Consider the following 226063-nt stretch of genomic DNA (forward strand, 5'->3'; position numbering starts at 1 on the left):
TGAAGGGATTCAAGGGGGAAGTAGGAGCGGCGGCCCCTGGCCGCGGGGCCGGTTCGCAGGAGCGCCACCTCGTGAAGCTGAGCGAGAAAGGGCTCGAGCGTCTTCGCCGTCATCGAGGATATGGACGCCTTGAGGCCTGTGGCTGTGGCACCGACGGCCGCGTCGAGGTTGGTGGTGAGCACTACTGCCTCGAGCACCATGAGCTGCGGAGTATTCAAGCCCTCAAGGGCACGCTGGACGCTTACCCGGGTCGAGGCCCGGGCCGCGAGGGCTGCAAAATCCGGCACCGGCGGCAGGACAATATCCGGGCGCGCGGACATCAGCCTTCGGAGTTCGGCGTCGCTGCGGGAAACAAGGTCCTCGGCAAGAGCACGGATAGCGGACACCGGATTAACGTTACTCGCACCGGGCGGCGGTGAGATGACTGCCGATGTCTGGGCGTGGGCGCCCGTAGGAAATGGGAATCCAGCGGCGACTATAGGGAAAACTCAGCTGCGCCCGCGCCTAAGAACGCTGACAACCACGCTGGCAGCCATCAACAGGAAGCCGAGCGGCAGAAAGAAGTAGGCAGCGGTAACAAATCCCGGCCAAGCCTCCGCGCCGGCCCACGCGGAGAGGAGCACCGCCACCAGGGACAGCAGGCCGAGGACCGCGAAGCCGACCGCGGCAATGAGCAGGGCCAGCCGCGCACGCCGGGTGTTGCGGCCGCCATCATCGTTGGCGGCAGGGACAGAGGAAGGGTTCTGCGACATGATGCTCCTAGCGTACAAGGACGCGGATCGCCCATTTCGCCCGTCAGTGCCGGGTATCCTGTTAAGGCAGACTTTTTCCCTGCGCAGCCCCGGCTGACTGACACCCTTCCGGTTGCCCTCGGTAACCATTGGTGAAGCGCCAACGGATTGCGCGCAAGTAGTTCGAGAACGAGGTAATTACGTGCCTATCGGCAAGGTCAAATGGTTCGACTCCGAGAAGGGTTTCGGTTTCCTGGCGACGGATGACGGCAAGGAAGTGTTCCTGCATGCCTCGGCGCTTCCGGCCGGCGTGACTGAAGTCAAGGTCGGAACGCGGCTCGAGTTCGGAGTCGCTGACGGACGCAAGGGTCTCCAGGCGCTGTCCGCACGCATTCTTGACGTGCCGCCCTCGGTTGCCAAGGCAACGCGCAAGAACGCTGATGACATGGCCGTGATCACCGAGGATCTGATCCGGCTGCTGGATGATGTGTCCAACGGTTTGCGGCGCGGGCGGTACCCGGACAAGTCGCACTCCGCGAAGGTCGCCGCAGTGCTGCGCGCGGTCGCGGATGATCTGGACGTTTAGCCCGCATGAGTGAAACCCCGGCATCAATGGAAACAGCTGAGGCGGAGCCCGTCGCGACGGCGGCCCCCGCAGCGCCTGCAGCAAAGCGCAGGCCGGTCCGCAAGCCGTCCAGGCCTGACGCTGTGTTGGCTGCGGCGGTGGACGCCGCGCGGAATGGCCTGCTGGAGGTTGCCGGGGAACATGAGGTGGGGGAGCATGTCGGTGCTTTCCCCGATGCCGAGCGGCTCGTGACGCATCGCTTCGCCGCACACGTCCCCGGGTACGAGGGCTGGCACTGGTTCGCAACCCTGGCGCGGGTTCCGCGCGGCAAGGACGCCACGGTCTGTGAAGTAGGGCTGCTGCCCTCCGAAAACGCACTTTTGGCGCCTGACTGGGTGCCCTGGTCTGAACGCGTTCGCCCGGAGGACACAGCGGAGGAAGACGCGGCAGCACCGAAAGCCGTAACTCCGGAAGATGCAACGCCGGAAGATGCAACTTCGGAGGACGCCGCACGGGTTCCGGAGGCTGACGTTGCTGACTGACGCCGAGGCCGCCCCTGGAGGCGAATCTCCAGTTGCCTGAGGTGTGGGGGAGCGCGGAAAGGAAGGCTGCCTGATGGGCATGTTCCGATCCCTGCATATCCACAACTACCGGCTCTGGTTCATCGGCGCCCTGATTTCCAACGTGGGCACCTGGATGCAGCGCACAGCCCAGGACTGGCTTGTCTATGACATCCTCACCGATCAGGACGCCGCGGCTATGGGTATTGTCATGGCCTTGCAGTTGGGGCCGCAGCTCTTCATAGCTCCGTGGGCCGGGCTGATCGCTGACTCCGTTGATCGCCGCAAGCTATTGATGGGAACCCAAGCCGCGATGGCGGCGCTCGGCGTAGGGCTGGGCCTCCTCGTGGTGCTCGGCCTGGCGGAGCTGTGGCATGTTTACGCGTTTGCTCTTGCTCTGGGCTTCGTCTCCGCCATTGACGCTCCCGCGCGCCAGGCCTTCGTCTCCGAACTGGTGCGCGATGATTACCTTCCCAACGCGGTGGCCCTGAACAGCGCCTCTTTCAACGGCGCTCGGATGTTCGGTCCCGCAGTTGCGGGTTTACTCACGGTTGCCGTAGGGCCCGGCTGGGTCTTCCTGATCAACGCAGTGACGTTCGGGGCGATGATCTTCGTCCTCGTCACTATCCGTCAAAAAGAACTGCGTGTACTCAACCGCTCGGCGCCCGGTCGCGGGAGGATCCGAGCAGGTTTCCGCTATGTGCAGCAGCGGCCGGATCTCATGATGGTGATGTTCGCAATTTTCGTGGTCGGAACCTTCGGCTTGAACTTCGCCGTCTATATTGCGGCGATGGCACGCACTGAGTTCGGAACAGGCGCGGGAGTCTTCGGCACGCTGTCCTCGATCATGGCGGTGGGTTCCGTGGCGGGGGCGCTGCTTTCGGCGAGGCGGGACCGGCCGCGGCTCAGGTTCGTCTTCGGAGCAGCCGGTGCCTTTGGCCTCGCGTGCCTGCTGGCTGCGCTGGCACCGTCCGTCTGGCTTTTCGGGCTGGCCCTTGTTCCAGTGGGACTCTTCGCGCTGACGCTGATGACCAGCGCCAACGCCTACGTTCAGACCACAACCGTGCAGGAGATGCGCGGCCGGGTCATGGCCCTGTACTTTGCGATCTTCCTGGGCGGGACGCCTATCGGAGCGCCCATCGTCGGTTGGGTGACCAACGCCTACGGGCCGCGGTGGGGACTGGTGGTCGCTGCGGCGTCGGGCTTCGTGGCCGCGGTGGCCGGGCTGGCCTGGGTAGCGCGGTCGCATCACGTGCGGGTCCGTCTCATCCATCCCTCGCCGCGGCGGCTCAAACTGACCCTTGCCGCGACAGCGCGGAATACTGCGGAACGGAACGGCTAGGAACGCTCCACCACGTAGTCAATGCATTCCAGCAGCGCCGATACGTCGGCGGGCTCGATTGCCACGAAGGTGGCGATGCGCAACTGGTTGCGGCCCAGCTTCCGGTACGGTTCGACGTCGACAATCCCGTTTGCGCGGAGGGTCCTGGCTACGGCGGCAGCGTCAACAGTCTCCGCGAAGTCGATCGTCGCGATGACGTTGGAGCGGTGGTCCGGGTTCTGCACAAAGGGCGCGGCAACGGCGGAGGACTCAGCCCAACTGTAGATGCGGCCGGCGGAATCAGCGGTTCGCGCGGCTGCGAAATCCAGCCCGCCGTTGCTGTTGAGCCACTCGATCTGAGCATTGAGTGTCACAAGCGTGGACAGTGCCGGTGTGTTGTAGGTCTGATTCAGGCGTGAGTTGTCGATCGCCGTCTGAAGGTCGAGGAAGTCCGGGATCCAGCGCTTCGAAGCCTTGATCCCCGCTGCCCTTTCGAGTGCAGCGGGGGAAAAGAGGCCAAGCCAGAGTCCGCCGTCGGACGCGAAGTTCTTCTGCGGAGCAAAGTAGTACACGTCAGCCTCTGAGACGTCCACCGACAACCCGCCGGCAGCGGAGGTTGCATCGATGCAGATGAGCGCGCCGTGATCCGCGCCCGCCACCCGCTCGACCGGCGCCGCCACACCGGTTGAGGTTTCGTTCTGCGGCCAGGCATAGAAGTCGATGCCCGGCTCCGCGACGGGCACCGGCCGGGAGCCGGGGTCAGAGGTGATGACCGTTGACTCGCCCAGGAATGGTGCCTTGGACGTCGCCGCTGCGAACTTGGATCCGAACTCACCAAAGGAGAGATGCTGCGCGCGTGCTTCAACGAGACCGAAGGAGGCGACATCCCAAAAAGCAGTGGACCCTCCAACACCGAGAATCACTTCGTAGCCTTCCGGGGCGCCGAAGAAGTCCATCAAACCGGCCCGGACCGAACCCACCAGATTCTTGACCGGTGCCTGCCGATGTGAGGTTCCAAGCAGGGCCGTTCCTGCCCGGTTCAGCGCTTCCAGCTGCTCGGGGCGCGTTCTGGAGGGACCCGCACCGAACCGGCCATCCTGCGGCAGCAGCTCGGCGGGGATGCGGATGTCGGCGGGATCGCTCATGGTTACTCCAGGGAGGTTGCTTGCGATGGGGTCGCAGACCATTCTGCCCCAGCACGCTCAGCGCAGATGCATTGTGACCGGCTTCGGATGCGCCCGGATCAGCGGGGCGGGTGACGCTGTGTAAATGGGTTAACCTTGTGGGGCGTAGGGATGACGACGGCGGCCCATCTGTTGGGCACTGCAGGCAGCCGCTGCATCAACGCTCAAACCGCACCAGTGCCAAGGAGCTGAACCCCGCAAATGACGGACCTCATCGACACCACCGAGATGTATCTGCGGACAATCCTTGAACTTGAGGAAGAAAACATCGTTGCGCTGCGTGCCCGGATCGCCGAGCGCCTTCGTCACTCAGGCCCTACGGTCTCGCAGACTGTCGGTCGGATGGAACGTGACGGACTCGTAGTGGTGACCGGCGACCGTCACCTTGAACTGACCGAGCTCGGGCGCCGGCGGGCCACCGAGGTGATGCGCAAGCATCGGCTGGCGGAACGACTGCTCTCCGATGTCATCGGCCTGGACTGGGCCTACGTCCACGATGAGGCGTGCAGGTGGGAACACGTGATGAGCGAGCGGGTTGAGCGGCGCCTGTATGAGCTGCTGGGCCAGCCGACCGAATCACCCTACGGCAATCCCATCCCTGGCCTTGAGGCCCTGGGCGGTACCCCGTCGGAAGCGTTCACCTTGGGCGTGCGCACGCTTACGGACACGATGGCAAACTACACTGCGGGTTCGATTGTGACCCTTGTCCGGCTGGCCGAACCCATTCAGGTGGATCCCGAACTGCTGACCCAACTGGACGAAGGCGGTCTGCGTCCCGGAGCGCAGATGACCCTACAGGCAGTGGGAGACTACGTGTCCGTTCGGGTGCCCGGCGTGGAGGGTGCGCTGGAGTTGCCGCCGGAAGTTGCTTCGCATGTTTTTGTGGCGGTTCAGCCGCAGTTCTGAGGCGCCGGACCTGGAAGGCTCTGGATTCCCGAAGGATATCCACAGCATGGTTACGAAATGATTACTTTCCGGCGCTCACGGCTATAGTTGGTTCCTGGCGCTGATACTCCAGCGTTACCTGGTTCGCCTGCCTAACCCTGTCAGCGAACGCAGTGTTACACAGATGGACAGGGGCGGAGGACCCACAACCGGTCATGGCATGCCATGGCCTTGGGGTGAAGTTCGGATGCTGCCACACCGCAGGGATCTGAACCGAGTTTTCTCATACTCGAATCCGACAGCTAACTTCGCAGGCAAAAAATGAGAAAGGGTCTCCTTGTCGAACACTGCTTCGGGGCGCCGCCGTGCGAGCACCCCGGTCGCTGAAGCGCGGCCACGCGATGCGCATAGGCGGGAACGAGCTGAGCGCTTGGCACGTCAGGCTGCGGACAAAGCAGCAGCGCCGTCCAGCCCGGTGTGCACTGAAATCAACGCTTTCCCGGCGCCGGTTTCCACCTGCCCGGATAATCCGCTGCCCCGCCGTGAAGCCCGCACCGGAACGGTAGCCCCGGTAGTTTCCTTACGCCCCCGTGATGCCCAACGCACCGAACGACGACGCCGCGCAGCCAGCACTCGCCGCGACGTTTCCTTCGCCGGACTCAGCCAGAAGGTTGCCATTGCGGCCGCTGCCTCTGGCATGGTGCTCACGGTTGCGCTGCCCACCACCGCCGCAGTGGTGCCCGCTGAAGCGCAAACCGTGGCTGCTGCAGCTGAGCAGGAAGAACTGCAGCCAGTGCAGGCTGCCGCCGGTGCGGATGTCTCATTTGACCGCGCGGCACTGCACAGCACCTTCGATCCCGATGCGAAGCTTGCCGAGATCGTTTCCGCATCCGGTGGAGACATCGTGACTGCGGAGGCCAAGGGCTCTCTCTCAGCACCCTTGGACCGTATGGTGATGAGCTCCGCTTTCGGAGCCAGGATCAGCCCAATCACCGGTGCAGGGGAACTCCACACCGGACAGGACATGAGCGAAGCCTGCGGGACCTCCGTCTTGGCGGCTGCGGCCGGCACCGTCACGTTTGCAGGCTGGCACGCATACGGGGGCGGCAACCGTGTGGTGATCAAGCATGCCAACGGACTGGAAACCACCTACAACCACCTGTCGGCCATGGACGTGGCGGTGGGCCAGGTTGTGGAGCGTGGCGACGCGATAGCACGCGTGGGTTCCACAGGCGCCTCAACCGGATGCCACCTGCATTTTGAGGTCCTTGTCGACGGCAAAAACGTCGATCCGCTCGGCTGGCTCTGAGTCATTTTCCGCGCCGGTTGGCCGCGTCGTAATCATGAACACACCGTTCCGTGACCGGAATGTGACATAGCCAGAGAACTGATGTACCGTCTAACTCGTGCCGAATCGCAGGGGGTTCGGCGGCACTCGTGCAGATCGCCTAGCTCTGCCACTGTACGAGTTCCGTTCGCAACAATCGCATGGCAGGGGCGGGGGAACCAATTGTGGGCTTCTTCTTGAAGTCCTTGGGGTTAAGTCGCTGGATCTGAGACGATCCGCGGCCGGGTGACTCCCATCCGAATCCGACAGCTCACCTCGCAGGCGTAGGGAGAGGCAATTCAACGTGTCAAATAGCTCTGCGCTGGGGCGCCATCGTGCGGTTCCGGCTCATACAAATTCGCTCGCAGCCATTTCCAGGGCTGTGTCTTCGAACGCAGGTTCCGTAGGACGCCAGGCAGCAGTCATCGTCGCTGCTTCCGGACTCGTCCTCACCGCAGGCCTTCCGGCTCATGGCGCTTCTGACGCCCAGCGCTCGGCCCAGGCAGTCAAGACCCTCAGTGCCGTGGCAGCTCAGCCGGTCAGCGTCAGCGCCGCCGCTGACGCAACCGTCACCTTCGAGCGAGCAGCCGTTGAAGCTGTAGCAGCTCCGGTCGTCGAGGCTGTTGAGCCCGCCCCAGCCGTCACAGTGCAGGCTGAAGCAGTAGTTCAGAATGAAGCAGCTGTGGCCGCTCCGGCCCCGGTCGTTGAGCCCGCCGTCGAGGTTGCGGCAGCTCCCCAGGCAGAGGTTGAGGTAAAGGCTCCCGCCGCTGAGGCTCCGGCTCCCGTCGAGGCGCCCACCTCCAGCGGAATCGGCGCAGCGCTCGTAGGCTCGGCCTACTCGCAGATCGGCGTTGCCCAGGATTGCACCGCCATGGTTGAGAAGGCACTGCGCTCAATCGGCAAGTCGGTCGGGGACATCGCGCCGAGCGATTTCTTCGCTTTCGGCTCAGTCGTTTCCACTCCTGCACCCGGTGACCTCGTTGTCTCCGCAGGTCACGTTGCCATCTACGTAGGTAACGGCCAGGTCATCAGCGGTGGCCTGAACGGTATGAATACCGGGCTGCACAGCCTGTCCGATCTCGCTGGCTCTAGCTTCGTCCGCGTTAGCTAAGAACAGATACCTGGAGCACACACATGACCTCTAACACCCGTGCCATAGCGCGCCACCGCGCCGAAGTGCAGCGTTCAGCCCACCTCTCCTCCATTGCCCGCGCAGTCAGTGACAACGCCGGCGGTGTAGGTCGCCAGGCAGCCGTCATCGCGGCGGCTTCGGGCCTCGTTCTGTCCAGCGGAGTCGCGGCCAACGCTGTGGAGCTGCCCGCGGAGCGCAACACCGTCACCACCACGCTTGAGGTTCAGGGCGCCAAGGCCCCGATTCAGGCCCCGGCGGATGCCAAAATCTCCTTCAACAAGGCTGCCGTCAAGGCAGTGGCGGCGCCCACTGTGGCTGCCCCTGTTGTCGAGGCTGTACCTGTTGTGCAGCCGCAGGCCCAGATCATCGAAGCCGCTCCGGTGGCGGAGACAGCTACAGTCGCAGAAGCAGCACCCGCCGTCGTAGCGGAGGCCGCTGTCGCCATACAGGCAGCGGCTCCTGTTGCTGCACCGGCTGCTGTCGCCGAGAAGCCCGCGCCCGCAGCTCCCCAGGTCTCCTCGGGTGTAGCGGCCACCATTGCTGCCGCTGCGCAGGGTCAGCTCGGAGTAATCCAGGACTGCACCCGCCTCGCCAGCAACGCCCTTGCCGCTGCCGGCATCAACTTCCATGGATGGCCGGCCGGCTATCTCTCCCTCGGCCGCACGGTCAGCGCCGCGGAAGCTATTCCCGGCGATCTCATCTACTACGCTGACGGTGGCATGGGCGCAGCCCACATCGCTGTATACATCGGTGGAGGGCAGGCCGTTCACGGTGGTTTCAATGGCAACCAGACCGTTGTGGCACCTGCAGAACTCGGCTCCGGCGGTGTTTACATCCGCGTTGGCGGCTGATCTCCCTTACCCTCCCTCGACAAAGCCCTCTGCCTATCAGGCGGAGGGCTTTGTCGTGCGTGGCGATTGACGGATCCTCCCGGCAACGGCTTACTCTTGCACTGTCAATCCGAAGTACCTTCGCCGTAGCTTCAGGGACCTCAGGGATTCAATCCTGCGGCTATGGATGGCAAAGAGGAATGTGCATGCGCACTCTCGTTCTGAATGCTGGATACGAACCACTGGCGGTCGTGACCTTCCGCCGGGCGCTCGTGCTTGTTCTTACGGGCAAGGCCAGCGTCGTCGCAGAAGGGGAGGACCCGGTAGTGGGCCCCAACGAAGTGCTGTCGCGGCCATCAGTCATCCTCCTCAACAGGTATGTGAAGATCCCCTACCGTAGCGGCACCGTCGCGACCCGCCGTGGAGTGCTCCGGCGTGACAACCACCTGTGCGCCTACTGCGGCAAGCCTGCCTCGACCATTGATCACGTTGTTCCGCGATCGCGTGGGGGCGAGGACAGTTGGGAGAATCTGGTGGCCTGCTGCCTACGCTGCAACAACGCCAAGGGTGACAAGACACTGGCCTCGCTGGGTTGGTCCCTGCGAATTGTGCCTACGCCGCCCCGGGGGACGTTCTGGCAGATCCGGGAACTGGAAAAACCGCTGCCGCAGTGGAGCGAATTCCTGCCCGCTGACAACGCCGCGTGAGCAATACACGCGACGGCCGGGGCGCCGGTAGCATTGCCGCCGGTGTCGGTGGCGCCAGCGAGTTGATGTACGACGCCGTTGTGCTCACCGGAGGCAGGTCCTCAAGGCTCGGAGGGGTCCCCAAGTCAACCCTGATCGTCGATGGATTCTCCCTTCTGGAACGAACCTGCAGCGCTCTGAATGAAGCCCGGCGGCTTGTCGTTGTTGGCGGACCGGCGCCCGATCTGCCGCCCCGGGCGGAACTGGTACGGGAAGACCCGCCCTTCGGGGGGCCGGCAGCGGCGGTGAGCGCCGCCGTCGTACATCTGATGACCGATCCCGCGCCCTGGGTGCTTGTGCTTGCGTGCGACATGCCGCGGATCAGCGACGCACTGCCTGCACTCATGCGAGGCGCCGCTGAAACGGGCGCCTCGGTTCTGGCTCACGACGGCGGCAGGGACCAACCGCTTGCCGCACTGTACCGCTGGGCTGACCTGGCCACAGTGGAAAAGCAGGAAGTAAGGAATCTGTCTATGCGCGCGCTCCTTGCTAGGGTGACATGGAGTCCAGTCGAAGTTCCCGCGGGCTCAACCACTGACATTGATACGTGGTCCGATGCCCGGCAGTTCGGGGTGGAGGAGCCAGGCGCGGGCAGATAGCGGAAGGTTCACCATGGAGGATCGGGAACGCCTGCTCAGGCAGTGGAGCGAGAAGCTTCTGGAAACGTTTGAACTTGAGGGCATCGAGGTCGATGTCGATGCCGTTTTGGCGCTGGCCGGTCAGGCGGCGCACTCGGTTGTTCGACCCGCAGCGCCGCTCACCACGTTCATCGCCGGTTATGCAGCCGGAATGGCCGTCGGGACCGGGCAGGCAGACAGCGGAACGGCCATGCGGTCAGCGCTGCAGGCCGCCCATGCGGCGTGCCCGCCCGTCGCCGGGTCGGAAGACCGCCGATGAGCAGTGCAGGGCACGAGTTGAGCTGGCAGGAGGCCCGGCGGCTGGCGTATGAATCGGCATCTCCGAAGCCTGTACAGACCGTGAACCTCGCGGACGCTCTCGGCCAGACCCTTGCTGAACCTGTCGTGGCGCTGCAGCCCATCCCGCACTACGCGTCCTCGGCGATGGACGGCTGGGCGCTCAGCGGCGAGCCGCCGTGGACGCTGATCACACCCGTTCAGGAGGATGAGAGCCCCTGGCACCGGGCACACGAGCACAAGAAGTCCGGTTACGCCACGCTGGAACCCGGTCAGGCCACGTTCATCCTTACAGGCGGCGTGGTGCCCCGAGGGGCTACCGGAATTCTTCGTTCTGAGCACGGAGCCATCCGGGATGGCATGCTCACCCGCAATGACCGTGCCCGCCCCGACGAGCCGCTCGAGAACGAACATATCCGCCCGGCAGGTGAGGAAGCGGCAGAGGGAGCGCAGGCCATAGCTGCCGGTGCGGTGCTCAATCCCGCGCAGATCGCGCTGGCCGCAGTCTGCGGGTATGACACGCTTCCCGTTCTCCGTGCGCCACGGGTGTCCCTGCTGTTGACCGGTGATGAAGTGATCGAGGCAGGGTTGCCCGAGGCGGGCCAGGTTCGCGATACGTTCGGCCCGCAGTTGCCCGGCCTGCTCACCATGCTGGGCGGCCACGTGGATACGGTGGCCCGCGCGCGTGATGATCTGGACGACGTCGTTGCTGCCATCAGCGCCGAGGCCACAGATGAAGTCTCTCTCGCGAGGGCTTCCGGAGACGTCCTGATCAGCACCGGCGGCACCGGTTCCTCGGATGCGGACCACATCCGCCGCGCGCTGGCTGTGCTCGAGGCTGAGCTTCTCATCGACGGCATCGCCATGCGCCCCGGACACCCTACGCTCCTGGCACGGCTGCCGGACGGCCGATTCTTTGTGGGCCTGCCCGGCAACCCGCTCGCCGCGATGATGGCGCTGTTCACGGTGGGAGCACCGCTGTTGGCCGGTCTGCGGGGAGCCGCCTTCCCGGAGTCCCGCTCAGTTCTGGCAGGTGAGGCCTTCAAGCCGCTGGAAGGGCGCACTCGGCTGGTGCCGTACCGCCTGGAGAACGGACGCGCCATGCCCACAGTCCACCACCGTTCGGGCATGCTGCGCGGTCTGGCGGATGCCGACGGCGTCCTCGTTGTACCTGAACATGGTTGTGAGCCGGACGAAAAGGTACCGGCACTCACCCTGCCGTGGTTCAGCTAGCAGCTCCCTCGTTCAGCTGAAACGCGGCAGGGCGGTGCAGGTCAGACGGTAGCCGGCATGTTCTCCCGCGCGTTCTCCTCGCCGGTGCCGCCCGCCGGCCCGTCAGCTGCCGGCTCCAGCCGGATGATGACGCCCTTTGAGACCGGGGTGTTGCTGCCCTTCACGGTGTCGTCCAGCGGAACCAGGACGTTTGCCTCCGGGTAGTACGCCGCAGCACAGCCGCGTGCGGTGGGGTACGCAACCGCCCGGAACTTGCGCAGCGCGCGGTCCTTGCCGTCCAGGTACTCGCCGTGCACGTCCACAAGATCGCCGTCCTTGAAGCCGAGTTCCGCGAGATCCTCGGGATTCACAAAGACCACATGGCGGCCCTTCTTGATTCCGCGGTAGCGGTCGTTGTAGCCGTAGATGGTGGTGTTGAACTGGTCATGCGAGCGCATGGTCTGGAGGATCAAGCGGCCGGGCGGGCACTCCATCGGGTCCAGTTCGTTGACGGTGATCATCGCCTTGCCGCTGGGGGTATTGAACTTTCGCGAATCACGCGGCCCGTTGGCCAGCAGGAAGCCGTCCTTCTCGCGGATCCGCCGGTTGTAGTTCTCACACCCTGGAACCACGTGTGCAATGTGGTCCCGGATGCGGTCGTAGTCGTCCTCGAATCCCTGCCAGTCAGCGTCAATGCGGTCACCGATGGTGGCCTGTGCCAACCGGCTCACGATGGCAACCTCGGACAGCAGCCCCGGTGCCACCGGGTCTACCCTGCCTTCAGAGGAGTGCACGGCGCTGACAGTGTCCTCGACGGAGACGAACTGCGGGCCGGTTGCCTGGATGTCGATCTCGGTGCGGCCGAGCGTGGGAAGGATGAGCGCTTCTGCGTCCTCACTGATAACCGTGTGGGAGCGATTCAGCTTGGTGGAGATCTGCGCGTTCATCTCAAGGTTCTGCATGGCCGCTTCGGTGGCTGCGGTGTCCGACATCGCAGCGACGAAGTTGCCGCCGAGCGCGAGGAAGAACTTGATGTCGCCGTCGCGCATTCCCCTGACCGCCGCGACGGAGTCCACGCCGTGCTCGCGGGGTGGTTCAAACCGGAATTCCTTACCGAGCGCGTCCAGGAACGAGTCCGGCATCTGCTCCCAGATGCCCATGGTGCGGTCGCCCTGCACATTGGAGTGTCCGCGGATGGGAGAGGCGCCCGCGCCAGGCCGGCCCATGTTGCCGCGCAGCAGCAGCAGGTTGATCATTTCCTTGATGGTGCCGACGCCGTTCTTCTGCTGCGTGACGCCCATGGCCCAGGTAATGATGGTCCTCTTGGACCTGATGTAGCGGTCGGCCAGTTCGTCGATCTCTTCAGAACGCAGCCCCGTCGCCTCCAGCACGGTCTCCTCATCAAGACCCGACAGGTGTTCCCGTAGTTCGTCCAGCCCCTCACAGTATTCAGCGATGAATTCATGATCCAGCACCGTGCCGGGGTTCCTGTCCTCGGCCTCGAGCACCCGCTTGGACACCGCCTGAAGCAGCGCCATGTCGCCGCCGCTTCGGATCTGCAGGAACTGGTCGGCAAGATCGGTGCCGCGACCCACTACGCCCTTGGGCTTCTGGGGATTCTTGAACCGGCGCAGGCCGGCCTCGGGCAGCGGGTTGACTGCCACTATCTGGCCGCCGTTTTCCTTCTGCTTCTCCATGGCGCTCAACATCCGCGGATGGTTGGTCCCGGGATTCTGGCCGATGACGATCATCAGGTCGCAGTTCAGGTAGTCGTTGTATGCGACGGTCGCTTTGCCGATCCCGATGGTCTGGCCCATGGCAACGCCGGATGACTCGTGGCACATGTTCGAGCAGTCCGGCATGTTGTTGGTGCCCAGTGCACGGATGAACAGCTGGTAGATGAATGCTGCCTCGTTGGACGCGCGCCCGCTCGTGTAGAACGCCGCTTCATCGGGGGAGGCGAGGCTCTTCAGCTTGTCCGAGATGATCGTGATCGCCCTGTCCCAGCTGACGGGCCGGTAGTGATCCTCACCGGCCGCCTTGTAGACGGGTTCCGTCAGCCGGCCCTGCATGCCGAGCCAGTACTCTGACCGTCCGCGCAGTTCGGTGATGGAATGCTCTGCCCAGAACTCGGAGGACACAGTGACCGGTGTGGCCTCCCAAGTGACCGCCTTGGCGCCGTTCTCGCAGTATTCGAAGGTGCTGCGGTGATCCGACGGGTCCGGCCAGGCGCAGCTCATGCAGTCGAAGCCCTGCTTCTGGTTCATCCGGAGCAGGGTGCGGGCGCTTCGTTCGACACCCATATGCTTCAAAGCAGGCTGCATGGAGTGGTACACGCCGGGCAATCCGGCCGCCCATTCCTTGGGTGTACCGACATCGAGATCATTCTCGTCTGCTTCTTCGACGGGAGGGTTTGAGCGAGTCATCGCGCATCCTTTCTAGGCCGCTTCTCAGCGCTGAGTGGTCCTACCTGACCCATTGTCGCTCAGGAACATCGAATGTGGGATACACGCGGCGCCGGTCGCTGAAGGTTGAAGCGTCCATTAGGCTCAATCCAGGCCCAACCGAAAGGTGAATTGATGACGCGGGTGATGGACAGGCGGCGGATTACGCGCTACCGGCTGGACGGCACGGTCAGCCGGCGGGAGGACCGCCTGGCCGGTGAGGAACCCCTGGAGATCAGGCTGGGCGGACGCGCCTTCAGCGTCACCATGCGCACCCCGGGCGATGATTTCGATCTGGTCGCAGGTTTTCTCGTCTCCGAAGGCGTAGTTGCCGAGCCCGGTGAAATCCTCGCGCTTCGCTATTGCGCCGGGGTGGACGAGGAGGGCCGGCAGACCTTCAACGTGGTCGAGGCCCAGCTCCGCCCGGACGTAGCGCTGCCGGATACATCGATGGAACGCCATGTCTATACCTCCAGTTCCTGCGGCATCTGTGGAACAGCCTCCATTGACGCGGTCCGGAAGTCGGGCCGCTTCGACGTGCACGACGACGACGGCACCGTGGATCTGCCGGTCCTTGCCTCCCTGCCGGACCGGCTGCGGACCAGCCAGAAGCTTTTCGACCGTACGGGCGGCGTCCACGCGGCGGGACTGTTCTCCCGGGACGGCGAGCTCCTGTGCCTCCGTGAGGACGTGGGCAGGCACAACGCCGTGGACAAGGTGGTGGGCTGGGCACTGCGCTCGGATCTGCTGCCGCTGCGGGGAACAATTCTGCAGGTCTCTGGACGCGCCTCGTTCGAGCTGGTCCAGAAGGCGCACCTTGCCGGTATACCGATCCTCGCGGCCGTGAGCGCCCCGTCGTCGTTGGCTGCGGACCTGGCGGAGGAATCCGGGATCACGCTTGTCGGTTTCAGCCGGGGGCAGACACTGAACTGCTACACACACCCGCAGCGTATTGTCGCAGGCTCAAACCCGGAATAGGGGCACCGGGCCCGGAGTTGCACACCAGTATGGAACTTGGCATCTTCAGCTTCGGCGACATCCACCCGAACCCGGTAACCGGCGAACGGGTATCACCCGAACAACGGATGGCCGATCTGCTGGAGCGGGCACGGCTTGCCGATGAGGTGGGCCTGCACTACTTCGGTATCGGAGAACATCACCGGCCGGATTACGCGGTGTCCTCCGTAGTGCCGGTTCTGGCCGCCGCCGCCGCACAGACCCGGCAGATCCACGTGGGATCAGCGGTCACCGTACTCAGCACCGAGGATCCGGTGCGCGTCTTCCAGCAGTTCGCCACCCTCGACCTGCTCTCCGGCGGACGGGCGGAACTGACCGCCGGCCGCGGCTCCTTCATCGAGTCCTACCCGCTGTTCGGTGCTGCCCTCGAAGACTACGACGCACTCTATGAGGAAAAGATCGACCTTCTGCTGCGCCTCAACGCCGAGGAACGGTTGACCTGGTCCGGCCGTTTTCGGCCGCCGCTTCAGGATGCGCTGATCCTGCCGAGACCGGTCCGGGAGCAGTTGGACATTTGGATCGCAACCGGTGGGACGCCGTCGTCGTCGGTGCGTGCTGCACGGCTGGGCACATCGGTCATTTACGCGCTGCTGGGTGGTGCCGTCGACAATTTCGCGCAGCACGCCGCGCTCTACCGGGAACAGTTCAACGCGAGGGGGACAGCCGTGCCGCGGGTCGGCGTCAGCGGCGTCGGGTTGATCCTCCGTGACGGAGCCAAGGAGGCCTTCCGTCCGCACTGGCTCGACAGCATGACCCGTATTTCCGCGGAACGCGGCTTTCCCAAACCCAGCGGAGTCACTTACAACATGCAGGCGGCGCGTACGGGGGCGCTCTATGTCGGTACCCCTGAAGAAGTGGCGGAGAAGATTGTTCTCACGCACGCCGCCATGGGCCATGACCGGCACATCCTCCAGCTCGACTTCTCATCTGTGCCCCAGGCACAGGTTCTTGAGTCCATCGAACTGTTGGGTACACAGGTGCTGCCCCTCGTCAATGACGCCCTCGGCGTCCACCAACTCGAGGACGCCGTTTCCCGGACCGAAAGTGTCCGCAACGGGTCCTAAGCTTGAAGTTCACTAGCTGGAGGCACCCATGAGCATGGAAGGCGCGGCCTGGAGTTCCCTGTACCGGATCTCCTCCGCCAAGAACGGCAGCAACAAATTTTCCAGGGAAACGCTGAAGCGGATCCTGTCCTTTGCCGTGCCGTACCGGGTCAAGCTGGTGCTCTTCATCGCGCTGTCAGTGGTATCCGCGTTCCTGGCGGTTGCCACGCCGGTCCTTGCCGGGCAGGTTGTTAACGCGATCATCGCCGAAGCCGCAGTAGAGACCATCGTGTGGCTCGCCGTCGTGATTGCGATTGTGGCCGTAGCTGACACCGGCGTGGGACTGCTGACACGCTGGTACTCGTCACGGATCGGCGAGGGAGTGATCCTCGATCTACGGACAGCAGTCTTTGACCACGTTCAGAAAATGCCCATCGCGTTCTTCACGCGTACCCGCACTGGTGCGTTGGTGAGCAGGCTCAACAATGACGTGATCGGCGCCCAACAGGCGTTCAGCGGCACGCTGTCCGGCGTGGTGAGTAATCTCGTGGCGCTGATTCTTACCCTGATCGTCATGCTGAGCACGTCCGTCCTGGTCACCGTGCTCGCAATCATCATGCTGCCCATCTTCCTGCTGCCGGCCCGCCGCATGGGCAGCAGGCTGGCTTCCCTCCGGCGCGAGGCCGCTGACTACAACTCGACCATGAGCACGCAGATGACTGAGCGGTTCTCCGCCCCCGGCGCCACGCTGGTCAAGCTCTTCGGGCGCCCTGATGAGGAGTCCGAAGAGTTTCGTGTCCGCGCTGCACGGGTCCGGGACATCGGTGTCCGGACGGCGATGCTGCAATTCGTGTTCTTCTCCGCGCTGATGCTTGTTTCTGCCCTCGCCCTTGCCCTGGTGTACGGATTGGGCGGCAGCCTGGCGCTCGGCGGCGCGTTGGATACCGGTGAAGTCGTGACGCTGGCGCTGCTGCTCACCCGCCTTTACGCGCCGCTGACATCCCTCGCCAACGCGCGGGTGGAGATCATGAGCGCTCTGGTGAGCTTCGAGCGGGTCTTCGAGGTGCTCGACCTCGACCCACTCATCAAGGAGAAGCCGGACGCGCAGATGATTCCGGCTGGTCCGGTTGCAGTCGAGTTCGACGACGTCCGCTTCGCCTACCCGTCAGCGGACAAAGTCTCCCTCGCTTCGCTGGAGGAGGTCTCAACGCTGGACACCCGTGGCGGTGAGGAGGTGCTGCACGGTGTCAGCTTCCGCATTGAGCCCGGGCAGACCGTTGCACTGGTGGGTACCTCCGGTGCGGGTAAATCCACTATCGCCCAGTTGCTGGCCAGGCTGTATGACGTCGATTCCGGCTCTGTCCGGATTGGCGGGAAGGACGTCCGGGAAACCACGTTCGAGTCGCTGCGGCATACCCTTGGCATGGTGACCCAGGACGGCCACCTGTTCCACGAGACAATCGCCTCCAACCTGAGGTTGGCCCGCCCTGAAGCACGGGATGAGGAGCTCTGGGATGCGGTTCGCCGGGCACGGCTGGAGACCCTGATCCAGTCGCTTCCGGATCAACTGGACACCATGGTGGGTGAACGCGGTTACCGGCTTTCCGGTGGGGAGAGGCAACGCATGACCATTGCGCGGCTGCTGCTCGCCCAGCCGCGCGTTGTCATCCTGGATGAAGCCACAGCAGCCCTGGACTCGACGTCGGAAGCCGCCGTTCAGGCCGCACTCACTGAGGCGCTCGCCGGCCGTACGGCTCTGGTGATCGCCCATCGTTTGTCCACCATCCGGAGCGCGGACCAGATTCTGGTCATCGAGGACGGCCGCATCGCCGAGCGCGGCACGCATGAGGGACTGCTCGCCGCCGGCGGGCGGTATGACGAGCTGCACCGCACACAGTTCGCTGTGCAGAAGTCGGTCGCGCCGGACGAGCCGGCGGAAGCGCTGACCGGCTCCGGAGCCTGAGGCAATGTTTCCCTAAGACGCGGAATTCTTAGGGAGCGGCGCCGGATGGTGCAGCCTGACCGTCCAGCCGTGGCTCCCCGGGCTTCTCCGGAATGTGGAACCGAGGCAGTGTGAGGTTGACCAGCGGGCCCACAAAGAGGGCAAAGGCCACGGTGCCCACGCCGACCGTTCCGCCCAGAGCCCAGCCGATCGCGAGGACCGACACCTCGATGCCCGTCCGTACTGCCCAGATGGGCCAGCCCCAGCGCTTGTGCATACCGGTCATCAGCCCGTCACGTGGCCCAGGCCCCATGCGCGACCCAAGGTAGAGGCCAGTGGCAACCGCGAGCAGAACCAGGCCGCCGGTAAACAGGAGAATCTGCACCCACAGGACCGTCTGCTGCGGGATGACGGCGAGGCCCACTTCAGCGCTCGGTCCTACGAGGAGGACGTTGAGTACTGTCCCCACTCCGGGCCTTTGGCGGATAGGGATCCAGAGCAGCAGTACGGCTAGACCAATCAGGTTCGTGGTCAGCCCGAAGGGTATGCCGCTCTGGACCGAAACGCCCTGACCCAGCACGTCCCAGGGGGACACTCCAATGCCGGCGCGGATCATCATGCCGATCGAGAACCCGTAAAGAAAGAGGCCAACGAGCAGCTGCACGATCCGACGCAGAAGGAGAAGGGACATGGTTCCAGTATCGGTTACGGTTACGGCTCAGATGAGCCGCTCAGCTGGGTGTACCCGGGATTGCTAGTCGATGCCGTAGTGCTCGCGGATATCGCTGAGCGAACGCATCACCGAGCCGAGGTCGCTCGGGGTGAGGTATTCGGAGCGATCCTGGGAGTAGACCATGTAGTTGAGCGTTGTTTCTTCATGCCGATCGGCACTCTCGACGAAGGCGCGCACCGTGTCATCGAGTATCCGATGCAGCTCGGCGGTATCACTTGTCGCTGTATCAATCTCGATGGAGGTGGAGTCGCCGGCACCGATCCTTGCCCACTCCACGCTGACGCGCTCAACGCCATCGATTGCGGAGATCGCCTCTCTATACGTGTCCGCCGGTGACGATGCACCACAGGCTGGGAGGAGCAGCAAAGCCAGCACAGCAAATAACGAGCTTATGCGTCTCATTGTTGTCGCCTTCCGACTGGAATCACGAAGGACTCTACCGCTGAGGTGTCGCCGGTGAGGAATCGCTGAGTAGAGGGTGACTGAGCGTACTGGAATGCGCGATTGGCGGGATCGTCTTCAGCCTCGCTGATGGAGTGTGCGTAGTTGTTGTAGTCGTGGTTGGCGGCCACGTCGCTCCAGCCGCTGCCGGGCGGGTCCGGAAGGGTGACCTGTTCACCGGATTGCTCCGGCACCGCACCATTGACGCTCGTACCTCCAAGATCGAGGCGCGGGACGACGTCGTTCTGATGCTGGAATGAAATGACATCAACGTTCGACGGCATGGCCGTCCCGTCAACCGGTGAGCCGAACGTCATCACGTTGGTGACGTTGTACCGCTCCAGGAACACAGGGTCCGAGGCTAGCGAGGCCGCGATCATTCCGCCCTGCGAATGTCCTGACAGCATCACCGGCGCGCCGGGTTCGATCCCCGCCCGTTCCATGGCCAACGCAACGGTCGCGGCCGCAGTCGACATTTGGCCCGAAGCGCTCACCAGATTGCCGGTCAAGTCAGCCGAGATCGCAGAAGTAACAGGATTCCATGACTGGGTTCCTGGAATGCTCAGGATGTAGGCGGGACCCTCGGCGTTTTCTACCCGCGTGATTCGGACAGCACCGTCAGCGGTGGATGGATTGCTCGCGTCACCGTATGCCTGGGCCGTGAGGAACGCCAGCGCAGCAAGATCTGTTGGCACCACGCTGTCCAGATGTTGTGAGGGCCCACGGTTCATGCCATCCCGGGACACGCTGACCGGAATCGGCTCTCCGGCCCAGGGCGTTCCATCGTCGAGCAGCAGTGGAGCCCACTGGCCGAACGTCCCGGCAGTGACAGTGAAATCGACGAGGCTGCTCCCCGCCAACGCGACCGACGCTGACAATTCCACGATCGATGGCGGACTTCCGGCCAGCATCTCATCGAACAGGCCGCCTGCATGGATGCCGCCATCGACAAGGTCGCGAAACGATTCCGCGATGTTGCCGTATCCCAGTTCCGCCCGGTTCCCGAACCACTCGGCTCCGTCTGCGGTGGTGTCGACAACCCAATCCGCGCCGCCTGTGACCCACGCCAGTCCGTCGGTGATCCAGTTGCCGTTGTCGTCCCCGCTCGTTTCCCGGGTGCTGGAGGCGAGCGGCTGAGCGGCGGAAGGGGCAGGTGGACCTACCGCGCCGGTGGCACTCGTTCCTTCCTGGGCATCCGCATGACCCACAACCTCGAGGGCGGCCTGCCTCAACTGCTCAGCGATACCCAACAGTGTGGGGCGGTGCCTGCCGGCCCAGTCGGCGCGAAAGTAGTCCGCATCTCCGCCCTGCCAGCCGATGACCGAGAGCTTCCCGGAGACCTGCAGTCCGACCAGCTCGAAATGCGCCGCAGCATTCTCGAGGGAACGGGCAAGCTGACGAACCTGGCCCGGGTCCATCCCGAGGAGCTGGCTCATGCGCTCGCCGCTGCTCCCGCGACGAACTCATAGGCGCCGGCGAGGGCGAAGGTGATTTCGCGGGCCACATGACCGGCTCGCTGCGGAGTCAGGAGCAGAGCGCCGTCTGTGGTGCGCACCGAATAGAGCGTGCTCTCGCTGACTGACCATCGGCCCGCCCAGACCTGCCGGCTCTGCCCGGCCCGCGTGGTCATCGCTGCGCTCAGGATCGCTTCTTCCGGAACGACGGCGGCCGCTTCCGAAGGCGTGAGCGGCATGTGGACGACGGTGTCACCGGAATCGGTCCGGGCATGCACCGCATCAGCTCGAAGTTCGGGGAGCGGCGGAAGGACGCGGCTGATTGCGCCCCAGATGTTTTCCGCGTCGAAGAGAGCTACCTCAAGGGACGGTTCGTGGCCCCGTGCACGGATGCTGCCGTCGTTGTCTGTTTCCACGGTGCTGCGGCGGTGAACGCACACACCGCGGTCTGCGGTGAGCGTGAGGTCACTGTTGGCTCCCACGCTGTTGTAGGCAGCCGACAGGCGAAGAAGGATCGCGGGCGAGAGGAATTCCTGCAGAGCCGTATGCCAGCGTGATGACAATTCGGTGCCGGTTGCCAATCCGAGGGAGTTCAGTTCCGCCCACCCGGCATCCGGCGCAGGCGCAGTCGAAGGATCGGTATGGCCTGAGTGTGCTGTCGAAGCTGAGCTCAGTGCGAGCGACCAGGCGGCCGGTGATAGACGGACGACGTGAGACGGTGGTGGCACAGTTGAAAGATTCCCCATCCCGTCAAGCTAGTGCAGGCGGGGATTCTCTGCCATGGGCAGGTGTACCCATGTGGACAACGGTTGTGCCCCTGGCCGGAATCGAACCGACGACCTTCCCTTTAGGAGAGGGACGCTCTATCCTACTGAGCTACAGAGGCGGGTGCGCCACCGCACCGGGCGGTGCGCAGGCGGTACCAGCTTACAGTCTTCCTAACTCCGTGACCGCATCCTCCGCGGCAGCAGCACCGCGGTCAAACCGGCCGCGCAGCTCAACGCGAACAGCACCCACCGGGCGATGGTGAGTACGGACGCCAGGGCGACCGAACCGGCGTCGGGCCCGGAAAGAATGGAGTCGATCGCGACGTTCTCCCAGAGGTCCACCACAACGAAGAGCAGCACCGGGCTCCACAGCAGCCAGCGAAGCCATCGCCGTGAAACGTTGAGCTGAACCAGCAGGAGCCAGGCCAGTCCAAAAAGCAGCGGGAAGAGCGTGCCGGCCGTCTTGTGCACGTAGCTCAGCTGCCCGAGAGCCGCAGAGTCCATGACGGCACGCAGCTGGTCGATATAGGCGGCATCATATCCACCGAAGAGCATGTCCGGCATGCTCAGCCCACCGGAGAGCTGGGTCATCTGGGAGAGCGTCAGAAGATGGAAGTACCAAAACAGGAAAAGAGCCGCAGCCACTGCCGGAATGAGGATCAGGTTGCCGTTATGGCGGGGTGGGGGAGGCTGCTCGCCCGGGTTCGCCGGTAGGCCAGCCGCGGCCGGCCCGTGCTTGCGTGCGATCTGTGCCCTCGTTTTGCCCATGCCACAATGCTAGACCGTTACCATGCAGCAACAGTTCCTGAAAATCCACCCTGTATTTGATCTCATTTTGATAAAGATGGGCGCCGTTAGCTGCCTGTGATTGCAATCACAGCACCTAGTGGGGTTTGTTTAACGGATGGCTATAAACCAAGCATTACCCATGTCTAGCGTTGCGGATCAGGTGGGATGGCTCGCAGCCATCGAGGACGCCATTGATGCCGTCTTCGAACCTGTCGCAACGTGGTTCGCCGCAATTGTCTTCGTCCCGATCACCATTGGCGAGGTCAGTTTTCCGGTAGTGGTCGCGTGGCTTATCGCCGCGGCCGTCATTTTCACTATCTACTTCGGCTTCATCCAGTTCCGCGGATTGAAGGTTTCCTACGAGGTGATCCGCGGACGCTACTCGTCCAAGGATGACCCGGGCGAGGTCCCACACTTCCAGGCACTGACCTCGGCATTGTCCGGGACAGTCGGGCTTGGAAACATTGCCGGTGTCGGCGCAGCAATGGCGCTGGGCGGGCCCGGTGCCACCTTCTGGATGATCCTGGCCGGCTTGCTCGGCATGTGCACCAAGTTCGCTGAGTGCACGCTCGGGGTTAAGTACCGCGAGGTCCACCCGGACGGTACCGTCTCCGGCGGGCCATTCAAGTACCTGCCGGTTGCCTTCAAGAAGTTCGGCAAATGGCCCGCCAAGATCCTCACCGGTATCTTCGCGGTTGCGATCCTGATCTTCGGTGTTGCAGGCGGCAACATGTTCCAGGCCAACCAGACCTTCGCCCAGGCGCAGGAAGTCACCGGCGGTGCTGACGGATTCCTCGGCAGCCCGGGTGCAGCCCTGATCTTCGGCATTATCCTTGCGGCGCTTGTCGGCGCTGTCATCCTCGGCGGGATCAAGTCCATCGGCGCCACCACCAGCAGGCTCGTACCGGCGATGGGCATCATCTACGTCCTTGCCTGCCTGTTCGTCATCATCGTGAACATCGGTCAGGTTCCAGCCGCATTCGGTGCCATCATCGAAGGCGCCTTCAACCCGCAGGGCCTGGCCGGCGGCATCGTCGGCGTCATGATCGTCGGCTTCCAGCGTGCTGCCTTCTCCAATGAGGCCGGTCTGGGTTCCGCTCCTATCGCCCACTCGGCAGTCAAGACCCGCCGTCCAGTGAGCGAGGGTTTCGTGGCGATGTTCGAGCCGCTCGTCGACACTGTGGTCATCTGCACCATGACGGCCCTGACCATCGTCATTGCCGGGGCACCCAGCCTGCAGGCAGGAATTGATCAGGTCCAGGCAGGTGAAGGCACTCCCGACGGCGTCATCCTCACCTCGGACGCTTTCGCCACCGTCATTGACTGGTTCCCGATTGTCCTGGCCGTGGCGGTCGCGCTCTTCGCGTTCTCCACACTGATCACGTGGTCCTACTACGGTCTGAAGGCCTGGGAGTACCTCTTCGGCCGCGGCAAGACCTCGGAGGTCCTGTACAAGGTCATCTTCCTGTTCTTCACGGTGACCGGTACGGTTCTCACCTTCGGCCAGGTGCTCAGCTTTGCTGACTCGGCGTTGTTCGTCTGTGCGTTCGTGAACCTGCTCGGCGTGTACATGCTCCTGCCGGTGATCAAGCGCGAAATGAAGGAATACCTCGCGGACCGCAAGAGCGGCAAGCTCCTCGACCTCGGCATCGAGCCTGAGGACCGCGAAGCCGCCACCAAGTAACCACACCTATCCGTCCACAATGTGCCCGCCGGGTCCCCGACCCGGCGGGCACAGCCATGCCTGGACCAGCAGCGGACAGGTTCTGTCCGTGCCAGCGCCTAGACTTAAAGGCACCATGGACTTGCTTTTTGACCCGCACCTCAGCACACCTGCCGCAGAAAGGCGCGGCGCGCCGTCGTCCTCCTCCTCTGATCCGGCGGAGCATCCGCGACGCGGCGGGCACGTCGATGAAGCGCGTGCCCGCGAACTGCTCGAGGGTATGAACCCGCAACAGGAGGAGGCGGTGAAGCACAGCGGTTCACCCCTGCTGATCGTTGCTGGAGCCGGCTCCGGAAAGACCCGCGTGCTCAGTCACCGGATCGCGTTCCTGATGGCCACGGGCAGGTCCCATGCCGGCCAGATCCTCGCCATCACGTTCACCAACAAGGCTGCTGCGGAGATGCGTGAGCGCATCGAAGGGCTGGTGGGTGAGGTTGCCAAGCGCATGTGGATCTCAACGTTCCACTCCTCATGCGTGCGGATCCTGCGCCGCGAGGCAGCGTCCATCGGCTTGAACTCGAACTTCTCCATCTATGATTCGGCGGACACCCTTCGCCTCATCACCCTGGTGGCCAAGGGACTGGACCTCGATCCCAAGCGTTTCGCACCGAAGGCGATTCAGCACAAGATCTCTGCTTTGAAGAACGAGCTGATCGACGAGGAAGAGTACGCCTCCACCGCCAACTCTTCCGATCCGTTTGAGCAGGCTGTTGCTGAGGTCTACAAGGGGTATGCCCAGCGGCTCCGCCAGGCCAACGCCATGGACTTCGATGACCTGATCGCTCAGACGGTCTACATGTTCCGGGCCTTCCCCGGGGTGGCTGATTACTATCGCAGGCGGTTCCGCCACGTGCTCGTGGATGAATACCAGGACACCAACCACGCCCAGTATGCGTTGGTCCGCGAGATTGTGGGAGTCGCGGGGGAGAACGTCGAGGAGCCTGCCGAGCTGACGGTGGTGGGCGATTCCGACCAGTCCATCTATGCCTTCCGTGGCGCGGATGTGCGGAACATCGTGGAGTTCGAGAAGGACTACCCGAATGCGCGTACCATCCTGCTGGAGCAGAACTACCGTTCCACGCAGAACATTCTCAATGCGGCCAACGCAGTCATCTCCCGCAACCCGAACCGGCCGGCGAAACGGCTCTGGACGGCCGAGGGCAGCGGCGAGAAGATCATCGGCTATGTCGGTGAAAATGAACACGAGGAAGCACGCTTCATAGCGGACGAGATCGACCGGCTCCAGGACGAGGAAAACCTGCGTCCCGGAGACGTCGCTGTGTTCTACCGGACCAACGCGCAGTCCCGCTCCATCGAGGAAATCCTGATGCGGGTAGGCCTGCCCTACAAAGTGGTTGGCGGCACCCGCTTCTACGAGCGCAAGGAGATCAAGGACGCGCTGGCCTACCTGCGTGTGCTGGCCAACCAGGACGACGTCGTCAACCTCCGCCGCATCCTCAACGAACCGAAGCGCGGCATCGGAGACCGGGCGGAATACGCCATTGCCGCGCTCGCCGAACGCGACCGCACAAGTTTCATGGAAGCCCTTCGGCGGGCGGATGAGGCTCCGGGCATGGCAACGCGCTCGGTTAACGCCGTTGCGTCATTCGTGAAGCTCATCGATGACCTGGCAGAGGTCGCCTCGGGATCGGGTGCTTCGGCGGCTCTGGAAGCGGTCCTTGAGCAGACGGGGTACCTCGCGCAATTGCGAACGAGCACGGATCCACAGGACGAGTCCCGGGTGGAGAACCTTGCCGAGCTTGTTGCGGTGGTCCGTGAATACGAGACCGGCAACCCGGAGGGGACCCTGGGCGATTTCCTTGAGCAGGTGTCGCTGGTGGCGGATGCGGACCAGATTCCCGATGCACCGGCCGGTGCCGGGGAGGACGTGGAGAAGGCGGTGGAGGAAGCCCGGCGGCAGGGCGTCGTGACCCTGATGACGTTGCACACCGCCAAGGGACTCGAATTCCCGGTGGTTTTCCTGACCGGAATGGAACAGGGAATTTTCCCGCACCAGCGTTCCGCGACAGACCCGAAGGAACTTGCGGAGGAGCGCCGGCTCGCCTACGTAGGTCTCACCCGGGCGAGGAAGCGGCTGTATATCACGCGCTCGGAAGTCCGGAGCCTGTGGGGGCAGAGTCAGTACAACCCGGCGAGCCAGTTCGTCGGCGAGGTTCCGGAGGAACTGATCCACTGGAAGCGGGAGGGCGCTGCGAAGCCGGCATGGACCGGTGGCCAGAGCATCAACGGTCCACGGTTCAGCGGCTCCTACTGGAGTGCGGGCGCAGCCTCTGGTAGCGAGTCCGGTCGCGGGCTGCCCGGAAAGGCGGCCGGCAGGGTGCAGCCCCAGAAGGAGGTTGTCGCCGTCTCTGCGGGAGACAAGGTTAATCACACGACCTTCGGCAACGGCACCGTCCTTGCGGTGGAAGGCGGCGGAGACAAAATGGTGGCCAAGGTGCGGTTCGACATCGGGGAGAAGCGACTGCTGCTCCGGTACGCTCCGCTGACCAAGGTCGGGTAGCACAGGCGGTGAAGCTGGCCGGAGGGGGAGTGCAGCGGCGCGCCCGGGCGCGTGCCGCCGTCGTCGGTTTGGTGTTCCTCGGCAGCGCGCTTCTGAGCGGGTGCGTGGAAGTGCCGGTCAGAGATCCGGCACCGGATTCCGTGCCCGAGCTGGCCCCGCAGCAGGAACTTGCCGCCATGCCGGAACTGCCGGCGTCTGAACTTCAGACCTTCGGCGGGGACACTGCAGCTTTCCTCACCGAGAACCGGAATACCTACTGCGTCATTACCACAGAGCAGGGCGGCATCATCGATTCACCCGTGGATCCCCGGCTCTCCGGGGGGGCAGCGGGATGACGCTGTGCTGGAGGTGCCCGCCGTGTACTGCGAACTGGCACGCTATCCGGAACCTGCTGAGGTCGCCGACGACTGTCACGGCACCAACCTCGGGTTCAAGGGCGGGACCGTTCTGCTCACCTCTTCGGGAGTTGCGTACGGCGGATGCCGGGTTGGCATGACCCTGATGGAGGCGGAGCTGGGTCCGGGTTCAGACGGTGGAGAGAGCCCGCTCGCACGCCTGCCGGTTCTTGAGGACGGCTTGGCCGTTGAGCTGAACGGTTTCCGCTGCGGCAGCGCGGGCCGGGGCATGGTGTGTGTCGAGTCAGAAACCGGCCACGGCTTCACCGCGTCGGCGGATGCGTTCGAAATCATTGCACCCGACGAGGGCGCTGAACGGTAACCGAAAGGGTTACTTTTCTACAACTCATAGAACTGTGTGCTTACTCACGAAACCGCTAGTCTGTAAAAGGCGCTCCGAGCCAAGGGACTAGAGTTCCCTGTGTAAACCTACTTCGACGCAGAAGGACACTAGATAAGTGGACCTGTTTGAATATCAGGCGCGCGATCTATTTGAGGCTCACGGCGTTCCCGTGCTGGCCGGCATCGTGGCGCAGACCCCCGAAGAAGCAAAAGCAGCAGCTGAGAAAATTGGCGGCGTCGTAGTCGTCAAGGCGCAGGTCAAGGTTGGCGGCCGCGGCAAGGCGGGCGGCGTCAAGGTCGCCAAGACGCCGGATGAGGCTTACGAGTACGCATCCGCGATCCTCGGCATGGATATCAAGGGCCACACAGTCCACAAGGTGATGATCGCCCAGGGCGCAGACATCGCTGAAGAGTATTACTTCTCCGTGCTGTTGGACCGGGCAAACCGGAACTACCTTGCCATGTGCTCCGTTGAGGGCGGCGTGGAAATCGAGCAGCTCGCCGTTGAGCGGCCCGAAGCGCTGGCGCGGATCGCCATTGATCCGGGCACCGGTATTGACCGCGCGAAGGCCGATGAGATCATCGATGCCGCCGGGTTTGCACCCGAGCTCCGGGAAGGCGTGGCGAACACCATCCTGAAACTGTGGGATGTCTTCACCAAGGAAGATGCCACCCTGGTTGAGGTGAACCCGCTGGTGAAGACCGGATCGGGTGAAATCCTTGCCCTGGACGGCAAGGTCACCCTCGATGAGAACGCTGACTTCCGCCAGAAGGGTCACGCTGAGCTCGAGGACAAGGACTCCACCGATCCGCTGGAGGCCAAGGCCAAGGAAAATGACCTCAACTACGTCAAGCTCGACGGCGAGGTCGGCATCATCGGTAACGGAGCCGGGCTGGTGATGTCCACGCTGGACGTTGTTGCCTACGCAGGCGAGGCCCACGGTAACGTCAAGCCCGCCAACTTCCTGGATATTGGCGGTGGAGCCTCTGCCGAGGTCATGGCTGCAGGTCTGGACGTCATCCTGAATGACGAGCAGGTTAAAAGCGTATTCGTGAACGTCTTCGGCGGCATCACCGCGTGTGACGCCGTGGCCAACGGCATCGTTAAGGCGCTGGAAATCCTTGGCGACAAGGAGAACAAGCCACTCGTGGTGCGCCTCGACGGCAACAACGTCGAAGAAGGCCGCCGTATCCTCGCCGAGGCAAACCACCCGATGGTCACTCTCGCCGACACCATGGACGAAGGCGCAGACAAGGCCGCCGAGCTGGCTCACGCCGCTCGCTGACCGGTCGCGACTCCAGGACTAAGGAACTTCACATGTCTATCTTTCTGAACAAAGACTCCAAGGTGATCGTCCAGGGCATCACCGGCGGCGAAGGCACCAAGCACACCGCGTTGATGCTGAAAGCCGGCACGCAGGTGGTCGGTGGCGTCAACGCCCGCAAGGCCGGAACCACCGTCACTCACGGCGAAACTACCCTCCCCGTTTTCGGCACCGTGAAGGAAGCGATCGCCGAGACCGGCGCTGACGTCTCCATCATTTTCGTGCCGCCGGCATTCACCAAGGACGCAGTCGTTGAAGCGATCGATGCCGGTATCGGCCTGGTCGTCATCATCACCGAGGGTGTTCCCGTGCAGGACTCCGCGGAGTTCTGGGCGCTGGCGCAGTCCCGCGTGGACGAGAACGGCAAGCAGATCACCCGGATTATCGGCCCCAACTGCCCCGGCATCATCACCCCCGGGGAAGCACTGGTTGGTATCACTCCCGCGAACATCACCGGCAAGGGCGGTGTAGGACTGGTCTCGAAATCCGGCACCCTGACCTACCAGATGATGTTCGAACTGCGCGATCTCGGTTTCTCCACCGCAATCGGCATCGGCGGAGACCCGGTCATCGGCACCACGCACATCGATGCCCTTGAGGCGTTCGAGGCGGATCCCGAGACCAAGGCGATCGTCATGATCGGCGAGATTGGCGGCGACGCCGAAGAGCGCGCAGCCGAGTTCATCAAAGCCAACGTGACCAAGCCGGTTGTGGGCTACGTTGCCGGCTTCACTGCGCCCGAGGGTAAAACCATGGGCCACGCGGGCGCGATCGTGTCCGGCTCGGCCGGTACTGCCCAGGCGAAGAAGGAGGCCCTCGAGGCCGCCGGCGTCAAGGTGGGGAAGACCCCGTCCGAGACTGCCCGCCTGTTGCGCGAGGTCTACGCGGCGCTCTAGGTTCGCACACCAGTACGACGACGGCCGTCATCTTCCCCAGGAAGGTGACGGCCGTCGTCGTTGGATCGTGATTGCTCGTTTCAGCGGGAAGAGGATGCGCGGCCGCCGAGCCTGTGGGTGATGTCCTTCGCTGCTAGGACACAGGCCGCCACGAGGGTGTCGAGTTGCTGCTCGTTCACGCGAAACCGCGGAGCTGAGATGAGCACGGCCGCAGCCACATCCCCGCGGTGGTCCCGAACCGGCACGGCGATGCCAACTTCCTCCACCGACGTTTCACCGAAGTTGACTGCATAGCCGAGGCTGCGCACGTCCCGGAGCCGGGTGAGATACGCGCCCAGTTGCTCGCTGTCGGGGGAGGGGTGCTGAATTGTCCCGCTGCCGAGAAGCTGCCGCACACGGTCCTCTTCCTCCAGGGCGAGGAAGACCTGAACGCTGGCGCTCAGTGCGGTGCTGTAGCTGGTGCCGAGGGGGGAGGTGTGTTTAACATTGTTCCTGCTGACCACTTGCTCCACAGTGATCGACTCCGTGCCGTTCCACAGCACCAGGGCAGAAGTTTCGCCGGTTTGCCGGCTCAGATCATCGAGTACCGGATGCGCGACTTTCCTGGCATCCAGATCCGCGAGGAGCGGACCGGCGAGCGTGATGATCCCCAGTCCGAGGCGGAAACGGCGGGAGAGCGGGTCGCGTTCGACGATGTTCTCGTTTTCGAGCGTCGCGAGGATTCGTGAGACCGTACTCTTGTGCAGGCCCACCTGTACCGCGATCTCTGTTACTCCCTGCAGTGGTTCTTCGATGCTGAAGCAACGCAGCACGTCGATCACATTAGAGATGACTGAGGCGCCTTTGCTGTCCCTGGATTCTGGTTGCGCTGTCATAGTGTCTTTCATCATTCCCTATCACGGCCTGTTCGGCATGAAACGCCGGCGGCGCCACCCGTCTGGGTGACGCCGCCGGCAGGAACGGTTGGGGTATTAGTTCAAATGTGCACCGCGGTCTGAAGCCACCAGCTCGGGTGTCGGTGATTCCTTCTCGTTCTGGGAGATCCCGAGGGCCGGTGGAGCAAGAGGTGCCGTCATGGTCCCGCCGCTCCGGAGGCGCTTGATGAAGTTGATGACCATGATGATCAGGATGAACGCCAGTGGGAAGGCGCCGATGATCGTGCCGGTCTGGACCGTCCCGATGACTGAGACCCCGCCAAGGACCAGGAGCGCTACGGTGACCGCCGCAATTGCCCCCACCAGCAGCACGCGGAACCACTTGCTGGGGCTCTTGGCCGAGGAGACGAACCCCGAAAGCGCGTGGACTCCCGAGTCCAGCGATGTGATGTAGTACGTGGCCACCAGAATGGTTGATACAACCATCAGAATCGTGCCGACGACTGGCACGAAGTCGAGCATCGCAAAGAGCCCGCTCTCGGTGCTTTCGGCGATCTGTCCTGAAATGGCGCCGGCGCTGGCATTGTCATAAAAGTGCGCTGCGCCGCCGAGTACGCCGATCCACAGCATCACGATGACGGATGGGATGACCGTGACTCCAATGACGAACTCGCGGATGGTCCTGCCCCGCGAAATCCGGGCGATGAACGGGCCAACGAAGGCGGAGAATGCGATGACCCAGCACCAGATGAAGACGGTCCACCATCCATTCCAGCTGTCCTGCCAGCTGCCGATGCCGGCGCCCGCGACGTCGGACTCCGACCACAGACTCATTGCCAGAAAGTTCTGGAAGTATACGCCGAAGGTCTGCAGCACGGAGGACAGCAGGTAGACCGCAGGGCCGAAGAGCAGGACCGCGCCGACCAGCACGATGCTGAGAATTGAGTTCAGCTCGCTGATGCGCTTCATGCCTTTGCTGATGCCGAAGTAGACGGAGACGGCGGTAAGGGTAGCGAAAACCACCACGACGGCGATCCACACGGGCATCCCGCCGGTGATGGGGGTGAAGGAGGTGAGACCGAAGGTGAACTGGAGAGTGGCGAACCCGAACGAGGTGGCCAGGCCCAGCACGCAGGCTAGGATGGCGAGGACCTCGACCGCGACGCCGATGCTGCGCCGGGATTTCACCGGGAAGAAGTCAACGACGGCGTCCCGGAAGGTCAACTTCTTGCCGAGGTTGTAGTGCGAGTAGGCGAGGCAGATCGCGACGATGCAGTACATCGCCCATGCAGTCAGCCCCCAGTGGAAGTAGGACCACGCCATGGAACCATCCTGGGCCACACCGGCGTCGACACCGGTGAACAGCGGGCTCTCCTCCTTGAGCATGATCGGTTCGGCAACGGACCAGAAGATCAGCCCGATGCCCTGGCCGCATGCGAAGAGCATCGAGTACCAGGCGAACTTGCTGTAGTCCGGCTTGGCGCCTGCGCCGCCCAGCCGAATCCGGCCGTAACGGCCGAATGCGAGCCAGGCGCAGACCGCCAGGGCGAGAACAGAGAAGAGCACGAAGAACCAGGTGAAGTATTCGGTGACGAAGGTGCGGGCGGCACCGATGGCTCCGGCCGCCGCGTCGGGGGCGGCGATGGTTCCGACAAGGATGGCTACCACGAGAACCGCCGCCAGCCACTTGATCGCTGTATCGTCAACCGCCCTCCGCTTCTTCTGAACCGGTGTCTCCACCGCCTCCCCCATTCCCAGTGGTGCGTCCTCGTTGGGCACCGTGGTTGCAGCCGCTTGCTTGTTAGTGATCATCGTTGATCGCCTTTGAACTCATGGGAAATCGCGTCAGCCATGCTGCTCGATGCCCTTTTCAGTAGGATTTCTCCCTTGCCCGCAGAGGCGTTTGCGGCGGAGGATAGACATCCGGAGCCGGGAGTGAGCTCGGGACGGACTGGTAGCAGGTCGTAATTAGGCAGGACGGCAGGGGAAAAATCCTCGACCTTTCCCATGTCGACCCGTTCGGGGTAGAGGTGCAGCATCAGGGACGTCTCCAGCACACCGCCGTGCTCGACATCCCAACCGCCGAAACCTTCCGGGTAGAGTTCGCTGATTGTTGTGTCGTCAATGAAGTCCCAGTAGGAGAGCAGCATGACCCGGCGGTCGTCCATGCCGGCCAGCTGCAGCTCCCGGATGGCAAGGTCCACGCCTTCGTAGAGGAACTGGTAGTTCTCGAAGTGGCCGTTCACGAAAACGATCCGGCGCGCTCCATGGCGTGCCAGCTCAAGGGTGAGTGACTTGGCGATGGCGGCAACAGTGGCGCCGTCGAGGCTGGTGGTTCCGGGTAGGTGGTTGCCGCCGCCCGAGCGCTGCTGTGACTTGTAGCCGTACATGATGGGCGCAGCCACAATCGCACCAATCTGCTCGGCGACGGCCCCGGCCATCGCACGGGAGAGCAGAACATCAACGTTCAGCGGCATATGTGGTCCATGCTGCTCGATCGCGCCCGCGGGGATGAGGACGATTCCATCCTCGGCGCTGATCTTTTCGGAGTAGGTAAAAGCGTCGAGTTCTTCCATATACACGCTGGTGCGCGCCATGTGCGTTCTCCTGCTAGTTGGCAAAAGGTGGAGGGTCTGGCGGCGGCGCCGACGCCGGAAAGGGGGCGCCGCCGCCGTCATCACCGGCTTACGCGTCGATGATGTTGTGCTCGGGGCCGAAGCCGAACTTGGTGATGTTTTCGGCCCCGTCTTCGCCAACCACGAGGATGTCGTGTTCGCGGTACCCGCCGGCACCTGGTTCGCCGTCAGCCACGGTGATCATGGGCTCCATGGAGACAACCATGCCGGGTTCGAGGATGGTGTCGATGTCCTCGCGGAGCTCAAGGCCCGCTTCACGCCCGTAGTAGTGGGAGAGGACGCCGAACGAGTGGCCGTACCCGAACGTGCGGTTGGCGAGCAGTCCATGGCTGATGAAGATCTCATTGAGCTCGGCGGCGATGTCCTTGCACACGGCGCCGGGCTTGATGAGTTCGAGCCCGCGGCGGTGCACCTCGACGTTGATGTTCCACAGTTCCAGGCTGCGGTCGTCCGGCTGACCGAGGAACAGGGTGCGCTCCAGGGCGGTGTAGTAGCCGGAGGTCATCGGGAAGCAGTTCAGCGACAGGATGTCGCCGCGCTGCAGCTGGCGGGTGGTCGCCCAGTTGTGGGCGCCGTCGGTATTGATGCCGGACTGGAACCACACCCAGGTGTCGCGTACTTCGCGGTGCGGGAAGGTGCGTGCGATCTCGTGCACCATGGCTTCGGTGCCGATCAGCGCGACCTCGTATTCGCTGATGCCCTCGCGGATTGCGGCCTTGATGGCTTCGCCGCCCAGGTCACCGATCCGGGCACCGTGCTTAATGACCTCGATTTCCTCGGCCGACTTGATCATGCGCTGGCGCATCGCGTCTTGGGAAACGTCCAGCAGTTCGGCGCCGTCGAAAGCGGCCTGAATGCGCTGGCGGGTCATCAGCGGCAGCGCATCATCCTCGACGCCGATACGCCGGGCGCTGACTCCACGCTCGCGCAGGGCTTCCTGCAGACCGAAGTAGAAGTTGTCCCGCTTCCAGTCCGTGTAGACGATGTTCTCGCCGTAACTGGTGCGCCACGGCATGCCGGCATCGATGTTGGCGGTCACCGTAACCGAGTCATCGGCGGTGACAACCAGTGCGTAGTTACGGCCGAACGTCGTGTATAGGAAGTCCGAGTAGTACTTGATGCCGTGGTAGCTGGTGAGGATGACGGCGTCGAGCTCTTTTGCGGTCATAATCTGGCGCAGGCCGGCCAAGCGGCGTTCGAACTCAGCGTCCGAGAAGGTGAGGGGCTGCTTGGTTCCGTTGTGTAGAACCTTCAGACGTTCGAGGTCGGAAACGTTGAGGATAGAAGGGCTCAGCGTCATGATTTCTCCTTTGAAATGGGTATAACGAAAGTTCCGGTAAGGCATAGGAAGCGTTGCATCCTGCGCAACGTTGTTGCATCAGAGTAGATGTGCCGTGGGTCACGGTCAAGGTATTTCTTTTGCCGGGTGCGAGGACCCGTAACAATCACCGGCCGGCTAGGCGGAAGCGGCCCATCGCCTACGGCTTTACAGGACTGTGCGGATTGTCTTCTCAAAACTGGTGATGTGCTCCAGGGCAAGTTCCGACGCCTGATCCGCGTCGCCGTTGCCGATAGACCTAAGAAGCTCGACGTGTTCCGAGACGTGCCCAGCGACGGTCGGGACCTTGTCCAGGACCAGGCACCAGATCCGCGTGGCAAGGTTGTCCAGTCGGATCAGGGTGTCTTCAAGGTGCGGGTTTCCGGCTGTGCGATAGATGATCCGATGGACATTCAGGTCATACCGCATCAGGTCCGAAGTGTTGCCCGGGCCGGCCTCATCGAGGCGCTGGATTTCATCCGCCAAGGCGAACAGCTCTTGCCGCGAGCGGGAGTTGGCACCAAGTGCCGCCTTGCGGGCGGCTAACGGTTCAAGGACGCGGCGGAGCTCGGAAACATCCGCCAGGGCAGTGATGTCCACAATCGTGGCGAAGGTGCCCCTACGCGGGTAGGAGATCACCATGTGGTCCGTTTCCAGCCGCTTGAGCGCCTCTCGAACGGGGGTGCGTCCGATTCCCAGTTGGGCCGCAAGCTGCCCATCGTTGATCGGTTCACCGGGGCGGATGTCAAGCATGATCAGCCGGTCCCGGAGTTCCTGATAGGCGCGCTCCGCAAGCGACAGGTGCTCCGCAGTTGCCTCTGTGTATGCCTCGGTCACGCTCATGGGTTGTGTTTCCCTTCCCCGGCAGGTGCGCCGCACTCTCATCACGAAGCTTGTTGACGCTGTGTGATCTACAGCATACCATTTAGCTCATCACTGATATATCAGTCCCACATTAGTCTTCTAGCTTCAAGGAAGGGCCAATCGTGACGAACCTGTCTACTACGTTGGCTGCGGCGGATCCTGAGATCGCAGCCGCAATTGATCGCGAACTGGAGCGCCAGCAGTCGACGCTCGAAATGATCGCCTCCGAAAATTTCGCTCCCACGGCAGTGATGGAGGCGCAGGGCTCAGTCCTCACCAACAAGTACGCCGAAGGTTATCCGGGCAAGCGCTACTACGGCGGCTGCGAACACGTCGATGTGATCGAACAGCTCGCCATCGACCGGGTGAAGGAGCTTTTCGGGGCTGAAGCTGCCAATGTGCAGCCGCATTCAGGAGCACAGGCCAACGCCGCCGCCATGTTTGCACTGTTGCAGCCCGGTGACACCATCCTCGGCCTCAACCTTGCGCACGGCGGCCACCTCACCCACGGTATGAAGATCAACTTCTCCGGCAAGCTGTACAACGTCGTGCCCTACCATGTCCGGGAGGACGACCACCGTGTGGACATGGCGCAGGTCGAGGCATTGGCGCTCGAGCACCGGCCAAAAATGATCATCACCGGTTGGTCCGCCTACTCACGCCAGCTGGACTTCGCGGACTTCCGTCGCATCGCCGATCTGGTGGGTGCCTACCTCATGGTCGACATGGCTCACTTCGCCGGATTGGTCGCGGCGGGCCTCCACCCCAGTCCTGTGCCCTACGCCGACGTGGTTACCACCACCACCCACAAAACGCTCGGCGGTCCGCGCGGAGGCGTCATTCTCAGCCGCTCCGAGTATGCAAAGAAGATCAACAGTGCAGTCTTCCCCGGGCAACAGGGCGGTCCTCTGCAACACGTTATCGCGGCCAAAGCAGTTGCTTTCAGAATGGCCGCAACCCAGGAGTTCCGGGAACGCCAGCTGCGTACCCTCGAAGGCGCGAAGGCGCTCGCCGGGCGCTTGATGGAGGACGAGGTGGCTCGCGCCGGCATCTCGGTGGTCACCGGTGGGACCGACGTCCATCTGGTTCTTGTTGACCTGCGCAACTCCGAGCTGGATGGGCAGCAGGCTGAGGACCGGCTGCACCGCATCGGGATCACGGTCAACCGGAACGCCGTCCCGTTCGACCCGCGCCCGCCCATGGTCTCCTCGGGGCTGCGGATTGGCACACCCGCTCTGGCGACCCGGGGCTTCGGTGCCGGCGAATTCAACGAGGTGGCAGACATCATCGCTGCAGCCCTGACCCTCGAGCTGACCGAGGAACTGGAAGCGGAACTGCAGGGCCGCGTAGCTGTCCTCGCCGAGAAGTTCCCGCTCTACCCGAACCTGAACGGAGACCTGTCGTGAGCGCCGACCTGCTGCCGGAGCACCCGGAGTTCCTTTGGCACAACCCTGAGCCCAAATCCTCCTACGACGCCGTGATTGTCGGCGGCGGTGGACACGGACTGGCAACGGCGTACTTCCTGGCCAAAAACCACGGCATGACCAACATCGCCGTACTCGAACGTGGTTGGCTGGCCGGAGGCAACATGGCTCGCAACACGACGATCATCCGGTCCAACTACCTGTGGGATGAAAGTGCGGCGATTTACGAGCACTCACTCAAACTGTGGGAGCGGCTGCCGGAAGAATTGGAGTACGACTTCCTGTTCAGCCAGCGCGGCGTGATGAATCTCGCCCATACGCTGGGCGACGTCCGTGAGAGCATGCGCCGCGTCAACGCCAACCAGCTCAACGGTGTGGACGCCGAATGGTTGGATCCGCAGCAGGTCAAGGAACTCTGCCCCATCCTGAACATCTCCGACAACATCCGGTATCCAGTCCTGGGGGCCACCTATCAACCGCGCGCAGGCATCGCGAAACACGACCACGTGGCGTGGGCCTTCGCCCGCAAGTGCGACGAATTGGGGGTGGACATCATCCAGAACTGCGAGGTTACCGGCTTCATTAAGGACGGCAACCGGGTGGTCGGCGTGGAGACGAACCGCGGCCGGATCAACACCGGAGCTGTAGGGCTCGCCGCTGCAGGCCACAGCAGTGTTTTGGCGAAACTCGCAGGTTTCGATCTGCCGATCCAGTCCCACCCGCTACAGGCGCTGGTTTCGGAGCTTCATGAACCGGTTCACCCTACAGTCGTCATGTCCAACCACGTCCACGTCTACGTTTCACAGGCGCACAAGGGTGAACTGGTAATGGGCGCAGGGGTTGACTCCTACAGCGGCTATGGCCAGCGCGGATCCTTCCACGTGATCGAGGAACAGATGGCGGCCGCCGTCGAACTCTTTCCGATCTTCGCCCGTGCGCATGTACTGCGCACGTGGGGAGGGATCGTGGATGTCACACTCGATGCCTCGCCCATCGTGGGCAAGACGCCAGTCGACAATATGTACGTCAACTGTGGCTGGGGAACCGGCGGTTTCAAGGGGACGCCGGGCGCCGGCTGGGCTTTCGCACACACCATCGCCACCGGCGAACCGCACGAACTGAACGCACCGTTTGCGCTGGACCGCTTCGTCTCCGGCGCTCTTATCGATGAGCACGGCGCCGCGGCCGTAGCGCACTGAACCGACTCCACGAAAACAAAGGACAGTCATGCTACTGATCAACTGCCCCTGGTGCGGAGCCAGGGACGAGAACGAATACCACTATGGTGGCCAGGCCCATGTTGCCTACCCCGAGATTCCGTCCGACCTCAGCGACGAGGAGTGGGCGCGTTACCTCTTTTACAGGGAGAACCCGAAGGGAATCTCGGCGGAGCGTTGGGTGCACAGCACTGGGTGCCGCCGCTGGTTCAACGTGCTGCGGGACACCGTCACCTATGAGGTGCTCTCCGTCTACCGGATGGGACAGCCGCGCCCCGACACCAGCACCCTCACACCGTCCGGTGCGCCCGCCTTCGGACCAACGGGAGGACCCCGATGACACAGTTCCACCGTCTGCCCTCCGGCGGACATATTGACCGCTCCCGCCTGCTGCGCTTCACCGTCGATGGTGAGGAGCTCACCGGACACCCCGGCGATACCGTGGCATCCGCGCTTCTCGCCAATGGCCGGATCGCGGCTGCGCCCTCGCTCTACCTTGGGCGCCCGCGCGGAATCGTCAGCGCCGGGGTTGAGGAACCCAACGCCCTGCTTCGGGTTGAAGCCGCAGACGACGGCGGCACTGCCGAATCGATGCTTCCCGCCACCACGGTGGAACTTGTCGACGGGCTCCGCGCGAGTTACTTGTCCGGGAGGGGCAAACTCGATCCCACCCCCGACGACGCCGTCTACGACAAGAAATACGTCCACACCGACGTTGCAGTCGTCGGTGGGGGGCCGGCTGGTCTGGCGGCGGCACGCGCCGCGGCAGCGACCGGCGCCCGCGTCATCCTTCTGGACGACCAGCCGGAGCCGGGCGGCTCAGTCCTGTCCGGCTCGCGCGGCGACGGTCCGGACCAGATCGTCGAAACCATTGATGGCGTACCTGCCCGTGAGTGGGTCCAGACCGTCGTCGCCGACTTGGACGCCGCCCCCGAAACCACGGTGCTCAACAGGACCAGTGTTTTTGGCAGCTATGACGGCAATTACCTTATCGCCGTCCAGAACCGCACGGACCATCTGGCTGGTCCGGCGCCGGCAGGTGTCTCACGCCAGCGCGTCTGGCATGTTCGGGCGGCCCAGGTTGTGCTGGCAACCGGCGCTCACGAACGACCGCTGGTGTTTCGGAATAACGACCGACCAGGCATCATGCTTGCGTCCGCGGTGCGCACGTACCTCAACAGGTATGCCGTGCTCGCCGGCCGCAACATAGTACTGGCAACCACCAATGACAGCGTCTATGTCGTTGCCCGGGACCTCGCAGCCGAAGGTGTCACCGTGACTGCAATTGTGGACACCCGGCAGGACCCGGGTGCTGCCGCAGAAGAGGCTGCGGCAGCAGGCATTCGCGTCATTGCGGGCAGTGCCGTCATCGACACCGAGGCCCGGGACAGCGGTATTTCCGCAGCTGAGGGCCGCATCACCTCGGTGACCGTCAGTGCGATCGACGACGGCGCGCTGACCGGCGAAACAGAGAGCATCGACTGCGACCTCCTCGCCATCTCCGGCGGCTTCAGCCCCGTGGTCCATCTCCATAGCCAGCGGCAGGGAAAGCTGCGCTGGGACGAGGATCTGGTCGCTTTCGTACCCGCCGCCGAGGTGGAAGCGCAACAGGTCATCGGAGCTGCCCGCGGCACCTACCAGTTGTACGACTGTGTTGCCGAGGGTCTGTCCGCCGGCGCTATTGCGGCCTTCAACGCCGGTTTCGTGAGCGACAACGGCGTGGCGGCCGGCTCCCTGCTCGCCGAAGCGCCGCGTGCGCACGGAATCACCCGCCCGCTGTGGCTTGCTCCCGCTCCCGACGGCGAGGGCTGGGACGAGCACTTCGTCGACCTCCAGCGCGACCAGTCGGTGGCCGACGTGCTTCGGGCAACCGGTGCCGGACTGCGCAGCGTGGAGCACATCAAGCGGTACACCTCCATCAGCACGGCCAACGACCAGGGCAAGACCTCCGGCGTCAATGCGATCGGCGTCATCGCCGCTGCATTGAACGGGAACGACGGCGGCACGAGCCTTGGCGAGATCGGCACCACCACCTTCCGCGCACCCTACGCCCCCGTTGCATTTGCGGCGCTCGCCGGACGCGAGCGCGGTGAGCTGTTCGATCCCGCTCGCATCACCTCGATCCACTCCTGGCACCTTGCCCACGGCGCCAAGTTCGAGGACGTGGGCCAGTGGAAGCGTCCCTGGTACTACCCACAGCCGGGTGAGGACATGGACACGGCGGTGCTGCGCGAATGCGCGGCTGTACGCGACAGCGTCGGCTTCATGGATGCAACCACCCTCGGGAAAATCGAAGTCCGGGGAAAGGACGCGGGAGAATTCCTCAACCGTATCTACACCAACGCCTTCAAGAAATTGGCTCCCGGTTCTGCCCGCTACGGCGTGATGTGCACCCCGGACGGCATGATCTTCGACGACGGCGTCAACCTCCGCCTGGACGAGGACCGCTACTTCCTCACCACTACGACCGGTGGCGCCGCGAAAGTACTGGACTGGCTGGAGGAGTGGTCGCAAACTGAATGGCCGGAACTCGATGTGGTGTTCACTTCGGTGACCGAGCAATATTCCACGGTCGCCGTCGTCGGGCCTAAATCGAGGGAGGTGATTGCCCGCCTGGCACCGGACCTTGATGTTTCCAACGACGCGTTCCCATTTATGACATTCCGGGAAGTTCTGCTCGAATCGGGAGTTTCTGCGCGGATCTGCCGGATCTCCTTCTCAGGCGAGCTTGCTTACGAAATCAACGTGGCGTCCTGGTATGGGTTGCACGTGTGGGAGTCGGTTGCCGAGGCAGGTGCGGAGTTCGGCATCACACCGTACGGCACCGAGACCATGCACGTACTGCGTGCGGAGAAGGGCTACCCGATTGTCGGCCAGGATACTGACGGCACCGTCACTCCGCAGGACGCCGGCATGGAGTGGATCGTCTCCAAGGCCAAAGACTTCATCGGCAAGCGCTCCTACGCACGGCTGGACAGCAGCCGTCTGGACCGTAAGCACATGGTGAGCGTCCTGCCGGTGGATGGAACCATTCGCCTGCCCGAAGGTACGCAGTTGGTGGAGAAGGGCCGCTCCATCAATCCGGCCTACGGCCCGGTCCCGATGGAAGGGCACGTTACCTCGAGCTACCACAGCGCCGCACTGGGCAGGTCCTTCGGGCTGGCGCTGATCAAGAATGGCCGGAACCGCATCGGCGAAACACTCATTGCCCCGGTGAACGGGCAGCTGGTCGAGGTCACCGTTGGAGAAACCGTACTGTACGACGCCGAAGGGAGCCGTCGCGATGGCTGAGCAGGTAATCATCACATCTCCGCTGGACACACGGGAAGGCACGGAGCAGCTGCGCCGGAGTCCGCTCGCTCACCTCGAAGAGAGGCTGCGGGCGGGAACCAACCAGGGCGCTGAACTTCACGAGGTCCGGTTCCTCACCATGGTGGGACTGCGCGCAGACCCCGCCTCCGAAGCAGGGGAGGCGCTGGCCACAGCTGTCGGCGCCCCGCTGCCGGCGCGCTGCGGCCAGGTCAGCGGCAGTCCGGATGGAACAGCCATCTTCTGGCAGGGACCGGATGAGTTCCTGCTGGTGGCACCCGATGGCTCCGACGTTGGAAAGGAACTCGCAACGGCGCTGGGAGATGCACCGGGCGCCGTCGTTGACCTCTCCGCCAACCGCACCACCCTGGAACTCAGCGGTCCGTCGGCCCGCAAAGTGTTGGAGAAGGGCTGTCCTCTCGACCTGCACCCTCGGGTGTTCAAGCCCGGCACAGCGGTGTCAACACTGCTGGGCCCGGTTCCGGTGCTGCTGTGGCAACTGGACGAGACTACGTACCGCATCATGCCCCGCGCATCTTTCGCCGAATACGTTGCACGCTGGCTTCTGGACGCCATGGCGGAGTTCGCCTCGCCTGAGGTTCCCTGATGGCGCTGAGCGTGCTCGATCTCTTCTCGATCGGTATCGGTCCTTCCTCATCCCACACGGTTGGACCGATGCGGGCCGCCAAGCGGTTTACGGATTCGCTCTGTGCAGAAGGCAGGCTGGAGGCCACCCACCGGGTCAGCGTCCAACTGTTCGGCTCTCTTGGAGCCACCGGGCGGGGCCACGGATCGGACCGCGCGGTGGTGCTCGGCTTGTTGGGAGAGGACCCGGAAACGGTGGATACCGGCACCGCCGGGCACAAGGTCGACACGGTACTTGCTGAAGGAAAGCTCTCTTTGGCCGGAAGCCGTCCGATCGAGTTCGCGGGCTCCGAGGACCTGGTGCTGCATCGCCGAAAATCTCTGCCACACCACCCGAACGGCATGACCTTCCGGGCGCTTGCAAACGACGGCGGCACGCTGGTTGAGCGGACGTATTACTCCGTGGGTGGCGGCTTCGTCGTGGACGAAGCCGCCGCCGGTGCTGACCGGATCAGTTCCGATGACACGGTGTTGCCGTACCCCTTCACAACGGGAGTGGAACTCCTGAAGCAATGCGCGCGGACGGGCAAGAGCATCAGCGGTGTGATGGCAGCCAATGAGCTGGTCTGGCGCAGCGAGGAGGAACTGAGGAACCGGCTCCTGCACATCTGGTCCGTCATGCAGGAGTGCGTGACAAACGGCTGTAGCACTGACGGAACCCTTCCCGGGGGACTGAAGGTCCGGCGTCGTGCGCCGCAGCTGCTGCGGGAGCTGACCGAGGCTGCGGACGAGAATGATCCACTGCGTGCCATGGGTTGGGTGAACCTCTTTGCGCTCGCCGTCAACGAGGAAAATGCGGCGGGTGGGCGCATCGTCACCGCGCCCACCAATGGAGCCGCGGGAATTGTCCCTGCGGTATTGCACTATTACATGAAATTTGTGCCAGGGGCCGACGACGACGGCGTCATCCGCTTCCTGCTCACGGCGGCGGCGATCGGGATACTGTTCAAGGAAAATGCCTCGATCTCTGGCGCGGAGGTCGGTTGCCAGGGTGAGGTGGGCTCCGCTTGTTCAATGGCCGCCGGCGCTCTCTGTGAGGTACTGGGCGGCTCCCCGGAGCAGGTTGAGAAGGCTGCTGAAATGGGGATCGAGCACAACCTCGGGCTCACCTGCGACCCTGTGGGCGGGCTGGTGCAGGTGCCCTGCATCGAGCGGAACGCCATCGCCAGCATCAAGGCCATCAACTCTGCGCGCCTGGCGCTAAGCGGGGACGCCGGGCACATTGTGTCGCTCGATCAGGCCATCAAAACCATGCGGGATACCGGAGCCGACATGAAATCCAAGTACAAGGAAACCTCCCGCGGCGGTCTCGCCGTGAATGTGACGGAGTGCTGAAATGATGAAGCTGACGAGCCCCCTCCAGGCACCCGCTGATGAGGCGCGAACGACTATCGAGCACGTGCTGACCCTCGACTGTGCAGAAGCACCGGGAATTGTGCATGCCGTGACTGGGTTCCTGTTGGAACACGGCTACGACATCGTGGACAACCAGCAGTTTGGGGACCGGTGCCGTGGGCACTTTTTTATGCGCCTCCATGTCGCGCGCCGCGTTGAAGCTGACGCCGGCGTCGGCATCGAGGGAGAAACGCCCGCCGCAGAAGAGGCGGAGGAGCGGTTCCGGGCTGATTTTGCGCCGTTGGCCGAACGTTTCGGAATGCGGTGGGAGCTTCATCGGCACGGTGCAAAGCGGCGGGTCCTGATTATGGTCTCCAAGTTCGGCCACTGCCTCATCGACCTGCTTTTCCGGGCGGCAAGCGGGGAACTGCCCATCGAGATCGTTGCGGTGGTGTCCAACCACCGGGACCACGAGGCGCTGGTGGAGTGGCACAAAATCCCGTTCTTTCATATCCCGGTGACGCGCGAGACCAAGCCGGCCGCAGAAGCGAGGCTGCTTGAACTCGTCGACGAGCTCGACGCTGAACTGGTGGTCCTCGCTCGCTATATGCAGATACTCAGCGACGAACTGGCCACCCGGCTGACCGGACGCACCATCAACATCCACCACTCGTTCCTTCCCAGTTTCAAGGGGGCCAAACCCTACCATCAGGCGTACGAGCGCGGAGTCAAAACCGTCGGAGCTACGGCACACTACGTGGACAGTGAGCTGGACGAGGGTCCGATCATTTCGCAGCAGGTGATGGAGGTCGATCACACCTACGGCCCGGAGGAATTAGTGGCCGCCGGGCGGGACACCGAGTGCAGGGCGCTGTCCAATGCCGTGAAGTGGCACTGTGAAGGCCGCGTGATCCTGCGCGACAACCGGACGGTCCTGCTCCGCTAGCGCCGCCGTCGTCGTCGCTATAGAGCCCCGCCAGGTGCGCAGATAGACAACGCTTGGAGTGTTGAATTCCACGGTTGCCTGCTCCCTCCTGCGGGGTTCTTGGGTTTGCAGTACTGCAACGTTGCAGTTGTGCAGAATTCTGTCCTGTGCCACAATAGTTCGGTGAGTCAACTAATTTCGCTGCGTGAACGCAAGCGCACCGAGACCTGGACCGCACTGCACGACGCCGCAGCGCGCCTCACGCTCGAACGTGGGCCGGAGGCGGTCACCGTCGAGCAGATCGCCGCCAGCGCCAAGGTTTCGCCACGGACATTCTTCAACTACTTCAGCACCAAGGAAGACGCGATCCTGGGGCTGCAGGAACCGAGCGTCGACGAAGAGCTGATTGCAGGCTTGGCTCCCGGACAGGACCTGCTGGAGCAGGTTTCGCGGCTGCTGATGGCCGTGGTGCACTCTACCGAGGGCGGCGAACGTGAGGCCAGCCGCCGCATCGACGTGCTCACTGCCTACCCGTTCCTGCGCCAGCGCCGGTACGCCTACTTCGTGCGCGTGGAGCAGTTGGTACGTGACGTCGTTGCCGCCTCCCTGACTGATTCCGGCCGCTGGCAGGCGGCGCTGAGCCGAAATTCCGCTGAAGACGTGGCGCGCATGATTGTCCTCGTGGCTGGAGCCCCCATGCGCTACGCGTTCCAGCAAACCGCCGATTCACCCACTATTGACAACCAGTTTTCCGCTCTTGACGGCGCCACCGCGCTGCTTCGGGAAGTTCTTGAGGAAATTCGATGACCACTACCGTCCCACGCAGGGAATCAGGGCTGCTCCTGCTCTTTGTCGGCCTGATGCTCTCCATGCTGCTCGCCGCCCTGAACCAGATGATCCTCAGCACTGCGCTGCCCACGATTGTCGGTGAGCTCAACGGAGTGGACCAGATGCTCTGGGTCATCACCGCATACATCCTGGCTGCGACCATCGTGATGCCCATCTACGGCAAGCTCGGTGACCTCATCGGCCGTAAAAGCCTGCTGCTCTTTGCCATTGCAATCTTCATGGCGGGATCGATCGTTGGCGGGCTTGCGCCGAACATGGAATGGCTCATCGCCGGACGCGCGGTTCAGGGTCTCGGCGGCGGTGGGCTGATGATCCTCTCCCAGGCCATCATTGCCGACGTCGTTCCTGCCCGGGAGCGCGGCAAGTATATGGGTGCCATGGGAGGCGTGTTTGCCTTCGCATCAGTGGCCGGCCCGCTGCTGGGCGGCTGGTTCACCGAAGGTCCGGGCTGGCGGTGGATGTTCTGGATCAACATGCCGCTGGGTGTTTTGGCCATCGTTGTAGTGCTGTTCTTCCTGCACCTGCCCGCGCGCGAGCGGGTGCATCCCCACGTGGATATCGCGGGGATGGTGCTGCTCGCTATTGCAACGACGTCGCTGGTGCTTGTGGGCACCTGGGGCGGCACCGAGTATCCGTGGTTGTCCGCGCCGATCCTTGGACTGTTTGCCCTCGCTGTCGTGACGGGACTGATGTTCGTCGCTGTGGAGCGGCGGGCAAAGGAGCCGATCCTGCCAATGAGCCTGTTCCGGGAGCGGAACTTTGTCCTCACCACCTCAGGCGGCCTGTTGATCGGTGTCACGATGTTCGGCGCCATCGGCTACCTGCCCACCTATCTGCAGATGGTGACCGGTGCCAGTGCCACCAACGCAGGCCTGCTCATGATCCCGATGATGGGTGCGCTCATCCTGACCTCCACAGGCTCTGGAATTCTCGTCAGCAAGACCGGCCGCTACAAGTGGATGCCGATTGTCGGATCGCTCGGTGTTGCTGTGGCGCTGCTGCTGCTCTCAACCATCAGTCCGACCACGCCGGTCTGGATGATCTGCGTGTACATCGCCATCATGGGTGCCGGGCTGGGCCTGAGCATGCAGATTCTGGTGCTGATCGTCCAGAACACGTTCCCGAACCGCGTGGTGGGCACGGCGACGGCCTCTAACAACTACTTTCGCCAGATCGGTGCAACCCTGGGTTCGGCGGTGGTGGGCAGCCTCTTCACCGCGCGGGTGGGGGAGTTGCTGCGGGAGCGGCTCCCCGCGGGTGGCGCTGCGCTGGAAGGAGGAGCGAACTCGCTCACTCCCGAGCTGGTCAGCGCACTGCCCGCCGCCCTGCAGTCCCCGATCATCCAGTCCTACAACGACGCACTGACCCCGCTGTTCCTCTACATGGCACCGCTCGGTGTGATCGCCGCAGTACTCCTCGCGTTTGTCCACGAGAAGGCGCTGTCAACGGTCATCGAGCGGGACACAAAGGTGGAGCGAGACGCCGGCCTCCCGCCTGAGCCGGTAGAGCAGCTCTCGCGTTAGCCCGCCGCGTCCGGGCGTTTCACGAGGGCGGCGTCGGGCAGAATGAACACATGGCTACCCCTTACCTGATCCGCCGCGAGCGCTTCGTCCCTGCCCCTGCTTCCGCTATCTTCGACGTGCTCGCTACGCCCGCGTTGCACAGCGTGATTGACGGCTCCGGCACCGTCACAGGTGTTCAGCCCAATGGGCCGGAACGGCTCTCCGCCGGCGCCCGCTTCGGAATGGACATGAAGATCGGTGCGCCTTACAAAATTCTCAACACGGTTGTCGAATTCGAGGAGGGCAAGCGGATTGCCTGGCGGCACTTCGCCCGCCATATCTGGCGCTACACCCTTCAGGAGCACGACGGCGGCACGTTGGTTGCGGAGGAATGGGACGCCCGCGCTGTTCCCGGCAAGCCCGTGCTCAGGTTGCTGGGATTCACGAGGGCCCACCCGGAATCGATCGAACGCACGCTTGAGAACCTCGAGCGGTACGTCACCGCAGGTCCCCGCGCATAGGGGCTCAAGGAGAAGTAGTCAATACCGCAGCGGAGAAACGATGAGAAGATTTTTGAGATAACGATCTGATAAATACATTGCGGTAGTCAGCATGCTTATGTTCTTCTGTAGAAGAACTGCCCCAGCTCTTCGACAAGAGGTGAAAGCATGCGCACAGCCGCCCGCCCCCGGAGTGTCAGCTCCCGCAACTTTCCGGCGAACCGCCGAGGGAATAGCAGGCTGCAGAGTGCAATGCAGGAGGAGATTGCACTTGAGCACCTCCATCTTGCTGAAGCAATCGCGCGCGGATTTTCTCCGTTTGCCAACGACGCCGCCGACGTCCGACAGGTTGCCTATCTGGGCCTGATGAAGGCGGCCAGGCGCTTCGATCCGGAGCTGGGCATCGACTTCGCAGCCTATGCGGTGCCGACCATCCGGGGAGAAGTCAAGCGCTACCTGCGGGATTGCTGCTGGATGGTCCGCCCGCCGCGGGAACTCCAGGACCTGAAGTCGGCAGCCGCCAAGGCTGACTCGGAGCTTGCCCAGCGCCTGGGCAGGGAGCCCTCCCTCGCCGAACTGTCCAAACACCTCGAGAAGGATCCGGCAACAGTGGCCGAAGCCCTGAGCTGTGGTGGAAGCCAGCGGCCCGAGTCCCTTGACACATCCGCGGAGGGACCGGGTTGGGCGGAGATCCTGCCTGCCGAGGATGACCCTTTCGCCCATACCGACGACGTGCTCGCCCTGCGTGCTGCGGTTCACGAACTCTCTGCGCGGGAGAAGGAGCTGCTGTACCGGCGGTATTTCCATGAGGAAACTCAGGACCGAATAGGCCGCCGGCTGGGGATGACCCAGATGCAGGTCTCACGTCTTCTTACCCGGACTCTCGTGAAGCTGCAAAAACGCCTTCTCGACGACGCCGGTCCTCACCGCGCGGACCCCTCTCCCGTTCTGAAGATGACGGCACCGGACCGGGCTGCCAGCATTGCCTGAGCCGGTCTAGCTCCGGATACCCAGCTCCGCTGCGGCACGCAGAACGTCTTCCGGGGTGACCGCCAGAATCGCAGGATCCGGGTCAGTGGCGAACGTTTCGCCGCGGCGCACCGACTCGTCCGTGAGCACAAGGTGCGGACCCGGCGGTGGGCCCCATTCCGCTACCGGGGCAGGACCGAACAGCACCACCGACGGCCGCGCGTACGCCGAGGCGAGGTGCGCTGCGCCCGTGTCCGCCGAGATGACCAGCTCAGCTGAAGCAATCAACGCGGCGAACTCGAGCAACCCCAACCGGCCGGCCACTACCTGCTCGTCCGGAAGCCCGGCCGTCTGCGCCACTGCCTCCGCCCGGGGACGCTCAGCCGCGCTGCCGGTCAACAGCACCAGGTGCCCTGCATCCGACAGGGAACGGGCGACGTCGGCAAACCGCTTGACCGGCCAGAGCCGGCTCCCATAGGCCGCGCCGACGTGAATGACAACCGCGCCCGGTGCCGGGCTTTCGACAGCTGGCGGCCGGAGGAGATAGTCCAGCGGGTCTGCCTCGATGCCGTGCGCACTCACCAGGTGCGCCCACCGATACCTCTCATGGACACCGTCCTCCCATTCGGGGCCGGACCAGCCGGGTGCTTGATGCCCGATCCGGCGTGTTGCTTCCAGCGCCTCGAGCCTCCCGCGGCTTTCGGGACCGTTCCCGTGGAGGTTCACCGCGACCTCCACCCTGCCCGGGCGCAACGCCAGCGGCTCATCGAGCCCGTGGGTGGGCAGCAGCGCGTCCACTGCATCGGTGAGCCCGACGATCGGTTCGAGCCAGGACTGCGCGGCGTACAGGATGCGGTGATCCGGGAAGGCTCGCCGCAGCCCGCGCAGAGCGGGCACCGCGACCAGCAGGTCTCCCAGTTTCAGTGCACGAAGCGCCAGCACCTCGGGGCGTCCATCCGGCTCAAGTGCTTCCACGGCGGTGTCAGGCAGCATGATCTTCATCCTGCCAGAAAGCGCGGTTGGTCCGTCTCGGTAGAGGAGTCCCGACCCGCGGGAAGAACTTCTCCGGTGAGAAGTGTTTAGGTTCGAGCTTCGCAGGGAACAGTGCCTGTATGAGAAGCGAGCCCAAAGCCGTTCTCCTCGACAGGGACGGCACCATCGTGGTTGATGTGCCGTACAACGGTGACCCCGAGCAGGTTGTCGCGATGCCCGGAGCGCAGGAAGCGCTGGACGGCCTTCGCGCCGCCGGAGTGCCGCTGGGTGTGCTCACCAACCAGTCCGGCATTGCCCGCGGTCTGCTGACAGCGGCTCAGGTGGACGCAGTCAACGAGCGCGTCGAAACCGTTCTTGGCCCGTTCGATCTCTGGGAACTGTGCCCTCACGGACCCGACGACGGCTGCACCTGCCGCAAGCCGGCACCCGGCATGATCCTGCGCGCCTGCGAAAGGCTGGGACTGCACCCTTCGGAAGTTGCCTTCATCGGAGACATCGGGTCGGACGTCGAGGCGGCCGCCGCCGCGGGAGCCACCGGCGTGCTGGTTCCCACGCCGGTCACCCGGCAGGAAGAAATCGACGCCGCACCGCTCGTTGCGGGCACCCTCGCCGAAGCGGTCACTCTCCTGCGGGGCAGCGCATGAGCGGCCGCACCCTCGTTGCCCGGCTGGACAGCGTGGGCGATGTTCTCCTGGCAGGGCCGGCGGTCCGGGCCATCGCAGCGAGCCAGCCTTCCGGCGTCGTTATGGTCTGCGGTCCGCAGGGTGCAGCGGGCGCACGGCTGCTCCCGGGAGTTTCCGACGTCATCGTCTGGGACTGTCCCTGGATCACAGCGCCGGCGCCCGAGGTCACGGACAAGCACCTGAACCTCCTGCAGGAGGCTGTGACGGCGGCGGGCATCACGGAGGCCGTCATCCTGACCTCATTCCATCAGTCACCGTTGCCGCTGGCGATGCTGCTGCGCCTGGCTGGCGTGCAGCGCATTACCGGTGCGTCCATCGACTATGCGGGCAGCCTTCTGGACGTCCGGCTGAAGCCCGGTGAGGATTTTCCCGAGGACCAGCCGGAGGCTGAGCGTGCGCTGCAGATTGCCGCTGCGGCCGGCCACCACCTGCCCGACGACGACGACGGCAGACTTCATGTGCGTGACGTCCCCGATGTGACCCACCTGGTGGGAGAGCAGCCGTATATCGTGCTGCACCCCGGCGCAGCTGTTCCTGCCCGCACCTGGCCGCCGCTGCACCATGCGGCGCTCGCCGAGTTGCTGATCGGCGCCGGCTATCGCGTGGTGGTCACCGGAGGAAACAGCGAGCGCGAACTGACGGCCACGGTAGCCGGCCCCGACGGCATCGACCTTGGCGGGCAGACTGACCTGTTGACCATGGCGGGCGTGCTGGCGGGAGCCGGGGCTGTCGTCGTCGGAAATACCGGTCCGGCTCATCTGGCTGCAGCCGTTGGCACCCCTGTGGTGAGCCTGTTCTCGCCGGTTGTGCCGGCCGTCCGGTGGGCTCCGTACCGGGTGCCGGTAGAGCTGCTGGGGAATCAGAACGCACCCTGCAAGCTGACCCGCGCCCGTGACTGCCCGGTCGCCGGCCACCCCTGCCTCGCCAATGTCAGTCCTGAGGATGCCTTCGCCGCGCTGATGCGGCTGCTCGCCGGCGTGCCGTCGCTGGCCAGCAGAAGAGAAACGAGGAACGCATGAAAATACTGCTCTGGCACGTTCACGGCGGCTGGACCGATGCCTTTGTGCGCGGCTCCCACGAGTACCTGCTGCCCACCACACCCCAGGGAGGTGCGTGGGGACTCGGGCGCGCCGGCCGGGACTGGCCCGGCTCAGTCCGCGAAGTGGCACCGGAGAACCTGCGGGAAGCAGAGCCGGACATTGTGATCCTGCAGCGGCTCGAGGAGCTCCAGGCGGTCGAACGCCTGCTCGGATGCCGGCCGGGCGTGGACATTCCAGCGGTTTTCCTCGAACACAACACGCCGAAGGGTGACATCCCGACGACGCTGCACCCGCTGGCCGGGCAGAATGAGATCCCGATTGTCCACGTCACCCATTTCAACCGGCTCTTCTGGGACAACGGCATGGCACCGACGATGGTGGTGGAACACGGCATCGTGGACCCGGGACCGCTCTACACCGGAGAACTGGCGCACGCCGCCGTCGTCGTGAACGAGCCGGTGCGGCGCGGCCGGGTGACCGGCACCGACCTCCTTCCGCAGTTCAGCCGCGCAGCGCCCCTCGACGTCTTCGGTATGGGGACCGCCGAACTGCCGAACGCACTCGGCCTCGGAGCCGGTGAACTCACGGTCTGTGGGGACCTGCCGACGGCATCGCTGCACGCAGAGCTCGCACGGCGCCGCCTCTACCTGCATCCGCTGCGGTGGACGTCGCTCGGCCTGGCCTTGCTTGAAGCAATGCACCTCGGCATGCCTGTCATTGCACTGGCCACCACCGAGGCGGCCCGCGCCGTTCCACCGGAGGCAGGCGCAATCTCCACCGACGTCGACGAGCTGTGTGCGGCGGTCCGGCTGCTTCTGGAGGACCCTGCCGAAGCGCGCGCCCGCGGACAGGTTGCGCGGGAGGTAGCACTTGTTCGTTACGGGCTGCCGGCGTTCCTGCAGGCATGGGACGAGATTCTGGGCCGGACAACGGAACGCACGCGCATTCCGGCAGCTTCTGAGAGGAGACCACGATGAGGATTTCCATGGTGTCTGAGCACGCGAGCCCGCTCGCAGCACTCGGCGGAGTGGATGCCGGCGGGCAGAACGTGCATGTTGCCGCGCTGTCCCTGGCGCTGGCACGGCGGGGCCACACCATTACTGTGTATACGCGGAGGGACAGCGAAGACCTGCCCGAGAGGGTGCAGGCCGGCCCCGGACTCGAGGTGGTCCATGTCGACGCCGGCCCGCCCACTGCCATCTCCAAGGATGAGCTGCTGCCCTATATGGGAGCGCTCGCCGACGGCATTGCAGCCGATTGGGGAACGCGTCCACCGGACCTTGTGCACGGGCACTTCTGGATGTCCGGTCTCGCCGCTCTGGACGCGGCACGGCGCGAGGACCTGGGTTATGCCGTCCCCGTGGTGCAGACGTTCCACGCACTCGGGACGGTTAAGCGGCGGCATCAGGGCAAGGAAGACACCAGCCCGATGGAACGCGCCTGGCTGGAACCGTCGGTCGGACGGCAGGCGGACAGGGTCATCGCCACCTGCTCGGACGAGGTCTTCGAACTGAAAGCGATGGGCGTCGACGGCACCCGCGTATCGGTGGCGCCGTGCGGAGTGGATCTGACGCTGTTCGGTGACGACGGCCCCGCCGCCGCCCGCCGGAGAACACATCGCATCATGAGTGTCGGGCGGCTGGTTCCGCGCAAGGGCGTCGACCTGGCGATCCGCGCCTTCAGGACGCTGGCGGACAGCGGGATTCACGACGTCGAACTGGTCATTGCCGGCGGCGGAGGCGACGCCAAGCGCCTCGAAGAAGATCCGGAAGCCCAGCGGCTGCTGGCCCTCGCAACCCAGCTCGGCGTTGCGGACCAGGTGGTCCTCGAGGGCCAGGTGCCCCGCGAGCGGATGCCGGAGCTACTACGCAGTGCCGACGCGGTGATTTGCGCGCCCTGGTATGAGCCCTTCGGCATTGTCCCGCTCGAAGCGATGGCCTGCGGCGTCCCGGTGATCGCTGCAGCCGTCGGAGGGCTGATCGACACCGTGGTGGACGGCCAGACCGGGCTGCATGTGCCGCCGCGGGACGTGGGTGCGCTCGCCGAGGCCATCCGCCAGGTGATCGAGAACCCGGAGGCAGCACGGGAGCTTGGGCGGGCAGGGCTCGCCCGGGTCAACGCCCGCTATTCCTGGGACCGCATTGCCGCGGACACCGAAAAGGCCTACCAGCTCACCCTCAACCAGGCGAACGGGCATTCCCAGTCCGGCCGCCGGGGAGCGCAGCAGGGCAGCGCGGCAGCACTTGCACACAGTTCACGTCTACAAAGCACAGGAAGGAGCGCACGATGAGCGCCGAATACCTGGCCACAGTCCGTCCCGGACGCCGGCAGCCGCTGGTCGCCGTTCCGCCGCATCACGTTCCGGCGCCGGCTCCCGGATCCGGAGCTTTCGACGCCGTGGTGGGACATCTGCAGCAGGTGCTTCCCGCGGTGGAGTCGCTGATGGCTTCGGCTGCCCACCTCGCCGACTGGGGGGTGGACCTCGCCGAGCGGCTCATGGCCGGTCAGCGCCTGCTGGCGGCGGGGAACGGCGGATCGGCGGCGGAAGCGCAGCACCTCACCGCAGAGCTGGTAGGCAGGTTCGACGGTGACCGCGAACCGTTCTCGGCGATCTCCCTGCACGCAGATTCCTCCTCGGTCACCGCGATCGCCAATGATTACGGTTACGAGAACATGTTCGCGCGTCAGGTGCAGGGCCACGGCCGGGAGGGCGACGTCCTGATGCTCCTGAGCACCAGCGGAAACAGCCCGAATCTGCTGCGTGCCGCCGAAGCGGCCCGAAAGATCGGCGTCACGAGCTGGGCGCTCACCGGTCCCGCCCCCAACCCGCTTACTGCTGTGTGCGATGACTACGTAGCGGTGGAGGCGCGATCCGCGAACGCACAGGAGGGCCACCTCATCGCGCTCCACGCCATCTGCAGGGCGTTTGACTCGGAGGTAAGGCGCTGCCGGGCAGGGGAGGGATCATGAAGATCGTTGTCGTGGGCGATGTGCTCCTCGACGTCGACCTGTCGGGAGATGCCAGCCGCCTGAGCCCGGATGCTCCGGTGCCCGTGGTTGACGTCGCCGCCGCCCGCCGCCGCGCCGGCGGTGCAGGCCTGGTGGCCCGCATGCTCCACCAGGATGTGCAGGAGGGCCGGCAGGGAACAACAGTTGAACTCGTCACGGTCCTGTCCGACGACGACGCCGCGGCACACCTGCGCGCGGAGCTCACCGACATTCCCCTCGTCACCGGACCCTCCGGCGCCCCCACGCCGGTGAAAACGAGGATCCGGGCAGGCGGCCACGCCATCGTACGGTTCGATGAAGGGTGCGCGGAAGCACAGGTACCGCCGGTGACCGGTGGGATGCTGCGCGCAGTGGAAAGTGCCGACGTCGTACTGGTGTCCGACTACGGGCGCGGGCTGGCCGCCAATCCTGAACTGCGGGAGCTGCTGGAGCGGGTCGCACCCCGGATCCCGGTGGTATGGGATCCGCATCCAGCGGGACCCGCCCCGGTTCGCGGAGCCGCCGCCGTGACGCCGAACCTCAGCGAAGCGCTCAAAGCGGCGGGAGCGGGACAGGGCAGCAGGGCCGACACGGTGCGGGAAGCAGCTGACGCCGCAGCGCTCCTGGAGCGGCGCTGGCACAGCAAAGCGGTCATTGTGACGCTGGGTGAGCGCGGGGCGCTCCTCCACAGGCAGGGTGAAGGCGCAGAGCTGCCGCATCTGGTTCCTGCACCTGCCATCGGAGCTGCGGACCCGTGCGGAGCCGGCGACCGGTTCTGCTCAACCCTGGCGTTGGCCCTCGGCGCGGGAGCGGGTCTCGAGGACGCAGTGCAGGCCGCAGTCCAGCGGGCCGCGGAGTTCCTCAGCCGCGGCGGCGTCTCCGCTCTCGGTCAGGAGCCGGAGCCCACGCAGCTCCACGGCCCGGCTGTCGACGCACTCCGCGTTGCCCGCGAAACCCGGGAAGCCGGCGGCACGGTGGTGGCGACGGGCGGATGCTTCGACCTGCTGCATGCCGGACATGCCCGCACGCTGTCCGCAGCGCGGCGCCTGGGGGACTGCCTGATCGTCTGCCTGAATTCGGATGAGTCCGTCCGCCGGCTCAAGGGCAGCCAACGCCCCATCATGGGCGAGGACGACCGCGCGGAACTGCTGAGCGCCCTCGAGTGCGTCGACGCCGTCTTCGTCTTCGGCGAGGACACCCCGGAGGAGGCGCTCGCTGCCCTGCGCCCTGACATCTGGGTCAAGGGCGGCGACTACTCAGCTACGGAGCTGCCCGAATCTGCACTCCTGCGCTCGTGGGGCGGGCAAACCGTCACTGTTCCCTATATACCCGCACGATCCACCACATCCCTGGCCGCGGCGCTCGCCGAGGTCGGATAGCCAAGTAAAAGAACACAGAGAGGACCACATGTCTGTTCCTGAAAGCAACAGCACCTTCAATCCGGGCCGCGTCCTGGTCACCGGTGGAGCATCCGGGCTGGGAGCGGCGATCGTAACCCGCGTGCTCGACGCCGGCGGCACGCCCGTCGTGCTGGACCGGGACATCAGCACTGTCTCGGGCGTGAAAGCGCTGGAGGTCGACGTCGCGGACCGTGAGGCGGTGACCGGCGCCGTGCAGCAGGCGGCCGATACGCTCGGCGGATTGGACGCCGTCGTCACGGCCGCGGGCATAGATCGCTGCGGCCGGCTTGAGGACGTGGCGGCGGGAGAATGGGAGAAGGTGCTGGCGGTCAATCTCACCGGGACCGTGTCCACCGTCCGCGCCGCGTTGCCCTACCTGAAGACGAGCCACGGACGCGTGGTCACCATCGCCTCGACCCTGGGCATCCGGGCTGTCGCTGATGCGACCGCCTACTGCGCCTCGAAGTTCGCAGTGGTCGGTTTCAGCCATGCACTGGCGGCGGAAATGGCAGGCGAGGTGGGAGTCACCACCATGATTCCGGGCGGCATGGAGACCAAGTTCTTCGATGACCGGGACGAGAAGTACAAGCCGCAGGACAACTCACGGCTCAACAACCCGGCGCGCGTGGCGGACGCGATCCTGTTCGCACTGTCACAGCCGCGGGGCTGCGAGGTCCGGCAGATGCTTATCTGCCACGAAGAAGAGGGGTCGTGGCCGTAAGGTCCCGGACGTCGTCGTAAATGGCGTCGGGCTGGATCTGCTGGACAAACGAGTCATCATGCTCGCACCGTTCAGCGGTCCAGCCCACCTGCGTAACGTCCACGCCGCACACCGGGCAGTTGGTGGCCCAGGCGAGGTGCACGCGGTGCAGCACGCGCCCCATGGCGCCGGCGTTGATGGCGTTGCCCACCCAGAAGATCCCGACTGTAGGCGTCCCGACCGCCTGGGCCAGGTGCCGTGGTCCGCTGTCATTACCGATAACAACGGTGGCTACTGACAGCACGCCGGTGAGCTCGCTGAGGGACAGTTGTCCGGCCAGGGACCGGATACCCGGGACTTCAGTTCCGGGTTGAACTCCTGCATGGTGACCATCTCTGTGGTGACCCCCTGCCAACCGGACAATCTCCGCTGCCAAGGGGGCGTCGCCGTCGTCGCCCACAATCACCACGTCACTGCCGTCGCGTGCAGCCCACGCCGCAACCCTGGCAAACGACGACGCCGGCCACCGCCTCCGTGGATCGGTGGCACCCGGATGGATCACCAGGAGCGGGCGCGTTCCGGCGCCCGTAATCCGTTGCCCGGCAGCCGTTTCTTCCTCAGTGACCGTCAGTTGCGGTTCAAGGCACACCGGTGCGGCTCCCGCCAGGCCCACCACTTCAAGGGACCGCAGGAACTCGTTCTGGTAGTAGACATAGGGCGCGCTGCGCTCCAGTTCGACGGCGTCCGGTGTGCGGGTACCGACGGTATGCCGTGCGCCCAGTTTGAGGAGGAACGGGTTGGAGTTGCGGCCGCCCCCGTGAATCTGCACGGCAAGATCGAAGCTGCGGGCGCGCACCGTTGCGAAGAAGTCGGCGGTCGCCTTCCCGTCCTCAAGCCCGGGGCGGACTCCGGAAGCGTACGGAAGGACTTCCACCTCAGCGACCGGACCGGGCCTGTTCCGAAGGAGCTCTGCGTGCAGCGGAACTCCGAGCAGGGTGATCGACGCTTCCGGATACGCCGCGGAAAGGGCGCTGAGAGCGGGATAGGCAAACATCAGGTCACCCAGGCCCCCGCCCCGAAGGACGGCGATGCGCTCGACGTTGGGAAACGGGTCCAGAAGCGGGCCGACGCCCGAGCCCATTGCTGCGGATTGCCGGTTCGCCGCCAGGCTGTTGGTCATTGTCACCTCCGGGATTGGGTAGGACGGCTACTCGGTTTCGTCACCGTCGGTCAGGTCAGCGATCAGCGCCGTGGATGCGCAGTCGCGGATCCCGTTGATCCCGGACACAGCTGTGGGCTTGTCGCTGTACGGCTCGCTCGTCATCAGGGTTGCGCCGTCGTCTCCGGTCAGTCGGAACCGGTAACGCTTCGCATCATCGAAGTAGAGCTCGAACTTGCCTGCCATCTCAAACTCCCTTGCTACGCGGTGTCTGGCGTTTATTCATCGTAGATTATCAGCCTGCTTATCAAGGGGAAGGCTGACAAGCATCGACAAGAGGAAAGTAGTAAGCATACTGTTGATTGATGGAGGGTGGTCCACCCCCGAATCCTCGAGCGGAAGGAGACTGGTCATGGCAAAGCAGAAGCTATGGGCGATCGCAGCTGCGGCGGGTATCAGCGCCGTGCTGCTGACCGGATGTGACGATCCGGGCGGAGGAGACTCGCCGGAAGAAGTTGAGGAAACCGAGTTCGACGACAACAACGGTATTGACGATGACCTTGAGGACGACTCGCGCGGTAGTGAAGAGCCCTCGGACGTAGCCACTGAACCTTCGGAGTGATAACCCATGACGCAGAGCAACTCTCCTCGGCATGAAGACCTTCCCCTGCCGGACTATGACCATCTCCCGCTGGGAACCCTGCCCACGCGCATCAATGGACTCGATGAGGAGGCTGTCTCCCAGCTCCTGGAGTATGAACGGGCACACGGAGACAGGCTTCCCATTGTGCAGGTCCTTGAGCACAGGCTGGACGCACTGCGCAATGGCGCGGTACCAAGCGGACCGGAAAATCCTGACACTCCGGAGAAGACCAGCAGCAGCAGTGGTTCGCCCGTGAGCCCGGAAACATCAGGCCCGCCGGTGAATCCGCCGTCGCAGGGAGTGCCCACCAACCCGGCCCAGCCGCGCTGATTCAAGGAGTTGATTCCATGACCGCTGATGCCAGCCCCGAACCGCTCAGCTCTAAACCGCTCAGCTCTGATCCTGTCGAGACACAGGAAGAGACCGTCGAAGCGGTGGCAGAGGACGTCCGCTCCGAAATCCGGCTCGGTCATGTGGAGGATGACGTGACCCATGTGCTCGAGGAAAGGCTGGACGAGGCCGGAGTGCACCTGCGCCCCGAGAAAGTCGATGATCTCGCCGAAGACATCGAGAATGACGTCTCCACCTAAGGCGCCCGGAGCGGGGCCGGCCACGGGACGGCGCGTCGCGTGAACACAGACAACAAGTACGACGTCGTCATTATCGGAGGCGGCGCGGCTGGCCTGAGTGCCGCCCTCCTTTTGGGGCGTGCGCGGCGGCGGGTCGCCGTCGTCGACTCCGGGAAACCCCGCAACCTGCGGGCAGAGCATATTCACGGCTATCTCACGCGCGATGGGGTTCCGCCCGCCAGGTTCCTTGAGCTGGCGCGCGAGGAGGTCCGAAGCTACGGTGTCGAGCTCATCGACGCCACGGCGGAGGAGGTCTACGCCGATCGCAGGGTGTGCCTGGATGACGGCCGGATGCTGTCCGCCCGGCAGGTCATCCTCGCCTTCGGTCTGCGCGATGTGCTGCCGGATATTGAGGGCGCCGATTCCCAGTGGGGCCGGAGTCTGTTCCAGTGCCCGTACTGCCATGGCTGGGAGCATCGGGACAGGAAGCTCGCCGTCCTGGGAACGGGCGGGTCCTCAGTTCAGCAGGCGCTGCTGGTCCGGCAGTTTTCCGGTGATGTCACGCTCTTTACCCATGAGATGGCAGGCCCTGACGGTGAAACGGCGGCTGATCTGGCGTCCTGCGGCGTGAAGATAGTCCAGGGTCGCGTGCGGGCGCTGATCGGCGGACCCGAATCCCTCACCGGCGTCCGGCTTGAGAGCGGGGAACTCCACGCGTGCGACGCCCTGTTCTATGAACCGGGCGCAATCGTTGACACTTCCATTGTGAAGGTTCCGGATTGCCGGACTTCCGAGAACGGCTGTGTCACCACCGACGAACTGGGCCGCACCGGCGTTGAGGGAATCTGGGCAACCGGGAATGCTGCTGATCCGGCGGCCCAGGTCATCGTTGCCGCCGGCGACTCCTACCGGCTTGCAGTGGCGGTGAACGCAGCGCTGATTGAGGATGACGTAGCTCAGGCCCGGAGCTCACTTCCATAAAATAAGCGTACTTATTGCTTCCCCTTCCAGGGGGGCTGGGCTAGCGTCGGACTATCTGCTGGTTCACCGTCTGGAAGGAGTGGTCGCCATGGACATGGCCACCATCAACGCTTCGCTGGATAAGATCATCGGGCGGGTGGAACGGGCTGAAGCCTTTGACCGTCCGGCCAACGCGCTTGCAAACCTGGTGGGCAAGTGGCTGAAGCCCGGACCCGTCAAAAATCTCCTCAGCGGTACCGGGACCGGGCATCCGGCCCACCCCATTCTGATCCTGCTCCCCTTGGGATCGTGGGCGTCAGCCTTCTTCCTTGACGTGGCCGGTGGACCTGACGGAGGGAGTGCGACGGCGGCGCGCAGGCTGATTATCCTCGGAAACCTCACGGCGTTGCCGACGGCCCTGACCGGGCTGAGCGACTGGGCTGATACACAGGGAGCCGAGCGCAGGGTGGGCTTTGTCCACGCAGCCCTCAACGTCGCCGCTCTCGGGGTCTTCACCGCCAGCGCCGCTGCGCGCGCCACTCAGGCACGTGGTGCGGGCGTCCTGACGGCGGCGCTCGGCATGGGTCTCGTGTCAGCATCCGGCTGGCTCGGCGGGCACCTGGCCTACGCGCGTGGCGTGGGCACCGACACCACTGCGTTCGAGGTTGCGCCGTCGGACTGGACCGACGTTGCCGCCCTCGAGGATGTCAGCGACAAGCCGGTATGTGTAGACGCCGGTGGAGTTGCCGTGCTGCTTGTCCGCCATGACGGCGAGGTGCGGGCGATCTCCGACCGCTGCACGCATCGCGGAGGACCACTCCATGAGGGAACGATCGTGGATGGTTGTGTGGAATGCCCGTGGCACGGCAGCCGCTTCCGGTTGGCGGACGGGCAAATCGACCGGGGCCCTGCAACCAGGCCGCAGCGGGCTTTCGAGGTGCGCGCGGTAGACGGCCGGGTCCAGGTACGGGCGGTTGCCGATCCCGGCAGCCTCCGGACCGAACCGGTGACCGGTAGCGCGGGATTGAATGGTGGCGGAAGCAGCTCCTGACCGCCCACTCTGACGCAGAAGCGTTGTCGAGGCTGTGTAAACCGCCGCCGAATGGGTACTTCTCTGGCACGAAGCAACAGCTGCGAGACGAAGGAGCGCAATGACGAGCGAGCCCCAGACCATGACCCGCGGCAGCGTCGGCGAGGAGTCCGCCCTGACCATCCGGAACCCGCGGGACGGCAGCACCGTAGGAACACTCGAAAGTGTCGGGCGAGAGCAGGTTGCGCTCGCCGTCCAGCTCGCCAGGACCGTGCATCCGGAGTGGGCCGCGACGGCACCCGCGGAGCGGGCAGCCATGGTTCGAGCCGCAGCCGGCGCACTGCGCGCGGGTGCGGGCACGTTGGCAGAGCTGAACAGCAGCGAGACCGGACGGCCGCGCGAGGAGGCCCTTGCCGGCATTGAGGCCGGAGCTTCCACCCTTGAGCAGTATGCCGAGCTGGGGCCGCTGCATCGCGGCCACAGCCTCCGCGGGTCCGCACTCGCCTCTGACTACACGGTCACGGAGCCGCGTGGCGTGGCGGTGCTGCTTACTCCCTGGAATGACCCGGTTGCTGTTGCTGCGGGACTGCTCGGTGCAGCCCTGGTCACCGGCAACACTGTCCTGCACAAGCCCAGCGAACGTTGTCCGCACGTGGGCCAGCTGCTCGGCGAGCTCCTGTCGCCCTGTTTTCCTGCTGGTGTGCTGACCACCCTTACCGGAGGTCCCGAGGTCGGATCAATGCTCACCTCGGAGGACGGCGTTGACGTCTTCGCTCACGTTGGCTCCAGCGCTACGGGCGCCCGGATTGCTCGTGCTGCAGTGCTCACCGGCGCCCACGTGCTCCGTGAAAACGGCGGCAATGACCCGCTGCTGATTGACGACGACGTGGATCCGGCCTGGGCAGCGGAGCAAGCCGCTATCGGCGCCTTCAGCAATACCGGACAGATTTGCACGGCCGTCGAGCGCATCTATGTTGTGGACGCGATTGCAGACGAGTTCCGTGCCGCGCTGATCACCGAAGCACGACGGCGCAACGAGTCCGGTACGTTCGCGCCGCTCGTTGACCGCCGCCTGCGCCATGCTGTTCACGCTCAGGTCCAGGCAGCAGTGGCTGAAGGAGCCAATCCGGCGGAGGGCGGGGTGATCCCGGACGGTCCCGGCGCCTACTACCCGGCGACTGTCCTGCTGAACTGCAGTGACCGGATGGACATCATGACGGAGGAGACCTTTGGCCCGGTGGCTCCTGTGGTGCGCGTGGGCAGCTTCGACGAGGGGCTCAAACTCGCCGCTGCGGGGAAGTACGGTCTGGCAGCGAATGTCCTGACCGCGAGCATCACCCACGCGCAGAAGGCAGTTGCTGCGTTACCAGCCGGAACGGTCAAGGTCAACGCAGTCTTCGGTGGCGCTCCGGGCGGTTCTGCACAGCCGCGCGGTGAGAGCGGTCAGGGCTTCGGCTATGGGCCGGAATTGCTCGACGAGTTCTGCAGGGTGAAGGTAGTGCACATCGAAGCGCCGGGAAAGTCCGCCGGATCATGACTACGCTGCCGGAGACCCGTGGCCTCACCGAGCGGGTGCCCATCGAGCTTGCCCGTGTGGCACCGGTCGTGACCGTGGTTGGCGATGTTATCCTGGACGGCTGGTGGACCGGGACCATTGAACGGTTTTGTCGGGAGGCTCCCGCACCCGTCGTCGACGTGCAGCGCAGGGATCACGCTCCAGGCGGCGCAGCGAACACAGCCATGAACCTTGCTGCTCTCGGCGCCAGCGTGCGTCTGGTTGGCCTGGTCGGAACCGACGACGCCGGAGCCCGCCTGCGCGCGCTGCTGGATGACGCCGGGGTGGACACCTCCGGACTGATCGCCGCGCCCGGCGTTCGCACAACCACCAAGAACCGCATCATCGGCGGCGACCAGGTGATGCTGCGCCTTGACGATCAGGACGGCGAGCCGCCCGAGGATACCGTGGCCGCGCTGGCAGCGGCGGTTCCTGCCGCACTGCACGGGAGTGCCGCCGTCGTCGTCTGTGATTATGGCACCGGAGCGCTGGGCGCGGCCGTGCGGCAAGCGCTGCGGGAGCACATTGGCGGGGCGCTCGCCGTGGTGGATGCGCATGACCCGCGGCCCTGGTCAGACTTGTCGCCGGCCATCGTTACGCCGAACGCCCAGGAGGCGGCGCGGCTGTTGGGCACCGCTTTCCCGCCCACCGCTGAGGAAGAACGGGTTGCGCTGGTGACCGAACGCCGTGAGGAGCTCTTCGCAGCGACGGGTGCGGGCGCCGTCGTCGTGACGCTGGATCGGGACGGAACGGTGCTGCTCTCTGCGGAGGGTCAGGCGCATCGGACGTGGGCTAGGCCCGCCTCGGAGAAACAGGCGTCCGGGGCCGGAGATACGTTCGTTGCCTGCCTGACGGCCGGGCGTGCCGCGGGAATGCCGATGAGCGCTGCGCTCGATCTGGCGCAGGCTGCGGCGGACGTTGTGGTGGGCCGGGCTGGAACATCGGTGTGTTCCACTGCTGATCTTGCGCAGTACCTGGGTGGTCTGTCCTCGACAACCCTGCCGCTGGATGAACTGCTGCAGCGGGTGGAGTCAGAGCGGGAGCAAGGCCGGCGGATTGTACTGACGAATGGATGCTTCGACGTTCTCCACCGCGGCCATACCCGCTACCTGACGCAGGCCAAGCAGTTGGGCGACGTGCTGGTTGTGGCCCTCAACGGTGATGACTCCGTGCGTCGCCTGAAGGGACCGGACCGGCCTATCAATTCGCTCGCCGACCGGGCGGGGGTCATTGCGGCGCTCAGCTGTGTCGACTATGTAACGGCCTTTGACACCGACACCCCGGTGCCGCTCATTGAGGCGCTACGGCCGGATATCTACGCGAAGGGCGGGGACTATTCGTCCCAGATGCTGGAAGAGGCGCCTGTCGTGGAGCGCTGCGGGGGAGTGGTCCGGATTCTCGATTACGTTCCCGAGCGTTCGACGACGGCGATGGTCGAGAAGATCCGCACCACTCCCACTGCTGCACCATGAGCCGCCGCTGGTCAGGGGAGTGGGGGCGGCCGGCTCCTTCCCAAGAGCCCGCGCTGGACGTGCTGATCCCCTCCTACGGCCGCGCGGCAGAGTTGGCTGTCACGCTCTCGGGCCTGGCGGCACAGGACGGCCCCGTTTTCTCGGTCATTTTGAGTGACCAGACCGACGGGGAACCGGTGTGGGAGGAACCCGCGGTGGCCGCAATGGTGCGGGTTCTTCGCGCGCAGGGACGGCCGGTCACTCTCGAGCGGAATCTGCCTCGACGCGGAGTGGCGCAGCAGCGGCATATCCTGCTGGAGCGTTCGCGTGCGGCCCAGGTGCTGTTTCTGGATAACGACGTCTGGCTCGAACCCGGAATGATTGCCCGCATGCACGCCGCCCTGAATGAAGCCGGCTGCGGGTTCGTGGGCGCTGCGGTGCAGGGGCTGTCCTTCCTCGACGACTATCGGGAGCATGAGCTTGAACCGCTTGAGCTGTGGGAACGCGCTGTTCGCCCTGAGCGGGTTCGGCGGGATGACCCGTCCTTCGGCCGGTGGGCGCTGCACAACGCCGCCAACCTCACCCACGCTGCGGCGGAGCTTAGCCTCGCGCGGGAGGACTGGCGGCTGTACAAGGTGGCCTGGGTCGGAGGATGCGTCCTCTTCAACCGGGAAGCACTGGTGGAGTGCGGAGGGTTTGCATTCTGGGATCAGCTGCCGGCTGACCATGCAGGCGAGGATGTTGCCGCTCAGTGGCGCGTGATGGAACGGTACGGCGGCGCCGGAATCCTGCCGTCAGGAGCAGTGCATCTGGAGTCGCCCACTACCGTCCCGCACCGCGAAACGGATGCGGCCGACGTCGTGCTCGGTGTTGATGGGGTTTAGGTCAGGCATACGCCAGACCGATCGCTGCTGTGTTTGAATTGCGGGATGCTTGCCACGGGGGAAATTGTGTCGGCGCCGAAGCTCATCGAGGGTGACCGTGTTGCGGTCTTGTCGCCCTCGTTTGCGGCACCAGGCTTCGCGCCGGCCATTCATGAGCAGGCAATGAGCCGCCTGGCCGCTGCGACTGGGCTCATTCCCGTGGAGTTCCCCACGACTCGCCTGCTCGGGGCGACAGCTGAAGCTCGTGCCGCAGACATCAATGCGGCATTCGCTGATACCAGCATTCGTGCCATTCTGTCGACGATCGGTGGTGACGACCAGATCACCGTCATCCCACTGCTGGATCCAGCCGTTGTTCGTGCCGATCCGAAGATCTTCCTTGGGTACAGCGACAATACGAACCTACTCAATTGGTTGTGGCAGCAGGGCGTGTCGGGTTTCTACGGCGGGTCGACTCAGGTACACCTCGGGCCGGGACCTCATATTGACGGCATCCACCTTGCCTCTCTGACGGCTGCCCTGATGACGGGCGAAGAGCTGGAGATCGTCGAGCCCGGTGAATCTGAGGACTTCGGACTCGATTGGCAAGACCCTGCTGCCCTTGTCGAGTTCGGAGAGCGGGAGCCCACCGAAGCGTGGACATGGGCTGGACCCGAACGCATGGTGTCGGGGAGGACTTGGGGTGGTTGCCTGGAGGTCATCGACCAGCTCGCTTTGGCAGATCGCCTACCGCAAGCCGCGGATCTTCGCGGGTCAATACTGTTGCTGGAGACCAGCGAGCTGATCCCTCCCGCTGACTGGGTGAAACGATGGGTTCGGGGACTGGGGGAACGCGGCATCCTCGAAGCAGTTGAAGGGGTTCTGCTTGCACGGCCTCCCACCAGCGACTTCGGAGCCCGCCCTGAGCGGCGGGAACGCGCGGGGTTACGGGCGGCTCAGTACGACGCCGTCATCGAGCAGGTGGCTTCATACAACCCGCGCGCGGTAGTCTGCGCCGGCGTGCCCTTCGGGCATACGCGGCCACAATGGATCCTGCCTTATGGCGGACCGATCACGATGGACGGGAACGCCCGCACCATAAACGCCCTTTATAGGTAGGCCTGATCGAGTCCTTAGGAATGTTTTGAAAGTGCCGACGCCACAGTCTCCCGGCCCATCGCGGCTGGATGCTCCTGGGCAATTAGTGCTGCGGGCTCCGCTCCCGACGGACGAGGCACAGGTGCTCGCCGCCCAGTCAGAGCTTGCGGATGACGGCTTCGATTTCGCACTCAGCGATCTCGACGGGACGTGGAAGCAGTACCTTGACAAGGTTGAGCGGGACCGTTCCGGCGTAGGCCTCTCCGCAGGTCGCGTTCCCGCGACAATGCTCTTTGCGACTGTCGGTCATCAGATTGTGGGGCGGGTCCACGTTCGGCACGAATTGACGCCGGCGCTGCTGGAAGTGGGCGGCCATATCGGCTACTGCGTGCGGCCGGCACACCGCCGCCGTGGCTACGCCACCGAGATGCTGCGCCAAGGGCTGGAGGTGGTCAGCGGCCTCGGGATTGAGCATGCGCTAGTTACTTGCGGCGACGACAACCCAGGGTCGATTGCAACGATCGAGCGGTGTGGTGGCGTTCTGGACAACGTGGGCGCGGGCGCCGGCCGCAAGCGTCGCTATTGGATCGGTCTCGCTTGAGCAGGAACGTTCGCTGAACAACAGGTGTGACTCTTCGGTTCGGCGCTACTCGATGGCTGGCTCGCCGGCCCAGGCCTCTGCGTAGAATTGCGCAGAGGCCGCGTCGAGCAGCTCAGCATAGGCATCAGGATTCATCGCCTGCGCTGAGTCAGCGGGCACCGATGGAGCGAAAGCTGACACGCCGAGGCCTGCCTCCTGATCCTGGAGCGTAAGGCCGGCCACCTCCACAATTGTTGGGTACAGACTCAGTTGGTCCATTTCGGAGCGCACGATGGTGCTGCTGTCCGCTCCCGGGATCCAGATCCGGTTGAAGATGGTGCGGTTGTCGTTCCCGCCTAACTGGTCCTCAAAGGGGTCGCCGGTAGTCAACTGCTTGAGGTGGTCGCCCATGATCACCACGGCGGTGTCGTCAAGGTAGCCCTTCTCCTTCATGTGGTCGACGAATCCGGCCACCTGGGTCATGGAGCAGGCGAACACCGAGGTGGTCGCGTTCTCCGTGTCCACGTCGCAATAGTCATAGATGTGCAGCGGGGCGTGTGTGTCCAGCGTCAGCATTGTGAGGTTGAACGGCTGCCCGGTGTTCTCCGCCTCGGCGTGCAGCACGTCGATCTCATCCTTGGCGTAGGCCATCAGGCGTTCATCGCTCAGGCCCCAGTCGCTGCGGAAGTTGTTCTCTGGTTCGCCGGCTGCGCGCCAGTCGGAAAGATCTTTGATCTCGGAGTAACCGTGACTGCTCAGGAAGACGTCCTTCGCGGCGAATGAAGCATTGGCGCCGCCCAGGAAGACGTTCTTGTATCCCTGCTCGTCCAGAAGATCGCCCAGGCAGGTAGCCCCACCCAGATAGGTGTCGACTTCACCGCCGAGACTGTTCAGCGCGCCGCTTCCCATGGCGGAACTTGTGCCCTTCAACGGGATGCCGCACTGCGTCGAAACGAGGCCGGCCATTGTCCAGCCACCACCCTTGTACTCGCGCAAACTCTCGACGCTTTGCCAGCCGTCTGAAGCCTTGGTGACCTCTTTGAGCGAAGCGAATGCGTCCTTCTCGAAGAGTTGGTCATCCGCGATGGTGCCTTCACCGGACTCAAGATAGATCAACACCAGGTTTCGCTTGAGCGCATCGCCGGTGACCGTCGGCTCCACATAGTAGTTGCCGATGTCATACGACGAATTCGCCGCCTTGATGTAATCCCACAGGCTGACCGTGCTGGCGAAGGACGTGGTGCCCGCGACAACCAGTCCGGCCACCAGAACGCCGGAGACAGTGTTCATGATCCACTGCGATCGCGGCGGAATGACCGCCGTTTTGTTCCGCCGCCTACGATGCCGGGCGTAGCGCCACAGTGCGATCCCGGCGGTGATGAGCAGCGGAACTACACCGATACCCAGGACGGCGATCCAGATGATGGGGCCGCCACCGCCGTCGGTTTCCACGGAGACGAGGTTCAGCAGCATCTGACCAACGGAGATTTCGCCCCAGTGGGAACGAATGATGGCAGCAGCGATGAGCAGTGCGAGGCCCGCCCAGATCAGCGCGTAGATGCACGTGCGGCCAAGAAAAGCGCCAGCCCGCCGGGTTACTGAAAGAATTGAGCCGAGCACGGCAACCCCTCGCGTTTCGCAGCTCGGATGTCCGCTGAACACCCTCGATCGTGGTCCGGTTCACGGGTGCCCAGTCGTATATCCATTGTTCATAAGGATTTCATGCGCGAGCCACGAAGGAAAACGGCATCGGACACCCGCCCGTTCCGGTGCTGCGTCACCATGACAAACAAGTCACCATGACAAACAATCAGCACGGGTCCGTCCCCGGGGCGGTGACCGGGGCATCAGAATATACTCGGAGCATGTCTTCACAGCGCCTCGACCGAGGCCTCCACGGTCAGCCGTCCGCGTTCGAGAATCACAGGGGCACTCTGTGAGCGGCGGTCTGGTAGCCCTGCTGGATGACGTCGCAGCCATTGCCCGCATAGCGGCCGCCTCGGTGGATGACGTTGCAGCCGGAGCCGCAAGAGCCGGCGTAAAGGCGGCCGGCGTTGTGATTGACGATGCTGCAGTCACCCCGCAGTACGTTTCCGGGGCTGATCCGTCCCGCGAACTGCCAATGATCAAGCGCATTTTTTGGGGCTCGCTACGCAACAAGCTGTTGATCATTTTGCCGGCGTTGCTCCTCGTCAGTGCCTTCGTCCCGGGCATCATCCCCTACATCCTGATGCTGGGCGGCACCTACCTCTGCTTTGAGGGCGCCGAGAAGGTTTGGCACAAGCTCCGCGGCCAACACGATGCGAAGAAGTCGCCAGCGGTGGAGCGAGGCCCCGAGGCAGAAGCCAAGGTCATCAAGGGTGCGATCACCACCGACTTCATCCTGTCCTGCGAAATCATGGTCATCTCGATGAACGAGGTGGCCGCCGAGTCCATCTGGTCCCGTGCGCTCATCCTGGTTGTCGTGGCTATCGCGATCACCGTGCTCGTTTACGGAGCCGTTGGTCTGATCGTCAAGATGGACGACATCGGGCTGCACCTGACAACCAAAGACTCTGCAGGCTCCAAGCGGTTCGGTGAGCTGCTCGTCAAGGGAATGCCCGCGGTGCTGGCCGCGATTACCTTCATCGGCACTATCGCCATGCTCTGGGTAGGTGGCCACATCATGGTGCAGGGCGTCTATGACCTTGGATGGCACCCGCCGTACGACCTCATCCACTCCCTGGAAGAACCGTTTGCGGGTATTGCAGTGGTGGGTGGACTGCTGGCCTGGCTCGTGAACACGTTGTTGTCGGCAATCGTCGGACTTGCCTGGGGCCTCGCCGTCATGGCCATCGTGCACCCGCTGCTGAAGGCATTGCCGTTCGGCAAGGGCAAAGGCGGGCACGAGGAGGGCGACGTACGCGCAGCAGTCTCGGGCTATCGGCCGAAGAAACACAACGCCGATTCCGCTCAGGCAACTTCCGCTCAGGCAACAGAGACGCCGAACACCAACCCCAGAACGTAGGTCGCTGCGGCCGCTCCCAGCCCGATGGCGAGCTGACGCAGTGCCCGCCTGAGCGGAGAGGCGCCGGAAAGCAAACCGACGACGGCGCCTGTCGCCAATAGCGCCAGCCCCACCAGGGCGCAGGCAACAATCACAGCCGTGATTCCGGTGAGCCCGAAAATGTACGGAAGAACGGGGATCACTGCCCCGGAGGCAAAGAAGCAGAAACTCGCGGCCGCCGCTCCCATCGCTGTCCCCACGCTCTCGTGGTCGTCCTGCCGTTCCTGACGCTCGGGCTGGAGCGAGAAACTCGGATCGCAGTCACAGCTGAACTGCCCCAGGCGTTCGGCTGCACGATGTTCTGCTGCCTCAGGGGACATGCCGCGTGCGCGGTAGACCAGCACGAGTTCGTTGGCGTCGATATCGAGCTCTTTGGCTGCCGTCAGGGTGACCTGCGTGGGACGTGACGCTGTCAGAAGCTCCCGCTGCGACCGCACCGACACGTATTCGCCGGCGCCCATGGACAGCGCGCCGGCGAGCAGGCCCGCGAGACCGCTGAACAGCACGAACGCGCTCGAGACTCCTGTTGCGCCGATACCCATGACAAGAGCCAGGTTGCTCACCAGGCCGTCATTCGCACCGAAGACCGCGGCACGGAAGTTGCCGGAAAGCCGATTGCGTCCACGCGTTGCGAGGCCCCGCACAACCTCCTCGTGGATCTGCTCGTCCGCAGCCATTGCGCTGGTCGCGGAAGGGTCCGCAGCGTAGGGGGAGCGGCCCTCGGCACGCTGGGCCAAGGCCAGCACAAACACGGAGCCGAAGCGCCGGGCAAGGAAGCCGAGAATCCGGTTCCGCAGCGACGGACGCAACGGTTTGCCGGCGTCGTTCCCCAGCAGGGTGAGCCAGTGCTGTTCGTGTCGTCCCTCAGCCTGGGCGAGAGCGAGGAGGATTTCCTTCTCCTCGCCGCCGCGCTTGCGGGCAAGGTAGCGGTAGGTTGCAGCCTCTGCCCGTTCGTCGGCGAGATACTGCCGCCAACGTTTGATCTCGGCGGGTGTTCGGGTTACCTCGGGGCTCACAGCCGGCTCCTGATTTTCTCCGGCCAGGGCTGTTGAGGAGCTCCGGCCATTAACGAATGCATGGCCGAAGGTCTCGTTCGCCGCTGATGCGGTGGACTGCCGGGCATCATCGCTGATCACCAGTATGTCGACAGGCCGCGGAGCGCATTGCACTCCGGAACTACTCCCCTTCGCAAACATCCATGGTACCCGCAACGGGTCCTGAAGCCGGCACTGGTTAGGATGAGGCGGTGGATACCGCAATGAACGACGACGACGGCGCTCGGCGCGGTCTCGCCCGCCGCCTCCTGCGCGGAGGTGCCGAGCCGGACCCGAGGTTTACGCTTGCGAACGAACGTACGTTCCTTGCGTGGATCCGCACCTCACTGGCGCTGATGGCCGGCGGGATCGCCGTGGAGGCGTTCACCACCGCGATCTTCGAGCCGCAGCTGCGGACCGCCCTGGCCGTCCTGCTGCTCCTGCTTGCGATGATCATCTCTTCGCTGGCGTGTTTTCGCTGGCTCAATGTTGAGCGTGCGATGCGGCACGGCACGCCTTTGCCGCTTCCTTTCCTGGCGCCGCTGCTGGCCTTGGGAGGGTCGGTAGTTGCCGCCGTCGTCGTTGTTTTCGTGCTGATGCGGAGCAGTTGAAGTGATTTCACTGGTCCGGGACTCCGGCCTTCAGCCGGAGCGGACATCACTGGCCTGGGGTAGGACAATGACGGCGCTGGTCGGCTCCAGTCTCCTGTTCCTGCGGTGGGTGCCAACCTACGGCTGGTTCGCCGGAACGCTTGTGGCTGCGGCACTGGCGGCGGCGCTCGGCATTTATGTGAGCCAGCGCCGCAGGTATGCGCGGAGCGTCGCAGGGATTTCGCGGGGCCGGGTGGACGCGGATGTTGTGGCGGTGATGTCTACCTCGCTGGCAGTGCTCGCGATGGGCGCGCTCGGAATCTACACCGTGCTGTTCCTGCCGCTGTAACAGGCTGCACGTAGGGTAGTAGCGAACCCGCCTGCTTTCAGCATGCCCTCTCATACCAGGAAGAAGCGCCGTGGAGTACAGACGCGACACCAATGCAGCACGCAACCAGCCGAGCCCGTGGAGGGACGGCCTCGGAAGGGTGAGCCTCCGCAGTGCGCAGCTGCTCCTGCTCCTGACGTTGCTGGTGGTATCGATCTACGGTCTGATCCAGGTGCGGCTCGTGGTCATTCCGCTGCTGCTCGCGCTGATCCTCGCCGCAGCCATCAGCCCTCTGGTCAACATGCTGCGACGCCGCGGCTGGCCGAGCGCGCTGGCAACTGCCACCTCCTTCCTGCTGCTGCTGGTGGTGCTCGGCGGTGTGATCACCGGGATTGTGTTCGCGGTACGCAGCCAGCTCGACGAGCTGATCCAGCAGGCCAACGAGGGTTTCCAGCAGGTCTACGACTTCATCCAGACCGGTCCCATCCCGATTGACCAGGAGCAAATCGAAAGCGCCCGGCAATCGCTGATCGACTTCGCCACGAGCTCGACCGTGGGTAGTACTGCGCTGACCGGGCTCAGCGCAGCCGGCAGCTTTCTCACGGGAGCGCTGCTCATGCTGGTGATCCTGTTCTTCTTCCTGAAGGACGGGGACAAGATCTGGGCCTTCATGCTGCGGCCTTTCCGCGGGGAACGGTTGCACCGCGCGCAGCGCGTTGGGCACAGGAGCCTGGACGTGCTGGGCGGCTACGTTCGGGGAACGGCCATTATCGCCACCGTGGACTCGGTGTTCATCGGCATCGCCCTGCTGATTCTGGGTGTGCCGCTGGCCATCCCGCTGGCCGTGATCGTGTTCATCGGCTCATTCGTTCCACTCGTCGGCGCAACCGTTGCGGGAGTCCTCGCCGCGCTGGTTGCACTGGTGGCCAACGGGCCGTTCGTTGCGCTGATGGTGATTCTCGCCGTCGTCGTTGTGAACCAGCTGGAAGGCAACTTCCTGCAGCCGGTTGTCATGGGGCGCTCGCTGAACATCCACGCACTCGTGATCCTGCTGGCGTTGACCGCGGGGACCATCCTGGCCGGCATCGTCGGTGCGATTCTTGCCGTACCGGTGGCCGCAGTTACGTGGGCGGCGATCAAGGCATGGAACGAGGAGGATGAGCCGGAGCCGGCTGCTGTGCCTGCGAAATCCGATCCGGACGGCGCCGGGGCGGTGCCTGCGCAGGAACCGTAAACACAGAAACTGCCCGCGGGTACAGGGCCGCCGGTTCGAAACGGCAGCCCTGCACCTGCGGGCAGTTTTTGTACTGGGGAGCCGACAGCGTCTGTATGCTCGTAAACCAGCAGCCCCGGAAGGAACCACAGTGAAGGCTCTCCCAGTAGAACCGAGCAACGCGCCGGTCGCCATTGGTTCGCGGATCAGGTCAGCGCGGCAGGCCCAGCGCATGACGATCGAACAGGTGGCAGACTCCACCGGGCTGACCAAAGGCTTCCTCAGCAGGGTGGAGCGGGACCTGACGTCGCCGTCGGTCGCTTCTCTCGTGACGCTGTGCCAGGTTTTGTCCATCTCCATCGGGGACCTCTTCACCGTCCCGGAAACGCATCTCACCCGGCTGAGTGAAGCACCGAAGATCAGTCTCGGTGGTGAAGGCATCAACGAGCGGCTCATGACAGCGCGTTCGGAGCAACGCCTTCAGATGATTCGGGCTGTTGTTGCACCCAATGGCAAAGGCGAGTCGGATTTGTACTCGGTGGACTGCGAAGTGGAGACCCTGCATATTGTGGCCGGTCGGTTCGAACTGATTTTCTCCAACGACCGGTACGCCATGGAAGCGGGTGACACCATTACCTTCCCGGGGCGGGAACCGCACACCTGGGTGAACCCCTCTGACGAGGAAGCGGTGGTGCTGTGGACCCTGGTCCCAGCGGCGTCAAGAAGCTGATTTTTCCTGTCCCAATCGTTACCGGGATACCAAGCGAGCTTATGGAATACTGATCGAACAAAGCCGGTCTATACAGGATCGGCGACTGTTGTGGTCACTCATCGCGGCGGGCCGGCTCGTACCGGTTGTTCGCCTCGATGCCTCGACGACGCCGCGCCGGTGCCGGCGCGCTAGCTTGTGAAGGGACTGGAGCGATGAAAACTTCTCGGACAGCAGGGTTTGCGGTGGTTGCGGCTGTTGCGTTGACCGCCACGGCATGTGGCGGCGGAGGCGGCGGGACTGCCGACGGCGGCGAGGCCGCAGATTACGGGGCAGAACTCTCCGGCACCATGACGACGGGCGGCTTCACTCTGGGGGATGAGGTGGCAACGTCCCGTGCGGACCTTGCTACCGCCGCCCTGGAAGAGGACGGCGTGACCGTCGAGATCAACGAGAGCAACTTCGATCCCCAACGGTTTGCTGCGCAGGCCGCGAGCGGAACACTGCCGGACCTTGTGGTGATGGACCGCCAGTACGTGGCAACCTATGCGGCCAAGGGGCTGATCGAGCCGGTTGATGAATGCTTCACTACCCACGATGTCAACGCTGAGGAGCACTACTACCCTGCGGTGCTGCAGGACGTTACCTATGACGGGAAGGTGTATGGCATTCCCCAGTTCTGGCAGCCCTGGTCAATCATCACCAACACCCGCGTCATGGACGAGGCCGGTGTCACGGCCGAGGACCTCGACACCTCGAATCCTGATGCCGTTCTCGCCGCTGCAGAGAAAATGTACGAGTCCGATGGTGAAAACCCCACCCGTCTTGGCTTCGATCCTCAAATGCCGTCACAGGCTCCGATCTGGTTCGCCGCGTTCGGTGGGCAGATCATGGACGAGACAGGTAAACCCACCCTCGACGACCCCGCGAATATCGAAGCGCTCACCTGGCTGAAGGAGATCTACGACGCCCAGGGTGGTTATGAGACCGCCTACAGCTTCGGCCAGACCTGGGACTTCTTCGGCGAGAACAACCAGTTCGTTGCTGACCAGGTTGGCGCAGGACTGTACGCCCAGTGGTACCCCAACGTCCTCGCTGATTATGCGGACAAGCTCGAGATTTCCGGTGTTCCGCTGCGGAACCAGGACGGTGAGGCCATCGCCGTTGCCGGCGGGCAGTCCTACGTGATCCCGACGGGTGCCAAGAACAAGGCGGCAGCCTGTAAGTGGGCCGTCACCAACACCTCCGATGAAGCCTGGATGGCAGCAGCCGAGGCGCGCGTTTCGGGTATGGAGGAGGGCGGGATCTTCACCGGAATCTTCACCGGTTCGCAGACCGCAGACCAGCTGATCAAGGAAGAGTACCTGGAGCCGACCGGTAACGAGGGTTTCGACCAGCTGATCGACTCCTATTACCAGGCGCTCGAGAACGGTGTTCCGCTCGGTTCATCGCCGGCTGGCCTTGAGATTCAGACCGAACTGCAGAACGCCATGGCTCCCGCGATGTCCGGTGACAAGACCATTGAGGAAGCACTGGGCGATGCGCAGGCCGCCGCAATGCTGGTATACGAACAGGCGACCGCCGGCGCACAGTAGGCGCCGCCGTCGTTGTTAAGACGTAAAGAGGGGAGCCGGCCGCAAGGCTGGCTCCCCTCTCTTTGCGCCCCGGTGGTGGGTCAGCCCTTGCGGCCCTGTCCCGCCAAGCCCTCGATGAAGTACCGCTGACCGAAAGCGAACAGGATCAGCATGGGCAGCGTTACCAGCAGGGCCGCTGTCATCACGTACTGGTAGTCGGCCTCACCGCCGGAGGTCGGGCTGAACAGCGACATCGCGTAGGAAATGCCGAGCGGCACCGTGTACTGGTCCGGGCTGCCGAAGTTCAGGTAGATCAGCGGCGCCTGCAGGTTGTTCCAGCTCGCCTGGAACTCAAAGATGAACACGATGATGAAGGACGGGATGGACAGCGGCATGGCGATCCGCCGGAACAATCCGAAGTAGCTGCACCCGTCGATGCGGGCGGCTTCGAAGATATCCCGGGGCAGGCCAAGGAAGAACTGGCGCTGCAGAAAGATGTAAAACGCTGAGCCGAAGAGATTGGCTCCCCACAGCGGCACCGTTGTGCCGAGGAAGCCGAGTTCCTTCCAGATCAGGTAGACCGGGATCATGGTCACTGCTCCGGGCAGCATCATGGTTCCAAGCACGAGGCCGAACAGCAGGTTGCGGAACGGGAAACGGAAGTAGGCAAAGCCGAAGGCCACCAGAGAGCTCGAGAAGGTCACCAGCCCGGCTGCCAGCAGGGCGATGATCAGGCTGTTGGAGATCCAGGCGAGGAGCGGCAGCTGGTCCCACACCTCAACGTAGTTGGTGAAGACCCAGGTTTCCGGGATGAGCCGGTTGTCGAAGACGTCCTGGCGTGGCTTGAACGTTGCCGCCAGCAGCCACGCGAACGGGTACAGGAACAGCACGGAAAATCCCAGGAGAAGCGCCCAGAGGACGACCCGGCCAATGATGCTGCGCGGCTTGTACCAGGGGAAGCGCTGCGTGGGGGTTGCGGCGGACTTGTCCCGCGGATCCGACTCAGCGGCAGCCTGCGGTTGCGACTTGAGAACTGACGCCATGGTTACCGGCCCCCCTCGTAGTAGACGAACTTGTTTCCGAAGCGGACCTGGAAGACCGTGATCAGGAGGATGATGACGAACAGCAGCCAGGCGATGGCCGCAGCGAAACCCATGTTGAACTGCTGGAAAGCCTGCTGGAACAGGTAGACACCGACAAAGAGTGCGGCGTCGGGTGCTGCGCTTGTCGTATCCCTGTAGAAGAGCAGGAACGCCTGGTCGAAGACCTGGAGCGCGGCGATGGTCAGCACGATGGTGCAGAAAAACAGGGCGTTGGAGATCATCGGCAGGGTGACGGAGAAGAACTGCCGGATGGCCCCTGCGCCGTCGAGGGACGCTGCCTCGTACAGGTCCTGCGGGACATTCTTCAGCGCCGCAAGGAGGATCAGCATGGTGCCGCTGACACTCCATAAACCAATGATGATGATGGACGGCTTCATCCAGTCCGGGTCAATCAACCACTGCGGCCCGTCGATCCCGAAAATGCCCAGGAAGCCGTTGATCGCCCCGGAGTTCCCGTTGAGGAGCAGGAGGAAGATGGACGCGGCAGCGACGGACGGCGTCATCTTCGGCAGGTAGTAGATGATGCGGAAGACGCCGGCCCCCCGTTCGGGAATGCGGTGCAGCAGATAGGCCAGGAGTAGGGCGAAGCAGATCTCGAGCGGCACTGACAGTACGGCGTAATACAGCGTGTTGCCCAGGGACGTCATCACCTTGGGATCTTTGAACAGCAGTTCGTAGTTGCTGAAGCCCACAGGCGTGGCGGTGTCGGTGGAGAGGTCGTAATTCGTGAAGGAGATGACGAGGCTGTACACCATGGCTCCGAGCGTGAACACGAGGAACCCAACCACCCAGGGAAGGATGAACAGATACCCTGCCCTCGCCTCCCTGTTGAAGGGTTCCTTGATCCAGCGGGGACGCCGAAGCCGTCGCTTCCGGGGGGAGTCAACCGCTGTGGCCATGCTGCACCTCCTTGCTGTCGGCAGAGTCGCTTCTCAACAGAGTAAGCCATAAGCAAGCTTTGTTTACGGCGCAAATCTTCCCATTCGAGAAGCGATGGGCTATACGTGCCGGAGGCGGTCCGATAGCGTGAGCCGTCCCTCTCAAGGTCAGGAGCTATCAATGGACTGGACACTGGAAGTCATTGTGGTGCCGGTGAGCGACATCGCGCGCTCGATCGGGTTTTACCGCGACAAACTTGGATTCGTGCAGGATTTCGAGACCGACTCCGGCGGCGTGCATTTCACCCAGTTCACCCCGCCCGGTTCCGGTTGTTCCATCGTGTTCGGCAACGGGCCGGGCATGAGCGCTATGCAGCCCGGCAGCCTGAAGGGCCTTCAACTGGTCGTCTCCGACGTCAAAGCAGCGCGCGAGGAGCTGATTGGTCGCGGTGCCGAGGTCGGCGACGTCACCGTCTTTGACGAGCGCGACGGCGGCACTTTCTTTGGATTTGATGACCCGGACGGCAATTCCTGGGCTGTGCAGCAGATCAAGGCACGCGCCGACAAGCCGCTGATTCCGCGTTCCTGACTGTTTCCGCTCTCCTTCATTCCGACCGGCATGAACCGACCCGCGACCTTGACTGAGACGCGTACCACAATTAGCCTTACGAGAAACAGTTGATGCCTATAGGGCAACTGCGTCCGGAGTACGAGCGGACGTCACGGGGACTAAGGAGATGTACATGGAAGAGCTGCGCGTCACGGCAGGCGGCAACCTTGGGCCGATCGATTCGGCTCGCATTCCGCGGTACGCCGGAGCGGCCACGTTCGCGCGGCTGCCGCGGATCGACCAGGTGGAGAAGACCGACATCACCGTTGTCGGTGTGCCGTTCGACTCCGGTGTCTCCTACCGGCCGGGCGCGCGGTTCGGCGCCAACCATGTCCGCGAGGCCTCGCGGCTGCTGCGCCCCTACAACCCGGCGATGGATATCTCGCCCTTCGAGCGAGTGCAGGTCGCTGACGCCGGTGACATGGCCGTGAATCCCTTCAACATCAACGAGGCCATTGAGACCATCCAGCAGAACGCGCTGGACCTCACGCACGACGGCGCCCGCCTGGTCACGCTCGGTGGTGACCACACCATCGCACTGCCGTTGCTGCGCGCGGCCTCCGAACGCGCCGGTGAGCCGGTTGCGCTGCTGCACTTCGATGCCCACCTGGACACCTGGGACACCTACTTCGGTGCCGAGTACACGCACGGAACACCCTTCCGCCGCGCTGTGGAGGAAGGGATCCTGGACACTGAGGCCATCTCCCACGTCGGCACCCGCGGGCCGCTGTACGGAGTGAAGGACCTGGAGGATGACCGGCGCTTCGGCTTCGGCATTGTGACCTCCTCCGATGTGTTCCGCCAGGGTGTTGACGAAACCGTCGCCAAGCTCCGAGACCGGATCGGGAACCGGCCCCTCTACGTGTCGATCGACATCGACGTGCTGGATCCGGCACACGCGCCGGGCACCGGCACCCCCGAAGCCGGCGGGATCACCAGCCGTGAGCTGCTCGAGATCCTGCGCGGCCTGCGCGGGATGAATCTGGTGGGCGCCGACGTCGTCGAAGTTGCTCCCGCGTACGATCACGCAGAGATCACCGGTGTGGCGGCGTCGCATGTCGCCTACGATCTGGTGAGTCTGATGGCCGACGAAATCTCCACGCGAAAGGACGGCTGATGCAGTCCGTTGACAGTGATGCAACAGTTCCCCCACAGCCGGTCACGGGCCAGCGCAACGGCGGTGACCTGGTTGTCGAGACGCTGAGCGCGCTGGGCGCCTCCACCGTCTTCGGCATCCCGGGCCAGCACGCGCTGGGCCTGTTCGATGCGTTGTCCCGTTCCAATCTGCAGTTCGTCTCTTCCCGGGTGGAAAACAACTCCGCATTTGCCGCCGACGGGTTCTCCCGTGCCACCGGTGAAGTGGGAGTGCTCTTCCTCTCGACCGGACCCGGCGCATTGACCTCTTTGGCCGGGCTGCAGGAGGCATACGCCACTGGAGTGCCGATGGTCGTCATTGCAAGCCAGATCCCGCTTGAGGGCCTGGGCGCCCGCCGGAAGGGCATGCTGCACCAACTCGATGACCAGAAGGCCTCGGCCGCCAACGTCACCAAGAGCCAGCGGCTGATCCAGCACGCGTCCGGCATCCCGTCCGCGATTCAGGACGCGTGGACCGAAGCCGTCTCCTCGCCCCAAGGGCCGGTGTGGGTAGAGGTTCCGCAGAATGTGCTGCTGGACGCTGTCGTCGTGCCCCAGGTGGAGGATGCGCTGGCAGAGCCGTTCGATAATCCGCCGCGCATCGAGCTGGTCCGTGAAGCCGTCAAGTGGCTCTCGGACGCTAAGCGCCCAGCGATTGTGGCCGGCGGCGGCGCCCGGCGCGGCAAGGCCGAGAAGGAGTTGCTCTCGCTCGCGGAGAAGCTGGATGCGCCGGTGCTGTGCTCGCCCGGCGGCAACGGCGCCTTCCCCTGGAACCACGAGTTGTCGCTGCAATCCTGGGTTGAGGACCGCTACGTCACCGAAGTGCTCGAAGACGCCGATGTGCTCCTGGTGATCGGTTCCTCGCTCGGTGAGGTGACGTCCAACTACTTCAGCCTCGAGCCGCGAGGCCGCATCATCCAGATTGATGCCGAACCCCGGGTCCTCGAATCCAACCGTCCTGCCCTCGGCATCCGGGCCGACGCCGGCCAGGCACTCACCGCGCTGGATGACGCACTCGAACCGGCCGGGCGCCGCACCGGCGACTATGATCCGCGCAGGCTCGTTGCCGAGACACTTGCCAAGGTGCAGGCCCGCCTCGATGAGCAGGACCTGGGCAAGGAGCGGACCTTCATGGCCGACATCCGGGCGGCCGCGCCCGATGACATGCAGACGTTCTGGGACATGACCATCGCGGCTTACTGGGCCTGGAGCTGCTGGGATTCCCGGGATGGAGAATTTCACTCGGCGCAGGGGGCCGGAGGCCTCGGCTACGGCTTCCCCAGCGCTATTGGCGGCTCGGTGGGGCTCGCATCGAAGGGGCTGTCTGACCGCGTGCTTGCCGTGTCTGGCGACGGCTCGGCCATGTACTCGATCGCTGAGCTTGCCACGGCCCGCCAGCACAATCTGCCGGTCACCTGGCTCATTGTCGACGACGGCGGCTACGGCATCCTCCGCGAATACATGGAGGGCGCGTTCGGCAAGGCAACAGCCACCGAGCTCACCCGGCCGGACTTCGTAAAGCTGGCCGAATCCTTTGGCGTCCCCGCTGTCCGCGTGGCGCCGGAAGACGTGCGGGAGGCACTGGAGACAAGCTTCGCTGCGGAGGGTCCCAACGTCGTCGTTGTTGAGACGCTGCTGAGGCTCTTCGCTCCCACACACCTGTAAATTGGGAGGCGAAGTCCGCTGACTCTGGGAGGCCCCGCCGTGTTTGATCTGCGCGAACTGGACAGGCCCATCATCGGAGCGCCGATGGCCGGCGGGCCTACCACGCCGGAGCTTGCCGCTGCGGTGAGCAATGCCGGCGGTCTGGGTTTCCTCGCAGCCGGGTACCGTGCGCCGGAGGATCTCGAGACGCAGCTGCGCAGCGTTTCCGCGCTGAGCAGTGGTCCCGTCGGGGTGAACCTGTTTGTGCCGGATGCCTTCCAGCCGGATGTGGCGCTCCTCGGTGCCTACCGTGAGTCCCTGCGCCCGGAGGCTGCCGCGCTTGGAGCTGAGTTAGGTGAACCCCGGTACGACGACGACGGCTGGGACGCAAAGCTCTCTCTCGTTCTGGATTTCCGCCCCGCTGCGGTGTCCTTCACCTTCGGCTGCCCGGACGCCGCGGTTCTGGGAAGGATGGCCGACGCGGGGATTCTTCCGATCGTCACCGTGACAACCCCCGTTGAGGCGGAGTATGCGGTCACGGCAGGGGCTCGGGCGCTCGCCGTTCAGGGGCCGAACGCCGGCGGCCACCGCGGGACGTTCGATCAGCGGAAGGCACCGGCTTCGGATCCGCTCGAGAACGTGCTTGCCGCTATTCGGTCCAGAACTGCGGTGCCGCTGGCTGCGGGCGGGGGAGTGTCCGGGCCAGCCGACGTCGTGCGTTTGCGTGCAGCGGGCGCCGATGCGGTGCAGGTGGGTACCACGCTGCTGCTCTCGGATGAAGCGGGCACCAATCCGCTGCACCGGGCAGCGCTGAGCGAGGGTCGATTCGCGGGGACGTCACTTACCCGCGCCTACACCGGACGGTATGCGCGCGGCCTGACGAACCGGTTCATTCGTGAGCATCAGGATGCGCCTGCCGGGTATCCGCAGTTGCACTACGTGACGGCGCCGCTCCGCAAGGCCGCGGTGGCGCAGGGGAATGCCGATGTGGCGCATCTGTGGGCGGGGACCGGGTTTGCTTCGGTACGGCCGGGGCCGGCAGCGGAGATCATCCGGTCCCTGGCCTGAACACAGAGTCTCAATACAGGGCCCGAGGTCAGGCGGCCGTGGATTCGCGTGCAATGACCTCGAACTGCGTCAGGATCTCGCGAGGCGCCGGGCCCGCCGGGTTCTTGATGCGCTCCATGAGTACTTTGATCGCGGTCTTGGCAATTTCTTCTCGTCCGGGGTTGACGCTGCTCAGGGTGGGGATGGAGTAGCGGGTTTCGTCGAGGTCGTCGAAGCCGATCACGGCCACGTCGGAGGGGATGCGCCGGCCGGCCTCCTGCAGCACCCGCATGGCGCCCTGTGCCAGGGTGTCGTTGAAGCCGAACACCGCATCGAACTCGACGCCGCGGTCAAGCAGCTCATGCATCGCTTCGGCACCATTCGCGCGGTGCCACGTGCCGACATAGGCGACCAGGCCGTCGTCGTACTCTATTCCGCGCGATTCAAGCGCCTCACGGTAGCCCTTGAGGCGAAGCCCTGCCGAGCCGATGACCTCGCCCTCATGCGCACCGACGACGGCGATGCGCTGCCTCCCGGTGTCCAGCAGGTGTTCAGTGGCGGCGCGGGCGCCCTCGACGTTCTGCATGGTGACGTGGTCGCAGCCGCCGGAGAAGATCCGTTCGCCGAGCAACACCATTGGCACTTCGGCGGTGACCAGCGCGGCGTCCTCTTCACCGAGACCGAGAGGGCTGAAGATCAACCCGTCCGACATGCGCAGCCTGGGGCTTTTGAGGACTTCGAGTTCACGGTCGCGTTCGCCGCTCGTCTGCTCGATGAGCACCACCAGACCGCGGGCTTCGGCGGCGCGGATTACGGCGTCGGCCAATTCAGCGAAGTAGGGGAGGCGCAGCTGGGGAACCGCAAGGGTGATGGCACCGGTATGGCCGGATCGAAGACTGCGCGCCGTGAGGTTGGGCCGGTAGCCCAACTCGGCGATGGCCTTCTGAACGCGCTCCCGTGTTGCGGGGCGAACGTTCGGGTGGTCGTTGATGACGTTGGACACCGTCTTGAACGACACCCCGGCCACGTGGGCCACATCATGCAGGGTCGCCGCCATGTGGAGAGTCCTTTGTCGAGTTGGAGCCGGTGGGACACATCGCGGTGTCCCACCGGCAGAATATCGCGTTGGTGGAATTCCACGCCGCCGGGCGGTTGACGACCCACATGCTGCGTGAGATCATTTTCAACGTTGTAATCCGCATAAAAACACGAGCACCCGTGCGTTCTGACAGGCAGGAAACTTATCCGTGACCACCACCACCACGCCCGATTCGACGGCGGCCACGACCTCCGCGGCAAGCGGCGAGCTTCCCATGGAAGCGCCGACCACCATCCGCATTGACCGTTCCGCCGTAATCGCGCCCGTCAGCCCAAGAATCTTCGGCTCCTTCGTTGAGCACCTCGGCCGCTGTGTGTATGACGGCATCTACGAACCCGGTCACCCGACCGCCAACGAGGACGGCTTCCGCATGGACGTCGTCGAGCTTGTCCGCGAACTCGGCTCCACGACCATCCGCTATCCCGGCGGCAACTTTGTCTCCGGCTACCGCTGGGAAGACGGCGTGGGCCCCCGCGACCAGCGCCCCGTCCGCCGCGACCTCGCCTGGCATTCCATCGAGACCAACCAGGTGGGCCTCGAGGAGTTTGCGCGCTGGTGCAAGCTGACCGGCTCTGAGCTGATGATGGCGGTCAACCTTGGTACCCGCGGCATTGAAGCGGCGCTCGACCTCCTCGAATACGCCAACCATCCCTCGGGCACAGCGCTGAGTGACCAGCGCATCGCCAACGGCGCCAAGGAACCCTACGACATCCGCATGTGGTGCCTGGGCAATGAGATGGACGGGCCCTGGCAGATTGGGCACTTGTCCGCCGAGGACTACGGGAAGATCGCCGCCCGCACCGCCTCCGCCATGAAGACGGCGGACAAGGACCTCGAGCTGGTGGTGTGCGGTTCCTCCGGTTCCTCAATGCCGACCTTCGGTGAGTGGGAGCGCGTGGTCCTCGAGCAGAGCTATGACTACGTGGACTACATTTCCTGCCACGCGTACTACCAGGAGCGCAACGGGGACCTCGGTTCCTACCTCGCCTCCTCGCTGGACATGCAGTACTTCATTGAGACTGTGGTGGCCACGGCGGACCACGTCAAGCACAAGCTCAAGAGCAAGAAGACCATCAAGCTCTCCTTCGACGAGTGGAACATCTGGTATCTCGAGGAGCACCAGGCATCCGATGAGGTCAACGACGAATGGCGCGTAGCCCCGCGCCAGCTCGAAGACACGTACTCCGTCGCTGACGCAGTGGTTTTCGGCAACCTGCTGATCACGCTGCTGAAGAACCATGATCGGGTGGCGTCGGCGTCGCTCGCCCAGCTGGTCAACGTCATTGCACCGATCATGACCGAGCCGGGCGGCGACACTTGGCGCCAGACCACCTTCTTCCCGTTCTCCGTCACCTCACGGCTGGCGAAGGGCGAGGTGTTGCGTCCGCAGATCGACGCCGGCACGTACTCCACGAAGGTCTACGGCGACGCGCCGCTGGTCGATGCTGTGGCCACTGTCGACGGCGGGAAGTCGGCGCTGTTCCTCGTCAACCGCAGTCAGACCGAGACCATTGACGTGTCGGTCGACGTGAAGGATCTCGGCGCCGAAGTCGTCACTGAAGCTCTCACCCTGCATGATGAGGACGTTTACGCCAAGAACACGCGTGAGGACCAGTTCCGGGTGGGCCTGAAGCAGCTGCCCGGCGCAGTGCTCGACGACGGTGTCCTCACCGTCTCGCTGCCTCCGGTTTCCTGGTCAGCGATCGCCCTCGGCTAGTGAAACGACGCGCAGCGGCCTGGTCCGTCACCCTTGCACTCGCTATTGGGGTGGCGGGCTGTGCCGCGCCGGCGTCCTCGTCGGGGGAGTGGGAGCTGAGCGGGGACTATTTCACGCACGATCCCGCTCTGGTAGCCGGTCCCTCACACGATAGGGATGACTGGTTCGTCTACTCCACCGGCGACGGGCAGGTGGCCGACGGCAATATCCAGGTCCGCCGCTCGGACGACGGCGTGCACTGGGAATATGCCGGCGAGGTGTGGCAGGAGAAGCCGGAGTGGCTCACCGAGGCGGTTCCCGGCGTCGACAATCTGTGGGCACCGGAGCTCTACGAGCACAACGGCACCTGGTACCTCTACTACTCCGCGTCCACGTTCGGGAGCAATGACTCGCTGATCGGGTTGGCGACGAACAGCACTCTTGATCCCGAGGACCCGGCCTATGAGTGGGTCGACCAGGGCAAGGTCATTGCGTCGGCGGGGGAAAATTTCAACGCCATTGACCCCGGCATTGTGGAGGATGCTGACGGTACGCCGTGGATGAGTTTTGGCTCGTTTTGGGGTGGCCTGCAGCTTGTGGAACTCGAGTGGCCGTCGGGGCTCCTTGCGGACTCGGACGCCGAGCCGGTCACTATCGCCGACCGGGGAACTCCGCCGAATGCCATTGAGGCGCCGTACCTGATTGAGCGCGACGGCTACTACTACCTGTTTGTCTCGAAGGACTTCTGCTGCCAAGGCCTCGAGAGCACCTACAACATGGCGGTCGGGCGGTCCACGGAGATCGATGGGCCCTACGTGGACCGCGACGGTGTGTCCATGCTCGACGACGGCGGCACGCCCCTGTTGGCAAGTGACGGACCGCGTGTGGGCCCCGGTGGCCAGTCCGTTTCCGGCGACCTGCTCGCCTTTCACTACTACGATGAAGCACTCGACGGCGCATTCCGGCTCGGCCTGGTCCCGTTGAACTGGGAGGACGGCTGGCCTACAGCGCGCTGGGAATAGGTGGCACCGGCTGCGCCGAGGTGAGACGCTGAAGCAATGTCATACAGCAAGGGAACCAAGGTCAGCTGGAACACGTCGCAGGGCAAGACGCACGGCACGGTCGTGGAGAAAAAGGACAAGGAGTTCACGTTCGACGGCCAGAAGTTCAACGCCTCCAAGGACGAGCCGTACTACATCGTCGAGAGCGAGAAGTCGGGCAAGCAGGCCGCCCACAAGGAAAGCGCGCTCGACAAACAGTAGCGGGAATGTTTCCGGCTGTTCGCTGGTTCAACTAGATGCAAATGCATGAAGCGCAGCGAAGGAGAACCGGCACATGGAAACACGCCGAGTAGTAGTGGTGTCAGGCGGCATGGGAACGCCATCGTCAAGCCGGATGCTGGCGGATCAGCTCGGAGAGGCAGCCCGTCGCCAGCTCGAGCGCGTCGACATCCACACCGACATCACCACCATCGAACTGCGCGAACTGGCCGTGGACATCGCGAACAACATGGTCACCGGCTTCGCTCCGCCTGCGCTCGCAGACGCCCTGAAGTCCGTGGCGGATGCTGATGCGCTCATTGTTGTCAGCCCGGTCTTCTCCGGCTCCTACAGCGGCCTGCTGAAATCGTTCTTCGATGTCCTCGACAACACCGCACTGGACTCGATGCCCGTGCTCATCGCCGCAACCGGCGGCAGCGTCCGGCACTCCCTCATGCTTGACCACGCCATGCGCCCGCTCTTCACGTATCTCCGGGCCCGCGTTGTCTCGACCGGGGTCTACGCCGGTCCCGAGGACTGGGGAACCGGATCCGACGGCGCACCGGCACTGGACCAGCGCGTCACCCGCGCGGCCGGCGAACTCGCGGGCATGATTGCGGGAACGACGACGGCGCGCCGCCCCAACAGCGCGCAGGCCTCCCTTCCGTTCGAGCAGCTTCTGGCTCAGGTGCAGGGCCGCTAGTTCCTAACCCGCGCTGCTGATCCTCCCGCCGCCCTTCCCGCTGAACATGCGGGTTCGGTGGGAACGAGCGTCTTCTTCCCACTGAACGCGCCGGTTCAGTGGGATAGTCGGAGCCGGGATTCTCACCCGCGGGGCTGCGCCGGCACGCGTAAGCGTGTTTTGCTGGACCCATGACTCGGATAGCAGTGGTGGGAGCAGGAATCGTCGGGCTGGCTACGGCGCACGCACTTCGGAAAACGGGCGCGGACGTCACTATCTACGAGTCCGGAACCCCCGGCGGCGGACAGTCCGCCGGTGACGGGCGAATCTTCCGGCACGCCCACGACGACGTCCGACTGGCCGGATTCGTCAGTCACAGCCGCACTCTCTGGCGGCAGTGGGAGGCCGAGTTCGGTGTGGAACTGGTGTCCGACGCCGGAGCGGTGGCGATCGGCGACAGCATCGAGGACAAGCTGCGCATCCTCAGCGACCTTCCACATATCCGCGTGGCGCTCCTGGCCCAGGGCCAACTCGCATCCGCTTTGCCGATCCTCGCCGACTTCGAGGGTAAGGCCATGCTCGATGTGGACGGCGGCGCTATCCGCACGCTCGCCGCCTTCCGTGCGCTGACCGAAAGCCTTACAGAAGCATTGGTGGCCGACCATGTGCTGACGGTCCAGCACACCAGTGAGGGCGATGTCGAGATCCGTACCGGAACCGGGGTGGACCGTTTTGACCATGCTGTCCTCTCCGCGGGCCGCGGCACGGCTCCACTGGCACGGAATGCGGGGCTCGAGATACCCGTTGAACTCGCTGCCCATGCCCGCGTGACGTTCCCCGTGCGCCAGGACGTGGATACTCCGCTACCCACCTTCCAGGACGGCAGCGGAACTTTCGGAGAAACCGGAGTCTACGCGGCCCCTTCAGCCGATAACCGTTCCTACTCGGTAGGCCTCAGCGAAACAACCGGGGTGCGGCAGGACGGAAGCCTCGCGGATCCTCCGGCACTCGAATCCCTTGCCGCCCGGGCGGCGGCCTACGTCCGCCACGCTCTGCCGGGCCTGGACCCCGAGCCGTCCGGCTACGTGCACTGCTGGGTGACCCGTCTGCCCTGGGGCGAGGACGGCGTAGGGATCTGGTCCACCGGGAAAATCAGCGCCATCGCCGGCCATAATCTCTTCAAACAGGCACCGGCTCTGGGTGAGGCGCTGGCAGAAACTGCAGTGTCCGGCGTCGTGCCCGCCTTACTGCGTCCGGAAGCCCAGCTCGGAAAGGCCTGATTCGCCGGCCCGCTTCTTGGAGCGTGAGCCTCAGTGCATTGTGAAAGTGCGTGCTACGGCATCGTGCACACTGGGTACTCCGGCCATCCTGCCCATCACCCGATTACGCAGTTCCAGCATGCCCGGCGGCAGTGGACGCCCAAGGATCATGTTGATGTGCGCCTGACGCGAGGCTGCCAGGGCTGCCCGGCGCCGCTCCTCGTTGAAGCGCCGAAGTCCAAGCCCGACGTCGGTGCCCGCCAGCGAAGCGATGACCAGCGGCACGAGCTGCACGGCATCGAGCCACCCCAGGTTCATGCCCTGCCCGCCAATGGGGGACACCTCATGCGCGGCATCGCCGATCAACGCAATACGCCCCTGCACAAACCGTTCCGCTATGCGCCGCCGTACCGCAAAAGAGCTCAACATCGTGTTGTTCCGGGTATCGACGCCCACACCGGTGCGGCTCGCCACCAGCTCCGCGACTGCCTCGGCCGTGGGGTCTTTCACAAGCGACGGCATCCGCACCACCCAGCGCCGGACCGAGCCGGGCAACGGGAAGGACTCAACAATTCCGGCCGGCTCCAGGTACAGGGCAGCGGTGCTTCCGTCACCGGTGGTGTCAGGGAAATCGCCCATGACGTAGGCGTCGGGATACGGCCGGATGCTCGCGCCGATGCCCGCCGCATCGCGTACGGTGCTTCTGGCCCCGTCGGCCCCGATGAGCAACGCGGACCGGTGGGTGCCGTTGTCAGTAATGGTCAGAACCTCACTCCCGACCTCGTGAACGGCCTCGACGGTTTCGCGCCTGCGCAGCGCATCAGGTGCCAGCTCAGCGAGCCGCTCCGAAAGGATGCGCTCCGTCTGCTCCTGGGGGATTGCAAGCACGTAACGGTGTCTGCCGGGAAGGGACGAGAAGGACAGTTCAGCGACCGTCCGACCGCGGCTCCGCGCAACACCGCCGGGAATCTGAACGCCCGCGGCAACCAGGTTCTCCGCTACTCCAGCCTGTTCCAGTGCGGCAAGCGCCGGTGGGTGGATGCCGATCGCCCGGGAGTGCGAACTGCGCTCGGTGCGGCGCTCCAGGACCTGAACCTCTACACCTGACTGCGCCAGCAGGATCGCGGCGTACAGCCCTACCGGCCCACCGCCGACTATCAGGACATCAGGCACGGCGCACCAGCAGATTCCGGAATGGCACCTGCCGCTCCACGCGCCAACCTGGAGGGACGACGGCGCGCAGTTCGTCCGCCAGATAGCTTCGCCGGATCGACGTCAGCCCGTCCTCGCGGATGTAGGAACCGGGCAACGGCAGAGTGGCCACGGAGAACAGTGCAAACCCCACGCGGGTCCGCGACAGGTCGCTGTGCAGGGCGAGCCGCGTGCCCAGCTTCTCCGAGTCGCTGAGCAGTCCGCTCAGCTCGTCCGGCGAGAGGTGGTGGAGCACATGGTTGGAAGTGACGACGTCGAACTGGGCACCTTCGGCGACCAGTTCCGAACTGAACGCACGGCGGTACCTGAGCCCCGGCGTCCTTGGTCGGCTGCTGGCGAACGCATTCGCGCGTTCGTCGGGGTCAATCGCGGTGATCTCCAGCCTGAAGCCGTCGCGGGCAGCCCAGCGGGCAAGCGCACGGGGTACGTCGCCGCCGCCTGAGCCGACGTCGAGCAGCGTATTGGTACGCGCCGTCGACAGGACCGGCCGGATGTAGTGTGCCCAGGTGCGGTGCCAGCCGGCGACCGAGCGGTTGACGAGCGGGAACTGGGCATAGGTGCGGTCGAGCTTGGCGGGATCGCAGTCCGGCTTGTCCATCTCCTCGATTGCCGTGAGGTTCCGGGAGGCGAGGAAGGCCATTCAGGCGGATGTCTTGGTCAGGAGGGCGGTCTCCACTGTGAGCCCCGGACCGAACGCCATGGAGCAGATGCGCTCATCGGAGTCCGAGCCGGGCTGATCGAGGATGTGCTTGAGGACAAACATCACGGTGGCGCTACTCATGTTCCCGTAGTCCCGCAGCGTTTCCCGGGCGGGGACCAGCTGGTCATCGCTGAGCTTAAGCTTGGCCTGCACCTTGTCCAGAATGCTGCGGCCGCCCGGGTGGATGGCCCAGTGCTCGATGTCCCGGTACTCGAGACCGATCAGGGACTCATCGCGTTCCAGTAAGGGAGCGAGGGCGCCGACGATGTGCTCGTCGATGATGTGCGGCACGTAGGTTCCGAGGACCATCTCGAAACCCTCGTCGCCGATGTTCCAGGCCATCGATTCCTCGCCGACCGGGGTCAGGGTGGTTTCGAAGAAGTCGAGGGACAGGGCTGGCCCCGACGGCGGCGCCAGGTCAGTCCGAGCGGTAATGACCGCGGCCGCTGCGCCGTCGGCAAAGAGGGACGTCCCCACAATCGTGTCCGGGTTGTTGGAGGACCGCACGTGCAACGAGCACAGCTCGGCGCTGACCACGAGGACCACCGCGTTGGGATCGGCGTCGCAGAAAGATTTCGCCGCGCGCAGCGCCGGGAACGCCGCGTAGCACCCCATGAAGCCGAGGTGGTAGCGCTGTGCTGACGGGTTCAGCCCCAGTGCGCGGACGATTTTGTAGTCCGGGCCGGGGTTGAAGAACCCGGTGCAGGAAACTGTCACCACGTGGGTGATGTCCTCAGCTTCAACTCCCTCTGCTGCATCCAGCGCTTTCTGTGCAGCTTCGACGAACAGCTTGGTGCCGGCTTCGGCGTAGACCTCGTTCCGGGCCTTGGTGCCCGGGCTGAGGATGGTCATGGTGTCCGAGTCGAAGAACACCGGGGTCTCGTTGTGGCGTTCGAGCGTGAGTTCCTCCACAGCCGTGTAACGCGTATCGATGCCGGAGGAATCGAACGCAGCAGTCACCAGCCGCTGCCCCAACCTGTTCAGCCCCGGCTGTGCTGCAAAGACATCCCGTACCTGGGACTGCACCATGACGGTGGTCGGTACGGCGGTTTCGAGGGACCTCATCAGGACTGTCATAGTTCATTGTTAGGCGACCGAGTAACTGAACACAATACGAAGCAGGCGGCCGGGAAGTCTGCCGCCGCTGCGCTGTGCCTCTGAGACGCCCGCTGCCCGTGGCGTAGCGTGTTGCTATGGCACTGCACCGGAACGTACAACGACGACGCACACGCGGCCATGAGCAAGCTGGCCGTATGCTCCGCCATGGCTCGGTGTGGGCGGTATCGGCGGTGCTACTGGCCGGGTGCAGTGCGGCACCTCCGAACACCGCTTCAGAGTCTCCTGAAACATCTGCCTCGTCTTCCGCAGCAACGCCAACCGCTTCAGGGACGCCGGCTCAGGGGCCCTCGCCCACTCCGTCCGCAACACCCTCGCCCACTCCGTCCGCAACACCCACGCCCTCCGCCGAACCCACGCCCTCTGCCGAACCCACCCCGGAGCGTTTCGAGCTTCCCCGCGGCGGGGTGGAATTGTTTCCGGACTACCGCCTTGTCGGGTTCAGCGGGCATCCCTACTCAGCCGCACTGGGCAGGCTCGGCATCGGTGCAATCGATGAGCGGGTGGATGAGATCGAGGCACTCGGGAAGGAGCTGGCCGGCGAGCGCAAGGTGATGCCGGTGCTGGAGCTGATTGCCGTCGTCGTGCAGGCTGATCCGGGTGCCGACGGCGCCTACCGGACCCGCGCGTCCGATGAGATCATCAGCGGGTATCTCGAGGCCGCCCGCAGGCATGACGGGATGCTGATCCTGAATGTCCAGCCCGGCCGGGCGAGCATGGCTGAGGAAGTCCGTGCGCTTGAGAAGTGGCTGGTGGAGCCGGATGTCGGTGTGGCGCTTGATCCCGAGTGGGACATTACGGCGGAGCAGCTTCCCGGGCGTTCCTACGGGCACACCACGGGTGAGGAAATCAACGAGATTGCTGCGTACCTCGATGGTCTGGTGACCGAGAATAACCTTCCGCAGAAGCCGCTCGTGTTCCATCAGGTGGCTCCCGGCGTCGTCAGTAATGTGGCGGCGATACAGGAATACGCAGGGGTGGAAGTTATCCGGAGCGTGGACGGAATCGGGTCCGCGACGATGAAAATCGAAACCTACAACCTGCTGATGAAAGACTTGCCTCCGACTGTCCACCCAGGGTTCAAGTTGTTCTTCGAGGAGGACGTGGTGCTGGGTCCGCTGATGACGCCGGCCGAGGTCCTGGCGCTTACACCGCAGCCGGAGTACGTTCTGTACGAGTAGGACCCATCCAACATCACTGTGTTGCCGAACATAGGTAGAGACTTCTTTGAGGGATGGTGGACATGGCGGTTCGATCGGCAGCACTGGTTGGCGGCGCCCTGCTCGCTGCGCTCTTCACCAGCGGATGCATGGCTGTCGAGGAGAACCCGCTCGACGTGAACTCTCCGCGCTCGCAGGAGAACGTCAGCGCGGTCCAGCAGACGGCGGCGGACTTCGGTGATGACCCCCTGAACCTCGCCGAGAACGGCGCCACGCTCTGCGCCACTCAGCCTGACATCGGTTACCAGGAATTCACGGTCCTGGTGCACAACGAGGCGCTTGAAACCTTCACTCTCGACGACGTCACCCTGCAGAACCCCGAAGGGCTCACCCTCGTGAGCGCTGAGGTGTCCACGGCCAACCGGGAGGGTCACCACAAGGCACACGGCGAGGACGACGGCGGCGCTCACGGCACGCACAGCGCGGAACCGGCGCCTGCAGCTCCTTCCGAGACGGCTGAGCCGGCCGGTCCGGTTGAGCCGGTGCCAGCGGAGGGCTACAACATCACCACCCATGAGTACGTGAATCTGGTGGTGGCGGTCTCGATCGCTGACGGTGTTGACGGAGGCACGTCCCAGGGCGTTTCCGTTGCGTACTCTGCCGGTGGACAGGAATTCACGGGTACCCACCCGCTTGCGATCGAGCTGAACCGCGAGAGCTGCGCCTAACCTTCCCTCCACAGCGGGGCAGCCTTTTAGATTGCTGACCGCGTCAATGCCACAATGGCAGGCGTGAGCGCACCAGTTACCACTCCTCCGTCCATCTTCAAGCAACTCGCTGAGGAACTCGGCGTCCAGCAATGGCAGATCAAGGCCGCGGTGGACCTGTTGGACGGCGGATCAACCGTTCCCTTCATTGCTCGCTACCGCAAGGAAGTCACCGGAACCCTCGACGATGCCCAGTTGCGTGAGCTGGAGGAGCGGCTGCGCTATCTGCGCGAACTTGAGGAGCGGCGCGCGGCCGTGCTTGAGGCGATCGAAGCGCAGGGCAAGCTGACCGTTGAGCTTCGTGCCGCCGTCGTCGGTGCTACCACCAAGGCGCGGTTGGAGGATATCTATCTGCCTTTCAAGACCAAGCGGCGCACCAAAGCTCAGATTGCACGGGAAGCCGGGCTGGAGCCGCTCGCGGACTCACTTCTCGCCAACCCATCGCTCGATCCCGTTGCTGAAGCAGGCCGCTTCCTGAACGGGAGCGTTCCCACGGCGGATGACGCGCTGGCCGGTGCCCGGGCGCTGCTCGTGGAGCGTGCCGGGCAGGACGCCGACCTGCTTGCTGACCTGCGTGAACGGCTGTGGAAGCAGGGCCGGCTGCGCTCGCAGGTGGTTTCCGGCAAGGAAGCCGAGGGCCAGAAGTTCTCCGACTACTTTGACTTTGTGCAGGCGCCGTCCGCCATGCCGTCGCACCGGGTCCTGGCACTGCTGCGCGGCGAGAAGGAAGGCGTGCTGCAGCTGACGCTCACCGAGGCTGACTCCACCGACGCTGAAGCTGCGTTGCGTGCCAAGCGCCGTTTCGAGAACTCCGTGGCCGCTTTCCTGGGCGTTGCGGATCAGGGCCGGCCGGCGGATGCGTGGCTGATGGCGACGGTCCAGCAGGCGTGGCGCCGGTTGCTCGCGAAGCTCTCGATCGACCTCCGGGTGCGGCTCTTTGTGGAGGCGGAGACGGAAGCGGTGCGGGTGTTCGCTGCGAACCTGCGTGATGTGCTGCTTGCGGCGCCCGCGGGTGGACGTACCACCATCGGGCTGGATCCCGGGCTTCGGACCGGTGTGAAGGTCGCCGTGGTGGACGGGACCGGCAAGGTTCTCGAAACAGCGACAATTCATCCGCACGCACCCGCGAAGAAGTGGGATGACGCGTTGACTGTGCTCTCGCGGCTCGTAACCACCCACAACGCCGAGCTCATCGCCATCGGCAACGGCACGGCGTCACGGGAGACGGACAAGCTTGCGTCCGAGCTCATCTCGCTTATGTCCGGGCGTACCCTGCAGAAACTGGTTGTGTCCGAGGCAGGCGCGTCGGTGTATTCAGCGTCGGCGCTGGCATCGGCGGAACTGCCCGAGCTCGATGTGTCGCTGCGTGGAGCCGTGTCGATTGCCCGGCGGCTGCAGGATCCGCTGGCCGAGTTGGTGAAGATTGACCCTAAGTCGATCGGCGTGGGCCAGTACCAGCATGACGTGAGTCCTGCCAAGCTGGAGCGCTCGCTTGATGCCGTGATTGAAGACTGCGTGAACGCCGTGGGGGTGGACGTGAATACCGCATCGCCGTCGCTTCTGACCCGGGTGGCCGGCGTGGGGTCCCTGTTGAGCGGGAATATCGTTGCGCACCGTGATGCGAACGGCCCCTTTGCACGCCGAAGCGACCTGCTGAAGGTTCCCAGGCTTGGCGCCAAGGCGTTCGAGCAGTGTGCGGGCTTCCTTCGCATTGCCGGCGGACCTGAGCCTCTGGACGCCTCCAGCGTGCACCCGGAGGCTTATTCTGTGGCGCGGCGAATGGTGAACGATGCCAGTGGCTCACTCCGGTCACTGAACCTCGCAGAGTATGTTGACGATTCGATCGGGCTGCCCACGCTGCAGGATATCTTCACTGAGCTCGAGAAACCGGGGCGGGATCCGCGGCCCGCGTTTGTCACGGCCTCCTTTGCTGATGTCGAGAAGATTTCAGATCTGCGCCCGGGAATGATCATCGACGGGGTGGTCACGAATGTTGCGGCTTTTGGCGCGTTCGTGGACGTCGGGGTGCACCAGGATGGGCTGGTGCACGTTTCAGCGATGGCTGACCGTTTCATCAGCGATCCCCATGAAGTTGTGAAGTCCGGTCAGGTAGTGAAGGTCAGGGTGCTGGAGGCTGACCCGGACCGCAAACGGATCTCCCTCAGCTTGCGGCTCAATGATGACGCCGTGCCGCGGGGCGGCGGGTCTGACCGTGAGGCGCGGGGCGGCGGAGGAGGGGACCGCCGTCGTCATCCGAGCGGTGGGCAGGGCGGCAGTTCCAAGCCTGGCGCTTCAAAGCCGGGAGGAAACTCCAACTCGGGAGCGCAGAAGCAGGGCGGCAAGGGCGCACCGGCTCCGGCGAACAGCGCAATGGCGGAGGCGCTTCGGGCTGCAGGGTTGGCGCCGCGGGACTAGCGCGGGCAGCGACAACCGCGGCTTTCCAGCTCCGGACACGAAAGAGCCCCGCAACGGACACGTTGCAGGGCTCTTTCGTGTGTAGCTGAAACCTTAGGCAGGCAGCTGCAGAACGTCGCCGGTGAAGATGAGGTCGGCGTGGATGAGGGTGTCGGCGTTGGCCTGGTAAAGGGCCTGCCATCCACCTTCGACGCCCAGCTTGGCAGCAATGGTGCTGAGGGTGTCGCCGGACTGGATGGTGTAGGTGTCACCGGACAGCTGAACGGCAGGAGCCGCAGGCGCCTGAACAACTGGTGCCTGAACAACTGGTGCCTGAACAACAGGAGCCTGAGCAACTGGTGCCTGGACAACAGGTGCCTGAACCTGAACCTGCTGCGACTGCACCTGCACAGGGGCGGGTGCCGGAGCAGCGGGGATCGGAGTCGGGTTGGCGCCGGCGGTCAGGCCGAGCTTGGCCGAGCATGCGGGCCATGCGCCCCAGCCCTGTCCGTCGAGTACCCGCTCAGCAACAGCGATCTGCTCTGCGCGGCTGGCGTCCTGGGGGAGACCCTGGCCGCCGAAGCCGGCCCAGGTGGACGGGGTGAACTGCAGGCCGCCGGAGAAACCGTTGCCGGTGTTGATGCCCCAGTTGCCGCCACTCTCGCACTGTGCGAGGGCGTCCCAAGTGCTGGCAGGAGCAGCGTTGGCTGCGCCTGCGGAAGCGGTGATTCCAACACCGACGAGAGCTGCCGCTGCAAATCCACGGCGCGCGTTAAGAGTAAGTTTCTGATTCTTCATATGGGTACGATGCTCCAAAAGGCCACCTGCACTCGTTCCGTCCCCGGACGTCTTTGCGACGTTGCTCACCCTTGACTGATCATTGGTCTTGTCTGTGGTGTCTGCCGGACGAGCAACGTACGGTGGAGGGACAGCACCAGGGCATTATGTGGCAGACGCGTAGAGCGCCGTCTGCTTTGTGGTTACCCGAAGCGGGTTCCTGTCTACCGTAGACTGTTTTCCAATCGTTGCCAAATCGAGACGTGGCGGTTATTGACGGAAGACGTGCAGAGGTTCCTTGCCGCGCAGTAGTGAAAACCCCGCAGACCACTGTAAAACATAGGAATGGACGCGCAGCGGACAGTCACCTGTGAAATCCCTATGAGATGGTCAGATATGGACGCCTACGGGCACATCAATAACGTCCAGGTGGTGCGGCTTCTCGAGGAAGCGCGTATCCAGGCGTTCGGTCCGCCGGGAGGAACCGGTGCCGCGGGCCAGGATCCGCCGGTGCCCCTCTTCAGCTCCGTGGCCGCAGGGGTCCAGGCGCTGGTGGTGGAACACCGCATCAAGTACACGGCCACCCTGGACTACCGGAACGTCCCGTTGAAAATCGAGGTGTGGATTGCAGACCTGAAAGCTGCGAGCCTCGACATCGCGTACCGCATCCATGATCCGGTGACTCGCCGGGTGTGCGTGTTGGCGCAGACCACACTGGCTTTCGTACACGGCGAATCGGAGTCGCTGCTGCGCATCACTGCTGAGCAGAAGCAGCAGCTGGCGCCCTACGTGGGCCCGGGCCTCTTCAGATAGACCCGTGAGTTGGCAGGACACACCCCTTCTGAGTGCTCATAAGGGGCGTGTCCTGCCGAATCAACGGGGGTTAGGCGGCGATGTAGCCGTTCGGGTTCAGCACGTACTTCGTGGCCGCGCCCTTGTCGAACTCCTCGTAACCCTGAGGTGCCTGGTCCAGCGGAATCGGCTTGGCATTTACGGCCTTGGCGATGTGCGCCTTATCGTGCAGGATCGCCATCATGAGGCCGCGATTGTACTTCATCACCGGACACTGGCCCGTGGTGAAGGACAAAGACTTCGCCCAGCCGGTACCGAGCGAAAGCGACAGGGAACCGACCTTTGCAGCCTCGTCAATTCCGCCCGGATCACCCGTGACGTAGAGTCCCGGGATGCCGAGCGCGCCACCAGCGGCGGTTACCGACATGAGCGAATTCAGCACGGTGGCTGGAGCCTCGTGCGAGGAGTCCTTGCCGTGACCGCGGGCCTCAAACCCGACGGCGTCAACGCCACAATCCACCTCCGGCACTCCGAGAAGCTGCTCGATCTGGTCCTTGGGGTCGCCCTTGGAGACGTCGACCGTTTCGCACCCGAAAGTGCGGGCCTGTGCAAGCCGCTCCTCATTGAGGTCGGCCACGATGACGACGGCGGCACCCAGCAGCTGCGCGGAGAGTGCAGCCGCCAGACCCACCGGGCCTGCGCCCGCGATGTAGACCGTGGAACCGGTGGTGACGCCGGCCGTGTAGGCACCGTGGTAACCGGTGGGGAAAATATCCGAGAGCATCGTCAGGTCCAGGATCTTCTCCAGCGCCTGGTCCCGATCCGGAAACTTCAGCAGGTTCCAGTCCGCGTAGGGCACCAGGACGTACTCTGCCTGGCCGCCGACCCAGCCGCCCATATCCACGTAACCGTAGGCGCTGCCCGGCCGGTCAGGGTTGACGTTGAGGCAGATACCGGTCTTGCGTTCCTTGCAGTTCCGGCACCGTCCGCAGGAAATGTTGAACGGAACCGAGCAGATGTCACCTTTCTTGATGAACTCGACATCGCTTCCGACCTCCACCACCTCGCCGGTAATTTCGTGCCCCAGCACGAGGTCCGCGGGTGCGGTGGTCCGTCCACGGACCATGTGCTGGTCCGAGCCGCAGATATTTGTGGCGACAGTCTTCAGGATGACGCCGTGATTGACCTTTCTGCCGACGTTCGCAGGGTTGACCCCGGGACCGTCCTTGAGTTCAAACGTGGGGTAGTCGGTATCGATGATCTCGACCTTGCCGGGGCCCTTGTAGGCCACAGCCCTGTTTCCTGACATGGTGATCCTTCCGATGTGATGGGAGTTCGTCTTCGAACATCCCTTTCAGAGGCCGCAACTGACCGCGTCCGTCAGAAGGTGGCCTCGCCGTCAGTCTAGGTCTGAAAGGCTTCGGCGTATACCGATTTGATAAACATTCCAGACGTACAAAAGCATGTCCCGCCGGGTTTCCGGGCGGGACGTGCTTCGGGGACAAAGATCGCTAGAGGGCACGGCTCCCACGGTGCCGCATGGCATAGGCAGCGCCCAGTCCAACGGCGACGACGCCGAGGATCAGGTTGAGCCAGTTGGTGGATGCGTTGGTCGACAGAATGTTGGCGGCAGAGGTGCCGACAATCAGTCCGTAGAGCCACATGACCAGCAGGACCGCGCCGCTTCCGAGCAGGAAGTTTCGAGCTGAAAGAACTCCGCGGCTCATCCAGACTCCGGCGGCTCCCATGGCTAGATACAGCAGGTTGAGGAGCACCGACACCTGGAACGCGCCCAGGAGCATTGCCTCGGAACCGGATGCAAAGGCCATGGAACCGTATTGTGTGGTGATGCCCGGGATGAATCCGAGAATCCCCACCAGCAGGAAAACTACTCCCATCCCCATCGAGGCGCTGCGAACGTGATCGCGCGTCACATGGAAATCATGCGCATGGTGTGATGCGGTAGTCATCTCCCCTCCTCATGTGTAAATATGACTCTTCGCGGTGCCGCGAAAACGTCAGGAGAGGCGCATCGCCTGCACCGCCGTTGGAGGAGCGCAAACCGCGCCCAACCAGCACTCTCATTTTACTGCTGAAATACCCACCTGATAAGGGAAAACATGGCCAACTGGGCAATGATTACCGGCGCAACTGCAGGCCTTGGGGCGGAGTTCGCGGAGCAACTTGCCCGGCAGGGAAAGGGCCTTGTCCTGGTCGCCCGGGACTCGGCCAGGCTGGAGAAAAAAGCGGCTGCACTTCGCTCCCGCTTCAGCGTGGCGGTGGAGGTGCTGGCTGCGGACCTGCACGACGACGACGGCGTCCGCCGTGTCCTCGACAGGCTGCGGGACAGCACGGAGCCGGTGTCAACCCTGGTCAACAACGCGGGCTATGGCCTGCCCAAATCCTTCGAGGCGAATCCGCTTGAGGACGAACTGAACCACGCGGCGATTCATCTCACCGTTCCCCTTGCGCTCAGCCATGCCGCGCTGCAGGGCATGCTCGCACGCGGTTCCGGGCAGATAGTGAACGTGGCCAGCGTTGCCGGGTTCACTCCGCGCGGGACCTACGGCGCGCTGAAGGCAGCAATGATCAACTTCAGCACCTGGGCCAACTTCGCCTACAAGTCCCGGGGAGTAACCGTAATGGCGTTGTGTCCCGGCTTCGTCCACACTGAATTCCACCAGCGTATGGGCATGGACAAGGGCTCCGTTCCACGCTGGATGTGGTTGGATGCTCAGGGCGTCGTGGGCGCTGCCCTGAAGGATCTTTCCGCCGGCAAGGCGGTGTCGATTCCCAGCCTTCGCTATAAGGTGCTTGCGTTCGTTGCGAGGAATGCGCCGTCGTCGTTGGTGGCAAGGCTCGCCGCGCGCGGCAGGTGAACGAATATGTGGGTGGGGTTCATCGAGTTCGACCTCCTGCTGGGGGACGTGCACTCACTGAAGGCGAAGCGTTCGCTGGTTCGGCCGCTGGTGGCGGAGGTGCGGCGACGTTTCGAGCTGTCAGCTGCCGAAGTCGGTACGCAGGATCTCCACCGCCGCGCAACCGTTGGCGTGGGTCTGGTTTCGGGGGATCGTAGGCACGTTGTCGAGGTGCTGGATGAGGTTGAGCGGTTTGTCGCTGCGCGGCCGGAACTTGAACTCTTGAGTGCTCGACGCCGAATTGTGACCAGCGATGACTAACGGGATCGTCAGCGAACTTACTATCATGGGAACGTTGAGGCGTACTTACGAGGAGGTAAGAGCGTGTCTGGATATTTCAAGCTGGTTGACGCCCATGATCATGGGTACCGGCTCAAACTCATGGCCGGTGACGGCACCCTGGTTGCTGTCTCCGCGTACTTCCCCACCAAACAGGCTGCCATCGAGGGCATCGACGTCATCCGTGAAATCGCCGGTACCGGTCCCGTGATGGACCACACCCGCAGGGAGCAGTCTGCCCACGGTCACGCTGCCAGGGAGCAATCCACCCATGCCGTAGCGAAGCCGCGCCTTTCGGCCTGAAGGTTCGCTCCTAGCCTTCACACTCGACGCAGTAGGTGTGCCCGTTGCTTTCCCGTGCTTTCTGAGACCGGTGCCGGACCAGGAAACAGGAGTAGCACGTGAACTCGTCCTCACCCTGAGGGACCACCTGAACGATCAGCTCTTCGGAGACGATTTCCCCGCCGGGCGTATGTCCTTCATCAAGGGAATCGGACTCGTCCAGCTCAGTTACGACTCTCTTCGCATCGGGGGCGTTGGCGGCTTGCAGTGCCTCCAGCGACCGGTCCTGAGATTCCTTGACGTCGGAACGGACTTCGTCGTAATCGGTTGCCACTTTGGATGTTCTTCTCTCTGGCGTTAGCGGTTGTTACTACAGCAATCTTGCAACACATATGTGCGTGCCTTTGTTCCCACGATCTAGCGATAGTGTCGAATCAATGCAAAGTGAACAGCACGCCTCCAAACTTCCCGACCAGATGCTACTGACGCCGGACCCTACCCGTCCCACGGATGGCTTTGTCCGGGTGCGCGGCGCCCGCGAAAACAATCTGCGCGCCGTGAACGTGGACGTTCCCCGCGATGCGATCGTTGCTTTCACCGGGGTGTCCGGCTCAGGCAAGTCTTCCCTGGCCTTCGGTACTATATACGCCGAAGCCCAGAGACGTTATTTCGAGTCCGTGGCGCCGTATGCCCGCCGGCTCATTCAGCAGGGCCACAACCCCAAAGTGGAACAGATCACCGGGCTGCCTCCCGCGGTTGCACTTCAACAGCGCCGGGGCGCCCAGAGCAGCCGGTCCTCCGTTGGCACAGTAACGACCCTGTCCAACTCTGTACGCATGCTTTTCTCACGGGCAGGCAGTTACCCTGCCGGCGCGGAGCAACTTGATTCGGATGCGTTTTCTCCGAACACCGCTGCAGGAGCCTGCCCGGAATGTCATGGCCTCGGCATAGCGCACACCGTCAGCGAGGATTCGCTGGTGCCGGATCCCTCGCTCAGCATCCGTGACGGAGCCATCGCTGCCTGGCCGGGCGCCTGGCAGGGCAAGAACCTGCGTGACATCCTCACCCACCTCGGCTACGACGTCGAAACTTCCTGGCAGAAGCTGCCGAAAAAGGACCGCGACTGGATCCTTTTCACGGAAGAGCAGCCCGTGGTCGAAGTGACCCCGGAGCGGGACCGCGTAGCAAAGCCGTACAAGGGAAAGTTCTGGAGCGCCCGCAGCTACGTCCTGCACACTCTGGCCGATTCGCAGAGCGCCACCATGCGCAACCGAGTGCTGCAGTTCATGCACACCGGGCCGTGCCCGCGTTGCGGAGGCAGCGGCCTCAGGCCCGATGCCCTCGCCGTGACGTTCGCCGGGAAGACCATCGCCGAGCTCAACGCGGTTCCGTTGAGTGAACTGGCCGACATCATCCGTCCCACCACCGAGCTGACCTCGGCGGGAACGGCCTCGCGCAGGCGGTCCTCAGGCGAAACCAACGAGGTGGCCGTCGCACTCACCCAGGATCTGCTACAACGGATCACCGTCCTTCTGGATTTGGGCCTGGGTTATCTTGCGCTCGGTCGATCCACTCCGACGCTTTCACCGGGGGAGATGCAGAGACTCCGGATCGCCACCCAACTCCGGTCCGGACTGTTCGGTGTGATCTACGTGCTCGACGAGCCGTCGGCCGGGCTGCACCCAGCGGACGCCGAACCCCTGCTGGCCGTGCTGGACCAGCTCAGGGTTTCCGGCAACTCAGTCTTCGTCGTGGAGCACAACATGGACGTGGTGCGCCGTGCTGACTGGGTTGTGGATGTCGGACCGAACGCCGGCGAGGGCGGCGGTGAGGTGCTCTACAGCGGACCGGTCGACGGGCTTCGAGACGTTGCAGCGTCTGTAACCAGGCCGTTCCTCTTCCGTGGGCACCCTGACGGGACGGGCGACGTCGCTTCAGCCGGTCACGATCACGACGGCGCAACCGCTGGCCAAGGTGCAAGCAGGGAGGCAACAGGTTGGCTCGGGCTGAGGAACATCACCCGGCACAACCTGCGCAACCTCGACGTGGACTTCCCACTCGGAGTACTTACTGCGGTCACCGGTGTTTCCGGCTCCGGCAAATCGACCCTGGTCAGTCAGGTCCTCGCCGAGCTCGTCAAGGAACGGCTGCGTCCACACGGTGAAATTCCACACGGTGAAATTCCGCACGGTGCAGATCCGCACGGTGCAGATCCGCACCGTGGGACAACGGAATCGTCGGACACGGGCGAAAATGGCCCTGCTGCCGCCCGCACGGGGTCGCTGACAGTCGACTCGCCGTCCGGACGGAACCACCTCGACCGGCTCGTGACGGTTGATCAGAAGCCGATCGGCCGGACTCCGCGCTCCAACCTCGCAACCTACACCGGGCTCTTTGACGCCGTGCGGAAGGAATTCGCCGCCACCGACGAGGCCCGATCCCGTGGCTACGGCGCCGGACGCTTCTCCTTCAATGTGGCAGGCGGCCGGTGCGAGGTCTGCCAGGGCGAAGGGTTCGTGGCCGTGGAGCTGTTGTTCCTGCCCGGCAGTTACGGGCCGTGCCCAGAGTGCGATGGTTCCCGGTTCAATCCCGAAACTCTTGAGGTCACCTACCGCGGCCGGAACGTCGCCGAGGTGCTGGGAATGACGGTTACCGCTGCCGCTGAATTCCTGGCCGACGTACCCTCAGCGGCCCGGAGCCTTCGAACCTTGCTGGAAGTGGGATTGGGCTACCTTAGGCTGGGTCAACCCGCCACCGAGCTGTCCGGCGGAGAGGCCCAGCGCATCAAGCTGGCCACGGAAATGCAGCGTGCCCAGCGCGGTCACACGCTGTACCTGCTGGATGAGCCCACCACCGGATTGCATCCCGCAGATGTCCGTCTGCTGATGACGCAACTGCACGGGCTGGTCGACGCCGGCAACACAGTGATTTTGGTCGAGCACACCATGGATGTTGTCGCCTCCGCTGACTGGGTCATCGATCTTGGACCCGCCGGTGGCGACGGCGGCGGAAAGATCACTGCCGTCGGCACTCCCGCTGCGGTGTCGGCATCACAGGACAGCCGGACCGCCTCGTATCTCGCTGCTACCCTGCACTCCTGACCTCCAGCGCTTACCCGGCCAACAGTTCCCTGATGTCATCCGCCGTCAGCGCTGAACTGAAGACGGCGTCATCATCCATGACTGAGCTGAACAGCTTGGCCTTCTGCTCCTTCAGCTTCATGACCTTCTCCTCGATGGTGTCCGTTGAGACCATCCGGTAGACCATGACGTTCTTCGTCTGGCCGATGCGGTGCGTCCGGTCCACCGCCTGCGCTTCGCTGGCCGGGTTCCACCATGGATCCAGCAGGAAGCAGTAGTCAGCTTCGGTCAGGTTCAGCCCGAAGCCGCCTGCCTTGAGGCTGATCAGGAACACCGGTGCGGTGCCGTTCTTGAAGGAGTCGATGACGTCTCCGCGCTTCCGGGTGGAGCCGTCCAGATAGGCGAACTCGACGCCCTGGGCTTCCAGGCGCGCTGCCGCCAGCTTGAGGTAGGACGTGAACTGGCTGAATACTAGGGCACGGTGTCCCTCTGCGAGAACGTCCTCCAACTGCTCGAACAGGACGTCCAGCTTTGCTGACGGCACGCCCTCATACTCCGGCTCAACCAGCGACGCATCGAGGCTGAGCATCCGAAGGAGGGTGAGCGAGCGGAACACGATCATCCGGTTCCGGTCCAGGTCCTCGATCAGGCCGAGCAGCTTCTGCCGTTCCCGCTGGAGGTGCGTCTGGTAGATCTTGCGGTGCCGCGGGTGCAGTTCCACCGCGAGCACCTGCTCCTGTTTGGGCGGGAGGTCTGACGCGACGGCTTCCTTGGTTCGCCGCATCATCAGCGGCCGGATCCGGCGCCGCAGCCGCTGCAGCCGCTCCGTACTGCCCTGCTTCTCGATGGGGGTCCGGTACTCCTCCGTGAAAGCACGCGAGGACGGGAACAACCCCGGAGCGGTGATATTGAACATCGCCCACAGCTCCATCAGGTTGTTCTCCATGGGAGTGCCGGTGATGGCCAGCTTGAAGGGTGCGCGAAGTTCCTTGGCGCACCGGTGCACCTTCGCCGCATGATTCTTCACGAACTGCGCCTCGTCCAGGATGAGACCTGCCCACTCCTGCTTCCCGTACGCGTCATTGTCCAGCCGGAAGAGTGCATAGGACGTGATAACGACGTCGGCCCCCTCCACCTGCTCGGACACCGGCGTTCCGCTCTTGGCCTGCGTGTCACCGATACCCCGCACAGCAAGACCGGGCGCGAAGCGCTGCGCCTCAGCAATCCAGTTCGGCACCACAGAGGTGGGCGCCACCACGAGGAAGGGCCGTTTCTCGCCCTGATCCTTCGCGTGGACCAGCAACGCCAGCGTCTGGAGGGTCTTGCCGAGACCCATGTCATCTGCCAACACACCGCCCAGGCCGTGCGACCACAGGAACGCGAGCCAGTTGAAGCCGTCCACCTGATAGGGGCGCAAGGTTGCGTGAAGCCCCTCCGGTAGTGGTGTCTGCTCAACCTCGGTCAACTCGAGTAGGCCATTGACGGCTGCACGCCATGACTGTGCCTGTTCCGTTTCCTCAGCAAGGTCCTCGAATTCAGCCCACAGACCCGCCTGATAGCGGCTGATCCGCAGCCCGGTCTCCCACTCGTTGAGCATCCGTGCCTCATCGATGAGTTCGCGAAGCTGGTCGAAGATGGGCTGGTTCAGGGACAGGTAGCTGTTGTCTACCAGCTTGATCCGGTTGCTGCCCTTGGCGAGGGCGGTGAAGATGTGGTCGAACGGGATCTTCCGGCCCTGCACGGTGACCAAAACGCCCAGGTCAAACCAGTCGCGGTCCTCGGTATCCACGGTGGTGATGAGAAGCTGCGGTGTGTCGGTGAGCTCCTCAAACGTCGGTTTGCTGCCGAGAATGTCCACGCGCACTGCGTCCAGCCGCTCCAGCCGCGGCAGGGCGGTCTCCGTGAAGTCCACCACCTCCATGCCGGTGAATACGCGGTCCTTCACCATGCGACCGCCGAGGGCGTCCCGAGCCGCTGCGAGCGTGGCGGTTTCGGTTGCGGCGTCTCGGTACCCGCCGTCGTCGTCCTCGCTTTTGAGGGGTTTGCGGGTCTCAGTATCACCGCTCTGGTAGGCCCAGTCCCAGGAGAGCTGCAGCTCATCCTCACCGAAGGCAGCAGTGAGAACCAGCACGGGGGGAAGGATTTCCGGGAAGATGACCGAGCCGTCGCTGCTCACCACATCGATGGACTGGATGAGCCGCGGGTAAAAGCCTGACAGGAACTCCTGCTTCTCGCTCTCCGGGATGCGCACCGGCTTGGTGCGCTCGAGGAGTTCCCGGTTGTGATCGGTGAGCTTGCGCGTGGTGGGCGCCAGGGTGATGGTGCCGTTCTCGGAGGCCGTGTAGACGCCGTGATCGGCAATGACGTGTGCCGAGTCCGGCGGGTGGTTCTCGCCGTCGATATTGATGGCCGGGCAGAGCTGGATGGCGTTGTCCGTGGTGGTGGCATCGAGGAGCAGGACCGCCTCGGAAGCCAGGTGGACCGTGACGCTCTTCTTCGAACCGACGAAGGCGATCCCCAACCGTTGAGCCTCCTGCAGCAGCTGCCACAGGAGCGGGTTGCTGAAGTCATCCAGGTACAGCCAGGAGTCATTGTTCCCGAAGTAGGTGACGCCGGTCCCGCGGTGCAGCGCCGGAAACTGGGCGAACCAGCGGTGCTGATCGGGATCCAGCTTCAGCCCGTACGTCTGGTAGCTGATGTTTCCCCACGCGAGATTGTTCTTCACCCAGTTGCCCTTGGCGTTCCGGATCACTGGGCGGACGCCGAGCTTGAAACCGCGGTAGGCATGGCGCTTCTCCCACTTGGACACCGTGGTGGGGCGCAGTTCAAACTGCAGGCCCAGAACGGTGGGCTGGACGGTGGCGAGGGCGCCGTCGCCGTGCTGGTGGCTTGAAAGGAGGCCGGACAGGGATTCCTGCCACCCGGCGGGGCGGGCGGGCGACGACGGCGCCGTCAGCTCCTGATTGGCGCGAAGATTCTCCATGTTGGAACGGAGCGCGACGGCGGCAACATGCTTGCAGTCCAGCCCCACCGGGCAGGAGCAGACGCTGTCCCGAAGGTGGAAGCGGCCATCACCCTTCTGCGCCAGATACAGTTGCGTGCGGTATGGCGCAGGCGAGCTTCCCATGACGCGCGCGTGAACCGTTTTGGAGTCCGGTTCGAAAGTCAGCCCCTGCACCAGGGAATCCTTGGCATACCCCTGCCCACGCTGGAACGCGGCGCCGCCTACCATGCGGATGATGTCAGCGACATCAATCATGGGATACGGGGTTTCGGGCATGAATTTATGCTCTCATGTGGCCCTGACAGACTGGTGTCATGCGGCTACTTACGGTGGGGCACGGAACAGCGGACCGGGATCAGTTCGGCGCACTGCTTCAAGGTGCCCAGGTGCAGACTTTGGCGGATGTGCGTCGCTTTCCCGGCAGCCGCCGGAACCTCGACACGCGGAAGGAAGCGCTCGAGGAGTGGTTGCCATCCGAAGGAATCGATTACCGGTGGTTCGAGGATCTGGGCGGGCGCCGGCGCAATGCTGCGGGGGAGCCGGAAACTGACACGTGGTGGCGGGTGGCGCAGTTCCGCGCCTATGCCGCCTACACCCGCACGGACGAATTCGCGGCTGCGCTGGCGGAGCTGCGGGCGGTCGCTGCACAGGCCTCCACCGCGATCATGTGCAGCGAGAGTGTCTGGTGGCGTTGCCATCGGCGCATTGTTGCGGACGTGCTGGTGATGCTGCATGGCTTCGAAGTGCATCACCTCATGCCTGATGGCCGGTTGACGCTGCATGAACCGTCCGCAGGCGCCCGAGTTTCTGACAGTGCCGTGTACTGGGATGTGCAGGACTAGTCGACCAGCCCGGCACCGAACTTCCTCAGCAGGTCTGCAAGTGCGTGGCGCTCGCTGGCGGAGAGGCCCGCGAGCAGTTCCTCCTCAGCGGCCAAGTGGGTAGGGAGGGTTGCATCGACCAGGTCCTTCCCCTGTTGCGTCAGCGTTACTTCGGTTCCGCGCCCGTCAACGCTGCTTTTGGCGCGGGTAATCAGTCCGCGGTCTTCCAGCCGGTTCAGGCGCTGTGCGACGGCGCTTGAGGTGATCATGGCGCTCGCAGCGAGGTCTTTCGGGCTAAGTGTGTAGGGGGGTCCGTTCCTCCGCAGGGTGGCGAGCACGTCAAAAGACCCGGCATCCAGCCCGTGCCGCGAGAAGTTTCCCTCAAGCCGGCGTTCCGCCTGTTGCGCCACCCGGGAGAGCCGGCCCAGTACGTGCATGGGGGAGACATCGAGCTCGGGCCGCTCGCGATGCCACTGCTGCACAATCCCGTCCACGTGATCAGTCATGGATCCACTCTAGACGGTTTGCTAAGCACTTAGCTACTATTGCTAAGTGCTTAGCAAAATGAGTTGGACCCTGTTGATAACCGCCCTTGCGCCGATGGTTTGGGGCAGCACCTATTTGGTGACCGAGGCCTTGCTGCCGCCGGGGCTTCCGCTGACTGCCGCGGTGCTTCGCGCACTCCCTGCCGGTCTCCTGCTTCTCCTGGTGGTGCGGCGGTTGCCACACGGCTCATGGTGGTGGAAGGCGCTGGTGCTTGGCGGCCTCAACATCGGGGTCTTCTTTGCGTTGCTCTTCGTGGCGGCGTACCGGCTGCCCGGGGGAGTGGCGGCGACCGTAGGCGCTGTTCAGCCGCTCATTGTGGCGGGACTGGCAACGTGGGTCCTCAAGGATCGGCTGTCGCTCAAAGTGGTGCTGGCGGGGATTACCGGTGCTGCCGGCGTCGCGCTTCTGGTTCTGTCATCGCAAGCGCGCCTCGATACGGTGGGTGTGCTCGCCGCACTGGGCGGGGCGGTGTCCATGGCTGCCGGCGTCGTGCTTGCCAAGAAGTGGGGCAAGGCAGAGAAGCCGCTCACCATGACCGCGTGGCAATTAGTGGCCGGCGGGCTCCTGCTGGTCCCGCTGATGCTCATCGTCGAGGGGCAGCCGCCCGCGCTTACGATGACCAACCTGGGCGGGTACCTGTACCTCTCGATCCTTGGAACAGCTGTGGCCTACGTGCTGTGGTTCCGCGGTATTCAGCGGCTGCCGGTTACTGCTCCTTCCTTCCTCGGACTGCTCAGCCCGGTGGTCGCAGCGCTTTTGGGGTGGCTGGTTTTGGGCGAGCAACTGTCCCTTCTGCAGGGAGTTGGCGGGTTGCTGGTTCTGGGTTCCATCCTGGCGGTCAATGTGCGCAGGCGCTCCGGTAGGCAGCCGGCGGTTGCGCTGCCTGCCGCTGACCAGTCGCCTGAAATCTGCATCCCGACGCCGCTGCGCTAGATTTGAATGACCGCACCCGTTTGACCAGGAGACATCCATGAGCCCTCGTACCCTCTTCCGTAGCGTTGCCGTCGCGGAGGCGATCACGTGGGCACTGCTTCTGGCGGGCATGTATCTGAAGTACGTTACTGAAACCACTGAGATCCTGGTTTCGGTGGGCGGGGCACTGCACGGTTTCATCTTCCTCACGTACCTGGTGAGCACAACCTTTGTCTGGGTCAACCAGCGGTGGAGCACGGGCATCGGGGCGCTGGGCCTTTTGGCCGGCGTCATCCCGTTTGCCACGGTTCTTTTTGACTGGCAGCTTGAGCGCCGGGGAAAGCTCGACGGCGGATGGCGCCTTGCGGCCGGAAAGGACCAGCCGTCCGGTGCAGTTGAGAACCTTCAGGCGTGGGTGCTGCGCAACCCGCTTACGGCCGCACTGGTGGGAATCATCGGTGTCAGCGTGGTCTTTGCGGCACTGTTGATCGCCGGTCCGCCCGTACCTGTGGGCTGAGTCTTTTTTGGGGTGACCGGCCGGGCATCCATCGGGGCTGACCGAGTCTTACCTCTTCATGCGCCGGTAGCGCATCTTTGGAGGAGTTCCTGCTGATCCACCGGGTCGAGCCCGCTGCCGGACAGGGCACGAGCGATCCGCTGTCGCTGTTGGCCGAAAATCTCACCATGCCGGCCTGAGGCGTTGAGTTCTGTCTCATCGATCAGGTCAATCAGGCGGCGCGCTACGCGTGGGTCGTCCATGCCGTAGGTGCAGATCTGCGACACGACCAGTTCAAGCAGCATGGACAAAGTTCGCCTGCGGATGGTGACCCTCACGTTGCCCTCGCCGTCAGTCATCATCCGGTGTCCCGAGTCTTCCCTGGCCAGCGAGGACAGGCCTGCCGAGAGGTGCCCCAAAGCGTGCACGCACGTCGTAGGGTCATTGACGCTGGGGGAGATGGCCCGGACCGCGACGTCGAGGATCTGCTGCACCGGAAAGCCGATGTCCTGAACCGAGTTGCGTTCAAATCCGATGGTGGCGCAGTTCTCGACCGCCTGCCTGAGCTGTTGCGCTTGGTCTTCGGTCCAGTCGCCGCTGTCCCGTTGTATTGCGTATCCGTAGGGCACACCCTCGACAAGGAAGTCTCCCGGCGGACGCTGGAGGACGATGACCACGTCGAACTGACTGGCCACCTTGAGCAGCGACTCCTCATTGACCTGCACGAGGAAGCCCGATGACCCGGCGGGTAGATCCAGCGCTCCAGCAGGGGCCTCCAGCTCAATGTGTGGTCTCGCAGATCCGCCCGTGACGCTGCCCATCGTCGCCGATAAATCATTGTGGACGTCCGCCAGCATTCGTTCCACCCGCAGTTGGCGCGAGAGGTGACCAAGGAACAGAACCAGTCCAATGACGGTGGTCAGCGACAGCAGGAAGGACAGCGTGACGGCAATCTCCGGAACGAAGCCGGTGGATTCCTCGTCGTTATCCCGGATTGTCCGCAGCACAGTCAGGGAATAAGCGAAGGTCGCCAGGAAAAGCGCGAGAGTGTTGTGGACAAACCTGTCGCTGGTGAAGGTGCGCAGCAGGCGCGGCGAATACTGGCTGCTGGCAAGTTGCAGTGTGACGACCGTCAGCGAGAAGGTCAGGGATGTCACGGTGATGGTTGATGCCGCTATCGCTTCCATGAGCGATCGCGCGGCCGCCGCGCCGCCGCCGAAGAGAAGCGCTGACAGTGCGGGCGGCATGTCGTCGTCGAGCTGGTGGTCAAGCCAGGTGACATACTGTGCGAGCACCACTGAGACGATGACCGCGGTGAGCGGGACCGGCCACAGCTGGGTTCGGATGTAGTCGCGAACCACGCGCGGGGTCAGGTTCGTTGCACTGCGCCAGACTGACCTGCTGCGTTCCATTCGAGAACAGTAGCAATGCCGCACGGGTCGCTGATATCCGAGCGACAACTTGCGTGAGAAAAGAAAGCCTGCTTATTATTCTCTGGTGCTTCAATCTTCAACGAGTTCCCTATCCTCAGCGCGAGACCATGATCGGCCCGGCATTGCCGAGGAACTGAGGGAATCGGCCCGCCGGATCCGGGATCTGGAACGGGTGCGGGTCCAGCTCGCGAGGACGCTGCTGGACGTTCAGCGGGCGGGCGAGACCTCCCGGGATCCTGACCATGTTCAGCGGTTGATTTCTGCCGCGGTGCGCGATCTTGAGGAGCTGGACGCCCGATTGTTCGAGGCGCGGACCCTGCACTCTACGACCGAGAGCTGCGAAACACTCCTCGCGAGCTGACGCCTGGCCTCGTAGCTGCCGCGTACCCTCGTGAGCGTGCGCTCGGCCTGCGGAGCAGTCGTTCAGCCTGCGCCTGGCCTGCGGGGCAGCCGCCTAGCCTGCGGTCAGATCGTGTCCGGCGAGCTCCTCGGCGAACTTGTCCTGCGGCAGGTCACGGGAGTCCGCGTGTTCGTTCTGGCCCTGCCCTACGAGGCGGGGGAAACCCCCCAGATCCCGGATGTGGGCAATCAGTTCCGCCCGCAGGACGGCGTCTGAGCCCATCGACGACTGAGCTTCCTCGTCCTCCATTGCCTGGGCCCGCTGTAGCACGGCCTTGCCCTCTGCGCTGAGGCTGACGATGAAGACACGGCGATCGTCGTCGCTTCTGGTGCGTTGGATCAGGCCCCGTGTTTCAAGCCTTTCGAGAAGTTTGCCGGTGGTCTGTGCCTGAACGCGAAGTTCCCGCGCCAGTTCCACCTGCGTGATGGCGCTGGTTCTGCCGAGAACGCGCAGTGTCAGGAGTCCCGCGTGGGTGGTTCCCAGTTGACGGAGTCGCTCATTTTCCTGATTGGCGCTGAGCCGGGCAGCCGTGTTGAGAAGTCGGTTTGTTGGCCACTGCGCGATATCCATGATGTGTTGTCTCTTCCGGTCGCCGTGCAACGAATCCTTGTGGTTGGTTGTGCTTCTGTTGGTGTCAGGGGTGATGGGGCGGGTCCTCTTGTTCCATAGCCCAGGTCATGCGTTCAAGAAACCGCGTGACATGCAGTGCCTCCTCGGTGGTCAGTGATTCAGCAACTTCAAGCATCCGCTTGTGCATCCCGCCAAGGGTTTCACGTACTTCTGTGTCAGCACTGCCGGTCGGGATGATCTCGACGGAACGCCGGTCGGTAGGATGTGGCCGTCGGATCAGGTGTCCGCTCGCAACGAGACGGTCAACGAGTCCGGTGGTGGACGCCGTCGAAATCTTCAGCATGCGTGAGAGGTCCTTGGGACTGATGCAATGCCCGGCCTTGTGGGCTCGCATGGCATACCTGATAGCCAGAAGGTCTGTTTCATTCATCTTCATGGAATCACGGGTTCGACGGCGCATCTCGGCTTCTGCGGCACGGTACGCGCGGAGCGCGTTGAGCACGTCAACGCTGCCAGGGGTGTCCTGGTCGGCGTACCAATAGCCTGCGCCGTCGGGGTTCATTGCGGTCTCCATGTCAATCATTTTATCGCTCAGCTATATGCTAGGCCACCTAGCGAATCTCAAGGTCGGGAAAGGTTTCGAGACCGCCTCAAGAGCGACTCAGCTTTTGGTCTGTTTCTGGTGATGGACAGTCAAGCTAAGGTCATATATAACTAGCCAGGCTAGTTACTATTCCACCTATTGATAGAGAGCCGCCGATGATCACCATCGCTCACGAGTCCCCCGGGGAGTTTGTCTCGGGTTCTGCTGGTAACGCCTTGGATTTGGGCGACCAGCTGTGGATGTCCGAAATCGACGTGGCGTTCGACGACAGCGCCTCAGGTACAGAACGGGTCATTGCCGCCGCCGCGGCGGTCGAGTCGCTCGAGTGGAAGCTGGATCGTGCTCGAGCCGGTCTTGCCGAGGCGATCGAGCGGGCCGCGTCCGAAGGATGTCCGGTAGACGCAATTGCCGTGGCTGCGGGAATGACGCATGAAGACATCACCTCTCTGCTCTGGGCGCCCTGTATGGAACTTCCTGAGAGCGAAGCCTGAAGTCGGAGCGGCGCTGGCCCACGGGTGGTGCCTCTGTCCGTTCAGGAATGCTCACCCCCAGGAATGCTCTCCTCCAGGAATGCTTCCCTCCAGAAATCATCAGAACGCGTAGCGAACCCGGCAGTACGGTGCTATCTCCTCGATGAGCTCGGTCAGCTGCCGCACGTAGCGCCCCTTGGCGCCGGATCGGTAACGGACGTTGGTAAAGCCGTTGGAAGAGACCTTCGACTCCTGCAGGTCTGGCCGCCACAGCACGTTCTCGGCCTGCGGGTGCCACCCGAGGTTGACCTCGTGCAGGCGCTCGTTGTGGGTGAGGAAGATGACTTCGGCTGCGAGCTGAGCCTTTGCTGCAGGGGTGAGCGTCGCATCGAGTTGGCGGAGGAGGTCCCGCCAGTCGCGGAGCCAGGTATCCGTGATGATCACGGGGGAGAAGTTCACGTGGACTTCGTACCCGGCGTCAACGAAATCGTTGATCGCGGCCATCCGCTTTGCCACGGGTGAGGTGCGAACGTCGATCGACTTGGCGAGGTCCGCGGGCATGAGGGAAAAGCGGATCCGGGTGCGGCCGCCGTGGTCCCAACTCAGCATTGCCGGATTGACGTACTTGGTGGCGAACGAGAGCTTGGCGGTGGGCAGGTCACGGAAGAGCTCGACCAGGTCCTTGACGTTGTCGCTGATCAGGGCGTCTACGGAGCAGTCGCTGTTTTCCCCGATGTCATAGACCCACAGCTCGGGATCACACTGGTTAGGTTCGAGCTTCATCCCCTGACGCGTGGCGTGCCGTTCAAGCGCGCCGGCGATCTGGTCGATGTTGGCGAACACGGTCACCGGGTTGCTGTACCCCTTGTGGCGGGGAACGTAGCAGTAGGCGCACGCCATGGCGCAACCGTTGGCGGATGAGGGGGCGATGAAGTCTGCTGACCTGCCGTTCGGCTTGACGGTGAGTGCCTTCTTGACGCCGAGGACCAGCGCCTCGGTCTTGATCCGTGACCAGCGCGGGACGTTTGTTTCATCACCGTGGACTTCCGGGATGTTCCAGTGGTTGTCCACCAGCACGACGTCGGCTTCCGGCCACCGCTCCACAATCTCCTTGCCGCGGGGCAACTCCAGGGCGGCAGGCTGCGCATAGATGCGCTTGATTTGCAGCAGCCGGTTGAATTCCATGCGTCCATCCTTCCGTCTCGCGCGGGACGCCGCAGGCGGTTAAGCCCACGGCGTCCATCCTCCTCGCGTTGAGTTGTCAGTACACACCCCTTTCGGAGAGTCATTGAGGGTGTGTCCTGCTCACTTGAAGTGGTGATCCACCGTAAGGGCCGCGCTACAGGATGGGCCGGCCGCCGGTGACGGCGATCCGGGCGCCTGACATGTAGCTACCGTCGTCGGACGCGAGGAGAACATAGGCAGGAGCGAGTTCGGCGGGCTGGCCGGCGCGTCCCAGAGGAGTGTCGTCGCCGAACTGCTTGACCTTTTCTTCGGGCATGGTCGAGGGAATGAGCGGCGTCCAGATGGGGCCGGGCGCGACACTGTTGACGCGGATTCCCTTTTCGCCGAGCATTTGCGCGAGGCTCGCTGAGAAATTGGCGATGGCTGCTTTGGTTGCGGCGTAGGGCGCCAGCGCGGGGCTCGGCATGTCCGAGTTCACCGATGAGCTGCCGATGATCGAAGAACCCGGAGCCATGTGCGGCAGGGCGGCCTTGACGAGGTGGAACATCGCTGACACGTTCACCTTGAAGGTGTATTCCCACTCCTCTTCAGTGATCTCATCGAGGGTCTGGTGGCTCATCTGGTAGGCGGCGTTGCTGACGATGGGAACTTTTGCGCAGCTCCGGTGGCTTTCCAGCGCCGGAACCCGCCGTAGCTGCACAAAATTTCCTCGGGGTTAACCGAAGAGGCCCGCCGTTTGGGGGAAACGACGGGCCGGGCTTCTGGGTACTCAGCGGTTGAAGATGCCGTCAAGTAGGTTCTTGGGACGCTGCTGCTCACCCTGGTTGGCGCCAAGCACAATCACTGCGCCGCTGAGGGCGGGCAGGATCCACTGGAGTGTTTTCAGCTGCGACTGGGCTTTCTTCAGCTCCTCCGGTGCTCCGGGCTTGGGCTCAGTTGCGCCGGCAGCTCCGTGCTGGCTCAGTTCGCCCACCTTCTTGCCGAGCATGCCCGAGTAGAGGGATGCTGCCATGCCGACCACCGTGATTGCTGACTTCACCACGGTATTGGCAACAGCGCCGGATTGACCGGCAAGCCGTCCCTTGTTCGCTGCGATGAGGCCGATGCCGCCAACTGCGTGTGCGCCGAACGCTGCGATCTGCACCGGGGTCCAGCGCGCCCAGCCAACGGTGGAAAGACGGGTGCGTTCTGTCGGGTCCTTGGCTTCGGCCGCTGCGCCGTTCAGGCCGACGGCGCCCATGAGCGATCCGCCGAACCAAGCCGCAGCACTGAGATCGTGTAGGGACCGTACAAGCGTGTTTCCTGCCATGATGCTCTCCTTAGACTTGGGTGTGCCGTAATCCGATGGGGATGTTTGGAAAACGGCTCCCTTAATGTTTATCAGCATGCTTAGCATTTTGCGAGTGATCGGGTGGAAAATTTCGCCCGGCAGTAGGATCGACGGGTGCTACCGTTCCTGCTGTTGGCCACCCGTGCCGAGGATGCTGCTGCCGAAGGCGAATACCGGAGCTTTCTCCGTTTCACTGGACTGGCGCCGTCGAACCTTCACCGCATCCGGGTGGAGCAGGAGCCGCTGCCTGCCCTCCGCCTCGAGGACTATTCGGGAATCTTCCTGGGTGGAAGTCCCTTCAACTCGTCTGATGCGGAGGACACCAAGTCTCCGACGCAGCACCGGGTGGAACGGGAGCTTGGTGAGCTGCTCGATCGCGTGGTCGAAAACGATTTTCCGTTCCTTGGTGCCTGCTACGGCGTGGGAACGCTCGGGCGGCACCAGGGCGCCGTCATTGACCGCACCTTTGCTGAGCCCATTGGTCCCACCGAAATCACAGTGAACGACGACGGCGCAGCGGACCCGCTGTTGGCCGGGCTTCCGCTTCGCTTCGATGCGTTCGTTGGGCATAAGGAGGCGTGCACTACCCTGCCGGCGGGGGCGGTGTTGCTGGCGTCGTCGTCCTCCTGCCCGGTTCAGATGTTCCGGGTCCAGCAGAACCTCTACGCCACGCAATTTCATCCCGAACTCGACGTGGAGGCGCTCGTCGAACGCATCCGCATTTACCGTCATGCGGGCTACTTTCCGCCCGATCAGGCAGAGACCGTGATCGAGCGTGCGGAGGCTGCGTCTGTCACATGGCCGCCGAAGATCCTCAACAACTTCGTGCGCCGTTACGCTCGCTGCTGACCCACTGCCAACTCAACGCGGGTGGAATGTTTGCTTTCACCCGCCGTTCATTCCGCGTTGACCGGGTGGACTTCGGCGGCCTGTTGCATCGGATGAGGGGGACCACCCACACACTCATCCGAAAGGAACTGAACCTTATGGCTTATCGCCTGACCAGGATTATTGCGACCACAGCCGCCGGTCTGATGCTCGCGACCGCGCCCGCCGCCGTCGCACATGCAGCGCCCGCCCAGAAGGAACACGCTCTGCCCGCACAGAAGGCAAGCGACGCTCCCATTCTCATCGGGCACCGCGGAGCAGCCGGTACTGCGCCGGAGAACACCGTTGCGGCGTTCAAGGACGGACGAGCTTCTAGTGCAGACTTCTTCGAAATCGATGTGCAGCTCAGCGCAGACGGCGTGCCATTCCTCTTCCACGACAACACACCGGCGCGCACCACCAACGTGGAAGAGGTGTTCCCTGGCCGCGAGAACGACCCCGTCACCTCCTTTACCTGGGCGGAACTTCAGCAGCTGGACGCCGGCTCCTACTTCAGCGACACCTACGCGGGAGAGCGCATCCCGCATCTCGATGACGCCGCCAAGGTCGCAACGGTGAAGACCGGCGTGTACATCGAGATCAAGGCTCCCGTGAATTCGCCCGGCGTTGAGCAGGTTGTCGCCGACGAACTGCGCAACGATCCCAAGTGGACTCAGCTGGTAGCCGCGGACAAGATCCAGGTTCTCGGTTTCGATGAGGCTTCAAACCGCCGCTTCGCAGCGATTGCGCCGGAGATCGAGTTGCAGCAGCTCACCAGCGTGGTCCCTGCGCGTGCTGTCGTCGACTCCTGGGCAACGTTTGCCGATTCGGTGGGCACCAACTACCGCACGCTGACGCCACAGAACGTTGCCGACGTCAAGGGTGCCGGTCTGATCCTCGGTGTGTACACCGTGAACTCGCCTGAGGCTGTGCAGTATTCGCTCGACCTTGGCGTCGATGCGGTGACTACTGACTTCCCGATCCAGAACCAGCGCTTCCTTCAGGGTCAGCCTGTGTTCCCGGGAGCCGGCGTTGAAATCGCGGATGCTGCCAACAACGTGCCCGGTGATGATGTCCAGCCCGAGAACGGTGAGTATGTCCTGCTCCGCAACACGTCGGCAGCGAGCGTTGATGTAAGTGGCGCGATCATCCGCGATGCCGCGAACAACATCCTCACCGTCGGTCAAGGTTACGTCCTGGCTCCGGGTGCCGAGCTGCGTGTCTACGCGGGTCCGGGTACCAACTCAGCTGAGGCCTACTACAACGGCGGCGGAGCTTCCGTGCTGAACAACGGCGGTGACTCGGTTGCCCTGTGGATCGGCCCGCGCCTGCAGGACGTTTTCGCGAACTAGTTTTCTGCTGCGTGTGCCCACCGGGTTGATGTACCCGGTGGGCACACGCGGTTCCGGCCCATCCAGTTGCTCAGCTGGGTGGGCCGGTCCCGTGCCGGGTGGCGGGGTATCGCCGCTCGCGCAAGTCTGCGAACGTTGCCACCATGACTGAAATGCCCCGGACCATCGTCTTCGACGTTAACGAAACCCTGTCCGACCTGAGTCCCCTCGCGAAGGCATTCGAAGCAGAGGGGCTTCCGCCGCTGGCCGCCCGGGTGTGGTTCGCCGGGATACTTCGGGACGGATTCGCGCTCACCGTCACCAATGACAACCCCGGGTTCGCCGAGCTCGCCAAAGACAGCCTGGAGCGGCTGTGCGCCGACACCCGTGGCGGAGGAGACCACGCTGCCGCAGTGGAAAACATCATGACTACGCTGACGTCTCTGCCAGTGCACGACGACGTCGTGCCCGGCGTTGAAGCCCTGTCTCACCAGGCGGAGCTGGTCACCTTGAGCAACGGTGCTACTTCAGTGGCGGACGGTCTTTTTGAGCGAGCCGGCATCCGCGGGCACTTCGCGCGGCTCCTCAGCGTCGCGGACGCACCCGTCTGGAAGCCCGGGAACAGCGCTTACCAGTACGCAGCCATGGAACTCGGCAGGCAGACGCAGGAGATGCTGCTGGTCGCCGTGCATCCCTGGGATATTCATGGCGCTCATCGGGCAGGGCTCCGGACCGCCTGGATCAACCGGACCGGTACCTCGTATCCCGAGTACTTTGACGCACCGGACCTGGAGGTGGTTAGTCTCCTTGATCTCGCAGGGGCGATTCGGGCGACATAGTCCTTCCGAAACGTTGCATGCATTGCAGGCCATGCAATGAAAGCAGTGCCTGCACCGTCTGAGAGAAGACCGTACTCCCGCGCATCCGCAATTGATCAAGAGGTGCGCCGCTGACGCAACTCACCGTCTTATCCTCCCGTCTACCCCTCTCCCCGCCTGCCCGGCCAGCAACTCGAGAATGTGGTGGTAGCTCCGTTCGGTAGCCCTCGTCATGCCGAGTTCGCAGGTGCGGTTGCAGGAGGCATGTGCACGTGCCCCAAACGCGCGGACCTCTGCGGCCTGTGCGCTCGTCGCCGAGGCAGTGAGCTCGGGGTGGAGCATTCCGCGGTCCCCGGCGAAGGCACAGCAACCCCACGTCGCCGGTACCCGAACCGATTCCGCCACCGCGGAAGCCACCTGCTGCAGGGACTCGTTCAAACCGAGCCGTGTAGACGAGCACGTCGGATGAAGCGCCAGTGAATCCAGTTTTGGGTAGGGGCCGAGCAGCGGCAGGATGCGATCGACGGTAAATTTCACAGCGTCGATGATTCGTAGGGGCCGTTGCCCTCCCGCCGTCGCCTCAGCCTCCAGCGTGGCCAGAAGCCCCTCCGTGCAGGAGGCGGCGTCGACGATCACGGGCAGCTCGCCGTCGTTGGTGGCTTCACGCAATTCCTCAAGGACGTGCCGGCGCATGGCGTGGGCACCGGCAACCATGCCCTTCGACGACCACGGGGTTCCACAGCACATCCCGTCGATGGCGGCCGGAACCAGGAGAGTGATCCCGGCAAACCGGCAGAGCTGTTCGAAGCTGGCCTGCACGCCGTCATCGCCGGGCTCTGCCGGTCCGAACATTGTTCCCACACACGCCGGGAAATACACCGCGTCCGGCGCAGTTGCCGGACGCGGACGACGCCGGGAGTGCCCACCGGCGGGCAGGTCCGGTGAGTAGAGGGGCACGTTATCCGTGCCAAGTACGGCACGGGCGGCCACGTTCGGAGCGCGGATCACCGGCGTCGGAATCCTGTCTGCCACCGTGAGCGCAGCCGCCGCACCGCGGCTTGCCGGCCCCCAGTGTCCTGCCGCCGTCTCCCAGATTTTGGCCGCTACCGGGTTCGCGCTTTCGCGGCGAAGCCGTTTGACCAGGGTGCCCGTATTGATGTCCACCGGACATGCGGTCTGGCACATTCCGTCGACCGCGCACGTCTGGACCGACTCGTAGTCGTAGTCCTTCTCCAGCGCTTCGACCAGCGCCGTATCCCCGTCGATGCGGGCTTGCTCGATGGCCCGCAGGGTCACGATGCGCTGCCGCGGCGTGAGGGTGATGTCCTTGCTGGGGCATACCGGTTCGCAGTAGCCGCACGAGACGCACCGGTCTACCTCCTCGGCCACGGCGGGCGCCGTCTTGATATGGCGCAGATGTGCCTGCGGGTCGTCATTGATGATGACGCCGGGATTGAGCATTCCGGAAGGGTCGAACAGCGCCTTAATGTCCTGCATGACCCCGTACAGTGCGTCGCCGTACTGGCGACGGACGTATGGGGCCATGACGCGGCCGGTGCCGTGTTCTGCCTTGAGGGACCCGCCTTCGGCCAGCACCAGGTCAACCATGTCCTCGGTGAAGGCGTGGTAACGGTCCAGTTCAGGGGCGGAAGCAAACCCGTCGGTCAGCATGAAATGGATGTTGCCGTCCTTGGCGTGCCCAAAAATCACGCTGTTGCGGTACCCGTAGCGGTCAAACAGCTCGGACAGCGTGCCGCACGTACGGGCAAGGGAAGGCACCGGAACCACGATGTCCTCGAGCAGTGCGGTCGTGCCGGGAGGGCGGGCACCGGCGACAGACGCGTACAGCCCCTTGCGCAGATGCCACAGTTCCGCCCGTGCAACAGGGTCGGTGCTGAAGGTGGCCGGCATCGTCAGTCTGAAGGGCTTCAGGCCATCCGCGCCCTTGGCAACCGCATCGGTGAGACGTTCAGGAGAATCAGCCGAGTATTCCACGAGCAGTGCCGCGTGATCCTCGACGGACAGGCCGCGTACCGCCGGGGGAGTGTCAGGAATTGACTGGCCGACCCGAAGGGACAGCGCATCCATTAATTCCGCTGTCGCAGCGCCTGATTCCACGAGCGCCGGCAGCGCGGAATTGGCGGTCGCCAGATCAGGGAAGACCAGCAGTGCCGTCGCCGTATGCGCCCTGATAGGTACGGTGCGGAACACCGCATCCGCCACGAAACCGAGCGTTCCTTCACTGCCGACCATCAGGTGCGCCAGGATGTCCACAGGACGCTGGAAATCGAGTAGCGAGTTCAGCCCGTAGCCCATGGTGTTCTTCATGGCGAACTGCCGCCGCACTGTCGAGGCTGATGCGGCGTCGGACCGGACGCGCGCGGCCAGCCGGCGGAGCCCCTCGTGAAGCTCAGGCTCCGCCGCGTAAAGGCGCTTGTCAGCATCCGGCGCGGCTGTGTCGATCACCGTCCCACTGCTCAGGACAACCGTCAGGGACTCCAGCGTCCGGTAGGCGTTGTCCACTATGCCGCAGTGCATCCCGGAGGAATTGTTGGCAATGACGCCGCCGATGGTGCACGCGGATTCGCTCGCCGGGTCCGGCCCGAATTTGCGTCCGTAACGCAGCAGGTGGCTGTTGAGCATCCGCACCGTGACGCCGGGCTGCACGCGTACCCGTGCGCCGTCGTCGAGCACTTCGATGTTCCGGAAATTACGCCGCACGTCGACCAGCAGGCCGTCGCTTACCGCTTGTCCGCTGAGGCTCGTCCCGCCGGAACGTAGAGTCAGCGGCATCCCCGCGGCGGCGCTGGCGCGGAGCAGCCTGCCGACCTCGACGGCGTCCGACGGCGTTGCCACCGCCTCTGGAATCAGCAGGAAGTGCGATGCGTCGTGCGCCTTGGCGTGCCGGTCGATAGCCCGGTCGCTGATCCGGGACGGATCGGCGACCGCGGCGAGGAAATCGGTCAGCATGGTTACCTCCCTGGGCAATGGACGACGACGGCAGCGGTAGAAGCGTGCTGCACACGTGCCCAGACTAGGTCCGGTCAGCGGAGGAGCATGCAACACATTCTCACCCTGTGAAAAGCGGACTTTCGCGCTGCCGCACGCGGCAGCAGACTAGGACCCACATGAGAGCAGCGCACCCGAGCGAGAGGCAGCAGCATGATTTTCATCGTCGTCAAATTCAACGTCAGGCCGGACTGGAGCGACCGCTGGCTTGACCTCACCCGCGACTTCACGGAAGCCACCCGCGCCGAGCCAGGCAACCTGTGGTTCGACTGGTCGCGCAGCGTGGACAATCCGAACGAGTTTGTGCTGGTGGAAGCCTTTCAGGACGACGCCGCGGGCGACCACGTCAACAGCGACCACTTCCAGCAGGCGATGAAGGATATGCCGCAGGCGCTGGTCGAAACGCCGCAAATCATCAGCGAGAAGATTTCGGCAAACGGCTGGAACCGGATGGGCGAGCTCAGCGTCAACCAGTAGCGTGCACGACGCGCAAGCGTGAGCACCGGCGAAGCTCGGGGCTCACGCTTCGACGCGTCATGTATCCGTGTTCCAGGTGGCATAAGCCGGTGACACCGGCCAAGATAGGCCTATGGGACGCAATGACGCACTCGGAGGCATGGCTTCGGTCCAGAAGGCGTTTGCTCTGCTTGACGTTGTTGCCTCGGATCGGCGCGGGCTGACCGCCAAGGAGATCGCAGCGAAGCTGGATATGCCGTTGCCGACCGTCTATCGTCTCCTCAAGCTGCTGGTCGGATCCGAGCACCTCGTTCATCTCAAGAAGGAAAGCCGATACGCGCTCGGGTATAAACTGCACGCCCTGGACACCTCTCTCCGGCGGCAGATCGGTACGCCAACGGCGGTCGCGCGGCTCATCCTCGAACTTCACGCGCGCGGTGACGCTGCCGCGTACTACGCCGTCCACCGGGGAGACCACATCGTCGTCGCGCATGTTGTCGACTCGCCCAGGCGGCCACGCATTACACCAATGGGTTTTGGCTTCAATGATGCTGCCCACGCGACGGCCTTCGGGAAGATTCTCCTGGCCGGCATGGAACCGGCAGAGCGCGCCACGCTTTTGCGCCGGCAGGGCCTGCCTGCGATGACGTCCCAGACGATCGGCACCCTTGACGACCTCGATTCCGAACTTGAGCGCGTCCGTGAAGGCGGCATCGCCGTCGAACGTGAGGAATTCATCGAGGGGGCGTCATGCATCGCGGCGCCCGTGCGCAATGCGGCGGGCCAGATTGTGGGCTCCGTCGCCGTATCGATGGACGCCGGTGAGTTCGACGCCCGCTCGGCGAAGCTCGCGGTTCTGCTGCGGGACACAGCGGATCGGGTCAGTCGGGCGTTGCGTGCAACATCAGTGTTGCCGCATCTCCAATGAGGGGCTCCCAACCCTGACAGCCGGAACTGGCGGCACGCTCCCCAGGTGCGGGGTCGGGGGAGCGTACCGCCAGGGTTCAGGGGACCGAACCTCAGAGGGCGGCCGAGGCCATCTGCTGTGCCATGTAGTCAGCCTGGCGGATCGCCAGCGCCACAATCGTCAGCGTCGGATTGGCAGCAGCTCCGGTGGTGAACTGGGAGCCGTCCGAGACGAACAGGTTCTTCACATCGTGGGTCTGGCCGAACCCGTTGACCACACCGTCTTCCGGCCGGGCGCTCATCCGTGCGGTGCCCATGTTGTGAGTCGCAGGGTAGGGCGGCGTGTGGTGCGAAGACAGGGCGCCCACCGCCTCGTACAGCAGTGATGCCTGCTGGTACCCGTGGTTGCGCATCGCGGTGTCGTTCTCGTGGTCGTCGAAGTGCACGTTCGGCACCGGCAGCCCCAGCCTGTCGGTGACCGCGGTGTTCAGCGTCACCCGATTGGTCTCTTGTGGCATGTCCTCACCCACGATCCAGAGCCCGGCTGTGTTCTCGTAGTCATCGAGGAGCGACGCGAATCCGGGACCCCAGGCTCCCGGATCCACAAAGCTGGCGAGGAACGCCGGACCGAGGGCGATGGTCTCCAGGTAGTAGCCGCCGGCGAAGCCCCGGTCGACGTCGTGCCGGGACTCATCCGCGACCAGCCCGGCCATGGTCTCTCCCCGGTACATGTGTACCGGCTTGTCGAACTTCGCATAGACGGATCCGGTGGTGTGGCGCATGTAGTTGCGGCCCAGCTGTCCCGAAGAGTTCGCGAGACCGTCCGGGAACATCGGCGAACCCGAAAGCATGAGCAGGCGCGGCGTCTCGATCGCGTTGCCAGCCACCGCGACGATCCGGGCGCGCTGCCGCTGCAGGTTCCCCTCGGCGTCGACATAGAGCACGCTGTCCACCAGCCCCTCCGCGGTGTGCGTGATCTGAACGGCGTGGCTGTTGGGCCGAAGGTCGAGTTTTCCGGTGATCAGCGCCTTGGGGATCTCGGACACCAGGGTGGACCACTTGGACTTGTTCTTGTCGCCCTGGAAGTTGAAGCCGTCCTGGATCGACGCCGGCCGGCCGTCGAACGGCTCAGCGTTGGTGCCGTACGGTCCGGTGGCATAGTGGCGGTAGCCGATGCGCTCGGCGCCGGCGGCGAGCACCTTGTAGTTGTTGTTAGCGGGCAGCGCCGGACGCCCATGACGATGTGTACTGCCGATCTTCTGTTCTGCCCTGTCGTAATACGGTGCGAGGTCATCGAGGGTGATTGGCCAGTCCAGCAGGTTGGCGCCGTCGACCCGCCCGTAGGCGGTGCGGGTCTTGAACTCGTGGGCCTTGAACCGCGGGGTGGCGCCGGACCAGTGCGTCGTCGTTCCGCCGACCGCCTTGACGAGCCACGCGGGCAGGTTCGGGAAGTCGCGCGCAATCCGCCATGAACCGGACGTGGTGCGCGGGTCCAGCCAGGCCATCTGGTTGAAGGCCTCCCACTCGTTGTTGTGGTAATCCTCGTTGGTCAGATGGCCACCCGCCTCCAGGAGGACCACCTTCACGCCCTTTTCGGTGAGTTCGTGGGCGAGGGTGCCGCCGCCGGCGCCGGAACCGATGATGACGACGACGTCGGCGTCGTCCTGGTCGAAACGGGCAGATTCGGCCGTGGTCATGATGCTGTGTTCCCTTCGTTGACGGTGTCGGAGCCCTTGAAGAGGTCCGAGAACTGCTCATCGGAGGGCACGCCCCCGGTCTGGCCCGCCGGTTCCGCGCGGTCGGGTGCCTGCTGGGCAATGTTGTAGGGCAACGGGCCGACCTCGGTCAGGTCCTCGTCGCTCTCCTCGATGCGAGGCTCAGGCAGCCAGTCGAGGTCGTTGAATCCGCGGTTGATGTAGCCGCCCTTGGAGAAGGACTCGCCCTCGTAACCGAGGACGTCCCAGACCTGCGGATCGTCGTAGAAATTCAGGACGGTGGTGCGCCGGATGAAGCCGAAGAAGTCGAGGTCGCTGATGCGCTTGAGCACGGCGAGCGCGCGGTCGTCAGGAAGGTCCAGGAAATGCTCCTCGGTGAGTGAGTCGAGAGTGAGCAGGCCTTGAGTCAGCGCCACCCGGAACCACGTGGACGCCTGCGCCTCCGACACGATCTTCTCGGTCATGCGTTCGTACGGCCCGTCAGGAACCGCAGGATGCGGAAAGGCCACGCGGATGATGCGCGTGAGCGTTCGCCGTGCCTCCTCCGATAGCTGCAGCTCATTGAGCGCCGAATACTTTGCGGGATACGCCATGGGAATCACCCTTCGGGTTCAGATGCGGTACTTGGTGGCAGTTACTTGTTGAGACGGGGGACGAGGATGCCGCGGCCCACCAGGGCGCCGCTGTCAAGATCGTGCATGGCCTGGACCGCATCCTCGAGGTCATACTTCTGGGTGTGGAGCGTTACCTTGCCCTGGGCAGTGAGCGTCATCAGCTCGACCAGATCGGTGTAGGTCCCCACCAGGTTTCCGACGACGTTGATTTCCCGCGAAATGATCTCGATCGTGTCGATATTCACCGCGCCGCCGTAGCCGATACTGTAGTAGCTGCCGCGGTTGCGCAGCGCCGTGACGCCGAGGGACTCCGTGCCGTGCTCTCCCACGAAGTCGAACACCACGTGTGCGCCGCCGTCCGTGATATCGAGCAACCGGCCGGCGTCGCCGTTGCCGTCGGAAGAAGCGTTGACGGTATGGTCTGCACCGAGTGAGTGTGCCAGTTCAAGTGCCTCGGCTGAGCGGTCGACTACGGTGACGGTTGCCGCCGTCAGCGCCTTCAGGGACTGGACTCCGATGTGGCCGAGGCCGCCGCTGCCGATGACCACCGCGTGCGATCCGGGCGGCAGTTGCGGAACCGCCTTGCGGACCGCGTGGTACGCGGTGAGGCCGGCGTCGGCGAGGGCAGCGATGTCGGCCGGCTGGAGGGAGGAATCGAGCTTCACCACTGAGCGGGCGTTGGTCCGCATGTATTCGGCCATGCCGCCGTCGACGTTGAGACCGGGGAAGGTGGCGTTGTCGCAGTGGGAATCCTGGCCCTCGCGGCAGGCCATGCAGAGTCCGCAGGTCACCAGCGGGTGCATGATCACGGTGTCTCCGGCGCTGACGTTGCTGACGGCGCTTCCCACTTCACGCACCCAGCCCGCGTTTTCGTGCCCGAGGATGTAGGGGAGTGAGGGATGCTGGATGTGATCCCACTGGCCTTCAATGACATGGAGGTCGGTCCGGCAGAGCCCCGCCGCACCCACCTCGACAATCACATCCCAGGGGCCGATGACGGTGGGCTCGTCAACATCATCTAGGTGCGGATCTTCCCGGTACCTGTGCACGCGGACGGCTTTCATGGTCCTCCCTCGACAGCGAAGTGGTGTGACTTCGAGTGTGAGGCGGGTCACCCACTCCGCATAGAGTCGTTATCGCGTGGTGAGAAAGCCGGTAGGGTCGAGGCATTCGGTCTCTGTTCGGCAACAGTTCGACCCAGGAGGTGCTCGATGCACAGCAGCAAGGACGTCCAGCGGATGGAAAAGGGGCACCACCAGGTACTCGTGATCGGAGCTGGGAACGCGGGTATTTCCCTCGCCGCCCGCCTGAAGCGTTACAGGGTGAAGGGTATTGCCGTCGTCGACCCCACCGAACAGCATCTCTACCAGCCGTTCTTCTCCCACATTGCCGGCGGTACAGCGAAAGCGGAAATGGCCGTTCGACCGCAGGAATCCGTGATGCCAAAGGGTGTCACCTGGCACCGGGACTCCGCGACCGCCATCGACCCGTCGGCGAAGACCGTGACGCTCGCGTCCGGGCAGACCTTCACGTATGAGCACCTGGTGGTGTGTCCCGGTATCCAGAAGAACTGGAACGGGATTCCCGGACTGCAGGACGCCTACGATTCTCCCTACGGCGCAACGAATTACAGCCTCGATTTGGCGGTGAAAGCGTGGCGGCTGCTGAGCGGCCTACGCTCCGGGACCGCCATCTTCAGCATGCCGGACGGCCCCATCACCTGCGGCGGTGCTACCCAGAAGCCGATGTACCTGGCGTGCGACTACTGGCGCTCGCAGGGCGTGCTGGACAATATCCGCGTCATCCTCGCGGTGCCCACCAGTAGCGTGTACGGCGTCGACGTGGTGGACGAGGAGCTGAACCGCAAGATCACCGAGTACGGGATTGAGCTGCGCTGCACCACGGAGCTCACCTCCGTTGACGCCGACAATCGCGTCGCCACCCTTCGGGACACCGAGCACGGTACGGAGGAACAGATCCGGTACGACGTCCTGCACGCCGCACCGCCGCAATCCGCTCCGGATTGGATCCGCAGCACCGGACTGGCCGACGACGACGGTTTCGTCGCCGTGGACAAGCACACGCTCCGACACATCACCCATCCAACGGTGTGGTCACTCGGCGACGCCGCAGGGACACCGAACTCGAAGTCCGGTGCAGCGCTCCGTCAGCAGACCAAGGTGCTCGCGAAGAACCTGCAGTCTGTACTCAAGGGCAATCAGCCTGGCCAGAAGTACAACGGGTATGGCGCCTGCCCTTTCACGGTGAGCCGCTCCACCGTGGTGCTTGCCGAATTTGATGACACTCTCGCTCCCAAACCATCCGTTCCCGGCTGGAAGGGCCTGGCAAAGGAGAAGCGCCTTACCTGGCTCGTGGAGCGGTATGGGTTCATCCGGCTCTACTGGTACGCCATTCTGAAGGGCCGGGCCTGAGCCGCGACCCATCCTGCAGGCTTCTCCGAGGACCAGCGCGGCCGGATCGGACCTCAGCCGCGCCGGCGCCCCCGGTAGACCGCATCCGCTACTGCGAGTGTGGCGCCGTCAGGACCGCTGGCTTCCCGCGGACGGGACTCGACTCTCTGGTGTTCCCAACCGTCGTCGAGCAGGTCCACTATGTCCTCCGCCGTGAAGTACAGATCCGGGAGATCGGGTCGTGATGCGCCGCTCTGCATGTCTGAAGGATGGTGCCCGACGATGAACAATGTTCCGCCCGGCGCGACGGCGCGTGCCAGGCTACGGAACAGCGGTTCACGTTGCGCGGTGGGTAGGTGCATGTACTGCGCCGTGACGAGATCGAATGCTCCGGCCGGAGGTTCCCAGACCGTGAGATCGTGATGTTCCCAGCGCACGGGCGGGGTAGCGAGGTCACGGTTCTCGTTGTTGTTCTTGTGCTGCTCCTGCTGATGCTCCTGCTCGTGTTCGGCTGCGCGGGCAAGGGCAACCGCTGAGATGTCGACGCCGGTGACTCGCCAACCCTGTTCGGCCAGCCAGAGGGCGTCGGCACCTTCTCCGCAGCCGACGTCGAGCGCTGTGCCCGGCGGTAACCCGTTTGCCTCAGTGACCAGTTGCGGATTCGGACGACCACTCCAGATCCGCTTCTTTTCGCCATAACGTGCGTCCCAGAAGGCTTCGTCGAACTCGCGGGAACCATGGTCGTGATGATTGTGCTGGTGACCGTGGTCGTGCTGATCGTTGGGCGTGTGGTGTGAGTGCTGTGACTGCATCAGGAAACCTCCGCTCCTATCCTGCTATCCCGCAGGGTTGCCGCGGAAGAGGAAGCACCTAGGGAAGATTCGCGGTGGGCTGCAAGATCCTGCTGCAGTTCTTCGGCCATCAGGTCATTGTTGATCGCCATCGCTGCCATTGATCCCGACGCAGCGGACGGCAGTACCTGCAGCATCAGGTTGGCCACGTTTCCTGCTGCCCACACCCCGTCCACTCCGGATGCGCCCGTTTCATCCACGGCCAGGTGCTCACCGACTCCCATCGGATGCTGGACCGGAACTAGGCCGAGACTCGCAAAGATTTCTGTGTTGGCGACGAATCGCGGCGCAACCACGAGGGCTTCCAACCGGACCACACGGCCGCCGGTGAGTTCGACGCCGCTGAGGGTGCCGCCGTCGTTCTGGTTCAGGACACGGGCAACCGAGCCGTCGACCACAGAGACGCCGCGGGCGGCCAGGTGCTCCCATTCTTCTTCGGTAGGTTCAACGGTGTCGTTGAGAAGAAGAGTGATGTTGTTGCTCCACTGGCGGAACAGCAGTGCCTGATGTACTGACATGGCGCTGGTGCCGAGGATGCCGATGTGCTGGTCGCGCACCTCCCAGCCGTGGCAGAACGGGCAGTGCAGCACTTCCTGGCCCCACCGTTCGCGGAGTCCTGGGATTTCCGGCAGTACGTCCGTGAGGCCTGTGGTCAGAAGCAGGCGGCGGGAGTGGAGGACCGTCCCGTCGTCGAGCGTGGTGCGGAAGCGATCACGGGGATCATCGGTGGAAGCGACGTCGACGGCGGTGCCGGGAACAATGACGCCACCGTAGAGCTGTACGTCGGCCCGGCCGCCGGCCACAAGGTCCAGCGGGTTCATGCCCTCGCGGGTGAGGAAACCGTGTACACCGCTGGCCGGGGAGTTGCGTGGGTGGCCGGCATCGACCACCGCGACACTCCGGCGGGTACGCCCGAGCATCAGTGCCGCGCTGAGGCCGGCAGCCCCGCCGCCGATAACGACGACGTCGTATGAGTTCAGTTCAGATGTCATGTTTCAATCGTGGATCGCAGATCGAGAATCAGCAAGTAACATTGCTGATCTGGCAAACTAGGGTCTATGACGGATGAAATTGGTGAAGCACTTGCGGCAGTAGGTCCGCGACTGAGGGCGCTGAGAGTGAAGCGGGACGTGACACTGCAGTCGTTGTCGGAATCGACCGGAATTTCGGTGAGTACCTTGTCGCGGTTGGAGTCGGGCCAGCGTAAACCCAACCTTGAGTTGCTGCTTCCTCTGGCCCAGGCGCATCAGGTGCCGTTGGATGAGCTTGTGGGCGCACCGACCACAGGGGATCCGCGAGTTCACCTGCGCCCGATCGACATGGGTCGCGGAACGGTGGTTCCGCTTACCCGCAGGCCAGGCGGCATTCAGGCCTACAAGCACGTGTTGCATGCCGAAATGGCGCTGGAGGAGCCGGACCTCAAGGTACATGAGGGTTACGAGTGGCTGTACGTACTGAACGGGAACCTGCGGATGGTCCTCGGTGAGCTCGACCTGGTGTTGCCCGCCGGTGAAGCGGTTGAGTTCGACACCCGGGTGCCGCACTGGTTTGGGAAGGCTGACAGGCATGCGGTGGAGTTCCTCAGCCTGTTTGGCCGTCAGGGGGAGCGGCTGCATCTTCGGGCGAAGACGACGTAAGCGCAGCTTACCTGGCGTCGGTGCGCCGGGTGATGCGTGCGCAGCAGTGAGGTCCCTCGGGGTCAGGCGTTACCGCGTGTGTGACGTCGCCACTGCCTTCGAGTGCGCCGGAGAGAAGCGCGCCGTTCATTCCGCACACCACCTCCGAATGGCTGCGCGACAGTCGATGGAAGGGGCAGTTGTGCAACAGGAAGCCACCATCTCCGTCCGGATGCGGTTCGTAGCCGGACGAATCAAGCACTCCGTCGATGCTGCCGGCTTTCAGGCCAAGGCGACGACCGGCGTCGTACGCGGTTTTTGACAGCGCAGGCTGGATGGCAACGTTCTCGCGAATGGAAGCTTCGATTGCGGCCGCCATCAGCTCGGCGGCGAGGTCGTAGCGGCGGTCCGGAACCGATGCCGTCACCTCTGCATGAGCAAGCTGATATAGCTTTGCCGGTCTGCCTGACCCCGGTCCGCTACGTTCACCGAGTTTCCGGAACTCCACGTTGAGGAGTCCTGCATTCACCAACTTCTCCAAGTGGAACAGCAAGGTACTGGACGAAAGCCCGGTGAGTTCTGCCAGCTGGTTTCGGGTCATTGCTTCGGCGTTGCGCTGGAGGGTTTGGTACACCTCGCGTCGGACAGGGTCACCAAGGGTTGCTACCGACTCCAGCCGCTCATCAAGGTTGGCGTGTAGGCGCAGCGTGGCATCTGATGCGCCGCGACCTGAGCGGGCTGCCGGGCCTGGATTGCCCTCGAAGTCAGACATATGCCGAGCCTATCTGGAGTTTGTTCACCATTGACTTCTTCAGTGTGCGCTTCTAAAGTCAACAATACAATATTTAGAAAGAGGGACGCCATGTCATCGCATTCAGAGGTTGCGCTCCGGCTGTTGGAAGACGACATTGAGCAGGACAGCTCTGTCGGGGCTATCGATCTGCCAGCAGTGAGGTTGGCGGTGGCCGACTTGCTGCGTGCGCTCGGGCGGGACGTGAATGATCCGCACCTCAGCGATACCCCGCGCCGCGTGGCGGGCGCTTTCGAGGAAATGCTGACACCCCGGACCACCTCGTGGACTACCTTCCCGAATGACGAGGGGTACAACGACCTGGTGCTCGTAAAGAACATCCCATTCAATTCACTGTGCCAGCATCATCTGTTGCCATTCAGGGGAATCGCGCATATCGGCTATCTGCCGGGGGAACGACTTCTCGGTCTGTCCAAACTGGCGCGGGCACTGGAGATGTTTTCACGTGACCTTCAGGTGCAGGAGCGGCTCACCAAGCAGGTGGCGGACTGGCTGTTGGACCTGCTCAATCCGCGTGGAGTCGGTGTGGTGCTGGAGGCAGAGCACCTGTGCATGTCGTTGCGCGGTGTGCAGAGTGCCGGTACCACTACCCGGACGGCGACGTTCTACGGCGACCTCGCAGTCGGGGGCCCGCTACGCGACCAATTTCCAAACTAACGCTTCTGCCCGAATCAACGCTTCGTGGCACCGCGCATTCGCAGGCCACCCCACCAGAAGAGAGAGTATCCATGGACAACACCAGTTTCCCGGCATCTGATGACGCAATGGTGATCATTGGGGCAGGCCTGACGGGCGCGACGGCGGCCGCAACTTTGCGCGAAGAAGGCTTCACTGGTCCTGTGGTCCTCGTTGGGGCGGAAGGTCAGGCGCCCTATCTGCGTCCGCCGCTGTCGAAGGGATTCCTTGCCGGCAAGGAGAGCGAGGAGTCACTCCTGCCCTATCCCGAGAAGTGGTACGCAGAGAACGACGTCGAACTCCTCACCTCGGATGAGGCGGTCAGTGTGGATCCCACCGCCCGTACTGTTGCTTTGTCGAGCGGCCGTTCGCTTTCCTATGGTCGGCTCCTGCTCGCCACGGGCGCTGCTCCCCGGCAACTTAATGTGCCAGGTACCGACCTCGAGGGGGTGCACTACTTCCGTACGAAAACGGATAGCCAGCGTCTTCACTTAGAGTTGGCAGGAGGTGGCCGTCACCTCGTGCTTATCGGTTCCGGCTGGATCGGTATGGAGGTTGCCGCAACTGCACGGGAACTCGGCAATGAGGTCACCTTGCTCGGGTTGGAAGAGGTCCCGATGAGTGCGGCGATCGGACCCAGGCTTGGCACCGTCTTCATGGATCGCCATAGTGAAGCTGGTGTTCAGTTCAGGCTGCCGGCTTCGGCGAAAGAGATCAGGGGTGACGATGCAGGCCGTGTCACTGCAGTAGTGACCGATGCGGGTGAAACCTTGTCCGCGGATCTTGTTGTGATCGCCATTGGCGTGGTGCCGCAGACGGCGCTTGCAGAGGAAGCCGGGCTTACCATCGGGAACGGTATTCAGGTCGATTCGGGGCTGCGGACCAGTGCCGAGGGCATCTTTGCAGCTGGGGATGTGGCCAGCGCGCTGCATCCTGTCACGGGCCAGTATGCCCGCAGTGAGCATTGGGCAAACGCTATTAGCGGCGGGAAAGTGGCCGCACAGTCGATGCTCGGCCGAGACGCTGTGCTGGACGACATTCCGTACTTCTACACAGACCAGTTCGATCTGGGCATGGAGTATTCCGGCTACGGTGCCCTGACAAAAGATGCGGACGTGGTGGTCCGGGGCAGCCTCGAAGATCGCGAATTTGTTGCCTTCTGGCTCCGCGAGGACCGGGTGGTAGCCGGCATGAACGTCAATGTGTGGGACGTGCAGGAGGAAATTCAGGATCTCATCCGGAGCGGCAGGGCTGTGGACCGGGCTGTGCTCACTGATCCGGACTCGGACTTGAAAACTGCCTGATGGGGGAGCAGGATCCGAGGGCCGCCTGATCTGGAATCGACGCCTGCCACGTGCGCTCGCGGTTCTGTCACCTCTGCCACGCGCTCGGGGCACAGTTGACTTGGCGGTGCTGCGCTCGCTCAGACGCCGGCTACGGCGGCATTTCCGCTGATCAGGGTGGTGCCGTACCGATGCTCGTGGACACGTGACTGACCGTGTCTGCAAGTTGGTTGTGGATGGCTTGTTCTACTTGCCAGTAGCGGTTGCGTCTGGGTGTTCGTTGCGGGTCGTGGTATTTGGGTGGTCTGAACCAGGGGATTCCGTTGACTGATTCGACTGTCCAGTTTCCTTCGTGGATCTGGTGGTGGTGTCGGGTGCAGAGCAGCACGCCGTCGCTGATGGTGGTGGTCCCGCCTGCAGCCCAGGGAATGATGTGGTGGGCTTCGCACCAGGTTGCGGGCGTGGTGCAGTCGGGGAACGCGCACCCCTTGTCCCTTGCCACGAGCGCCCGTCGCAGATGCGGTGGGAAGAGACGTTGGGCACGGCCGATGTCCAAGACCTGCCCCTTCCCGCCGAGGACGAGCGGGAGGATGTCGGCATCGCAGGCGAGCTTGCGGATGCTGCGGGCACTTATCTGTTGGGCGAAGACCGAGTGCCCGTCATGTCCGCCGTGCCCGTCGTGTCCGCTGTCTGTCAGGTCTTTGAGGAGGTCGCGGTAGTTGATGGTGACCATTACCTGGGGTCGGTGTCCTCCGGTCGCTGGAAGACCATCACCTGCCAGTGCGATCCGGCATGCTGAGACGAGTCCGTCGAGCAGGTTCTGTTCACGGGTCGGCTCGTCGGGCGCTGAAACGGTGCCCTGAGTTCTGGGGTTGGTGGCGGTGTTCATGACGGTGATGAGGTGTTCGTATTGTTCGTCGGTGGCGCCGATTTCCATGAAGTGCAGGCCGTGGCGCCTACCGCGCAGGAACACACCCTGGCGTGCGCGGAGGGTCTTCTCGGTGGGCTCGGTGCCGTCCTGGTCGATGATGTCTTCCCAGCGTTGGGCGAGGACCCGCAGGACGTCTTCGTCGGACTCAACGGCCTGGCGGACCAGGTGCTCTTCCATGGCATCCAGCTCACGGCCGGTCGCGACGGTGGAGACCCGGTGTACGGCGTTGGCGATGATGGTGGCGGCACGGCTGCTGACCGCTCCGGCACTGGTGGCTTCAGCCAGCACGCCCAGGGTGGGCACGAGCGCGGCGCCTGGCCCGGGAACTTCGGGCAGGACGTCGTGTCCGAGGCGTAACCGGCGGTTGGCTTCGGAGCGGCTGATACCGATTTTCGCCCGCAAATAGTCCGCAGTGTTCTTGTACGGATCTAGGGCGTCAACGGTAGCGAGTTGGTGGTCCTCAGCGGCACGGGCAACCACAGTCTGCAAGTGATCGACCAGGTTGGAGAGCTGCTCGACCTCCACCAGGGTCACCGCGGCCTCCTGCGGGCTAAGCGTCAGGTATGTCGATTCCAGCTGCTGCGCAAAGACCTGTAGGTCCGAACGCATTCCATCCAGGAGAGACGTGTCCTCCGGGCGGGGTTCGAGCAGTGCGACGGCCATACCCAAAATTTTATCGAACACGTGTACTAACCGCGACCGAAAACCACCAATGTGCAGGACAAGTCAAACCGACTTATCCACACCCCGGCGTGGGGGTAGGCCCCCTGCTCAAGCCGCACGCCGCTCGACTGGCACAATCCCGCCAAACCCCACTCAGCCCAACGCGCGCTCCAGCACGAAGTCCGTTTCCACGTTCCGTCCAAGCTGAAACGTCTTTGCCCCCACGCGGGTGAATCCGTGCTTCTCATAAAATCGGACTGCACGGGCATTGCGGTCATTGGTGCCGAGCCAGATTCCCTTCGCGCCGGTTCCCTTCGCCGCGATCTCCAGTGACGCTTCCATGAGGTGCGACGAGGAGCCCTGTCCGTGATGCGACGGGTGCACATAGAACTTGCTCAGCTCGATGGTCGGGAAAAGCGAGAGAGAAGACCGCACCTGCTCGTCCTTGGGAAGTCCTTTGACCAACGTGCTCCAGGCAAGAAGGTGGCCGTCCTCCCGCAGGCATAGCAAGATCTTGTCAGGGTCCGCTATGTGCTGGGTGAACCGTTCCTCGGAAAGCTCTGATGCGATGAAGTGTGCAATGTCGTCGGGGTGCGACGTCGGTGGACAAGCGAGCGGGAAGGTGACGGCAGCCAGGGTGGCGAGGGGGCCGGCGTCGTTCGCGGTGGCATGGTCAATAACAACGGTCACGAAGTCAGGGTAGCGCTGATCGCCGGCCGGAACATCGATCCTGTATCGGAGATGACGAGGCCGCCCTCGAGTGTGACTACCCGCTCCGCTCGCTCCCTCACGCTGGTTGAGCTCGGCACGAGTTACAGCTTCCGGTCACTGGCCCGCGGTCCGCATGGTGAAGCGCTGGTCCTGGGCACGGACGGCTCGCTGCACGTGATTGACCCTGAGACCGCCGAGGTGACCAACAGTTTCCCGGTGATTGGGGAGTGGGAGGAACCGCTCGAATGGCAGCAACCGCGACCAACCATCTTTGTCGAAGACCACACTGCCTACATCACCGACCCGTCAACCAACTCCATCCATGCAGTTGATGTGGAATCCGGGGAAATCACCGGAACCGGTGAACTGAAGCAGACTCCGAACGAGCTGACCGCCGTCACCGGATGACCTGAGTAAATCAGGAGGACCCCGTCGCTGTGATCGATCAGCGGCGGGGTCATTCGCGGGTCCACGGCCGGGCCCACTGCGGGTCCACGGCCGCACGCTGGCCTAGGATCGGAGGACCGTCTCTGAGCTGTGCCGATGCTGAGGCGTACTGACCGTCCGGAAGGCTGGGATGCAGGTGTTCCCTCGAACAGCGCACGCTGTCGGTGTGCCCTCCCGACATTTCCTCAGTGCCATTTCGGTGGCCGTGTTGGCGGCGGCATTGATTCCGCTGGCACTTTTCGGACTGTCCGACGACGACGGCACCGCCAACTTTGTCGGCTGGACTTTGCCGCTGGTGCGCGTGCTGGTGCACCTCACGAGCCTGACGGCGATTGCACTGTTGTGCGTTGGCGTCCTGTTACCCGCAGGCAACCCCCAAGGCGACGACGCCGGTTCGGAAGTTCTCGCCCCCTTAGCCGTGCGGCTCGGGAGGCGGGGGAGTGTGGCGGCGCTGGCCGCCGTCGTCGTGTGTGGGTTGTTCCTGCTCTGGACCTACTTCGACGTGCTGGGTGAGGGCCCGTTGCAGGGGGCAGGGTTCGCGGACTTCGGGGTCTTTCTGGATCAGCTCGCGTCGGGGCGTGCGTTGATTGCGCAGATCGGATTCCTGCTGGCCAGCGCTGTCATGGCGGGGTTTGCTCGGACCTCCACTGCATTGAGAATGGCACTGTTCCTGGCCGTTGCGGGCACCACTACGCTGGCCCTCGGCGGACACGCCGCTTCCGAGTCGGGGCACGGTCTCGCGATGTTCAGCATGACCGGGCACATAGCGGCAGCATCGGTGTGGGTCGGTGGGCTTGCGGGTCTCGGATGGCTGGCGCTGTACCGGGTTGAGGTGCTGCACGCCGCGGTGAAGCGGTTCAGCCGCGTCGCGCTGATCTGCGCAGCGGTGGTCACTATCAGCGGTGTGGTCAGCGCACTCGTGCGGGTACCGGACCTGACGGTGCTGCCTGGTTCCCTGTATGGCCTGGTGCTGTTGTTGAAGGTGGTTGCGCTGGGAGGGCTGATCGGGTTCGGGGCGTTGCACCGCCGTCGTCTGCTTGCGGGAACCACATTCAGCTGTGCCGATTTCGGAAGGCTGGCGGCCGGTGAACTGGTGGTCATGGGCGCTGCGTACGGGTTGGCGGTTGCGCTGGTGGGGCTTGAACCGCCGTTGTAGATTCGGCCCGGACCGGCGCTCGCAGGGTCCCGGAACTCCTGCTCAAGGGGCAACCGCGTGACCGAGGATGTGCGCAACGCGCGGGGCCAACGGCTGAACCGAGAACCCGAAGCGCTCGTTGTCCCTGATGTCGAAGCCGGCGGCGCTGATTGCTTGCAGCGTGTCCCGGTTGGGGTGGCAGCCGCCGGCAGCTCGTTGCCACAGGGGTGTCATCACGTCCTCGAGGGCAGCGAGGACTTTCCGGTCCGAGCGGACGTGCTCGTAGAAGGCCAGAATCCCGCCCGGGCGCAGCACCCTGCGCGCTTCAGCCAGTGCAACAGCCTGGTCCGGCACGCTGCACAGTACGAGGCTCGCGACAACAGCGTCCGCACTGCCATCCTCAGCCGGAATGCTTTCGGCCGTGCCGGTGACCACTCGAACGGGAACCGGCGCACCGGACGCCCGGCGGATGGCGATGGACCTGAGGTGATCGTCCGGTTCGACCGCCAGAACCTCGGTGACCGTGCGCGGATAGTGTGCGAAATTCGATCCCTCACCGGCACCGATCTCGACCACAACACCGGTCAAGTCCGCCAGGAGCGCGCGGCGGTGTTCATCGGCGCCCCTGCGGTTCATTCCCTCCACAGCCCGGGCATAGGCACGCGCGAATCGGGGATGTTGGAGTTCGGCGGGGCCCGACTGGAACGGAACGGTCATTGGCCCACTGTGGAGCCGCGGTGAGCTGGCGTCAAGGGTCTTAGAGCTCCGGCACACACGGCCCTGCGCCGAGCTTCGCCAGACCGGCAAGATCCCCGTCTGCGAGGGTGGTCAGCTCCCGGGTCTCCTCATACATGAGCTGGTTCGGATCATCCACGTGGTCGAGACCGAGCACGTGCCCCAACTCGTGGATGACGATGGCCCTCACGTGGTCGCGCCCGCCCGGATACCCGAGGATCTCGGTCATGGCCGGCGCATCGAGCATCACCTGACCCGCCACGAGAACTATGGGCTTGTCCGGACGCTGCGCTACCTCACTGCCGCCGAGTCCGGCTGTGGGACCGGCGAGATCCGGCACTTCGGCCGGGCTGGTCCACGTGATCAGGACCGGTGCCCAGCGCTTGCCGTACAGCTCAGGTTGGTAGGAGTCGCGGCTCTCAGGGCTTGGAGCTTCGGTTGTTGGCCCGTCGAAGACGAAGGTTAGCCCGGTCGCGGCAGCCACCTCGGCAACGGCTTCCTGAACGATCCCCTCGGTTCCAGCCGGCGCAAAATCGGGACGGATCACATAGTGCACGGGCCGGCACGGGTCATAGGCGACAAATTCCTGCCGGAGGCCGGGGTACTCAAACAGCTTGTACTGAGCAGAACCTGTCGACGGCGGCGGCGTCCCCAGCGGCGCTGCTGCTGCTTCCACACCGCGCGGCGGCACGTTGGACCAGGGCAGATGTGGAAGTACATCCGGGAAGATGTCGCGCTCGAAGACGGTGGGAGTCAGATAGAGGGCAAGAACAAACGCGATGAGCACCCCGGTGCGGACCCGCAGCTTCCGGACTGAAGACCGCTCACGACGACGACGGCGGCGCTCTCCCCGAACCCGCCTCCCGCCGTTCTCAGCTGCGTACGCGCGAAGCTGTTCGTTCAGCGCTTCCTCGAGCGCCCATTGCGGAACGCGCCCCGAGCTGGATTGCCGCATCCCGCCCGACAACGGCGGCACTGACGACGACGGCCGCATCCCGCCCGACAACGGCGGCACGTCATCCTTCCGGGACCATTCGCGGTCCAGTACCCCCATGTGTGTGTCTCTTTCTCCTAGGGCAGGCCTTCCCAGAGTCAGTTTTCCCTACGGATTGTGGCTCATCTCCTGTTTTGGGCCAATCCTGCTGAAAAGCTGCGCGGCGGCAACGCCCCATTCTTTGGTGGCGGACATCCCGTTGGAATGCCCAGCGGTTTCGTGGTGTTGCCAAGGACAAGACACCCAACGAAAAGGAGCGGATATGTCACGCATTGCCATCATTGGAGGCCACGGGAAAGTGGCGTTGCACCTGTCGCGGATCCTGTCCGGAGCCGGTCATGAAGTCAGCTCGATCATTCGCAATCCCGATCAGTCAGCCGACATCGAGGACACAGGAGCGAAGCCGGTGATCGCGGATGTGACTCAGTTGACGGTGGGCGAGCTGGCCGACGTCGTGCGTGGGCATGATGCGGTGGTGTGGTCCGCGGGTTCGGGCGGCAGTAGCCCTGAGGCAACCTACGCCATCGACCGGGACGCCGCGATTCGTTCCATGGATGCCGCGAAAGAGGCCGGCGTCAACCGGTACGTAATGGTTTCCTACATCGGCGCACGGAAGGATCACGGCGTACCCGAGGACAATGGATTCTTCCATTACGCGGAGGCGAAGGCTGCGGCAGACGAGTACCTGCGCGGGACTGACCTCGAGTGGACCATCCTCGGCCCGGGCGCGCTGACCACGGATCCCGGCAAGGGAACCATCGAAGTGTCGGCCGAGCCGCAGCAGGATTCAGTGGCCCGTGAGGACGTGGCGCAGGTGGCTGCATCGGTGCTGAACAACCCGGGAACTGTTGGGAAGTTTATCCAGTTCAACACCGGCGAAACCCCGATCGCGGAGGCACTTGAGGTGGTGTGACCCCGCCGTCGTTCTTTTGCTTGTGCTGCCCCTGTGCCCGTGTGGTGCGGGGGCAGTGCTGTGTCTGAGTTCACCCGCCCACCACCGGGTTCCACACCTCGCATGTCCGAAGAGCCTGAGCGAGCTCCCTGCCGCCGCCCTGGGCAATGAGGTCTGAATTGCCCACGATGATCAGCAAACTACGCGCCCTCGACATGCCGACATAGAGCTGCTCGGCTGCCCGCTCCAGGTTCTTGAATCCGTCTACGCAAAGAATGACCACTGATCGCTCAAGTCCCTTGAAGCCGAGTACATGGCCATAGAACTCGGCTTCCTTCGCGTGGAACTCGTTCCAGTACTCGAGGGTTGTGCCGCCTTCGTGGTGCTGTAGGTGAATGGGGTGCCGATGGTTGGTGGTCAGCAGCGCTATCTGGTGCGCCGGCCAGCCCTCGTCGATCAGCGCATCCACGCAATCCGAGGCGCGGTCCAGGGCCTTTTCCGTAGTACAGTCCACGCGCCGCACCGGCATCCCGGTGTTCCCGCGCGGGGTGAAGTGCTTACCGGCCAGGGGTTTGAAGGTCAGGGCGATGCGGCGGGTGTTGCGGAGATTGTCGTCCACATGAATCGGCACCAGGCCGGCCAGCGGTCCGTTGGTGAAGTCAGCGGTTCCGCCGCTGCGGTGGTAGACATCCTGCCGGTCGTCCATGAAGGCGTAGATCTCGCTGGAGTGCGGATCCTTCAGGCACTGGAACAGTGCTTCCCACCACAGCGGCGCAAAGTCCTGAGCTTCATCCACAACTACGGCGTCAAACTTCTGGTCCATCAGAAGGTGAGCGGCCCTGTCCTTGAGAAGTTGAGGCATCTCCTCGTCAAAGTAGGACTGCCCTTCTCCGTCCGGCACCCCGAGGGACCGCACATATTCGTGAAACTCTCCGGTGAACGCCGGTTGTCTCTGCCGCCAGGAGCTCACCTTGTTTTGCAGGTGCATTCCCAGGCCCTTGTTGTAGCAGAAGACCCCAACTCGTTTGCCTGACTTACAGAGCTCCTGCGTCTTGGCGAGGGCAAGCCACGTCTTGCCGCTGCCGGCGCCCCCTGTGAAGCGGATGCGTGGGATATCCCGGGTAGCGGTCAGCAGGGTGTCCTGCCGCTCGGTCAACTGGTCCTGCAGGTCTTCGCTTTCGGCGGTGTTCGCGCTGTCACTGGGCAGGGAGTCGAATGTTCCTTCCAGCTTCCGCACAATCCGTGCCAGGTACGACGCCGCCAGCGGCGTTGCGCCGCTGGCTTCCGTTTCGATAGCGGACCGGATTTTCTCGGCTGCTCCGGTCAGGTCCTCTCGATCCAGAATCAGCGTCCGCGGAGCTCCGCTGAGCGTCCAGTCGCGGGGTACGGAGGTGTAGGGAAGGCAGGCCATGTAGGCGAAGCGGCTGGTCAGCACGTTGCCCAGCTGCCCGCCGATCCACTCCTGGAACGCATGCTTGGAGCCCTGGGATTGCACCAGCGGGCTCTGGATCGGATGTTTCCCGGAGCGGTCCGACTGGTACCACTGCCCCTTGTCCACACTGACCAGGCCATCCTTGACCTCGATGGCTGCCATGCCGACTCCGGGCCACAGGACGAGCAGATCGATCTCGTGTTCGGAGCTTCCGTGCCGTACCTGAACCGAATGCGCCAACACCACGCCATCCGGCAACGCTGCCTTCAGCACCTGCCAGACGGCCCGCTCGGCCGACTGGCCGTCATCGAAGGTGGGCTTCTCTGGGATGCAGTGGACGGTGTGCTCAGTCAATTCTGTACACCTTGCCGAGGGCCGGCAGGTGGATCAGTGTCTCGATGACCGGCTTTCCGGTCACATCGAGGAGTGCCTGACGGTACGTTTCCATCTGCCCGAGGTTTTCCTTGCGGATATGTTTCGCCGGATCCTCACCGGGGTAGCTCTTGTGGTCGATCAGGACAAAACCCTCGGGCAGTTCAATGAGCAGGTCGATCCAGCCTTCCATGTACTGGTTCTGCCCAGTGCGCCAAGAGATCGGCACCTCTCGGAGGATCGACGCTCCCGGATACATCGACGTCAGATATTCCGCGAACCGGTCGCCCGAGGTGAGGAGCAGTTCGACGTCGATGAGGTCGCCCACCTGCCAGCGGTCAAGAATCTGCTTGGCGACCCCGAGCTGCGCGGCACGATCGAGCGCTGTGTACTCCGTGCCGAGGTACGCGTGGACGGCCGAACCCACGGAGGCCCATCGTTCGTCTCCCCTGGTGGCCAGCGGGTCACCGAGGTTCGCATGCTCATGAATAAGTGCGTCGGCGTCGGTCCCGTTCGTGGTTGTCTGGGCGCTCGCCTTGATTCGCGCGGGCAGATAGGACCCGGCTAGGGGAGCGGCAGCGGCGTCGTCATACTGGATAGATGAGGCGGAGGTGACGCTCTCCGGTGCGTCCTCTGCAACGTAGGTCTGCACATACGCCGGCAGTTCCTTCCCGTTTACCGTGATCACGCCGTCATGCTTCTCGCCCGACCACTTGATCAGGCCGGTGATGCCGAGGTCATTCAACCCAAGCGGCGAGCTGCCCTTTGCGGTGAGGACGGTGGTGTTGATGGACCGGGTCATGCCCACATACATGAGGCGCGCTGCGTTGCGGCGTTCGCGGTCCTCATTGGCCATGAGGACGGCGCTCGATTTCGCTGCGGCATCCAGCGGTGAGCCCTTGTACGGGAAGGGAGAGGGCCAGAACCGGATCCAGCGTCCGGCAAGAGGTTCATCGAGGTCGAACTCGCCGTCGGACTGCACCGCCACACCGAACGCACGGGCGCCCACTTCGCGGTCCAGGCTCTCCATAATGACCACCGGCCACTCGAGCCCCTTGGCCTTGTGATACGTCATCACATTAACGACGTCGTCACCTGAGTTGTCAGAGGCAACAGCCTCCGATTCGGACAGGAACTGCAGTGCACCGCGCAGGGTTGCCGGGGCCTTCAGCGCCTTGGCGGCCTCGTAGTAGTTGTTGAACTCGGCACGCACAGCATCGAGGTTCCGCAGGCGCGTCTCGGGGGCAGACCAGGTCTTCAGCAACGCCGGGAGGCCGATGAGGCTGACCACCTCTTCGAACACCTCAGTGGGCGTAGACGCGATGGCCCGCTCATTCAGCTCCGTGAGCGCTGTACAGAGCGGATCGGCAGCCCATTGCGCGAGGGTTTCAGCAGGCTCGGGCGAGGCCAGCAACGCCTGCTGCCACTTTTCATGTGCCCGGTGCCCCGGATGCAGGGCAACAACCTCACTGAGTGCGATGGTGTCACGTGCGTCGGCAACGAAGGCCAGAGCGGCCCGCGCCAACTGCACCTCACGGGAACTCAGCAGCGGCTGGCTGTTGAGCGTTGCCCGGATGCCGAGTGCGGACAGCGCTGCTGCCACTGCCTGCGCTTCCTTATTGGTGCGCGTCAGCACGGCGATCTCTTTCGGTTCCAGCTCCGGACGCCGGCGCAACAGGTCAACGACACCGACGGCGGTTGCCGCAAGCCGCTCTTCGTCTTTCCCCGCTGTCCGGCTCCACGCTTCCAGGAACCCGCCGGTGCAGTCGGCACGGGCGTCCGGCAGACGGAGCTCCACGGACTCGCGGCTCATCCCAACGGCTGCCAACAGAGGGATGAACGTTGCGTTGGACAGGTCGAGGGGAACCTGTTCAGACCTCCAGGAGCTGCTCAACATCTCACGCTGGGTCACCTTGGAGACCACCGCATCCATCAGCTCAGGATCGGTTCCGCGGAACTCGTAGATGGCCTGCTTGGGGTCACCCACCCAGACGGCGCGATCCACGAGCCTGCTGAGCTGCAGGAAGAGTTCAAGTTGAAGGGGACTGGTGTCCTGGAATTCATCCACCACCAGGAACTGCACCCGCTGCGAGAAGGACTGCCTGAACGCCTCATTCTCACGGACGAGTTTGAGGGCCAGGGTTTCCTGGTCAACGAAGTCCATCAGGCCATGGGTGTGCTTGAAACGCTCGAACGCTTCGAGGCATTTGCCCGCACATGCGTAGATGAGCCGGATGAACTGCTCAATATCATCGTGGAACGCCGGATTGCTCAGCAGCTCTTCGGAAAATGCAGTGATCGGCTGCTCGAAGATGGTCTTGATGAGCTTTGAGGACGAGGCCGGAACAGCGCCGCGCCATTGCTCCCAGGAGACGTCCTCGACGTCCCCCATCGAGGTGATCCGGTGGACAACCTTGGGCCAGTTCTCCGCGAAGTTCTTGGCTGCCACATTGACGGGTTTGCCTGCGGGGTCGACGCCGTCACGCACCACGGCCTGAAGTTCCGGCAGCGCCAGGCGGAGGCCGTCCAGCCAGGCTTGCCTGCCGTCATACGTCCCGCGCTCCTCCAGGACGCTCTGGTAGCCCTGCCAGGAACGTTCGGCACAGGCAGCGAGGTCCTGTGGTTGCAGGAGGTTGTTGCGGGCCGCATCGCAGATACCGCGGACGAGCACCATCCACGCGTCGTCCTCCACCATGCTCATTCTGCGTGCGATCGGCAGGATCTGGTCCGAGTAGTCGGCAAGCACTTCATCCGTGGCGAGCCGGAAAATACCGTCCTGCTCTCCCTCGGCGATGGCTTCAAGTGCAGGAGAAAGACCGGCGTCGATGGCGTATTCGGTGAGGAGCCTGCTGCAGACGCTGTTTACGGTGCCGATGAGGCTTGTGGACAGTTGCTGTGCTGCTTCCTTCAGCTTCAGGGGATCCGGCGCGCTCGAGTTGTGAGAGCTCAAACTCTGTTCACTGGAGTTCTGTTCGCCGGACCCGTCAGCGCTCGAGCCCTGATCGTCCAACAGGCGCAGCGCTATGCGCTCCTTGAGTTCACCGGCCGCTTTCTTGGTGAAGGTGGTCGCCATGATGGCAGCGGCAGGTGTGCCGCCGGCGATGCGGTCAGCAATGACGTTGGTCAGCGCATGCGTTTTCCCGGTGCCGGCGCTCGCCGAAATCATCAGTACGTTGCTGAGGGTGTTCATGAGAAGTCGCCCGCCAATCCGCAGAGCCTGCTGAAGTGGCAGAACCGGCAGGGTGGTTTGCCATAAAAACGCCCGTCCGCCGTTGCCCGGGCCTCACCGGTTTCCCCGCCGTCAGCCTCGCGGGCTGTGTCCACCAGCGGCGTTGCTGAGATACGGCCATGAACTACTTCCGAGACAGAGAAGGTTACCGCTTTCACTGCGGAATCCCACAGGGCGTCCGGTCCTTCGGCTGCTGTTGCCGATCCGCCCAGCCCCGGGTGGGTGGTCGCAAAGCTGCCTTGCTTGAGCAAGTAGTAAGCGGCGGGTCTGCCCACGCCATCCGATCGATTCCCGTCGGTCGGCGCAGTTTCGCTGACATCTCCTTCGGTTTCCCCACCGAGCGCCCACTGGTACAGCGCCAACTGGAGGGCCTTTCCCTCGCGTACCTCTTCCAGACGGTACTTGTCCCGGTTGCTCCATTTCAGGTCAATGACGGCAGGCCTGCCCTCGCCGTCTATCCCCGCGACGTCGATGGAGCCTCTCACCGGAACCGACATCTGCTTTCCGTCCACGGTGAGTTCAAGGAACTTCTCGAACGGCTTCTCGACGTCCTGGATGGTGATCCCGGCAGCGCTCACCCAGGTGAAGAACTTCATCACGTTGGAGGACAGCACTGCGCGCAGATTCTTCAGCCTTGCGCTTTGCCCTGGTAGGAGAAGCTCCGATGCGAGGTGCGGCAGGAGTTTGTCGATCTTGCGGTCGATTTCCTCGGGCGTGGGGACGGCGCGGAGTTGGGCTGAGAGATCGTGATGCAGTTCCTCGACCAGCTTGTGCGCGAAGATCCCGATCATGGTGTTGCCGCTCGGCGCGCTGTCGGCATCCGCGGGCCGTAGCCGCATTTTCTTGTCGAGCACCCAGGCCAGGGAACATCCCAGCAGATTGCCGAGCTGGCTGAAGGACAGCGCGTCAGGGGCGAAATCAGCGCGCGGCTCCAGCTCGAACTCAGGAGGCGGCGGCGCTACGCGGACGGGATCGACGGGGGCCATCCGCGCCGACCGTCCTGCCAAGGCCCAACGGTTGTTCTGGACCAGTTGCACCGGTGTAACAGTGCATTCCCTGATCTGCTCGCGTAGCGATGGCCCCGAACCGGTTGCGGGCTGTGCGGCGACCAAAGCCTCAAGCAGGGGATTGTTCTCAGTGGGCTCGCCTTCCTGCTGGGCAGTCTGGACGATTAGAAGGTTCCGGCAGCGCGTCGAGGCCTGGACTGTCTGGGTGATCTGCAGCATCGCCAGGCTCTCGGGTGAGGGCAGGTGCACGCCCACCGAAGAGAGTGCCTCAATATCGGAACGGTCCCAGCGACGCGTTCGTGGCGCCGTAGCGTTCTGGAATCCCCACCACAGGACGTCATCCACTGGATCCATCAGCTCGGTGAGGTGCTCAAGCCGCAGCCAGTCGGACGCTTCGCTGGCTGCAAGCGGATTGGTGGTTTCCGCCACTACCGAGGAGATCATCCGCCGAAGGTCCGTTCGGGACACCAACGGCAGGCCGGAAATCAGGGCAATCAGCGTCTGCAGCTGCGCGTAGGTGGAGGCCAACTCGGTGCGATGACGAGCGAGCCGATTGAGCCGTTTTGCAAGCCATTCGGTCTTTGCCGCAATCTGCGTGCCGCTGACACCGTGGTGCTCGATCAGGAGATTCCGGGAGAATAGCTCGTCGAGCTCGGAGGCCTGTTCCCTGTCACAGTCGGGTAGCTCTGCGATCGCCTGCAGCGCCACGTTCCACGCTTCGCCACCGGTTCCCGGCTCCTCTTTCAGGGCTTTGAGGAGTTCGCGGCCGGCATCACGCCGTACGGGCGAGACCGGGAGTGCGAGGAACTCGCTGAGCAACTGCACATTCGCCGGACCCCAAATAATCTCCATGAAGAGCGGGATGATCTGGTCCTGTGCTCGCCAACGGGATCTGGCTCCGATGCCGATGCGCGGCAGTCCACGGGCGGAAAGGTAATGGTCCAGAATGTTGGTCTGGTGCGATACGACGACGGCGGTACTCGCCGCAGTGCCCGCAGCGCCCGCGCTACCGCTACCGCTACCGCTACCGCTACCGCTACCGCCGGCACCCAACCACCGGGCAGCGTGCTCTGCGGCTTCCCACTCAGTTTCCGCGTGCAGAACCGTGATGCGTGGTGGCGGCGCTGCGGTGGGTTCCGGCTCCACGATGCTGACGCCGCGCACTTCGAGCTTCCCGAGAATCGCCTGCCAAATTGAGGGAAAGGAGGACCGCGGGTGCTGCAGCGCAACGGCTGAGATGCCGAGCGGAAGTGGAGTTTCCAGGGCAGCCGTCAGCCCGGCGACGTCGTCAGCAAGTGCCGGAGCAAGCGGAAGTTCGACCGCCTCGGCCGCCGCCAGAGTCTGCAACAAATTGGAGGGATGGCCTGCGGGAAGACGGCCGTCCCAACCGTTGGCCACCAGGTCATCCCGCGCATAGAGGAGATCCTGAGCGGTTGACCATGGGTCCACGGCAAAGGAGGTCGAGAACCACGCTGACGAACTGTCCAGTGCCCGCAAACGCGCGGTGTACTGGTTCACGCGCCCAAGGTGCGCGACTTCTGGCCGTGTGATGCCAAGCCTGGTCTGCAGCAGTGCCACAAAGCCGAGGCGGCCCACTCGTACGGTGTTCAGGCCACCGGATTGAAAAGACCACGGCGCGCGGTCGAGAAACCAGCCGAACTCAACCCTCATGATTGCCCCGCTCCCCGTGCCCGCCGTCGCGGATTGTGCTGCCTGAGCAGCTGTCCAGTGGAATTCTGAACGTAACAGCCGCTCCTGACAATTCTAGGCGGGCTGGATCTCGTCCTCCGTGGACGGCTCCTCGACGTTGGCCCGGTAGTCCGCGAGCACGAGGATCGGCAGGTGGTCGGACGCCCCACGCGGCAGGGTCTCCACCTTGTCGATTTCCAGTCCGCGCGACGTCGCAAAGTCGAAGTGTCCCCGGAAGACCATGCCGCGGGTGTAGGTTCGCCGGTCGCTCAGCGACAGATCGTAGCCGGATTCGTTCATGCGCTCGGTGAGTTTCTGCGTGAAAAACGGGTAGTTGAAGTCGCCGACCATCAAGGTGGCAAAACCGTCCCCCATGCTCAGGAGTTCGGCATGCGCGGCATTGATCTGATGTCTGCGCAGCGAATTAGAGGCCGTCAGGGGAGCCGCATGGAAGGACCCGGCCACGAGCGTGTTGTCCGTCTGCAGGTCGAGGAGCTTGACGCCGATCAGCCGCTCGTGTGCAGGCGTGAGCACACGGTCATGCAGGGACTTCTTGAGCGAGAAGGAGTCGGCACGGACCATGTCGAAGCGGTCGCGCCGATAATACATGGCGAGTCCCAGCCGGTTTTCCTTGGTGGCGGTTGCCATCTGCAGCCCACCAACGACGTCAGGCAGGTCCGATGCATCGCATTCCTGCAGGCACAGCAGATCCACCTCGTAATCCTCGGCGAGGGCTTCGAGCTCACCGCGCGCCTTGTGCTCACGAAGGTTGTAGCTGATGGTGCGTATCAGGACCGGACTCCTTTGGCGATTGACGGCAGCAGCAGGTTCAGTCTAAACACTTCCAGGCTCCGGAACCGCGTCAGGAGTGCCGCATCTGCGCAGGATCGTAGGGACGTCCCCACGATCCTGCACAACAACGGCGCCTTTGCGGAGCAGCAGTCCTCGCTGAATCCGGCACTTCAGGTGGTTGCGGCCAGGCGCCGTCGTAATTCTGCTGCCAAACCGGCGTCGCCAGCTTGAATGGGCAGCGGTTCGCGGCCCCAGAGCCACAACAGAATGTCGTTGGGTTCCCCGCTGATACTGGCATCGGGGGAGGAGCCTGCCGCATCGGCGGAAATCTCGACGTCGTGAGGCAGCAGGTGAACCGACCAGGATGCACCGCCGCTTTCCAGGATCAAATGTCCGGTGACTTCAGCAGGACCGGAATCCGTGCCCGCCGACCGCCCGCGCTCGAACATGACTGTCAGCACCTCGTCGATCCCGTCGACTGCGAGCTCTGTCTCGACCGGCTGCGGATCGCCCAGGGCTGCTTCGAGGTCGTAGCGGTGGATCGAGGTCTCGTGCGTCAGTCGGCGAATCCAGAAACCCACGGTCTGATCCTCAGCCACCCACGATTCCGCAGGGCCCGAGGGGTCATGGGCATCGAATTCGCCAGTGATCCGCTGGTAGCAGGTCTCCAATATCTCGGCCGGACCCAGCTGCAGAATGTCCTCCGGAACCCAGCGGCCCTGCGGCTTGGCGCCGGTGCGGATGGTCTCGGCTTTCTGCAGGTACACGAGCGCGGTGTGCCGGACCAGCTGTTCGACATCCCAGTCCGGACAGGCAGGAATCCGGGCCGCGGCGTCGGCGGAGCGTGTGAGCTCCAGAAGCCGCGCGAAGTCCTTCTCCATCAGCTCCCGGTAGCGGGCAAAGGTGAGGGCGTAGGGATAATCGGGCTTCATCCGCCGGTTGCTTTCGCCAGTTCAGGAACCTCTCCGGCGAGGACGGCGTTCAGCAGCTCCCGGACGTTCTCAAACACATAGGCCGCACCGGCGTCGCGCAGTTCAGCTTCGCTGGTTCCGCCGGTAGTGACGGCGATGGTGCGCATGCCGAGCTTGTTGGCGGCGAGGACGTCCCAGACGGCGTCGCCAATGAACACTGCTTCTTCGGCCTTGAGTTCTCCGACGCCGAGTGCTGCTTCGAGGATGTCCGGGGAGGGCTTGCTGATGCCGGTGTCGGTTGCGGTGGTGGCGCCGGTGATCGCGTCATCCGCATCGATCACCTTCTTCAGGACGGCCAGCTCCTCGTTGTTCGCGGACGTGGCCAGCACGACGGCGAGGCCCACTTCCGCGCAATGATTCAGTAGGTCCCGGGTGCCGTCAAACGAGCGGATGGCAGGCCACTGAGCTGAGAACAGCGCCCCGTGGGTGTCCTTGAGCTCCTCGTCCTGGCCGGTGTCCCGGCCCTCGCCGATCAGGTGCTCAATGAGGGTGGAGCCACCCATCCCGATGGTGCGATGGATGCTGGCCATCGGAACGTCGTGACCGAAGCGGCGGAAGGCTTGCCACCACGCGAGGGTGTGCAGGTAGTTCGTGTCCACCAGCGTGCCGTCAACGTCGAACAGGACGCCGCGTACGCCGTCGTCGTGCGGTTGTGCCATTTTTCCACCTACATCGTCGTCGGGTAAGTCGCCGTGCAATAGGATGTGCTCCAATACGGGTGTATTGGCGGTAACTCACCAACAGGATCCCGGACTATCCACCTTGTCTCAGAAGGAATACCCATGTCGAGTTACTCCACCCAGAATCGTGCCCCGTATCCCAGCGAACAGCCCTTCGCGGCCGCCAGCACCCGCCGGTCTCCGGGCATGAGCTATGCGGGGTCGGACTACGAGGGAAAGCGCGCTGCCCAACTGTCTCTTGCCTATGGCGTACTCGGGATGTTCCTGTTCTGGTTTGTCTTCGGGCCGCTCGCGATCAGCTCGGCGAACAAGGCTGAGCGGATGGGTGAACCGGCAGCCGGCGGGCGTCTGCTGGGGTGGGTCGCGATTATTCTCGGCGCGCTGAGCATTCTGCTCATCATCGGCTGGGTGCTGTTCTTCGCTGCCGCTTTCACGAGTGGATTCTCCACCGGTACCAGCGTCTGATTTTGAGGGCAGCGGTCACCGTTACCCGACTAACGCGTAGTCACTGACTCCCAACTGCGGCCGTCTGCGCCGGTGCAAGCAGGTCAGCTGTATTCACGACGGCGGCAAACTCGCCGTGCAGATTCACGGCAGTCATGTGGTAGATCGCGTCCGCTGAAACATCATCGCCATCCGGACCGACGCGGTTGAAGGTATGCGTGGCGTCAAGCGCGAATAAAACCATGTAGCCCAGATTGCCTCCGACGCGGGCTGTGGTTTCGCAGCAGTGATTCGTGGTGATTCCGCAGATAACCAGTTCGGAGATGGCGTTCTCCTGCAGCCAGGCGTGGAGATCAGGGGTGCCGTGGAAGCTGGAGTTGACGCTTTTGTGTACCAGCAGGTCCGGTGTGCCGGTGATGAAGTCCTTGAACGCGTGTCCCGGATGGTCGGGGTGCAGGGGAGACTCCGGATCTGTGGAGTCATGCCGGACAAAGACGACGGGGCGGCCGGTTTCCCGCCAGTGGGTCAGGAGCGTCGGTCAGAGGAATCCCAAGAAGGCCGCGATGAGCGGTTGGATCGGGAGCGCGCTCGAGTACTACGACTTTGCGTTGTACGGGCTCGCCGCAACCTTGGTCTTCCCCGCTATCTTCTTCCCGTCCGAGAATCCGACGGTGGGAATCATCGCCTCCCTTGCCACCTACGCCGTGGGATATGTAGCCCGTCCGGTCGGCGCTGTGGTCCTCGGTGCGTACGGTGACCGGCACGGCCGCAAGCAGGTGCTGGTCGCTGCGATGCTGCTGATGGGCTTCGCGACCTTCGCCGTCGGTCTGTTGCCCACGTTCGGGCAGGTAGGTCTCCTCGCGCCCGCCCTGCTGGTGGTCCTCCGCCTGATCCAGGGGTTCGCGGTTGCAGGTGAGCTCGGCGGAGCCAGTGCCATGATCGTCGAGCACTCACCCGATGCCCGGCGTGGATTCTTCGCAAGCTTCAGCCTCCAGGGCACGCAGGTCGGGTCAATCCTGGCTACCGGTGTCCTGCTCTCACTCGCTGCCATCCTTCCGGATGCCGAGTTCGAGGCCTGGGGCTGGCGCATCCCGTTCCTGCTCAGCGCCCTGGTGATCCTCGCCGGTTACTACATCCGCCGTCGGGTGGAGGAGCCTCCGGCATACCAGGCCCAGTCTGCAAGCGGAGAGACAAAGCGCCGGTTCCCGCTGGTCGAACTGCTGCGCACCTACCCCTGGGTAGTGGTTCGCTGCATCATCATGACCTTCACCAATGTCATCGGTATGGCAACGCTAATTTTCGGCGTCGCTTATGCAACGCAGGATGGGTACGGCATTGGCTACTCAAGCGATGATTTCCTCTGGGTGACCCTCGTAGCCAACGTGGTCGCTGTGTTGACCATCCCGACATTCGGCGCGCTGTCGGACAAGATCGGCCGGCGAACTCTCATGGTGGTTGGCGGGCTTGGCGGAGGCCTGCTGGCAGGAGGGTACTTGTGGGCCATCGATCAGAGGAGTTTGCTGCTGGTCTTTGTGTGCGTCGTGATCGTGCAGGGGCTCTTCTTTCAGATGTGGAACGCCACCTTCGCCACGTTCTTCCAGGAGCAGTTCCCCATGCGGATCCGCGTCACCGGTTTTGCGGTGTCGCAGAACGTCGGGCTGATGATCGCGTCATTCTTCCCGAGCGTCTTCACGGCCATTGCTCCGCCGGGTTCATCGAACGTGCCGATGGTTATCGGGCTGACTACGTTCGGTATCTGCGTGCTTTCCGCAGTGGCAACACTGCTGTCCCCTGACACCAGGAGCAAGTCGCTCGAAGACCTCGAAGGCTCCTAGACCAGCAAGGGCAGGATCTGCCCTTGCTGAACCACGGATGTTCACGGAACGTACGACGACGTCGCTGAAGTTATTGCCGCCTCTCACCAGGCCGGCGCTGGCGTCACTTGTGCCGGCAGCCGGCCCGCCACGCGCGGAGTGCGGACACCGATGATGAGTAGGTACAACACCATCCAGATTTCTGCGATGGCCGGCACAATGCCTAGGTAGCTATGAATCTGCGTTGCGAGTGCGGGAAACAGGAACGCGAGGGCAACATCGACCAGATAGCTGGCTGTGGCCAGGATGAGGATGAAGCCAAGTGCCTTCGGGAATAGCTTCGATTTGATCACCAGGTAGCCCAAGGGTGCCAACCACAACCCGAAAAAGACCTGTGCGGCAAGGATGCCGTAGTGCTGAATGTCCAGCAGCAGAAGCACCAGTGCGTTGGACCCCAGCAGCCCGAAGGCATCCGTATAGGAGCCGTTTGTTGTTACCTGGAGCGCCACATAGGTGAAGACTGCACTGACCGCAATGATGCCGGCGGCGACGATCACAGCCAGCACCATGAGACGGCCCGCATGTTTGCCTGCGTGCTTGAGCAACAGGTAAAGCGTCACCGCCGTCAGGAGAAAGAAGACGGCGTCCACGAGGTGGGAAACGACGCCGATCCGCACGAGTGTGGGGTTCTCCGTCATGTTGCCGGCGGTTGCCGCCGCGTCACCGGCGACATAGAGGAAGGGGTCCATAAACCCCGCAGCGAAGCCGCCCGTGATTCCTACCAGGAGGTAGAACACTCCTGCAATCCTCGCAAGGCGCTTGGGTGACGCCGGCGTAAGCCTCGACGATGCCGGTGCCGGTGCCTCGGGGAGAACCCCGTGTGAATTACTCATAACCGTTCCTTTGGTGAATCCGTGAACAGTTTCACGGAATGTGTACAGCGTACACGCAGTAGTGTACTAAGTACACGAGAAGTAAGTGGGAATTTTCGATGGCCGAGCGAAAAGGGGACGAGATGTCAGAAGCGAGCACTAACGCCGGGACACGCCGTCGACCCCTCACCAGGGAGCGCGTCGTTCAGGCTGCCATTGCGCATGCGGACGCTGCGGGACTGGAGGGACTGACAATGCGCCATGTCGCCAAGACACTGAACGTCGCTCCCATGGCCCTCTATCGCCATATCTCGCACCGGGATGACCTTATCGATGCGATGATCGACATCGTCTTCGGTGAGATTCCGGTTCCTCCTGTGCAGGGGGAGTGGAAAACAGCAATGCGGGAACGGGCGCTCTCGCTCCGGGACGCACTTGCGCGCCACCGGTGGGCGATCGGACTGATGGAGTCACGAAGGCGGCCTGGAGCTGCCAACCTGCGTCATCATGACGCGGTCATCGGCAACCTCCGTGGGGCAGGGTTCGATATGGCGATGGTGGCACACGCCTACTCGCTCCTCGACGGATACATTTACGGCTTCGCACTCACGAAGATGAGTATGCCCATCGATACCCCAGCCGAAATCGAAGCGATGGCGCAGGACATGTTTGAGCCGTTTCCTGCCAATGAGTACCCAAACCTGGCGGCGTTCGTGACGGACCACGTTCTGCAGCCGGGCTATGACTTCGCGGAGGAATTCGAGTACGGCCTCGACGTGATCCTGGACGGACTGGAACGAGCCCTCAGTTAGAGCCGAATGCCCTTCGACGGTACCTTTGCGACCTTCAATCCGGACATCAGCTGCCAGTGACGGACCAGTCGCGAGCGTCATGTGCTCGTCGTCGGCGGTAATAATCCCCAAAGCTATCCCGTGAGGGCAAAGGGAGACGAGAATAAACGGCAGCGGGATGTGATCTGGACGGAGATCTCCCGCGAGGCGGGGCCCGTTTCCCCCGATGTGGCCCCGCCGCCTCACTGCCTCCCTTCCCAAGGAATCAGCAAGCCCCGCGGGTGATGATTGTGCTGGGGGCGGCCGTCATGACCTGACGGACGTTCTCACCGGGCAGGGTCCGCTTGCTCAGCCTTCGGCAGCGGACCGGCCCGGTCACCTGTGCTCCTGGTCGAAGGCTTACCAACCCGTTGAATCCAGAATAAAGCGCGCGGCTTCCTCCGGCTGGTCCCAGTGGGGGAAGTGCCCGCAGTTCTCGAAGACGTGCAAGGTGGCGTCCGGGTAGAGCGACATGGCGACTGCCGCTTCGCTGAGCGGAGTCACCTTGTCCTGCCGGCCCCAGCCGAACGCGAGGTTGCCCTTGAGTGTGCCCTGCGGCGCACCCAGCTGCCGCGGCCCGTGTGCTAGTGACCTGCGCGCCTCATCGAGACTGGGGGAGGTACTGAATCCGCGAAGCTCCGTGAGCACCAGGTCCGGATCGAGTTTCCACGGAGCCGCCGAGAACTGCGCGAGCAGTGCGGTACGGCCCGCAGCCTGCTTGACCAGTGACGGCAGGATGGACTGGATCCGGCGCACCAGCGCGATGGACGCCGTGATGGTGCTGTTGAAGATGCGCACCTGGGTGTCATTCCAGAATCCACCGGGATCCAGCGCCACGACGTTGCCCGTGTGCCCGCGGCGAGCCATCTCGACCACCATGCGCGCACCCATCGAACTGCCGACAATGTCAGCATCCTCAAGGCCCTCCTCGCGAAGGAACCGTTCGACGGCGGCGGTCAGGGTGTCAATGGTCACCTCACCTGTGAGGGGCTCGCTCTTGCCGAATCCGGGCAGATCGACGGCGATGACCTCACGCTTTTCCTGCAGCATGGGAAGGACCGGATCCCAGTTACGGATGCTGGATCCGAGTCCGTGGACGAGGACAAGCGGTGTGCCGGAGCCGGTTCGTTCGGTGTTCAACATGTGGATCGTGTTCCTTCCGTCGCAAGGCTGTTCGTCGTACCAGGGCCTGTGGATGCCTCGCGTCCGGAGATGAAAGCTCTACCGCCAGAACACCGCAATGATGATGTTGAGCAGCGTCAGGCCGCCAATTACTCCCAGAATGGCGGACGGCACTGCGTCCTTCTTGCGGTTGATGAAAGCCAGTACGACGACGGCGACCATCACCAGGAGCTTCACTCCAATTTTGATGTTGTCGACTTCCGCCAGATCTCCGGCTTCGAGAACGCCGACCAGTCCCAGCCCGGAGACCAGCTGAAGCCAACTGCCGTGCATGATGCCCGGTGTCACCACGGCCCCGCCGGTACGCATGCTCCGAATCTGCGCGATGACGCCACCCAGGATGGCAGCAAGACCGACAAAGTGCAGAACGAGGAGCAGGTTGCGCAGGAATTCCATGGCACCAGCTTAGGTCGTGGTCTCCTCACCCGCGGGGTACGGCGAGACCGGCACGCTCGGTGCGCTGCCGGTCAGCAAAGCGCACCGGTATCCTTGAGGTGATGCCATTCGACGCTCCAAAAACACCAGCAAAACCGCCTGCGCAAGAGGCACCCACAGCGCCTGCATCTCCCGACTGGCAGCGTAGCCTCGACTCGCTCCTGAACCCGAAGCCTGCTGCGCCGGTTAATACGTACTCAGCCAGCGGCTACTCCGCCCGTTCACCCGTGCCTGCGGTTCCCCTGGCGCTCTCCTTCGAATTGCGTGAAGACGCACCGCGTTCCTCGCCCAGCCGGTTCAAGCGGCAGGACCCGGGCGTGCATCTCTACATCCGACCCGTGCAGCGCAGCGCCGGCGGCACCTGGATCACCGGCCAACTGCGCTGGCAGAGTTTCTTCGCCGGGTATAACAGGGCAGGCTTCGAGGACGCGCACTGGGACTGGATGTCCACCTTCGCAGCAGTTCGCACGCGGAGTGCAGGTTCGGGTCAGGGCCCCGGTGAGACAATCCGGGTGGACGATTTCCGGAGCCCGCTGCTGTGGGACCTGTTGGTGCGCGGCCGCGAGGCGGGAGTGCAGTTCATCACCGCTGGAAGCGGGAAGGTCACGCTCCACACCACCGCGGACGTAAGCCTCAATGTGCAGGCCAACGGCGGTGGACTGATCCTCGCGCCCCACGTGGAGGTTGATGGCGATGCCCTGGATCCGACGTCGATCGGTCTGGTCGGTTCGCCGGTCCACGGCATCTTCTGGTGGGACTCGGAGGACGCACAGGCACCGCTGTCCGACCGGAATATCGGACTTGCGCCCACGTCCACTCCGATTCCGGGGACCCTCCGTTCCCTGGTGACTGCGCAAATTCCGCTGCAGATTCCCGAAACCGGCCGGGAGGCTTTCCTCCAGGACTACTATCCGCAGCTGCACCAGCAGGTGAACCTCATCTCGAGGGACGGCTCGGTTGAGTTGCCGGAGATCCCGCCGCCTTCCCTGCTGCTGGAAATCAGCTACGCGCCCACCGCAACCGGCTCGCGCCGTCGTGCCTCCGATTCCCCCGCGCAGACTGAGGCAGTGCGGTTGAGCTGGTCCTGGGAGTACACCCAGGGAGGAACGACGACGGCGCACCCGCTTCCCGACGACGGCACGGGCCACCGGGACCAGCCGGCGGAAGCCGGCACCCTGGCCGCCGTTGCCGGCGTGCTCGACGGTTTCCGCGCAGCCTGGTATGACGCCTTTCCGCGGCCGGCGGACGGCTTTCCGGGCCGGCCGGAACCGAGGGAACTGCACGGCGTGGCCGCCGCACGGTTCGTCGCCGAACTGGTGCCGCAACTCGAAGCTCTCGAACAGGTGCGCGTTGTGCAGAGCGAGGACGTCCCCGACTACACGGAGCTGACAGAGCAGCCAACGGTTTCCGTGAGTACCAGCGAGACGGACGACCGCGACTGGTTTGGCCTCGGCGTCAGCGTCTCGCTGGGCGGCACGGAGGTTCCGTTCGGCGAGTTGTTCCGAGCGCTCGCCCTCGACGAGGACCACCTGCTGCTGCCTGGTGGCGGCTACTTCTCGCTGGACCAGCCGGAATTCTCCCAGCTCCGCCGGTTGATCGAAGAAGCCCGGGCGCTGCAGGACAAGGACACTGCTGAGCTGCGGATCAGCCGCTTCCAGGCAGGCCTGTGGGAGGAGCTGGCGGACCTCGCAGCCACTGCCGAACAGGCCGAGTCCTGGCGGAACTCGGTGTCCGCGCTGCTTGAGCTGTCCGAGGTGCCTGCCAGGGACGTGCCGGCCGGAATTCAGGCAACGCTGCGGCCCTATCAGCAGGAGGGCTTCAGCTGGTTGGCCTTTCTCTGGGAGCACGGACTCGGCGGCATCCTGGCCGATGACATGGGGCTCGGAAAGACGCTTCAGGCGTTGGCGCTGATCGCGCATACGCGGGAGACGCACACGCGGGAAGCGGGGCAGGAAACGCGGCCATTCCTTGTCGTCGCTCCCACGTCCGTGGTGCCCAACTGGGCGGCCGAGGCTCACCGGTTCGCGCCGAACCTGCGCACCGAAGCAGTAATGGATACGCTCCGCCGCAGCGGTGCCGATCCTGCCGTGCTGGCGACCAGCAACGACGTCGTAATTGTGTCCTATACGCTGTTCCGGCTGGATTACGAGGCCTACGCCGCACAGGAGTGGGCAGGGTTGATCCTGGACGAGGCGCAGTTCGTGAAGAATCCGGTGACCCGGGCCAGCGAGAATGCGCGGGACTTCCCGGCGCCGTTCAAGCTGGCGATTACCGGCACACCGATGGAAAACAACCTGATGGAGCTGTGGTCGCTCTTTGCGATCACCGCCCCGGGCCTGTTTCCCAGCTCCAGAAAGTTTGCGGAGTACTATCAGCGGCCCATCGAGAGGGAGTCCGACGCCGAGAGGCTGGCTCAGCTGCGGCGCAGGATTCGTCCGCTGATCACCCGCCGCACCAAGGAGCTGGTGGCGAGGGACCTTCCGCCCAAGCAGGAGCAGGTGCTCGAACTTGAGCTTTCTCCCCGGCACCGCACCATCTACCAGCGGCACCTGCAGCGTGAGCGCCAGAAGGTGCTTGGCCTGCTCGCTGACATGAACAAGAACCGGTTCGAGATTTTCCGGTCGCTGACGATGCTGCGGCGGTTGAGCCTGGACGCGTCGCTGGTGGATGAGAAGTATGCAACGGTTCCATCGAGCAAGCTGGACGCGCTGTTCGAGCAGCTTGAGGACCTTGTTGCGGAGGGCCACCGGGCGCTGGTGTTCAGCCAGTTCACCGGGTTCCTGGCCAAAGCAGTTGAACGGCTGGAGGCAGCCGGAATGGACTATGCCTATCTGGACGGAAAAACCCGCCGACGTGCGCAGGTGATCGAGAAGTTCAAGTCCGGAGAAGCGCCCGTCTTTCTGATCAGCCTGAAGGCGGGCGGGTTCGGTCTGAACCTCGCCGAAGCGGATTACGTCTTCCTGCTGGACCCGTGGTGGAACCCGGCCAGCGAAAACCAGGCGGTGGACAGGGCGCACCGGATCGGGCAGCAGCGCAACGTGATGGTGTACCGGCTGGTGGCAAAGGACACCATCGAGGAAAAGGTGATGGCGTTGAAGGAGAAGAAGGCGAAGCTCTTCACTGCAGTAATGGACGACGACGCCATGTTCTCTTCCGCTCTCACCGCCGGCGATGTGCGGGGCCTGTTTGAGTGAGACGCTGGCGGTACTGCTTTTCTAGAGTGGCACGCAGCGTCTAAACCAGTAGGGCGACCGGCATGATCGTGCCGTTTTATCGGTTTTGACCTCAAAACCTGGCTGCTCAGGACAAATAGACACGAATCGGAACGTTCGTACCGTTTGATGCTCGATTGCCGTTGAAAAGCTCGTCAGGGGCCCACATACTGAAAGAATCGGTACGATCGTGCCGGACGAGGAGTGGATAAAAGTGGCTTTCGAGCAGACTCTTGCGGAATCCGTGCGTGCCCGGCGCGTCGCCGAGCAGCTCACCCAAGCTGATCTCGCTGACCTTGCCGGCGTTTCGGAACGATTCGTCCGATCCGTTGAACACGGGAAGCCGACGGTCAGGTTGGAGTCGCTGCTGGTGGTCCTTCGCACACTGGGACTAGATCTCGCTGTCACGGGCTGGCGCCGCGAGACGCAGGGCGCTGGAGGGCCCGAGTCGCAGGGCGGTGGCATCCGATGAAATCATTCGAGGATGTCAAGGGTCAGCGGCAGGCTGACGTCTACAAACGGGGTGTCCTCGCCGCCCAACTGGAACGGTATGAAAGCGGGACACGGTTCAGCTATCTGCCGGAATACCTTGTGACGGGCGGTCCAGCAGTGGCGGCATCGCTACCGCTGTCATCCGAAGCCGTGATCCTGACCGGTGGCGCTGTGCCCCCTTTTTTTGCTGGTTTGCTGCCTGAAGGGCGCCGCCTCTCATTGCTGCGCAGGGCCGTAAAAACGTCGATGGACGATGAACTGTCCCTTCTGCTCGCAGTGGGAGGTGACACGGCGGGACCGCAATAGCGCCGGTCTATGACATTCCGTCGACCGTGGTTTACGGAGACAGATCACTTGCTTTGCCCATAGCGGGGAAGCGGACAGGTATCTCGCGCAAGCATCTTTTGAGGTGGATGGAGGATGTGGGCCTGCCGCAGCGGGTAGCCGATCGGGTTCTCGACATTGCTTTGAATGCGACCGGGACTCTGATTGACGACCTTCGTGGGGGAGCGGTTCCTTTCTCGGACGCCGAGATCAGGAGTTGGGTGAAGGAACTGAAGAACCGCAGGCGGCTGGTCGAGGAGTAAGGCTCGCGGCGGGGCATGCAAATTCTCACCAAACGGCAGAAACAATTTCAGCCCACGTGCTGGACCGTGGCGCCGAGGAATTCCCTGAGCGAGGTCCCTTTCACGCCGTAGGTCCCCGCCATGCCCGTCATGTCCATCGGGGAATCATAGGTCTCCAGTGCGGTGAGGAGCTGCACGATGAATTCCGGCATCCCGGGTACCGGTTCACCCAGAGGAACTGTGCGGACCTCCACCGGACGGCCCAGGAACTGCTCGAACGTCGCGACGGCGTCCCGCCAGGAGAGCGGTTCCGGACCGCCCACCCGAAGGATCTGGTTCTCGGCTGCCTGAGAGTGGAGCGCCGCGAGTGCGTAGGCGGCGACGTCGGACACGGTGATGAACGAATGCCTGCGTTCGCCGGAGCCAACCAGCGTGACAGGGCCACCCGACAGCGCCGGACCCCCGACGACGCCCATCAGCAGGAGGTCGATGTACACGTTCGGCTGGATCGACGTCCAGACCATGCCGGATTCGGCAAGGTGCTTTTCCGTCTTTCCCTTCGCCTGAAGCAGCGGCATGGTGCTGGCGGGGTCCGCGCCAAGCGACGAGATGAAGATGAACCGCCGGACCCGCTCGGCAGCGGCGGCATCCACCAGGTTGCGGTTTCCGGTCAGATCCACTGACTCGACGGTGTCGGCACCGCCCCGCGCCGTCGAATTCGCTGTGGTGATGACGGTGTCGACGCCTTTACATGCTTCCCTCAGGGAGTCGGGATCCTTGAGGTCACCGAGGGCAACCTCCGTGGTCGGCCCGAAATTGCCCACAGCATCCGGCCGGACAAGGACACGGACAGGTTCGCCCTGCTGAATGAGTTGCTGTGTAATGAGCCCGCCGAGCTTGCCGGTGGCTCCGGCTACGAGAATCATGATGCTTCCTTTGGGTTAGCGGTCCAGTTGGTGAGTGAGAGCGGCGGTGACGCCCCGGGCGTCGTCGTCGACCGGTTCCAGAAAGAATCGGGCGCCGGTGATCGCCTCTGTCCCGACGGTGAAGATAACGACGCCGCGCAGCAGCTTGGCAGAGCCGTCGCGGCCGGTGCCGCGATGCTCCCATTCGGTCCAGACCACCTGACCGTCGATGGCCGCGCTGACAACGCTTGTCTGGATATCGGGAAGAGATTCGAAGATGGTGCGCCAGTTCTGCCGAACCTGGTCCACTCCGGTGAAGCTGCGTGCCGGGTGGGCCGGTGTGATGTTGACGTAGTCGTCCGCGAAACAGGCGGTGAGGGCATCGAGGTCGTGGTCGTTGACGGCGCTGACGAGCCTGTCGATTACCCGTAGCGGGCTCCGCTGCGGGTCATCTGCATGAGGGTGTTCCTGGTTGCCGTTCATCGGCTAACCTTTCATTACAGTGCTTTGTACCCAATACCAAGTATGGAGCTGGCAATGCCTCCGGTCAATGGCCGTCGCCCCTATAATTCAAGCCGCCGAAAGGCACTCGCAGAACAGACGCGCGCCATGGTTCTTAATGTCGCGGAACAGCGGTTTCTGCAGGACGGCTACGCGGCGACAACCGTGGCCAGCATTGCCGCAGCGGCGGGCATCTCCGCGGAAACTGTCTACAAGTCGTTCGAGAACAAGTCAGGGTTGGTCCGCGCCATCTACGAGCGCGGTTTGACCGGCACGGGTGAAACTCCCGCCTATCGACGCTCGGATGACATCCGAGAACGCATCGATGATCCCCGGGAGCTGATGCACCAGTGGGGCACCCTCACGGCTGAAGTGGCGTCGACAGTCACCCCGATCCTCCTGCTCATCCGCTCCGCAGCCGCGACAGACTCGTCGATGGCCGGACTGTTGGAGGCTAGTAACGCGCACCGCCTGGAACGGATGAGGCATAACGCTGAATTCCTGGCCGAACGCGGTTTCCTGAAGGAAGGGACCACCCTCTCGGACGCCATCGATGTGCTGTGGACGGTCAGCTCCCCGGAGCTTTATGAACTGCTGGTGCTTCAGCGCGGATGGACGCCGGCCCAGTTCGCAACCTTTGTCGCGGACACCATGAGTGCGGCGTTGCTTCCGCCGCGGACCTAGGGTGAGCCCCAGTCTTTGAGCGCACCGGAGGTGTTCACCTGCTGTAGTGGTACCGGCACTGGGCGATACGGACTTCCTGCTCCACCACCTTGTACACGAGCCTGTGCTCGTCGTTGATCCGTCGAGACCAATACCCCTGAAACCCGTGCTTCAGGGGCTCGGGCTTTCCAATTCCTTCATTCCCGTTCCGCTGCACGTCCCGAATGAGTATATTGATTCGTTTGAGGATCTTGCGGTCTTCAGTGTGCCACCAGAGGTAGTCCTCCCACGCTGACTCGTCCCAGACCAGCGTCATTCGGCGAGCTCGTGGGTCACACCCTTGCTGCTTTCAAGGTTGTCGATGGCACCAAGAAGTCGCCGGGCGTTCTCCGGGCTGCGGAGAAGATACGCGGTTTCCTTCAGCGACTGGTAGTCGTCCAGCGAAACAATGACGACGGGGTCCTTGCCGGCACGGGTGATCACCACTTCTTCACGGTCATCGAGCACTGCGTCAAGAGTGGCAGCGTAGTTCGCGCGGGATTCAGAATAGGTCATGGTTTTCATTGTCACCTCCTTGCGTACAGTTTATTGTACGCAAGGAGCGTGCTCCCGTGAACACCTCGATGACTTTCAGTGAGCTTCTCCCACGGCGAAGGAAGCAGTCAGGCGGGTAGGTCTGCCGCCTTCGCATGCGTGGACGCGTCCCGGTAGTCGGTGTACATGTACGGGTTGTCCAGGATCTTGGTCTCCGGGACGTCCGGGTTCATGCCCTTCTGCCAGGCCTCTTCACCGAGGGTCGAGCGCAGGTGCTCCACGGTCGACTCCACCTTCGCTCGGATTCCGGGCAGGTCCGCACCGATCAGGCGGTGGTTGTGCTTGACCACCCGTCCGTTGACCAGCACGGTGTGTACGTCACCACGCCCGGCCTGCAGCGCCACATGCCCGTAGGGGTTGAGCAGAGGGAAGGACGTAGGAGAGTGATCGTTCTTGACAAGGACGACGTCGGCCTTCTTCCCCACCTCAAGGCTCCCGACCGCGTGGTCCAGGGAGAGCGCCGCAGCGCCTCCGCGCGTAGCCCAGTCCACCACGTGCTCAGCGCGCAGCGCCGAGTGGGTGATGGTGTCGCCGGCTTCGTGCGCCCGCATGTGCTCGTAGGATCGGTCTGCGCCGAGGGTAGTGCGCATCGCGACGAACAGGTCGCTGCTGAACCACACACTGGTGTCGATGGACAGGGACATCGGAATGTCATGCTGGCGCAGAACCCACGACGGCGGATACCCCTGACCGCAGCTCTGCTCGCTCTCGGTGGACAGGGACACAGACCCGCCGGTGGCGGCGATGCGCTGGTAGGAATCGCGGCTCAGCGTCGCGGCATGGACGTAGACCGTGCCGGGCGTCATGAAGCCGTGTTCGTGCATCAGCCGGACGCCGTCGTCGTTGGTTGCTCCCCACACGCCCGCGTGGGTGGTGACGGGCAGATCCAGTTCGCGGGCCACCTCAAACGCGCCCTTTTCCGGGAAGGATGGATCGCCGGTGACATCGAACGCCAGCTGGAACTTCAGCATGTCCGAGCGCGGGTTGCTACGCTCCACAAAGCTCTTGAAATCCGGGTTCGAGGTCCACTCGGCCGGCCCCGCGAAGATGTTGCCCGGCGCAAAGACGAAGCGGCCGCCGGTTCCCTCGAGGGCTTCGAGCGCGGCCTCGGCATGGTCAAGCGTGCTCAGCCCGTGGGACCAGTCGACACTCGTCGTGACCCCGGCGTCCAGCGCATCCCACGCCGAGAGCAGGTTGCCGGCGGCGATGTCCTCGGGCCGGAATGCCGTGCCGTGCTCCAGGTAGTACCAGACGAAGTACTGGGTGAGCGTCCAGTCGGCGCCGTAGCCGCGCATCGCGGTCTGCCACATGTGCCGATGGGTGTCGATCATGCCCGGCATCACGATCCCGCCGGACGCATCGATCTCCTCCGTACCCTCCGGCACCTCCAGGGACTGGCCGATAGCCTCGATGTTCTCACCGACAATGAGCACGTCGGCATCCTGCAGGACCCGCTTGGCGCCGTCCATGGTCAGCACGGTTCCGTTGCGGAAGACGATCGGACGGCCCGGCTGGGGTGCTCGCGTTTCAGTGGTCATCGTTGACTCCTTTGAGTAGGGGTAGGTGTAAGGAAAGGTGGGGAGAGACTGGGGTTGGTGCCGCCGTCGTCATGTTGGTTGCCCTGCCGGACGGCGGTTCAGGACAACTTTGAGGAACACTGCCGCGGAAAGGCCGGCCAGTACGACGACGGCGAGCCCGACGGCGGTGCCTCCCAGGAACGGTGCCGCCTGGGGATAGGCGGTGGTCAGCAATGCATCCAGTGACCAGGCGCCGGCGCCGGTGAAGGCAAGGACGATGCCCAGGACTGCGAGGACGTAGGGGTATTCGCCTCCCTTTTTGGCGTTCCAGAAGGAACCGGCGCTGAGTTGGGAGGTGGCACCGGCAACCGCCATGGTTCCGGCTGCTGCCGCCGCTCCCAGCGGGGTGAAGAGACCGAGCAGCAGCGAGACGGCGGCCAGGGCTTCAGTGATGCTGGCCAGAAGGACCATGGGCTTTCCGGGGCGCAGGCCCAGTTGCTCGAAGGCACCAGCCATGGTCGTGAGGCCGAGCCCCTGGAACCAGCCGAGCGACTTCTGGGCGGCATGAACCAGCAGAACCAGGCCCAGGAGGAGCCGGAGGAGGAGGATTCCTTCATGCATGGTGGCCGCCGTCGTCGTCGGGATTATGTTGGTGGTTGTTAGAGGGCGATGGAGGGGTACGGTTTGCCGGTCCAGCCCTGGAGGCGTTTGGCCCAGGCGAGCTGGTAGGACAGCGGTCCCCGTTCCTTCGCCCAGTCCTCGTCGAACAGTCCGATGAACAGGGTGAGGTAGAGGAAGAAATGGGCGCCGTACTCGAAGAGCCACTCGTAGTCGTAGGTTTCCAGGGCGCGGCGTTCGTCGTCGGTGAAGGACAGCCAGGTTGTCTTCTCCGCAGAGTTGAGCCACTGGCCGATCTCCGCTTCCCAGTCGGTGATGGTGGCGGCGGGGTCGGCCTTGTAGCGGGCCACCCACGCCGGGTCGCGGTCCACGGTGTAGAGGAACTTGTTGACGTAGTACTTGCTCACGCCGGGACACCTTCCTTTGATTCCTTGCTGGTTTCTGCGCCGGCTTCCGCGGTGGCGTAGACGGGGCCGAGGCTGGCGTGGGAGGACCGGGCTGCGCGCTCGGCGGCGGCGGCCAGCTTCCCGGTTTTGTTCGGGTACCACGTCATGTACATCTCGCGGGTGTGGAAGAGGTCGAGCTGGTCAACGTAGTCCGCGTTCTGGGGGCCCACGATGCCCATCATGAGGATCAGGTCCATGAACCCGTGGGTGGCGTTGCCGGCGGCGGCCATCGAGTCATGGGTGACGCTGGCGAGGATGGCGTCGATGTTGCCGGTGGAAAGCCATTCGATGGCCTGGGCATCGAACACGGGGTCCGGGCCGTGGTTCCCGAACATGCGTGGTCCGCCGAGCTCCAGGGACAGGTGGCCCGTGCCGATGGCGGCGACCTTCTTGTCCGAGGGCCACGCGTCGATGATTGTGCGGATGGCCCTGCCCAAATCCCAGAACCGCTTCGGCGAGGGCATGGGCGGAGCGAAGATGTTCGTGTAGATGGGGACGATGGGCAGGTCGGCCTGCGGGCGGACGGTGATGATCGGGCAGACGATCGAGTGGTCGATCTTCAGTTCATGGCTGAAGGAGAAGTCGAATCCGGCGTCCAGCAGGCCCTGGTGCAGGTAATTGGAGAGCTCCAGGTCGCCGTCGAGCAGGTAGGTGGGGAGGCCGAATTCGCGTTCCTCGTTGTAGAAGGTCGCGTCGTACTTCTCCTGCTTGCCGATCAGGAAGGTGGGGTAGTTGTCGAGGAAGAACTGGTGGAAGTGGTCGGCTCCGACCATCACCAGGACGTCCGGCTCGGCGGCGGCCAGGGTCTCCCGGTAGGCCTCGACCTTGCGCTGCCACTCGTCGGCCTGGGGGAGCCGGTTCTCGGAAGTGTCGGTGGTGGCCTTGAGGTAGAACGGGTGGTGGGTGCTGGCCAGTACGGCCGTCAGATCAGCCATGGGATGTCCTCTCTCCTGCTCAGGCGCTCTGGTCGGGGTCCACATAGACCGCGTTGCGGTCCACGGTCATATAGACGTCATTGGCGATGGGGTTGCGCTTTTCCTCGGCAATCTGGCCCAGCAGCCCGGCGGCGCGGGCCAGCAGGGCGAAGCCGCGCAGCAGATCGGTGGGCAGGCCCGCATCGGCGAGTGCTGCTCCACAGACTCCGGCACCGTTCAGGGGAAGACGGCGGCCGAGGGCGGTCTCGCTCATCCGGCCAATGGCCTCGAACAGGCGCAGGTGTGGGCCACGCAGTCCTTCCTCATCGGCGATGCCGATGAGTACGGGGGTGCGGGGGTCGCCGTCCTTGTGGTTCGGGTGCCCGAGCCCAGGAACAAACTTGCCCGCCGAGCGCTGGGTGCGGATGGCGTCCAGGGCCATCGCGTCCCAGCCAGCGTCGTCGTCGGGCAGGTCGCCGTCATGGGCAGCGAGGGTGGCGGCGAGGAACTGTCCGCAGTCCTCGGTGACGCCGAGGAATCGTGATCCGCCGCCGAGGAGGCCCGCGGCCATCGCGCCCTGGATGGAGTCCGGGGCGCTGAGGTAGGTGAGGCGGGCGGCGATGGCCGTGGGGGTGAAACCGTGGTCGGCCAGGGCAACGAGGACGGATTCGAAGACACGCAGTTGGCCGGGGGTGGGGCGGCGCATGGCAACCAGCCAGTAGGCGAGTTCGCCGAAGCTGATCTTGCCCATAAGGTCCTGTGCCAGGTCCTGGCCGAGGAGGTTGATCTGGGTGGGAGTGGAGGTGCCCAGCGACGTGGGGAACTGCGGCGTCGTTCCGGTCTTTTCGGGGGTGACGGTCATCGGGTTTCCTCCTGTGAGGCTGAGGCCCCTGCGGTGGTGGGATGTGCTGTCCGGGCTGCACCGGTCTGGGCGCCGAGCCAGGCGCGGATCTGATCGCTGTGTTCGCCAAGTTCAGGCGGGGCCAGGTCGTAGCGGGCGGGAGTGGCGGAGAAGGTGATCGGGTGGCGCACCACGGGGACGGCGCGGTCGCCGGTGCCGGCGGTGGCCACCGGTTCCAGCCCGAGTTCCTTGGCGTATTCGACGCCCTGACCGATGGTGTTGATGGGACCGTTCGGTACGCCGACCGCGTTGAGTTTGGTGAACCAGTGCTTGGCGGTGTTGGTCTTCAGCCGGTCGACGAGCAGTGGGCGCAGTTCCTCCCGGTTGGCCGTGCGGTCGCCGTTCTCGGCGAACCGTGGGTCATCGGCAACGTCGGGGATCTCGAGAACCTCGCACAGTTTGCGGAACTGGGCGTTGTTGCCGGCGGTGACGATGAGGTCGTCGTCGGCGGTGGGGAGCGGTTCGTAGGGGAACAGGCTCGGGTGGGCGTTGCCCATGCGGTGGGGGACCACGCCGCCGGCCACGTACGCGGTGGTCTGGTTAACGAGCCCGCTCATCGCCGAGGCCATCAGGCTGGTCTCCACATGCTGGCCGACGCCGGTGGCATCGCGGTGGCGCAGGGCGGCAAGGATGCCGATGGTTGCGTGGAGGCCGGCCATGACATCGAACACGCTGATGCCGGCGCGGTACGGGCTGCCGTTGGCGTCACCGGTGAGGCTCATGAGGCCGGACATGGCCTGGACAATCAGGTCATAGCCGGGGAGCGAGGCCCCTTCGGCTGAGCCGAACCCGCTGATGGAGCAGTAGATCACTGCGGGGTTCTCCTCGCGCACCGAGGTGTAGTCCAGCCCGAACCGCTTCAGCCCGCCGGGCTTGAAGTTTTCAATGACGACGTCGGCACGGCGGGCGAGTGCCTGCGCGGTGGCGCGGTCGTCGTCGTTCTTGAAATCGAGAACGATGGACTTCTTGTTGCGGTTGATGGCGGTGTAGTAGGTGGAGACGCCGTCGGCACGGACCGGGGGGACCCAGCTGCGGGTGTCGTCTCCGCCGGGGCCTTCGACCTTGATGACTTCCGCGCCGAGGTCCGCCATCAGCATGGTCGCGTAGGGGCCGGCGAGCACGCGGGAGAAGTCGGCGATCACCACGCCCTCGAGTGGTCGGGCGGTCGAGGAAATCTCTGGGTCTGACACGGAAGACCTTTCCGGTGGAGGAGGTTCTCGGGTAGAGTGTCCGCTAGACGGACACTTGTCCGACGGATGCGAAGTTCCTCAACGATGGAAGCGGATCGCCGATGTGTCAAGGGTCACGACATCACTCATCACCAGCGCTAGGGACGTGTCATGCCTGAGCGCGGGCAGGGAGCGGATTTCATTGAGGCGCTGGCGCGGGGGCTGGATGTGCTGCGTCATTTCTCGCCGGAGCATCCGGTCATGAGCCTGAGCGAGGTGGCCAAAGCGTCAGAACTTGCCCGGCCCACCGCCCGACGCATCCTCTTGACGCTGCAGGAGTTGGGCTACGTCCACGTCCGGGACGGGAGCTTCTCCCTCACGCCGAAGGTGCTCGAGCTGGGCATGGCCTATGTCGGGTCCCTCGGGCTCTGGGACATGGCGCGGCCGCACCTGGAGTGGCTGGTGGAGCGGACGGGGGAGTCGTCCTCGATGGCGCAACTGGATGGGTCGGACATTGTGTACGTTGCCCGGGTGGCGGTGCCGAAGCTGATCGCGTTGCGGGTGGACATCGGCACCCGGTTTCCGGCGATGCGGACGTCGCAGGGGAAGGTGCTGTTGGCTTCATTGGAACCGGATCAGGCCCTGAAGGTTCTGGCTGAGCCGTCCCGTTCGGGACTTCCAGCGGCTCCGCCGATGAGCGACGAACGGGTGCTCGAGATCCTGGCGGAGGCCCGGAAGCGCGGTTATGCGTTGGCGGATGAGGAGCTGGCTCCGGGGGTTCGGTCCATCTCGGTGGGGGTGCGGGATGGTGAGGGCGTGGTGCGCGCCTCCATGAACGCAACGGTGCATGCCCAGGAAACCAGTGTGGAGACACTCATCAACGAGTACCTGCCGCTGCTGCAGGAAGCAGCTGCGGCGACCAGCGCGGATTGGGCCCGCTGGCAGGCCCGGCCGGTCAAGGCGATGCGCTAGGAGTTCGCCGCTCCTGCCTGGCTTGCCTCAAGTGACTCAGGAAAGCACCCGCCGGGCTGCGTCAAGAACAGCATCCAGATGGATTCCGCGCAGGCGCATAACTTCTGCGCCGGATCCTGACTCGCCGAACTCCTCGATGGAGACCACCTCGCCTGAGGATCCGGCCCAGCGGTACCAGGCATCACCCCGTCCGGCTTCGATTGCCACCCGGGCAGTCAACGACGGCGGAAGCACCGAGTCCCGATACTCACGCTCCGCTTCGCTGAACCATTCAACGCAGGGCATGGACACGACCCGCGCGGCGATTCCTTCGGCTTCGAGTTGGCGGGCAGCCTCGACCGCCAACGACACTTCGCTGCCGGTGGCGATCAACGCGAGGTCGTTTCCGTCGCCGCTCTGCCACCGGACAAAGCCGCCGGCTCTGGCGCCGTCTGCAGTGGCGGCGTCGGACTCCAGGACCGGTACATCCTGCCTGCTCAGCAACAGCGCCACCGGCCGCTGCGGGGATGCGAGGATGCGCTGCCAGACTGCGGTGACCTCAACTGCATCAGCCGGCCGGACGACGTCGAGCCCCGGCACAGTGCGCAGGGAGGCGATCTGCTCCACCGGCTGATGCGTGGGGCCGTCTTCGCCGACCGCCACCGAATCATGGGTGAAGACGTAGATGACGCCGAGGCCCATCAGTGCTGCCAGCCGGATGCTCGGGCGCATGTAGTCGCTGAAGACCAGGTAGGTGGATCCGAAGGGACGCCACGGTCCGTGCAGGGCGATGCCGCTCAGTATCGCGGCCATCGCGTGTTCGCGGATGCCGAAGCGGATGAACTCGCCGCCCGGGTTACCTGCAGAGTACGGTTTGCCGTCGACGGCGACATTGGTCGAGCCGCTCAGGTCGGCCGAACCGCCCCAAAGCCGAAGCGATTCCTGCAGCGCCTTGATCACCGCGCCGTTGGTCTTGCGGGTAGCCACCGGATCTCCAGGAGAACCCGCGGCGATTGCATCCAGCGGCGACGGATCGGTGGCGCCGTCCCGGAAGGCCTTCCAGCGCGCGGCGGCTTCGGGCTGTTCGGCTTCCCACGCGCTGTGCTCGCGCTGCCAATCAGCGTGCAGTGCGGCGCCGCGCTCAGAGGCAGCACGGGTGTGGGCCAGGATTTCGTCATTCACCAGCTCGCTGAGCTCAGCGGTGGGGGAGTAGCCGAGCGATTCCAGGACCGCGCCGACTTCCTCCTTGCCGAACCCGCCTGAGTGCGCCGCAGGAGTCCCGCCGAACTTGGCGGAGGGCGCGCCGATGACGGTCTTCACGGCCACGAGCGTCGGCTGGCCGGTCCGTTCCGCGGCGGCACGGAGGACGGATTCGATGGCCGCCAGATCGGTGGCGCCGTCGATCTCGAGGACCCGCCAGCCATAGGCGCGGTAGCGGGCGCGGACGTCCTCGGAGAAGGTGCCGGACGTGTCGGCGTCGATAGTGATGCCGTTGTCATCCCAGATGAGCACCAGATTGTCGAGACCCAGGCTGCCGGCGAGGCTGGATGCCTCCGATGACACGCCTTCCTGCAGGCATCCGTCCCCGGCCAGCGCCCAAACGGTGTGGTCCAGGTGATTCGAACCCGCGGTGAAAAGTGCCGCTTCATGCCTGGCTGCCATGGCCATGCCGACGGCGGAGGCAACTCCCTGCCCCAGTGGGCCGGTGCTCATTTCCACGCCGACGGTGTGGTGCACCTCCGGGTGGCCTGGAGTCTTCGACTTCAGTGAGCGGCTTGCCGCCAGGTCTTCGAGGGTGAGCCCGTAGCCGGTGAAGTACAGCTGGAGGTAGAGCAGGAGGCTTGCGTGGCCAGCGGACAACACGAACCGGTCCCGAGCCGGCCAGTGCGGATGCTGCGGTGAATGCCGGAGTATCCGCGAGAACAGGACGTGGGACAACGGTGCCAAGGCCATTGCCGTCCCAGCGTGTCCGTGTCCTTTCTGCTGCACGAGGACGGCTGGAATCGCCTGCGCAGCGGCGACCGCGCGGGCGTCCGCAATGGAAGGAAGCCCAACGGTGGAAGAATCTTCTCTAGTCACGGACGCCACTTTGGTATACACCTGTACTTAAGTCAATGGTTGGATGATGTGCGGCCGCAGTCGGCCGGGAGAAGGGGACGCAATGGTCAAGGGGATGGCAACCGGCTCAGGTGTGGCATTGAGTTTGATTCGATCGGGGCGTGCCACTACCCGGAACGACCTCATCGAGGTGCTCGGTTGGTCGCGGATCACCCTTGCCCGCCGGCTCGACGAGCTGCTCGACGCTTCCATCATCGTCAGCGTTGGCCAACTGGACTCCCGGGGCGGAAGGCCGCCGGAAACCTTCGCCGTCAATGCCGACGCAGGCCTGCTCCTCGCCGTCGATATCGGCGGCTCGCACACCCGCCTGGCCATCACCGATCTCACCTCGACGCTGCTGGCCGAAGACGAGGCGGATATCGGTCTCAATGAAGGCCCCACCGAGATCTTCGAATGGGCAGGGCAGGTCTTCGACTACATGCTCCGCAGCATGGGCAAGGAGCGTAGGGACGTCGTCGGGATCGGTGTCGGCGTGCCGGGTCCGGTTGATGTGGCAACCGGGCGGCTGGCCAGTCCACAGGTCTATCCCGAGTGGGACGGCGTGCTGGTGCGTGAATATTTCAAGACCCGTTATGACCACGCCGTGTTCGCTGTCGACCGGGACGTGAATGTCATGGCGCTCGCGGAGGCCCGTCGGGCGCCCACTGAGGAGCCGAACCTCGTGGTGGTAAAAGCCGGGATCGGCCTCGGACTGGCCTTCGTCACGGATGGTCGGGTCTACCGGGGAGCGCGCGGCGGCGCCGGTGATGTGAGCTGCCCGACGCTCGGCGGGGACCGCCTGCAGCGGTTGGAGGAGGTCGCCAGCGGTGCCGTGCTGAGGGCCAGATTGCTGGAGCGCGGCTACACGGTCCGCACCAGCGCGGACATCGTGGAGCTGGCCCGCCAGGGTGACCAGACAACGCTTTCCTTGATTGAGGAAACGGCGGCGATCATCGGGCAGACGCTTGCCGACGTCGTCGGCCTGTTGAATCCGGAAGCGGTGATAGTCGGGGGCAATCTGGCCCAGTCCGGAGATCCGTTCCTGCAGCCGATCCGGCAGGCAATTTTCGACGGCGCCAGGGACTTCGCCACGCGCGGCCTGGTGGTTGAGCCAAGCCGGTTGGGGCACGCGGCGGGCGTCACCGGCGCGTCACTGCTGGCTCAGGATGCGCTCTTCGAACCCGGCCGAATCAGTCGGATGACGCGCACCGGTACCACCAAATAGCTAAGCCGGTTGACGATAACGAATTGAAACCCACTTTGGGTTACTTGTAGACATAAGCCCCTTTGCGACGGTAGCGTGTGACGTGCGCCACCCCCTGCCCCACCAACGCAAAGGATTTGCTGTGAGCCTGAATCTCGCCGAAGAGTTGTCGTCGATCACCACGAAGGCGACGGCCTCCGACTGGAGGGCAGCAATCCGCCTCGCTGGTGACGGGCTGGTGGCCGGTGGCGTCACCACCGAGGCCTACACCGAGGAAATGATCACGGCTGTGGAGGAACACGGACCGTACATCGTGATTGCCCCTGGAATTGCGCTGGCACACTCCCGTCCAGCGGAGTCGGTCCTCAAGGGTGGATTGAGCTGGGTAAGCCTGGAAACCCCCGTCGAGTTTGGCCATGCATCGAATGATCCGGTGACCCTGGTCATCGGGTTGGCTGCGCTGGACCACACCGCGCATATCGAAGTACTCAAAGCAGTTGCCGGTGTGCTCTCCAACAAGGAGGTCCGGGCGCGGCTTGAAGCAGCGGAGACCCCGGAACAGGTCCGCGACCTCCTCAGTGGCCTGGCCACCAAGTAGACCGACCCTCATCAACCTGGACTGAAAGGCATCTCATGAAAATCGTCGCCGTATGTGGAATGGGCATTGGAACCTCAGTGCTCCTGAAGATGAATGCAGAGAAAGTTCTCGCCTCACTGGGCATCGATGCGGATGTCGAAGCCGCAGATATCGGTGTGGCCCGAGGCGCAGCCCAGACCGCGGACATCGTCCTCACCTCCGACGAGCTCGCACCCGAGATCGGTGACGTTCCGGCGGAAGTCATCATCATTGACAACTTCTTCGATCTCGACGAGATCACCGAGAAGCTCACGCCGGCCGTCCAGTAGAACCTTTCCGTCCAGAACAGTAGAGAAGGAGCTCCCACGATGGAGTGGCTCGTTGTAGTACTGAATTTCATAGGTCAACAGATTTTGAATGTGCCGGCCTACCTGATCGGCATCATCACCGCCATCGGTCTGATGGCCATGCGCCGCAATTCCGGGCAGGTGATCGGAGGCGCGCTGAAGGCAGCGCTGGGCTTCCTCATCCTCGGTGCGGGAGCCGGCGTCGTCGTCGGTTCATTGGATCCGCTGGGAGCACTGATCCTGGCCGTCACCGGCGCCCAGGGGGTGATCCCCACCAACGAGGTCATCACCGCACTTGCCCAGGAAGAGTTCGGTGCGCAGAGCGCGTACGTGCTGACCCTCGGGTTCATCGTGATGCTGATCCTGGCGCGCTTCACGCCGCTGAAATACGTGTTCCTGACCGGTCACCACATGGTGTTCATGGCAACCATGCTCACCGTGGTGCTGTCGGTTGGATTCGGTGACGGTCTGAGCTGGCTGGTTGTTCTCATCGGTGCGCTGCTGCTCGGCGTGATCATGGTGGTCATGCCGGCGTTCGCCCACCCGTGGACAAAGAAGATCACGGGCAATGACACCATCGCTATCGGCCACTTCGGCACCCTCGGCTACATCGCCGCCGGCGCCTCCGGCCAGGCTGTGGGCCGGCGAAGCAAGTCCACCGAGGACATCAACTTCCCGCAGGGGCTCAAGTTCCTCCGCGACTCGATGGTTGCCACCTCGCTCTCCATGGTCCTCATCTACATGGTGTTCGCGATCTGGGGCCTGATCGCCCTTCCGCTGGAGGACGCCCTGGCGATCTTCGGTGCAGCGGATGCCGGTGCCTTCATCATGGCGGGCTTTGGACTGGCGCTGCAGTTCGGTGTTGGTGTGGCGGTCATTCTCTACGGTGTGCGGACGGTGCTGGGCGAGCTGGTTCCTGCGTTCCAGGGCATTGCCGAGAAGGTTGTTCCCGGCGCCAAGCCGGCACTGGATATCCCGATCGTGTTCCCGTTCGGTGCCAATGCCGTGCTGATCGGCTTCCTCAGCTCCTTTGCCGGCGGCCTGATCAGCCTGGGCATTCTTGCCATCTGGCTCAACCCGATGTTCGGGCTGGCGCTGATCCTGCCCGGTATGGTTCCGCACTTCTTCACCGGTGGCGGTGCCGGTGTGTACGGCAACGCGACGGGTGGACGTAAGGGTGCTGTGATCGGCGGGTTTGTGAACGGCGTGATCATCACCATCCTGCCGGCGATCCTCCTGCTGGTGCTCGGCGAGCTCGGCTTCGCCAACAGCACCTTCGGTGATGCGGACTTCGGTTGGTTCGGCACTCTGATCGGTGTGAGCCTGCTGGGCGGCACCACGCTCGGTGTCGTGTTGACCATCGTGATTGCGATGGCGCTGGTGATCGCGGCCATCGCTTTCCAGCGCAAGTTCGTGGATACCGGCTGGGTTCCCGGCTCGAACCGCCAGGAATGGCTGGACGGTCTGAAGGCCGAGGAGAAGGCCCGGGCCGATGCGGAGAAGGCGCGCAAGGCGGAGGAGCGGAAGACCGCTGCGGCGTCGAACGCGGAAAGTGTGCCACAGAAGGCTGAGTAGGGGTTAGCGGTAGGGAAGGGCGGCACCGGAGGCGGTGCCGCCCTTTCTGTTCTTGGGGACTTTGTTACCGAACGACGACGGCGGCGCGCCTCCGCGGTGCGCCAGCCTTCCCTGGTCAGTTGCCCTGCAGCCGCTCGTAGTACTCGGTCCACTTGCTCTGCGCCCGGTTGTACACGGCCTCCCAGTTTTGCGCCCGCTCGCTTTCTGCCGCTTCCCAGTTTTCCGCGCGCGTTTCCTCGGCCCAGTTCCAGATGGTGCTGCGCCGCTGGTCAAAGAAATCCCAGATCTCGCTGCGGACATCGTCGTCGATCTCACCGATAAGGAGGTTGGCCGTTCGCTTGCCGAGCTCTGCCTCATCATTGGCAGTGCGTTTCAGTTCGGTGCTCACTTCATTGACGGTCCGCTTGATGTCACTGCTGGTCTCGCCGATTGCCGCCAATTCGGTGCTGCGCCACTCGTTCCAGGCGCGGAGCATCGCCCTGTTCTGCTCCTTCCAGTAGGCGTCAAGGTCTGCCGGTGAGTTGGCCTGGGTGTACTTGCCGCCGCCGGCTGCGGCGATGGCAGCGAGGGCTGCCTGGTCTGTGTCTCCGGCCTGGAAGCCAATGACGTTCACCACGGGCTCGATACCGGAGTTGCTCAACTGCTTGGCCGCCTCGACGGGGTCTCCGCCGCAGGTTTCGACCCCGTCGGTCACCACGTAAACGATGCCGTCCGTGGCGTTGCCAGGGAAGTCGGAAGCGGCATCGCTGATGCCCTGTGCAAGCGGGGTGTAACCGGTCGGTTGGACGGAGGCGAGGGTTTCTTCCAGTCCGGCGTCGTCCGATGAGCCGGAGTAGAGCACCTCGGTGGTTGCGCAGGATTCGGCCTTGCCGGCTTCCGAGGCATCGCCAGCGTGGCCGTACACGCGCAGGCTCACGGTGCTGCCCTCGGGGAGTTCCTCGGTAAATGCGAGCAGTGAGGCCTTGGCAGCTTCCATGCGGCTGCCGTTTCCGGAGCTTTCAGCCATTGAATTGCTGGCATCGAGCACCAGGGCGAAGTGGTTGTTCCCGACGCTCTGTTCTTCAGCCGGGGCAGTTCCGTTTGCGGTGGGTTCGTCGCCGCGCTCGCCGGTACCGGGGTCAAACCGGACGACTGTCTTGACGTTCTCGGCGTAGTTGCCGTGGATGAGCGCGAGGATCGCGTTGCTCCATTCGTCGGCGGTCTGCGGATCGCTTTCCCGCGCAGCGGCGAGGATGTCTTCCACCGTGCCCGCCTCGGCGTTGGGGCCGGGTTCGACCAGCAACGATTCTTCGAGTTCGGTCAGTTCGCGCGGTGCGTCGTCGAAGGGAACCGTGGCGAGCCCCGCCGCGCCGGCGGTTGCTGGAGAGCTGGAGGCGGCCGACGTCGTCGTTGGTTCAGGGGAAGCAGAGGTCCCCGGTTCGGCAGGCTCTCCGCCGGCACAGCCGGTGACGAGCGCAAGGGTGGTCGCAATGAGCAAGGGGGAGCGCAGTGAGCGCATGGTGAGACTTCCTTTGGTGCACAGTTTTCCCAGTCGAAGAAGTAATTCTACTGAGATCGTGTGGGCTTGCTGTTCGGCGCTTCAGCCCGGGCGACCAGGACTACCCGGTCTACCACCACAAGGACGTGCGCCGCGTGATCGCTAACGGCGTCGAGTGGGCCAAGACCCTGCGGCCCGAGCGCACCGATCCGGTGCTGCTGCGTTACGAGACCGAGGGCTTCTACACCGGCCACGGCTACCAGGGAGCGATGAGCAGTTGATTACCTTCAGAACAGTCGAGACCGCCGGGCCGCTGCGTGTGGTGCAGGTGGGTGCAGGTGGGATGGGCAAGGCGCGGATCCGGACTTTGCAAGCAAACGACGACGTCGAGCTGGTCGGTCTCGTGGACCTCAACCTGGGTGCCGCGCCGCAGTCGAGGAGTTCGGGCTGTCTGTCACGCTGGGCACGTCCGTGTCGGAGGTGGCGGCCGCGACTGTTGCTCACCGTCGTGAATGTGACGGTGCCGGCTGCGCATCATCCGGTGAATGTGGAGGCGATGTTCGCCGGGTTGCCGGTTCTGTGCGAGAAGCCGGTGGCGCCGACCGTCGCCGAGGGGTTGTCGCTGGTGGCTGCGGCGGAGGTGAGCGGGCAGCTGTTGATGATCAGCCAGCCGCGCCGGTATTTCCAAGGCCTGACCCAGCTGAAGGCACTGACTGCTGAGCTCGGGGACATCGGGGTGGTGACCACGGAGTTCTTCAAAGCGCCTCATTTTGGTGGGTTCCGGGAGGAGATGGCGCATGTGCTGCTGGTGGACATGGCGATCCACCAGTTCGATGCGGTGCGTTTCCTGCTGGATCAGGATCCGGTCTCGGTGTACTGCGAGGAGTTCAATCCGTCGTGGAGCTGGTACGACGGCGCTGCTGCCGCCACCGCGGTGTTCCAGATGAGCGGCGGCACCCGGTACGTGTACACGGGGAGCTGGTGTGCGGACGGGTTGGAGACCTCGTGGAACGGGTCGTGGCGGGTGAACGGTGCCGGTCGTACGGCGGTGTGGGATGGTGCGGGGACTCCTGTTGCGGAGCTGCTCTCAGGTGCTGCTTCGGTTCCGCCTGCTGTCTCATGAGGAGGAGATCGCCGGGGCGCTGGCCGAATTTGTATCGGCGTTGCGGTCCGGTGAGGTGCCGTCGGGGGAGGTGCACTCGAACGTCTTGAGCCTGGCCATGGTTGAGGCGGCGGTGCAGTCAGCGTCAACGGGGCAGCGGGTGCTTATCGACGACGTTGTCGAGGAAGCGTACCGGGTTGCCGTCGCAGAGGAGCGGCGTGCGGATTTGCGGACGGCGTTGGAGTCGTGGGGCTCGGCGAGGGGCCGTGCGGGGAAGCGAGTATCTATTGGGGCGAAGGCGTAATAAGCCGAAGGAGGAAGGAAGGCAACGCAAGAGTCAGCGTTGCCTTCCTTGTTCGAGCAAGTTGGCCGTCTACCGAATGGTTATGCTCCAAGCCCCTTCAGCGATCAACTCAAAGAGCCCTGTCTGCATGATGACAGTGCCGTCGTAGGGGCCGATGTCATTCACTCGGAGTTCGGGATTGAGCGAGTGCTGAATGAGCGCGATGTTGCTTGGTCCGGGGTAGCTGATACTGGCGGCCGCTGAGTCCCCTGCGTAACGGAAAATTGCGTCGCCAACTCCCTGGATCGGCGTCGAACCGTCGTAGCTGGGGAGGGACTCGAGAGGAATCAGTTCAATCTTCCAGCCTCCGTCGGCAGTTATCTGAAGGTGGGAAGTTTCTCCACCGTCACCACCGAAGGAGTCATCGAAAGCGACGACCCCAGAATAGTTACCTATCGTGTTGACCAATAGGTCGGTCATTTCGAGATTGGTGTCGAGGGTCTGGACCGCGAAGTTGCTGAAGCCCGTGTGGTGAATTCGCGCAGGCTGGAAGCCTTCCTTTTTCTTATCGATGGCTAGAACATCATCGCCATACCCTTCATATATGACAGGCTTCAGCGCTTCAGCCGCGCGTGCTTCCTCCTCAGCTTTCGCTTTGGCGACTGCCTCGGCTTCAGCCTTCTTGCGGGCAGCGGCTTCGGCTTCTGCTTTCGCTGCAGCATCTTCCTCGCGCTTTTCCCGAGCAGCGTTCTGCTTTCGCTGCTCCTCTTCTTCTGCCTGCGCTGCAGCTTTCAGGATCTTGGCCTGACTGCCCTCGTCATCAGGATGCACAATGCTTAGAACGGGTACATCTCCAACGGCGATGAATTCGCCGGCCTCAGGGCTTGTGTCCTCGACGACCCAGTTGCCGTTGTAGACGGATCCGGCCCTACCCATGCGCTTAGCGGAGCGATTCTCGATTGTGGGATCTGCGGCTCCGGATTCCTCCAGCACAGCCAGCGCTTCATCCAGAGCGAGCTCATCCAAACTGGGCATCTCTACGCCCGACGGTTCACTTTGTGTTGGGCCGGACGGTGACCCACATCCGGCGAGTAAAAGAATGGACAACACGGCCGCAAAAATAGGATGGTGTTTCACTGATTTGACCTTCTCGAACATCGGACCTGGCCCGATAGGACTCCCCAACGCCCGAACGGGCTGTCGCTGAAGATTATCCTAAACCGTTGTGGCCTCACACAGTGCCAGAAATCAACCGCTCGCAGGAGGTGGCAGCGAACCCATCTACTCGCAGCGCGTTAGCAATTCGGTTCCCGCGGCCTTCCATTCTTCAATGTCCAGGTCATAGCCGGCGGGAAGTTCACCGCGCGACGCGGCGCCGATATCGTCGAGCGGCTGAATGAAGACTTCGAGGTACGGCTTCAGCTCGTCGTCGGCATGGCGCATGATCGAAGTGAGTTCGGCGGCAGTTTCCTCAGCGAGGGCGAAGTCCGGCGCTTCCCCCGAGCTCATACCGGCGACAATATTCACCCCGTCGATCAGCGGACCGTCTTCTTCTGGTCCGATCAGCTGTGTACAGGTCGCCGCTTCAGAAACCACCAACGGTTCGGGGCTGCTCGAGGTAGGCGGTGGAGTTGCGGTTGGCGACGCAGTGGGAGCCGCGGTTGCTGACTCAACGGGGGTCGAATTGTCGGAAGCACCCTGCCCACACGCCGCGATCGCGAGGGATGTGAGAAGGATGACGGGAAATATCGGTTTCATTTTTGCTTTCCTCCGGAACAAGGAACGTGTGATGCACGGCGTACCCACTGCAGCCGGATCACACCGCAGTGAGTGTCAGCCTATAGAACATCAGGAAGCTTTGGATCTCAGCGATCCGATCCCCGTGCAGTGTTCTGACTATGAGTCGTGGATTATTGGGGGTTTCCGGAAAGGCTAGCAAGGATTACGAAGTCGCTAAGCAGGTGTCCCCTAGATTGCGTACCGTCTGAACCTGACGCTGAAGAAGCAGCGCCGGGAGGTTTGTACGCGGTAACGCTTCGGCATCAAGGCGTGAGAGTGTCACCGTCGACGCCTACACTTTCAAAGCAGGGGGATCACGTGAGTATTTCCCCTTCGTTCGCACCGCTTCATACTAAGGGGATCTGAAATGGCTCAGCAGTATCCAAATACCCAGCAAGCGCCCGCCAAGCAAGGTAATGGCTGGGGCATCGGCGCACTGGTCGTCGGTATCGTCGCGGTCATCGCCGCTGTCATCCCAGTTCTCGGCATGGTCGCATTCATCCTCGGTCCCGCAGCGATTATCCTCGGGATCATCGGTATCACCCGTAAGTTCCGCCCTCGCGGAACGTCAATCGCGGGCATAATTCTGGGCGTACTGTCACTTGTCATCGCCGGCATCGTGACTGCACTCACTGCCAGTTTCGTCCAGGCAGTAGATAACGAACTGAACGGACAGGCATCGTCGACTGCCGAGTCGGGCGAAGTAGCGGCGGGCAGCACCGTACTTTACGAGGTGGAAAGTGACGGCGCGACCGCGTCCGTTACCTACAGCACGCTCGAAGGTGACAGCTTTGGTACGGAGCAGGCGAACGGAGCCGAGGTACCGTGGTCCACAGAGTTTGAGATCGAAGAAGCGGGAGCGTTCGATCTCAACGTCTTCACCGTCACTGCGCAGGCTGAGCAAGGCGCTTCGGAAATCACATGCCGGATCACTGTCGACGGTGAGGTTATCGCGGAGCAGACCTCCACCGGAGAGTTCGCTGTAGTTACCTGCAGCAGCTCTTAGGACTCGCTGCTGACACCGTTGATGCCCTGCTGGTGATCCGGCAGGGCATCGTTGTTGCCGCCGGCACATCGCCCCTCGCAGATGCGCGTCTTCATATCGCTAAGCATGAGTCCGGCGAAGCGATCGGGGTGACTGCGTCGATCAAGAAAGCAGAGAGACCATGGGAAAACGATTCGTCAATCCGCCAAATTGGCCTACTCCGCCGCCCGGGTGGACGCCGCCTCAGGGTTGGCAACCCGATCCCGCATGGGGTCCAGCTCCGCCGGGACATGTCTTCTGGGTCGACGACGGTGTGGACGAGCGATATGCCATGCCCCAGCAAGGAGCGTCTCCCCCGGGGAGCTGACGTGGTTACCTATCACTGCGCTTGCGCTGGCGATCGTTTCTCTGCTTTTATGTTGGGTTCCGATCGTGAACAACGTTGTCGTGTTTCTAGGTCTCCTTGCGCTTGGATTCTCTATTGCAGCGATGATCTCCTCCTTCCGGAGGAAGCGCGCCGGCAAGGCAATGGCCATAACAGCGGGCATCCTGAGCATGCTGGCAATTCTCGGGGTATTTGTCACGCAGGCGTTCTACGGCTCATTGTTCGACAACTCGACGACGAGAGTGGAACCTGAAGCGCAAACCACGACTGGGCCTTCCGGATCGACGACTGAACAGCCTGTCACATCAGATGGGGACGACCTCGCGGCGCTCGGCCAATTGCAAGAGGTCGGAGATTACAACGTCACAGTCGATGCTGTGGCGCTGGATGCCAACCAACGGATTCTGGATGCCAACCAGTTCAACGAAGCGCCGGATGGACAGTACGTCGCTATAGAGCTCACTGTCCAGTACCTCGGTACGAAAGAGGGGAACCCCTGGCTTGATCTTTCGACGACATTCGTGGGCTCCGACGCAAGGCAATACGATGCGTCCGACTGTGATGCGGTGACTTCAAGCTCGGTGATGGACGTCCCAACGTTGGAGAATTCCGGCGTCGCGAGTTACGAAGTCTGCATGGACGTGCCCGTGGCTGCGATTGATGGAGGCGAGATATTCGTCGAGCGATCCTTCAGCTCCAACGCGAGAGCGTACTGGGCGATTCGGTGATGGTTACTTTGGCTTGACTTCACCATTCGGTCGAGCCACTCAAAGGTTAGGAGGGGCGCCCGGGGGACCTGCTCTCGTCGGTTCACAGGCTTGCTGATCGAACCATGTCGAGCTCGCGCCAGTGAGTGGCTGTGGCTTCAGAAAAGGCGGCCCGGCGTTCGGGCCGCGCTGGACGCGCAACTCGGCACCGATGCGCTTACGTTGGTCATCCAATCCTTGGACGGGGGTTGCCCGGCACCTCTTGTACGGGATGTTAGCCGCAGGCGTGAAGGGGCGGTGATAGCGGGCTAGTGCGTAGACGTGCCGCCCTCGGCGTCGATCGAGATTTTGGGCGTAGAACCACCAAGCCAGTAGAGTGCGACGTCGACATTGATTGGGTCCCGGTTAGCAGTCCAGTGGCTATGCGATAGCTAGTTGATTTTTCTGCGTCCAGGTGTCCCAGTACTGTTTCGGCGTCATGCCGTCGAGGGATCCGTGGGGCCGTTCATGATTGTAGATGTTCTTCCATTCCTCGGCCAAGTACTTCGCTTCGGCCATGGTGTCGATGATTTCCCCAGTGAGTTGTTCCCTTCTGAATTGGGCGTTGAATGACTCGGCGAACCCGTTCTGCCACGGGGATCCCGGGTCGATGAACGCAGTATCTACCCCGGCGGTGGCGCACCAGTTGACTAGGGCTGCGGCGGTGAATTCCGGTCCGTTGTCGGAGCGCACATAGGTTGGGGTGACGCCGGTTTCGGCGATGATGTCCTCCAGCACCGCGACTACATCGGTGGCGGTGAAGGACCGGCGCGGAACGATCGCCAGGGCGGTGCGGGTGTACTCGTCAATGACGTTGAAGAACCGGACATGCCGCCCACAGGAGGTCACATCGGACTGGAAGTCGAAGCTGATCACATGCATCGGGTACTCGGCCTTCAGCCGCTTCTGCTCCCCGGCGCCGGGCCCGGTGCGGCGACGCTTACGCGCCTTCGGCTTGCACGTCAGTCCTTCGGCCCGCCAGAGCCGGCGCACCCGCTTAGCGTTGAGCGCCACGCCAGCCCACTCCGGCTGGGCGAGCAGATGCCAGCGGGCCTTCCGCCACCCCCACGCCGGATGCTTCCCGGCGATGGCCCGCAACGCCGCGCGTAGCCGGGCTTCCTCGAAGCTGACCGCTGGCCGTGCCTTACGCAAAGCGGAACGATTCTGCCCCAGCACCTTGCACGCGAATCTCTCGGACGCCCCGAATTTCTCCACCGCCATGCGCACTGCACGCCGGCGAGGTTCGGGGCTCAGAATTTTCCCTTAGCCACCTCATTCAGTATGTCGATGGCCAGTTCTTTCTCCGCCAGCAACCGCTTCAGCCGGGCGTTTTCCTTCTCCAAGTCCTTGACCGCTTTGGTTTGGGCTGCGTTCTGCTCGGAGCCGTACTGCTGCAGCCACCGGTACCAGGTTGCCTCGGTGACCTGCAGCTCCTTGATGACCTCGATCATCGGCTTGCCGTCATTGAGCATTTTCTGCCCCTGCCGGACCTTCGCGACGACCTGATCAGGGGTATGCCTACGTGCCATAATCTGTGAATTTCCTCCTGCACCCATTATCGGATGCGAAACTCACACAGTCACCGGACTCCTACCCAGGGACCCAACCAGTGCCGTCGGGGGAGGTGCACTCGAACGTCTTGAGCCTGGCCATGGTTGAGGCGGCGGTGCAGTCAGCGTCAACGGGGCAGCGGGTGCTTATCGACGACGTTGTCGAGGAAGCGTACCGGGTTGCCGTCGCAGAGGAGCGGCGTGCGGATTTGCGGACGGCGTTGGAGTCGTGGGGCTCGGCGAGGGGCCGTGCGGGGCGCGGGGGTTCGAGGCTACCGCGCCGGCGCGGTAGCTCGCCACCACAGCAACGCCTCAGATGGAGTGACACCGAAAGCGGGCAGGATCGCCTGACTTCCGCGAAGGTCTCATGGCTGGTCGTTGGGAGACGAAAGTCGAGACCGTACCAATTGACTTCTCAGAGTCGAGAGGTCCACTCCTTGCTCTTGGTCAACTACCCAGAAGGTCCAGCCGTTCGTGCTTCGTTTAGTCACTCGCCTGCCCGCTCCCGATGGTGTATCAAATGGTTCATCGAATACGGCAATGAACCCGTTACTCAACACTCTTGCTCGTACTTCTTGCTCGGCGCTTCGAGGATAGAGATCCTGGTCGATCTGCAGAAGGCCAGCGCGGAGGAGGTCTTTCACAGAAACGTCATGATTGCTACCTTCCCGAACTTCTGCCTGCGTAACCCCCAGAGCTTCAGGGGGAACCGGCCAAACTTCGAGCAGAGCCTGCAACAACATCTGCGTGCGTTGGTTTATTAGATCTTCGTTCCACCCATGAGAACCGAGCTCAATAATCCCTTGGTTGAGGAGTAGAACGCTGTGCTGATTTAGCGCGGACAGTTTTCCTTTGGTTCCCAGCCACGGGCCGTTCGATATCTTACTGTTGAGTCCTCCCGCGACCAGCGTCAGATTCCCAAGCCTGTGCACATGCTTGTCACGCTCGATCTGCGCGCCGAGGTCCCGGCCAACTGGCCATTTCGCGCGCCAACCTTGCGGTAAGAGGTGTTCTATTGAGTGAGTATCCCTCTGCACTCGCCCTTCGGCGAATGAGGCCTTGTTAGTGCCGTAGCCTCGGTGAAAATCCTCGAGCGCTTCCAAGATCATCCGTGTGAAAGACCGACGGAATCTGGTGTACACCGATGCCTGGCTTAGCTCAGCAATGATGTCGTCGTTGGATGGCCAGGCTAGATTCGGTGAACTTGCTTCGACAAGGAGTTGCGATAGTCGGTCTCCTGCAACCTCCCTTGAAGACTGATCGAGCTGTGCAATCAAATCCGCGATGAACTGTCCAATCCCTGCGTTGCCCGATCGCATGAGTGCCCGTCTAATAAGCCAGCTCTCTAGGGACCGACAAAATTTCTCAAGTTGCGCTGAAGGTACGGACGACTTCGCGGGATCGGTTGCCCAGACGAGGAGTGGTCCGGCACTCTGAGTCCCAAGCACTGAAGTTCTGTAGACAAGCAGCTCAAGCCTGCTTAGGTCTCCGGCCTTAACCCACGAGGCTTCGTTCCAGGAGCGATATCGGAGGGCGGAAGCGTCAATCTCACTCAGCATCTGAGTCATTTTGGTTTGGGTTGATTGTCCGTCGGTGAAAAGCTTGAATTTCCGAAATACCTCTTGAACCGGAACCTCTTTCCCTGTACGTGCAATAAGCCAATGACTGAGAAACAAAGAGATCCTCGGTGCCGGAACCCGACCAACGCTCACAGATTTCTCCCAGAACTCAGTCTCGAACTGGGACCAGAACTTTTTGTACATCTCGTCTGTGTCTGCGCCGTCAGCGGCGAGCCTCTGGAACACGAAGTTCTTGACCAGGTCTGCTCCAGAGAGCGGAGTTCCTCGGGCGTTGAGAGTCTCGAAAATCTGTTGTGAGTCCTCATTATGCTCTAGCTCGATCGAGACCAGATTTAGCTTGTGCATCAACGCACGAGTTAGCTGCTGAGACTTTTCAGCCATGTCGCCTCCTGCCAACCAAGACTCGATCTTCGTCCTGAAGTACGTGTGCGCTTCGACCAAAGAACCGCGTACATTCGCCCCAGATTCGTACTGCGGAGAATCGTCACCTTGCCTGATTACATAGTCGTACTCCGCCTGGTTCCGAGTCGTTGGGGTGAGCTTGAATCGGTCAGAAGGTGGTAGAAACGACTCACTGTTCCGGAAGTGTGCGCGAAGGTACTCCGCTTCCGGCACGTCTTGTGCCTTGAGCTCCAGGAAAGCCGCGTGAAACAGTAACTGAAGTGTGGTCAGCCGTTGCTGGCCGTCGATCACCGTGCGACTCTGCACCGCCGTCGCGCCTGCTACTTTCTGGAGAACGATAGCGCCAAGGAAGTGGGGCTCATGATCCTCACCCGCCGCTATCGAATCGGCGAGACGCTGTACGTCTTCCCATAGTGGTGCCCACTGCCTTTCCTCGTTCCAAACGTAGGGCCTCTGAAAGAGCGGCACTAGAAGTCGTTGGCCGGTTTGAAATACCTCTTGGAGGTTTTTCACGTTGGTGTCCACGCTGACCCGTCCTCTCTATCGACCGCTGCACGCAATGACCGGATTGCGGCAGAAAATTCCCGCAATCCGCTTATTCCAAGTATGGCGCGTTTCGCGAGTACAGCGTCAGGCAACATCGAGAGCCTGCTACTAGGATCAGCCCCCTCGAGGCTCGTAAGACTTCGAGACTTTCGCTGCCAGAATCAATCGATAGGCTGTGGCCCTTCGATCGGGGGAGCGAACTTACCCAGGCGGCTATTCTCGTTCAGGAGCGGGATGTTCAATCCGGATTTGAGTATTTCAGCATTGACCAAATCTATACGGCGCACCCATGCTCCACTTTTACGCCCAGCACCTTTTGCGTTCTTGTAGATGTCTTCGCCAGGGAAAGCCCACTCCCGTTTGCCGTCGACTATCTCCATAATGACCTTGATCAAAGGCGTTGCCTTAGCCCGAAGGAAACCGGTTCGTGAGTCAAGCTCAGCAGTTGTGCCATTGACTTCGATCCTGTAGGGGACGGAAGGATGCCCCTCTTCCCATGGCGAGAGGATTCCGAATGGGGGATACGACGAACGTACGTGGACGAATGCGCCACGCGTTGTGAATACCTGTCGCTGAACGTCAGATGACAATTTTGCAGAGTCTGTGATGAGCCACATAACCTCGTGTCCTAAGGATTTACGAAACTCCGTCCTTTTCACGATGTCGGTGTCCCAACGCTGTATTTCAAGAACCAGTGACCTGTTGGTCATTAGGTTGCGGATTAGGACATCTGCGTTCGAGCGATAGTCCTCAATTGTCGCGCGAAGGTGCCCAAATTTCTCTATCTCTCTAACGATCTGATGTTGGTACCAGCGGTGTTCATCGCTCATCGGGCCACCACCCCTCGTCGTATGGTCATGTTTACGGGCCGTGTAGTGCTCGCAATCCACAGAACCAGGGGCGTTCCGAAAATGTCTAAGACCTCTCCGATCAACGGATACGAGGACGATAGAGCATCCACGAGTGGGGCATTTCAACGCGGGTTTAGTCGCTCGAATCATTTGCCAGTCGGCTTCTCGGTGCACGTTCAGCAGCGGTCCGTTTGGTTCCTCCCAGAGAACCGCGTCTTGCTTTGAACCCTTGCTTATGCCTAGATGTGGCATCTGCCCCCTGTCTCCAGATTTTGCATCAGGATAGTGCACACATCTGACATTTCTGTCTACACCATCAATGGTGTGGAATATCGATAACCAGGCTCTACCCTGGTCAGGTGAGCCAAACCGATGGGGGAGGGGCAGCGCCGCAGCTGCCCGAGGGGCTGTATGAGCTCCTGAAAACTGACGTGATCGCCGCACGATTGGCGGCAACACCGGAACTGAACGCTTCGTTCGAGCAGGTCGATGAGAGCAACTCCCCTGACATCCTCTCGCGTCACGTAGCCAACGCCGTGCGACATGCCTTGGCGGAGGCTGCCCCTGAGGCGCGCGTCCACATCGCCAACAGAATTCTGGGACATCTCGGTCATGCGTCCACCATCGCACCCGGCCCCCAGGAACTACACGGACTTCACCGGCCTGAAAACCTACGACGCCGTAGCGTCAAACGACCCACCACACGCCTCAGCGAGTCGGCACTCCTTACCAACAGCAAGGATGGACCCAACCTTGCAGCAGAAATCAGAACGGAGATGGACTCGGCCAACACAGTCGATCTCCTCTGCGCCTTCGTCCGTTGGACCGGACTCCGCCTGTTGCACCCCGCCCTTGAAAGGCTTCACGAACGCGGGGTAAGGCTCCGAGTCATCACCACCACCTACATGGGCGCAACTGAGCGCCGTGCCATCGACGAACTCGTTACCCGCTACGGCGCCGAGGTCAAGATCAGCTATGAAACCCAGGCCACCCGCCTTCACGCCAAAGCGTGGCTATTCAGAAGGGACACGGGCTTCGACACCGCCTACGTCGGAAGCTCCAACCTCAGCAAAGCTGCCCTCCTTGACGGGCTCGAGTGGAACGTCAGGCTCTCCAATATCGCCACGCCCACACTGCTGAAGAAGTTCGAGGTCACCTTCGACAGTTACTGGGAGCAGCGAGCCTTTCAAAGCTATGATCCCGAGCGAGATGGCGACAAACTCGACGCAGCACTCGAGCGTAACGGTGGCAAAAGCATCATAGCTCCCGACGGCGTCACTGGACTGGAGGTCCAGCCCTACCTACATCAGGAGGAGATGCTCGAAGCGCTCGAGGCGGAGCGGCTAAAGGGCCACACCCGTAACCTCCTCGTCGCGGCCACAGGAACTGGCAAGACCGTCATCGCCGCCCTCGACTATAAACGCCTCAGAGAAGCCGCAGGCCGAAACCTTACGCTCCTCTTCGTCGCGCACCGCCAGGAAATCCTGCGCCAATCCATGCGCACCTACCGCAACGTCATGCAAGACGGCGCTTTCGGCGAGCTCTACGTCGGCGACAACAAGCCGACACAGTGGAAGCAGGTCTTCGCATCGGTCCAGTCACTCAATGCCAGAGGCATCCAGCAGCTCGAACCCAACATGTTCGACATCGTCGTCATCGACGAGTTCCACCACGCCATGGCGCCTACCTATCGAAGTCTGATCGACCACCTCACACCGCAGCAGCTACTCGGTCTCACGGCGACACCTGAGCGAAGCGACGGCGTCAACGTCGCCAACCAGTTCTTCGACGGTCGTACGGCGAGTGAACTTCGACTCTGGGATGCCCTCGACGCCGACCTCCTTGTGCCCTTCCACTACTTCGGCGTGTCCGACGACGTCGACCTCAGCCAGGTGGAGTGGAAGCGAGGAAACTACGATCTCGCCCAGCTCGACCGCCTCTACACAGGTAACGACGCCCGCGCAGCCAAAGTCATTCGCGAACTCCGGGACAAAATCACCGGAACCAACCAGATGCGTGCCCTCGGCTTCTGTGTCTCCGTTCAGCACGCCCACTACATGGCCGAGGTTTTCAACCGCGCCGGCATCGCGTCGAGAGCCCTGCATGGTGGAACGGACGACGACGAACGCGCGCTTGCGCTCACACAGCTACGCGACCGCCAAATCAACTGCATCTTCACCGTTGACCTCTTCAACGAAGGTCTCGACCTTCCCGAAGTAGATACGATTCTCATGCTTCGCCCGACCCAGAGTGCAACAATTTTTCTTCAGCAGCTTGGCCGCGGGCTGCGGCGCGCTGAGGAGAAATCGGTCCTGACCGTGCTGGACTTCATCGGGCAGCAGCGCCGCGAGTTCCGCTTCGACCTGCGGTATCGAGCGCTCACGGGATTCGGTCGAAAGCAGCTGGAGAAAGCGGTCGACGACGAGTTCCCGTTCCTGCCGTCTGGTTCCCAGATCGTTCTCGACCGTGTGGCGCAGCGAGTCGTGCTGGAGAACATCCGGGCTCAGTTGCGGTTCAACCGTGCGCAACTTGTGCGTGACATTGCCTCCTACGGCGAAACGGTTCTAGCCGAGTACCTGGAGCGATCCGGCAATGACCTGAAGGTTATCTACCGCACGACGAAGGACTCTTGGACCGGGTACCTGCGGCAGGCCAGTCTGATCGAGGGGCTTTCTCCAGGAGAGGCCGCCGTAACGGGTGGGCTGGCAGAGCTTGAACAGGAGAAACAACTCCTGCTGCGCATGGTACGGCTGCTTCATGTGGACGACCCCGAACGTGCCGACGCGTACGGGATGCTCGTCAGCGAGAGCGCTCCGCGTTATGAAAATCTGGGACCAAGGGAGCAGACGTTCGCTCGAATGCTGTTTTACACCGTATGGAGCGACGGTGGCGGTTTCCGAACGTACGACGGCGGCCTGGACCACCTGCGTCGGTTCCCCTTCGTATGCGACGAAATCAAGCAACTCGTGGCGCTGGGTGTCGCTGATTCAAAACACGCCGCAAGAAGCCTCGGCGCCGGGCTGCAACATGTTCCTCTCCTATCCCACGCAACGTACCGGCGCGAGGAAGTTCTAGCAGCACTGGAATACGGCTCCCTTGAGCTCGGCAAGAACGTGCAGCACCGCGAAGGCGTTGCCTGGTGTCCAGCGACGTCGACCGATGCCTTCTTCGTAACCCTCAGTAAGGACAAGCAAAACCATTCGGCGACGACCTCGTACAAGGACTATGCGATCGGGCCGGACCTCTTCCATTGGGAGTCGCAGAACTCGACCACGACGACCAGTCCCACGGGGAAGCGGTATCTAGACCACACATCACGAGGGTCTCGGGTGTTACTCTTCACCCGCGATACTGCGGAAGACGAGAGCGGACTGACGGTGCCCTACACGTGCCTCGGGCAGGTCGATTACGTCCAGCACTCGGGTGAGAAGCCCATCGCCATAACCTGGAAGTTGCATCGCGCCATGCCGGCGGACGTGTTTGCAACGGCATCGGCCGTTGCGCGGTAGCGGATTGTTGCGTCGCAGAGGACTCGGTCAGGACCGGCCGGCCCGAAGATAGCGCCAGTTTGAGAAGACGGACCGAGCCGGCGAGTTGACGGGAAGTCTGGGTGGAATGCCCGTCCTGACTTGGCTCACGGATCCCAACCGGCAATGTCGTTGACCACCCCAGCGTCGCGACTCGCGGCTCGGACGGCCAATTCGCGTTACTCCATCGCCACGGCCCACGCACCCGCTCGGAGATCTGACAGGCACATTGCGAAGGCTGGCCGGTGTACCGCGAGGCGTTCAGAAATGCCAGTGACCGAGGCAGCGGCCGATAGGGAGACAGGGAGGCTGGCGGAGTTGTCGAAGCCCGCAGATAGACTTCAGGGTGTGAGCATCACGGGTAACGGGGGAGACCTCAGCTATGGCTCGATTCTGCGAGTGCGGCGGGTTGATGAGGAGGCAGGCCAGGTCTGGTTCGACCGCCGCGATGGCGCATCGGGCTGGTTCCGCCGCTCTCTGGTTGACAACGTGGAGGCAGGCCAGATTCTCTACGTGCCAGACGAGGTCGACGATGACGATCCGGTCAAACTGCTGTCCGAAGAAGACTGGCTGATTCGTGGCGGAGACGTTGCAATCGTGAGCTTGATCAGTGAAGACGGATCGACGGCTGTTCTTGAACTCAACGGCAGGCACCAGACGTTCGCACAGCGGGAGACGAAGCCATTCGTCAAGGGTCAGACGATTGCCGTCGATGCGGGCGGACGCCCGGGACCCGTGCTGAGCAGCAAGCCCATCGACCGGTTCGGTCGCGGGGAGGACGATCTCGATCCCGCGAGCTTTGTCATTGACCCGGGTGATGTCTCGTTAGCCGACTTCGGTGGCTCGCGCGCGCTGGTTAAGCGAGCGCTTGAGCTGGCGCACGTCGCCCTCGACCCTGCGCAGCGGCTTCAGCGGATCGGCGTCAACCCCGTCAAAGGCATACTCTTCAGCGGCCCGTCTGGCACCGGCAAGACGCACCTCGCCCGCGCCCTGAGCAAAGAAATTGGCACGCGCTTCTACTTGGTCGATGGGCCAGAAATCATCAACAAGTGGGTGGGTGAGAGCGAGCAGCGGTTGCGTTCGTTGTTCCGGCACGCCGAGGAGCACGCGCCGGCCATCATCTTCTTTGACGAACTTGACAGCATCGTGGCTAGTCGGGGAGACGATGTCCCGGAGTATGCGAGCCGCTTCGTCGGGCAGTTCCTGACCGCCCTTGACGGGTTCGAGGCCAGTCAGGGCGTGCTGGTGATTGCCTCAACCAACCTCCCCGGCGCGCTCGACACCGCATTACTCCGACCCGGGCGGCTCACATTCAAACTCGAATTCGATGGTAGCCCGAGCCCCGAAGATCGGCTGAAGATCCTGGAGGCATCTGCTCGCGGGGTGCACGGTGCCGAGTATGCCGACTGGCAACTCTTGGTCGAAACTACCGACGGTTGGAGCGCGGCAGAGCTGGCAATGATCTGGACCGAGGCCGGTGTCTTGGCGGTAGTTGACGAACGAGATGAGCTCTGCGCGGAAGACGTTGCTGCCGGGCTAGTCCGGGCCGCTCGCAACCGCGGTGTGTCCCGACGCCAGGAGGGACGCAAATGAGCGTTTCCGCCATCGTTAGAGCGCCCTTCATCGCAGTTGGGCGCACATGGCGACGACGACGGCAGGCCCACGAGTGGAAGCATAAGCGGCGCGAGTTCGTCTACCTCGACGAGACCAGCGTCACCAGCCTGATGGCCGCTCGGCACGGCTCGATTCCCGAGTCGTTCAAGGAAACCCTCAGCACCACCAACTCGTCCGACGCAGGCACCTCGCTCACGCTCCCGTCTACGCCCGCAGCACCCGGGGTAGGCATGTCAACGCGATCAACGTTCTCTCGAACGACTTCACATGAGGTGGTGCGCCGTGCCGTGGCCCAAGGCACCTTTCGCAGCCTACGGATCGGCGACACGGACCTGCGGGTCTCGGTTGAAGACCAGCCAGACCGTCCAAAGCCGGCGGCAGTTTCCACCGCAGAGGCATTGGCACACCACCTCCCTAAGCTCGAGAAGCAACACCGCGCAGTGCGCGCACAAGACCTCCTCCGGGGGGATGTCGTCGAGGTCCAGGTTGAGCTAAACCCGGAGTGGAGCTACCAGTTCACGACGGCCGTGTCATCAATGATCGACCTCGTTGAAGGGCGCGCCGAGATGTTTGGCATTGAGGAGAGTGCCTTGGGAGAGGTGCAGGGGGTGCTTGAATTGCTCTCTCGTCTTCTCGTTGACTTGGTGCCCCTCCAAGCCCGAGTGACCAGCCACCGCCTTGTCGTGGTCGACGACGTTTCATGGCTTGTCGACGAGTCGATGATCATGGGCGGTAGCGTGCTCGATAACGACGCGAGGGAAGTGCACCTCGCGGGTGTGACGGAGCTTCCCCTCTACTGGAAGGACGTCCGCCGGGTGCTCTTCGCCGGCTCGCACTACTCGGTCTATGCCCGGATCTCCAGGTCCGCGATCCAGACATCATGGTCACCGGTGAAGCTCGCCGATGTCTTTGACCGCTTCCTCCCTGATGTCGGCGACCAGATCCGCGAGCTCCCCTACCTGCTCCAGAACGCCCAAAGTGTTGCTGGCGCGGTTGAACGCCCGGCGGTTTCCGAGGTGCTCCGTGACAAGGGGCTTGTACCGTTCGGACGCGACCTCGCCCAGCTGGCATCCCGGAACATCTCGGGAGAGTTGTTGTTGGAGGCTGCCACGACCGCTGCACGATCCGTAGTCACGCCGGAGGAACTACAGGACGTCGGGATCATGCGAAGCGCGTTCGAAGAGGTAGTCTCGGCAGTCGAGGCCTCCCCATCGCTAACCGCGCCGACCGGGACGGCTCGGGTTGTGCCAACCGAAGCGGCTCGGATTGACCGGCATCTAGTGCGGACGCTTCGTGAGACGCACCACGCGGTCGCTCGACTCACGTTCCTCAACGAGTTGGCTGCCACCGGGGGGCCGGGGACTAACGAAGGGGACGCGCCTGTGAACTTCCTTGAAGCAGAGGTTGTGGCGATTTACTGGTGACTTCCGGCTAGTAGCCGCATCGCTATTTCGCAGCAGGGATCTGCAAAAAGGGTGGGTAATACCCACTTGACCGTGCAACAGTCCCCTTCTATTGTTTGCGGACCTCTCTTCTCTTCGCTGGTCAAGGAGTCGCGGCTCAGAAGTCCGAAGTCGAGCCAATGTGGGTGGCTTAGCCGTATGTCGTAAGCTGGGAGCTACCCACGCGACCGGGCTGTGCTTTCTATCCCTCGACAAGGCGCGCGAGGCCGCAACTACACTAAAGCCGGGTGTCGGTCATGTCTGACCGAGGCCCCCACCAGTCATGCGGCTATGGTGTAAGCATGGCTCGATTCAGGTTGACAGGTGTTTCCGGCGGGGCAGCCGGCTTCTCCGGTGGAGTGCAGTGGGATATCGTACCCAGCGACCGTGACATAGTCATAGCTGTGATCGATGACCTGGAAGACCGTCGCATGCTTTGGGAAGCTATTCCGCGCGAGCGCGCCGATCACTGCGCCGCATCTGCGAGCTACATGCGGACACTCATTAGTACTCAACTGAAGACGCCTGGCATTAGCCCGCCTCTCAAAGCTGAACTGAAGACGTTGCGGCGTCACTTTGCCATGTTCATGACAAACATGACTGATGCGGGGCTCGATGTGCCTGGAGCAGTCAATCCCGACTCACTTGAGCGAGTCCTCGGCTGGTTGCGGTCAGCCGTGGGTGAGCAGCTCGGCCTACTCGCTGCTCAGTACTCGATTGATGTGGACGAAGATCTGGCGAGCATAATCCCGAATCAAAACAGCTGGTTCTTCGAGGAGCTTAGTTCCTGAGTTCGTCAAGGACTTTGGTGCGGGACGGCTCGCACACTCGAAGATGGTCGCGAGAAAGGTGCCTCTTTGTTCAATTTGCTCATCGGTCTGCCCGACGGCGGCGCGCTCTCTAAGGACCGCCTGCTGGAGGGCACTGTGCCACACGTCAAAGATCGCCTGAATGTGGCTGACGGCGACTTCTCCGAGTTGCTGAAGCTACCGACGCTGGCCATGCCCGAAGTGGGGCCAGAGGGCTCATCCGACGTAGCCAGAGTGGGAACACTGGGCCGCATCACGTCGAGCGGCACCAACTACATGCTGCAGTTCACGCCCAACTCGAACATCGACCCTATCCCCGTCGATGAGCTGCTCGCCAACCGGAATGCTTTCGACGTCGAGGGACCATGGGGCTTCCACAGAACCCGACTCATAGTCAAGGATATTGACCTCTACCGCACTCTGCTCGAACTCGGCCAGTCTAGTGAAGTGGTCCGGCCCAGCCGCAAGTACCTCAGCTTTCCTGGCGGTCCAATAGACGAGAAGCTAGTCGTCGTGATGATGCCATTCCGATCGGATCTCGAACCGGTCTGGGAAACAATCCAGCGCACCGTCTATGACGCCGGGTTGAACTGCAAACGAGCTGATTCCATCTGGGACGAGGACTCGATCATGGATGACATCGTGAGACTGCTTTGGCGCGCCAGAATCGTCATCACCGATTACACGAGCCACAATGCAAACGTGTTCTACGAAACGGGGATCGCGCACACCCTGGGTCGGCAGTGCATTCCACTCACGCAGCCCACTGACGAGATTCCGTTCGATCTGAAGCATCTTCGGACCTTGAAATACGAGACGACTGAGATTGGCTTGAAGCAACTCAAGCTCGAGCTCGGTGAGCGCATTCGAAACGTCCTGCGGACGTGCTAACCCGCGCCACTGAGGGCAACTTTGGCTGGATTACGCATCACTTGGCGATCCGTCTCTACTCCCAGTCCGGCATGTCCTCTAATTGCGTGGAGCCTCCGGCGCGGGTGGAACTGCCTTTCGTAGCCAATGGGGCACCGTCCATTGTCCCGGCAGGTGGAGTGCGGGGCTTCTTTCGCGTTTCTCTATGCGCGGGGGCTTCCGGGTCTGAGCGCACGTTCTCTCGACTTGTTCGTGGGTTTGCCAGTCGAGGACCTGCTGGAGTGGAGGTGTACTTCGGGGGAGCCGTCTAAACCAGAAATTCCCAAGGCGGCGGGTGATTACTGGGAGGCATGCACTCAGCTGATCAGGAGTCCGTCATGGCATCGGTACTCGTTTGTTCCTGCCCCGTCACCGGGCATGTTGTCCCGATGCTCGCGGTTGCCGCCGGCCTCGTGAACCGCGGCCACTCGGTCCGCTTCCTCACCGGCCAACGCTTCGCCGACCGCGTTGCCGCCACCGGTGCCACCTTCCTGCCGCTGCCACCCGAGGCCGACTTCGACGAAACCAAACAGGACGAAGAGTTTCCCGGTAAGGTCGGCCTCAAAGGCCCGGCCGGGATCCGATACGACCTCACCAAGATCTTCATGCGCCCCGGTAAACACCAGTACGACGCCGTGCAGGCCGCCATTGCCGAGACGCCCACCGACGCGGTGCTTTCCGAGGCGCTCTTCATGGGCGCAGCGCTACTGCTCAACACGCCACGGGCTCAGCGTCCGACGGTCATCAACTGCGGAATCGTGCCGCTCAGCCTTGCCAGTCGAGACACCGCGCCCTTCGGCTTGGGCATACCTCCGATGCGTGGACCAATCGGCCGCGTCCGGAACGCCGCGCTCAAAGGCGTGGCCGAGAAGGTGATCTTCGGTCCGGTGCAGAAGTACGCGAACGATGTCGCCTGTGGAGTCACAGGCAGGCCCTTCCCGGGCTTCTTCATGGACTGGCCGCGGCATGCGGACTTCCTCGTTCAGTTCGGCGTGCCCGAGTTCGAGTACCCACGCTCCGACCTTCCCGATCACGTCCACTTCGTCGGCCCCGTCTCACAGGGCGGAGGCAGGGATGCCGCCGACGTGGTGCTGCCCGAGTGGTGGGGCGACCTCGATTCAGGACGACCGGTCGTTCACGTCACCCAGGGCACAGTGGCCAACCGCGATTACAACGACCTCATCCGTCCCACGATCGACGGACTCGCGAACGATGACGTCCTCGTCGTCGTCAGCACCGGCGGTCGGCCGGAGGACACACTCACCGGACCGCTGCCCGCCAACGTCAGAGTCTCCTCCTACCTTCCGTACGACGAGCTCCTACCCAAGACCAGCGTCATCGTCACGAATGGTGGGTACGGAGGCGTGCAGTTCGCCCTGCGTCACGGGGTCCCGCTCGTGGTCGCCGGCCAGTCGGAGGAGAAAGCCGAGGTGACGGCACGGGTTGCGTGGTCGGGATCCGGGATCAATCTGCGCACCAACCGTGCCAAGCCCGACGACGTTGCGAAGGCTGTGCGCAAGGTCCTCGCCGACCCGTCCTACCGGCAGCATGCACGACGGATTGGCAACGCCATCAAGGAGTCGCGCGGTGTTGATGCGCTTGTGGACCTGCTGGAGAAGGAAGCCCAATCGACGAACTAATGCAGGGTTAGAAAGTTCGTCCAAGCGCTCGATCACGAGGAGCACGTCGAGGGCTTCCCTGCGAGCGGGGATCAGTTCAACTGCTGCTTGCGTAATGAACTTGTCGGAAGAATTCAGCCGGGCGAAAGCCAGATATATTCAACGAGCCGTGGTCGACACGCGGTGCACTCGGGATGACGCCGGTGCATGACACATTTACCAAGAGTGAAACCTTCGGGTGGGGGGAGAGCCATGGCGGGCGACGAGGCAAGTTACGAGTTGAAGTCAATACGCACAGTGCGAGGCATGGAATCCCGGACCATAGCCAAGTGGAAAGATGAGGGCTGGGAACTCGTTTCTCAAGACCAGGAATCCCTCATGCGAACGACGTTGACGTTCCGCCGTGAGAAGCGGAAGCAGCTCCCGTTCTTGTTGGGAGCAGCAGGCGCAGTGCTCCTAGCCATCGCCGCCTTGGTGGCCGTTGCTATCGGAGGAGATGACACCGCAGAGGAAGTCTCGGCGCCAGCGGCAGCAACGTCCACGCCAACCGAAAGTGCCGCCCCTCCAAGTGAAGAGCCCTTAGAGCCATCCGAAGAGGCAACCGACGCAGCCGATCAGAGCGAGCTCATTCAGACTGCATCTGCAGAGCCGGAAACTGACAAGGTGCTGACCGTGGAAACTAGTCCGGAATTTGCCGCGCTATTGGCTGAGCCCGAACCGGGTGGTCCCGCGGTTGGGGACTTCGCAGCCAAGTTCGAGGGAAAGCTTATCGAGTTCGACGGAAATATCGCCTACATGGTCAATCACGGCAGTAATGACACGCGGTACGACATGTTGATTCGTTCGGGCGATTACAGCGAAACCTCCGGCACGGGGCCAAACTTCAAATTCGAGGACGTGAGCGTCTTCGATCTGAACCTTGAAGGTACAGATATCCCAGACGGAATCGGCGCACAGGACAATTTCCGCTTTGTTGCTCGAGTCGCGAATTACAACGAAGTTCAGGAACTGTTCTTTCTCGAGCCGGTATCCACCACGATGAGATAGCGGGACTCCCCCAGCGGATTTACAATCCTCTACTCGACTGCCCCGCGCAACTCCGCCCGGGTCTCCCGGTACACCTCAACCGGGTCATACCCCCGACCGTCCGCCGCGAGTTCACCCCACCGCGCCCACGATGCCCGCCACACCGCAACCGCCACCTCGGTCAGCAGCAGGTTCAGTGAACCTGCCCTGCCGCCAAGCTGCGACGTGATCCGCGCACGCAGCTCGCCGGCCAGCACCTGGTCCTGCGCCGCCGCCAACGCGAGGAGCTCCGGTTCTTTTGCCAGAAGACGCATGACGCGCGCATGGTCGCCGTAATCGCCACTCGTCTCCAGCGCCATCACCGACTCGGCCATGGCTTCGATGTCCCGCAACAGCTCCGCAGGGTTGGCAGCCGACGTTTCGAACGCCCGCACACCCGCCAACATCCGATGCTGTCCGGGCAACGCCGCATGCTCTTTCCGGGTGAAGTACCGAAAGAACGTCCTCGACGAGACACCGGCACGGTCGGCGATGCTGAACCGTCGTCGCCTGGATGCCCTGCTTCTCGAACAGCTCCAGCGCGGCACGGTGGCTTCACGCTGGGTGTCGAGACCCCGTCGAGCATGTAAGGAGGGAGCGCCGGCGTCGTTCATTTGTCCTCCGTGTTGGCCGTCGTCGCGGTGGTGCTGTCGCTGTTTGTGCGTCGGGTGAAAAACGACGACGGCGCCCGCCGCTAGATTGCCCGCCGAGGGCACCGGACATTCGTAGCCAAAACGACCAAACGGGCGCATGCTTACCCTGTCGGGGCTTCACGAGGAGAAGTCATGAACATTGCGCTGTGGATAGTATCCGGTGCCCTCGCGGCCTTCTTTCTCGCCGCCGGAATATCGAAGACCTTCCTGCCGATCGAGAACCTCGAGGCACATGGACTCCCCTGGGCGAGGGAAAAGCCAGGCTACGCGCGCACCGCTGGCGTGGCTGAAATCTTGGGTGCTCTCGGACTGATCCTCCCCGGAATCTTCCGGATCGCCACGTTCCTGATTCCGGCAGCAGCAATCGGGCTGGCGCTGGTCATGGCGCTGTCGATTGCATTTCACATCTCGCGGGGTGAAAAGGGGTTCACGATCAACATCATGGCTTTGCTGCTCGCGCTCTTCGTGGCATGGGGACGCGCCACGGAATGGGCTTTGTAAGCCCGCAGCGCGTGAAAGAGAGCTGAGAAATAGAGGCCGCATAACCATGGCTACCCCGGAGGAGTTCTATGACGCCCTCGCAGCTGAGTATCATCTCCTCTTCGATGATTGGTGGTCCGCGGCTCTGGAGCACCGGCGGGTTCTAGCTGACCTTCTCGGGCAGCGGGGGAACGGCAGGGGGCGCCTGTTGGACTGCACGTGCGGCATCGGCACCCAAGCCTTGCCGTTGGCATTGCATGGATACACAATGACAGCCACCGACGTGAGCTCAGCGGCAGTCGACCGTGCGAGGGCGGAGGCAGCCGTGCGGGGAATCGACGTCGAATTCGGGATGTGCGACGTCCGCGAGCTCCGGCATCACGTTCAAGGAAGCTTCGACGCGGTCATCTCCTGCGACAACGCGCTACCGCACCTGCTCACCGACGTGGATCTTGAAGCTGCTTTGCGGAGTGTGCTTGCGTGCCTGCGACCGAACGGGCTGTTCCTCGTTTCCCTGCGCGACTACGACGCGTTGAGACGAACCCGGCCCGACGGTGTGCCCATCGCCGTTCACGGGGGAGCCGGGTCGCGGCAGGGGTCAGGTCAAGCGTGGCGGTGGTCTCCCGATGCGGCGTACGTGGACATCGAACTGTTCATCTTGACCGAGGACGAGGTTGGGTCGTGGCGCGCCCGCTCACTGACCACCCGCTATCGGGCTCTGCGGCGTACGGAGCTCGAAAGCCTTCTGATTGGGGCAGGGTTCGCCACAGTCGAATGGCTGATACCCGACGTGAGCGGGTACTACCAGCCGATAGCGCTAGCGAAAGCCTGAACTGCGGCGCTGGATACCGAAAAGCAGAGGGCGCCTCTTCCAGGAAGAGGCGCCCGCGCGGTATTCAGTTGACCAGGGGAGGGCTAGCTCCGGGCCGATTCCTTCTCCCGGTTGTCCTTGTCCCGGCCGGCGGGCTGGTAGGACTCCCAGAACGTGGCCCCGACAATACCCAGCGACTTCGGGTCGAAGACCGGATCGAGCCCGAGCTTCTGCTGCCGCTCGAAGTCCTTGAGTGCCTGGAATGCCGGCTTCTGCAGGACCAGGATGCCGATGATGTTCAGCCAGGCCATGAGGCCGACGCCGATGTCGCCCATCGCCCACGCATCAGCCGCAGTGTTCACGCAGCCGTAGGCGACGGCGATGAGGATCGCCACCTGCAGGGCAACGGTGGTCACCCGACCGACGCTGGCCCCGAGGACCGGAATCACCCTGTGCGATGAGTTGCCCACGAGGAAGCGCAGGTTGGTCTCCGCCATGTAGTAGTAGGCGATGACCGTGGTCAGGCAGAAGAAGATCAGCGTGATCGCGATGAACGCGGCGCCGAACCCGGGGAAGACGGAGTCGAATCCGGTCTGCACAAACTGCGGCCCGACGATCGCCGTCGCTGACAGCAGGCCACCCTCGACGAGCACCTCGCCGTCCTCGGTACCTCCGGAGAAGACGCGGTACGCGCCGGTCGAGAGGATCAGGAAGCCGGTGGCCGAGCACACGAACAGCGTGTCGATGTACACCGCGAACGCCTGGACGAGGCCCTGCTTCGCCGGGTGCGACACCTCAGCGGCAGCCGCAGCGTGCGGACCGGTTCCCTGGCCGGCCTCGTTCGAGTAGACGCCGCGCTTGACGCCCCACATCACGGCCAGGCCGACGACGGCGCCGAGAGCCGAATCCATACCGAACGCACTGCGGAACACCAGAGCCAGGATCTCGGGCAGCTGGGCTGCGTTCACGAAAACGACGATCAGGGCAAGCAGGATGTAGGCGACGGCCATGAACGGCACCACAAACGCGGCGACGCTGGCGATGCGCTTCACGCCGCCGACAATGACCAGTGCCAGGAGGATGACCGAGCCGACAGCGACAACCAGCGGCGGGATCGTCCAGGCGCCGCCAATCGCGGTGGCCATCGAGTTGGCCTGCACGCCCGGCATAAGGACGCCCGCGGCCAGCACAGTCACGGCGGCGAAGATGTAGCCGTAGACCTTGAAGAACCCGGCACCCTTGGTGTGGGCGAAAGCGCGGGAAAAGTAGTAGGCCGGGCCGCCGCGGTACTCGCCGGTCAGCGGGTCGCGCGTCTTGTAGATCTGGCCCAGGGTGCACTCGACGAACGACGTGGACGCGCCCAGGAAGGCGACTACCCACATCCAGAACAGGGCACCCGGTCCGCCGAAGGCGATGGCGGTGGCGACGCCGGCGACATTGCCGGTGCCGACACGGCCGGACAGGGACATGGCCAGGGCCTGGAACGAGGAGACGCCGGAGTCGGACTTCTCGCCCCGGACAATCTGGTGGACCATTCCCTTGACGTGCCGCACCTGCAGGAAGCGCGAACGGATTGAAAAATAAACGCCGGTAGCGAGGCATAGATAGACAAGCCAGTCGCTCCAGATAACGCCATTGATGGCTGACAAGACACCGCTCATGTGTGTGGGTTCCCTCCAAGGAAGAGCGTGGGTATGCGGTTGGTGCTGCGCGGGGGCGGTAGACCCAGTGGCGCGCACCACACCAAAACCTGTGAAGAGTCTCACAAAACAGTCGTGTTAGTCCATTTGGCATCGTCTGGACCAGTTCCGTGGCGACGTATGCTCATCCCAGACCCACGCAGGAGGAGACCCATGAGCCGCAGCTACGTCATCGATTCGATCCCCGGCGACGGCATCGGCGTCGATGTCACCGAGGTGGCGATGCAGTGCGTCGACGCCGTTGCCGAGCGCTACGACTTCTCGGTTCAGTGGCGCATCTGCGACTGGAACAGCGACCTCTACCGCAGCACCGGCCGCATGATGCCGGTCGACGGCATTGAGCAACTGAGCGACGGTGACGGCATCTACCTCGGCGCGGTAGGAACGCCGGACGTGCCCGACAACGTCACCCTCTGGGGACTGCTCATCCCCATCCGCCGCGAGTTCGACCAGTACATCAACCTCCGCCCCATGCGGCTGCTCCCCGGTGTCACCGGCGCCATGCCCGGCATCGGGGACCTGGACATCGTGGTGGTGCGCGAGAACGTCGAGGGGGAGTACTCGCAGATCGGCGGCAGGTTCGGCTCCGGGACGGACGGTGAGTTCGCCGTCCAGGAGAGCGTCTTCACCAAGAAAGGCATCGCCCGGGCAGCGCGCTACGCCGCTAACCTGGCGACCGAACGCGGCGGTCAACTCGTGTCAGCGACCAAGTCCAACGGCATCATCCACACCATGCCGTTCTGGGACGAAGTGGTGGCGGAGACCGTGAAGGAGTTTCCCGCCGTCGTCGAAAAGGTGCTCATTGATGCGCTGGCGGCGCGGCTGGTCATGAAGCCGACGAGCATCCGGACCATCGTCGCGTCGAACCTGTTCGGGGACATCCTCTCGGACCTCGTGGCCGGTATCGCCGGGTCCATCGGCATCGCTCCGAGCGCCAACCTCAACCCGGAGCGGCGATACCCCTCGATGTTCGAGCCGGTGCATGGATCAGCTCCGGACATCGCGGGGCAGGGGATCGCCAACCCGGTCGGTGCGCTCTGGGCGGCGGCGATGATGCTGGACCACCTCGGGGAGGCCGACGCTGCGCGCTCGCTGACCAAGGCCTTCGAATCTGCGCTCGCCGAGGGGATTGCGACGCCGGACCTGAAGGGGAGCGCGACTACGGCCCAGTTTGCGGCCGAGGTGCTCGCGCGGCTGAAGTGACTGCAGCTCACTCCGTCGACTCAGCCGCTTCGGCCCGCTTCCTCCTGCCCAGGATCTTCGGCAGCACCGTCGGAAGCACCAGCACCGCGAGGGCGGCAATCAGCAGCCCCACCGTCAGCGGGCGGGTGAAGAAGACCGAGAAATCGTTCTGGCTGATCGACAGGGCACGGCGCAGCTGGGTTTCCATCATCGGGCCAAGGATGGCACCGAGGACGGCGGGCGCAACCGGGAAGTCATACACCCGCATGAAGAACCCGGCAACGCCGATCGCGCACACGATCATCAGGTCCGTCAGGCTGCCGGAAAGGCTGTAGACGCCCAGGATGCCGAACACCAGAATGCCGGTGTAGAGCAGATCCTTGGGGATGGAGAGAATCTTGATCCAGACCTTCACCAGCGGAAGGTTGATCACCAGCAGCATGATATTGCCGATGAACAGGCTCGCGATGAGTGTCCAGACCAGGTCCGGCGAATTCTCGAACAGTTGCGGACCGGGCTGGATGTTGTAGATCTGGAAGGCGCTCAGAATGATCGCGGCAGTGGCCGACGTCGGGATACCGAGGGTGAGCAGCGGCACCAACACTCCGGAGAAGGAGGCGTTGTTGGCCGCTTCCGGCCCGGCCACGCCTTCGATGGCGCCCTTGCCGAACTCCTCCTTGTGTTTGGAGAGCCGTTTCTCGAGGTTGTAGCTGAGGAATGTGGGAACTTCGGAACCACCCGTGGGCATGGAGCCGAAGATGAAGCCGAGGAAGCCACCGCGGATCCACGGTTTCCAGACACGTTTGCGCTCGCCCTTGTTCAGCCAGATCCGGCCGGAGAACTCCACCGGTTCTTCCCTGGCGTACTGCAGCCGGGCCAGGCCGTACAGCGCCTCACCGATGGCAAACAGGCCGATCACCACAATGATGATGTCAATCCCACCCAGCAGCGCCGTCGAACCGAAGGTGAAGCGCTGCTGCCCGGTCAGGAAGTCGAGCCCCACCAGGCCCACGAACAGGCCGGCGAAGAGGCTCACCATGCCGCGGATAATCGAGGTGCCCACGAGCGCGGTGACGCTCACGAACGCCAGCACCATCAGCGCGAAGTAGTCGGTGGCCTGGAAACTCTTGGCCAGGTTGGCTACCAGCGGCGCCAGGAAAGTAAGGCCCAGCGTGGAAATGATGCCCGCGGCAAATGACCCCATGACGGCGGTGGCAAGAGCAGGCCCGGCCCGGCCGGCCTTCGCCATCGGATACCCGTCGATAGCTGTTGCCACGGACCCGGCCTCACCCGGCGTATTCAGCAGAATCGACGTAATTGCTCCGCCGTAGAGGGAACCGTAGTAGATTCCGGCGAAGATGATCAGGGCACCGGTGGGATCGAAGCCGTAGGTCAACGGCAGCAGAAGAGCCAGTGCCAGCGCCGGGCCGATGCCGGGAAGCACTCCCACCAGCGTGCCGACCGTGACGCCGATCGCCGCATACAACAAATACGTTGGTTCGAGGGCGTTGGCGAAACCGCCCAGAAGGTCAGCAAAAACGTCCATGGCTCAGAGCACCGATTCCAGTAGTCCGCCGGGCAACCGCACGCCCAGCAGTTCAGTGAAGCCGAAGTAGATGGCCGCTGAGAACAAGACCGCAATAATGACGTCGCGGACCACCTTGCGGCTTCCCGCTACCCAGGCGATCCCTACGAAGAAGATGGTCGTGGCAATCAGGTAACCCAACGTGTTCAGCAGGGCTGCGTAGGCCACCAGCGCCACAATCACAATCCACAGCGTGCGCCAGTGCGTATCCGTATGCTCCGCGGCAGCCTGTTCCTCCAGAGCGCGGTCAGGCTTCAGCGTGGCACGGACCAGGAAGGCCAGCCCGAAACACACCAACCCGATTCCGACGATTATGGGGAAAAAGCCGGGCTGCTGCGGGCCGAAGCCTCCATCGATGGAGACCCGGATGGCGTCGAAGAGCACCACCGCGGCACCCAAAAGAATGACGACGGCGGTGATCCGGATTCCGAGCTTCCCCGCCCCTGGCCTGGCGACCGCATGCGATCCACCGTGCGGCCCGGCTGACGGGGAAGACCCGGAGTCGGGAGCGGACATCAGCCGAGGATTCCGAGGTCCGTCAGTGTCTTGGTGATGTTCTCTTTCTCGGATCCGATGTACTCACTGAATTCCTCGCCGGTCAGCAGGAAGTCTTCCCAGTTGTTGGTCTCCAGGGCTTCCTGCCACTCGGGCGTATCATGCATCTCCTCGATCATCGCGATAACCTGCTCGCGCTGCTCATCGGAAATCTCCGGGGGAGCGACGACTCCGCGCCAGTTGGCAATGGACACGTCATAACCGGCATCGATGATGGTGGGAGCGTCGATGCCTTCGATGGGTTCCTCGCTGGAAACTGCGAGGAGGCGCATTTCGCCGGCGTCGATCTGGTCCTGGAATTCCGCGAGCCCGGACGCCGCCGCAGTCACGTCTCCGGACAGGATGGCCGGCGTCAGTTCGCCGCCACCGGAGTACGGAATGTAGTTGATCTCCGCCGGGTCGATCCCCACGGCGTCGGCGAGCTGCGCAACGAGGATCTGGTCCACGCCGCCCACTGAACCGCCGCCCCAGGCGACAGCGCCGGGATCCGCCTCGAAGGCGTCCATGAGCTGTTCGAGGGTTTCGTACTCGGAATCGGCGGGTACCACGATCGCGTCGTACTCCGCGGTCAGCCGTGCGATGGGGGTGACGTCCTCCAGGCTGACCTGTGAGTCGGTCTGCTCGATGGCCCCCACAAGAATCTTTCCGATCACCATGAGCTGGTTCGGATCACCGGCATTCTCGCCGACAAACTGGGTGAGCCCCGCTGTTCCTGAGGCGCCCGGCACGTTGTAGACCTCAGCGCCGGTGTCGATGACCCCGCCCTCGTCGAGAGCACGGCCGATGGAACGGGCCGTCTGGTCATAACCGCCGCCGGGATCAGCGGGAGCCATGATCTCAATGGCCGCGGTGGGGTATTCCTCCGCGGCGTCGCCGCCTGCCGAGTCGCCCCCGCCTCCGGAGTCACCGCCACAACCGGTCAATACCAGTAATGAGACGGCCAGCGGGACGCCCCACCGGACGGACTTGGCGTGCCTGGACCAACTGAATTTTGAAATCGTCATTGAAATCATCCCTGTTCTTTGCGTTAAGCCTGACTCCACGGGTCCTTCCGTTCTATCAGCCAAGCAAATGCCTGTACACGGTGGCAGGCATCGATTCGGAAACGATTCCAGGGCCTGCACGAACGGTATGGGATAGCGCGTCTCAACCATCCCGCCGTCGTAATTGCCACCAAGACATTCCTGCAACCAGCGCAAGCCCGCCGGCCGCCGCTCCAAAGACACCGCCGACGCCGGTAGCGGCGGCTACCAGTCCTACCGCAGCAGGGATGGCCGACTGACCGAACCGGTTGGCGCTGAGCCGCAGTGCTAGCCAGGTACCGCGCGTACCGGGAGGCGACGCCAGCGAAATCACCGTCATCGTGAGGGGCTGTCCAATGCCGAGGGCGACGCCGGCCAGCACCAGCACAGCACCCATCGCCGGCACGGGCAGCGGCAAGGCAAGCACTCCCACGGTCAGCGCGGACAACGCTGTTGACGCGGCGATCAGCTCGGCACGCCCGATGCTCCTGACCATGGCGCCGAGGAAGAGCCGGGATGCCATCGTGGCGACGGCTCGGAGCGCGAGCAGGAGCCCAACCGCGGCGGCTGGAATCCCGCGCTCCACACCCAGCGCGGGTAGGTACACGGCGATGAGGTCCACCGCCCCAAGGACCATCATGCTCACCAACATGGCTCCCAGCAATTGGCGGCGTGCGTCCGGTCCCGCGCTCGAAATGGCTTGCCTGAAGTTGGCAGGGGCTGAGGAATCGGCAGGGCGGAACGCCGGTCTGCTGCGCACCAGGCCGGCGGTGAGGATGAGCATCAGGATGCTGGAAGCTGCACATGCGCCGAAGAGAGCTTGTGTGTCCGGAACAAGCCGGCCGCCGCCGAACGCAACGATGAACATCGGGCCCGCTACTTGTCCGGCTGATCCAGCGAAAGTATAGAGGCCGAAGGCGGAATCGAGTTTGGCTGGGTCGCCCCGCGCCACCCTGCTCTGCTGACCGACGACGCTCAGAAGGTGGCCGAGACCAAGGACCACATTCCAGAAGAGCAGAAGTGCGAGGGTCGAAGACCAGAGGAAGAGGCCCAGCGCAGCGGCCACCATCATCAGTGCGCCGCTCACCAGGACCGGAGCTTCCCTGCCGCGGTCGGTTGCCCTGCCCACCAGTGCTGCTACCAGCAACGGCACAACGGCGAAGCTCGCCGCGATGAGTCCCAGGAACGCCGGCTCCAGCCCCAGTTCCAGCGCGCGGTAGGCGGCGGCAGGGCGCACTATGTAGGTTGCGAGCTGCAGAAAAAGGGCGTGAAACAGGAGCGTCCACGGCCAACTGCGCATGGTCGTAATCTACAGGGGCGCAGGGATGGGAAACATTTCACTGCTTCTACTGCGGCTTCTACTACGGCGGCGTGCCGACGCCGGGGGCGTCCGGGCCCGAAGTTTCCCGGTCCTGCTGATAAAGTCGGTACAAAGTAATGCCGTCCCCGTCGCTGATGCAGTGCGGGTTCACGGCCCAGCAGGGCGTTGCCGCCACGAAGCACCTTACCGCCGGTATTTGAGCTCCGGGTTGCCGCCCGTCACAGAGATCGGATCCCATGACCAGGACTTCACGCCACTCCTCACCACGAGCAGGCCAGACACCACCCAAGCTTGACCGGGGCGCCATGCGCATCGTCGCGCTGGGCGGTCTGGAGGAGATCGGCCGCAACATGACCGTGTTCGAGTTCGGCGGGAAACTGCTGATCGTCGACTGCGGCGTCCTCTTCCCCGAGGAACACCACCCGGGCGTGGACCTCATCCTGCCCGACTTCTCCTACCTGCGGGACCGCCTCGATGACATCGTCGGCCTGGTTCTCACGCACGGACACGAAGACCACATCGGCGCCGTTCCGTACCTGCTGCGCGAACGCGCGGACATCCCCATCATCTCGGCGAAGCTGACCCTGGCCTTCATCAAGACCAAGCTGCAGGAACACCGCATCACCGCCAAGACCGTGCAGGTCAAGGAGGGGGATTGCAAGAAGTTCGGGCCCTTCGATCTCGAGTTCCTCGCCGTCAACCACTCCATTCCGGACGGACTGGCCGTTGCCATCCGCACTCCCGCCGGCCTGGTCCTCGCCACGGGCGACTTCAAGATGGACCAGTTCCCGCTGGACGGACGCATCACCGACCTCGCCGGCTTTGCACGCCTCGGCGAGGAAGGCGTGGACCTGTTCCTGCCCGACTCCACCAACGCCGACGTCCCCGGCTTCCAGATCTCCGAACAGGACCTGGCGCCGGCCATCGACGAGGTGATGCGCACCGCTCCGCGCCGCATCATCGTCTCCAGCTTCGCGAGCCACATCCACCGCATCCAGCAGGTTATCGACGCCGCACACCTGTACGGGCGGAAGGTCGCCTTCGTGGGCCGCTCCATGGTCCGCAACATGAAGACCGCACGGGAGCTCGGGTACCTGACGGTGCCGCGCGGCACGCTGGTGGACTTCAAGGAACTCGACAAGATGGACCCTAAAAAGGCCGTCATCATCTGCACCGGTTCGCAGGGTGAGCCCATGGCCGCCCTGGCGCGCATGGCCAGCCAGGACCACATGATCGACCTGACCCAGGGCGACACCGTACTGCTGGCAAGCTCGCTCATCCCGGGCAATGAGACCTCGATCTACCGGCTCATCAATGACCTCACCAAGCTCGGCGCCAACGTGGTGCACAAGGGCAACGCGAAGGTCCACGTCTCCGGCCACGCCAGCGCCGGTGAACTGGTCTACTGCTACAACCTCGTACGCCCGCGCAACGTCATGCCGGTGCACGGTGAGCACCGCCACCTGAAAGCCAACGCTGAGCTGGCCATCCGGACCGGCGTGGATCCGAAGAAGGCCCTCGTGGTGGAGGACGGCACCACCATTGACCTCAAGGACGGCGTAGCCCGCGTGACCGGCAAGGTCACCGCCGACTACGTGTACGTCGAGAACATGGTGGCCGGCGCCGCCACCGAGGAGTCGCTGCAGGACCGCATCCGCCTCGCCGAAGACGGTGCACTGACCGTGCTGGCCATCGTCAACCCGGACACCGGAAAGCTGGAGGAGGACCCCGAGTTCTTCCCGGTCGGCTGGGCTCCGAAGGACGGCGAGCTGGACAAGGCAACCGACATTGTCGAGAAGACGCTCGCTCAGCTTAAGGGCGAAAAGACCGGCCCCGACGCGGAGCGTGCCATAGCCGAAGGTCTGGTCCGCTGGTCCGACCGGTCGCTGCGGCGGAAGCCCGTGGTGACGGTCATCATCGTCGACGCCTGAGTTCCGGTTGATTGCTCGGTCTTACTGCCGGTTCCCTGACGATGGGATCGGCAGTAAGTTCGAGTCATGACAACCGCACGAGTCTCCAGCAGCGGGCGGGTGACAATACCGCTTGAGGTGCGTCAGCGGCTCGCCATCGGGCAAGGGTTCCAGGATCGATTTCCGGTTCATGCCGGACGGTCGATGCGTGATGGAACCGGTCGGCGCGTCGCTCAAGTCGCTTGAAGGCGTGTTTCATCGACCCGATCAAGAGCCGCATTCCTTGGACGAGATGCAGAGCGCCATCGAATCAGCGGCCGTGAGCAAAGATGGCATCATCGAAAGATGAGCCCGAAAAGCCGTACACGCAAGCCCAAGTCCGCGGCCAGGAACAAGAACCGCAGGACCGGCCCGCCCAGCAACCCCATCGCGGACGTCTACCGCACCGTCGCTCCGTTATTTGCAGCAGAGGCGGACCATACGTCTTCCCTGCACAGTGAGCTGATTGCGTCGGAGCTGTACTCCGTCATGCATGAGACCACCAATCTGGGTCCTGGAATTGATGCCGAGATGTTCGGCGACTGGGTGCGGTACGTCGAACGCCAGCGGGATGCCGCAGCTGCTGGAATGCTGTGGGCGCTTGCGCAAGTCGCTGATCCACCAGCTGACGCGGAAGCCGCAGCGGCCGCGCAGCGTCTGATGGATGCAGGCGTCGCGCCGCCGGCGTGGCTTGCACCCCTGCGAAAGCTTGAGGCCACGGAAGCGTGGATGCTGACGGATGTTTTCGGTGACTCCATCGAACTGGTGATTGAGTTCCGCACCGCACGCCGCAAGCACGGCATGGCCATGACGATCGACACCAACCACATGGGCGGTTACGCCACCAGCCTGACGTTCGACGAAAGCGCGCGCAAGCTCGTCAAGGATCGGGAACGGTTCGCCGTGCATATGGAAGGCCTGATGCAGATCGAGACTGCATCGCTGACCGAGGTGCGGACCATGGCCATCGCGGCGATCGACGCCACCGACATCACCAGCGATCCTGACCTGGCGCCGGAGTATGCAGCGAGCCGTTCGCTGGCACTCAGCCGGCTGCGTGCGCTGCCGGGTAGCGACGTCGTCGGGCTGGCCGATCGCCGTATCCCCACTGAAGCCGAGGAACTGTCCCAGTTCGAAAGGGACGAAGCGGAGAACGAACGGCTGGTCGCTGAGTTCCTGGCGGATCTGCAGAAGGACCCGGCCAACCACGCGCTCCGGGACGTGGAAGAGCAGTTCGCCCGGCTCGCCGAGCTTGCAATGATGTACGGACGCAATTACGACGACGGCCGCCTCCTCCGCGTCAGCCCTCCGAAAATCAGCAACTTCGCCGGCTGGTTCCTGCCGCGCAAGGTGATGCTCGATGACGAGGAGCGAGAGGCGCTTCCACTGTTCCTCGAGGAGTGGATTGCTTGGTGTGGAAAACGTCAGCAGCTTCCGGCGCTGGCCATTGACCTGGTGCAGCACGCAGCAGCGACCACCCTTGATTCGGTGGCCGATACGGTTGAGGACGGTGAGGAGCTTACGTCACCGGGCATGGCGTTCCTCGAAGGCTTGGATATGGACACGATGGAGGAAGTGCAGGATGCCATTGGGCGCCGGCAGTTTGCCATGCCCTACTTCGGCACGCGGATCGGTGCGGAAGATTATCCGCGGCTGAACGCCAATAGGGCGGACGAGCTGCGGCTGCTGGTGCTCGGTGAGTTGAAGGAATTCCATGGTGTGGGGAAGAAGGAGTATCCCCGGAGCGGTGAACCGGATGGCTCGCCCGTATGGGACGCCGCGCTGCGCGAGCTGGTGATATCGCAGTTGTGGCACAACGACCCGCCGCAGGTCTGGGAAGCCGCCGTGCGGTTGCAGTCAAAGGGCCTGAACCGGTTGGAGATCCTCGCTCAGTTGCAGGGAGCACTGTCCGGGCATGTCAACGCCGCCAGGCTCCGGCCCCTGACCGACGGAGCCGGTTCCGACGCCGTGCATGCCTTGGGCTACGTCGCGTCGCTGGCAACCCTCGGTGCGAGCGAGGGGCGGGGCGGCCATCTCCGTCCGGTGTGATTCAACCGCGGCTTTACTCGCCGCCGCCGTCCGCGAAACCCGCGTCAAAGGACCCGGCGAAGTCGATCTCCGGGCCGGGTTGCGCGACACCCGTATAGGTCTGGCCGGAGTCTCCCGTGCGCAAGGCGGCTGGGTCGCTGTAGGGGGAGGCGTCGTCGTCGGCTGTCATGAACGCAAGCACGGCATTGGGGGCAATAGCGGCAGCAGCAACCGCGCCCGGAATGCGCAGGGCCGGGTCTTCGGAATCGGGCACCAACTCAACCTGGAACGGTACCTGTGCGCCGGCGTCGTTGGTTGCCAGGTCCTTGACTGCCATAATGTCCTCCGTAGCTGAGCCGGTGTACCTCTGATCGTCCTCGTTTCACCGGCCATGTCAACGCCCTGTTCACCCGAATCAGGGCACGATGTTCCCAAAGTGTCACCGGTCACGGGTAGCCTGCTGTCACCGCATTACGACAGGGAGTTGGTTTCACGTGTTCCACACTTTCAACAGAGGGCCTCGCCGTGCCATCACGGCCGTCGCGCTCAGCTGTGCCGCAGCATTGACGCTCGCACCGGCAGCAACCGCCGCACCCGGCGATACCACCATCAAGGGTTCCAACGGCAAGACGGCCACCATCACGGTGATGGGTACCAGCGATCTCCACGGTTACATTGAGAACTGGGACTACTTCACCAACGCGGAGTACGACGACGCCGCCTCCAACGATGTCGGCCTCGCCAAGATTTCCAGCCTGGTCAAGCAGGTCCGTGCGGACCGCGGTGAGGAGTCCACCCTCCTCATCGACAACGGCGACACCATCCAGGGCACCGCACTGACGGACTACTACGCCAACGTTGAGCCCATCGATGAGACCGGTGAGCTGCACCCTATGGCTGCCGCCATGAACGCTTTGGGTTATGACGCCACCACGCTCGGCAACCACGAGTTCAACTACGGGATGCCGCTGCTGCGCGCTTATGAGGAGCAGCTCGACTTCCCGCTCCTCGGCGCCAACGTGAAGGACTGGGAGACCGGTGAGGACGCCTTTACTCCGTACGTCATCGAGACGGTCAAGCTGAAGGGACAGAAGCCCATTCGCGTTGGCATTCTTGGCCTCACCACGCCGGGCAGCGCCATCTGGGACAAGAACAACGTCGAGGGGGAACTGCGCTTCCTCGACATGGTTGAGCAGGCAGAAAAGTACGTTCCCGAGATGAAGGCAGCGGGCGCCGACGTCGTTGTTGTCAGTTCCCACTCCGGGCCGTCGGGCACCTCGTCCTACGGCGACAGCCTGCCGGTTGAAAACGCTTCGACGCTGATCGCCGAGGAAGTGCCGGGGATCGACGCGATCCTCGCCGGCCACGAACACCGCGAGATCGCCGAGCGCTTCATCACCAACAAGGAGACCGGCGAGCAGGTGCTCCTCACCGAGCCCAAGCAGTGGGGGCAGCGCCTCTCCGTCATGGACTTCGAGCTGGTCAAGGTTCGCGGGCAGTGGGACGTTGTTTCCGCGAACTCGGAGCTGTTGAACGCCAACACTGTTGAGGCTGATCCGGAGATTTCAGCGCTGGTCGCCGACCAGCACCGGCAGGTCGTCGACTATGTGAACACTGCGATCGGTACCGCCACGGAGACCATGTCCGCTGCAGAGTCCCGCTACAGGGACACCGCCGTCATGGACTTCGTGAACAAGGTGCAGGCGGACGCCGTGGACCGGGCACTTGAGGGTACCGCCAACGCGGACCTTCCGGTCCTGTCCATCGTTGCACCGTTCAACCGGGCGGCTGTCATTCCTGAGGGTCCCGTGACGATCCGGGATATGGCCGGACTGTACGTCTTCCCGAACACGCTCTTCGGTGTCGAGATGACCGGTGCGCAGATCAAGGACTACCTCGAGTACTCGGCGAAGTACTTCAACCAGACCGCACCAGGCGCTCCGGTTGATCCTGCAACGCTGACCAACGCGGACGGCACTCCGGACTACAACTACGACATGATGTCCGGCGTCTCCTACAGCATCGACATCAGCAAGCCCGTGGGGGAGCGCATCGTGAACCTCAGCTATGACGGCGCACCGATCGATCCCGCGCAGCGCTTCGCTGTGGCTACGAACAACTACCGGCAGTCCGGCGGAGGCAACTTCCCGCATATCGCCACGGCGCCGGTGCTCGTGAACCAACAGACCGAGATCCGGCAGCTACTCATCGACTACCTGATTGCCCAGGGCGCGATCGACCCGACGAACTTCTTCGCGGAGAACTGGCAGCTCACCCGCGAGGGCGAGCCTGTCTTCAACTAGCAGTTCCCGCAGGAAACAGCAGGGCACGGGCCTCTTGGTCCCGTGCCCTGCTGCGTCGTGACCGGGTCCGTTTTCCGATGACGAACGCGCGGAGCTGCCCTTGGCCTGCGTTCTGGCAAGTGGGTAGCGTGGAATACATCCGACCTGGCAACAGGAAAGGAACGCAAAAATGAGTTGCCGCCTTCGAACCGCGGGGAAGAGGAATGGCCTGTGAGCGATCTTGCACCGAAGGAAATCTACAACCGGGCCAAAAACGAGGGTGAGCGACGGCTCTTCATGCCGCCGCTCGAGCAGGTATCGACCGGCTTCATTGCCGGTGTCACGATCGTTTTCGGGATCGTCGCGCTTGCCATAGCGGAACACCTCATCGAGCCGGCCTTCGGTGAGGGCCCGGCCAAACTCGCCGGCGCGTTGGCTTTCGGCATGGGAGTGGTTTTCCTCGTCATCGGTCGCTCCGAATTGTTCTCTGAGAATTTCTTCGATCCGGTGGCTACGGCGATTGACCGGCGCGAGAAATCAACCTGGTTGCGGCTGCTCCGGCTGTGGGGGCTCATCCTGCTCCTCAACCTGCTCGGCGGAGCGGTGATGGCGGCCGTCTTCGTCGTGCCGGGAGCGCTGCCCTCCGGTGCACACGATGTCCTGGTGACCGTGGCGGAGGAAATCGCAGGGAAAGGCGGGCTGGCCACCTTCATGCGTGCCATTGCCGCCGGTACCCTGCTGACGCTGCTTTCCTACCTGTTACACGCTGTTGATTCCGCAGGCAGCCGCATTGTGCTCGCGTATCTGGTCGGGGTGTTCCTCGCGCTCGGCGCTTTCGATCACGTGGTTGTCTCCGGGCTCCACCTGCTCGCCGGATTGTGGCTCGGCGCAGACGTGACCTATCTGGAGGTGGGGAGGAATGTCCTCCTGGCCACAGCCGGGAACCTGCTCGGTGGCCTCCTGCTCATGACCCTGACACATACCGCCCAGGCCAAGGAGGCCAAGTAACAGCTGTTGGTCCCTGGAGGCCGCCGGTGCGGAGTATTGCGGCGGTATCCTCAATCACTCCGGTGCGATTACCGGTGTGCCAACACACGACTCAGATTGAAATGACCCGGACCAGATGGTCAAGCCCAGCGAAATCAGCACCATTTCGGGTGTAGAGGTCCAGACCGTGCGCATGGGCAGTGGCTGCTATAACGAGATCAGCGAATCGGCTTCGCGGCTTTCGTCCTTCACTGACGACTGCGGCAACAACCAGTCCGTAACTGCGGGCGGCGGTGCCGTCGAAGGGGATCGGTTCGAACCTCGCTTCAACCTCCTGCAGCCGTGCCTGTCGATTAGCCGCTTCGCCCGGTGTCGCAGCAAGATGGGGACCAGCAGTGAGCTCAGCCGTTGTGATCGCGGAAATTGCTACCTCATCAGGTAGTGCGCGGGCCACTGCAGGATCATGCCAATCGATGACAACCGACGTATCGAGCAACCCGCGAGTCGCGGTCACAGGCCCTGATCAATCTGCTGGTCAAGATCGGCTCGAAACTGATGCCGATCGATGCGCACACCGGACACCGCCAATGCCGTCAGTTCCTCACGGGAGACGAACGTACTTCGACTGACCCGGGCGGGCCGCAACTCAGCAACCGGCTCACCATTGCGCGTGATGATGAACGTTTCCCCCGCCTGCACTGCATCGATCACTTTCGCGTTGTCGTTGCGGAGTTCTCGCTGTGCGATGGTCTTCATGAGCTTATTGTAGCTCTCGATGCTACGGAGTGCTACGGAGCGAGCGGCTCTGCTCGAATTTCAGGACGATGTCTTCCCGCGGTCAGTCAGGAGCGAGCGTAGAGAGTCCCGCGCCCGCCGCGGCGGCGAGAAGTTCGGCGTCGTAGGCGACCATCGAATCCGCCTCGAGCCGGACGGCAGTGGCAAGATGAATGGCGTCTGCGCTCCTCAATCCACCGGCGAGGGCGGCCGCATACATGAGGTCGGCACGCGCTATGTCGACCAGGTTGATCGAGTCAGTTACCGAATTCACTAGCTCCGGCGCCAGCTTCGCTCCCCGCCGTGCAGCGCAGTGAAGCTCCGTGTAGAGAAGCATTGATGAGACCAGACGATCTCCACGTCCCACTCTCGTGGTCAATTCTTCAGCCAGTGGCTCTGATTCGGGTTCTTCGATGAGGAGCTTCAGTGCGGCGGATGTATCGACATACAGGATCATCGGTCGCCGCGGACATCATTGAGCACATCGGAAGAACTTTGACGTTGGCGCACGCGAGATAACAAGCGGAAGTCAACTGCTCCGGAACCCGCTGGCCGGACGTTGCCAGAAAGCAGTAGTTGCTCCAGGGGTGACAACGACGGCGGGATAAGGGTTGCTGCGGCTTCGCCGTTGTTTGTCACGGTGATGGTCTCACCAGCGCGGACGCGCTCGAGAATCTTGCTGCTGGAGTTCCGCAGTTCTCGGTGGGGAATTGTGGCCATGATTGCCTCCGTAGCAAGCGTAGCAACACGTCACCGAGTGAGCAATTGCTCCAATGCATACCGCCACTCGATGCGCTCCTGCTCAAGGCGAACGTTGCCCTGCCGCCCGAGATGCTCGACCATCTGCTGCTCGGCAGGCAGGAGATGGTTGAACGTCCCGGTCGATGGAACCGGCTCCTTCACCCAGAGATCGCGGTAAGCCTCCAGCGTTTCACTGTCCATCAAGACAGTGGACACGTTGGAGCAAGCGGATCGGATTCGGTTCAGAATTCCAAAGCCGTGGGAATCCAGATCGCCCCAATACACAACCCGGCCATCCCGAACCCACGGAATACGCTCCAACCGATTCACCGCGTATCCAGCACCGTGAAGTACCACCGCGCCTGGTACCGGCGGCATCGCGATCACTGACTCAAGGTTCTCGAACACGAAAACAGTTCGCGGCTGAATGTCCAAGGCAGCAAGCTCTGGCACCGGTACCGACACATCCACCAGACCGCCGGGACTCAGCTGCGGATCCAGGAACCGCATCCGCACCAGCACCGGCGGAGCGCCCAGCCCGAGGGACTCCAGCCCCGTCAACGCAGCGAGCAGCTTCTCCACCAGGCCGCGGTGGGTCGAGACCCATTTGGTGTCCACGCCGCGCACAGGAAGCTGCCGGATATACAGTCCCGACTGCGGATTCGCTTCCAGCCATCGAAGCACCAAAAGCAACCGGTCGAAGTCGGCGTCATCAAGCTCCGCAATCCGGCGTGCGCTCCGCCTCACAGCTTCAGCCAGCGTGCCGCCGTCGAACGTCGACAGCAGTGTCTGGACTCGCGCGCTCAGGCGTGACCAGTGCTGCCCCTTCCGCGCGAACCGTGCCACCTCGACGGCACCGGTGAGGCGCAGCCGGTCCGGAACCTGCTGCGTTCCGAGGCTCGCCCAGCGGCGCGGCGCCCACACCACAGCGTCTTCCAGCCCGGCGTCGCGCCAGGATTTCACCCAGGCAATCGCCTCACCCTGGTTTGCAAGGGCAGCCTGCTCAGTGGGTGGGTGCAGCGGAAACTAGACGACGACGCCGGCACCACCGACTACCGCCCACTCACCGAAATTCCGCTCATACTTGCCGGCTGCGGTAGTGCGTGCCTGTTCCACGTCGACCCAGGGCTTCCCGGTACCCGGCATCAGGCGATACCTCGTTTTCGAGGCATCAACCGTCTGTCCCCGGAGCAGACTCATCAGCGGCGGCCTGCAGCTCACCATCGCCGACAGAAACCACACCGATCCGCGAATCACGGAACTCCCGACAAACTACGAGTGCGATACCGCCCACATAGTCCTCGAGGGTCTGCAGCAGCTTCAGCGGTGTGGCCAGGACCATATGGAAGCCGAACTCGAGGAACACGTCCATGGCCATCCGGGTGAACGTGCTGTCTGCCTTATCGAAAGCCTCATCCAGGATGACATTGCCGTAGCCGGGAATGTCGTCCTCATTCTCAGCCAGCTGGTACCGCAATGCAGCGGCCAGGCAGAAGATCACCAGCTTCTGCCGCTGGCCGCCCGAGAGCCCAGCGCTGGAATCGTGGATGTTGACCGTGGTGCCGGCCTCATCCAGCTCAACCCCGGTGAAGCGGACGTGCTGCCGGGTGTCCAGTACTTGCCGTTGCCAGGTGCGGTCCCCGGCTTCGCTGGATGACAGCCGCGTCATGAGGCGGTTCATCACGTCGAACTTCTGCTCCGCGGCCTCGCGGCTTTCCTCGGCCCAGGACCCCGCGGAGATGGTCTGGAGGTCCTGCATGAATCTGGTCTTCGCCTCGGAATTGTTGTCCTTGACCATGATCTTGAGATACCGGCCCGGGTCAAATGGGGAGCGGCGCAGGGAACGGTTCACCGGGTCAATGCGCTCCCGGATCTGTCCGGGCGTGCGGCGGATTTCATTGGCCAGTTGCCCAACGTTTCGCTGTGCCTGACTCTCCAGCAAATCGAAGAACTTCTGCTCGAAGTCCGGCAGCCGGTCCGCACGAAGCTTGCCCAAAATGTCGAGGAAGCCGCCACGGTCGGTGATCTCTGCGGTGAGGTCGCCGGCAACGGCCCGCCACGAGGAGATGAACGCGAACTCGATTGCAGTGATCACCTGTTCCGCCGCCTGCACCGAACCGCGGGCAGCGTTCTCCTCCTCGATGAGCGCGCCGCTGACCTTCAGCGCGACGCCGTCGATTTCAGCGTGCGTAATGCTTCGGCGGACGCCGTAGAAGCGCTGTTCGAGCTCGGCTGCATCTGCGAATCAGGACGCCCTCGTTGCGCCACTCCGAGCAATACGCCTGTGCGGTCTGCGGGAGCTCGAAGCCGTGGTCACGCAGCTCCTGCAAATCGGCGTCGATCAACTCGAAAAGCTCCGGCGCAGGACGCCGTCTTTCCTCTCCACTGAGATGCGTTCTCAAAAGCGCGACGGCGGCGCCCGCGTTGCGTCCGCGCAGCAGGGACCAGGCGGGACTTTCCTTGGCCAGGCGATCGGTTGCGTATGCAGTGCTGAGGGTGCTCACGTCGTCAAAGGTACAACCCGGCGCCGACGAAACGCAGTTCGCGTGTCAGGTCCGTGGCGTTGCGATGAGGTGAGCGGAGATGAGGTTGGTGGACTGTTCATTGGTGATGCTTCCGCTTGCTACCCCGACCACCAGATCGAAGGCCACATCTGTCGGGAAGTTATGCCGGTAGCCGTTGAGTCCCAGAAAAACCACCATCAACGTCCACGCAGTTCTCTTGTTGCCGTCGATGAGGGCGTGATTACGTGCAGTTGATTCAAGTAGAACGGCCGCCTTTTTGGCTAACGCAGGGTAGGCTTCTTGTCCCGCCGCGATTGTCGCGGGCCGGGCAAGAGCCGACTGAAGAATCCCAACGTCGCGGACATGGAAGCCGTACTGCGCGATGATGTAAAGAGCGTCATCGATGTCAAGATATGCCGTCACGCGTCAGCGAGTCGTTCCAGCAACTCCGCATCATGCGCCTTCACGAATGCGAGAGACGCGTCGATGACGTTGCGGCGTGCATGCCGCTCAATCACAAGCTGGGCGCCTTGCAGAATGAGCGCGCTTTTCGAGATGTGAGATTCCGAGGCGATTATGTCGAGCTGGCGATCAAGATCCTTGGGGAGCCGTATGTTGAGTGCCATCCGTCCACGGTACCGGAATGGTACCTCCCACCTCAAGGGCTTTCCGGACCAGGACAGCGTTACTGGCGACGACCACGTTCCAGAAGGCCTAGGCCCGTGCGCTACGACTCTCGAGCCGGAGCTCCAGGTCATTCATGACGATGCCGGCCAGGTCCTCGAGCATGCCGACCTCGTCGGAAGTGAACTGACGGGACTCTGTATCCAGGATGCACAGCGTTCCGAGGTTGAAGCCGTCCCGGGTGCGCAGCGGAACCCCTGCGTAGAACTTCAGACCGAACTCGCCGGCCACTAGCGGGTTGCTGAGCGCCCGGGGGTCCGCTGGCGCATTTTCGACAATCCAGGGGCCGTCCTGCAGGATGGCCGACGCGCACAGTCCCGGGTCCCGGTCGAGCTGTTCCACATCGGTTCCGTAGTGGGACTTGAACCAGATGCGATCGTGGTCCACAACGCTGACAATCGCCGTTGGCACCGAAAAGATCCGCGAGGCGAGGGACGTGATGCGGTCAAACGCGCCGTCCGGCGGAGTGTCAAGAATGTTGTAACGGCGAACTGCAGCCAGCCGATCCTCTTCATTGTCCGGCACAAGTGAACCCGCCTGCTTACGCCGGGAACGGCCCGCGACCGCCTGTTCGTACAACGCCATCGAGACCTCGCGGGCGGTGGGCCTCGCCGCAGGATCCCTCGATGTCATCGCTGTCAGCAGCGCCACCCATTGAGGATCCAGGTCCGCAGGAATTTCCGGCGCGCGGAATAGTCTCACCACGGCGCTCTCCACCACCGGGCCCGGGAACTCCATTTTGCCGGTGATGCACTGCAGGAGGACGAGGCCGAGCGAATAGATATCGCTCGCGGCATCGACACTCTCGCCCTTGACCTGCTCTGGACTCATATAGGCGACGGTCCCTGTCAGTGAGCTCGCGTCGTCGCCCTTTGTGCCGGTCAGGGCTGCGATGCCGAAGTCGGTCAGCTTGGCGCGAACCCGAGCGTTCCTGGTGCCGTAATCAAAGAGCATGACGTTGGCCGGCTTGACGTCCCGGTGAACCACCGACTGGCTATGGATGTAATCCAGACCATCAGCGAGATCGCACCCAATTTGCGCGGTTTGGCGCAGCTGCAGGGTTCCCTCCGCAATCCGGTGCCGCAGGTCAGGGCCCCGCACCAGTTCCATGACCAGATAGACAAAAGGTGACGCCGGATCGCTGAAGTCGGTTCCGGCGTCGAGCAGGGCTATCAGGCTGTGATGGTTCAGCCGTGCGAGTAGTTTGACTTCAGCGTCATTGCTCCGCTGCTGATGCTCGTCCAGCACATCGGTGGGGATGAGTTTGATCGCCACGTCCCGGGCGAGGAATTCATCCCGTGCCCGGTGGACAGCGGCTTTGGCCCCGACCCCTATCCGTTCGAGCAAGCGGTACCGTCCGCCGAACAAGAGTCCGGGTGTGCTGTCCACGGCCGCCTTAACCATCACTTACCTTCCTTGACCGACATGATCAGTGGGCGACGGAAAAGGAGGAAATCGTCGCTGTGTGTTGGCCACGAAAATTCTACCGGGACGAGGTCAAGCTGTGGGCCCTCCTCAGACTGGAAACTGCAGCTCGCCGTCCTTGTAGACCTGCCCAATCATCTCGCGCAGTCGCGGAAGCTGCCCTTCCGATTCCAACCGACCATTCAGAACGACGACGTCGGCCAGGTAGTCCGGAGCGAGCCGGCCCACTGAGCGCTCCGGAGTGATCAGTTCACCCGCAACCGACGTAGTTGCAGCCAGCACCTGCTCGAGGCTCATGCCGGCGTCTGCCATCAGGGCGAGCTCCTCAAGGTTTTCCCCGTGGACCCCCACACCGGAGTCCGTGCCCATGGCGATCCGGACACCGGCCTCAACAGCACGGGCAACGGAGGCACGGTGATCCTCGGCTACCCGCTTGGCCTTGTCGATGACCTGCGGTGGAAGGCCGCTGGTCCCGGATTCTCCCTTGCGGATGACCGCCCGGGGCGCAGCGAGGGTCGGCACCAGGTAGGCGTTGGTGTCCAGGAACAGCTGGATCGCCTCATCGTTGAGGTAGATTCCGTGCTCGATGGACCGCACGCCGGCCCGCAGTGCGTTGATGATACCGGCGGTGCCCTGCGCATGCGCCATGACGTACTTGCCCTGCAGGTCTGCTTCTTCAACAATGACGGCGATCTCCGCCGGAGTGAACTGCGAATGCCGCGGATCGGTGGTGGGGGAGAGCACTCCGCCGGTCGAGCAGATCTTGATCTGGTCCGCCCCGGCCCGCAGCAGTTGGCGGGTGACCTTCCGGACCTCCTCGACGCCGTCGGCAATTCCGCTCGGCCGCCCGGGGTGGGGCCCCAGTGCAGGGGAGTCCACACCTGCCGGCAGCCAGAAATCGCCGTGACCACCGGTCTGGGACATGATGCTGATTGCCAGTCGGAGCCTCGGCCCTTTCACGAGGCCCTGCTCGATGGCCAGCTTGGCGCCGAGGTCAGCGCCGCCGGCATCGCGCGCCGTGGTGATGCCCGCCCGCAGCGTGGCCTCCAGGTTCCGCACCGATTCGTAGAACTGCAGCGAAAACGGCTCGGCCACTGCCTGGATGGAACCGGGGTTGGAGGTGGTCGCGTGGATGTGCAGGTCGATCATCCCGGGCAGCACCGTGCGCCCGGTGCAGTCGACCACCGTCGCGCCGTCATACTGTTCCGCTTTCGAAGCGCGCGGGCCCACCGCCTCAATGGTGGTGCCCCGGACAATAACGTCAGCGGGCTCGGGAAGGAAGCGTTCGCCGTCGAACACATGGCCATTGCGGAAAACTGTCGCAGTAAAAGTCATGCAGCCACTCTAGTAACGAAGCGTTAGTAATCGCGCCGCAGCGGCGGATCCTCGCCGCCGGGCCGCTGCACCAGAATCTGGTTCACGCCGTTCAGCCCGCGCTCAAACCCGAGCGCGCTCGAGGCCATATACAGCCTCCACACCCGCGCCCTGCCCTCGCTGGTGAGCCGGACCGCCTCGTCCCAGTTCTCCTCGAGGTTGCGCACCCAGGCACGCAGGGTGAGTCCGTAGTGCAGGCGCAGCGCTTCGACGTCGAGCACTTCCAGCCCCGCCGATTCCAGCGCACCCAGCATCACGGTGAGGCTCAGCATCTCGCCGTCCGGGAAGACGTAGCGGGGGATGAACGAGTCAGGATCCGGCGGCATCTCACCGGCATTCCACGAGATTGCATGGTTGAGTAGCCGGCCGCCGGGCCGCAGCAGGCCGTACAGCTTCGATGCATAGTGCCCGATCTGCTCCCGCCCCACATGCTCCGCCATGCCGATGGAACTGATCGCGTCGAACGGGCCGTCGTTGATGTCGCGGTAGTCCTGAACGCGGATCTCAATCCGGTCAGAAAGCCCGACGGCGGTAGCCCGCTCCCGTGCCAGCGCTGCCTGCTCTTTCGAGAGTGTGATGCCGACGACGTCGACTCCGTAGTTTTGCGCCGCGTGCAGCGCGAAGCTGCCCCACCCACAGCCCACATCCAACACCCGCATGCCCTGCCGCAGTCCGAGCTTGCGGCACACGAGATCAAGTTTTGCTTCCTGGGCCGCGTCCAGGCCGGTGGTTTCGTCCGCCCAGACCGCACAGGAGTACACCATCGACGGACCGAGGACGAGCGCATAGAAGCCGTTGCCGACGTCGTAATGGTGTGAAACAGCAGCCGCGTCCCGCTTCTTCGAATGCAGCCCGCCTTTTCTGCTGACGTTCATCTCCTCCGGCGGCGGCGCGGGCGGAAGTCCCAGCGCGCCGACCCGGACGGCGGTGCGGATCAGCTTCCAGCGCTCGCGGAGCGTCGGCGGGCGGAAGGCTTTCAGCTCGGCGAACTTCCCCACCGAACTCAGCGCCGAAAAGCTCTCGAAGAGGTCGCCGGGGCCGTCGACATCCCCGGCGACGTAGGCACGGCTCAGGCCCAGCTGGTTGGGACACCACAGCATTCGGCGCAACCCGCGGCGGGAGCGGAATTCGATGACCGGAGCACCCGCTGGCCCGGCCTCGGAACCATCCCACGCGCGCAACCTCAACGGGATCTCTTCGGTGCCGAGGATGATCCCCAGGGCTTCCGCCAGCCGAGGCGCTACTCCCTTTGCTTTCGCCATGTACTCCTGTCTACTCCGAATTGCGCCGACGAACCAGAGCCTCCAACACCTCGGAACTTTTGCGCAGATCCGGTGACTCAACGGCCCGTAGAAGTCGCCGTACGTGCGCAAAAGTTCAGTGGGATCGGGCACAGGCCGCACTCGTTTCCGAAGGCAACTAGGATGCTGGAGGGCGAATTGCCCTTCTGAATGTTTACGGGGGACGACACTCATGACACGGCCAGGCCTGATCCACACCAACGCACTGACTCCGCCGGATCTTTTCTGGCGCATTGCTGCCGTCATCTTCCTGACCGTCGGTGTGCTGCTCGGGTTGGCTTTCGCCGTCGGGCCGTTGGTGTTGCTGGCCATCTATCGGAACCCGTGGCTCCTGCTTCTCCTGCCGCTGGTGCCGGCGGGGGCGTGGATGGCGGTGAAGGTCTTCAAGCATGGCCAGACACTCCGCTGGCACTACGCCCATCTGTCTGAATTCACCCTGCATGAGGACCGGATTGAAGCCGTGGAGTGGCGCACGCCGTTCATGAAAGGCGTGCAAATCCGTGCCGATGAGGCGCCGCGTGAGCGGACCATCCCGCTCGATGCCGTCACCTCCGTGGTGGCGTCTTTCGCGATTGTCCGCCGGACAACGACACCCCGCCGAGCGATTCCCGTCATTGAGACCGCGCCGGTCCTGTACATCCGGTACGACGACGACGGCCGCCAGGAGCTGCTGAGCTTGCCCTTCTCGTCCCACAAGGATCAGGGCGTTGACCGTTGGCTGGGCTACTTCGCCGGTGCAGGCATTCCGCTGCTCTATACTCCGCGGACCCTCTTCCGGCATGACACGCAGGTCCTCACTGACTCAGACCGGCTCAAGCATCTCAACGCTGCGGCTGATCTCATTCCGTACACCTTCTCTCAGGGCTGGCTCGCAGACGAACATGAACTTGGCACCCAGTGGAGGGCGCTCGACACAGCGATCCGCCACGAGGAAGAGGCCAGGGACCCCGAGTTGAAGGACAAGCGAGCCCGGCATTCGGCGCGGACCTGGATCTCGATGGCACTGATTTTCGTCTGGCTGATGATTGCTGTTTTCTTTCAGCAGCTCACCGCACAATGGGGGTACCTGGAGCCGTTCAACCCACTGGTCAGCTTCCTCTGTGTTTTTGCCTTCGGCTTCGCGTTCTTCCAGAGGCTCCGCAGCTACCTGCGCTGGCCCTACATGTTTATCTATTCCGGCGGCGTGCTTATCAGCGCCATAGCCGTGCTCATCCCGAGCCGCCCAGGGATCGAAGAAGAGGTAAGCGGGAGCTTCTTCCTGGCCGCCCTGATCTACCTGCCGCTGTGCTGGGTTCCGTACGTTGTGGTGAAGGCAGTGACGCGGAAGCTCGGCGCTAGGGAGGGTGCAACCCCCGAAGATTTGCGCAGGACCGGTGACTTCACGGCCAGTTGAACCCGCGGAAGGTGCGCAAAAGTTCCTGGTTGGGGACCTAGGGCTCAGAGCACCCGAACCTGACCGCCGCTGACCTCCCACCGGGCATCCAGCCGGACGTTCTCAAGCATCCGGCGGTCATGGGTGACCAGCAGCAGCGCACCCGTGTAGTCCTCGAGTGCTTCCTCGAGCTGCTCGATGGCCGGTAGGTCGAGATGGTTAGTGGGTTCGTCGAGCACCAGCAGGTTCACCCCGCGGGCCTGCAGCAGTGCAAGCCCGGCACGGGTGCGCTCGCCGGGGGAGAGGTTGCCCACGAACGCCCCGGTTTGGTCCGCCTTGAGCCCGAACTTGGCCAGCAGAGTACGCACTTCCGCCTGTGCCAGGTCCGGAACCACGGCCTCGAAGGCGGCCGCGAGAGTCTGGTCCTCGGCCAGCTGGCCGCGTGCCTGGTCGATTTCGCCGACGGCGACATTGGCGCCCAGCGATGCGGCGCCGTCGTCGGGGGATTGATGACCCAGCAGCAGGCGCAACAGTGTGGACTTTCCGGCACCGTTGGGACCGGTGATGCCGATCCGTTCACCGGCGTTGATCTGGACCGATACGGGACCCAGCGTGAAGGCGCCCTGCCTCGCCACGGCGCCGTTCAGCGTCGCGACCACAGAGCTGGACCGCGGCGCAGAGCCGATGCTGAACTGCAGCTGCCACTCCTTGCGCGGCTCCTGCACCTCATCCAGCCGGGCAATCCGCGACTCCATCTGGCGGACCTTCTGCGCCTGCTTCTCCGAGGACTCCATGCTCGCGCGGCGGCGGATCTTGTCATTATCCGGGCTCTTCTTCATGGCGTTCCGTACTCCCTGCGAGCTCCATTCACGCTGGGTGCGCGCGCGCGAGATGAGGTCCTGCTTCTTGTCGGCAAACTCCTCGTACGCCTCGCGGGCATGCCGTTTGGCGACGGCGCGTTCTTCGAGGTAGGCGTCGTAGCCGCCGTCGTACACCGCTACCTGATTCTGCGCGAGGTCAAGCTCCACCACGGTGGTGACGCAGCGGGCAAGGAACTCACGGTCATGGGAAACGAGCACCGCCCCGCCGCGCAGGTTGCGCATGAACGCTTCCAGCCGGGCCAGTCCGTCGAGGTCCAGGTCATTGGTGGGCTCATCAAGAAGGACGACGTCGAACCGGCTCAGCAGCAGCGCGGCGAGGGCAACCCGGGCGAGCTGGCCGCCGGAGAGCCCGGTGACCAGCGCGTGCTGTCCAACACCCGGCGCGACGTCGGCCAGAACTGCTGGGAGCCGGTCCTCCAGATCCGCTGCTCCCGAGGCGAGCCAGTGTTCCAGCGCCGCCGAGTAGCGATCATCAGCGCCCTTGACGGCGGTACCGAGTTCTTCGGCGGCGGCTTCCATCGCGGCAGTAGCTTCGGTGGCGCCGGTCCGGCGGGCAATGTACTGCTCCACAGTCTCGCCGGCGGTGCGCTCGTGTTCCTGCGGGAGCCAGCCGACGAAAGCATCCTTTGGCGCGCACATCACGGAGCCTGCGAGCGGCTCATCCACGCCGGCGAGCAGCCGGAGCAGCGTCGACTTGCCGGCGCCGTTGGCACCGACAACTCCCACGACGTCCCCCTCGGTGACGGTCAGGTCCAGGTTGGAGAAGAGGGTGCGGTGGGCGTGGCCGCCGGAAAGCGCCTTGGCCACGAGGGTTGCAGTCATTGATTCAGTGTAGGAGCCTGGGGACGCGCCCGGGCCGTCGAGACCCACGGGTGGGCGGGCTGTGAACGCTCAGAACGCAGCGACCCCGGCCTCCGCAACCTCCTGGTCCTGCTCGATGGTTCCGGTTGAGACACCGACGGCGCCCACAATGTCACCGTTGCGTACCAGGGGAATGCCGCCGGGGAACACCACCAGCCGGCCGCCGTGGGCGTCATTCAATCCGTAGATCGGGCCGTCCGGCCGGGTGAGCCCCTGCAGGTCACCGGTCTCGCACTGGAAGGCGATTGCCGTGTAGGCCTTGTTGATGGCAATGGTGATGCTGCCGATGTTGGCGCCGTCCATGCGGACATGGGCTTTCAGGTTGCCGCCGGCGTCGACGACGGCAATGTCCATCGGCTGCCCGATTTCCGTTGCCTTGGCGGCCGCGGCATCAATGACGCGGCGCGCTTCCTCGGCGGTGACTGTCTCAAGCACGCTTCCAGTTGCCATGGTGTTTCCTGTCGGTAGGGGGGGTGATTGAGCAACCTAAGCACGCCCTGGGCGGTCCTGACGAGGTGGTGATTACCCGCAAGGCGAGGGGTGGGTAACCCCCCATTCCGGTGTGCGGTACGCACCCCTACTGTGGAGTTTGAACCCTACTCAGGAGGTATGTGTTGTGGGCGTTGTTCCCCTGAAAGACATCGTTGATCCGGCGTTTGAGTCCCGCTACGGCGTTCCTGCGATCAACATTTTCAATGACCTGACCATGGAGGCTGTACTGGCAGGCGCGGTTGAAGCCCGCTCGCCGGTCATCCTGCAGACCTCGGTCAAAACCGTGCGCAGTATCGGGTCGCGGGAGCTGTTCGACATGTGGCAGTCATTGACCCGCGGCATCGAGGTACCGGTGACCCTTCACCTGGACCACTGCCCGGACCGGGAGGTCGTGACGGAGTGCCTGAAAGCCGGCTGGAACTCGGTGCTCTTCGACGCCTCCGAGCTGCCGGTCGAGGAGAACCAGCGCCAGACCATCGACGTGGTCGCCGAAGCCCGCAGCTACGGCGCGCAGGTCGAGGGGGAGATCGAGTCCATCACCGGCGTCGAGGACGATCACGGCTCCGATGAAGTGTCGCAGCAGCAGAGCCTGGAGACCGCGCTCGCGTTCATCGACGCCACCGGCATTGACGTGTTTGCTCCCTCGATCGGCAACGCACACGGCTCCTACAAGGCAGCTCCGGTGCTCGACGTCGAGCGGGTCACCCAGATCGTCGAGGCCCGGAACATTCCCATTGCGCTCCACGGCGGAAGCGGACTGAGCCCGGAACAGTTCGCCGACCTCATTGCCCGCGGCTGCGCCAAGGTGAACATCTCGACGGCGCTCAAGGAAACGTACATGCAGTCCTCGTTGTCCTTCCTGAAGCAGGCTGAGCAGAACAACAAGTGGGATCCGCCGTCACTGTTCAAGCACACACGCGGTGACGTCGTGGCCATGGTGACACAGCTCGCGGACCAGTTCGGCAGCGCAGGAAAGGCCGGACATTAGGATGCCGGCGCTCATCTTTGATTGCGACGGCGTCCTGGCCGACACTGAGCAGCACGGTCACCTGCCTGCCTTCAACCAGACCTTCACCGACTTCAACGTTCCGGTGCAGTGGACCTCGGAGGAGTACGCGCAAAAGGTGAAGATCGGCGGCGGCAAGGAGCGGATGCGGAGCATCCTGACCGAGGAGCTGGCCGCTTCGCTCGGACTGACTAACGACGCCGCTGTTGACCAGGCGATCCGCGACTGGCACAAGCGCAAGACCGACATCTACAAGGGACTGGTTGAAAGCGGCGCGATGCCGGGACGGCCCGGAATTGGGCGCATCGTCGCTGAAGCGCACGACGCCGGCTGGACCCTTGCGGTGGCATCCACCTCTGCCGAGCCTGCCGTGCGCGCCGTACTCGGCCATGCGGTCGGTCCGGAACTCGCCGCCCACTTCTCCGTGTTTGCAGGTGACATCGTGCCGCACAAGAAGCCGGCGCCGGACATTTATCTGGTAGCGCTCGGTGACCTGGGCCTGCAACCGGATGACGCCGTCGTCATCGAGGACAGCCGCAACGGAATGCTGGCCGCGCTGGCGGCAGGGCTGCGGACCGTCGTCACGGTCAGCGGCTATACAAAAGAGGAGGATTTCAGCGGCGCTTCGCTGGTTGTCTCCTCCCTCGGCGATCCGGATAACGGCGAACCCACCGCGGTGTTGCAGAACCCGCTCGGCCTTGACGTACCGGATGCCGTCTCGCTGGCCGTCCTGCAGGACATCCTCGACCGCCCGGCACCGTCAGCACCCTCCACCACCGCTTCGACCCCTACGGAGAAATCATGACCGCCACAGATCTCGCGGACGTCGAATACGTTGTCCGTACTCTTGCCCAGACGGCAGTGGACCAGGAAAAGGAGTTCGGTGACCTTGACGCTGTCGTCGGCGACGGCGACCTCGGCTACTCGCTGGCGCGCGGCTTCGAGAAGGTCCTTGCTGACTGGGACAACCTCAAGCGCGACGACGTCGCCACCTTCCTGCAACAGGTGGCTGTCGCCATCTCCAGCCGGATCGGCGGAACCTCCGGGCCGCTCTGGGGCACGGCGTTCCTGCGCGCATCAA

General features: G+C 63.6%; 219 protein-coding genes, 1 tRNA gene, 2 pseudogenes and 2 riboswitches (2 of these 224 running past the window's edge). Of the genes and pseudogenes, 124 read left to right on the plus strand and 98 right to left on the minus strand.

Going from position 1 to position 226063, the window contains the following annotated elements:
• Both ACZ2GY_RS02515 and ACZ2GY_RS02520 read right to left on the minus strand, forming a co-directional pair.
• Positions 1-386, minus strand: the start of a protein-coding gene (locus ACZ2GY_RS02515) for a helicase-associated domain-containing protein (protein ID WP_471672887.1). Its footprint begins 1999 nt before the window's first position; 386 of the gene's 2385 nt are visible here — the first part of the coding sequence; it begins with the start codon at positions 384-386; the stop codon falls past the left edge of the window.
• Between the two features lie 102 nt (positions 387-488).
• Complete coding sequence (locus tag ACZ2GY_RS02520) at positions 489-752, minus strand: hypothetical protein (protein WP_471672888.1); 264 nt, start codon at positions 750-752, stop codon at positions 489-491.
• Between the two features lie 181 nt (positions 753-933).
• Between ACZ2GY_RS02520 and ACZ2GY_RS02525 the strand changes: the two genes are divergently transcribed.
• From ACZ2GY_RS02525 to ACZ2GY_RS02535, 3 genes are all read left to right on the plus strand, one after another.
• Positions 934-1317 carry a cold-shock protein gene (locus ACZ2GY_RS02525; protein ID WP_277358930.1) on the plus strand — a complete coding sequence of 128 codons (384 nt, stop codon included), beginning with the start codon at positions 934-936 and terminating at the stop codon, positions 1315-1317.
• A gap of 5 nt (positions 1318-1322) precedes the next feature.
• Positions 1323-1838: a DUF3027 domain-containing protein gene (locus ACZ2GY_RS02530; RefSeq protein WP_471672889.1), complete on the plus strand. Its 516-nt coding sequence runs from the start codon at positions 1323-1325 to the stop codon at positions 1836-1838.
• Between the two features lie 73 nt (positions 1839-1911).
• Entirely contained in the window at positions 1912-3198 is a 1287-nt protein-coding gene (locus ACZ2GY_RS02535) for an MFS transporter (protein ID WP_471672890.1), read from the plus strand.
• Here ACZ2GY_RS02535 and serC read toward each other — a convergent pair.
• Positions 3195-4322, minus strand: a complete 1128-nt coding sequence (serC, locus tag ACZ2GY_RS02540; RefSeq protein ID WP_471672891.1) for a phosphoserine transaminase — start codon at positions 4320-4322, stop codon at positions 3195-3197. The genes ACZ2GY_RS02535 and serC overlap by 4 nt on opposite strands.
• 240 nt (positions 4323-4562) lie before the next feature.
• Here serC and ACZ2GY_RS02545 point away from each other — a divergent pair, with 240 nt between their 5' ends.
• The 8 genes from ACZ2GY_RS02545 (at position 4563) to ACZ2GY_RS02580 (ending at position 11428) form a co-directional block, all read left to right on the plus strand.
• Positions 4563-5267 carry a metal-dependent transcriptional regulator gene (locus ACZ2GY_RS02545; protein WP_277358934.1) on the plus strand — a complete coding sequence of 235 codons (705 nt, stop codon included), beginning with the start codon at positions 4563-4565 and terminating at the stop codon, positions 5265-5267.
• Between the two features lie 118 nt (positions 5268-5385).
• A riboswitch (cyclic di-AMP (ydaO/yuaA leader) is annotated at positions 5386-5579 on the plus strand.
• 97 nt (positions 5580-5676) lie between these two features.
• Entirely contained in the window at positions 5677-6555 is an 879-nt protein-coding gene (locus ACZ2GY_RS02550; RefSeq protein ID WP_471672892.1) for a M23 family metallopeptidase, read from the plus strand.
• Positions 6556-6712: 157 nt separating this feature from the next.
• Positions 6713-6872: riboswitch (cyclic di-AMP (ydaO/yuaA leader) on the plus strand.
• Between the two features lie 5 nt (positions 6873-6877).
• Positions 6878-7684 (plus strand): NlpC/P60 family protein, encoded by an 807-nt coding sequence (locus ACZ2GY_RS02555; RefSeq protein ID WP_471672893.1) that lies wholly within the window; start codon positions 6878-6880, stop codon positions 7682-7684.
• 23 nt (positions 7685-7707) lie between these two features.
• A complete protein-coding gene (locus ACZ2GY_RS02560; RefSeq protein ID WP_471672894.1) occupies positions 7708-8556 on the plus strand; it encodes an NlpC/P60 family protein in 849 nt (282 codons plus the stop codon).
• A gap of 185 nt (positions 8557-8741) precedes the next feature.
• A complete protein-coding gene (locus ACZ2GY_RS02565; RefSeq protein ID WP_346028711.1) occupies positions 8742-9242 on the plus strand; it encodes an HNH endonuclease in 501 nt (166 codons plus the stop codon).
• Positions 9239-9880 carry a molybdenum cofactor guanylyltransferase gene (mobA, locus tag ACZ2GY_RS02570; RefSeq protein WP_277358939.1) on the plus strand — a complete coding sequence of 214 codons (642 nt, stop codon included), beginning with the start codon at positions 9239-9241 and terminating at the stop codon, positions 9878-9880. Before ACZ2GY_RS02565 ends, mobA begins: the two co-directional genes overlap by 4 nt.
• Before the next feature lie 13 nt (positions 9881-9893).
• Entirely contained in the window at positions 9894-10178 is a 285-nt protein-coding gene (locus ACZ2GY_RS02575; RefSeq protein ID WP_471672895.1) for a DUF6457 domain-containing protein, read from the plus strand.
• On the plus strand, positions 10175-11428 hold the full coding sequence (locus tag ACZ2GY_RS02580) for a molybdopterin molybdotransferase MoeA (protein ID WP_056550034.1): 1254 nt from the start codon (positions 10175-10177) through the stop codon (positions 11426-11428). Before ACZ2GY_RS02575 ends, ACZ2GY_RS02580 begins: the two co-directional genes overlap by 4 nt.
• A gap of 41 nt (positions 11429-11469) precedes the next feature.
• Here the strand turns inward: ACZ2GY_RS02580 and ACZ2GY_RS02585 are convergent, their stop codons facing one another.
• Positions 11470-13833 carry an FdhF/YdeP family oxidoreductase gene (locus ACZ2GY_RS02585; RefSeq protein WP_471672896.1) on the minus strand — a complete coding sequence of 788 codons (2364 nt, stop codon included), beginning with the start codon at positions 13831-13833 and terminating at the stop codon, positions 11470-11472.
• Positions 13834-13986: 153 nt separating this feature from the next.
• On the opposite strand from ACZ2GY_RS02585, the gene fdhD reads away from it, so the two are divergent.
• From fdhD to ACZ2GY_RS02600, 3 genes are read left to right on the plus strand one after another with little or no spacing between them, the layout of a single operon-like run.
• Positions 13987-14829 carry a formate dehydrogenase accessory sulfurtransferase FdhD gene (gene fdhD / locus ACZ2GY_RS02590; protein WP_056550040.1) on the plus strand — a complete coding sequence of 281 codons (843 nt, stop codon included), beginning with the start codon at positions 13987-13989 and terminating at the stop codon, positions 14827-14829.
• A 29-nt stretch (positions 14830-14858) separates the two neighbouring features.
• Positions 14859-15932, plus strand: coding sequence for an LLM class flavin-dependent oxidoreductase (locus ACZ2GY_RS02595; protein ID WP_471672897.1), 1074 nt, complete (start codon positions 14859-14861; stop codon positions 15930-15932).
• Between the two features lie 28 nt (positions 15933-15960).
• Entirely contained in the window at positions 15961-17874 is a 1914-nt protein-coding gene (locus tag ACZ2GY_RS02600; protein WP_471672898.1) for an ABC transporter ATP-binding protein, read from the plus strand.
• Between the two features lie 28 nt (positions 17875-17902).
• Here ACZ2GY_RS02600 and yczE read toward each other — a convergent pair whose 3' ends face one another.
• The 6 genes from yczE to ACZ2GY_RS02630 all read right to left on the minus strand — a co-directional run bounded on the left by yczE (position 17903) and on the right by ACZ2GY_RS02630 (position 22016).
• Positions 17903-18544 (minus strand): membrane protein YczE, encoded by a 642-nt coding sequence (gene yczE / locus ACZ2GY_RS02605; RefSeq protein ID WP_471672899.1) that lies wholly within the window; start codon positions 18542-18544, stop codon positions 17903-17905.
• A 63-nt stretch (positions 18545-18607) separates the two neighbouring features.
• A complete protein-coding gene (locus ACZ2GY_RS02610) occupies positions 18608-18988 on the minus strand; it encodes a hypothetical protein (RefSeq protein WP_277358946.1) in 381 nt (126 codons plus the stop codon).
• The gene (locus ACZ2GY_RS02615) at positions 18985-20463 is read right to left on the minus strand and encodes a PGAP1-like alpha/beta domain-containing protein (RefSeq protein WP_471672900.1); all 1479 of its coding nucleotides are present in this window, start codon (positions 20461-20463) and stop codon (positions 18985-18987) included. Before ACZ2GY_RS02615 ends, ACZ2GY_RS02610 begins: the two co-directional genes overlap by 4 nt.
• A complete protein-coding gene (locus ACZ2GY_RS02620) occupies positions 20460-21209 on the minus strand; it encodes a hypothetical protein (RefSeq protein WP_346028704.1) in 750 nt (249 codons plus the stop codon). Before ACZ2GY_RS02620 ends, ACZ2GY_RS02615 begins: the two co-directional genes overlap by 4 nt.
• An 84-nt stretch (positions 21210-21293) precedes the next feature.
• Positions 21294-21367, minus strand: a tRNA-Arg gene (locus ACZ2GY_RS02625).
• 52 nt (positions 21368-21419) lie between these two features.
• Positions 21420-22016, minus strand: coding sequence for a hypothetical protein (locus tag ACZ2GY_RS02630; RefSeq protein ID WP_277358949.1), 597 nt, complete (start codon positions 22014-22016; stop codon positions 21420-21422).
• A 160-nt stretch (positions 22017-22176) separates the two neighbouring features.
• Here ACZ2GY_RS02630 and ACZ2GY_RS02635 point away from each other — a divergent pair, with 160 nt between their 5' ends.
• From ACZ2GY_RS02635 to sucD, 6 genes are all read left to right on the plus strand, one after another.
• The gene (locus ACZ2GY_RS02635) at positions 22177-23721 is read left to right on the plus strand and encodes an alanine/glycine:cation symporter family protein (protein WP_277358950.1); all 1545 of its coding nucleotides are present in this window, start codon (positions 22177-22179) and stop codon (positions 23719-23721) included.
• A gap of 115 nt (positions 23722-23836) precedes the next feature.
• Positions 23837-26281, plus strand: a complete 2445-nt coding sequence (gene pcrA, locus ACZ2GY_RS02640) for a DNA helicase PcrA (RefSeq protein ID WP_471672901.1) — start codon at positions 23837-23839, stop codon at positions 26279-26281.
• An 8-nt stretch (positions 26282-26289) separates the two neighbouring features.
• The gene (locus ACZ2GY_RS02645; protein ID WP_471672902.1) at positions 26290-26616 is read left to right on the plus strand and encodes a hypothetical protein; all 327 of its coding nucleotides are present in this window, start codon (positions 26290-26292) and stop codon (positions 26614-26616) included.
• A gap of 4 nt (positions 26617-26620) precedes the next feature.
• The gene (locus ACZ2GY_RS02650; protein ID WP_471672903.1) at positions 26621-26998 is read left to right on the plus strand and encodes a hypothetical protein; all 378 of its coding nucleotides are present in this window, start codon (positions 26621-26623) and stop codon (positions 26996-26998) included.
• 136 nt (positions 26999-27134) lie between these two features.
• The gene (sucC, locus tag ACZ2GY_RS02655; RefSeq protein WP_346028700.1) at positions 27135-28304 is read left to right on the plus strand and encodes an ADP-forming succinate--CoA ligase subunit beta; all 1170 of its coding nucleotides are present in this window, start codon (positions 27135-27137) and stop codon (positions 28302-28304) included.
• 32 nt (positions 28305-28336) lie between these two features.
• A complete protein-coding gene (sucD, locus tag ACZ2GY_RS02660; RefSeq protein WP_056550075.1) occupies positions 28337-29239 on the plus strand; it encodes a succinate--CoA ligase subunit alpha in 903 nt (300 codons plus the stop codon).
• Between the two features lie 80 nt (positions 29240-29319).
• On the opposite strand, the gene ACZ2GY_RS02665 is transcribed toward sucD, so the two are convergent.
• The 5 genes from ACZ2GY_RS02665 to ACZ2GY_RS02685 form a co-directional block, all read right to left on the minus strand.
• Positions 29320-30114 (minus strand): IclR family transcriptional regulator, encoded by a 795-nt coding sequence (locus ACZ2GY_RS02665; RefSeq protein ID WP_346028698.1) that lies wholly within the window; start codon positions 30112-30114, stop codon positions 29320-29322.
• 96 nt (positions 30115-30210) lie between these two features.
• A complete protein-coding gene (locus tag ACZ2GY_RS02670; RefSeq protein WP_346028697.1) occupies positions 30211-31926 on the minus strand; it encodes a BCCT family transporter in 1716 nt (571 codons plus the stop codon).
• Complete coding sequence (locus ACZ2GY_RS02675) at positions 31923-32711, minus strand: creatininase (protein WP_346028696.1); 789 nt, start codon at positions 32709-32711, stop codon at positions 31923-31925. The genes ACZ2GY_RS02670 and ACZ2GY_RS02675 overlap by 4 nt, the downstream gene beginning before the upstream one ends.
• A gap of 88 nt (positions 32712-32799) precedes the next feature.
• Positions 32800-34050 carry a M24 family metallopeptidase gene (locus ACZ2GY_RS02680; protein ID WP_346028695.1) on the minus strand — a complete coding sequence of 417 codons (1251 nt, stop codon included), beginning with the start codon at positions 34048-34050 and terminating at the stop codon, positions 32800-32802.
• Between the two features lie 186 nt (positions 34051-34236).
• Complete coding sequence (locus ACZ2GY_RS02685) at positions 34237-34911, minus strand: GntR family transcriptional regulator (RefSeq protein WP_471672904.1); 675 nt, start codon at positions 34909-34911, stop codon at positions 34237-34239.
• 143 nt (positions 34912-35054) lie between these two features.
• On the opposite strand from ACZ2GY_RS02685, the gene glyA reads away from it, so the two are divergent.
• The 11 genes from glyA (at position 35055) to ACZ2GY_RS02740 (ending at position 47628) form a co-directional block, all read left to right on the plus strand.
• Positions 35055-36338, plus strand: a complete 1284-nt coding sequence (glyA, locus tag ACZ2GY_RS02690; protein ID WP_428831049.1) for a serine hydroxymethyltransferase — start codon at positions 35055-35057, stop codon at positions 36336-36338.
• Positions 36335-37555, plus strand: a complete 1221-nt coding sequence (locus tag ACZ2GY_RS02695; protein WP_471672905.1) for a sarcosine oxidase subunit beta family protein — start codon at positions 36335-36337, stop codon at positions 37553-37555. Before glyA ends, ACZ2GY_RS02695 begins: the two co-directional genes overlap by 4 nt.
• A gap of 28 nt (positions 37556-37583) precedes the next feature.
• Positions 37584-37913, plus strand: coding sequence for a sarcosine oxidase subunit delta (locus ACZ2GY_RS02700; protein WP_471672906.1), 330 nt, complete (start codon positions 37584-37586; stop codon positions 37911-37913).
• A complete protein-coding gene (locus ACZ2GY_RS02705) occupies positions 37910-40864 on the plus strand; it encodes a 2Fe-2S iron-sulfur cluster-binding protein (RefSeq protein ID WP_471672907.1) in 2955 nt (984 codons plus the stop codon). The genes ACZ2GY_RS02700 and ACZ2GY_RS02705 overlap by 4 nt, the downstream gene beginning before the upstream one ends.
• A complete protein-coding gene (locus ACZ2GY_RS02710) occupies positions 40857-41489 on the plus strand; it encodes a sarcosine oxidase subunit gamma (protein ID WP_346028690.1) in 633 nt (210 codons plus the stop codon). The genes ACZ2GY_RS02705 and ACZ2GY_RS02710 overlap by 8 nt, the downstream gene beginning before the upstream one ends.
• On the plus strand, positions 41489-42862 hold the full coding sequence (locus ACZ2GY_RS02715; protein WP_471672908.1) for an L-serine ammonia-lyase: 1374 nt from the start codon (positions 41489-41491) through the stop codon (positions 42860-42862). The genes ACZ2GY_RS02710 and ACZ2GY_RS02715 overlap by 1 nt, the downstream gene beginning before the upstream one ends.
• A gap of 4 nt (positions 42863-42866) precedes the next feature.
• Positions 42867-43808 (plus strand): formyltetrahydrofolate deformylase, encoded by a 942-nt coding sequence (gene purU, locus ACZ2GY_RS02720; protein ID WP_471673530.1) that lies wholly within the window; start codon positions 42867-42869, stop codon positions 43806-43808.
• A gap of 162 nt (positions 43809-43970) precedes the next feature.
• The gene (locus ACZ2GY_RS02725) at positions 43971-44594 is read left to right on the plus strand and encodes a TetR/AcrR family transcriptional regulator (RefSeq protein ID WP_471672909.1); all 624 of its coding nucleotides are present in this window, start codon (positions 43971-43973) and stop codon (positions 44592-44594) included.
• Complete coding sequence (locus tag ACZ2GY_RS02730) at positions 44591-46159, plus strand: MDR family MFS transporter (RefSeq protein WP_471672910.1); 1569 nt, start codon at positions 44591-44593, stop codon at positions 46157-46159. Before ACZ2GY_RS02725 ends, ACZ2GY_RS02730 begins: the two co-directional genes overlap by 4 nt.
• A 50-nt stretch (positions 46160-46209) precedes the next feature.
• The gene (locus ACZ2GY_RS02735) at positions 46210-46659 is read left to right on the plus strand and encodes an SRPBCC family protein (RefSeq protein ID WP_471672911.1); all 450 of its coding nucleotides are present in this window, start codon (positions 46210-46212) and stop codon (positions 46657-46659) included.
• A 231-nt stretch (positions 46660-46890) separates the two neighbouring features.
• On the plus strand, positions 46891-47628 hold the full coding sequence (locus tag ACZ2GY_RS02740) for a sigma-70 family RNA polymerase sigma factor (protein ID WP_471672912.1): 738 nt from the start codon (positions 46891-46893) through the stop codon (positions 47626-47628).
• Positions 47629-47634: 6 nt separating this feature from the next.
• Here ACZ2GY_RS02740 and ACZ2GY_RS02745 read toward each other — a convergent pair whose 3' ends face one another.
• Positions 47635-48600, minus strand: a complete 966-nt coding sequence (locus tag ACZ2GY_RS02745) for a glycosyltransferase family 9 protein (RefSeq protein WP_346028683.1) — start codon at positions 48598-48600, stop codon at positions 47635-47637.
• Between the two features lie 119 nt (positions 48601-48719).
• On the opposite strand from ACZ2GY_RS02745, the gene ACZ2GY_RS02750 reads away from it, so the two are divergent.
• The 7 genes from ACZ2GY_RS02750 to ACZ2GY_RS02780 are packed head-to-tail and all read left to right on the plus strand — an operon-like array spanning position 48720 to position 55432.
• Positions 48720-49244 carry a D-glycero-alpha-D-manno-heptose-1,7-bisphosphate 7-phosphatase gene (locus ACZ2GY_RS02750; protein WP_471672913.1) on the plus strand — a complete coding sequence of 175 codons (525 nt, stop codon included), beginning with the start codon at positions 48720-48722 and terminating at the stop codon, positions 49242-49244.
• On the plus strand, positions 49241-50302 hold the full coding sequence (locus tag ACZ2GY_RS02755; protein WP_471672914.1) for a glycosyltransferase family 9 protein: 1062 nt from the start codon (positions 49241-49243) through the stop codon (positions 50300-50302). Before ACZ2GY_RS02750 ends, ACZ2GY_RS02755 begins: the two co-directional genes overlap by 4 nt.
• On the plus strand, positions 50299-51300 hold the full coding sequence (locus ACZ2GY_RS02760) for a glycosyltransferase (protein ID WP_471672915.1): 1002 nt from the start codon (positions 50299-50301) through the stop codon (positions 51298-51300). Before ACZ2GY_RS02755 ends, ACZ2GY_RS02760 begins: the two co-directional genes overlap by 4 nt.
• Complete coding sequence (locus ACZ2GY_RS02765; RefSeq protein WP_471672916.1) at positions 51297-52613, plus strand: glycosyltransferase; 1317 nt, start codon at positions 51297-51299, stop codon at positions 52611-52613. Before ACZ2GY_RS02760 ends, ACZ2GY_RS02765 begins: the two co-directional genes overlap by 4 nt.
• Complete coding sequence (locus ACZ2GY_RS02770; RefSeq protein WP_471672917.1) at positions 52610-53293, plus strand: D-sedoheptulose-7-phosphate isomerase; 684 nt, start codon at positions 52610-52612, stop codon at positions 53291-53293. Before ACZ2GY_RS02765 ends, ACZ2GY_RS02770 begins: the two co-directional genes overlap by 4 nt.
• The gene (locus ACZ2GY_RS02775) at positions 53290-54690 is read left to right on the plus strand and encodes a PfkB family carbohydrate kinase (RefSeq protein ID WP_471672918.1); all 1401 of its coding nucleotides are present in this window, start codon (positions 53290-53292) and stop codon (positions 54688-54690) included. The genes ACZ2GY_RS02770 and ACZ2GY_RS02775 overlap by 4 nt, the downstream gene beginning before the upstream one ends.
• Before the next feature lie 28 nt (positions 54691-54718).
• A complete protein-coding gene (locus ACZ2GY_RS02780) occupies positions 54719-55432 on the plus strand; it encodes an SDR family oxidoreductase (RefSeq protein ID WP_471672919.1) in 714 nt (237 codons plus the stop codon).
• Here ACZ2GY_RS02780 and ACZ2GY_RS02785 read toward each other — a convergent pair.
• Together ACZ2GY_RS02785 and ACZ2GY_RS02790 are read right to left on the minus strand one after the other, a co-directional pair.
• Positions 55398-56591 (minus strand): glycosyltransferase family 9 protein, encoded by a 1194-nt coding sequence (locus tag ACZ2GY_RS02785; protein WP_471672920.1) that lies wholly within the window; start codon positions 56589-56591, stop codon positions 55398-55400. The two genes, ACZ2GY_RS02780 and ACZ2GY_RS02785, sit on opposite strands and share 35 nt — an antisense overlap.
• Positions 56592-56618: 27 nt before the next feature.
• On the minus strand, positions 56619-56816 hold the full coding sequence (locus ACZ2GY_RS02790; protein WP_277359877.1) for a YegP family protein: 198 nt from the start codon (positions 56814-56816) through the stop codon (positions 56619-56621).
• A gap of 166 nt (positions 56817-56982) precedes the next feature.
• Here ACZ2GY_RS02790 and ACZ2GY_RS02795 point away from each other — a divergent pair, with 166 nt between their 5' ends.
• The 10 genes from ACZ2GY_RS02795 to ACZ2GY_RS02840 all read left to right on the plus strand — a co-directional run bounded on the left by ACZ2GY_RS02795 (position 56983) and on the right by ACZ2GY_RS02840 (position 65340).
• Entirely contained in the window at positions 56983-57192 is a 210-nt protein-coding gene (locus ACZ2GY_RS02795) for a hypothetical protein (RefSeq protein WP_277359876.1), read from the plus strand.
• Positions 57193-57198: 6 nt separating this feature from the next.
• Positions 57199-57543, plus strand: a complete 345-nt coding sequence (locus tag ACZ2GY_RS02800) for a DUF8129 domain-containing protein (protein ID WP_471672921.1) — start codon at positions 57199-57201, stop codon at positions 57541-57543.
• A gap of 17 nt (positions 57544-57560) precedes the next feature.
• The gene (locus tag ACZ2GY_RS02805; RefSeq protein WP_471672922.1) at positions 57561-57803 is read left to right on the plus strand and encodes a hypothetical protein; all 243 of its coding nucleotides are present in this window, start codon (positions 57561-57563) and stop codon (positions 57801-57803) included.
• 39 nt (positions 57804-57842) lie between these two features.
• Complete coding sequence (locus tag ACZ2GY_RS02810; protein WP_471672923.1) at positions 57843-58763, plus strand: NAD(P)/FAD-dependent oxidoreductase; 921 nt, start codon at positions 57843-57845, stop codon at positions 58761-58763.
• A gap of 88 nt (positions 58764-58851) precedes the next feature.
• On the plus strand, positions 58852-59793 hold the full coding sequence (locus tag ACZ2GY_RS02815; protein WP_471672924.1) for a Rieske (2Fe-2S) protein: 942 nt from the start codon (positions 58852-58854) through the stop codon (positions 59791-59793).
• A gap of 100 nt (positions 59794-59893) precedes the next feature.
• A complete protein-coding gene (locus ACZ2GY_RS02820; RefSeq protein ID WP_471672925.1) occupies positions 59894-61309 on the plus strand; it encodes an aldehyde dehydrogenase family protein in 1416 nt (471 codons plus the stop codon).
• The gene (gene rfaE2, locus ACZ2GY_RS02825; protein ID WP_471672926.1) at positions 61306-62799 is read left to right on the plus strand and encodes a D-glycero-beta-D-manno-heptose 1-phosphate adenylyltransferase; all 1494 of its coding nucleotides are present in this window, start codon (positions 61306-61308) and stop codon (positions 62797-62799) included. Before ACZ2GY_RS02820 ends, rfaE2 begins: the two co-directional genes overlap by 4 nt.
• Positions 62796-63662 carry a glycosyltransferase family A protein gene (locus ACZ2GY_RS02830; RefSeq protein ID WP_346028672.1) on the plus strand — a complete coding sequence of 289 codons (867 nt, stop codon included), beginning with the start codon at positions 62796-62798 and terminating at the stop codon, positions 63660-63662. The genes rfaE2 and ACZ2GY_RS02830 overlap by 4 nt, the downstream gene beginning before the upstream one ends.
• 45 nt (positions 63663-63707) lie before the next feature.
• The gene (locus ACZ2GY_RS02835; RefSeq protein WP_471672927.1) at positions 63708-64760 is read left to right on the plus strand and encodes a S66 family peptidase; all 1053 of its coding nucleotides are present in this window, start codon (positions 63708-63710) and stop codon (positions 64758-64760) included.
• Positions 64761-64791: 31 nt separating this feature from the next.
• Positions 64792-65340, plus strand: a complete 549-nt coding sequence (locus ACZ2GY_RS02840; protein ID WP_471672928.1) for a GNAT family N-acetyltransferase — start codon at positions 64792-64794, stop codon at positions 65338-65340.
• A gap of 45 nt (positions 65341-65385) precedes the next feature.
• Here the strand turns inward: ACZ2GY_RS02840 and ACZ2GY_RS02845 are convergent, their stop codons facing one another.
• A complete protein-coding gene (locus tag ACZ2GY_RS02845; RefSeq protein ID WP_471672929.1) occupies positions 65386-66939 on the minus strand; it encodes an LTA synthase family protein in 1554 nt (517 codons plus the stop codon).
• Positions 66940-67255: 316 nt separating this feature from the next.
• Between ACZ2GY_RS02845 and ACZ2GY_RS02850 the strand changes: the two genes are divergently transcribed.
• The gene (locus tag ACZ2GY_RS02850; protein WP_471672930.1) at positions 67256-68326 is read left to right on the plus strand and encodes a DUF808 domain-containing protein; all 1071 of its coding nucleotides are present in this window, start codon (positions 67256-67258) and stop codon (positions 68324-68326) included.
• Here ACZ2GY_RS02850 and ACZ2GY_RS02855 read toward each other — a convergent pair.
• Positions 68287-69408 (minus strand): VIT1/CCC1 transporter family protein, encoded by a 1122-nt coding sequence (locus ACZ2GY_RS02855; protein ID WP_471673531.1) that lies wholly within the window; start codon positions 69406-69408, stop codon positions 68287-68289. The two genes, ACZ2GY_RS02850 and ACZ2GY_RS02855, sit on opposite strands and share 40 nt — an antisense overlap.
• Before the next feature lie 215 nt (positions 69409-69623).
• Between ACZ2GY_RS02855 and ACZ2GY_RS02860 the strand changes: the two genes are divergently transcribed.
• The 5 genes from ACZ2GY_RS02860 (at position 69624) to ACZ2GY_RS02880 (ending at position 73834) form a co-directional block, all read left to right on the plus strand.
• On the plus strand, positions 69624-70010 hold the full coding sequence (locus ACZ2GY_RS02860; protein ID WP_277357085.1) for a YidH family protein: 387 nt from the start codon (positions 69624-69626) through the stop codon (positions 70008-70010).
• A gap of 1 nt (position 70011) precedes the next feature.
• Positions 70012-70338, plus strand: a complete 327-nt coding sequence (locus ACZ2GY_RS02865; RefSeq protein ID WP_471672931.1) for a DUF202 domain-containing protein — start codon at positions 70012-70014, stop codon at positions 70336-70338.
• A 70-nt stretch (positions 70339-70408) separates the two neighbouring features.
• Positions 70409-71551 carry an AI-2E family transporter gene (locus ACZ2GY_RS02870; RefSeq protein ID WP_471672932.1) on the plus strand — a complete coding sequence of 381 codons (1143 nt, stop codon included), beginning with the start codon at positions 70409-70411 and terminating at the stop codon, positions 71549-71551.
• 130 nt (positions 71552-71681) lie between these two features.
• Positions 71682-72260 (plus strand): helix-turn-helix domain-containing protein, encoded by a 579-nt coding sequence (locus ACZ2GY_RS02875; RefSeq protein ID WP_056550151.1) that lies wholly within the window; start codon positions 71682-71684, stop codon positions 72258-72260.
• 194 nt (positions 72261-72454) lie between these two features.
• Positions 72455-73834, plus strand: a complete 1380-nt coding sequence (locus tag ACZ2GY_RS02880; protein ID WP_277357067.1) for an extracellular solute-binding protein — start codon at positions 72455-72457, stop codon at positions 73832-73834.
• Between the two features lie 80 nt (positions 73835-73914).
• Here ACZ2GY_RS02880 and ACZ2GY_RS02885 read toward each other — a convergent pair whose 3' ends face one another.
• Positions 73915-74856, minus strand: coding sequence for a carbohydrate ABC transporter permease (locus ACZ2GY_RS02885; protein ID WP_056550156.1), 942 nt, complete (start codon positions 74854-74856; stop codon positions 73915-73917).
• Positions 74857-74858: 2 nt separating this feature from the next.
• A complete protein-coding gene (locus ACZ2GY_RS02890) occupies positions 74859-75815 on the minus strand; it encodes a carbohydrate ABC transporter permease (protein ID WP_277357066.1) in 957 nt (318 codons plus the stop codon).
• Positions 75816-75975: 160 nt separating this feature from the next.
• Here ACZ2GY_RS02890 and ACZ2GY_RS02895 point away from each other — a divergent pair, with 160 nt between their 5' ends.
• The 4 genes from ACZ2GY_RS02895 to ACZ2GY_RS02910 all read left to right on the plus strand — a co-directional run bounded on the left by ACZ2GY_RS02895 (position 75976) and on the right by ACZ2GY_RS02910 (position 80250).
• Positions 75976-76383, plus strand: coding sequence for a VOC family protein (locus tag ACZ2GY_RS02895; protein WP_277357065.1), 408 nt, complete (start codon positions 75976-75978; stop codon positions 76381-76383).
• A gap of 154 nt (positions 76384-76537) precedes the next feature.
• Positions 76538-77521 (plus strand): agmatinase, encoded by a 984-nt coding sequence (gene speB / locus ACZ2GY_RS02900; RefSeq protein ID WP_277357064.1) that lies wholly within the window; start codon positions 76538-76540, stop codon positions 77519-77521.
• Positions 77521-79203: a thiamine pyrophosphate-binding protein gene (locus ACZ2GY_RS02905; RefSeq protein WP_471672933.1), complete on the plus strand. Its 1683-nt coding sequence runs from the start codon at positions 77521-77523 to the stop codon at positions 79201-79203. The genes speB and ACZ2GY_RS02905 overlap by 1 nt, the downstream gene beginning before the upstream one ends.
• 39 nt (positions 79204-79242) lie before the next feature.
• On the plus strand, positions 79243-80250 hold the full coding sequence (locus tag ACZ2GY_RS02910) for a nitronate monooxygenase (RefSeq protein ID WP_471672934.1): 1008 nt from the start codon (positions 79243-79245) through the stop codon (positions 80248-80250).
• 28 nt (positions 80251-80278) lie between these two features.
• Here the strand turns inward: ACZ2GY_RS02910 and ACZ2GY_RS02915 are convergent, their stop codons facing one another.
• Entirely contained in the window at positions 80279-81286 is a 1008-nt protein-coding gene (locus ACZ2GY_RS02915; protein WP_346028665.1) for a LacI family DNA-binding transcriptional regulator, read from the minus strand.
• Positions 81287-81542: 256 nt separating this feature from the next.
• Here ACZ2GY_RS02915 and arfA point away from each other — a divergent pair, with 256 nt between their 5' ends.
• The 5 genes from arfA (at position 81543) to ACZ2GY_RS02940 (ending at position 86245) form a co-directional block, all read left to right on the plus strand.
• Positions 81543-83045 carry an arabinosylfuranosidase ArfA gene (gene arfA, locus ACZ2GY_RS02920; RefSeq protein WP_471673532.1) on the plus strand — a complete coding sequence of 501 codons (1503 nt, stop codon included), beginning with the start codon at positions 81543-81545 and terminating at the stop codon, positions 83043-83045.
• The gene (locus ACZ2GY_RS02925; protein WP_471672935.1) at positions 83045-84046 is read left to right on the plus strand and encodes an arabinan endo-1,5-alpha-L-arabinosidase; all 1002 of its coding nucleotides are present in this window, start codon (positions 83045-83047) and stop codon (positions 84044-84046) included. Before arfA ends, ACZ2GY_RS02925 begins: the two co-directional genes overlap by 1 nt.
• 36 nt (positions 84047-84082) lie before the next feature.
• Positions 84083-84286, plus strand: a complete 204-nt coding sequence (locus ACZ2GY_RS02930; RefSeq protein ID WP_056550188.1) for a hypervirulence associated TUDOR domain-containing protein — start codon at positions 84083-84085, stop codon at positions 84284-84286.
• 73 nt (positions 84287-84359) lie between these two features.
• A complete protein-coding gene (locus ACZ2GY_RS02935; protein ID WP_277357059.1) occupies positions 84360-84986 on the plus strand; it encodes an FMN reductase in 627 nt (208 codons plus the stop codon).
• Between the two features lie 170 nt (positions 84987-85156).
• On the plus strand, positions 85157-86245 hold the full coding sequence (locus ACZ2GY_RS02940) for an NAD(P)/FAD-dependent oxidoreductase (protein ID WP_471672936.1): 1089 nt from the start codon (positions 85157-85159) through the stop codon (positions 86243-86245).
• A gap of 30 nt (positions 86246-86275) precedes the next feature.
• On the opposite strand, the gene ACZ2GY_RS02945 is transcribed toward ACZ2GY_RS02940, so the two are convergent.
• From ACZ2GY_RS02945 to ACZ2GY_RS02955, 3 genes are read right to left on the minus strand one after another with little or no spacing between them, the layout of a single operon-like run.
• Positions 86276-87397, minus strand: coding sequence for an FAD-dependent oxidoreductase (locus ACZ2GY_RS02945; RefSeq protein ID WP_471672937.1), 1122 nt, complete (start codon positions 87395-87397; stop codon positions 86276-86278).
• Positions 87390-88076, minus strand: coding sequence for a class I SAM-dependent methyltransferase (locus ACZ2GY_RS02950; protein WP_277357056.1), 687 nt, complete (start codon positions 88074-88076; stop codon positions 87390-87392). Before ACZ2GY_RS02950 ends, ACZ2GY_RS02945 begins: the two co-directional genes overlap by 8 nt.
• The gene (locus ACZ2GY_RS02955; RefSeq protein ID WP_346028660.1) at positions 88077-89213 is read right to left on the minus strand and encodes a type III polyketide synthase; all 1137 of its coding nucleotides are present in this window, start codon (positions 89211-89213) and stop codon (positions 88077-88079) included.
• 176 nt (positions 89214-89389) lie between these two features.
• Between ACZ2GY_RS02955 and ACZ2GY_RS02960 the strand changes: the two genes are divergently transcribed.
• The 3 genes from ACZ2GY_RS02960 (at position 89390) to ACZ2GY_RS02970 (ending at position 93594) form a co-directional block, all read left to right on the plus strand.
• A complete protein-coding gene (locus tag ACZ2GY_RS02960; RefSeq protein WP_471672938.1) occupies positions 89390-90433 on the plus strand; it encodes a hypothetical protein in 1044 nt (347 codons plus the stop codon).
• A 62-nt stretch (positions 90434-90495) separates the two neighbouring features.
• Positions 90496-91140 carry a hypothetical protein gene (locus ACZ2GY_RS02965; protein WP_277357053.1) on the plus strand — a complete coding sequence of 215 codons (645 nt, stop codon included), beginning with the start codon at positions 90496-90498 and terminating at the stop codon, positions 91138-91140.
• Between the two features lie 54 nt (positions 91141-91194).
• Complete coding sequence (locus ACZ2GY_RS02970) at positions 91195-93594, plus strand: Tex family protein (RefSeq protein ID WP_471672939.1); 2400 nt, start codon at positions 91195-91197, stop codon at positions 93592-93594.
• Between the two features lie 93 nt (positions 93595-93687).
• On the opposite strand, the gene ACZ2GY_RS02975 is transcribed toward ACZ2GY_RS02970, so the two are convergent.
• A complete protein-coding gene (locus ACZ2GY_RS02975) occupies positions 93688-94371 on the minus strand; it encodes a transglycosylase family protein (RefSeq protein ID WP_346028656.1) in 684 nt (227 codons plus the stop codon).
• Positions 94372-94731: 360 nt separating this feature from the next.
• On the opposite strand from ACZ2GY_RS02975, the gene ACZ2GY_RS02980 reads away from it, so the two are divergent.
• Entirely contained in the window at positions 94732-95163 is a 432-nt protein-coding gene (locus tag ACZ2GY_RS02980; protein WP_346028655.1) for an acyl-CoA thioesterase, read from the plus strand.
• A 70-nt stretch (positions 95164-95233) separates the two neighbouring features.
• On the opposite strand, the gene fdhA is transcribed toward ACZ2GY_RS02980, so the two are convergent.
• On the minus strand, positions 95234-96451 hold the full coding sequence (gene fdhA, locus ACZ2GY_RS02985) for a formaldehyde dehydrogenase, glutathione-independent (protein ID WP_056550213.1): 1218 nt from the start codon (positions 96449-96451) through the stop codon (positions 95234-95236).
• A gap of 202 nt (positions 96452-96653) precedes the next feature.
• Positions 96654-97112 carry a DUF4383 domain-containing protein gene (locus ACZ2GY_RS02990; protein WP_277357048.1) on the minus strand — a complete coding sequence of 153 codons (459 nt, stop codon included), beginning with the start codon at positions 97110-97112 and terminating at the stop codon, positions 96654-96656.
• 150 nt (positions 97113-97262) lie between these two features.
• On the opposite strand from ACZ2GY_RS02990, the gene ACZ2GY_RS02995 reads away from it, so the two are divergent.
• The 3 genes from ACZ2GY_RS02995 (at position 97263) to ACZ2GY_RS03005 (ending at position 98642) form a co-directional block, all read left to right on the plus strand.
• Positions 97263-98021 carry an SDR family NAD(P)-dependent oxidoreductase gene (locus tag ACZ2GY_RS02995; protein WP_277357047.1) on the plus strand — a complete coding sequence of 253 codons (759 nt, stop codon included), beginning with the start codon at positions 97263-97265 and terminating at the stop codon, positions 98019-98021.
• 6 nt (positions 98022-98027) lie between these two features.
• Entirely contained in the window at positions 98028-98321 is a 294-nt protein-coding gene (locus ACZ2GY_RS03000) for a DUF503 domain-containing protein (protein ID WP_277357046.1), read from the plus strand.
• A 63-nt stretch (positions 98322-98384) separates the two neighbouring features.
• Positions 98385-98642 carry a YegP family protein gene (locus ACZ2GY_RS03005; RefSeq protein WP_277357045.1) on the plus strand — a complete coding sequence of 86 codons (258 nt, stop codon included), beginning with the start codon at positions 98385-98387 and terminating at the stop codon, positions 98640-98642.
• Between the two features lie 10 nt (positions 98643-98652).
• Here the strand turns inward: ACZ2GY_RS03005 and ACZ2GY_RS03010 are convergent, their stop codons facing one another.
• Entirely contained in the window at positions 98653-98955 is a 303-nt protein-coding gene (locus ACZ2GY_RS03010; protein WP_056550228.1) for a DUF4193 domain-containing protein, read from the minus strand.
• A 103-nt stretch (positions 98956-99058) separates the two neighbouring features.
• On the opposite strand from ACZ2GY_RS03010, the gene ACZ2GY_RS03015 reads away from it, so the two are divergent.
• A complete protein-coding gene (locus ACZ2GY_RS03015) occupies positions 99059-101722 on the plus strand; it encodes an excinuclease ABC subunit UvrA (protein ID WP_471672940.1) in 2664 nt (887 codons plus the stop codon).
• A 10-nt stretch (positions 101723-101732) separates the two neighbouring features.
• On the opposite strand, the gene ACZ2GY_RS03020 is transcribed toward ACZ2GY_RS03015, so the two are convergent.
• Positions 101733-104981 (minus strand): DEAD/DEAH box helicase, encoded by a 3249-nt coding sequence (locus tag ACZ2GY_RS03020; protein WP_471672941.1) that lies wholly within the window; start codon positions 104979-104981, stop codon positions 101733-101735.
• Positions 104982-105019: 38 nt separating this feature from the next.
• Between ACZ2GY_RS03020 and ACZ2GY_RS03025 the strand changes: the two genes are divergently transcribed.
• Positions 105020-105547: a DUF488 domain-containing protein gene (locus ACZ2GY_RS03025; protein ID WP_277357043.1), complete on the plus strand. Its 528-nt coding sequence runs from the start codon at positions 105020-105022 to the stop codon at positions 105545-105547.
• On the opposite strand, the gene ACZ2GY_RS03030 is transcribed toward ACZ2GY_RS03025, so the two are convergent.
• The gene (locus ACZ2GY_RS03030; protein WP_471672942.1) at positions 105544-106032 is read right to left on the minus strand and encodes a MarR family winged helix-turn-helix transcriptional regulator; all 489 of its coding nucleotides are present in this window, start codon (positions 106030-106032) and stop codon (positions 105544-105546) included. The two genes, ACZ2GY_RS03025 and ACZ2GY_RS03030, sit on opposite strands and share 4 nt — an antisense overlap.
• Positions 106033-106090: 58 nt before the next feature.
• Here ACZ2GY_RS03030 and ACZ2GY_RS03035 point away from each other — a divergent pair, with 58 nt between their 5' ends.
• Both ACZ2GY_RS03035 and ACZ2GY_RS03040 read left to right on the plus strand, forming a co-directional pair.
• The gene (locus ACZ2GY_RS03035; protein ID WP_471672943.1) at positions 106091-107005 is read left to right on the plus strand and encodes an EamA family transporter; all 915 of its coding nucleotides are present in this window, start codon (positions 106091-106093) and stop codon (positions 107003-107005) included.
• Positions 107006-107042: 37 nt separating this feature from the next.
• A complete protein-coding gene (locus tag ACZ2GY_RS03040; protein ID WP_471672944.1) occupies positions 107043-107501 on the plus strand; it encodes a DUF3817 domain-containing protein in 459 nt (152 codons plus the stop codon).
• 56 nt (positions 107502-107557) lie between these two features.
• On the opposite strand, the gene ACZ2GY_RS03045 is transcribed toward ACZ2GY_RS03040, so the two are convergent.
• A complete protein-coding gene (locus ACZ2GY_RS03045) occupies positions 107558-108892 on the minus strand; it encodes a DUF2254 domain-containing protein (RefSeq protein ID WP_471672945.1) in 1335 nt (444 codons plus the stop codon).
• Positions 108893-108977: 85 nt separating this feature from the next.
• On the opposite strand from ACZ2GY_RS03045, the gene ACZ2GY_RS03050 reads away from it, so the two are divergent.
• Positions 108978-109274 (plus strand): hypothetical protein, encoded by a 297-nt coding sequence (locus ACZ2GY_RS03050; RefSeq protein ID WP_471672946.1) that lies wholly within the window; start codon positions 108978-108980, stop codon positions 109272-109274.
• Between the two features lie 93 nt (positions 109275-109367).
• Here the strand turns inward: ACZ2GY_RS03050 and ACZ2GY_RS03055 are convergent, their stop codons facing one another.
• Together ACZ2GY_RS03055 and ACZ2GY_RS03060 are read right to left on the minus strand one after the other, a co-directional pair.
• Positions 109368-109883 (minus strand): MarR family winged helix-turn-helix transcriptional regulator, encoded by a 516-nt coding sequence (locus ACZ2GY_RS03055; RefSeq protein WP_277357037.1) that lies wholly within the window; start codon positions 109881-109883, stop codon positions 109368-109370.
• Between the two features lie 64 nt (positions 109884-109947).
• The gene (locus ACZ2GY_RS03060; RefSeq protein ID WP_471672947.1) at positions 109948-110457 is read right to left on the minus strand and encodes a MarR family winged helix-turn-helix transcriptional regulator; all 510 of its coding nucleotides are present in this window, start codon (positions 110455-110457) and stop codon (positions 109948-109950) included.
• A 185-nt stretch (positions 110458-110642) separates the two neighbouring features.
• On the opposite strand from ACZ2GY_RS03060, the gene ACZ2GY_RS03065 reads away from it, so the two are divergent.
• Positions 110643-110978, plus strand: coding sequence for a hypothetical protein (locus ACZ2GY_RS03065; RefSeq protein WP_471672948.1), 336 nt, complete (start codon positions 110643-110645; stop codon positions 110976-110978).
• 99 nt (positions 110979-111077) lie between these two features.
• On the opposite strand, the gene ACZ2GY_RS03070 is transcribed toward ACZ2GY_RS03065, so the two are convergent.
• From ACZ2GY_RS03070 to ACZ2GY_RS03080, 3 genes are all read right to left on the minus strand, one after another.
• Complete coding sequence (locus ACZ2GY_RS03070; RefSeq protein WP_471672949.1) at positions 111078-112142, minus strand: spore photoproduct lyase family protein; 1065 nt, start codon at positions 112140-112142, stop codon at positions 111078-111080.
• Positions 112143-112296: 154 nt separating this feature from the next.
• Complete coding sequence (locus ACZ2GY_RS03075) at positions 112297-112842, minus strand: SDR family oxidoreductase (RefSeq protein WP_471672950.1); 546 nt, start codon at positions 112840-112842, stop codon at positions 112297-112299.
• A gap of 69 nt (positions 112843-112911) precedes the next feature.
• Positions 112912-113451, minus strand: coding sequence for a hypothetical protein (locus ACZ2GY_RS03080; protein ID WP_346028644.1), 540 nt, complete (start codon positions 113449-113451; stop codon positions 112912-112914).
• 135 nt (positions 113452-113586) lie between these two features.
• On the opposite strand from ACZ2GY_RS03080, the gene ACZ2GY_RS03085 reads away from it, so the two are divergent.
• The 3 genes from ACZ2GY_RS03085 (at position 113587) to ACZ2GY_RS03095 (ending at position 116509) form a co-directional block, all read left to right on the plus strand.
• Positions 113587-114321 (plus strand): glutamine amidotransferase, encoded by a 735-nt coding sequence (locus ACZ2GY_RS03085; RefSeq protein ID WP_471672951.1) that lies wholly within the window; start codon positions 113587-113589, stop codon positions 114319-114321.
• On the plus strand, positions 114270-115691 hold the full coding sequence (locus ACZ2GY_RS03090; protein WP_471672952.1) for a glycerophosphodiester phosphodiesterase family protein: 1422 nt from the start codon (positions 114270-114272) through the stop codon (positions 115689-115691). The genes ACZ2GY_RS03085 and ACZ2GY_RS03090 overlap by 52 nt, the downstream gene beginning before the upstream one ends.
• A 143-nt stretch (positions 115692-115834) precedes the next feature.
• Entirely contained in the window at positions 115835-116509 is a 675-nt protein-coding gene (locus tag ACZ2GY_RS03095; protein WP_277357029.1) for a haloacid dehalogenase type II, read from the plus strand.
• Between the two features lie 120 nt (positions 116510-116629).
• Here ACZ2GY_RS03095 and ACZ2GY_RS03100 read toward each other — a convergent pair whose 3' ends face one another.
• Entirely contained in the window at positions 116630-119458 is a 2829-nt protein-coding gene (locus ACZ2GY_RS03100) for an FAD-binding and (Fe-S)-binding domain-containing protein (protein ID WP_277357028.1), read from the minus strand.
• Between the two features lie 192 nt (positions 119459-119650).
• On the opposite strand from ACZ2GY_RS03100, the gene ACZ2GY_RS03105 reads away from it, so the two are divergent.
• Positions 119651-119974, plus strand: a complete 324-nt coding sequence (locus tag ACZ2GY_RS03105; RefSeq protein WP_090585619.1) for a putative quinol monooxygenase — start codon at positions 119651-119653, stop codon at positions 119972-119974.
• 112 nt (positions 119975-120086) lie between these two features.
• Positions 120087-120881, plus strand: a complete 795-nt coding sequence (locus ACZ2GY_RS03110; protein WP_090585617.1) for an IclR family transcriptional regulator — start codon at positions 120087-120089, stop codon at positions 120879-120881.
• Positions 120882-120972: 91 nt separating this feature from the next.
• Here ACZ2GY_RS03110 and ACZ2GY_RS03115 read toward each other — a convergent pair whose 3' ends face one another.
• From ACZ2GY_RS03115 to ACZ2GY_RS03125, 3 genes are read right to left on the minus strand one after another with little or no spacing between them, the layout of a single operon-like run.
• Positions 120973-122556, minus strand: coding sequence for a GMC family oxidoreductase (locus ACZ2GY_RS03115; protein WP_277357025.1), 1584 nt, complete (start codon positions 122554-122556; stop codon positions 120973-120975).
• Positions 122553-123167, minus strand: coding sequence for a hypothetical protein (locus ACZ2GY_RS03120; RefSeq protein WP_277357024.1), 615 nt, complete (start codon positions 123165-123167; stop codon positions 122553-122555). Before ACZ2GY_RS03120 ends, ACZ2GY_RS03115 begins: the two co-directional genes overlap by 4 nt.
• Positions 123168-123208: 41 nt before the next feature.
• Positions 123209-124252 (minus strand): NAD(P)-dependent alcohol dehydrogenase, encoded by a 1044-nt coding sequence (locus tag ACZ2GY_RS03125; protein WP_277357023.1) that lies wholly within the window; start codon positions 124250-124252, stop codon positions 123209-123211.
• A gap of 147 nt (positions 124253-124399) precedes the next feature.
• Between ACZ2GY_RS03125 and ACZ2GY_RS03130 the strand changes: the two genes are divergently transcribed.
• Positions 124400-125620 carry an NAD(P)/FAD-dependent oxidoreductase gene (locus tag ACZ2GY_RS03130; protein WP_471672953.1) on the plus strand — a complete coding sequence of 407 codons (1221 nt, stop codon included), beginning with the start codon at positions 124400-124402 and terminating at the stop codon, positions 125618-125620.
• Positions 125621-125673: 53 nt separating this feature from the next.
• On the opposite strand, the gene ACZ2GY_RS03135 is transcribed toward ACZ2GY_RS03130, so the two are convergent.
• Both ACZ2GY_RS03135 and ACZ2GY_RS03140 read right to left on the minus strand, forming a co-directional pair.
• Positions 125674-126411, minus strand: a complete 738-nt coding sequence (locus ACZ2GY_RS03135; protein WP_471672954.1) for a class I SAM-dependent methyltransferase — start codon at positions 126409-126411, stop codon at positions 125674-125676.
• Entirely contained in the window at positions 126411-127442 is a 1032-nt protein-coding gene (locus ACZ2GY_RS03140) for an NAD(P)/FAD-dependent oxidoreductase (RefSeq protein WP_471672955.1), read from the minus strand. The genes ACZ2GY_RS03135 and ACZ2GY_RS03140 overlap by 1 nt, the downstream gene beginning before the upstream one ends.
• 66 nt (positions 127443-127508) lie before the next feature.
• Here ACZ2GY_RS03140 and ACZ2GY_RS03145 point away from each other — a divergent pair, with 66 nt between their 5' ends.
• Positions 127509-128087 (plus strand): helix-turn-helix domain-containing protein, encoded by a 579-nt coding sequence (locus tag ACZ2GY_RS03145; protein WP_204534488.1) that lies wholly within the window; start codon positions 127509-127511, stop codon positions 128085-128087.
• A gap of 7 nt (positions 128088-128094) precedes the next feature.
• Here the strand turns inward: ACZ2GY_RS03145 and ACZ2GY_RS03150 are convergent, their stop codons facing one another.
• Positions 128095-128838 carry a helix-turn-helix transcriptional regulator gene (locus ACZ2GY_RS03150; protein WP_471672956.1) on the minus strand — a complete coding sequence of 248 codons (744 nt, stop codon included), beginning with the start codon at positions 128836-128838 and terminating at the stop codon, positions 128095-128097.
• 90 nt (positions 128839-128928) lie between these two features.
• On the opposite strand from ACZ2GY_RS03150, the gene folE reads away from it, so the two are divergent.
• On the plus strand, positions 128929-129534 hold the full coding sequence (gene folE / locus ACZ2GY_RS03155; protein ID WP_471672957.1) for a GTP cyclohydrolase I: 606 nt from the start codon (positions 128929-128931) through the stop codon (positions 129532-129534).
• A gap of 71 nt (positions 129535-129605) precedes the next feature.
• Positions 129606-130856 (plus strand): NAD(P)/FAD-dependent oxidoreductase, encoded by a 1251-nt coding sequence (locus tag ACZ2GY_RS03160; protein WP_471672958.1) that lies wholly within the window; start codon positions 129606-129608, stop codon positions 130854-130856.
• A gap of 151 nt (positions 130857-131007) precedes the next feature.
• Here ACZ2GY_RS03160 and ACZ2GY_RS03165 read toward each other — a convergent pair whose 3' ends face one another.
• Positions 131008-132429, minus strand: coding sequence for an HNH endonuclease signature motif containing protein (locus tag ACZ2GY_RS03165; RefSeq protein ID WP_471672959.1), 1422 nt, complete (start codon positions 132427-132429; stop codon positions 131008-131010).
• A 153-nt stretch (positions 132430-132582) separates the two neighbouring features.
• Positions 132583-133119 (minus strand): GNAT family N-acetyltransferase, encoded by a 537-nt coding sequence (locus tag ACZ2GY_RS03170; RefSeq protein ID WP_277357015.1) that lies wholly within the window; start codon positions 133117-133119, stop codon positions 132583-132585.
• On the opposite strand from ACZ2GY_RS03170, the gene ACZ2GY_RS03175 reads away from it, so the two are divergent.
• Both ACZ2GY_RS03175 and ACZ2GY_RS03180 read left to right on the plus strand, forming a co-directional pair.
• Positions 133099-133548: a hypothetical protein gene (locus ACZ2GY_RS03175; RefSeq protein WP_471672960.1), complete on the plus strand. Its 450-nt coding sequence runs from the start codon at positions 133099-133101 to the stop codon at positions 133546-133548. The two genes, ACZ2GY_RS03170 and ACZ2GY_RS03175, sit on opposite strands and share 21 nt — an antisense overlap.
• A gap of 205 nt (positions 133549-133753) precedes the next feature.
• Complete coding sequence (locus ACZ2GY_RS03180; RefSeq protein WP_471672961.1) at positions 133754-134743, plus strand: copper resistance D family protein; 990 nt, start codon at positions 133754-133756, stop codon at positions 134741-134743.
• Positions 134744-134785: 42 nt separating this feature from the next.
• Here the strand turns inward: ACZ2GY_RS03180 and ACZ2GY_RS03185 are convergent, their stop codons facing one another.
• On the minus strand, positions 134786-135439 hold the full coding sequence (locus tag ACZ2GY_RS03185; RefSeq protein WP_471672962.1) for a class I SAM-dependent methyltransferase: 654 nt from the start codon (positions 135437-135439) through the stop codon (positions 134786-134788).
• A gap of 40 nt (positions 135440-135479) precedes the next feature.
• Positions 135480-136511 (minus strand): matrixin family metalloprotease, encoded by a 1032-nt coding sequence (locus ACZ2GY_RS03190; RefSeq protein WP_471672963.1) that lies wholly within the window; start codon positions 136509-136511, stop codon positions 135480-135482.
• A 202-nt stretch (positions 136512-136713) separates the two neighbouring features.
• On the opposite strand from ACZ2GY_RS03190, the gene ACZ2GY_RS03195 reads away from it, so the two are divergent.
• Positions 136714-137364, plus strand: a complete 651-nt coding sequence (locus ACZ2GY_RS03195; RefSeq protein WP_471672964.1) for an SDR family oxidoreductase — start codon at positions 136714-136716, stop codon at positions 137362-137364.
• 70 nt (positions 137365-137434) lie between these two features.
• On the opposite strand, the gene ACZ2GY_RS03200 is transcribed toward ACZ2GY_RS03195, so the two are convergent.
• The 6 genes from ACZ2GY_RS03200 to ACZ2GY_RS03225 all read right to left on the minus strand — a co-directional run bounded on the left by ACZ2GY_RS03200 (position 137435) and on the right by ACZ2GY_RS03225 (position 147494).
• Positions 137435-139129: a nuclease-related domain-containing DEAD/DEAH box helicase gene (locus tag ACZ2GY_RS03200; RefSeq protein WP_471672965.1), complete on the minus strand. Its 1695-nt coding sequence runs from the start codon at positions 139127-139129 to the stop codon at positions 137435-137437.
• On the minus strand, positions 139122-142337 hold the full coding sequence (locus tag ACZ2GY_RS03205) for a UvrD-helicase domain-containing protein (RefSeq protein ID WP_471672966.1): 3216 nt from the start codon (positions 142335-142337) through the stop codon (positions 139122-139124). Before ACZ2GY_RS03205 ends, ACZ2GY_RS03200 begins: the two co-directional genes overlap by 8 nt.
• Positions 142334-145054 carry a PD-(D/E)XK nuclease family protein gene (locus ACZ2GY_RS03210; protein ID WP_471672967.1) on the minus strand — a complete coding sequence of 907 codons (2721 nt, stop codon included), beginning with the start codon at positions 145052-145054 and terminating at the stop codon, positions 142334-142336. Before ACZ2GY_RS03210 ends, ACZ2GY_RS03205 begins: the two co-directional genes overlap by 4 nt.
• Before the next feature lie 93 nt (positions 145055-145147).
• Positions 145148-145861, minus strand: coding sequence for an endonuclease/exonuclease/phosphatase family protein (locus ACZ2GY_RS03215; RefSeq protein ID WP_277357080.1), 714 nt, complete (start codon positions 145859-145861; stop codon positions 145148-145150).
• A gap of 173 nt (positions 145862-146034) precedes the next feature.
• Positions 146035-146796: a maleylpyruvate isomerase family mycothiol-dependent enzyme gene (locus tag ACZ2GY_RS03220; protein ID WP_471672968.1), complete on the minus strand. Its 762-nt coding sequence runs from the start codon at positions 146794-146796 to the stop codon at positions 146035-146037.
• Positions 146793-147494, minus strand: coding sequence for an HAD family hydrolase (locus ACZ2GY_RS03225; protein WP_346028624.1), 702 nt, complete (start codon positions 147492-147494; stop codon positions 146793-146795). The genes ACZ2GY_RS03220 and ACZ2GY_RS03225 overlap by 4 nt, the downstream gene beginning before the upstream one ends.
• A gap of 123 nt (positions 147495-147617) precedes the next feature.
• Between ACZ2GY_RS03225 and ACZ2GY_RS03230 the strand changes: the two genes are divergently transcribed.
• On the plus strand, positions 147618-147980 hold the full coding sequence (locus tag ACZ2GY_RS03230) for an Asp23/Gls24 family envelope stress response protein (RefSeq protein WP_056550403.1): 363 nt from the start codon (positions 147618-147620) through the stop codon (positions 147978-147980).
• 40 nt (positions 147981-148020) lie between these two features.
• Here ACZ2GY_RS03230 and ACZ2GY_RS03235 read toward each other — a convergent pair whose 3' ends face one another.
• Positions 148021-148203 carry a hypothetical protein gene (locus tag ACZ2GY_RS03235; protein ID WP_471672969.1) on the minus strand — a complete coding sequence of 61 codons (183 nt, stop codon included), beginning with the start codon at positions 148201-148203 and terminating at the stop codon, positions 148021-148023.
• An 18-nt stretch (positions 148204-148221) separates the two neighbouring features.
• Positions 148222-148488: pseudogene (locus tag ACZ2GY_RS03240) on the minus strand (isochorismatase family protein); the annotation flags it as partial.
• Between ACZ2GY_RS03240 and ACZ2GY_RS03245 the strand changes: the two are divergent.
• Positions 148433-149794 (plus strand): MFS transporter, encoded by a 1362-nt coding sequence (locus ACZ2GY_RS03245; RefSeq protein WP_471673533.1) that lies wholly within the window; start codon positions 148433-148435, stop codon positions 149792-149794. The pseudogene ACZ2GY_RS03240 and the gene ACZ2GY_RS03245 overlap by 56 nt on opposite strands.
• An 83-nt stretch (positions 149795-149877) precedes the next feature.
• On the opposite strand, the gene ACZ2GY_RS03250 is transcribed toward ACZ2GY_RS03245, so the two are convergent.
• Positions 149878-150666: a DUF4386 domain-containing protein gene (locus ACZ2GY_RS03250; RefSeq protein ID WP_471672970.1), complete on the minus strand. Its 789-nt coding sequence runs from the start codon at positions 150664-150666 to the stop codon at positions 149878-149880.
• A 122-nt stretch (positions 150667-150788) separates the two neighbouring features.
• On the opposite strand from ACZ2GY_RS03250, the gene ACZ2GY_RS03255 reads away from it, so the two are divergent.
• A complete protein-coding gene (locus tag ACZ2GY_RS03255; RefSeq protein WP_277356986.1) occupies positions 150789-151457 on the plus strand; it encodes a TetR/AcrR family transcriptional regulator in 669 nt (222 codons plus the stop codon).
• 378 nt (positions 151458-151835) lie between these two features.
• On the opposite strand, the gene ACZ2GY_RS03260 is transcribed toward ACZ2GY_RS03255, so the two are convergent.
• Both ACZ2GY_RS03260 and ACZ2GY_RS03265 read right to left on the minus strand, forming a co-directional pair.
• Positions 151836-152618, minus strand: coding sequence for an alpha/beta fold hydrolase (locus tag ACZ2GY_RS03260; RefSeq protein WP_471672971.1), 783 nt, complete (start codon positions 152616-152618; stop codon positions 151836-151838).
• 78 nt (positions 152619-152696) lie between these two features.
• Entirely contained in the window at positions 152697-153053 is a 357-nt protein-coding gene (locus tag ACZ2GY_RS03265) for a hypothetical protein (protein WP_056550394.1), read from the minus strand.
• Between the two features lie 266 nt (positions 153054-153319).
• On the opposite strand from ACZ2GY_RS03265, the gene ACZ2GY_RS03270 reads away from it, so the two are divergent.
• From ACZ2GY_RS03270 to ACZ2GY_RS03285, 4 genes are all read left to right on the plus strand, one after another.
• The gene (locus ACZ2GY_RS03270) at positions 153320-156286 is read left to right on the plus strand and encodes a DEAD/DEAH box helicase (RefSeq protein WP_471672972.1); all 2967 of its coding nucleotides are present in this window, start codon (positions 153320-153322) and stop codon (positions 156284-156286) included.
• A 232-nt stretch (positions 156287-156518) separates the two neighbouring features.
• The gene (locus tag ACZ2GY_RS03275; protein ID WP_471672973.1) at positions 156519-156776 is read left to right on the plus strand and encodes a helix-turn-helix transcriptional regulator; all 258 of its coding nucleotides are present in this window, start codon (positions 156519-156521) and stop codon (positions 156774-156776) included.
• The gene (locus ACZ2GY_RS03280; RefSeq protein ID WP_471672974.1) at positions 156773-157102 is read left to right on the plus strand and encodes a HipA N-terminal domain-containing protein; all 330 of its coding nucleotides are present in this window, start codon (positions 156773-156775) and stop codon (positions 157100-157102) included. Before ACZ2GY_RS03275 ends, ACZ2GY_RS03280 begins: the two co-directional genes overlap by 4 nt.
• Positions 157103-157209: 107 nt before the next feature.
• Entirely contained in the window at positions 157210-157383 is a 174-nt protein-coding gene (locus ACZ2GY_RS03285) for a hypothetical protein (RefSeq protein WP_471672975.1), read from the plus strand.
• 47 nt (positions 157384-157430) lie between these two features.
• On the opposite strand, the gene ACZ2GY_RS03290 is transcribed toward ACZ2GY_RS03285, so the two are convergent.
• Entirely contained in the window at positions 157431-158288 is an 858-nt protein-coding gene (locus ACZ2GY_RS03290) for an SDR family oxidoreductase (protein WP_471672976.1), read from the minus strand.
• Positions 158289-158303: 15 nt separating this feature from the next.
• The gene (locus tag ACZ2GY_RS03295; RefSeq protein ID WP_471672977.1) at positions 158304-158750 is read right to left on the minus strand and encodes a nuclear transport factor 2 family protein; all 447 of its coding nucleotides are present in this window, start codon (positions 158748-158750) and stop codon (positions 158304-158306) included.
• A gap of 54 nt (positions 158751-158804) precedes the next feature.
• On the opposite strand from ACZ2GY_RS03295, the gene ACZ2GY_RS03300 reads away from it, so the two are divergent.
• Positions 158805-159452 (plus strand): TetR/AcrR family transcriptional regulator, encoded by a 648-nt coding sequence (locus ACZ2GY_RS03300; RefSeq protein ID WP_471672978.1) that lies wholly within the window; start codon positions 158805-158807, stop codon positions 159450-159452.
• A 34-nt stretch (positions 159453-159486) separates the two neighbouring features.
• Here ACZ2GY_RS03300 and ACZ2GY_RS03305 read toward each other — a convergent pair whose 3' ends face one another.
• The 8 genes from ACZ2GY_RS03305 to ACZ2GY_RS03340 form a co-directional block, all read right to left on the minus strand.
• Complete coding sequence (locus ACZ2GY_RS03305) at positions 159487-159747, minus strand: Txe/YoeB family addiction module toxin (RefSeq protein ID WP_277356979.1); 261 nt, start codon at positions 159745-159747, stop codon at positions 159487-159489.
• Entirely contained in the window at positions 159744-159995 is a 252-nt protein-coding gene (locus ACZ2GY_RS03310; protein WP_471672979.1) for a type II toxin-antitoxin system Phd/YefM family antitoxin, read from the minus strand. Before ACZ2GY_RS03310 ends, ACZ2GY_RS03305 begins: the two co-directional genes overlap by 4 nt.
• A gap of 98 nt (positions 159996-160093) precedes the next feature.
• Positions 160094-161563, minus strand: coding sequence for an amidohydrolase family protein (locus ACZ2GY_RS03315; protein ID WP_471672980.1), 1470 nt, complete (start codon positions 161561-161563; stop codon positions 160094-160096).
• Between the two features lie 69 nt (positions 161564-161632).
• Positions 161633-162163 carry a DoxX family protein gene (locus ACZ2GY_RS03320; protein WP_277356976.1) on the minus strand — a complete coding sequence of 177 codons (531 nt, stop codon included), beginning with the start codon at positions 162161-162163 and terminating at the stop codon, positions 161633-161635.
• A 38-nt stretch (positions 162164-162201) separates the two neighbouring features.
• A complete protein-coding gene (locus tag ACZ2GY_RS03325; RefSeq protein WP_471672981.1) occupies positions 162202-162567 on the minus strand; it encodes a hypothetical protein in 366 nt (121 codons plus the stop codon).
• Positions 162564-163541, minus strand: coding sequence for a DODA-type extradiol aromatic ring-opening family dioxygenase (locus ACZ2GY_RS03330; protein ID WP_471672982.1), 978 nt, complete (start codon positions 163539-163541; stop codon positions 162564-162566). Before ACZ2GY_RS03330 ends, ACZ2GY_RS03325 begins: the two co-directional genes overlap by 4 nt.
• A gap of 19 nt (positions 163542-163560) precedes the next feature.
• Positions 163561-164382 carry a citryl-CoA lyase gene (locus ACZ2GY_RS03335; protein ID WP_471672983.1) on the minus strand — a complete coding sequence of 274 codons (822 nt, stop codon included), beginning with the start codon at positions 164380-164382 and terminating at the stop codon, positions 163561-163563.
• The gene (locus ACZ2GY_RS03340; RefSeq protein ID WP_471672984.1) at positions 164379-165611 is read right to left on the minus strand and encodes a CaiB/BaiF CoA transferase family protein; all 1233 of its coding nucleotides are present in this window, start codon (positions 165609-165611) and stop codon (positions 164379-164381) included. Before ACZ2GY_RS03340 ends, ACZ2GY_RS03335 begins: the two co-directional genes overlap by 4 nt.
• Positions 165612-165761: 150 nt before the next feature.
• On the opposite strand from ACZ2GY_RS03340, the gene ACZ2GY_RS03345 reads away from it, so the two are divergent.
• Entirely contained in the window at positions 165762-166562 is an 801-nt protein-coding gene (locus tag ACZ2GY_RS03345) for an IclR family transcriptional regulator domain-containing protein (RefSeq protein WP_471672985.1), read from the plus strand.
• A gap of 36 nt (positions 166563-166598) precedes the next feature.
• Here the strand turns inward: ACZ2GY_RS03345 and ACZ2GY_RS03350 are convergent, their stop codons facing one another.
• A complete protein-coding gene (locus ACZ2GY_RS03350; protein WP_471672986.1) occupies positions 166599-168620 on the minus strand; it encodes a transketolase family protein in 2022 nt (673 codons plus the stop codon).
• 82 nt (positions 168621-168702) lie between these two features.
• Between ACZ2GY_RS03350 and ACZ2GY_RS03355 the strand changes: the two genes are divergently transcribed.
• The 4 genes from ACZ2GY_RS03355 to ACZ2GY_RS03370 all read left to right on the plus strand — a co-directional run bounded on the left by ACZ2GY_RS03355 (position 168703) and on the right by ACZ2GY_RS03370 (position 172341).
• The gene (locus ACZ2GY_RS03355; protein ID WP_471672987.1) at positions 168703-169863 is read left to right on the plus strand and encodes an ROK family protein; all 1161 of its coding nucleotides are present in this window, start codon (positions 168703-168705) and stop codon (positions 169861-169863) included.
• A 121-nt stretch (positions 169864-169984) separates the two neighbouring features.
• Complete coding sequence (locus tag ACZ2GY_RS03360; protein WP_346028610.1) at positions 169985-170440, plus strand: PTS sugar transporter subunit IIA; 456 nt, start codon at positions 169985-169987, stop codon at positions 170438-170440.
• A gap of 35 nt (positions 170441-170475) precedes the next feature.
• A complete protein-coding gene (locus ACZ2GY_RS03365) occupies positions 170476-170748 on the plus strand; it encodes a PTS sugar transporter subunit IIB (RefSeq protein WP_056550377.1) in 273 nt (90 codons plus the stop codon).
• A 39-nt stretch (positions 170749-170787) separates the two neighbouring features.
• Entirely contained in the window at positions 170788-172341 is a 1554-nt protein-coding gene (locus tag ACZ2GY_RS03370; protein ID WP_471672988.1) for a PTS ascorbate transporter subunit IIC, read from the plus strand.
• A gap of 115 nt (positions 172342-172456) precedes the next feature.
• On the opposite strand, the gene ACZ2GY_RS03375 is transcribed toward ACZ2GY_RS03370, so the two are convergent.
• On the minus strand, positions 172457-173839 hold the full coding sequence (locus ACZ2GY_RS03375; protein ID WP_471672989.1) for a VWA domain-containing protein: 1383 nt from the start codon (positions 173837-173839) through the stop codon (positions 172457-172459).
• Between the two features lie 80 nt (positions 173840-173919).
• Between ACZ2GY_RS03375 and ACZ2GY_RS03380 the strand changes: the two are divergent.
• The 3 genes and pseudogenes from ACZ2GY_RS03380 to ACZ2GY_RS03390 form a co-directional block, all read left to right on the plus strand.
• Positions 173920-174099: pseudogene (locus ACZ2GY_RS03380) on the plus strand (ThuA domain-containing protein); the annotation flags it as partial.
• The gene (locus tag ACZ2GY_RS03385) at positions 174096-174941 is read left to right on the plus strand and encodes a Gfo/Idh/MocA family protein (RefSeq protein WP_471672990.1); all 846 of its coding nucleotides are present in this window, start codon (positions 174096-174098) and stop codon (positions 174939-174941) included. The pseudogene ACZ2GY_RS03380 and the gene ACZ2GY_RS03385, both read left to right, overlap by 4 nt.
• Entirely contained in the window at positions 174910-175224 is a 315-nt protein-coding gene (locus tag ACZ2GY_RS03390) for a hypothetical protein (protein ID WP_471672991.1), read from the plus strand. The genes ACZ2GY_RS03385 and ACZ2GY_RS03390 overlap by 32 nt, the downstream gene beginning before the upstream one ends.
• Positions 175225-175293: 69 nt before the next feature.
• Here ACZ2GY_RS03390 and ACZ2GY_RS03395 read toward each other — a convergent pair whose 3' ends face one another.
• On the minus strand, positions 175294-176229 hold the full coding sequence (locus ACZ2GY_RS03395) for a hypothetical protein (protein ID WP_471672992.1): 936 nt from the start codon (positions 176227-176229) through the stop codon (positions 175294-175296).
• A gap of 255 nt (positions 176230-176484) precedes the next feature.
• Positions 176485-176961, minus strand: a complete 477-nt coding sequence (locus ACZ2GY_RS03400) for a hypothetical protein (RefSeq protein ID WP_471672993.1) — start codon at positions 176959-176961, stop codon at positions 176485-176487.
• Positions 176962-177349: 388 nt separating this feature from the next.
• On the opposite strand from ACZ2GY_RS03400, the gene ACZ2GY_RS03405 reads away from it, so the two are divergent.
• Positions 177350-177988: an MmpS family transport accessory protein gene (locus tag ACZ2GY_RS03405; RefSeq protein ID WP_471672994.1), complete on the plus strand. Its 639-nt coding sequence runs from the start codon at positions 177350-177352 to the stop codon at positions 177986-177988.
• 411 nt (positions 177989-178399) lie between these two features.
• Complete coding sequence (locus ACZ2GY_RS03410; protein ID WP_471672995.1) at positions 178400-179080, plus strand: hypothetical protein; 681 nt, start codon at positions 178400-178402, stop codon at positions 179078-179080.
• 399 nt (positions 179081-179479) lie between these two features.
• Here ACZ2GY_RS03410 and ACZ2GY_RS03415 read toward each other — a convergent pair.
• From ACZ2GY_RS03415 to ACZ2GY_RS03425, 3 genes are all read right to left on the minus strand, one after another.
• A protein-coding gene (locus tag ACZ2GY_RS03415; protein ID WP_471672996.1) for an IS3 family transposase occupies positions 179480-180627 on the minus strand; the annotation gives its coding sequence in 2 pieces (ribosomal slippage) (positions 179480-180354 and positions 180354-180627; 1149 coding nt in all).
• Positions 180628-181013: 386 nt separating this feature from the next.
• Positions 181014-183155, minus strand: a complete 2142-nt coding sequence (locus tag ACZ2GY_RS03420; RefSeq protein ID WP_471672997.1) for a GmrSD restriction endonuclease domain-containing protein — start codon at positions 183153-183155, stop codon at positions 181014-181016.
• Between the two features lie 182 nt (positions 183156-183337).
• A complete protein-coding gene (locus ACZ2GY_RS03425) occupies positions 183338-184006 on the minus strand; it encodes a competence protein CoiA family protein (protein ID WP_471672998.1) in 669 nt (222 codons plus the stop codon).
• Between the two features lie 416 nt (positions 184007-184422).
• Here ACZ2GY_RS03425 and ACZ2GY_RS03430 point away from each other — a divergent pair, with 416 nt between their 5' ends.
• From ACZ2GY_RS03430 to ACZ2GY_RS03460, 7 genes are all read left to right on the plus strand, one after another.
• Positions 184423-187536, plus strand: coding sequence for a DEAD/DEAH box helicase (locus ACZ2GY_RS03430; protein ID WP_471673534.1), 3114 nt, complete (start codon positions 184423-184425; stop codon positions 187534-187536).
• Positions 187537-187902: 366 nt separating this feature from the next.
• Positions 187903-189147, plus strand: coding sequence for an ATP-binding protein (locus ACZ2GY_RS03435; RefSeq protein WP_471672999.1), 1245 nt, complete (start codon positions 187903-187905; stop codon positions 189145-189147).
• Complete coding sequence (locus ACZ2GY_RS03440) at positions 189144-190592, plus strand: DUF6414 family protein (protein ID WP_471673000.1); 1449 nt, start codon at positions 189144-189146, stop codon at positions 190590-190592. Before ACZ2GY_RS03435 ends, ACZ2GY_RS03440 begins: the two co-directional genes overlap by 4 nt.
• A 320-nt stretch (positions 190593-190912) precedes the next feature.
• On the plus strand, positions 190913-191401 hold the full coding sequence (locus ACZ2GY_RS03445; protein ID WP_471673001.1) for a hypothetical protein: 489 nt from the start codon (positions 190913-190915) through the stop codon (positions 191399-191401).
• A 66-nt stretch (positions 191402-191467) separates the two neighbouring features.
• The gene (locus tag ACZ2GY_RS03450; RefSeq protein ID WP_471673002.1) at positions 191468-192310 is read left to right on the plus strand and encodes a hypothetical protein; all 843 of its coding nucleotides are present in this window, start codon (positions 191468-191470) and stop codon (positions 192308-192310) included.
• A gap of 356 nt (positions 192311-192666) precedes the next feature.
• Positions 192667-193968, plus strand: coding sequence for a glycosyltransferase (locus ACZ2GY_RS03455; protein ID WP_471673003.1), 1302 nt, complete (start codon positions 192667-192669; stop codon positions 193966-193968).
• 231 nt (positions 193969-194199) lie between these two features.
• Complete coding sequence (locus ACZ2GY_RS03460) at positions 194200-194994, plus strand: DUF4839 domain-containing protein (protein WP_471673004.1); 795 nt, start codon at positions 194200-194202, stop codon at positions 194992-194994.
• 29 nt (positions 194995-195023) lie between these two features.
• On the opposite strand, the gene ACZ2GY_RS03465 is transcribed toward ACZ2GY_RS03460, so the two are convergent.
• A complete protein-coding gene (locus tag ACZ2GY_RS03465; RefSeq protein ID WP_471673005.1) occupies positions 195024-195626 on the minus strand; it encodes a hypothetical protein in 603 nt (200 codons plus the stop codon).
• Positions 195627-195797: 171 nt separating this feature from the next.
• Between ACZ2GY_RS03465 and ACZ2GY_RS03470 the strand changes: the two genes are divergently transcribed.
• Entirely contained in the window at positions 195798-196166 is a 369-nt protein-coding gene (locus ACZ2GY_RS03470) for a DoxX family protein (RefSeq protein WP_471673006.1), read from the plus strand.
• A 46-nt stretch (positions 196167-196212) separates the two neighbouring features.
• Positions 196213-196977 (plus strand): class I SAM-dependent methyltransferase, encoded by a 765-nt coding sequence (locus tag ACZ2GY_RS03475; protein ID WP_471673007.1) that lies wholly within the window; start codon positions 196213-196215, stop codon positions 196975-196977.
• Between the two features lie 83 nt (positions 196978-197060).
• On the opposite strand, the gene ACZ2GY_RS03480 is transcribed toward ACZ2GY_RS03475, so the two are convergent.
• Positions 197061-198617: an alanine/glycine:cation symporter family protein gene (locus ACZ2GY_RS03480; RefSeq protein WP_471673008.1), complete on the minus strand. Its 1557-nt coding sequence runs from the start codon at positions 198615-198617 to the stop codon at positions 197061-197063.
• A 192-nt stretch (positions 198618-198809) separates the two neighbouring features.
• Here ACZ2GY_RS03480 and ACZ2GY_RS03485 point away from each other — a divergent pair, with 192 nt between their 5' ends.
• Complete coding sequence (locus ACZ2GY_RS03485; protein ID WP_471673009.1) at positions 198810-199859, plus strand: tartrate dehydrogenase; 1050 nt, start codon at positions 198810-198812, stop codon at positions 199857-199859.
• Positions 199860-199866: 7 nt separating this feature from the next.
• On the opposite strand, the gene ACZ2GY_RS03490 is transcribed toward ACZ2GY_RS03485, so the two are convergent.
• From ACZ2GY_RS03490 to ACZ2GY_RS03505, 4 genes are all read right to left on the minus strand, one after another.
• Positions 199867-201384, minus strand: coding sequence for a tripartite tricarboxylate transporter permease (locus ACZ2GY_RS03490; RefSeq protein WP_471673010.1), 1518 nt, complete (start codon positions 201382-201384; stop codon positions 199867-199869).
• A 3-nt stretch (positions 201385-201387) separates the two neighbouring features.
• Positions 201388-201939, minus strand: a complete 552-nt coding sequence (locus tag ACZ2GY_RS03495; RefSeq protein ID WP_471673011.1) for a tripartite tricarboxylate transporter TctB family protein — start codon at positions 201937-201939, stop codon at positions 201388-201390.
• Positions 201939-202982: a Bug family tripartite tricarboxylate transporter substrate binding protein gene (locus ACZ2GY_RS03500; protein WP_471673012.1), complete on the minus strand. Its 1044-nt coding sequence runs from the start codon at positions 202980-202982 to the stop codon at positions 201939-201941. Before ACZ2GY_RS03500 ends, ACZ2GY_RS03495 begins: the two co-directional genes overlap by 1 nt.
• 142 nt (positions 202983-203124) lie before the next feature.
• The gene (locus tag ACZ2GY_RS03505; protein WP_471673013.1) at positions 203125-204300 is read right to left on the minus strand and encodes an MFS transporter; all 1176 of its coding nucleotides are present in this window, start codon (positions 204298-204300) and stop codon (positions 203125-203127) included.
• A gap of 257 nt (positions 204301-204557) precedes the next feature.
• Here ACZ2GY_RS03505 and ACZ2GY_RS03510 point away from each other — a divergent pair, with 257 nt between their 5' ends.
• Together ACZ2GY_RS03510 and ACZ2GY_RS03515 are read left to right on the plus strand one after the other, a co-directional pair.
• The gene (locus tag ACZ2GY_RS03510) at positions 204558-206252 is read left to right on the plus strand and encodes a ribonuclease J (RefSeq protein ID WP_471673014.1); all 1695 of its coding nucleotides are present in this window, start codon (positions 204558-204560) and stop codon (positions 206250-206252) included.
• Positions 206253-206576: 324 nt separating this feature from the next.
• Positions 206577-208319, plus strand: coding sequence for a hypothetical protein (locus ACZ2GY_RS03515; protein ID WP_471673015.1), 1743 nt, complete (start codon positions 206577-206579; stop codon positions 208317-208319).
• A gap of 13 nt (positions 208320-208332) precedes the next feature.
• Here the strand turns inward: ACZ2GY_RS03515 and ACZ2GY_RS03520 are convergent, their stop codons facing one another.
• On the minus strand, positions 208333-208635 hold the full coding sequence (locus tag ACZ2GY_RS03520; RefSeq protein ID WP_471673016.1) for a hypothetical protein: 303 nt from the start codon (positions 208633-208635) through the stop codon (positions 208333-208335).
• A 157-nt stretch (positions 208636-208792) separates the two neighbouring features.
• On the opposite strand from ACZ2GY_RS03520, the gene ACZ2GY_RS03525 reads away from it, so the two are divergent.
• Entirely contained in the window at positions 208793-210601 is a 1809-nt protein-coding gene (locus tag ACZ2GY_RS03525) for a bifunctional metallophosphatase/5'-nucleotidase (protein WP_471673017.1), read from the plus strand.
• Between the two features lie 210 nt (positions 210602-210811).
• Positions 210812-211588, plus strand: coding sequence for a formate/nitrite transporter family protein (locus tag ACZ2GY_RS03530; protein ID WP_277356906.1), 777 nt, complete (start codon positions 210812-210814; stop codon positions 211586-211588).
• 91 nt (positions 211589-211679) lie between these two features.
• Here ACZ2GY_RS03530 and ACZ2GY_RS03535 read toward each other — a convergent pair whose 3' ends face one another.
• The 12 genes from ACZ2GY_RS03535 to ACZ2GY_RS03590 form a co-directional block, all read right to left on the minus strand.
• Positions 211680-212081 carry a type II toxin-antitoxin system VapC family toxin gene (locus ACZ2GY_RS03535; protein WP_277356905.1) on the minus strand — a complete coding sequence of 134 codons (402 nt, stop codon included), beginning with the start codon at positions 212079-212081 and terminating at the stop codon, positions 211680-211682.
• A complete protein-coding gene (locus ACZ2GY_RS03540; RefSeq protein WP_277356904.1) occupies positions 212078-212323 on the minus strand; it encodes a type II toxin-antitoxin system Phd/YefM family antitoxin in 246 nt (81 codons plus the stop codon). The genes ACZ2GY_RS03535 and ACZ2GY_RS03540 overlap by 4 nt, the downstream gene beginning before the upstream one ends.
• Positions 212324-212405: 82 nt before the next feature.
• Positions 212406-212798 carry a type II toxin-antitoxin system VapC family toxin gene (locus ACZ2GY_RS03545; protein WP_471673018.1) on the minus strand — a complete coding sequence of 131 codons (393 nt, stop codon included), beginning with the start codon at positions 212796-212798 and terminating at the stop codon, positions 212406-212408.
• Complete coding sequence (locus ACZ2GY_RS03550; RefSeq protein ID WP_346028559.1) at positions 212795-213061, minus strand: type II toxin-antitoxin system Phd/YefM family antitoxin; 267 nt, start codon at positions 213059-213061, stop codon at positions 212795-212797. Before ACZ2GY_RS03550 ends, ACZ2GY_RS03545 begins: the two co-directional genes overlap by 4 nt.
• Positions 213062-213091: 30 nt before the next feature.
• Positions 213092-214045: a Wadjet anti-phage system protein JetD domain-containing protein gene (locus ACZ2GY_RS03555; protein WP_471673019.1), complete on the minus strand. Its 954-nt coding sequence runs from the start codon at positions 214043-214045 to the stop codon at positions 213092-213094.
• A 208-nt stretch (positions 214046-214253) separates the two neighbouring features.
• Positions 214254-215177, minus strand: coding sequence for an SbcC/MukB-like Walker B domain-containing protein (locus ACZ2GY_RS03560; protein WP_471673020.1), 924 nt, complete (start codon positions 215175-215177; stop codon positions 214254-214256).
• Positions 215178-215262: 85 nt separating this feature from the next.
• The gene (locus ACZ2GY_RS03565) at positions 215263-215586 is read right to left on the minus strand and encodes a DUF3375 family protein (RefSeq protein ID WP_471673021.1); all 324 of its coding nucleotides are present in this window, start codon (positions 215584-215586) and stop codon (positions 215263-215265) included.
• Between the two features lie 45 nt (positions 215587-215631).
• Positions 215632-216009, minus strand: a complete 378-nt coding sequence (locus ACZ2GY_RS03570; protein WP_471673022.1) for a type II toxin-antitoxin system death-on-curing family toxin — start codon at positions 216007-216009, stop codon at positions 215632-215634.
• Entirely contained in the window at positions 216006-216212 is a 207-nt protein-coding gene (locus tag ACZ2GY_RS03575) for a hypothetical protein (protein WP_277356900.1), read from the minus strand. Before ACZ2GY_RS03575 ends, ACZ2GY_RS03570 begins: the two co-directional genes overlap by 4 nt.
• 88 nt (positions 216213-216300) lie before the next feature.
• Positions 216301-217674 (minus strand): GAF domain-containing serine/threonine-protein kinase, encoded by a 1374-nt coding sequence (locus tag ACZ2GY_RS03580; RefSeq protein ID WP_471673535.1) that lies wholly within the window; start codon positions 217672-217674, stop codon positions 216301-216303.
• 111 nt (positions 217675-217785) lie between these two features.
• On the minus strand, positions 217786-219030 hold the full coding sequence (locus tag ACZ2GY_RS03585; protein ID WP_471673023.1) for a metal-dependent hydrolase family protein: 1245 nt from the start codon (positions 219028-219030) through the stop codon (positions 217786-217788).
• Between the two features lie 23 nt (positions 219031-219053).
• On the minus strand, positions 219054-220331 hold the full coding sequence (locus ACZ2GY_RS03590) for a class I SAM-dependent methyltransferase (protein ID WP_471673024.1): 1278 nt from the start codon (positions 220329-220331) through the stop codon (positions 219054-219056).
• A gap of 211 nt (positions 220332-220542) precedes the next feature.
• On the opposite strand from ACZ2GY_RS03590, the gene ACZ2GY_RS03595 reads away from it, so the two are divergent.
• The gene (locus tag ACZ2GY_RS03595; RefSeq protein WP_471673025.1) at positions 220543-221763 is read left to right on the plus strand and encodes a hypothetical protein; all 1221 of its coding nucleotides are present in this window, start codon (positions 220543-220545) and stop codon (positions 221761-221763) included.
• A gap of 44 nt (positions 221764-221807) precedes the next feature.
• Here the strand turns inward: ACZ2GY_RS03595 and ACZ2GY_RS03600 are convergent, their stop codons facing one another.
• On the minus strand, positions 221808-223445 hold the full coding sequence (locus tag ACZ2GY_RS03600; RefSeq protein WP_471673026.1) for an ABC-F family ATP-binding cassette domain-containing protein: 1638 nt from the start codon (positions 223443-223445) through the stop codon (positions 221808-221810).
• Positions 223446-223514: 69 nt separating this feature from the next.
• The gene (locus tag ACZ2GY_RS03605) at positions 223515-223934 is read right to left on the minus strand and encodes a GlcG/HbpS family heme-binding protein (RefSeq protein WP_056549125.1); all 420 of its coding nucleotides are present in this window, start codon (positions 223932-223934) and stop codon (positions 223515-223517) included.
• A gap of 166 nt (positions 223935-224100) precedes the next feature.
• Between ACZ2GY_RS03605 and ACZ2GY_RS03610 the strand changes: the two genes are divergently transcribed.
• The 3 genes in view from ACZ2GY_RS03610 to dhaL are tightly spaced (at most 1 nt apart) and all read left to right on the plus strand, a layout consistent with a single transcriptional unit that may run on beyond the window.
• Entirely contained in the window at positions 224101-224964 is an 864-nt protein-coding gene (locus ACZ2GY_RS03610) for a class II fructose-bisphosphate aldolase (RefSeq protein ID WP_471673027.1), read from the plus strand.
• 1 nt (position 224965) lies between these two features.
• Positions 224966-225787, plus strand: a complete 822-nt coding sequence (locus ACZ2GY_RS03615; protein WP_277356893.1) for an HAD-IA family hydrolase — start codon at positions 224966-224968, stop codon at positions 225785-225787.
• A protein-coding gene (gene dhaL / locus ACZ2GY_RS03620; RefSeq protein WP_277356892.1) for a dihydroxyacetone kinase subunit DhaL crosses the window boundary here: on the plus strand, positions 225784-226063 show its beginning. The gene runs 359 nt beyond the window's last position; only the first 280 of its 639 coding nucleotides appear in the window; it begins with the start codon at positions 225784-225786; the stop codon falls past the right edge of the window. Before ACZ2GY_RS03615 ends, dhaL begins: the two co-directional genes overlap by 4 nt.

It is taken from the genome of Arthrobacter sp. KKT183, from assembly GCF_055657625.1.

Coding starts and splice junctions, on each gene's coding strand:
- ACZ2GY_RS02520 (WP_471672888.1), bottom strand. CDS start 752: ATGTCGCAGAACCCTTCCTCTGTCCCTGCCGCCAACGATGATGGCGGC.
- ACZ2GY_RS02530 (WP_471672889.1), top strand. CDS start 1,323: ATGAGTGAAACCCCGGCATCAATGGAAACAGCTGAGGCGGAGCCCGTC.
- ACZ2GY_RS02535 (WP_471672890.1), top strand. CDS start 1,912: ATGGGCATGTTCCGATCCCTGCATATCCACAACTACCGGCTCTGGTTC.
- serC (WP_471672891.1), bottom strand. CDS start 4,322: ATGAGCGATCCCGCCGACATCCGCATCCCCGCCGAGCTGCTGCCGCAG.
- ACZ2GY_RS02545 (WP_277358934.1), top strand. CDS start 4,563: ATGACGGACCTCATCGACACCACCGAGATGTATCTGCGGACAATCCTT.
- ACZ2GY_RS02560 (WP_471672894.1), top strand. CDS start 7,708: ATGACCTCTAACACCCGTGCCATAGCGCGCCACCGCGCCGAAGTGCAG.
- ACZ2GY_RS02565 (WP_346028711.1), top strand. CDS start 8,742: ATGCGCACTCTCGTTCTGAATGCTGGATACGAACCACTGGCGGTCGTG.
- ACZ2GY_RS02575 (WP_471672895.1), top strand. CDS start 9,894: ATGGAGGATCGGGAACGCCTGCTCAGGCAGTGGAGCGAGAAGCTTCTG.
- ACZ2GY_RS02580 (WP_056550034.1), top strand. CDS start 10,175: ATGAGCAGTGCAGGGCACGAGTTGAGCTGGCAGGAGGCCCGGCGGCTG.
- ACZ2GY_RS02585 (WP_471672896.1), bottom strand. CDS start 13,833: ATGACTCGCTCAAACCCTCCCGTCGAAGAAGCAGACGAGAATGATCTC.
- fdhD (WP_056550040.1), top strand. CDS start 13,987: ATGACGCGGGTGATGGACAGGCGGCGGATTACGCGCTACCGGCTGGAC.
- ACZ2GY_RS02595 (WP_471672897.1), top strand. CDS start 14,859: ATGGAACTTGGCATCTTCAGCTTCGGCGACATCCACCCGAACCCGGTA.
- ACZ2GY_RS02600 (WP_471672898.1), top strand. CDS start 15,961: ATGAGCATGGAAGGCGCGGCCTGGAGTTCCCTGTACCGGATCTCCTCC.
- yczE (WP_471672899.1), bottom strand. CDS start 18,544: ATGTCCCTTCTCCTTCTGCGTCGGATCGTGCAGCTGCTCGTTGGCCTC.
- ACZ2GY_RS02610 (WP_277358946.1), bottom strand. CDS start 18,988: ATGAGACGCATAAGCTCGTTATTTGCTGTGCTGGCTTTGCTGCTCCTC.
- ACZ2GY_RS02615 (WP_471672900.1), bottom strand. CDS start 20,463: ATGAGCCAGCTCCTCGGGATGGACCCGGGCCAGGTTCGTCAGCTTGCC.
- ACZ2GY_RS02630 (WP_277358949.1), bottom strand. CDS start 22,016: ATGGGCAAAACGAGGGCACAGATCGCACGCAAGCACGGGCCGGCCGCG.
- ACZ2GY_RS02635 (WP_277358950.1), top strand. CDS start 22,177: ATGTCTAGCGTTGCGGATCAGGTGGGATGGCTCGCAGCCATCGAGGAC.
- pcrA (WP_471672901.1), top strand. CDS start 23,837: ATGGACTTGCTTTTTGACCCGCACCTCAGCACACCTGCCGCAGAAAGG.
- sucD (WP_056550075.1), top strand. CDS start 28,337: ATGTCTATCTTTCTGAACAAAGACTCCAAGGTGATCGTCCAGGGCATC.
- ACZ2GY_RS02665 (WP_346028698.1), bottom strand. CDS start 30,114: ATGACAGCGCAACCAGAATCCAGGGACAGCAAAGGCGCCTCAGTCATC.
- ACZ2GY_RS02670 (WP_346028697.1), bottom strand. CDS start 31,926: ATGATCACTAACAAGCAAGCGGCTGCAACCACGGTGCCCAACGAGGAC.
- ACZ2GY_RS02675 (WP_346028696.1), bottom strand. CDS start 32,711: ATGGCGCGCACCAGCGTGTATATGGAAGAACTCGACGCTTTTACCTAC.
- ACZ2GY_RS02680 (WP_346028695.1), bottom strand. CDS start 34,050: ATGACGCTGAGCCCTTCTATCCTCAACGTTTCCGACCTCGAACGTCTG.
- ACZ2GY_RS02685 (WP_471672904.1), bottom strand. CDS start 34,911: ATGAGCGTGACCGAGGCATACACAGAGGCAACTGCGGAGCACCTGTCG.
- ACZ2GY_RS02700 (WP_471672906.1), top strand. CDS start 37,584: ATGCTACTGATCAACTGCCCCTGGTGCGGAGCCAGGGACGAGAACGAA.
- ACZ2GY_RS02705 (WP_471672907.1), top strand. CDS start 37,910: ATGACACAGTTCCACCGTCTGCCCTCCGGCGGACATATTGACCGCTCC.
- ACZ2GY_RS02710 (WP_346028690.1), top strand. CDS start 40,857: ATGGCTGAGCAGGTAATCATCACATCTCCGCTGGACACACGGGAAGGC.
- ACZ2GY_RS02715 (WP_471672908.1), top strand. CDS start 41,489: ATGGCGCTGAGCGTGCTCGATCTCTTCTCGATCGGTATCGGTCCTTCC.
- purU (WP_471673530.1), top strand. CDS start 42,867: ATGAAGCTGACGAGCCCCCTCCAGGCACCCGCTGATGAGGCGCGAACG.
- ACZ2GY_RS02730 (WP_471672910.1), top strand. CDS start 44,591: ATGACCACTACCGTCCCACGCAGGGAATCAGGGCTGCTCCTGCTCTTT.
- ACZ2GY_RS02735 (WP_471672911.1), top strand. CDS start 46,210: ATGGCTACCCCTTACCTGATCCGCCGCGAGCGCTTCGTCCCTGCCCCT.
- ACZ2GY_RS02740 (WP_471672912.1), top strand. CDS start 46,891: ATGCAGGAGGAGATTGCACTTGAGCACCTCCATCTTGCTGAAGCAATC.
- ACZ2GY_RS02745 (WP_346028683.1), bottom strand. CDS start 48,600: ATGCTGCCTGACACCGCCGTGGAAGCACTTGAGCCGGATGGACGCCCC.
- ACZ2GY_RS02750 (WP_471672913.1), top strand. CDS start 48,720: ATGAGAAGCGAGCCCAAAGCCGTTCTCCTCGACAGGGACGGCACCATC.
- ACZ2GY_RS02755 (WP_471672914.1), top strand. CDS start 49,241: ATGAGCGGCCGCACCCTCGTTGCCCGGCTGGACAGCGTGGGCGATGTT.
- ACZ2GY_RS02760 (WP_471672915.1), top strand. CDS start 50,299: ATGAAAATACTGCTCTGGCACGTTCACGGCGGCTGGACCGATGCCTTT.
- ACZ2GY_RS02765 (WP_471672916.1), top strand. CDS start 51,297: ATGAGGATTTCCATGGTGTCTGAGCACGCGAGCCCGCTCGCAGCACTC.
- ACZ2GY_RS02770 (WP_471672917.1), top strand. CDS start 52,610: ATGAGCGCCGAATACCTGGCCACAGTCCGTCCCGGACGCCGGCAGCCG.
- ACZ2GY_RS02775 (WP_471672918.1), top strand. CDS start 53,290: ATGAAGATCGTTGTCGTGGGCGATGTGCTCCTCGACGTCGACCTGTCG.
- ACZ2GY_RS02780 (WP_471672919.1), top strand. CDS start 54,719: ATGTCTGTTCCTGAAAGCAACAGCACCTTCAATCCGGGCCGCGTCCTG.
- ACZ2GY_RS02785 (WP_471672920.1), bottom strand. CDS start 56,591: ATGACCAACAGCCTGGCGGCGAACCGGCAATCCGCAGCAATGGGCTCG.
- ACZ2GY_RS02790 (WP_277359877.1), bottom strand. CDS start 56,816: ATGGCAGGCAAGTTCGAGCTCTACTTCGATGATGCGAAGCGTTACCGG.
- ACZ2GY_RS02795 (WP_277359876.1), top strand. CDS start 56,983: ATGGCAAAGCAGAAGCTATGGGCGATCGCAGCTGCGGCGGGTATCAGC.
- ACZ2GY_RS02800 (WP_471672921.1), top strand. CDS start 57,199: ATGACGCAGAGCAACTCTCCTCGGCATGAAGACCTTCCCCTGCCGGAC.
- ACZ2GY_RS02805 (WP_471672922.1), top strand. CDS start 57,561: ATGACCGCTGATGCCAGCCCCGAACCGCTCAGCTCTAAACCGCTCAGC.
- ACZ2GY_RS02815 (WP_471672924.1), top strand. CDS start 58,852: ATGGACATGGCCACCATCAACGCTTCGCTGGATAAGATCATCGGGCGG.
- ACZ2GY_RS02820 (WP_471672925.1), top strand. CDS start 59,894: ATGACGAGCGAGCCCCAGACCATGACCCGCGGCAGCGTCGGCGAGGAG.
- rfaE2 (WP_471672926.1), top strand. CDS start 61,306: ATGACTACGCTGCCGGAGACCCGTGGCCTCACCGAGCGGGTGCCCATC.
- ACZ2GY_RS02830 (WP_346028672.1), top strand. CDS start 62,796: ATGAGCCGCCGCTGGTCAGGGGAGTGGGGGCGGCCGGCTCCTTCCCAA.
- ACZ2GY_RS02835 (WP_471672927.1), top strand. CDS start 63,708: ATGCTTGCCACGGGGGAAATTGTGTCGGCGCCGAAGCTCATCGAGGGT.
- ACZ2GY_RS02860 (WP_277357085.1), top strand. CDS start 69,624: ATGAACGACGACGACGGCGCTCGGCGCGGTCTCGCCCGCCGCCTCCTG.
- ACZ2GY_RS02880 (WP_277357067.1), top strand. CDS start 72,455: ATGAAAACTTCTCGGACAGCAGGGTTTGCGGTGGTTGCGGCTGTTGCG.
- ACZ2GY_RS02885 (WP_056550156.1), bottom strand. CDS start 74,856: ATGGCGTCAGTTCTCAAGTCGCAACCGCAGGCTGCCGCTGAGTCGGAT.
- ACZ2GY_RS02890 (WP_277357066.1), bottom strand. CDS start 75,815: ATGGCCACAGCGGTTGACTCCCCCCGGAAGCGACGGCTTCGGCGTCCC.
- ACZ2GY_RS02895 (WP_277357065.1), top strand. CDS start 75,976: ATGGACTGGACACTGGAAGTCATTGTGGTGCCGGTGAGCGACATCGCG.
- speB (WP_277357064.1), top strand. CDS start 76,538: ATGGAAGAGCTGCGCGTCACGGCAGGCGGCAACCTTGGGCCGATCGAT.
- ACZ2GY_RS02905 (WP_471672933.1), top strand. CDS start 77,521: ATGCAGTCCGTTGACAGTGATGCAACAGTTCCCCCACAGCCGGTCACG.
- ACZ2GY_RS02915 (WP_346028665.1), bottom strand. CDS start 81,286: ATGGCGGCGACCCTGCATGATGTGGCCCACGTGGCCGGGGTGTCGTTC.
- arfA (WP_471673532.1), top strand. CDS start 81,543: ATGGAAGCGCCGACCACCATCCGCATTGACCGTTCCGCCGTAATCGCG.
- ACZ2GY_RS02930 (WP_056550188.1), top strand. CDS start 84,083: ATGTCATACAGCAAGGGAACCAAGGTCAGCTGGAACACGTCGCAGGGC.
- ACZ2GY_RS02935 (WP_277357059.1), top strand. CDS start 84,360: ATGGAAACACGCCGAGTAGTAGTGGTGTCAGGCGGCATGGGAACGCCA.
- ACZ2GY_RS02940 (WP_471672936.1), top strand. CDS start 85,157: ATGACTCGGATAGCAGTGGTGGGAGCAGGAATCGTCGGGCTGGCTACG.
- ACZ2GY_RS02950 (WP_277357056.1), bottom strand. CDS start 88,076: ATGGCCTTCCTCGCCTCCCGGAACCTCACGGCAATCGAGGAGATGGAC.
- ACZ2GY_RS02955 (WP_346028660.1), bottom strand. CDS start 89,213: ATGACAGTCCTGATGAGGTCCCTCGAAACCGCCGTACCGACCACCGTC.
- ACZ2GY_RS02960 (WP_471672938.1), top strand. CDS start 89,390: ATGCTCCGCCATGGCTCGGTGTGGGCGGTATCGGCGGTGCTACTGGCC.
- ACZ2GY_RS02965 (WP_277357053.1), top strand. CDS start 90,496: ATGGCGGTTCGATCGGCAGCACTGGTTGGCGGCGCCCTGCTCGCTGCG.
- ACZ2GY_RS02970 (WP_471672939.1), top strand. CDS start 91,195: ATGGCAGGCGTGAGCGCACCAGTTACCACTCCTCCGTCCATCTTCAAG.
- ACZ2GY_RS02975 (WP_346028656.1), bottom strand. CDS start 94,371: ATGAAGAATCAGAAACTTACTCTTAACGCGCGCCGTGGATTTGCAGCG.
- ACZ2GY_RS02980 (WP_346028655.1), top strand. CDS start 94,732: ATGAGATGGTCAGATATGGACGCCTACGGGCACATCAATAACGTCCAG.
- fdhA (WP_056550213.1), bottom strand. CDS start 96,451: ATGTCAGGAAACAGGGCTGTGGCCTACAAGGGCCCCGGCAAGGTCGAG.
- ACZ2GY_RS02990 (WP_277357048.1), bottom strand. CDS start 97,112: ATGACTACCGCATCACACCATGCGCATGATTTCCATGTGACGCGCGAT.
- ACZ2GY_RS02995 (WP_277357047.1), top strand. CDS start 97,263: ATGGCCAACTGGGCAATGATTACCGGCGCAACTGCAGGCCTTGGGGCG.
- ACZ2GY_RS03000 (WP_277357046.1), top strand. CDS start 98,028: ATGTGGGTGGGGTTCATCGAGTTCGACCTCCTGCTGGGGGACGTGCAC.
- ACZ2GY_RS03015 (WP_471672940.1), top strand. CDS start 99,059: ATGCAAAGTGAACAGCACGCCTCCAAACTTCCCGACCAGATGCTACTG.
- ACZ2GY_RS03020 (WP_471672941.1), bottom strand. CDS start 104,981: ATGCCCGAAACCCCGTATCCCATGATTGATGTCGCTGACATCATCCGC.
- ACZ2GY_RS03025 (WP_277357043.1), top strand. CDS start 105,020: ATGCGGCTACTTACGGTGGGGCACGGAACAGCGGACCGGGATCAGTTC.
- ACZ2GY_RS03030 (WP_471672942.1), bottom strand. CDS start 106,032: ATGACTGATCACGTGGACGGGATTGTGCAGCAGTGGCATCGCGAGCGG.
- ACZ2GY_RS03035 (WP_471672943.1), top strand. CDS start 106,091: ATGAGTTGGACCCTGTTGATAACCGCCCTTGCGCCGATGGTTTGGGGC.
- ACZ2GY_RS03040 (WP_471672944.1), top strand. CDS start 107,043: ATGAGCCCTCGTACCCTCTTCCGTAGCGTTGCCGTCGCGGAGGCGATC.
- ACZ2GY_RS03045 (WP_471672945.1), bottom strand. CDS start 108,892: ATGGAACGCAGCAGGTCAGTCTGGCGCAGTGCAACGAACCTGACCCCG.
- ACZ2GY_RS03055 (WP_277357037.1), bottom strand. CDS start 109,883: ATGGATATCGCGCAGTGGCCAACAAACCGACTTCTCAACACGGCTGCC.
- ACZ2GY_RS03060 (WP_471672947.1), bottom strand. CDS start 110,457: ATGGAGACCGCAATGAACCCCGACGGCGCAGGCTATTGGTACGCCGAC.
- ACZ2GY_RS03065 (WP_471672948.1), top strand. CDS start 110,643: ATGATCACCATCGCTCACGAGTCCCCCGGGGAGTTTGTCTCGGGTTCT.
- ACZ2GY_RS03070 (WP_471672949.1), bottom strand. CDS start 112,142: ATGGAATTCAACCGGCTGCTGCAAATCAAGCGCATCTATGCGCAGCCT.
- ACZ2GY_RS03080 (WP_346028644.1), bottom strand. CDS start 113,451: ATGGCAGGAAACACGCTTGTACGGTCCCTACACGATCTCAGTGCTGCG.
- ACZ2GY_RS03090 (WP_471672952.1), top strand. CDS start 114,270: ATGGCCGCCGAAGATCCTCAACAACTTCGTGCGCCGTTACGCTCGCTG.
- ACZ2GY_RS03095 (WP_277357029.1), top strand. CDS start 115,835: ATGACTGAAATGCCCCGGACCATCGTCTTCGACGTTAACGAAACCCTG.
- ACZ2GY_RS03100 (WP_277357028.1), bottom strand. CDS start 119,458: ATGCTGACCGATTTCCTCGCCGCGGTCGCCGATCCGTCCCGGATCAGC.
- ACZ2GY_RS03105 (WP_090585619.1), top strand. CDS start 119,651: ATGATTTTCATCGTCGTCAAATTCAACGTCAGGCCGGACTGGAGCGAC.
- ACZ2GY_RS03110 (WP_090585617.1), top strand. CDS start 120,087: ATGGGACGCAATGACGCACTCGGAGGCATGGCTTCGGTCCAGAAGGCG.
- ACZ2GY_RS03115 (WP_277357025.1), bottom strand. CDS start 122,556: ATGACCACGGCCGAATCTGCCCGTTTCGACCAGGACGACGCCGACGTC.
- ACZ2GY_RS03120 (WP_277357024.1), bottom strand. CDS start 123,167: ATGGCGTATCCCGCAAAGTATTCGGCGCTCAATGAGCTGCAGCTATCG.
- ACZ2GY_RS03125 (WP_277357023.1), bottom strand. CDS start 124,252: ATGAAAGCCGTCCGCGTGCACAGGTACCGGGAAGATCCGCACCTAGAT.
- ACZ2GY_RS03130 (WP_471672953.1), top strand. CDS start 124,400: ATGCACAGCAGCAAGGACGTCCAGCGGATGGAAAAGGGGCACCACCAG.
- ACZ2GY_RS03135 (WP_471672954.1), bottom strand. CDS start 126,411: ATGCAGTCACAGCACTCACACCACACGCCCAACGATCAGCACGACCAC.
- ACZ2GY_RS03140 (WP_471672955.1), bottom strand. CDS start 127,442: ATGACATCTGAACTGAACTCATACGACGTCGTCGTTATCGGCGGCGGG.
- ACZ2GY_RS03145 (WP_204534488.1), top strand. CDS start 127,509: ATGACGGATGAAATTGGTGAAGCACTTGCGGCAGTAGGTCCGCGACTG.
- ACZ2GY_RS03150 (WP_471672956.1), bottom strand. CDS start 128,838: ATGTCTGACTTCGAGGGCAATCCAGGCCCGGCAGCCCGCTCAGGTCGC.
- folE (WP_471672957.1), top strand. CDS start 128,929: ATGTCATCGCATTCAGAGGTTGCGCTCCGGCTGTTGGAAGACGACATT.
- ACZ2GY_RS03160 (WP_471672958.1), top strand. CDS start 129,606: ATGGACAACACCAGTTTCCCGGCATCTGATGACGCAATGGTGATCATT.
- ACZ2GY_RS03165 (WP_471672959.1), bottom strand. CDS start 132,429: ATGGCCGTCGCACTGCTCGAACCCCGCCCGGAGGACACGTCTCTCCTG.
- ACZ2GY_RS03175 (WP_471672960.1), top strand. CDS start 133,099: ATGGTCAATAACAACGGTCACGAAGTCAGGGTAGCGCTGATCGCCGGC.
- ACZ2GY_RS03185 (WP_471672962.1), bottom strand. CDS start 135,439: ATGACCGTTCCGTTCCAGTCGGGCCCCGCCGAACTCCAACATCCCCGA.
- ACZ2GY_RS03190 (WP_471672963.1), bottom strand. CDS start 136,511: ATGGGGGTACTGGACCGCGAATGGTCCCGGAAGGATGACGTGCCGCCG.
- ACZ2GY_RS03195 (WP_471672964.1), top strand. CDS start 136,714: ATGTCACGCATTGCCATCATTGGAGGCCACGGGAAAGTGGCGTTGCAC.
- ACZ2GY_RS03205 (WP_471672966.1), bottom strand. CDS start 142,337: ATGAACACCCTCAGCAACGTACTGATGATTTCGGCGAGCGCCGGCACC.
- ACZ2GY_RS03210 (WP_471672967.1), bottom strand. CDS start 145,054: ATGAGGGTTGAGTTCGGCTGGTTTCTCGACCGCGCGCCGTGGTCTTTT.
- ACZ2GY_RS03220 (WP_471672968.1), bottom strand. CDS start 146,796: ATGAAGCCCGATTATCCCTACGCCCTCACCTTTGCCCGCTACCGGGAG.
- ACZ2GY_RS03225 (WP_346028624.1), bottom strand. CDS start 147,494: ATGGCACAACCGCACGACGACGGCGTACGCGGCGTCCTGTTCGACGTT.
- ACZ2GY_RS03230 (WP_056550403.1), top strand. CDS start 147,618: ATGTCGAGTTACTCCACCCAGAATCGTGCCCCGTATCCCAGCGAACAG.
- ACZ2GY_RS03235 (WP_471672969.1), bottom strand. CDS start 148,203: ATGGTTTTATTCGCGCTTGACGCCACGCATACCTTCAACCGCGTCGGT.
- ACZ2GY_RS03250 (WP_471672970.1), bottom strand. CDS start 150,666: ATGAGTAATTCACACGGGGTTCTCCCCGAGGCACCGGCACCGGCATCG.
- ACZ2GY_RS03255 (WP_277356986.1), top strand. CDS start 150,789: ATGTCAGAAGCGAGCACTAACGCCGGGACACGCCGTCGACCCCTCACC.
- ACZ2GY_RS03260 (WP_471672971.1), bottom strand. CDS start 152,618: ATGTTGAACACCGAACGAACCGGCTCCGGCACACCGCTTGTCCTCGTC.
- ACZ2GY_RS03265 (WP_056550394.1), bottom strand. CDS start 153,053: ATGGAATTCCTGCGCAACCTGCTCCTCGTTCTGCACTTTGTCGGTCTT.
- ACZ2GY_RS03280 (WP_471672974.1), top strand. CDS start 156,773: ATGAAATCATTCGAGGATGTCAAGGGTCAGCGGCAGGCTGACGTCTAC.
- ACZ2GY_RS03285 (WP_471672975.1), top strand. CDS start 157,210: ATGGAGGATGTGGGCCTGCCGCAGCGGGTAGCCGATCGGGTTCTCGAC.
- ACZ2GY_RS03290 (WP_471672976.1), bottom strand. CDS start 158,288: ATGATTCTCGTAGCCGGAGCCACCGGCAAGCTCGGCGGGCTCATTACA.
- ACZ2GY_RS03295 (WP_471672977.1), bottom strand. CDS start 158,750: ATGAACGGCAACCAGGAACACCCTCATGCAGATGACCCGCAGCGGAGC.
- ACZ2GY_RS03300 (WP_471672978.1), top strand. CDS start 158,805: ATGCCTCCGGTCAATGGCCGTCGCCCCTATAATTCAAGCCGCCGAAAG.
- ACZ2GY_RS03305 (WP_277356979.1), bottom strand. CDS start 159,747: ATGACGCTGGTCTGGGACGAGTCAGCGTGGGAGGACTACCTCTGGTGG.
- ACZ2GY_RS03310 (WP_471672979.1), bottom strand. CDS start 159,995: ATGAAAACCATGACCTATTCTGAATCCCGCGCGAACTACGCTGCCACT.
- ACZ2GY_RS03315 (WP_471672980.1), bottom strand. CDS start 161,563: ATGACCACTGAAACGCGAGCACCCCAGCCGGGCCGTCCGATCGTCTTC.
- ACZ2GY_RS03320 (WP_277356976.1), bottom strand. CDS start 162,163: ATGCATGAAGGAATCCTCCTCCTCCGGCTCCTCCTGGGCCTGGTTCTG.
- ACZ2GY_RS03330 (WP_471672982.1), bottom strand. CDS start 163,541: ATGGCTGATCTGACGGCCGTACTGGCCAGCACCCACCACCCGTTCTAC.
- ACZ2GY_RS03335 (WP_471672983.1), bottom strand. CDS start 164,382: ATGACCGTCACCCCCGAAAAGACCGGAACGACGCCGCAGTTCCCCACG.
- ACZ2GY_RS03345 (WP_471672985.1), top strand. CDS start 165,762: ATGCCTGAGCGCGGGCAGGGAGCGGATTTCATTGAGGCGCTGGCGCGG.
- ACZ2GY_RS03355 (WP_471672987.1), top strand. CDS start 168,703: ATGGTCAAGGGGATGGCAACCGGCTCAGGTGTGGCATTGAGTTTGATT.
- ACZ2GY_RS03365 (WP_056550377.1), top strand. CDS start 170,476: ATGAAAATCGTCGCCGTATGTGGAATGGGCATTGGAACCTCAGTGCTC.
- ACZ2GY_RS03370 (WP_471672988.1), top strand. CDS start 170,788: ATGGAGTGGCTCGTTGTAGTACTGAATTTCATAGGTCAACAGATTTTG.
- ACZ2GY_RS03375 (WP_471672989.1), bottom strand. CDS start 173,839: ATGCGCTCACTGCGCTCCCCCTTGCTCATTGCGACCACCCTTGCGCTC.
- ACZ2GY_RS03400 (WP_471672993.1), bottom strand. CDS start 176,961: ATGAAACCGATATTTCCCGTCATCCTTCTCACATCCCTCGCGATCGCG.
- ACZ2GY_RS03405 (WP_471672994.1), top strand. CDS start 177,350: ATGGCTCAGCAGTATCCAAATACCCAGCAAGCGCCCGCCAAGCAAGGT.
- ACZ2GY_RS03425 (WP_471672998.1), bottom strand. CDS start 184,006: ATGAGCGATGAACACCGCTGGTACCAACATCAGATCGTTAGAGAGATA.
- ACZ2GY_RS03440 (WP_471673000.1), top strand. CDS start 189,144: ATGAGCGTTTCCGCCATCGTTAGAGCGCCCTTCATCGCAGTTGGGCGC.
- ACZ2GY_RS03445 (WP_471673001.1), top strand. CDS start 190,913: ATGGCTCGATTCAGGTTGACAGGTGTTTCCGGCGGGGCAGCCGGCTTC.
- ACZ2GY_RS03455 (WP_471673003.1), top strand. CDS start 192,667: ATGGCATCGGTACTCGTTTGTTCCTGCCCCGTCACCGGGCATGTTGTC.
- ACZ2GY_RS03460 (WP_471673004.1), top strand. CDS start 194,200: ATGGCGGGCGACGAGGCAAGTTACGAGTTGAAGTCAATACGCACAGTG.
- ACZ2GY_RS03465 (WP_471673005.1), bottom strand. CDS start 195,626: ATGAACGACGCCGGCGCTCCCTCCTTACATGCTCGACGGGGTCTCGAC.
- ACZ2GY_RS03470 (WP_471673006.1), top strand. CDS start 195,798: ATGAACATTGCGCTGTGGATAGTATCCGGTGCCCTCGCGGCCTTCTTT.
- ACZ2GY_RS03475 (WP_471673007.1), top strand. CDS start 196,213: ATGGCTACCCCGGAGGAGTTCTATGACGCCCTCGCAGCTGAGTATCAT.
- ACZ2GY_RS03480 (WP_471673008.1), bottom strand. CDS start 198,617: ATGAGCGGTGTCTTGTCAGCCATCAATGGCGTTATCTGGAGCGACTGG.
- ACZ2GY_RS03485 (WP_471673009.1), top strand. CDS start 198,810: ATGAGCCGCAGCTACGTCATCGATTCGATCCCCGGCGACGGCATCGGC.
- ACZ2GY_RS03490 (WP_471673010.1), bottom strand. CDS start 201,384: ATGGACGTTTTTGCTGACCTTCTGGGCGGTTTCGCCAACGCCCTCGAA.
- ACZ2GY_RS03495 (WP_471673011.1), bottom strand. CDS start 201,939: ATGTCCGCTCCCGACTCCGGGTCTTCCCCGTCAGCCGGGCCGCACGGT.
- ACZ2GY_RS03500 (WP_471673012.1), bottom strand. CDS start 202,982: ATGACGATTTCAAAATTCAGTTGGTCCAGGCACGCCAAGTCCGTCCGG.
- ACZ2GY_RS03505 (WP_471673013.1), bottom strand. CDS start 204,300: ATGCGCAGTTGGCCGTGGACGCTCCTGTTTCACGCCCTTTTTCTGCAG.
- ACZ2GY_RS03510 (WP_471673014.1), top strand. CDS start 204,558: ATGACCAGGACTTCACGCCACTCCTCACCACGAGCAGGCCAGACACCA.
- ACZ2GY_RS03515 (WP_471673015.1), top strand. CDS start 206,577: ATGAGCCCGAAAAGCCGTACACGCAAGCCCAAGTCCGCGGCCAGGAAC.
- ACZ2GY_RS03520 (WP_471673016.1), bottom strand. CDS start 208,635: ATGGCAGTCAAGGACCTGGCAACCAACGACGCCGGCGCACAGGTACCG.
- ACZ2GY_RS03540 (WP_277356904.1), bottom strand. CDS start 212,323: ATGAAGACCATCGCACAGCGAGAACTCCGCAACGACAACGCGAAAGTG.
- ACZ2GY_RS03545 (WP_471673018.1), bottom strand. CDS start 212,798: ATGATCCTGTATGTCGATACATCCGCCGCACTGAAGCTCCTCATCGAA.
- ACZ2GY_RS03550 (WP_346028559.1), bottom strand. CDS start 213,061: ATGGCCACAATTCCCCACCGAGAACTGCGGAACTCCAGCAGCAAGATT.
- ACZ2GY_RS03575 (WP_277356900.1), bottom strand. CDS start 216,212: ATGGCACTCAACATACGGCTCCCCAAGGATCTTGATCGCCAGCTCGAC.
- ACZ2GY_RS03580 (WP_471673535.1), bottom strand. CDS start 217,674: ATGGTTAAGGCGGCCGTGGACAGCACACCCGGACTCTTGTTCGGCGGA.
- ACZ2GY_RS03585 (WP_471673023.1), bottom strand. CDS start 219,030: ATGACTTTTACTGCGACAGTTTTCCGCAATGGCCATGTGTTCGACGGC.
- ACZ2GY_RS03590 (WP_471673024.1), bottom strand. CDS start 220,331: ATGGCGAAAGCAAAGGGAGTAGCGCCTCGGCTGGCGGAAGCCCTGGGG.
- ACZ2GY_RS03595 (WP_471673025.1), top strand. CDS start 220,543: ATGACACGGCCAGGCCTGATCCACACCAACGCACTGACTCCGCCGGAT.
- ACZ2GY_RS03600 (WP_471673026.1), bottom strand. CDS start 223,445: ATGACTGCAACCCTCGTGGCCAAGGCGCTTTCCGGCGGCCACGCCCAC.
- ACZ2GY_RS03605 (WP_056549125.1), bottom strand. CDS start 223,934: ATGGCAACTGGAAGCGTGCTTGAGACAGTCACCGCCGAGGAAGCGCGC.
- ACZ2GY_RS03615 (WP_277356893.1), top strand. CDS start 224,966: ATGCCGGCGCTCATCTTTGATTGCGACGGCGTCCTGGCCGACACTGAG.